Source organism: Rhizobium sp. SRDI969, assembly GCF_025152725.1.
Taxonomy (GTDB): Bacteria; Pseudomonadota; Alphaproteobacteria; order Rhizobiales; family Rhizobiaceae; genus Rhizobium; species Rhizobium leguminosarum_I.
In genome coordinates this window covers 4,632,672-4,856,394 of the sequence record NZ_CP104035.1, presented here as the reverse complement: position 1 = coordinate 4,856,394, position 223,723 = coordinate 4,632,672, and the positions used below count along the sequence as shown (strand labels likewise).

Here is a 223,723-nt window from a genome sequence, read left to right as displayed (position 1 = left end):
CCAGCGGTTGCAATCTGGCATGGCCGCTGGAATAAAACAAGAACAATCAAAGAACGTAGTCAGGCATTCGTTGTGACCTTGGTTGCGCTCGGCCGCGAGACCAGAACGGTCATGGGCGGCTGGCTCAGCCGCGCTTGCGCTCGATCGCATCCCAAAGCAGGCTGGCGATATCGGCGCCGCCGAACTTCTTGACCTCGCGGATGCCGGTGGGCGAGGTCACGTTGATCTCGGTCATGTAATCGCCGATCACATCGATGCCGACGAGCAGGAAGCCGCGCTCCCTCAGTGCCGGGCCGATGCGGGTGCAGATTTCCTGTTCGCGCGGCGTCAGTTCGGTCGCTTCGGCGCGGCCGCCGACATGCATGTTGGAGCGGCTGTCGTGTTCGGCCGGCACGCGGTTGATGGCGCCGGCGAATTCGCCGTCGACCAGAATGATGCGTTTGTCGCCCTTGCGCACGTCGGGCAAATATTGCTGGGCGATGAAGGGCTCGCGGAAAAGCTGGCCGAACATTTCGAGCAGCGAAGAGAGGTTGCGATCGTCGCGGGTCGAATGGAAGACGCCGGCGCCGCCATTGCCGTAGAGCGGCTTCAGGATGATATCACCCATCTCGTCGCGGAAGCGGCGGATCTCGTCGGCATCCTTGGTGATCAGCGTCTTCGGCATCAGGTCGGAGAATTCGGTGACGAAGATCTTCTCCGGCGAATTGCGCACCCAGGCCGGATCGTTGACGACGAGCGTCTTCGGGTGGATGCGCTCGAGCAGATGCGTCGAGGTGATATAGGCCATGTCGAAGGGCGGGTCCTGGCGCAGCAGCACGACATCCATAGTCGAGAGATCAACGCGCTCGGGCGCGCCAAGTTCAAAGTGATCGCCCTTGACGTCGCGCAGCACCATCGGCTCGACGCTGGCATAAAGCTTGCCGTCGCGAAAACTCAGGCGCTCGGGGGTGTAATGGAAGAGCCTGTAGCCGCGCGTCTGCGCTTCCAGGCTCATGGCGAAGGTGGAATCACCTGCGATATTGATGCCGGCGACATGGTCCATCTGGACCGCTACATTGGTGATCTTGGCCATTTCCATCCCTCGCTGAATGCCGGACAGATGTAGGTCGGCCAGATATCAAACGCAACGGTCAATCAAGGGCTTCCTGTCGCCGCTTTTCAGGCGGCGATGCCCTGGTTGCCGCCATTGCGCAGCATGTTGCGGAGGCGGTAGGCGATCGCCAAGGGCTTCGGGAAGGGCTTGCGCAGGAAGGCGACCTTGCGGACGTAATTGTCAACCCGCCAGCTCGCCCAGGTTCCGCCGGCAAAAAAGGCAACGTCGCCGGCACGCAGCGTTCGTTCGGTGCCGTCCTCGGCGGTGATATGGACCTTGCCTTCGAGGATCATCACCGTCTCGTCCCAGCCGAAATACCAGCGGAATTCGCCCGCCGTGCAATCCCAGATCGCCGTTAGTGACGCCTCGTCATGGCCGCGCGAATGTTCGGCGGTGCGGGCCTGCGGATTGCCGCTGACGATCCAGTCCGGATTGATTGGCGTGGATTTCAGCGGCAGTAGATCGCTCGCATGTGCGACGAAAGACTTGCCGGCCGGCTTCGCCACGACATACGGCACGGAGCGCGCGGCCGTGGCGACCGCACTTGCAAGCATCAGCTTCCAGGCCATGAAACAACCCCCAATTGTTATCCCTACCGAGGGGGTAGCAGAGAGTCGTAAGAACCTGGTTCACGCGGAAACTAAAAGTTTAACGATCCGGAAATCCGACGGGTCGAAAGGAGGTCAGAAGGCATCAATAAAGTGCCGCGGCAATCGGCCGGGCATAATCGCCACAATGTCGTAACGCTGGGAAAGGCGGGCTTGATCTGCCTGGCGGGCGAGCCAGAGATCGCTTGCCGCCCGTATGCGCTTCTGTGCGGCGGTAGAGACGGCATCGACTGCCGCGGCCTCGCCATGGCGGGCCTTGACCTCGACGAAGACGGCGAGATCGCCCTTGCGGGCGATGATATCGATCTCGCCGAGCCGGGTGCGGTGGCGCAGCGCCAGGATGCGGTAGCCCTTCAGCATCAGGAAGACGGCCGCGACATATTCCGACATGCGGCCCCGGCGCAGCGCCTTCCTTCTGATGGCGGTAAGATCACTATCGCCCATCAGCGTTCTTGATCTCCAGCAGGCGCTGGTAGAGCACCTTGCGCGGCAGGCCGGTGAGGCGGGCGGCCTCGGTCGCAGCAGCTGCCGTCGGCATTGACTTCGACAGGTCGGCCAGCATGGCTTCGATATCGGCCGCATCGGTCTCGGCCGGCTCCGGCGGGCCGATGACGAGGACGATCTCGCCCTTGACGTTTTCCACCTGCTGATAATGCGCCGCAAGGTCGGCAAGCGTGCCGCGGCGGAACTCCTCATAGGTCTTGGTCAGCTCGCGGCAGACGGAGGCTGGTCGAGTGGGCCCGAGCACATCGGCGGCGGCGAGAAGCGTTGCGCCGATGCGGTGCGGCGATTCAAAGAAGATCAGCGTCGCGGGTACTGCTGCAAGTTCGCTGAGACGGTCGCGGCGGGCCTTGTCCTTGGCCGGCAGGAAACCGGCGAAAAGAAAGGCATCGTTCGGCAGGCCGGAGCCGACAAGGGCTGCGAGCGGGGCCGACGCCCCGGGAATGGGAATGACGCGGTAACCTGCCGTTATCGCCTGCTGCGCCAGCCGATAACCGGGATCGGAGACGAGCGGCGTGCCGGCATCGGAAACCAGCGCCACCGAGCGGCCAGCTTCGAGCGCCTGCAGCAGCCTTGGGCCAGCCTCGTCGGCATTATGCTCGTGATAGGCGAAAGGGCGGTTCTGGATGCCGTAGCGGTCGAGCAGCACGCGGGTGACGCGCGTATCTTCGCAGGCAAGCACATCGGCGCCAGCCAGCGTTTCCAGCGCCCGCAGGGTGATGTCGCCGAGATTGCCGATGGGAGTGGCGACGAGATAGAGCGCCGGCTCCAGCGGCCGTGCCGGCACCGCCATATTGTGCAGGCGGAAGCTTCGCCGGCTGGCGGCGTCCGCTGTCGTTTCCTCATTCATGCCATTTGCTTTCGTCCCGCCGGCTCGTCGCCGGCACCGAACCCTTATGGGCGAGCCGCATCGCTTCGGCAAGGGTTCGGATTTCTGTGAGCATCGATCTGGAAAACCGCAAATGCAGGAGTGCCGACGTCCATGCCTCTTGCAAAGCAATGCTGAAGTCTGCCATTTTGCCCGTCCACTCCCCCGGCCTCAGGCCGGGACAGCATTCTTCGGGTGCTCGACGCGCCCGGACAGTCACGGTCGAAAGCGGTAGCATCCCATGCGTATTACTATTGAGCGGTCAAACCTGTTGAAATCGCTGAACCACGTCCACCGCGTGGTCGAACGTCGCAACACGATCCCGATCCTGTCCAACGTATTGCTCAAGGCGGACGGCCAGAAGCTCGACATGAAGGCGACCGACCTCGACCTCGAAATCACCGAGGCGACCCCGGCAAGCGTCGAGCAGCCCGGCGCCACCACCGTTCCCGCCCATCTCCTCTACGACATCGTGCGCAAACTTCCCGACGGCTCGGAAGTGCTGCTTGCCACCAGCACCGATGGCGGCGCGATGACCGTGCAATCCGGCCGCTCGAAATTCTCGCTGCAGTGCCTGCCGGAATCGGATTTCCCGGATTTGACCGCCGGCACCTTCACGCATTCCTTCAAGCTGAAGGCGACCGATCTGAAGATGCTGATCGACCGCACCCAGTTTGCGATCTCGACGGAAGAGACACGTTATTATCTGAACGGCATCTTCTTCCACACGATCGAGAGCAACGGCCAGCTGAAACTCAGGGCGGTAGCGACCGACGGCCACCGGCTGGCGCGCGCCGATGTCGATGCGCCCTCCGGCTCCGAGGGCATGCCCGGCATCATCATCCCGCGCAAGACGGTCGGCGAATTGCAGAAGCTGGTCGATAATCCCGAGGTGATGGTCACCGTCGAGGTTTCCGACGCCAAGATCCGAATGACGATCGGCTCGATCGTCATGACCTCGAAACTGATCGACGGCACCTTCCCGGATTATCAGCGGGTCATCCCGACGGGCAACGACAAGGAAATGCGGGTCGACTGCACGAGTTTCGCACAGGCCGTCGACCGCGTCTCGACCATCTCCTCCGAGCGTGGCCGCGCCGTCAAGCTGGCGCTTTCCGAGGGGCAGTTGATGTTGACCGTCAACAATCCCGATTCCGGTAGTGCGACCGAGGAAGTCGCCGTCGGCTACGACACGGATGCGATGGAAATCGGCTTCAACGCCAAGTACCTGCTCGACATCACCGCCCAGCTTTCCGGCGAGGAAGCGATCTTCCTGCTTGCCGATGCCGGCTCGCCGACGCTGATCCGCGACACGGCGGGCGACGATGCGCTCTACGTACTGATGCCGATGCGCGTCTGACGGGAACGAAGGCCGCCCATTGCCGTTTTTCCTCCTGTCAAAACGGAGGATCCCATGGTGAAAAAGACGGGAACGGTGCGCATCGGCATATCCGGCTGGACCTATGCGCCCTGGCGCGGCCAATTCTACCCGAAGGACCTGCCGCAGAAGCAGGAACTTTCCTACGCCGCCCGGCACTTCCGGTCGATCGAGATCAACGGCACCTTCTACGGATTACAGCGGCCCGAAAGCTTCGGCCGCTGGCGCGACGAGACACCGGAGGATTTCGTCTTCGCCGTCAAGGGACCGCGCTTCATCACCCATATGCTGCGGCTGCAGGATATCCAGACGGCGCTCGCCAATTTCCTCGCCTCCGGCGTTTTGCGGCTTGGCCCCAAGCTCGGGCCGATCCTCTGGCAATTCCCACCGAACATGGTCTTCGACCCATCCCTGTTCGAAAGTTTTTTGTCGCTGCTGCCGCACGACCGCGACGCAGCGATAGCGCTTGCCAAGCGGCACGACTGGCATATCAAGGCACCGGCCTGGCTTACATGCGACGGACATCAGCCGATCCGGCATGCGCTGGAGATTCGCCACGAAAGCTTCCGTGCACCCGCCTTCATCGAGATGCTCAGGCGCCACAAGGTCGCCCTCGTCTGCGCCGATACGGTGCAATGGCCGCTGCTGATGGATATCACCGCCGATTTCATCTACTGCCGCTTGCATGGTTCCGAAAAGCTCTATATCAGCGGCTATGAGGACGAAGCGCTCGACATGTGGGCACAACGCATCCGCGCCTGGGCCACGGGCGAAGAACCTGACGATGCGACGCGGGTGCTGGCGCCCGTACCAGCGCGCAACAAGGGCCGCGACGTCTATCTCTATTTCGACAATACCGACGTGAAGCTGCGCGCACCCGTCGACGCCGATCATTTGAGCGAAAGGCTTGCCGATCTCATGCCGGGTTCGGCGCCGAAAGCCGCATGAGCTGTTGATGTCGATGTCCTTGTTGCGAAAATCCTTGTCCCTTAAGCGACAAGCGGCATATTAAGGCATTCGATCAACATGCGGACGGGTGGAGAATGCGCTTACGGGTCAAGGTGAAGGAACGGCTGGGCAAGAGGTTCGACGACGAGATCCGCTTCTTCCGGGGCATGATGCAGGGGCCGAAGACGGTGGGCTCGATCGTGCCGACCTCCTCGATCACGGCGAAGCGCATGGCAAGCGTCGTCGACCTCCACTCGGGGCTGCCGGTGCTCGAACTGGGGCCCGGCACCGGCGCCATCACCAAGGCCATCCTCGGCCGCGGCGTCCGGCCGGAAAATCTCGTGGCGATCGAATATTCGACGGATTTCCACGAACATCTCAAGCGGACCTATCCCGGCGTGCACTTCATCAACGGCGACGCTTTCGATCTTCAGACCACTCTTGGCACTTTCAGCGGTCTCACCTTCGATTCGGTCGTCTCGGGCATTCCGCTTCTGAATTTCCCAATGGCGAAGCGCATCTCGCTGCTCGAAAGCCTGCTCGATCGACTGCCGGCCGGCCGGCCAATGGTGCAGATTTCCTACGGCGCGATCTCGCCGATCGCCGCCAATCCCGACCGCTACCATATCCAGCATTTCGACTTCGTCATGCGCAACATTCCGCCGGCGCAGCTCTGGATCTATAAGCGCGGTTGAGATGTTCGGGATCTATATCACTCATCCGCAAGTCAGGATCGACGCCAACGTGCCCGTGCCGAAATGGGGGCTTTCCGATGTGGGCGCCGCGCGCGCGCGCAAGGCGGCCGAAAGCGGCTGGGCCAGGCAATTGCGGCGCATCGTCTCCAGCGACGAGACGAAGGCGATCGAGACGGCCGAAATACTGGCGGAAGCTTCCGGCGTGCCCGTCGAGGTCGTGCACGGCATGCACGAGAACGACCGCTCCGCCACCGGCTTCCTGCCGCCGCCGCAATTCGAAGAAGCCGCCAACTGGTTCTTCGCCCATCCGGAGCAGAGCTTCAAGGGTTGGGAGCGCGCCGTCGATGCGCAGACCCGCATCGTCGAGGCCGTTAATGCCGTTCTTGCCACGCATGATGCGACGGCGCCGATCGCCTTTGTCGGCCATGGCGGCGTCGGCACGCTGCTCAAATGCCACCTGGCGGGCAGGCCGATCGGCCGTGACCGCGACCAGCCCGGCGGCGGCGGCAATCTCTATGCTTTCGGCCTTGCGGATCGCCGCTTATCATGCGACTGGACACCCATCGAAGACTGGCAGGGGTGACTTCAGATGGACGCACGCGAGCGGTTGATCGTCGGCCTGGATGTTCCAACGATCGGCGAGGCGGAAAGACTGGTTTCCACGCTCGGCGACGACATTCTCTTCTACAAGATCGGCTATCAGCTGGTCTTTGCCGGCGGCCTGGAATTCGCCCGCGACCTTGCCGCAAGCGGCAAGAAGATCTTTCTCGACATGAAGCTGCTCGATATCGACAACACCGTTGCCTCCGGCGTCGAGAACATCGCCAAGATGGGCATGTCGATGCTGACGCTGCATGCCTATCCGAAAGCCATGAAGGCGGCGGTCGAGGCCGCGGCCGGCTCCGGCCTCTGTCTGCTCGGCGTCACCGTGCTGACCTCGATGGATGCCGATGACCTTGCCGAGGCCGGCTACAGCCAAGATCCGCACAGCCTGGTGCTACGCCGCGCCGAACAGGCGCGCGCAGCCGGCATGGGCGGTATCGTCTGCTCGGCGGAGGAAGCGACAGCAGTGCGCGAAATCGTCGGACCCGACCTGGCGATCGTCACCCCCGGCATTCGCCCTGATGGCAGCGACAGGGGCGACCAGAAGCGGGTGATGACGCCTTTCGACGCGCTGAAGGCGGGAGCGACGCATCTCGTCGTCGGCCGGCCTGTCGTCAAGGCGCCGGATCCCCGGGATGCCGCCCGCGCGATCCTCAGCGAGATGGTGAGCGCACTCTGGCCGGCAAACCGCTAACCAGGGACAAAAGGGAGAAGACCATGGCCAAAGGATACTGGATCGCCCGCGTCGACGTTCGCGATACCGAGCGCTACAAGGATTACGTGGCGGCGGCCAAGCCGGCCTTCGAAAAATATGGGGCGAATTTCCTGGCGCGCGGCGGCGCCTTCACCGAACTCGAGGGCAAGGCTCGCGCCCGCAACGTGGTGATCGAATTCCCCTCGATGCAGCATGCGGTCGACTGCTACAATTCGCCGGAATACCAGATCGCCGCCAAAATCCGCCAGGAAGTCGCGGATGCGGAAATGGTCGTCGTCGAAGGCGTCTGAGCGCCTTCGCATGCGCCAAAAAACTGACGGCGTGATGGGCCTTCCCGTCGCGCCGGGATTCGTCTAAGACGAGAGCCAATTCAGCATCCCGCAAAGCCTTTCGAGGAGCCTGCCATGACCCTTGCCAACCTGCCGCCGCTCGTTACCGTGTTCGGAGGGTCGGGCTTCGTGGGCAGGCACGTGGTTCGGGCGCTGGCCAAGCGCGGCTATCGCATCCGCGTCGCGGTGCGCCGTCCAGATCTCGCCGGCTTCCTGCAGCCGCTCGGCAATGTCGGCCAGATCTCCTTCGTCCAGGCGAACCTGCGCTACCGCAGCTCGATCGACCGCGCCGTCGACGGTGCGAGCCACGTCGTCAACTGCGTCGGCATTCTGCACGAAACCGGCCGCAACACTTTCGACGCCGTGCAGGAATTCGGCGGCCGTGCGATTGCTGAGGCGGCGCGCGGCGCAGGTGCGGCGCTGACGCATATTTCGGCGATCGGCGCCGACGCGAAATCCGATTCCGACTATGGCCGCACCAAGGGCCGCGCCGAAACAGCCATCCTCTCGGTCAAGCCCGATGCAGTAATCTTCCGTCCGTCGATCGTCTTCGGACCGGAGGACAGCTTCTTCAACAAATTCGCCGAGATGGCACGCATGTCGCCAATCCTGCCGCTGGTTGGCGGCGGCAAGACGAAATTCCAGCCTGTCTATGTCGAGGACGTCGCCGAGGCTGTCGCCCGCGCCGTCGACGGCAAGGTCGCCGGCGGCAAGGTCTACGAACTTGGCGGGCCTGAGGTGCTCAGCTTCCGCGAATGTCTCGAGACGATGCTGAAGGTAACGTGCCGCAAGAACCGGCTGATATCCCTGCCCTTCGGCATCGCTTCGATGATCGGCAGCATCGCCTCGCTGATCCCCTTCATAACGCCGCCGATCACGCCGGATCAGGTGCGCCTGCTGAAGCGCGACAATGTCGTCTCCCGGGAAGCCGAGGCGGAAGGCCGCACGCTGAAGGGCCTCGGCATTACGCCCACCATGGTGGCATCGGTGCTCGGCTCCTATCTCGTGCACTATCGTCCGCACGGCCAATATACCGGCACCGGCAAGGCCGCCTGAGCATCTTTTCCAGACGATGAGATTTGGCCGTCTGCGGATCCCGCGGGCGGCCTTTTGGCGTTGCCGTGTCCCGCAAAGCCCGGCGCAAGTTTGAAGTGTTCTGGTGCTCGGCATATTCAGCGGCGTGGCATAAAAGACGCATCGGAATTTTTGTGGAATTAACGCCAAATTTAGCAGGAACGTTTATTGCTATTTGCCATTCCACTGACTACCAAACCCGCGCGTCTTCCAACGGACTCAACGCCAGCGGTCGCGCGCGGCAATCACTGTGAAAGGCAATTCTCGATGGGCAAGTCAATCGCGCTCCTGTTTGCGTGTGCGGCGCTGGTTATCCTTGCAGGCTCTTTCGTTGCGCCCGGTTCGGTCGCGGCGGTGAAGGGCGATTGCTCGCCGGCCTACGGCGTCGATCCTTGCTCGACGGCTTCGATCATCCATTGACGAAAAGCCTGGCCCCTGCGCCGGCATCCTGCTCCAACCAAGCAGTCGATCGGAACGCCTGAAACAGGGCGCTCGACAGTGAACGTCATGTCTCGCCTGCCCCTCAATGACTAACTGAGAGATCGGCACATTGCCGGTAATCGGGTGCCTGTTTGTGCGGTCCGACGGGGCATTTGCATTCGCGCCGGGAGTTGCGCGAATGCAATAAGGACGGATGTCTCAGGCAATGAAGCCGGTCGCGGCCATGCCGAGCAGCAAGACACCGAGAATGATGCGGTAGATGGCAAACAGGGTAAACCGGTTGCTTCTGATATAAGCAAGCAGCCATTTGACGGCGATGAAGGCAACGATCGTTGAGACGACGAAGGCGATGCCGAGCGCCGTCCAGTCTTCGCCTGCCGCTCCGCCATCCTTAAACGTCTTCAGCAATTCATAGCCACTGGCGGCATACATTGTGGGTATGCCGACGAGAAAGGCGAATTCCGTCGCCGCAGCGCGGTTGCCCGTGCCTGCCAGCATCGCGACGAAGATCGTGGCGCCGGAGCGCGAGGTTCCCGGGAAGACGCCGGCAACGATCTGGGCGATGCCGACCAGGATGGCGACAAGCCAGGTGATCTCCTTATGAGGCGGCCTGCGGGCGGCGGCCCATTCGGCAAAGATCATCCAGATACCGCCGATGATGAGCGCCCAGGCGATCGGTGTTGCGGTCTCCGGAAGTTCAAAGCCGAGCTTCTTGACGATCAGTCCGAGAATCGCGGTGATGAGAAAGGCGACGATCAGCTTGGCGGCATAATCGCGGTTGGCGGGGTCGCGCCAGCCAAGCACCAGATCCAGCAGACGACGCCAGTAGATGATGGTGACGGCGAGGATGGCGCCCGCCTGAATGACGATGTTGAACATGTCCGACCGATGTCCGAGCCATTGCTCGGCAATGATCAGATGGCCGGTGCTCGAGATCGGCAGGAACTCGGTGATCCCCTCTATGACACCGAGAATTGCAGCATTTATATAATCCATACATTGTCTCCGGTTTAAAGTTCGGTCGGGCCTGAGCGCTTGGGCCGATCAGACTGCCGCTTCCATTCGTTCGTTAGACCGTGTTTCGCCATTATCAGATGGCCCGAAAAATCCGATTCGCTTGTATTGGCGGGGTCAAACTCCTATAGCTTCAACCAATGAGTCATGACTAGGGCGCTATAATCGAGCTGCCACACAGTCCTGTAACAGCAATCACAACGCCCGAGTATCGATGCCCACGCTTTATCATCATCCCATGTCATCCGCATCTCGCTTCGTCCGGCTGATCCTGGCGGAATACGGCTATCAGGCGGATCTGATCGACGAGCAGACATGGGAGAAGCGCCGGGATTTCCTGGCGCTCAATCCGGCCGGCACGCTGCCGGTCTATGTCGACGACAGCATGCGCGCGCTTTGCGGCGCGAGCGTCATTTCCGAATATCTGGACGAGACGCATGGCGTCTTGAAGCGCGACCGGCGGCTGCTCGCCGAAGACCCTTTCCAGCGGGCCGAAATCCGCCGGCTGACCGAATGGTTCATGCAGAAGATGGAAAACGACGTGACCAAGCCGCTCGCGCGCGAGCGTGTCTATAAGTTGCAGATGAGCGCCGATCAGGGCGGCGGAGCGCCGGATTCGAAGGTTTTGCGCACGGCTCGCGCGAATATCCGCCAGCATATGCGCTACCTCACCTGGCTTGCCGGCTCGCGTCAATGGCTGGCGGGCGAGCGGATGAGCTATGCCGACCTTGCCGCTGCGGCCTCGATCTCGATCCTCGATTATCTCGGCGAGATCGAGTGGGCGGATTCGCCCGTCGTCAAGGACTGGTACCAGCGGCTGAAGTCGCGTCCGTCCTTCCGGCCGATGCTGACCGAGCGCGTACGCGGCCTGACACCGGTTTCCCACTATGCCGATCTGGATTTCTGACGAGGGCTCTTCATGCCCGAACCTGACAATGACGACAAAGAACGCCGGCGCCGCGACAATTTGACCGAGTTCGTCCGGGCGGAATCTGCCGCCAAGGGCTTCGATCTCTGCCGCATCACGCGCCCGGATGCGATCCCGCAAGCGAAGGAGCGTCTCGGCCAGTTCATCGATGCCGGGCGCCACGGGACGATGGCCTGGATGGCGGAGACGCGCGACCGGCGCGGCGATCCGCGCACACTCTGGAGCGAGGTACACTCCGTCGTCGTCTTCGGCCTCAACTACACCCCGGAAGAAGATCCCCGCGGCATTCTCGACAAGCCTGATAAGGCGGCGATTTCGGTCTATGCCCGCAACCGCGATTATCACGACGTCATCAAGGGCCGGCTGAAGGAGATCGCCACGCGCTTTGCAGCGCGGGCGGGCGCCGATGTCAAAGTCTTCGTCGATACGGCGCCTGTGATGGAAAAGCCGCTGGCGGAGGCAGCCGGGCTCGGCTGGCAGGGCAAACACACCAATCTCGTCAGCCGCGTTCATGGCTCCTGGCTGTTTCTCGGCACGATGTTTACCACCGCCGATCTTGCCGTCGACGCACCGGAGACCGATCATTGCGGCTCCTGTCGCGCCTGCCTCGACATCTGTCCGACGGCTGCCTTCCCGGCGCCTTACCAGATCGACGCGCGGCGCTGCATCTCCTATCTGACCATCGAGCACAAGGGGCCGATCGACGCCGATTTGCGCGTGCTGATCGGCAACCGCATCTACGGCTGCGACGACTGTCTTGCCGCCTGTCCCTGGAATAAGTTTGCAAGCTCCGCCTCCGAGATGAAGCTCAAGGCGCGGGAAGATCTGAAGGAGCCGTCGATCGCCTTTCTGCTGACACTCGACGATGCCGCCTTCCGCACCTTCTTCAGCGGCTCGCCGGTGAAGCGGATCGGCCGCGACCGCTTTATCCGCAACGTGCTGATCGCCGCCGGCAATTCCGGCGACAAGGCGTTCATCGGGCCATGTCGCGAACTTTCGGAGGATCCCTCGCCCATGGTGCGCGGCATGGCGGTCTGGGCGCTTTCACGGCTGATGGAGGCTGACGAATTTGCGGCCTTTGCCGCACAAAGGGCGGATGAGAGAGATGACGACGTATTGAACGAATGGCGATTGGCAGGAGTGGGCTGATGCATGTGATGATCTTTGGCTGCGGTTATTCCGGCATGGCAATCGCCAAAGCCTTTGCCGGCGACGGCGTGCGTGTTTCCGGCACCACGCGCTCACCTGACAAAGTGGAAGCGCTCCGCCGAAACGGCATCGAAGCATTCCTTTTCGACGGCGAGAGCATGGAAGAGGGGCTCTGCCATGCCTTGGAAGGCGTCACCCATCTGGTGCAGTCGATCGCCCCTGGAAAGGCCGACCCACTGCTGCGGCTGCTCGGTAAAGACCGCGCACGCCTGCTGCCGAAGCTCGAATGGATCGGTTATCTCTCGACCGTCGGCGTCTATGGCGATCACCAGGGCGACTGGGTGAGTGAGGAAACGCCGTGCCTGCCCGTTTCCGGGCGGTCGACCGAGCGGCTCGAGGCGGAAGAGGGCTGGCTGGCGATGGGCCGGGAGCGCGGCCTGCCGGCGGCGGTGCTTCGCCTTTCCGGAATCTATGGGCCGGGACGCAACGCCTTCTGCAATCTGGACAAGGGCACGGCGCGACGGCTGATCAAGAAGGACCAGGTGTTCAACCGCATCCGCGTCGAGGATATCGGTGCGGCGACACACTTCCTGTCGGAGCGCGGCCTCGGCGGCATCTATAATATCACCGACGACCGGCCCGGCCCGCCACAGGATGTGATCGTCGAGGCAGCCCGCCTGATGGGGGTGGAACCGCCGCCGGAGCAGGCGTTCGAGACCGCCGAATTGACGCCGATGGCGCGCACTTTCTACGGCGAGAACAAACGGGTTTCGAATGCGAAACTGAAGGCCGCCGGCTTCGCATTTTCCTTCCCGAACTATCCTATGTCGCTTGCGCAATTGTGGCGGGACGGATGTTGGCGCGGTTAGGACGCAGTCTTGTTTGCGACAGACGCACTCACCCAGAATGAGTAGGAAATTCCTACTTTCCCGCTTTGGCCGGACAATTTTCGCCGCATCTTATGGTTAACGGCCTTTGAATTTGCCCAAATGTGGCAGTAAATATGGCGAAATCGGAAAAATATTTTCGCGATTTCCGTGAACGCCGAGGCGTTAACTAACCATCCGGAATTTTTGTTCAGATTTTAACTGATTTTATTATGTTTTTTCCACGCCTTGGCGCGGCGTGCATTCCCGGAATCCCGACATCACACTCACGAATGTTACAGATTGTAATATTCCGTGAACTTCCGCGGCACTTTTTCGCCACTTTTTCACAGATTTAAGCCCCGCCGCCTGCAAGGGCGTGAGTTCAATAGTTGAGGGATACTCTGTTTTGAAGAAAATACGTCGTTCTATTGTCGCCGCTGTAACTATTGCAGCCTGTTCTTCCATGCTTCCGGCGGAAGGTTTTGCTGGCAATGGTTGTGGCGGTGCTTCATGGTACGCACTTCGCTCCAAAACTGCTTCCGGGGAACGTATGAATCCTGCCATCTTGACTGCCGCACATCGTTCGCTTGCTTTCGGCACCAAGGTGAAGGTCACCAACAGCAACAATGGCCGCACCGTCGTCGTTCGCATCAACGATCGTGGTCCGTTCATCCGCGGTCGTGTGCTCGACCTGTCGCGCGCCGCCGCACAGAATATCGGCATGGTGAGCTCCGGCACTGCGAAGGTCTGCTACCAGATCATCAGCTGAGGCCAGCACTGACTGCGCCGGAAGCGGCGCTTGCTCTTGCCGTCAATCGCGGTTACCACGCGGTTGAGACTTGTGAACAATTGACTGCGTGACACTCGCGTTTGCGCTGGTCGTTCCCACGCCACGGCAACAGGAGACATGTGAATGCGTCTGGGCGGCCGCCTCGAGGGGGCGATTTCTGTGCTCGCGGACATCGATGCCCGCAAGCGGCCCGTCGCCGACGCGCTGAAGGACTGGGGCCTCGCGCACCGCTTCGCCGGCTCCGGCGATCGTGCAGCGATCGGCAACATCGTCTATGACGCACTGCGCATGCGGCTTTCCCACGCCTGGCTGATGGATGATGACAGTGCCGCGGCCATTGCCCATGCCGTCATGTTCCGCCAATGGGGTTTCACGCCAGACAGTCTTGCCACTGAGCTGGCAGATGACAAGTTCGCGCCGGCGCCGCTTTCAGCCGACGCCGTCTCGGCCTTTCAAAGCCGCTCGCTCGACGATGCGCCGCCGCATATCCGCGGCGATATTCCCGAATGGGTCCAACCCTCCTTCGAGCGGGCCTTCGGCGCCGGCTGGCTCGCCGAGGCACAGGCACTCGCAGCGCGCCCGACGCTCGATCTGCGCGCCAACCTGCTCAAAGCCTCCCGTGACAAGGTCGTCAAGGCGCTCGAAAGAGCCAACGCGCATGCAGCGAAGATCGCCCGCTGCGGCATCCGGATTGCCGCCGGCGAAGGCGCCTCGCGTCTTCCCAACGTGACAGCCGAGCTATCGTTCCAGAAAGGCTGGTTCGAAGTTCAGGACGAGGGATCGCAGATCGTCGCCGACCTGGTGCTCGCCCATGATGGCGAACAGGTTCTCGACTATTGCGCCGGCGGCGGCGGCAAGACGCTCGCCATGGCGGCGGCCATGCAAAACAAGGGACAGGTTCACGCCTATGACGCCGACCGCAAACGGCTGGCGCCGATCATCGAGCGGCTGAAGCGGGCGGGCACACGCAATGTCCAGGTGCATGACGACGCCAGGGCGCTCTCCGGCCTTGCCGGACGCTGCGACAAGGTGCTGGTCGACGCGCCCTGCACCGGCACAGGCACGTGGCGCCGCCGCCCCGATACGAAGTGGCGGCTGACGACGAAGAACCTCGACGAGCGCACCGCCCAGCAGCAGGACGCGCTGGCGCAGGCGAGCGGTTTCGTCAAATCAGGCGGCGACCTGATCTATGTGACCTGCTCGGTCCTGCCTCAGGAAAACGAGGAACAGGCGCGCCGCTTCACGGCCGACAATCCTGACTTTCAGATCGTCAGCGCCCTGCCCGCCTGGGATCAGCTCTTCGGCAGGGATGCCCCGCGTCCGCATTCGTCCGACGGCCTGACGGTGACGCTGACGCCCGCCTCCACCGATACCGACGGCTTCTTCTTCTGCCGCATGCGGCGCAAGGGCTAAGGCGGTTTAGCCGAGGCCTGCATCGGAGTGTGACGCCGCGGCAGAGTGACGCTGCGCTGCAGACGTGAGATGGCGCGGTTGCCGCCGGTTTTTCAAGCAGATGCCGTTCAAAAAAGGCAGCGCGGACACCGCCTCCGCATCCTTAAAATCATTCCAAACTAGAGTGTTTGACACCAGTTTGCTTTTGCGCGAAGAGACGGAGCCCGATTACAGCGCCGCGCGTCTTATCAGACGCGCAAAGGACGCTGCAACAGTTTGAATCGACGCATCGTGCTTTCCGAAAATCGATTCCGATTTTCGGGCCGATGCAGTAGACGGAAAATCCCGTCACAGGAGAGGATCATGAAGCTCAACACATTCCGCGCAGCCGTGCTGGCGATCGCCCCCGCCGCCCTGCTCGCCCTTCCCGCGCATGCCGAGACCGATGCCGCGGCCGTGGTGAAACACTATGCCGAGGTGGCGCATGCGAAATACGAAGACTCGCTGACGACGGCCAAGGCGCTCGACGCCGCGATCGACGCCTTCCTGAAGGCGCCGACCGACGCGACGCTCAAGGCCGCCAGGGACGCCTGGATCAAGGCGCGCGTTCCCTACCAGCAGACGGAAGTCTATCGCTTCGGCAATCCGATCGTCGACGACTGGGAAGGCAAGGTCAATGCATGGCCGCTCGATGAAGGCCTGATCGACTATGTCGATGCCTCCTACGGCACCGAGAGCGACGAAAATTCTCTCTATGTGGCAAATGTCATCGCCAACAAGACGATCAAGATCGACGGCAAGGATGTCGACGCCTCCAAGCTGACGCCGGAATTCCTCTCCGGCACGCTGGCCGAGGCCGGCGGCATCGAAGCCAATGTCGCGACCGGCTACCACGCCATCGAATTCCTGCTCTGGGGACAGGATCTGAACGGCACGGGCCCTGGCGCCGGCGACCGCCCGGCAACCGATTATGACCTCAACAATTGCACGCACGGCAATTGCGACCGGCGCGCCGAATATCTGAAGTCCGCCTCCACCCTGCTGGTTTCCGACCTGCAGGAAATGACCGACAACTGGACGCCGGACGGTGCGGCGACCAAGAACATCGAAGCCGATCCGAAGGCCGGCCTCGTCGCGATCCTGACGGGCATGGGTTCGCTTTCCTACGGCGAGCTTGCCGGCGAGCGCATGAAGCTCGGCCTCTTGCTGCACGATCCGGAAGAAGAACATGATTGCTTCTCGGACAATACCTACAACTCGCATCTCAACGACGCGATCGGTATCGCTGCCGCCTATACCGGCAACTATATCCGCGCCGACGGCACCACGCTCACCGGCCCGTCGCTGCACGATCTGGTGGCCGCCAAGGACAAGGCGCTCGATACCGAAGTGGAAGCCAAGCTCAACAAGACGCTCGATGCGATGAATGCCATGGCAAAGCGCGGCGAGACCGTCGAGAAATACGACCAGATGATCGGCGAGGGCAACAAGGACGGCAACGCCGTCGTCCAGGCCGCCATCGACGGGCTGATCGACCAGACGAAATCGGTGCAGCGCGTTATTGCCGCACTCGATCTCGGCACGGTTCAGCTTGAAGGTTCCGACAGCTTGGATAATCCTAACGCCGTCTTCAAATAAGCAAAAAGGCGGGCCGCTTCGAAAGCCGGAGCGGCCCGGACCCTGAAATGTCGCATGCCCCGGCCCGCCGATTGATCGCCAGCGCAGCGCTCTGCGCCACACTTGCCGGTTATTCCGTCAGCATCGCAGCCGGTTTCGATCTGCCGACGAAACGCACCGACCTTTCCGAAGCCGATCTGCAACGTGTCGCCGGCGTCACCCGGCCGACGACGGATTTTTCCAAGGCCGAACAATACGAAGCGATGCAGGCAGGGGCGACGACCTCGATCGACCCTGTCACCGAGGACAGCTTCTCGCATATTTCGGCCAATATCCCCTTCGAGGAAGAGCAGAATTTCAAGCTCGGCAACGCGCTCTTCCGCAAGCTCTGGATATCCGCTCCCTCCTCGACGCAGGCCTCCGATGGTCTCGGGCCGCTGTTCAACGCCCGCTCATGCATGAGCTGCCATCTCAATGACGGCCGCGGCAGGCCGCCGGAGGGAGGCCCAAGCGCCACCTCGATGTTGCTGCGGCTTTCCCGTGCGGCCACGACGCCGGAGGAAGAAAAGGCAGTTGCGCGTGCTGATGTCGTCAATTTTCCCGATCCGGTCTACGGCCATCAGCTGCAGGACCTCGCCGTTCCCGGCCTTGCTGCCGAGGGGAAGATGGCGATCAGCTACCGCGAAGAGAGGGTGACGCTCGGCGACGGCGAGATCGCGTCGCTGCGCCGGCCGAGCTATGCGGTTGTCAATCCCGCCTATGGACCGCTCGATCCCGCGACGACAATTTCGCCGCGTGTCGCCTCGGCGATGATCGGCCTCGGACTGATCGAGGCCATTCCCGAAGCCGATATCCTCGCCCATGCCGATCCGGACGATGCCGATGGCGACGGCATTTCGGGGAAGGCTGCGGTTGTGCGCGACCGCCGCAGCGGCAAGATCGTCCTCGGCCGATTCGGCTGGAAGGCGCAGAACGCCACGGTGCGAGACCAGAGTGCCGATGCCTTCGCCAATGATATCGGCATCTCGACGCCCGATCACCCGGATGCGCAGGGCGATTGCACCAAGGCCGAAGAGAAATGCCTTGATATGCCGACCGGCGTGCAGAAACGGCTGGGCGCAGAAGAAGCGCCAGGTCCCATTCTCGACCTCGTCACCTTCTATTCCGAAAATCTCGCCGTTCCGGCACGGCGCAAGGCAAGCTTCGCCGAGACGCTGCGGGGCAAGCGGATCTTCTACGAAAGCGGCTGCATTTCCTGTCATGTGCCGAAATTCGTCACCCGGCGGGATACGCCCGAAAAAGCGCAGTCCTTCCAGCTGATCTGGCCCTATTCCGACTTTCTTCTGCACGACATGGGCGACGGGCTTGCCGACGGACAGCAGGTCGGCCTTGCAAGCGGACGTGAATGGCGCACGCCGCCACTATGGGGTATAGGACTGACCCGGACTGTCAGCGGACACAGCTTTTTCCTGCATGACGGCCGTGCGCGGAGCCTCACCGAAGCGATCCTTTGGCATGGCGGTGAAGCTGAAAAGGCCCGCAACGCTTTCTCCTCCCTGCCGAAAGACGACAGGGCGGCCCTGATTACATTCCTGGAGTCACTTTGATGCGCCTTTGGCACCCCCTGCTCTGCCTTACTCTGATCGGCCTCGCCACATCAGCAGCCGCCCAGACCGTAGCTCCCCCGGCAGGGCTGAACGAGGATGCCGTTCCCGCCGTCATGCAGCGCGCCGTCGACGAGGTGATCCGTCCCGGCTATCGCAACATGCAGCAATCGGCCGCCCGGCTGACGACGGCGATGAAGGATCTTTGCAGCGACGGCACGCAGCAGACGCTCGACAAGGCGAAATCCGCCTTCGACGATACGATCCGCTACTGGTCGATCATCGAAATCGTCCAGACCGGACCGGTTATCCAGGACAATCTCTTCGAGCACATCCTGTTTTATCCCGACCGCAAGGGCGTCGGCCTCAAGCAGGTGCAGGCGCTGATCGCCAAGGCCGATCCGAAGGATGCGACAGTCGATGCGATCGCCGGCAGGAGTGTTGCGCTGCAAGGCCTGACGGCGCTGGAATACGTGCTCTACGGCAATGGCTCCAACGATCTCGTCGGGCAGAAAGACGGCTTCCGCTGCCTTTACGGCGAGGCGGTCGCCGGCAATATCCAGCGTGAAGCCGGCGAAGTCGTCGCCGCCTGGGAAAAGCCCGATGGCGTGCAGGCGAGCTGGAAACATCCAAGCCCGCAGAGCAACGATTTCATGGACAATAAGGAAGCGGTGACGGCGCTGCTCGGCATTCTCGTCCATGGTGCGGAGAATGTCCGCGACCAGCGGCTGGAGCAGTTCTACAAGGGCAAGGACACTGCGCCACGGCCGCGCATGGCGATCTACTGGCGCTCCAAAAATACTTGGAAATCGATGGCCGCCAATCTGGAAGGCCTGCGCACGCTCTGGCAGAAGGCCGGCATGGCCGAGCTTCTGCCGCCGGACAAACAGCCGATTGCCGCCGCGATCGACGAGGACTTCAAATCGCTGCTCGACAGCGTGCCGAAGCTCAATCCCGACATCGACATCGCCACCAGCGATGCGGAGAAGGCCAAGCTCGATGAGCTGCTTGCCGACAGCCGCAACCTGATCACCCGGATCAGCGACGAATATGGCGCAGCGATCGGCCTTTCGGCCGGCTTTTCGTTTTCGGACGGAGATTGAGACGATGATGCGAAGTGCCGCAATCAACCGACGCAGCTTCGTCAAGGCAGCCGGCCTCGGCTTCCTTGCCACCTTGACGCCAAGGTCGCTGATGGCGCTGGAGCGGACTGATGCGGTCTATGCCTCGGGCATTCGGGCAGACGACGGCTCCTTTGCCATTGCGACCGTGACCGAGCGCGGCGAGATCGTCGATCAGATGACGCTTCCCGCCCGCGCCCACGGTATGGCCTTCAGCGCCAGCACCGGCAAGACGGTCGCCTTCGCGCGCCGGCCGGGCACCTTTGCGATGATCTTCGATCCCCGGAACAAGGGCGAGCCGGTCGCCATCAGTTCGCCAGAGGGCCGGCATTTCTACGGTCATGGCGCTTTCTCTCCCGATGGTCGTCTGCTCTATGCCAGCGAGAACGACTTCGACGGCAATCGCGGCATGATCGGTCTCTACGACGCCACCGACCGCTTCACCCGCATCGGCGAATTCGAGACTTACGGCATCGGTCCGCACGACATGACGGTTTCCGAAGACGGACGCCTTCTCATCGTCGCCAATGGCGGCATCGAGACGCATCCGGATTTTGGCCGCACCAAGCTCAATCTCGGCGAGATGCAGCCGTCGCTGGCGCTGATCGATGCGGCGACCGGGGCGCTGGTCGAGAAACATGTGCTGCCGGCGGAATGGGCGGAACTCTCCACCCGCCACGTCGATCTCGACGGCGAGGGCCGCATCTGGTTCGCCTGCCAGTATGAAGGTCACCGCAAGGATTTGCCGCCGCTTGTCGGCCATTTCGCCAAGGGCGAGAATCTCTCCTTCATCGACCTGCCGGAGGAGACGACGCGTCGGCTAGCCAATTACGTCGGAGCGATCGCCGTCAATCGCAGCGAAGGTCTCGTCGGCATCACCTCACCGAAGGGCGGCGCCTCGGTGACGATCGACACAAGGACGGGCAAGGTGCTGGCCGAAGCGACCATTCCGGATGCAGCGGGCATCGCGCCGGCAAAGAGCGGCTTTGCCGTCTCCTCCTATGACGGCGATTTCCTGTCGACCCGCAGCGACGTCGCCTGGGATCAGCACATCGTGCGGATTTAGCCGGCGCGGGAATAGGCTTTCTGCTCGGCGCTGACGCTCGATGCCGCGGCTCTTGCCGCCTCGTGCAGCCATTCGTTTCCCCGCACCGCCAGATCCTTCAGGATCGCCGCAACCGCTGCCGCATCGTCGGAATGGCAATTGGCGATCTCGAAGCCCATCAGTTCGAGCATCGTCGGCGAAAGCAGGATCTCGGGACGCCGGTCGATTTCAATCTTGCAGCTATTCGGCGAGAGCCGGCGCACGAGGATGCGGCCGGAAACCCGGTAGTGCGGATCGGCTGAGCGCACCCGCCCATTGGCGATCTCGCTTGCATGGATCGCCACGTCCTGTGGCCTGTGGCGAAGCGACCAGGCGGACGGCAGCAGCGCCTTTGCCTCACGCAGCACCGGCCCGCCCTGCCATTCGGTATAGGCGACGAAACGCGGCCGGCCGAGACTGCCGGTGCCGCCGCTGCGCGGCTTCGGCACGACGGGCTCCGCCCCGGACGGCAGCGCGGCGGCGAGCGCCTTGGCGTAGGCTGGTGGCGGCGGCTTGCTGCCGGGAAGCAACATTTCGTATTTCTCCCAGAATTCCCTGCGTCCGGAATTCGGCAGCATCAACGCCTTGCGCAGCCATTTGTGGTCGCGCTCGAGGATGACGGGCAGCGGATTTTCAAGGCCCCTGCGATAGCCGCTGAGGATCAGCTCGCCGATCATGCGAACCGAGGGACCGTCGCCGCCGCAGGCCAGCACGGCGCTTGCCGCAAGGCGAACGAGATCAAATGCATAGGGCATCACCGCCGCGTCGTCGAAATCATTGACGCCCCAGACGAGACGGCCCTCGATATCGCGCCAGGTGCCGAAATTCTCCAGATGCGTATCGCCGATCGCCAGCACCTCGGGTGCGCCTGTCAGTTCCGGACAGATATCGAGGATGATCTCGCACCAGCGCCAATAGGTGGCGCGCAGGAAGACGAAATCGCCGCTTCGCATCTTCTCGTGCTTCTCCCGCAGATCGTCCTTGACGAGATCGTCGCCAAGTTCGCCGGCCAGCCAGCTCTCGAAATTACGGACCGATTGCGATATCGTCGTCATGCCGGCGCTCCATCATTTCGCGACCCGATGCGGAGAATACGCGCGCCGCGCGAAGCTTCAATCGTCTTCGCATCGGATCGCCATAATCCAGCGGTACTGGCCAGCGGTACCGGCTTGTCCGGCGACGGAAAGGTGAAAGGTTGCCCCGGCGACACGGTCCCGGGTTTCCATCGGCGCCCGGACCGATTTCAGCGATGTCCAGCTTGTCGAATGCGGCGCGCCATGCCACTTTCGCGGCTGTAAGAGGGGCAGACATGAGCGAGACTGACAGGGGCGATTTCCGCGCGCGAATCCGCCGTAATTTTGCGCGGCAGGCGGCGATGGAGACGATCGGCGCGGAGCTGACGCGCGTCGAGCACGGCGTCGTCGAGATCGAGCTGCCCTTCGACGTCAAACTGACACAGCAGCACGGCATCCTGCATGCGGGCATCATTTCCGCAGCGCTCGATTCGGCCTGCGGCTTTGCCGCCTACAGCGTCATCGACCCGGAGGCCTCGATCCTGACGATCGAGTTCAAGGTCAATCTCATGTCGCCGGGGCGTGGCGATCGTTTCCTGTTTCGCGGGGAAATCACCAAACCCGGCTCCACCATCATCGTCGCCGACGGACGAGGCTACGCGATCGGCGACGGGCCGGCGAAACTCATCGCCTCCATGACCGGAACGATGATGGTGATCCGCGGTAGAGAGGGCATTACGGGATGAAGTTCGAACTGAAATCGGTCGCGGGGAAATCCATTCTTTTCGTCATGGCGGCGGAGGCCGAATACGGTCCCTTCCTGCGTTCGCGCATTGAACCGCTGATGACCGGCGTCGGCCCGGTCGAGGCCGCCATCGCGCTGAGCAAGACATTGGCACGGCTGGATGCAGCCGACGACCTGCCCGATCTCGTCGTGTCCCTCGGCTCGGCCGGCTCGGCGAAACTGGAGCAGACCGAAATCTATCAGGTGACCTCGGTTTCCTACCGCGACATGGATGCCTCGCCGCTCGGCTTCGAAAAGGGCAAGACACCCTTTCTCGACCTGCCGGCAACGCTCGAACTGCCGCTGCGCATTCCCGGCATTGCCGAAGCAAGCCTTTCCACCGGCGGCAACATCATCTCGGGCGCCGCCTATACGGGCGTCGACGCCGACATGGTCGATATGGAGACCTATGCGGTACTGCGGGCCTGCCAGGGCTACAAGCTGCCGCTGATCGGCCTTCGCGGCATTTCCGACGGCGCCGTCGAGCTGCAGCATATTTCGGGCTGGACCGAATATCTGCACATCGTCGACCGCAAGCTCTCTTACGGCGTCGATAGTCTGTTCACGGCGCTGGAGGACGGGGTTTTCTGGTTCTGAGCCCTTCAGCGCCCCGCGCCTTGTCAGACGCGCGGGGGACAATTGCAACAATAAAAACCTGATGCCGCCGATTTCCCGGATTGCCAGGCGAAGCGCTTTTCATTAAAGCCTCGCCATGACCCAGACAGCACATCCCGACTCCGTTCTCATCGTCGATTTCGGCAGCCAGGTGACCCAGCTCATCGCACGACGCGTGCGCGAGGCCGGCGTCTATTGCGAGATCGTCCCCTTCCAATCGGCCGAAGAAGGCTTCCACCGCCTGCAGCCGAAGGCCGTGATCCTGTCCGGCAGCCCGGCTTCCACGGTGGACGAGGGATCGCCGCGAGCGCCTCAGATCATCTTCGACAGCGGTCTGCCGGTGTTCGGCATCTGCTATGGCCAGCAGACAATGTGCATGCAGCTCGGCGGCAAGGTCGAGAGCGGCCATCACCGCGAATTCGGCCGCGCCTTCCTCGATGTCGACAGGGACTGCCAGCTGTTCGAGGGCCTCTGGTCCTCCGGCTCGCGCCACCAGGTCTGGATGAGCCATGGCGACCGCGTCACCGCGCTGCCGGATGGTTTCGAGGTGATCGCCACCTCTTCCAACGCGCCCTATGCCTTCATCGCCGACGAGAAGCGCAAATATTACGGCGTGCAGTTCCACCCGGAAGTCGTGCATACGCCTGACGGCGCCAAGCTGATCGGCAATTTCATTCACAATATCGCCGGCATCAAGGGCGACTGGTCGATGTCGGCCTACCGCCAGAAGGCGGTCGAGCAGATCCGTGCGCAGGTGGGCGACAAACGCGTCATCTGCGCGCTTTCGGGCGGCGTCGACAGTTCCGTCGCAGCGCTCTTGATCCACGAGGCCGTCGGCGACCAGCTGACCTGCATCCTCGTCGACCACGGGTTGATGCGCAAGGACGAGGCGGCCGGCGTGGTCGCCATGTTCCGCGAGCACTACAATCTGCATCTGTTGCACGTCGATGCCGCCGATCGCTTCATTGGCGAACTCGAAGGCGTCAGCGATCCGGAAACCAAGCGCAAGATCATCGGCCGGCTGTTCATCGAGACCTTCGAGGAAGAGGCCAAGAAGCTCGGCGGCGCCGATTTCCTCGGCCAGGGCACGCTTTATCCCGACGTCATCGAGAGCGTGTCCTTCACCGGCGGCCCGTCGGTGACGATCAAATCGCACCACAATGTCGGCGGCCTGCCGGAGCGCATGAAAATGCAGCTCGTGGAACCCTTGCGCGAGCTCTTCAAGGACGAGGTGCGCGCGCTCGGCCGCGAACTCGGCCTGCCCGACAGCTTCATCGGCCGTCACCCCTTCCCGGGCCCCGGCCTTGCGATCCGCTGCCCCGGCGGCATCACCCGCGAAAAGCTGGAGATCCTGCGCGAGGCCGATGCGATCTATCTCGACGAAATCCGCAAAGCCGGCCTCTACGACGCCATCTGGCAGGCCTTTGCCGTGCTGCTGCCCGTCCAGACCGTCGGCGTCATGGGCGACGGGCGCACCTATGAATTCGTCTGCGCGCTGCGCGCCGTCACCTCCGTCGACGGCATGACGGCGGACTTCTACCACTACGACATGGAATTCCTCGGCCGCGCCGCGACCCGCATCATCAACGAGGTGCGTGGCATCAACCGCGTCGTTTATGACGTGACGAGTAAGCCGCCTGGTACGATCGAGTGGGAGTAGGGAATAGCGCAGCCTGGCGTAGGAAGTCGAATTCTGTCGTTGACAATACAACGATTTTCGAACTGTGCCGCGCACTATCCGATGCATCATCAACTGAACCGCCGATGTACTTAAGCGACTGATTTAGCTAGAGTTGTCCGGCGCGGTCACGGGCGGCGAAAGTGTGGCGGATCTGTCTGACGGTACTTTTGAAGGTAGTCGTCGTGTGCGGCCAAACGTCTAAGAAAAGTGCCGTCAGTCCGTTTTCCGCCTGACGATACTTTTTTTGCAATCAAGGCCTTTGAGACCCAATCTGAAAGCTGCCCTTCACGTGGCTCTTCCGCGCGAACGGTGCTTTAGCTGGAGCCCTGCAAACCACCCATGATCAGTTTCCCGACCGCGAACTCGCTCGCGAAATAGCCGCTGTACTTGGGTAAACTGTCTGCCATGTCCATCACACGACGGTGATAGAAGATGTCCATCCGTACCGGCGGCAGCCGGGTTTGCGGGCCGAAGTTGCTGGTCGGAATGAACATCACCTTGAGTCGCCCCGCCCCCATAACCTCTACGACCGGATTGCCGCAAGTGCGGCAGAGCCCGCGATCGAAGTTCGGCGGTGAACGATACTTCTTGAACGAGATATTATCGGCACCTTTCAGTGCCACATCCTTGGCGCGAATAGCGACAACATCGGCGAACGGTTTGCCGTTGAACGCCTGGCAGATCAGGCAGTGGCACCGAAACCTGGCTTTCGGTGAGGTATGCACCTCGAACGAGTAAGCGCCGCATTCGCATGCGCCGCGTAGCGGCAACGACGTGTCGGTGGTCATGTGCTGACTCTCCTTGAATTCATGGGGAAGGAAGGCCGGTCATCGAAGTATCATTTTAAGGATCGCATCGATGGGCTGCTTGAACGGGGCATGCAGCAGGCTGGAGAGGTTCCATCGACCCTGCTCATAGATGCCCTTGGCATGGCTGAGGCTGCGGAAGCCCTCAATGCCGTGGTAAGCGCCCATGCCGCTCGGCCCAACGCCACCGAAGGGCAGGTCGTCCTGGGCAATGTGCATGATCGTGCCGTTGATTGTGACGTTGCCTGAGGTTGTTCGACTCAGCACGTTGCGTCGATCTTCGTTATCGGCTCCGAAATAGTAGAGCGCGAGCGGCCGGGGCCGCGCGTTGACATAGGCGATTGCGTCACCGATGTCGCGGTAGGGAAAGATCGGCAGGATTGGACCGAAGATTTCTTCATGAGCGATGCGCATGTCGTCGGTCACGCCGAGCATCACGGTTGGGGCCAGCGTATTGGAACGGTTGGACGCATCGCCGGGCCGGTTGCCGGCCTCGATGATCCGGGCTCCCTTGGCTCTGGCATCTTCGATCAGGCCCCGGATCCGGACATATTGCCGCTCGTTTACGATGGAAGTGTAGTGCTCACTTGTCGGGCCAGCCGGGTAGAAAGACGCTACCTGTCGGCCATACGCGGCAACGAACGCGTCAAGATCGTCTTCGTGGACGAGAGCGTAGTCCGAGGCGATGCACGTTTGACCAGCGTTGACCAGCTTACTGAACACCACGGCCGCGGCCGCTCGGTCGAGAGAGAGCCCCTTGGCGATGATAGTCGGTGATTTACCCCCCAGCTCCAGCGTAACCGGGACGAGGTTGTCGCTGGCGGCCTTCATCACCGCCCGCCCCACGGCGGTGCTGCCGGTGAAGACGAGATGGTCGAACGGCAGAGCCGTGAACGCCGCTCCCACCGCCGCATCACCAGTGACGATCGCGAACTGGTCCTCAGGGAAGATCTCGCCGAGCATCTTGGCGAGCAGTGCATTGGTGACGGGCGTGAACTCCGAAGGTTTCAGCATCACCCGGTTTCCGGCGGCAATGGCCGTGGCAACCGGCATAAGGGCAAGGTTGATCGGGTAGTTCCAGGGAGACATTACGCCGACGACGCCGAGCGGTTGATATTCGATGCGCGCGTTACCCATTCGCATCGTCATAGCGACATGGCGGCGGGTCGGAGCCATGAATCTACGAAGATTGCGGATCAGATACTTCACACCTTCGGCAACGACCACGATCTCCATGATCGCAGTTTCATACCGTGAGCGATGGCCGAAATCGGTATTGATGGCGTCTTCGATCGCTTTGCGGTGGCTGATGATCGCCGCCCTCAGTTTTGTCAGATCGGCGCGTCGCTGCGCCAGCGAAGGCGCACCGTCAAGCAGGAAGGCGGCACGCTGGGCGGCAAGGAGACCACTTAGCCGATCAGCGTCGGTGATGTTTGCGGTTGCGTTCATGGCCCACTCCGATGTAGACAGGAGAAACTTCGGCCCTGACATAAGCACTTATGTATTCACTGTCAACAATGTAATCACAAGAAACTTTGAGGCATCATGCAGGACGCACCCAACCGCCCCTATCACCACGGTGATCTCCGTCGTGCGATTATCGAGACGGCATTGGATATGCTTGCCGAGGAAAAGGGCTGGCAGTTCACGCTGCGGGAAGTCGCGCGCCGGGCTGGCGTCAGCCACGCGGCACCCTACAAGCATTTTCCCGATAAAGCCGCGCTGCTTGCGGAACTCGCCATGATTGGCTTCGACCGGCTGCGGCAGTCGCTATCGGCCGCGAAGCCGAAGGCGCCCAAATCTCTGCGCGACGAAATTACTCCGGTCGCTCACGCCTACGTCGAGTTCGGAACGAACAACCCGGCTCTCTACCGCCTGATGTTCAGCGGGGGGGAGGAGAAAGTCGCAGGGCTGCATCTCAATGAGCGGGCGCTCGCGGTGTTTGATGTTGCGCTCGAAATCCTCCGGCGCGGCCAAGCCGCGGGGAGCATTCGCAAGCGGCCGATAGAAGGTCAGGCGGTAGCCTGGTGGGGGCTCATCCACGGTATGACCATGCTTGCGATCGATGGTCTCCTAGTGCCCGAGAAGGTCGGATCGGCCCCCTTGGGTGCGGCCTTGAATACGCTGGTGGAAGGGCTGGAGAACCCGGCAACGTGACACTAGCTGCGCGTGGTTGACCTCTTCTTCGTGAAGGTGAGCCCGGCGTCGCAAGTAGTCCCAATCGTTGCTCATCTAATCGTCCACTGCAGAGCCGTCCAAATCACCGAAAATTCGCTGGTAGGCGCAGTGACGATCTGCTCGTTATTCGCGCTTATCGCGAAGCTCCTTGGAAAATGGACAAGTAGTTGGAGCAGGGCCGCTTTCGTTCCGCTGCCCCAGATGCGGTGACTTATTTGCCCCAGAACTGGTCCTCTTCTTCCGGATCGGAGGAGAACAGCCAGACTTCGACGATCTTGCCATCCTGCACGCGCAGCAGATCGATACCGGGCTGGTCGACTTTGGCGCCTTCGCGTTGACCGGCGAACTGGATTTCGATGGCAACCAGGTCGCCGTTGGCGAGATAGCGATGGGCATGGGTGATGGCGAAACTACCACCAGACTTTGCCATCATGGCACCAAACTCGACAATGCCGTTCTTGGTGCCCGAGAACTGGTTATTGCCCGGCTGATGCCAAATGACCTGGGGCGAAAGCAGTTCGCCGAGCGTGGCCTGATCGCCGGTCTGGACGGCTTTGATATAGGCTTTTCCGATGTCGATAGTCGTCATTTCGGTCTCTCATTTGCAGATGTTGAAACCTGCTGCGAAGTGCCCTTCGCAGTTAGAGTGATAATAATGGGTAGCATCCCATTCCGTCGTGGTTCGTAGTCGCCGAAATATGATACTTATCGGACATGTTCGACCGGAATTGGCGCAACGCGAATGACAAAGAGCCGAGCGAAGCTGGATCAACTCAATTACCGTCCGAGCGGGCGCGATCTGGATGTTGAGGTATTTCATTTTTCGGACTTGCGCCGCCGCGTGACCTCCGAACATATCCTGGCGCTGTACCATTATTCCTTCCACACGCTGATCTGCGTGACCGAGGGTGCGGTGACCCAGGTCGTGGACTTCCAGCCGGTCGATTGTGCGGCCGGATCCCTCCTCTTGTTGAGGCCCGGGCAGGTTCACAGTTTCGGTAGTGATAAAGGCTGGGACGGGTGGATGGTCCTGTTCCGCGCAGAATTCCTCCCATCGGAGATGCAAACGACTGCCGATCTGCTGCCTGTCCTGGGTCTGGATCGGCTGCCGGATCACCTATCCCTACTCACTGCCGATTTCGGCGCTGTGAATGAGGCGATCGCCAGGATGCAGCAGGACGCCACGAGCCCCGCCCCGCCCAAGGATGTACACGCGCTCTTGCGATACGAACTTTGTGCGCTGCTTCTGCGCCTTGCCATCCTGCAGGATCAGCACATGGGCATTGACGTCGCACAAAGCCCGGGTGTGCAGCGTTATGCCAGGTTTCGCAGGCTAGTCGAACAAAACTATGCTGGCTGGCATCAGGTATCCGCCTATGCGGCAGCTCTAGGCTGCACCGAGAAAAGCCTGACGCGAGCGGCGTTGGAAGCGACCGGGCAAAGCGCCAAAAACGCCATCACGGCTCGCATCGCCTTGGAAGCCAAACGGCTCCTGGTCCATACCAACAGGCCTATCTACCTCATCGCAGAGGACCTCGGTTTCGCGGAGGCAACCAATTTCGCTAAGTTTTTCAGCCGCGAAACCGGTTTCACCCCGATTAAGTTTCGCAAGCAATACAAGAACTGAACGCCTTAGGAATAGCACCTTGACCGCCACGGCTAGCTTGGGGATGGATTCTATCCTGCCAAGGGCGCGGCATCATGTCTCGAAACGGCGTCCTTATTCGGAGGGGCAAACCTACGATCTGAATAAAAACCCTGCGGAATACACCGGCATCGGTGTAGCCGCTTGGCTAGTCAACCTCATCGATCGGTCTTGAACTGAGCTGAGGCATTTCGCGATCCCTTGTTCATGCGGATCTGTTGCGGGTAGTTCGTGGTCGTCATGCCGGTTCGGACGGTGCCCAGACGCCGTCAGGCCATCGCAACCTTCGCGCTACTTTGTGGCCTTAAATATTCGGTCGCGCGCTGCTCGAAGAGGTTTGCGCGCGCGACCAGTTCTCGGCGATATCACACGATCATAGATCGATTACTGTTCCTTCTTGAACAAATCCTGGAAGATGAGCTGGCCCCAAGTGCGGCCGCGTGCGTGCACCAGCGCGCCACCCTCGTCGAACTTTCCCAGCTTGACGGGTGCGAAGCCGAGTTGTTTGGCCAAGGCCGCCACGGGAGCGATCGCGTCCTCGTCGTCGCTCGACAGAAAGACGACCCGGTGGCCGCCCTCGACGATCGGATCGGCAGCCAGGGTGGCCGCAATCAGGTGATTGAAGCCTTTCACCAGTTTGGCACCGGTGAACGACTTCGCGACGAAGGCGGAGGACGGGAGGCCGTCCAGCTCTTCAGGGGGAACTCCAAACGTGTTCGTCGCGTCGATGACTGTCTTGCCTTCCCAGCTCGGCAGGGCCTTCGCAACCTCGCGATGCTCGCCGAACGGGACCGCCAGGATGATCGTGTCGGCCTCGAGCGCATCCCGCAGCGACTTGGCAACGATTGTGGGTCCAATCGCGTGAGCCTGCGGCGCCAACGCCTCGGGCGGACGGCGGCCCGCGACGGCCACCTCGATGTTTTTACGGGCGAAGGCGTGGGCAAGGGCCTGGCCTATCTTGCCGAATCCCACAATTGCATAGCTCATAATGCTTCTCCGATATTGTGATGATATTGATTTCCCGGCCCTGAACGGCTGGGTTATCTGACGAGCCCTATGGCGCTCCGAATAATCAAATGGAGCGTCTGGCCGGGTGCAGCGCGTCAGAGTTGCGCAAGGCCGCCGTCAACCGCGACTTCGCTGGCGGTCATGAAGCTGCTGTCGGACGACGCGAGAAAGGCGGCCACGGCCCCGATCTCCGCCGGATCGGCCATGCGTTGGAGCGGGGTCATCGCGCCGTAGGCCTTCTGGCCCTCCTCGCCCAGCGCTTCCTTCGCGAGTTCGGTCGCCGTCGCCCCGGGCGACAGCACGTTTACGCGGATGCCGGTGCCCTTCAGATCCTCCGCCCAGGTCCGCGCGAGGTTGCGCACGGCCGCCTTGCTCGCGCTGTAGGCGGTGAATGCCGGGGCGCCCGTGGTGCCGGCGCTCGATCCGGTCAGGATGATCGAACCGCCCTTGCCCATTAGCGGCAGCGCCTTCTGGACCGTAAAAATCGTACCCTTGACATTGGTGTCGAAGGTTTCGTCGATGTGCTTGGCGGTGATCTGGCCGAGCGGAATCGGGCTTCCGGCCCCGGCATTTGCGAAGACGATGTCGAGCGTCTTGCGCTCTGCCTTCACCACCGCGTAGAGGCGATCAAGGTCAGCCTCATCCGAGACCGAGCCCTTCACCGCGCGAGCATTGGGTCCGAGGTCGGCCACAGCCGCGTCGAGCGCTTCCTGCCGGCGGCCGAAGATGAAGACGAAGGCGCCCTCCTCGATGAAGCGCTTTGCTGCGGCGCGGCCGATGCCGGTAGCGCCACCGGTGATCACGGCGGTCTTTCCATTCAGTCTGTTCATGTCATGCATCCTTTGATCGTTCGGGTACGCCCCGAGACCGTCGAAATGGGTCCGCCGGCATCAGTTGTTGAGTGCGGAAGCGCGCACATCGGTGGTGCAAAATCGATCCACCGGACGACTGATGCCAGCCGCGACGATCGGTGTCCTCCGTTTGGAATCGGGCCGTGCTTGCCCACATAGGCTATGATGACCGCCAGTACTGCTGTACGACGCGTTAGATACTGGCTTGGGAAGGCGCACCGTGCGGTGCCGGATTGCACCATGATCGACTGGGATGACATTCGCTACTTTCTTGCCGTGGCGCGCGGAGGCTCAGTGCGGGCTGCCGCCGGGCGTCTCGGGGTCAATCACGCGACCGTGCTGCGACGCATCGCGCAGCTCGAGGAACGCCTCGGGGCGCAGATGTTCGAAAAGCTGCCTTCGGGCTACCGCCTGACGGCTGCGGGTGAGGAGGTGCTCGAGCTCGCGAACCAGATGGAAGCGTCGTCGCACCAGCTGGAGACGCGTGTCTTTGGGCGCGACCAGAGCGTGCGCGGGCTTCTGCGGGTGACGTTAGCTCCGCCCCTGGCGACACACCTGCTCATGCCGGATTTCGCCGATTTCGCGCGGCTGCATCCGGATATCGAGATGGAAATCGTGTCGTCCGGCGAGCTCGCAAATCTGACCAACCGAGAGGCCGACGTGGCGATCCGCGTCGTCTACGACCGCAAAACCCTGCCGCTCAATCTGCACGGCCTGAAGGGACCGGAGCTGTTCGGCGGCGTCTACATGTCCTGCGATCGACTAGCCGCATGGCGTGCGGGCGCGCTTGATCCCATCCGGTGGATCGTCATAAGCATTCATGGAATTCCGGATTGGGCCAGCGAGGGTGAGGTTCGCACCACGGGGGTTCCATTCAGGATCACGGACGCCGAGGCGCAGATCGTTGCTGTACGGCAAGGGCTTGGGATCACGACACTGCCGTGCTTCGTCGGAGACGCCGACCCCCACCTGGTTAGGGTGCCGGGCACCGACCTGCACATGTACGGAACGCTCTGGCTTCTCACACAGGGGGAGACACGCAAAACGAAGCGCGTGCGGCTCTTCACGGAGTTCGTATCCCACAGGCTCGCCGCGTACGCTCCGCTTCTCGCGGGGCTGTCCATATCGCGCGACTGACACCCGGCAGGTCGCCGGCGACGCTTGCCGTCATCCGGTCAGAAGCCGAGCCGCGATTTTCATCTGGCGAGTCGCGTGATCAAGCCGGAACGTAGGTCAACCTGATCACATCCTCGGCAATCCGGTCATGAGCCATCAGGCGGAGCGGCGGCCGGGGTCCGGCGAAATATGGCTTGCCGTGACCGAGCACCACGGGGTGCAGGTAGATCCGATACTCATCGATCAGGCCAAGTTGAGTGAGGCTTTGCGCCAAATTGGGGCCGGCAACTTCGATCTCCCCGTCGCGTTCCGCCTTCAGTTCGCGGATTGCGGCCTCAAGATCTTCCCCAACGAGCCGGGCATTAGATCCGACCGACTTCAACGAGCGCGAGACGACCCATTTCGGTTGGTTCCGCCACGCCGCCGCGAAGGCCTGTTGCTCTGCATCCCATTCAGGATGTTCGTCGTCCCAGTAACGCATGACCTCATACATCTGGCGACCGTACACACTGCCCGCCTGCCGCTCCGCCTCCTCGATGAAGTGGCGGAAGAGCGTGGGGCTTGGCGCAAACCCCATATGATCGACGTAGCCGTCCAGGGACTGGTTCATTCCGAACACAAGCTTAGCCATCCTCACTTCCTTTCCTTAACCGGCATATCCGCGCATGTCTGATTGCATAATGCAATCGGCTATAGTTAGCTCAACTGGTTTTATATCGCAATTGGTTTTTGAGTGCGCATAAGTCCGCGACCTGATGGTCGCCAACCGGCCGGCCTGGCGTGACAACGGCCTCTCCGCTTCCGGCGATCAGAATGGACAAGCCGCCGTCAGAGGGCGCTATTTCAGCGGCAGAAACAGTTCCGCCACCGCCTCATGCTCCGCCACCTCCGGGAAGAGGCTCAGCCGCTGGCAATAGAACGGAAAGTCGCGTGCTTCCTCGCCGCTGGCCGGAAGCCAGTCGCGATAAAGGTAGAGCGCGGCGGGCTCCAGATTGTCGGTGTTGCCGACGACGCGCAGCACCGCGCAGCGTCCGCCAGGGATCTCGCCGGCTTTGATTTCTTCGCCGTTCGCCTCGATCGGTTGGTCGGTCTCGACACAAAGGTCTACGCTATAGCAGGCGGGCGACTGAGGACGCCGCTCGGAACGCCAGACGTTGAAGGTCGGACTTGTCCTGGGGTGCAGGCCAGCGGCCTTGCGCCAGGCGATGAACCGCTGGATGGTGGCGCCGAGCGTCGCCGGGTCGCCCCGGTGCTCCATGATCGCCACCGGCGTGGTGGGTACATTGCGAATTATCACGTCGTCAGTGGTAAAGGTCTTCTGCATGAGCTTGCTCCTTGCATTGTCGAGAGGCCCGAAGGCGGCAAGCCACGGCTCCCAATCGGGAGACTTCCGAAACGACGAAGGCGATTGCCCGAACCGTTGCCGAAAGGCGCGGGCAAAGGCATCCGGTGCGTTGTAACCGGCATCCATCGCTATCTCAGTGACGCGTTCTTCGTCCCTGTAGGCCAGCCGGTATGAAGCGCGCTTCATGCGGGCAAGCCCGATATAGCGATGCACTGACAATCCGAAGGTCGCCGTGAACTGCCGGTGGAAATGAAACTTCGAGAAGGCCGCGACACTACTCAGAATGTCAAGATCGAGATCGTCATCGAGGTGCTGATCGATATAATCCAGCACTCGCTGCATCCGCTCATGATAGTTCCGAAGCGCTGCGGTCATTCGTCTTGGTCCCCGTGGCAGCTCAAACTAGTTGCCTTCAGCAACGCAGCGCTCGACCGATCTTGCGGTTTGGCATGGATCACCCGGCGTGCCGCCCGATCGGAGCATCTTGCGATCCTCGCCCGGCACTGTTATTCGCATTTCCATCTTAGAGGAGAATGCCTTTGTTTGCCGTCGCAACGATCCAGAACTCACCGGCTGCGGCGCTAGGGGTAAAGATGCTCGGCATCGTCACTGAGAGCTGATCCTCACTCTTATCGCTCGGCCTTAGCGCGCCCATGCTGGCGCATGTCCAATGTCGGGAAAACTATGATCATCGAACTCATTTCCAGTGATTTTGACGCGCTGCTGAAGGGCACCGCGCCTCGCAATCTGCGCCGTGTCCAAGACAGCGCCATTGCGCCTCCTGAAGTACTGGCGATGTTGAATCGCCTCGCGGCCGACATCGGCGCCGAATTTTCGCCGTCGGCCTGGATGATCGTGGAGGATGGCGAGATCGTCGGCCTCTGCTCCATCGTTCGGGTTCCACATGATGGAAACATCCATATAGGTTATGGGGTTGCGCCTTCACGCCAGGGCCGCGGATGCACCACGCGGGCCATAAGGCAGTTGCTGGAGTGGGGGCGAAACGATCCTCGCGTGGCCCTGATCTCTGCAGAGACCGGGGTCGACAACATCGCGTCCCAGCGTGTCCTTGAACGCAATGGCTTTGTCCAAATCGGCGAGCGGATCGATGCTGAAGACGGTCCGTTGATCTGCTGGCAAGCAATGACTGTCTAGGTTTACAGCTAGAGAAGCCCGCACAGGAAACGGTCGGCCGAGGTTCAGTCACCTCGGCCGACCGTTGTCATAAAGGGAATGACGACTACGATCCGAAGCCGGCTTCAGCGCCCGTAGGTAACCTCGACGGAGGCCTTGTCGAGCGTGTTTGCCTTGACATAGAAGCCGACCATGGCGCCCGGCGCGGTCTCGGGAAGCGGAAGCTTGTCGACCTTGAGCGCGTAGACGGTGAACTGGTAGCGGTGCGGCTTATCGCCGGCCGGCGGGCAGGCGCCGCCATATCCCGACGTGCCAAAATCGGTATGGCCTTCCACGGCGCCTGCGGGTAGCTTCTTGTCACCGCTTGCGCCGGTGGCAATCTGCGAGACGTCTGCGGGGATATTGAACACCGACCAATGCCACCAGCCGGAACCTGTGGGCGCATCCGGATCGTACGCCATGACGGCGAAGCTCTTGGTACCTTCGGGAGCGCCCGACCAGGTCAGTTCCGGCGAAATGTTCCTGCCCGAGCAGCCGAAACCGTTGAAGACCTGCGCGTCGGCCATGGCCTTGCCGGCGACCAGGTCCTTAGAGGTGAGCTTCATTTCGGCGTGGGCGGCCGTGGCGCCGAAGAATGAGGCGGCCATAAGTGCTGCTGTGATCAAACGCATTGCTGTTCTCCTGTGGTTGACGATGCCGGGAAACTACCGTCACCGCGCAAGCGCATCTGCCCCGCTCTGCGCAATTTCTGCCCCGATCCGCTCAAAGTGCTCGGTGCCGCTGCGTACATGGCGCGGGCTGACGCCAAACCGCTCCTTGAAACGTGCGGAAAATTGCGAAGGTGAGTCATAGCCGACCTCCAGCGCAACCTGGGCCATCGGCAATGTCGTGGTCTGAATGAGTGCAAGAGCGCGGTTCATTCGGGTATCGCTCAATATCTCGCTGAAGGCGGTATTCTCTGCGGAGAGCCTGCGCCTCAGCGTCGCCTCGCTCATGTTGAACAAGCGCGCAGCTTGCGCCAACGTCCAGGCGGAGGCGGGATCAGCTTCGATCATCTGCCTCAGCCGGTCCTCAAGCCGGGAGCTTTCGCATCGACCGAGCACCGCCCCGTGGAGCGCGAACCAGGTGACGAGTTCCATCAGACGAGCCTTGGCGATAGCGCCAGGAAGGCGCGCCAGATTGCCCGGCTGGCAGCAATACTCAAACAATGCCGCAGCTTCCTCCGGCAGGCATGAGGTGCCTGCCGGCACAGGCCTCGATGGAGCGGCAATCGATCCCATCCTGGTATAGGCCTCCTCGAACAGCGGTCGCGGAACGGGAAGCGCCAGGGTCTGATACTTCTGCGGCGCCTTGGGAATGTTCTCCATCGTCAACGGTCTGTAGTCGGGCAGCAAGCCATAGGCGCCCGCCTCGAAGCGCAAAGGCTTGTCATCCGACATGACGATCTTCGTTCCCGATTGGACCTGGATCAACAGGGGAGTGGTATTGACGAGGCGGTAGAAGCAGGCCCGCCCGCCCTGGCGGATCAAGGCCCTGGCCGGAATGGGAAAGACCTCGTCGAGCATATGTTCTCCGGCAAAAGGATGAATGATCGTGGGGCTCCGGCTGCCGGGCCGTGAGACTGCAGCCATGATCGGTAGAACCGGCATGAAGACGTCCGCCTCGCCACACCGATCCCTGGAGGATCGGGAATACCAAAATCGCGTGTGATGGGCAATCGTGAGCGTCATTTAGTCATCGATGTGAATTCGGGTTTTGTCGGCGGCATCCGCTCGGCCTTTCACGTGATCGATGAAGGCCCGCAGCTTCGGCATCATCTGATGACGGCTGGGATGATAGAGGAACACACCCGGCGCCACCGGTGCGAACGCCTCCAGGACGCGGACGAGTTTTCCCGCTTTCGCGAGTCCGGCGGCGATTGGCTCCGGCACTTGCGCAAGCCCCATACCTTCGACAGCGGCTCCCAGCATGGTGGGAAAGTCGTGGGCGATCAGCGGCCCGGAGACAACAGCCTCGATCGGCTTTTTGCCGCTGACAAACGACCACGGCGCGATTGCGCCGTGCGAGCGGCGCATGCGGATGCAGGCATGTTGACGGAGATCGTCGATACGCTCGGGCCGCCCTCTCCGGCGCAGATATTCGGGGCTGCCGACGACCACCAGCGGGAAGGACGGCGTCAGCCGGACCGCGACCATGTCGGCTGCGATGAACTGGCCGAGCCGGATACCGGCGTCAAATCCCTCGGCGGCGATGTCGACCAGTTCTTCATTCGCGGCGACCTCGACCTCGATCTCGGGAAAGGCCTGGCAGAAGGATGCGATCAGTGGCTCCAGCAGGATCGGCACCACTGCCGGCGGCACCGTGAGACGCAATAGTCCAGCCGGCCTCTGCCCGAGTTCACGCGCCACTTCGCTTGCGGCGACCAGTTCCTCGAAGGCGGGCTTTGCACGCATAAGGAACCGCTCACCGGCCTCCGTCAGGCCGACACTGCGCGTCGTGCGGATGAAGAGTACTGCGCCGACACGCTCCTCGAGAGCGCGTACGGCCTGGCTGATTGCCGATGGGGTCACCCCGAGCTCCGCAGCCGCCCTGCGAAAACTGCGGTGCCGGGCAACGCTCAGAAACGCCTCAACGCCATCGAGCGCGCCTTGCCTGACTGTGAAGTTCTGCTTCATACCGCATTGATATTATCGCGAATAGTCGATCGCGGGAAGCGGCCGTATATCTGGATCCCACAAATCAGGAGTACCCCGATGTCGACGGAATCCATCTTCCAAACCCATCTCGTCCTAGGCTATGTCGCGTGGCTGCTTTGCTTCGGCGCGTATATTCTGCCCTGGCTCATGTCGATGGACAGGGTCAGGGCGCACCGCGCCATCGCCACTCTGCACAGCTTCCGCTTCTTCGGGCTCGTCTTCCTTCTCCCAGGCGTCGTCGGCCCCAACCTGCCCGCCAGCTTCGCCACCTTCGCTGCCTATGGCGATCTCGCGGCCGGGCTGCTTGCCATGCTGGCGCTCATCACGATCAGGATACCTCAGATCTTCTGGCTATTCGTCATCGCCTTCAATCTCGTGGGAATGGGCGACCTCATCCTCGACTACTATCACGCGATCCAGGCCGGCCTTCCCGCGCGGGCGGGAGATTTGGGCGCCGCATATGCGATCCCGATCATTTACGTGCCGCTGCTGATGATCAGCCATGTCTTCGCATTCTATTTGCTGCTGCGTCCTCGGCCTAAGGCAATGCAGTCGCTCGCCGCCGAGGTACCAGTATCTTAAACTCCGCCATCTCGTGCGTCGCACCTTGCGATCGAAGATCGCAACTCTAGCGCCCGTCAAATCTGCGCACGTAATCGACCAATTCGCGCAGCTTCAGCGGCTGCCTCTGGCGCCTGGGATAGTAGAGATAGAAGCCCGGGAAGGGCGGACAGAAATCCTCCAGCAGCGGCACGAGTTCGCCCCGTTCGATATAGGACTGGAAGGTCTCCACCATGCCGAAGGTGATGCCTGCTCCGGCGCAGGCCATGCGGATCATCATTCCCATGTCGTTGGTCGTAACAGTGGGATCGACGGAGACGTCGAAGTCGCGGTCGTTTTCGGTGAATTCCCAACGATAGGGCGCCGTGTCGGGGCGTGGCCGCCATCCGATGCAGGCGTGGTTCTGCAACTCGCCGGGATGACGGGGATGGCCGCGGCGCTCGAGATAGCTGCGGGAGGCGGCCGCGCATTGTCGCTGCTCTTCGGAGACGGAGATCGCGATCATGTCCTTTTCGATCACCTCACCCAGCCGGACACCCGCGTCGAACCCGGCCTCGACGATATCGAATTCATCATCGGTGATGGTGATATCGAGTTTGATGTCAGGGCAGGCTTCCATGAAGCCGGCCAGCAAGGTGCCGGATAGAAAACTCTCCGCGATTGAGGAAACGGTGATCCGCAGCAGGCCGCTCGGGCGCGCCTGCATTTCCCTTACCGTCTGCATCGCATCCTTGACCTGGCGGAGCGATGGACGAACCGCGTCGAAGAACACTTCACCGGCTTCGGTCAGGCTGACGCTGCGCGTCGTGCGCTGGACCAGGGCAACGCCGACCCGATCCTCGAGGCGCTGCAGCGCCTGGCTGACGGCGGAGCGGGTGACGCCAAGCCGCTCGCCGGCGAGCCGGAAGTTCCGCGCCTCCGCCACCGCAAGAAAGACTGAAATGCCTTCGAGATCGTCGCCCATTGGTTAGCATTTCTAACCAAGGCATCTCGAATTGGCAACTTAATCACTCAGGTTCTCCGTACTATCTTTCAGTCGAGGTCAACGAAGGCTTCGAAAGGCAAGGCAATGCGAAAGATTTTCAAAAGCCCGGTTCTGCAATTTTTCACGACGCCCACCCTGGCCGGCGCGGCGACCGGTTCGTTCGGAGCCGATACCGTGAACGACCGAGAAACTCAGCAGCAACAAACAAGCGAGAACACAATGCAACAACATCCCTATGTCGGCATGTGGGTTACGGTTGATGGCCGCGTCCGCCACGAACTTCTGCCCAATGGCCGTTACGACGAAGCCCGCGGCAACCGGGAAAGCGCCTATCGAGGACGCTACGACGTCACCGGAAGCCACATCGAATATTGGGATGACACGGGCTTCACGGCCGATGGCGATTTCGTCGACGGCAATACCCTCCATCACGGCGGCATGGTGCTTCGGCGCAAATGACGTGCCGCCCGACAGGCAACATCACACAGGAGAAGGCCGCATTTGCCGGCCGGAAAGGATGACGATCATGTCTTCCCCAACCCCCATCTGGTTCATCACCGGCGCATCGTCCGGCCTCGGCCGGGCACTCGCCGAAGCCGTTCTGGCCCGTGGCTGGCGCGCCGCCATGACGGCGCGCAGACCCGAGACCCTGGCAGATCTCACGGCAGAGCACGGGGACCGCGCGCTTGCCCTTGCACTCGATGTGACGGACAGCCGCTCCATTGCCGGTGCTGTTCATGACGCCGAAGCGCATTTCGGTGCGATCGACGTCCTCGTCAACAATGCCGGCTACGGCTACCTCTCGGCGATCGAAGAGGGCGACGACACTGAGATACGCGCCCAGTTCGAGACCAATGTGTTCGGTTTGATCGCCGTCACCAAGCAGGTTCTGCCGGGCATGCGCCGACGCCGGCGGGGGCATATCTTCAACGTCTCCTCACTTGGCGGGCTCGTCGCTTTTGCTGCAACCGGCTACTACCACGCCACCAAGTTTGCGGTCGAAGCCTTGTCGGAATCGCTTTCCCATGAGGTCAGGCCGCTTGGCATCTATGTGACGATCCTCGAACCCGGCGCCTTCCGCACGGATTGGGCCGGTCGGTCGATGGTCGAATCCAGCACGATCATCGACGACTATGCGGAAACATCCGGCAAGCGGCGCCGGGCCACCCGCTCGATCTCCGGCAACCAGCCGGGCGATCCCGCGCGCGCTGCAACCGCGATCATATCGGCGTTCGAAGCGGACGAACCGCCGCTGCGCCTGCTGCTCGGCGCACCCGCCCTGAAGATCGCCCGCGAACGGCTGGACGCGCTGCGAGCAAACTTCGACGCCTGGGCGAAGACGACGCTCAGCGCCGATTTCCCGAGCTGAATACCAAGAAACCTCAGCCGCCTCGCCAGACGAGCGGCGCACACATGGAGCTTGAAATGCCTGATATCGAAGGAAAAGTCATTGCCATCACCGGAGCCAGCAGCGGCATTGGAGAGGCGGCGGCAAAGGTGCTGGCTGCCGCAGGCGCCCATATCGTGATCGGCGCCCGCCGCACCGAGCGCCTGGCGGAACTTGCCGACGACATCGCGGAAAAGGGCGGGTCGGTGCGCCTGCAAAAGCTTGACGTCACCGACCGTGCGGACGTGGAAGCCTTTGCAGGCTTTGCCAGGTCCGAATTCGGCCGGCTCGACGTCATCGTCAACAATGCCGGCGTCATGCCGCTGTCGCCGCTGGATGCCCTCAAGGTCGACGAATGGGACCGGATGGTCGACGTCAACATCAAGGGCGTTCTCTACGGCATCGCGGCCGCACTTCCGATCATGAAGGCGCAGGGATCAGGTCAGATCATCAACCTGTCTTCGATCGGCGGCCACAGCGTCTCGCCGACGGCCGCCGTCTATTGCGCGACGAAATTCGCGGTGCGGGCGATCTCGGACGGATTGCGGCAGGAGACCGATCGTATCCGCGTCACCGTCATCTCGCCCGGCACGACGAAATCGGAACTGGCCGACACCATTACCGATCCGACGGCGCGGGATGCCATGAAGGCTTTCAGGGCGATCACCATCAGCCCCGAGGCCATCGCCAATTCGATCCTCTACGCCGTCAGCCAGCCTGACGACGTCGATGTCAGCGAGATCATCATCCGGCCTACGGCCAGCCCGTATTGAGTGCCTGAGACTCTATCAAAGCAATTCCAGCAAAAGTGCGGTTTTGCCAGGCAAAGCGCGAAGCGATTTTGCCGGGAATTGCGGAAAACGAAAAAGCTCCGCCGCCTAAAACCCCAGCGACTGCTGGGCAGGCGGCAGTGGGGCGAGGTTGACGCCTTCGAGCTCCAGCATCCGCGCCTTCGATGACGAACCGCCGGGCGCGGAAAAGCCGCCGATCTTGCCGCCGGCCGCGAGCACCCGGTGGCACGGGATGATCAAAGCGACAGGGTTCTTCGCCATCGCCTGGCCGACGTCGCGGGCGGCTTCCGGCCCGACGCCGAGCTCCTTGGCCAGCGCGCCGTAAGTCGTGGTGCGGCCCCAGCCGACACGCCTTGCCGCCACATAAATATCCCGGAAGAAGGCATCCTGGCCGGCAAGATCGAGTTCGACACCGGAAAAATCGGTCTCTTCACCCTGGAAGTAGCGCTTCACCGCAGCGACCGTCTCGCGCACAGCAGGCGTCGGCGCACCGGGTTCGGCATCCGGCAGGCGGCGCAACAGCAGCCGTTCGGTCGCTTCCGCTGATTTGGTCGGCAGTTGGAAGCGGGTGATGCCGGCGTCGCTCCAGGCGATGCCGCAGAAACCGCCCGCGGTTTCGAAGATGAGATAGTGGTGGGTTGTCTCAGCCATGACACAGCCTCCGCGTTTTCGATGACCCTCAAAATCGTATGGGACGGCCGCGGTTTCAACCCGCTTCTTGCGCGCGCCGGGCTTTCAGGAAAGATTGCGATGCGCCCCTGCACTGTTGCCCGAACCTCCACGTCAGCCCTCCTGCGGCGACGGCTCGGATGAGTGTGACGCCGAGCCTATCAGGCAAGTATGTTCTCTTTTTGTTCTTGATATCACCTTCTTTCGGAGTATCCTTCGGCGCGTTTTGGAAACGACGAGGCGGGTCATGACGACCGGAAATTCCATGAACCAAATGCCCCTCGACTTCGGAGACGACAAAAATGATCGCGGACAGCGGAACGAAAGCTACGCCAGCGGACACCGGCTTTTCTTTGCGCTCTGTCCTCCTGATGCCATCGAGCAGCAGGCGGCCGCAATCGCCGATGACTATCGTCGAGCCTTCTCCCTTTCCGGCAGGCCGCGCTTGACGACATTGCATGTGTCGATCATCGGGGTCGGAGACTATCCGAAGCTGCCGGAGGATGTGGTCTTCGCGGCACGGCAGGCCGGCGCCACGGTCGAAAGTGCGCCGATCGCAGTGACCTTTGACCGGATCATGCGATTCCCGCAGGCGCGAGCGCTTGTGCTTTGCGGCGAGGGCGGACGGAAACCGCTCACCCGAGTGCATGTCCAACTGGGCGTCGGCATGCACAATGCCGGATTGCGGCATAATATCAGGCGGGATTTCACGCCGCATATGACGCTGCTCTACGACCGCAAGGCCGTGCCGCCGACGACTCTCGACACACCCGTTTCATGGACGGCGTCCGAATTCCTGCTCATCCACAGTGTTCTCGGAAAAACCGAACATCGGATTATCGATCGCTGGCCACTGCTGGGCTAAGGGCAAAGTGTTCGCGGATCTCGGCTTGCGCTTGCCTGATTTCCGCGCATAAAGCTCCGAAAGCCTGTTCCGGCATTGGTGCAAACGGGGAGCGAAATCAGCATGGACGTTTCAGAGATCATCATCCCGGGCGATACGCCGGGAGCGGAGTGGCGGCTGCCGGTGCTGCGCTTTACGGGCGGCGATCCGAAGGCGCCGAAGTCCTATATCCAGGCGGCACTGCATGCCGGCGAACTGCCGGGAACGGTGCTGTTGCATTTCCTCTGCGAGAGGCTGCGGCAGGCGGAAAGCCAAGGCGGGATCGCCGGCGACATCACCATCGTGCCGCAGGCCAATCCGATCGGTGCGGCGCAATCGCATTTCGGCGAATTGCAGGGCCGTTTCGACCTGGGCTCGCGCACCAATTTCAACCGGGACTTTCCGCGGATCTCCGTGGCCGATCGCCCGACGCTGATCGAAGACCTCGACGATTATCCGGCTACCGGCAGATTGAAGCGACAGTTGCTGCATTTGGCGCTCGGGGCCGATCTCGTGCTCGACCTGCATTGCGACGATGAATCGCTGCAATATGCCTATATCGACGAGGCCTTCTGGCCGGAGGCGGCCGATCTTGCCGCTGCACTCGACATGGAAGCCGTGCTGCTTTCGGATGGAGAAAGCTCGGCCTTCGAGGAGGCCGTCGGCTTTGCATGGAAATATGAAATTCCCGGCGAACGCCTATTCGAGCTGCCCGGCAGACTTTCCGTCACCGTCGAGCTGCGCGGCAAACGCGACGTCGATCCGGTATTGGCGAAAAAGGACGCCGACGGGCTCTGGCGTTTCCTCGCGGCACGGGGGATCGTCGCCGACGAAAAGCCGGCGGCAACGGCATTTTCCGGTCCGGCCGTGCCGCTCGACAATGTCGAAATCATCCGCGCTCTGGAAGGCGGAGCCGTGCTCTTTCATCGCAATATCGGCGAGAGGATTGCGGAAGGCGACCGCCTAGTGACGATCGTTACCCGGCCAGGGCAGCCGGGCGGCAGCATCGAGCTCACCGCGCCACAGGATGGGCTGATCCTGACACGAACATCCGACCGGCTGGTGCGGCGGCGCGGCGACCTGATGAAGATCGCCTGCGACGAACCCAGCAAGGCTTCGCGCAAGGCCGGCACGCTGGAGAATTGAGCCACAGGCCGGCTTTGTCTGCCTCGATCGTCGACGCGCTCGGGGGATAAAACGTCGCACGGCGTTTGCGCCGGCCCTCGTGCATGTTATCTCGCGCCATCACAGGGAGATCGATCGGGCATGGCCGTCACCATCTATGGCATCAAGAATTGCGACACGATGAAGAAGGCGCGCAGCTGGCTGGAAGAACACCGCGTCGCCTATGAGTTTCATGATTACAAGGCGCTGGGCATCGACCGCACCCATCTCGAAGCCTGGATCGACCAGGCCGGGCTCGACACCGTGCTCAACCGCGCCGGCACCACCTTCCGCAAATTGCCCGATGCGGAGCGCGAGAACCTGACCCGGGAGAAAGCGATCGCCCTGATGCTCGACCAGCCGTCGATGATCAAGCGGCCGGTGCTGGAGGCGAAGGGGAAATTGCTGATCGGCTTCAAGCCGGAGATTTACGCCGGTGCATTCGGCGGCTGACAGGCGACCGGGTGAACTCACGAGGGAAAGAGATGTCCAAGACCACGCGCGCGACACAGGTTCTTTCGCAGGCGGGCATCGCCTTCACGATCCATACCTATGACTACGACCCCAATGCCGAGCGTGTCGGGCTGCAGGCGGCCGAAGCGCTCGGCGAGGCGCCGCATCGAGTGCTGAAGACGCTGATGGCGGAGGTGGACGGCAAACCGGTCTGCGTCGTCGTACCGTCGGACCGCGAGGTCAGCATGAAGAAGCTGGCGAGCGCCTTTCACGGCAAATCGGCCAGCATGATGAAGCCTGCGGATGCCGAACGGCTGACGGGCTATCATGTCGGCGGCATCAGCCCTTTCGGCCAGAAGAAGACCGTGCCGACGGCGATCGAGGAAGCAGCCCTTGGCGAACCGCTCGTCTATATCAATGGCGGGCAGCGCGGCCTGCAGGTGCGGCTCGATCCGAGGGATGCATTGAAGGCGCTGAAGGCTGTCGCCGCGCCGCTGATTGCCTGATCGGAGGATGATGCCGAAAAGCGTAAGCGCTTTTCGGACGAATCATGCTGTTGAATCTAGAGGAAGCGGTCGAGCAGGCCGGCGATCGCCTTCGCCTCGTTTTCAGCAAGCTTGCAGCCGATATGGGTCTCGATCGATCTGGCATAGACGGTCCACATGCGCTCGCGAAGCTTTCGGCCGGCATCCGTCATCACCACCCAGCGGCCGCGTCCATCCTTGGCGAAGACCTCGCGCCGGACCAGGCCCTCTTTTTCCAGCCGGTCGAGCAGGCGAGAAAGATTATACTGGGCCAGCAATGTCCGCTCCTCGATCTCGTAGGGGCGCAGCTTGCCGTCTTGCGAGCGCGCCAATTCCCACAGCACGTCATACCAGGCAAGAGGCGGCATGCCGGCCGTTTTCAGGTCGGCTTCGATGGCAGCGAGCAGCCGCTCGCGGGCGCGCATGATGCTCGTCCAGGCAGAGGTGACCGCTTCGCTCGGATTCGACGGTTTTTCAAACATAAATGCAATTACATCTATCTTGAATTCCGCCGCAAGCGATATTAGATGTATTTGCATCTATCGCCGTAAAGTGGAGACCGCCATGAGTAAACTTACCCTCGTCAGCCATCATCTCTGCCCCTATGTGCAACGCGCCGCGATCGCGCTGCTTGAAAAGGGTGTGCCCTTCGAGCGCATCAGTATCGATCTTGCCGACAAGCCCGACTGGTTCCTGAAGATCTCGCCGCTCGGCAAGGTGCCGCTGCTGCGGATCGAGGAGGAGGATGGCAGCGAGGCGGTGCTGTTCGAAAGCAGCGTCATCTGCGAATATCTGGAGGAAACACAGCCAGGTGTGGCGCTGCATCCCAAGGACGCGCTGACGCGTGCCCGTCACCGCGGCTGGATGGAATTCGGTTCGTCCGTGCTTTCCGATCTCTGGGGTTACGAGACGGCGCAGGATACCGCGCAGTTGGAGGCCAAGCGCACGGCGCTCATCGCCAAATTCGCAACGCTCGAGAAGGTGCTGACGGGCTGGCCGTATTTCGCCGGCAACGACTTCAGCCTCGTCGACGCTGTCTTTGCACCGGTCTTTCGGTATTTCGATGTCTTCGACACGCTTGGCGCCAGCGGCATCTTCGAAGGGCTTGAGCGGGTGACGCGCTGGCGCAAGGCGCTCTCCGAGCGGGCGAGCGTCCAGGCCGCCGTTGGCGAAGACTACCCGCAGCGGCTGATGGGATTCCTCGACAAGCATAACTCGATCCTGCTCAGGTTGCCTGCCGCAGCTTAAAGCCCCGCGAGCGGCCGGACATATAATCCGGCCGCTGCAATTCGGCAGCGGCGCGCTTCATTTTCGCCGCAAACGGGTCTAAGTCTTCCAGCCTCACACCGTCGATGACAGAAGGCAGGTTGAACGATGACTTTCATGCCCCAGAGCCAGAACGCCGTTGATCCCGTCAAGCTGGAAAAGCTTGCGGAAGTTGCCGTCAAGGTCGGCCTTCAGTTGCAAAAAGGTCAGGACCTGGTGATCACCGCGCCTGTCGTAGCGCTGCCGCTGGTTCGCCTGATCACCAAACATGCCTATCTGGCCGGCGCCGGACTGGTCTCCGCCTTCTATTCCGATGAGGAAACGACGCTGGCGCGCTATCAGTACGGCAGCGACGGGAGCTTCGACCGCGCCTCCGGCTGGCTCTACGAGGGCATGGCCAAGGCCTATACCAACGGGGCGGCCCGTCTTGCGGTTGCCGGCGACAATCCGATGCTGCTGTCCGAGCAGGATGCCGGCAAAGTCGGCCGCGCCAATCGCGCCAACTCCACCGCCTACAAGCCGGCGCTGGAGAAGATCTCGAATTTCGACATCAACTGGAACATCGTCTCCTATCCGAACCCGTCCTGGGCCAAGGTGGTTTTCCCCGACGATCCGGAACCGATCGCCATTGCCAAGCTTGCCAAGGCGATCTTTGCCGCCTCGCGCGTCGATGTCAGCGATCCGGTCGCCGCCTGGGCCGAGCACAATGGTAATCTTGCCAAGCGCAGCGCCTGGCTGAACCGCGAGCGCTTCGCCTCGCTGCATTTCAAGGGACCGGGCACCGACCTGACGATCGGCCTTGCCGACGGGCACGAATGGCATGGCGGCGCTTCCACCGCCAAGAACGGCATCACCTGCAATCCGAATATCCCGACCGAGGAAGTCTTCACCACGCCGCATGCGCTGCGCGTCGAAGGCCATGTTTCGAGCACCAAACCGCTTTCGCATCAGGGCACGCTGATCGACAATATCCAGGTGCGCTTCGAGGGCGGGCGCATTGTCGAGGCCAAGGCCTCGCGCGGCGAAGAGGTCTTGAACAAGGTGCTCGATACCGACGAGGGCGCGCGCCGGCTCGGCGAAGTGGCGCTCGTGCCGCATTCCTCACCGATCTCGGCCAGCGGCATCCTGTTCTACAACACGCTGTTCGACGAAAACGCCTCGTGCCACATCGCGCTCGGCCAGTGCTATTCCAAGTGTTTCCTCGATGGCGCGACACTGAGCCAGGAGCAGATCAAGGCGCAGGGCGGCAATTCCAGCCTGATCCATATCGACTGGATGATCGGCTCCGATAAGGTCGATATCGACGGCATCAAGCCGGATGGTTCACGGGTTCCGGTGATGCGGCAGGGCGAATGGGCCTGAGCGGCTTCATTATGTGCTGACTGAACCAGACACTGGCAAGCACCATGGCGAAACCGCCGATCTGCGCCGGCGTCAGGCTCTGGCCGAGCGCCAGCCAGCCGAGCATTGTCGCGACCAGCGGGCTCAGAAAGCCGAGCGAGGCGACCGCCGAGGGCTCGATGCGTGACAAGCCGCGAAACCAGAGCAGATAGGTAAAGGCTGCGCCGATCAGCCCGAGATAGGCGATGCCGGCGATGTTTGCAGCGGTCGGGATCGGCGGCGTCGGTTCGAGGAAAAGGGCGAAAGGCACCAGCAGCATGCCGCCCGCCGTCAATTGCCAAGCGGTGAAGGTGAGGTTTGAGACCGGCGGCGCCCAGCGCCGCGTCAGCACCGTGCCGAAGGCCATCGAGACGGCGCCGGCGAGACCGGCAGCGACACCTATCGGATCGAGCCCCGCCTTCGGCGTCAGCACCAGCAATCCGACGCCGGCCATGCCGGCGAGACCGGCCAGCACGGCAAGCGGCCGGATCGGCTTGCCGAGAAAAAGCCGCGACAAAGCGATGACGATCAGCGGCTGCACCGCGCCGACCGTTGCGGCAACGCCACCTGGCAGCCTGTAGGCCGAGACGAAGAGCATCGCCCAGAAAAACGAGAAGTTCAGCGCGCCGAGAACGAAAGTCCTTCCCCACCAGATGCCGAAAGGCAACTTTCTGACCAGGAAGAGAAGCAGCAAACCGGCCGGCAGGGCGCGCAGCATCGCCACCGTCAGCGGATATCCGGCCGGCAGGAAAGCGGTGGTGACGATATAGGTGCTTCCCCAGATGGCGGGTGCGAGCGCGGTTGCCATAAGATCGGCGACATAGCGTGAATTTGTCTTCACATCAAGAATCTCTATTTCAAGATAAACTCATCCTACACCTTCTTATCTTGACGTCAAGATAATGAATGATATCGATGGAGCATGAGCGGAGACCGCAAGTTGGACCATGTCGACAAGATCCTGGCGCAATGGCGACGGGAGCGGCCGGATCTCGACGTCGAACCGATGGGCATCCTCGGGCGCCTGAAACGCCTGAGTACGCATCTCGGCCGCGAGGTGGAAGCCGTGCTCACGCAGCAGGGGCTTTCATCCTCCGCCTTCGACGTGCTGGCGACGCTTCGCCGCGCCGGCGCGCCCCACCGGCTTTCGCCGGGGGAGCTCCTGGAGATGACCATGGTCAGCTCCGGCACGATGACGAACCGCATCGACCAGCTGGAGAAGGCGGGCTACGTCGAACGTATCCTCAATCCGGAGGATCGCAGGAGCGTGCTCATCGCGCTGACGGAGAAAGGGCTTGCGACGGTGGAGACCGCCGTCGATGCGCATGTCGCCAATCAGCACCGGCTGTCGAAAAATCTGAGCGCCGCCGACAAGGCGGAGCTCGACAGGCTGCTGCGCAAGTTTCTTGCTGACTTCGAATAGCGCCTATCGAATTGCCGATAGCAGCTTACGCACGCGATCGAGATGCGCCCTGCGCTTTGCATCCGTGGCCCGGTCCATGTCGTGCAGGCTGAGCATGCGGAAATTCAATCCCTTCGAGCAGAAGGCAGCGATGCCGCGCTTCAAGAGCCGGCGCACCGGATCGCCCATATAGAGACGTACCAGCCACCAGGGCGAGCCTGTCGTCGTCAGCGCATAGAGCAGCCTGATATGGGTCAGTTGCGGCACGATACGACCGCCGCCGGCATCATGGCTGAAGGCAACGCCGGGGGCGAAAACACGGTCGAAGAAACCCTTCAGGATCGCCGGAAAATTGAACCACCATTGCGGAAAGACGAAGATCAGACCATCGGCCGCCTTCAAGCGAGCAACGATATCGGCTACGGCTGACGTGTCATAAGGCAAGTCGAAATAGCCGCCGCGCTCAGCCTTCGAAAGGCGTGGATCGAAATTCTCGGCATAGAGATCGAGCAGATCGACAACATGGCCGGAGGCTTCCAGTGCTTCGCGGGCCGCGCGCGCCACCGAGGCGGCAAAGCTTTCCGGCAACGGATGGGCAAGCACCAGCAGGATTCGCATCGTCAGAACAGGCTTCCCTGCTTCGGCGGTTCGGCGGGTTTTGCGCTGCGCTTCTTGGCACCGGCCGGCGGCGTGCCGCCTTCCGTGGTCAAGGCGCCGACACGGCCGTCGGCGAATTCGATGGCGATGCCCATGCCGGCGGAGAGGTGAGCAGCCTGCGAGACCGGCCTGTTATCCTCATCGCGAATGACGGCGTAGCCGCGCTTCAGCACATTCTTATAGGAAAGCGACTGCAGCACGCGATCCTGCGCGGAAAGCTCGGCGCGCGCCCGGGTCAGCTGGTGGCGGATTGCCGTATCGGCATGGCGCGAAAGATTGCCAAGGCGTTCGCGACCGCGGTCGGTCTGGGTCTTCAGCCGGGCAGGCAGCGACGAGAGAATTGCCTCGGCGCGGTCGACGCGCGATTTCGAGCGGTCGAACAGCCGCTCGACCATGCGCTCGGCCCGCACTATCCGCTCGTTCAGCGTCTGGCGGCGCTCGGCGATGCGATTGGACAGCACATCAGGACGCAGATGCGCGGCGACGCGCTCGAAGCCGCGGCGCTTGTTGATGGTGTTCAGCTCCAGCCCGCGGCCGAGGCCGGCTGCCGCCTCGTCGAAACGGCGGCGCGGCAAGGCGAGAAGCTGATCGAGCGACGGCAATGCCCGCATCAGGGCACGCACCGACTGGCGGCGCTGATCCATCTGCCGGTTCATGCAGCCCTGCAGGCGCGCGGCAAGAGCAGCCGTCTGCGCCTCCAGTTCCGCCTTGACAGGCACCGCCATTTCCGCGGCCCCGGTCGGCGTTGGAGCACGGATATCGGCGGCATAGTCGATCAGCGTCCAGTCGGTTTCGTGCCCGACGGCCGAGATCAGCGGTATTTCGCTTTCGGCGGCGGCACGCACGACGATTTCGTCGTTGAAGCTCCAGAGATCTTCCAGGCTGCCGCCGCCGCGTGCGACGATCAGCACATCCGGACGCGGGATAGCGCCTGAAGGTTCCAGCGCGTTGAAGCCGCGGATGGCGTTTGCCACCTCCTCGCCGGACCCCTCGCCCTGCACCTTCACCGGCCAGACGAGGACATGCACCGGAAAACGATCGGAGATGCGGTGAAGAATATCGCGGATCACGGCGCCGGTCGGCGAGGTGACGACGCCGATCACGCCGGGCATGAAGGGCAGCCGCTTCTTGCGGGTCGCATCGAACAGGCCCTCGGCGCCGAGCTTGCGCTTGCGCTCCTCGATCAGCGCCATCAGCGCGCCGGCGCCGGCCGGCTCCAGCGTCTCTATGACGATCTGATATTTCGAAGAGCCCGGAAAGGTGGTGACCTTGCCGGTGGCGATGACTTCCATGCCCTCTTCCGGACGGAACTTCAGCCGCGAGAAGGTGCCCTTCCAGATGACGGCGTCGATGCGGGCGCGATCGTCCTTCAGCGCGAAATAGGCATGGCCTGAGGAGTGCGGCCCACGATAGCCAGATATTTCGCCGCGTACGCGAACCTGGTCGAAGGCGGTTTCGACGGTGCGCTTGATCGAGCCGGAAAGTTCCGAAACAGAATATTCGGCGAGGTTGGTCGGCGAATCGCCGTCGAAGACGTTGCTCATCCCTCTTTCTATGTCCAACGGCGGCAAACGGAAAGATCGGCACTGGAATTGGGATCGGTTTTCCCGGCCATTGAGATCGGTCGCGCGAGGGGTTCGTCGTCATTGCATCAAGCATGCTCATCTCCCGGGATCCTGCACATGCACTCGTTGCAGCCGCGCGAATAACAACAAAATCGAGTAAATATGTTTTGTTGCGGAACGGATAGTTAGAATATGCGTTTTACCCGAAAGGGATTGCTAACCACCGCAATACAAAGGCTTTTCGGCGAGGACCGCCGGTAAATCTTTGTTAGTTGGCCCTTCCTATGCTTCCCCTCGTTATCACTGGGAAGGTGCTGAAATGATTATTCTCACAGCAGCAGCATTGGGCGTCAGCGCCGGGCAGATGCGTTCGGCAGGCGTGATCGCGTTGGTCGCGGCGCTGATCGGAATGACATTCGCGCTGGCGGCGATAACCTCGCCCGGGCCGGTGTCTATTGTCGCATTCGTCTATGCCGTGCTCGGCTATAATGGCGGCCTCATGCTCTTCGTGCTCGGGCTCTACGCCAATCAGCGCCTTCGCCGCGCCACGCGTGCTACACACTGAAAGCGCGTCGCGATCTTTCTGATCGCTCCTCGCGCTTTAGGTCCTCATCTCCAACGCATGCCTTTATCGCCCAACCGCGGCATAGTTTTGCGCGACATGCTTTATTCCGTCTTGAAATTTGCCCGCGTCAGTTCGTCGCCGGCCGATAGCGAAAGAACTGCACGCCCACGTCCGCCGCCTTCGGAAGCGGTTCCAGATAGGGCGGAATATTGCCCTTGCCGAGCTCAGCATAGAGCCCGTCCGGCTTCAGCTTGGCGATCTCGCGCGTCTGCAGGTCGCCGGGGCAGAAGGCCAGCACCGTCACCCCGGTCCCCTTCAGGAAGGCTTCCGCCTCCTGCGGCTCCGCCATGCCGATATGCAGTTCCGTCAGCATGCCGCCCTGATTGCGATGATAGGGCGCGGAGAGAACCCGGTTCTGCGTGAAGCGCAGGATCGACACGCCCATTTCCGACGGAGCGGAGATCAGTCCGGCCGGCAGCCCGGCGAGCGGCGCCAGCGCCGCTTGCGATGTGCAGGAAATTTCCTTTGCCGGCTTCGCCGCCTTCTTCTGCGCAGCATTCTCCATCTGCAACGAGATAAGCCCCCCACCGACGGCCCAGGCGGCCGGAACGCTTGCGAGCACGGTCACGATATAGACGAAGGCGGCTGCGACATTCTCGCTGTCGATGTTTGAGATGCGCTTGATATCGATGATCAGCAGGGCAAGCGGCAGGATGGAGATCAGATTCGAGAAGGTGGAACCGCGCACCTGGACCAGCGCGATTGCCCAGCTCGTCATCAGCAGGAAGAGCAGGATCAGGTGGATCTGCACGCGGTCACGCTTGATGACGCGGAAGATGCAGACGGCGATGCCGAACCAGCCGGCCGCATAGAAGCCACCGATCGAGAAGGGATCAGTGCGCCCGAGAACGAAAACCGACTGCGCTTCCGAAACATTCCTCAGCCAGAGTTCGACCAACATCGGATCGAGACCGGCCAGCGGATCGCTCAGGCACTGCGGTGCGATCACGATCGCCTGACCGAGAACACCGGCGCCGACGACGGCGAGTGCGGCAAAGCGCAAGGGCCGGCGCAGGCGGCTCGCGAAAACCGCCGAAAACAACAGCAACCCGCCGCCGATCGCCGCCAGGCTGTAGTAGCCGAGCGAGAGATTGTCGCAGGTGACCACCGAATAAAGCCGAGGCGGCACCGTTGCGAAGAAGAGAATGCTGATCGCAATCGCCAGCGCCAGCCCGAAGGCCTTGGCGGCGGCAGCAAAATCTTCGCCCTCCCATGCCCAGAGCAGGGCGATGGTCAGGCAGACGGCGGCGACGAAGGGGGTCGTCTCGGCGCCGATGGCGATGGCGATGGCTGCCGCGATGCCGGCGACCACATAGCTCCAGGCGCGACGCTCGGGATCCAGCAGCATCGCGATCATCGTCGCGACCAACGCCAGCTGCGCGTTGTGATGATCGATGGCGCCCGGCGCGAAACGGTTTCCGGTGTAGATCGCAAGACCGGTCAAGCCGAGACTGATGTGCATGGCGGCAACGCCGCCGATGCGCCGACCGGCAACCGCCATGGCGAGCATGGCGGGCAGGATGAGCGATACCGGCCAGACGCCGAGCGCCAGCGCCTCTGCCGTCTCATGCGGTACAAACAGGCTGAAGAACCAGATTAGCGAGGCAATCGGCAGATCGATCAGTCGTGACCAGTGCATCAGCGTGCCGCCGTCGAGGCCGAGACGGTATTGCATCAGGTCGAACCAGCCCTGCCCGGTCAGAAAATCGCGAACTTCGACGAGACGCATTCCGTCGTCATTGTCGGGGCCGACGTAATCGGTGGCACCGGAAAGCTTGGTGATGAGGATGGCGGCGGCAAGGATGACGCTATAGGCGATGACAACAGGCCAGAGACGCGTCAGCAGGTCGCGTAGCCCGACCCGAGAGGCGTCGATTGCGGATGATGCTTGGGAGATCGGCTGCACAGCGTTCATCGTGGTTAGCGGTTCGTTTCCGGATGGCGAAGCTTAGCCGCCGCCGATCAAGAAAGTGTAAAGCCGTTTGTGGCAGCCGCTGATTTTGCCTGCGTCATAGGGTCTTATTAACGGCGCATGATTTAGGCTGAGCGCGGCTTTCAAGTGTAACGAGTAGAGTCATGGCCCGATCGCGCACCGACAATTGGAATATTGCCGTTCTGCTTCCCTGCTATAATGAAGCGGCGACGATCGGCGCTGTCGTTCAGGGTTTTCGGGCGACGCTGCCCGATGCTGCGATCCATGTCTACGACAATAATTCCACCGACGGCACCGCGCTGCAGGCAATGCTTGCCGGCGCGCATGTCGTGCGCGAGCGGCGTCAGGGCAAGGGCCATGTCGTGCGCCGGATGTTCGCCGATATCGACGCCGACATCTACATCATCGCCGACGGCGACGGCACCTACGCGCCTGGTGATGCCGAGGAACTGGTGCGCACGCTGCTGACCGAGCGCGCCGACATGGTGGTTGGCACCAGGCGCGGTGTGCACGCCGATGCCGGCCGTCAGGGCCATGCGCTCGGCAACCGGCTTTTCAACCTGCTTTACCGGATGATCTTCGGCCCCGATTTCACCGATATCTTTTCCGGCTACCGCGCGTTTTCGCGCCGCTTCGTCAAGAGCTTCCCGGCGGTATCGGGCGGCTTCGAGATCGAAACCGAGATGTCTGTGCATGCCTCGCGGCTGAAGCTGCCGGTCAGCGAGCTGGAGCTCGACTACGGCCGCCGGCCGGAAGGCTCGCATTCCAAGCTTTCGACATTCCGCGACGGCGCCAAGATCCTCTGGATGTTCGCGATGCTGATGAAGGAAACCCGGCCCTTCGCCTTCTTCAGCGCGATCAGCGCCACCTTCATGCTGGCGAGCCTCGGTTTCATGGCGCCGGTGCTGGCGGAATATTTCGAAACGGGACTCGTCAGCCGCATGCCGACCTGGGTGCTGTCGACGGCGCTGATGATGATCTCCTTCATGCTGTTCACCGCCGGCGTCATCCTGGATTCCGTCGCACGCGCCCGCGCCGAACAACTCCGTATCCATTATATGGGCCTGGAAAGGCCGAGCGCGTTGAAGGCACCGCTCAGCGACGCAGGCCCGGTATCGCGCGCGCCTCCCGGCAAGGCGGATGCGGCATGAGAAAGCTCATCCGCTTCGCCATTGCCGGCGGCATCGGCTTCCTCGTCGATGCCGGCATCCTGTCGGCGCTCCTCCATCTGACACCGCTCGGGCCGTTTCTGGCGCGGCTCTTCGCAATCGCCTTCGCCATGGCGGCAACCTGGGCTTTCAACCGGAGCTTCACCTTCGATCGCACCGGCCGTTCGCTGGCCGCCGAAGGCTTCCGCTATGGCTCGGTCGGGGTGACGGCAGCGCTCGTCAATTACGGGCTCTATTCCGCGCTTCTGCTGTCGCTGCCGGCGCTTCAGCCGCTGGCGGCCATGGTGATCGCCAGCGTCGCCTCGATGATCTTCAGCTTCTTCGGCTATTCGCGCTTCGTCTTCCGCGCCGAGTGAGTAGAGCGCCGCGCGTCCAATAGGACGCGCTAAGGACGCTCTAACCCTCTGAAGTGGCGCATAATCCTTTCCGAAAATCGATTCCGATTTTCGGGTTTATGCGCTAGACTGCTTCCCAGCCGTCCTTCTCGCTGGCCCGGTAGATCGCATCGATCACCTTCTGGTTCAGCTTCGAATTTTCGAGCGTGACGATCTCTTCCTTGCCGTTCTTCACCGCTCTGGCAAAAGCCTCGACCTGCCGCTTGTACTGGCGGCTGTCCTGGAAGCGGAAGATGCGCGATTGAGTGTGGCTGCGGTCGGCAAGCTCGATCTCCTCAGGTCCCCAGCGATTGGCGTTGAACGGCGACTTGACCTCGATGTAACCTTCGGTGCCGTGAAAAACCATGACCTGGCGGTTGGCCATCTGCGTCGAGATATAGAAGCTCAGCTCGAAATCGCCGAAATCGGCCTTGACGCTCGAATAGATATCCGTGCCGAAATCCGCGTCGCGCTCGGTGATCGCCTGGATCCAGAGCGGCTCCTTGCCGGTGGAAAAACGCGTACCCATGACGGGATAGACGCCGATATCGGGAAGGCCGCCGCCGCCGAGCTCGGGGACGTTGCGCATGTTGGCGGGGTCGCGGTTGAAATAGGTGAAGGCGCCCTGCACATGCCGGAGCGAACCGATGGCGCCCTCGTCGATCAACGAGCGCACTTTCTGCCAGACCGGGGAATAGGTGATCATATAGGCTTCGCTGACCACCACCCGGTTGCGGTCGCGGGCGGCGATCACGTCGTCGATATCGTCTGCCTTCAGCGCCAACGGCTTCTCGCAGAGCACGTGCTTGCCGGCATCCGCCGCCTTGATCGACCATTCGATATGCTGCGAGGTCGGCAGCGGGATGTAGACGGCGTCGATGAGGTCGGAGGCTAGCATCTCCTCATAGGAGCCGAAGGCATGCGGTACCGAGAAGCGGTCGGCCATCTCCCTTGCGCGGTTGAGATCGCGGCTGGCAATCGCCGTGACGACACAATTTTCCGCATCCTGGATCGCCGGAACGACATTGTCGCGACCGATCTTCGCCGTTGAAATGATACCGAAACGCAACATGATCCAAGCCTCCCGAACTGATTTCCGCGAACCATATTCAGGCCCTAGCTGCGGCGCAATGGCGGGACATGAAATCACGGAAGTTTGCCTTCCCGGATGCGCGGATCGCACTAAGTTGGTCAGGGCGGCGTTCTGCCGTATCCGCGATTTCAATTTATTCACACTTCTGGAGAGCGTCATGGAAATGCGCCGGCTTGGAAAAACAGGTCTATCGGTCGCGCCGATCGTCATCGGCGGCAATGTCTTCGGCTGGACGGCCGACGAAAAAACATCCTTCGCCATTCTCGACGCCTTCTTCGACGCGGGCCTGAACACGATCGATACGGCCGATGTCTATTCCTCCTGGGTCCCGGGCAACAAGGGCGGCGATTCCGAAGAGATCATCGGGCGCTGGCTAAGCCAGGCAAAGATCTCCCGCGACAAGGCCGTTATCGTCACCAAAGTCGGCTCCGACATGGGACAGGGAAAGACGCTGAAGGAGACCTATATCCTGAAGGCGGTCGAGGATTCGTTGCGCCGGCTGCAGACGGATTATATCGACCTCTATCTCTCGCACTGGCCGGATGAAGATACGCCGCATGAGGAAACGCTCGGGGCCTTTGCCAAGCTGAAGCAGCAGGGCAAGATCCGCGCCATCGGCTGCTCGAACTATGATGCGAAACTGCTTCAGGCATCCTTCGACGCTGCCGAGAGGGCCGGCCTGCCGCGTTACGATGTGCTGCAGCCGGAATATAATCTCTACGAGCGCTCGAGCTTCGAGGGGCCGCTTGCCGATCTCTGCGTCGAAGAAGACATCGGCGTCATCACCTATTTCAGCCTTGCCGCCGGCTTCCTCACCGGCAAATACCGCAGCAAGGCCGATACGGAAGGCCGCGCACGCGAGGGCCGGGTTTCGAAATATCTCGATGATAAAGGCCTGCGCATTCTGGCCGCCCTCGACAAGGTTTCGGCCGAGACCGGTGCAGCGCCCGCAGAAATTTCGCTCGCCTGGCTGCTGCGCAAGAAGGGCGTCACGGCGCCGATTGCCAGTGCAACCAGCCTTTCGCAGCTTGAAAGCCTGACGAAATCGGCGACACTTGCGCTTTCCGATGACGCGATGGCGCTGCTCGACGAAGCCGGCGCCTGAAAGAAAGAGATGCCATGACCGTGACGATACGCGATGCCCGCCCCGAAGATGAAGCCCGCTGGCGCGAGCTTTGGGCCGCCTACCTCGCCTTTTACGAAGTTACGGTCGATGCCGATATCAGTGATTCCACGTGGCGCCGGGTCTTCGATCCGGCGTCGGCGATTGCGATGCGCGTCGCCGAGGTCGATGGCCGGATCATGGGTTTTGCGCTCTATCTCACGCATGAGGGCACGTGGATCCGCGGCAGGGACTGCTATCTCGAAGACCTGTTCGTCGATGCCGATGCGCGCGGCAAGGGCGTCGGGCGGGCACTGATGGACGATCTCGTTTCGACCTGCAAAGCCAAGGGCTGGTCGCGGCTCTACTGGCATACCAGCGAGCAGAACAGAACCGCGCGTGCGCTCTATGACAGCTATGTCGAGAGCGACGGCCATATCCGCTATCGCATCACCTTTTGAGCGTAGGAAATCCCTCGTAAAAGGCAGTGTGATCGCCCTCCCAATTGGCCATGCCGGGTTTGGTCAGGATGCCGCGCGGGCTGACATAACTCTGGATCACCCGTTTCGGCCGTTCGTGCCATTGGATATTGAAGGCCCAGAGCTTCGGGAAAAAGCAGAGCGAAGCATAAGGCAGGTGGTCGTGAATCCACCAGGCGAGCCGCTGCCAGTCGCTTTCATCGTGGTAATGGTCGACCATCCACGGCACGGCAATGCAGACGGCAGCACCCATGCAGCCGTCAAAGTCCCTCATATCCCAGATGTGATGCGCTGATGTGGACGCATTGGTCGAACAGTTCAGATTGTTCTCGTTGCCAAACCTGTTGACCGCGGGCGAACGATAGCCGGATCGGATATGCAGGCGCCCGAACGTTGCCTCCAGCGGCTCCAGCAATTCCTCGCAGAGCCTCTTGCCCGCCTCGATCGCCAGATCGGGATCTTCGGGGATATTGGGAATGCGATAGAAATCGGCAATTTCGGAATGCAGGAAATCGCGAAGAAAGAAGTTTTGCGACAGCCGCACACGGCCGAGATCCTCCAGACCCTTCATCGAATTCGGCTTTCGCATGACTTTACCCTCCCACATCGACGGCAGGAATCATCGCCCGGCACCGATTTCCAGTCCACCCGAAATCGATCGGGAACAATTAGCGCGATCTTCTCTTCTTAATGTGTCGCCGCATTCGCGGTTTTCCCCAGAACAAGGATCGAGAAAATGGCCAAGGAAAAGACGTTGGAAGATCTCTTCTATGACACGCTGAAGGACATCTACTTTGCCGAACGGCAGATATTGCGCGCCCTGCCGAAGATGGCGCGGGCCGCCCAATCCCCCGAACTGAAGAAGGGCTTCGAAAAACACCGTGAGGAAACCGAAGGCCAGGTCGAGCGCCTGCAGCAGGTTTTCGAACTGATCGATAAACGCGCCCAGGGCAAGACCTGCGAGGCGATCCAGGGCATCATCGCCGAGGGCGAGGACATCATGGAGGAATTTAAGGGCACGGCGGCCCTCGATGCCGGCCTGATTTCGGCTGCCCAGGCCGTCGAGCATTATGAAATCGCCCGTTACGGCACGCTGAAGACCTGGGCCGCGACGCTCGGTCTCAAGGAGGTCGTCGGTCTGCTCGACCAGACGCTGCAACAGGAAACGGCCACCGACAAGACCCTCTCCCAGCTCGCCACCACGGCGGCAAACCAGAAGGCAAAGGCTGCCTGATGCATAAGGCGCCCTAGTAAGAACGGGCGGCCCGGTTCCAGCGCATCGGCCCGAAAATCGGAATCGATTTTCGGAAAGCACGATGCGCGGATTCAAAGTGTTACAGCGTCCTTTGCGCGTCTGAAAGGACGCGCGGCGCTGTAATCCTTACCGGCCGCCCGTATCCTGCCCGCTGTATCTGAAGAAATCGATGAAGGCGCGCAGCGCCGGGCGCATCTGTCGCCGGGTGGGATAATAGAGAAAGGGACCGGCATAGGGCGGGCACCAATCCTCCAGCACCCGCACAAGCTTGCCGCTCGCCAGTTCGGCATTGACCCGCATGTCGAAGAGATAGGCAAGGCCGGCACCGTTCAGCGCCGCAAGCAGGGCAAGCCGATCCTCGCTGACAACAAGCGGCCCGTCGACCGAAACGACGAGTTCCTGCCCGTCCTTTTCGAATTCCCAGCGATAGATCGAGCCGTTGGTGAAGCGCCGCTTGATGCAGCGATGACGGACGAGATCGCGCGGATGCTCCGGCTTCGGATGGTGCTCGAAATATTCGGGCGAAGCGGCGATCACCGTCGTCAGATCGGGCGAGACTCTGACCGCGATCATATCAGCCTCCAGGCTCTCCTCCAGCCGGATGCCGGCATCGAAACCCTCCTTGACGATATCGGTGAAGCCATCCTCATTGGCGATCTCCAGGGTGATATCGGGATAGAGGTTGAGAAAGTCGCCGAGCCGCGGAGCGAGCAGCAGATCGGAGGCGAAGCGCGGCGCGGTGATACGCAGATTTCCGGCCGGTTTGGCGCGGGTATCTCGGACGGCCTCCAAGGCAATGTCGATCTCATCGAGCGCGGGACGAAGTCTTTCAAGCAGCAGCCGGCCCTCTTCTGTCGGCGCGACGCTGCGGGTGGTGCGCGCCAGAAGCCGCACCCCCAGGCTTTCCTCGAGGCTCGATATCGCATGGCTGACCGCCGAGGGCGCGACGAGGAGTCCCTTCGCCGCGGCCCGGAAGCTGCGATGCTCCGAAACGGCGGCGAGAACGGCGAGTTGCGAGAGCTGTGTTCTGTTCATTGATCGAAATAATAGAACAACCTGTTAGAAACTGCATGTATTTTCTGATTGATGCGGCAGCGATATGGTCTGCCCGTACCGCAACCACTCAGAACAGAATGATTTCAGGCCGGGCGGCCTAAAATCTGAATCCTGTTCTGAATTAAATAGTTAGAGCATGATGTCGTCCGAAAACCGCTCACACTTTTCGGCATCATGCTCTGGCGGCTCAAAATCAGCTCAAAGGAGCACATCATGAAAAACCGGAAACTCGGAAACGATCTGACCGTCTCGGCCGTCGGACTTGGCTGCATGGGCATGAGCTTTGCCTATGGCGCCAGCGACGATGCGGAATCGATCAAGACACTGCATCGCGCCATCGATCTCGGTGTGACCTTCTTCGACACCGCCGAAGTCTATGGTCCCTTTACCAACGAGGTTCTTCTCGGCAAAGCGCTGAAGCCGTTCCGCGACCGCGTGGTGATCGCCACCAAATTCGGCTTCAAGATCGATGCCAGCAAGCCGGGTACTGCCGCCATCACCGGCGTCGACAGCCGCCCCGAGCATGTGCGCGCGGTGGCCGAAGCCTCGCTGAAACGCCTCGGCATCGAGACCATCGACCTCTTCTACCAGCACCGGGTCGATCCCAACGTGCCGATCGAAGAGACGGTCGGCGTCATGGCGGAGCTGGTGAAGGAAGGGAAAGTCCGCGCCCTCGGGCTTTCGGAAGCCGGCAGCGCCACCATTCGTCGCGCGCATGCGGTCCATCCGATCGCAGCCCTGCAGAGTGAATATTCGCTCTGGACGCGCGACCCCGAAGAAGAGGTTCTTGCCACCTGCCGCGAACTCGGCATCGGCTTCGTGCCTTACAGCCCGCTCGGCCGCGGCTTCCTGACCGGAGCGATCCGCAAAGTGGACGATCTCGCTCCCGACGATTTCCGCCGGCAGGTGCCGCGTTTCCAGGCGGAAAATTTCGACGCCAATGCCGCCCTCGTCGCAACGCTCGAGCGGCTGGCCGCCGAGAAGGGCGTGACGGCAGCACAGCTGGCGCTGGCCTGGGTGATGAACCAGGGCGACGACATCGTGCCGATACCGGGCGCCCGCAAGCTTCATCATCTCGAACAGAACGCCGCTGCCGCCGATATCGTGCTGAGCCCGGCGGAACTCGCGAGGCTTGGAGAGGTCATCCCGGCCGGGCAGGTGGCCGGGAAACGTTACTCGGATGCCTCGCTTGCGATGACGAACATCTGAACCTGAAAAAGCCCGGTCGGCGCAACCGGCCGGGCTTGCCTTCGGGGCTGGCGAAACTATTTAACGCCATCTCTGAGAACGGGATGAAAATATGTCGGACAGGCAGGCAGTCGAACAGACGGTTCATCTCTATGTCGAAGGCATGGCCTTCGCCAATGAGGCAGCTTTGAAAAAGGCCTTTCATCCGAAAAGCTCGATCATCGGCCATTACGAAAACGCGGTCGAATGGCTGACGCGGGACGAATTCATCGCCGCGATCCTGCAGGAGGAGCCGGCGCCGCCCGGCACGCAGCCCTACATGGACGTCCAGAGCGTCGATGTCGAAGGCGATGCGGCGAGCGTCAAGGTCACCGACGATTTCGCCGGCATGCGCTTTACCGATTATCTCTCGCTGCTGAAGATCGACGGCCGCTGGACGATCGTCAGCAAACTCTACCACCTGCATCGGTGAAAAGACCGGCCGTTATTCGCGCCGGTCCATTATCTGGCTACGTTGGGTGAAGCTCAGCTTCTGAGGACACCGCCGGTGAATTTCGCCACGCTGGCGACGATCTTCTGGGTCAACGCTTCGAAATCCTCATCCGTCAGCGTGCGCTCGACAGGCTGGATCTGAACCTCGATCGCCACCGACTTCTTGCCCTCGCCAACCGATGCGCCCTCGAAAATGTCGAAGACATTGACGCCGGTCACCAGCTTGCGGTCGGCGCCGGTGGCGGCCTTGACGATGGCGCCTGCTTCCACCGTTTTGTCGACGACGAAGGCAAAGTCGCGCCGCACCACCTGGAAGGGCGACAGTTCGAGCGCCGGCTTGGTGCGCGTCGCCTTGCGCTTGGTCTCCGGCATGGCGTCGACATAGACCTCGAAGCCGCAGATAGCGCCGGAGACATCGAGCGCTTCCAGCGTCAGCGGATGGAATTCGCCGAAATAACCGAGCACGACCTTCGGCCCCATCTTGATCGTGCCGGAGCGGCCGGGATGATACCATTCCGGCCCGCCCTGCTCGATCTGGATATTGCCCATCGGCAGGCCGCAGGCTTCGATGACGGCGAGCGCGTCGGCCTTGGCGTCGAAGACGTCGACCGGCTTGCCGCCGCCCTTGGCGGCGTTCGACCAGGCGCGACCGGCGCCGGCAAGCGAGGCCGTGCCGCGGCGAATGCCGCCGGCCACGCGGCGCTGACCCTCAGGCCTGTCATTCTCATAGGTGCCGGAGACCTCGAAGAGCGCGACATCGCCGTAACCCCTGTCGGCATTGCGCTGGGCTGCGGTCAGCAGGCCCGGCAGAAGCGACGGGCGCATATCCGACATTTCGGCGGCGATCGGGTTGGCAAGCTTGAGGGCCGGCGAACCGCCGCCGAAGAGCTTTGCCTGGTCTTCCGGAATGAAGGACCAGGTGACGGCTTCGAGCATGCCGCGCGCGGCCAGCGCCCGCTTGGCGAGGCGGGTGCGGATCTGCAGCGTCGTCAGGATCTTGCCGTTGACGGCCGCATGGCTTTCGAGCGGCGCCGGCTTAATATTGTCGACGCCGTGGATGCGCATGACCTCTTCGACGAGATCGGCCTTGCCGTCGACATCGGGACGCCAGGAGGGAACGGCGACGGAGACGCGCTCGCCGGAACCGGAGAGCTTGAAGCCAAGACGCGTCAGAATCGTGTCGCTTTCCTCATTCGAGACCTCCAGGCCCGTCAGGCGCTTGACCTCCGAATAGGGGAAATCGACGATCTTCGGTTCGTAACCTTTGTAGCCGATGATCTCGGCCTTGGCGGCCTTGCCGCCGCAAAGTTCCAGCACCAGTTCCGTCGTGCGTTCAAGACCGGGGATCATATAGTCCGGATCGACGCCGCGTTCGAAGCGGTAGCGGGCGTCGGTGATGATGCCCAGACTACGGCCTGACTTGGCGATGTTCATCGGATCCCAGAGGGCGGATTCGATCAGCACGTCGACGGTGTTCTCGTCACAGCCCGAATGTTCTCCGCCCATAATGCCGCCGATCGATTCGATACCGTTTTCATCTGATATGACGACGTTGTTCGGCGAGAGCTTATATTCGCGTTGGTCGAGCGCCAGCACCGTCTCGCCTTCGGCGGCGCGGCGGACGGTCAGGTTGCCTTTGATCTTGGCGGCATCGAAGACATGGATCGGCCGCCCCTGATCGAAGGTCATGTAATTGGTGACATCGACCAGAGCGTTGATGGGGCGCAGGCCGATGGCGATCAACCGCTGCTGCATCCAGCGCGGGCTCGGGCCGTTCCGGACGCCGCGCACGAGGCGCAGCGCAAAGCCCGGGCAGAGCTTCGGATCGTCGAGATCGAGCGTCAGCTTCACCGGCGTCTCGCCTTCGACGGCGAAAGACGGGGCGGGCCGCGTCTTCAGCGTGCCGAGACCGGAGGCGGCGAGATCGCGGGCGATGCCGTGGATCGAGGTGCAGTCCGGCCGGTTAGGCGTTAGGTTGATCTCGATAACCGGATCATCGAGATGAGCGTAGGCGGCATAGCTCGTGCCGACAGGCGCGTCGTCCGGCAGGTCGATAATGCCGTCGTGACTGTCGGAGATCTGCAGCTCCTTTTCGGAGCACATCATGCCATGGCTTTCGACGCCGCGGATATTGCCGACGGCAAGCGTCACATCGATACCGGGAACATAGGTTCCGGGCGCTGCGAAGGCGCCGACGAGACCGGTGCGCGCATTCGGGGCACCGCAGACGACCTGGACCGGCGCGCCGGAACCGGTATCGACCATCAGCACCTTCAGGCGATCGGCCTGCGGGTGTTTTTCGGCCAAGACGACCCTGGCGATAACGAAGGGCTTGAAGGCCGCCTTGTCGTCGACATCCTCGACCTCCAGCCCGATCTCGGTGAGGCGCGTGCAGATTTCATCGAGGCCGGCATCCGTTTCCAGATGCTCTTTCAGCCAGGAGAGCGTGAATTTCATCGTCCCAATTCTCCGTTCAAGCGCTGAGGCCGCCGAACAGCGTCGGCATGTCGAGCGGGCGGAAGCCGTAATGCGTCATCCAGCGGACGTCGGCGTTGAAGAAGTCGCGCAGGTCGGGCATGCCGTATTTCAGCATGGCGATGCGGTCGAGGCCCATGCCCCAGGCAAAGCCCTGATATTCGTCAGGATCGAGCCCGCCGTAGCGCAGCACGTTCGGGTGGACCATGCCGCAGCCGAGGATTTCCATCCAGTCGGTACCCTCGCCGAACTTGACGATCGGGCCGGAGCGGTCGCACTGGATATCGACCTCGAAGGAGGGCTCGGTGAAGGGGAAGAAGGACGGGCGAAAACGCATCGTCACGCTGTCGACCTCGAAGAAGGTCTTGCAGAATTCTTCCAGCACCCAGCGGAGGTTGGCGACATTGGCCTTCTTGTCGACCACCAGGCCTTCGACCTGATGGAACATCGGCGAATGCGTGGCGTCCGAGTCCTGCCGGTAGGTCTTGCCGGGAATGATGATGCGGATCGGCGGCGTCTGCGCCTCCATGGTGCGCACCTGCACCGGCGAGGTATGGGTGCGCAGGACCTTGCGCTCGCCATTCTCATCCGGGTTGAAGAAGAAAGTGTCGTGCATCTCGCGGGCCGGATGGCCTTCGGGGAAATTCAGCGCGGTGAAATTGTAATAATCGGTCTCGATGTCGGGACCTTCGGCGATCGAGAAGCCCATGTCGGCGAAGATCGCGGTGATCTCATCGACGATCTGGCTGATCGGATGGATACGGCCGCGCTCGGCCGGCGACGAGCGCACCGGCAGGCTGACATCGACCGTCTCGGCCTTCAGCCGAGCATCGATCGCCGCTTGCCGGAGCGTCGTCTTACGGGCGGTGAGCGCCTCGGTCACCGCGTTCTTCAGAACGTTGATCGCCGCGCCCTTGCTCTGGCGCTCCTCCGGCGTCATGGCGCCGAGCGTCTTCAACAGTTCGGAGACGGAGCCCTTCTTGCCAAGGGCGGAAACACGCACGGCTTCCAGCGCCGTTTCGTCATCGGCAGCGGCGATTTCTGCGAGCAGCGATGTGTTGAGCTGGTCGATATCTGACATTGTCACTTCTTTCCGTCCAGTATCAGGCGGGCGATCGGGAGGCAGGCGGCGCCGGCCGGCGCCAGGAATATAAAGAAAGAAAAACCCGCGCTAGCCCAAACCAGCGCGGGTTTCCCAAAATCATAAATTCAAAAGCTTGGGAAGCGCTAGTTACTTGATCGCGCCTTCAAACTCGTTCGCCGTGCCGGCTTCCTTGAGGTATTCAAGAGCCTTCTTGGCAGCGCTGACCAGCGCGCCGAATGCTTCCGGCTCGTGGATCGCCATGTCGGAGAGAACCTTGCGGTCGACTTCGATGCCAGCCTTGTTCAGGCCGTCGATGAAGCGGCCGTAGGTCAGGCCGAATTCACGCACGGCGGCGTTGATGCGCTGGATCCAAAGCGCACGGAAGTTGCGCTTGTTGACCTTGCGGTCGCGGTAGGCGTACTGCTTCGAACGATCGACAGCAGCCTTGGCGGTACGGATGGTGTTCTTGCGGCGGCCGTAAAAGCCCTTTGCTGCCTTCAGAACCTTCTTGTGCTTGGCATGAGAGGTGACGCCTCTTTTTACACGTGCCATATCATGATCTCCTTAAATCTAGCGTTCGCGGACGAGTCTCAGAGACCGTTCGGCAGGTAATTCTTGATAACCTTGCGGCCATCCGGTTCTGCGAGAACCATGGTGCCACGTGCATCGCGAATGAACTTGTTGGTACGCTTGATCATGCCATGGCGCTTGCCAGCAGCGGCAGCCTTGACCTTGCCGGTTGCGGTGATCTTGAACCGCTTCTTGGCAGAGGACTTCGTCTTCATCTTGGGCATTTTGCTACTCCTTCTGTCCTCCCTGCGCGCTTTATCAAAAAAGCCCTTCTCGCGAAGTCCGGTTCTCCGGCCGTCGCAACAAGGTGCGGGAGCGTTTGTTGTTGATCTACGGCATTGGCGACGAACCGTTCCGCAAGCATTCGAAACTGCCACGGCATGCCCTGCCGGTCAGTTCGGACGCGCGCTTATAACCGCAGCGTCATGAAAGTGCAACGGGGCGGCGGAGGAATCTTCGCTGCTCCCAAAATACAGTGGCAGAAAGCACAAAAGCCGCCCTTACGGACGGCCTTGGGCGAAAAACTGCCTGGCGCTTACTTCGGCGCCAGCACCATCATCATCTGGCGGCCTTCGAGCTTCGGTTCGGCTTCGACCTTGGCGAACTCGATCGTATCGGCCTTGACCTGCTGCAGAAGCTTCATGCCGAGTTCCTGGTGGGCCATTTCACGGCCGCGGAACTTCAGCGTCACCTTGACCTTGTCGCCTTCGTCGAAGAAGCGACCCATCGCCTTCATCTTCACCTCGTAATCATGGGTGTCGATGTTCGGGCGCATCTTGATTTCTTTGACTTCGACGATCTTCTGCTTCTTGCGCGCCTCGGCAGCCTTCTTCTGGTTGGCATATTTCAGCTTGCCCAGATCGAGGATCTTGCACACAGGCGGTTCGACATTGGGGGAAATTTCGACGAGATCGAGTCCGGCTTCTTCCGCCATTCTCAAGGCCTGGTCGGTAGGCACGACGCCCATATTCTCTCCGTCAGCCCCGATCAGCTGAACTTTGGGAATGCGGATTTCACGGTTCGAGCGCGGTCCGTCCTTCACGGGCGCGTCGGTTTTAAAAGGTCTGCGAATGGTCGTATTCTCCTCGCGTTGTTTCGGAACGTTGCAGCATCGCGCTCCCAATCAGGGGTGCACAAACGTGTCGCGTCATCGCTGCAACGGAGTCAATATCATCCTTTAGCGGAAAAATCACCCGCTGTCAGCCTGCCAAGAATCTGTTTTATAGACCAAAACAACAGGAGTTTCGCCGATGTCCGATCAGATGTCCAATGCCCAGCCGCAGTTCCTGACGGTCGGCGAGGGCGAGGCAGCGCGTGACATCGCCATGCTCGTCCGCCCGGCGCAGGCGGGCAACGGCGCACCGGCGCTCGTCTGGCTGTCCGGCTACCGCTCCGACATGAGCGGCACCAAGGCGGTGGAACTCGACGGGCTGGCGGCGGAGCTTGGGCTCGCCTGCATCCGTCTCGACTATTCCGGCCACGGACTTTCCGGAGGCAGCTTCGGCGACGGCACGATCTCGCGCTGGCTGGAGGAAGCGCTTGCCGTCATCCGTCATGTCGCGCCCGACCGGGTGATCCTCGTCGGCTCGTCGATGGGCGGCTGGATCGCGCTCAGGCTGGCGCAGGAACTTGCGCGACAGGGCGGCGGAACGCTCGAAGGCCCAAAGCTCGCAGGGATGGTGCTGATCGCGCCGGCACCCGATTTCACCTCGGAGCTGATCGAGCCGAACCTGAAGGCCAAGGAGCGCAAGTCGCTTGCCGAACGCGGCTATTTCGAAGAGCGCTCGCAATATAGCCCGGAACCGAACATCTATACACGGGCGCTGATCGAGGACGGCCGAAGGAACCGGGTGCTCGACGGCATCATCGAAACCGGCTGCCCGGTGCATATCCTCCAAGGCATGAAAGATCCCGACGTGCCGCATGCGCATGCGATGAAACTGGTCGAACATCTTCCCGCCGACGACGTGGTGCTGACCTTCGTCCGCGACGGCGATCACCGCCTTTCCCGCCCCGGCGATATCGCGCTTCTTTTGAGTGCCATCAAAGGCATCATCCGTTCATCAACAAATAGGCAGATGCCCGCTTGAACGGCAGAGGCGGATAAATTCGCCTGATGCAGGCTCCCCAAGCCGTTGCATTTTAACCATACCGGCGAGTCGCAAGGTCCTCCCAAGAAGTAACGATTGACTCTTTCCGGCCCTCTCCATTAACACTTTGTTAATAAATAAGGGCGATGCAAGGAAAGAGCGGGCGTGCGGATCAAGGGTATCTTTGTGGCCATGATGGCCATGTTTGCGATGGCGACGGCCGCCATACCAGCCCCCAGCAGAAATGCTTCCATGGTGACAGGCAATGCCACCTCACAGCCGATCGGGCACTACGATTTCTGTCAGATCCACCGCAGCGAATGCGGCGCAAACCGCAACGCAGGCCCGGTTGCCATGAACCCGGAGAAGTGGTCGCTGGTGCGTTCGGTCAACGCCACGGTCAACCGCACGATCACGCCGATGACCGACAAGGAAATCTACGGCAAGGATGAGGTCTGGGCCTATCCGACCACTGCCGGCGACTGCGAAGATTTCGCGCTGCTGAAGCGCCGCATGCTGATCCAGCGCGGCTTTTCGGCTGCCGATCTGCTGATGACGGTCGTGCGCAAGCCGGATGGCGAAGGCCATGCCGTGCTGACGCTGCGCACCGCCGAGGGCGATTTTGTGCTCGACAACCTCGCCTTCGACGTCAAGCCGTGGTTTGGTACGCCCTATTCCTTCGTCAAGCGCCAGTCGAGCTACAATGCCGGCCGCTGGGTCACCATCGAAAACGACCGCGACGTCCTGGTCGGCGCGCTGCGGTAAGGGTCGCAATAGAGAATGTGGAAAGGCCGGCGGTTTGCCGGCCTTTTTTTGTTTTGTGGGTGGTTCTTTATACAGGGGGGCTGCCTTTCGCTTGCGCTCAAGGCGTTCGTCGCTTCCGCTCCTCACCCCCCTCATCTGCCCTACGGGCATCTTCTCCCCGCTGGGAAGAAGGGGGAGCAAGACGCACGGGTGTCGTTCCGATAGCAAAGGTCTCAAGGGAGCGAGGCGCTGCCACGACTCCGCTTCTCCCCAGCGGGGAGAAGATGCCGCCAGGCAGATGAGGGGGTGAGCGGCGAAGCCGGGAGTGCACTGAGCGCAAGCGAAGGGCAAGGAGCGCTTTTGGTGCCGAGTATGACGCACTGTCTCCCGGCCCTTCGCTTGATCTCAGGGCGTTCGTCGCTGCAATCGATTCATCGGATCGATTGCTCGGGCTTCGCCCGACCGCTCCTCACCCATTGCCGATCAGGATACCGGCGCCGAGCACCAGGCTGCCGCCGAGCACCACCTGGAAGGCGGCGCGCAGGAAGGGGGTTTCCATGTAGCGGTTCTGGATGAAGGCGATGGCCCAGAGCTCGAAGAAGACGACGATGGCGGCGGTGATGGTCGCCGTCCAGAAATGCGGGATCAGATAGGGCAGTGCATGGCCGAGGCCGCCGAGCGCGGTCATGATGCCGCAGGCAAGGCCGCGTTTGACCGGCGAGCCTCTGCCGGAGATCTTGCCGTCGTCATGGGCGGCCTCGGTGAAGCCCATCGAAATGCCGGCGCCGACGGAGGCTGAAAGGCCGACGAGGAAGGTCTGCCAAGTATCCTGCGTGGCGAAGGCGGCGGCGAAGATGGGCGCCAGCGTCGAGACCGAGCCGTCCATCAGCCCGGCAAGGCCCGGCTGCACATAGGTCAGCACGAATTGCCGGCGCACCGTCTCGTCCTCGTCATGCTTGACGTCTTCGGGCGTATGTTTGTCTCCGAGCATACGGGCGATATCTTCATGCCCTTGTTCAGCAAGCGCGAGATCACCGAGAAGCTGGCGCGTCGAAGCGTCCGAGGTCCGCTTTGCCGCCTCGACATAGAAGCGATAGGCCTGCTCCTCCATCGCCTCGGTTTCCCTGCGCATCGCATCCAGCGAAAGGTTTGCCCTGAGCCAGTCCGGCTTGCGTTCGTAGAATCCCTCCACATGCTCGCGCCGGATCAACGGAATGCGCTCACCGAAACGCTGGCGATGCATCTCGATCAAAGATTTGCGATGGGTATCCTCGACCTCGGCCATGTCCTCGAAGACCTTGGCCGAGGCCGGAAATTCGTGTCGAAGCCTGTCGGCATAAGCGAGATAGATGCGGGCATCGTCTTCCTCGGAAGCGATCCCAAGGGCGAGAATCTCCTGCTCGGACAGCGACTCGAAAGATCGTTTCGGGGATCTGAAAAACCGCGCCAGCATGACTCTCTCCAATTTTTAGAATAATTCTAAACCTAAAGAAGGAGGTGGTGACGGTCAAGGGCATGGAGCAGGCCAGCTGACAGATTGCCGCAAGCGGCACGGACGACTTTGGCTCATCGCCATAAACACCTATATGAGAGGGCGCCGCATCATGCGGCACCGGGGTTTTGGAATGGACAATGACATTCAGGGCCGCCCTGCTCATGTCGCGGCGATCCGCGAAAGGGCGGAGGCCGAGATGCGGGACATGGGCGTCGACGAGGCTTTCATCGACAGGCTGGTCGAGACCTTTTACGGGCGCGTGTTAACGCATCCCGATCTCGGGCCGGTGTTCGACGCCAAGCTGTCCGGCCGCTGGCCGGCGCATATGGAAAAGATGAAGAGCTTCTGGTCGGCCGTCGCCTTCCGCAGCGGCGCCTATGGCGGCAAGCCGGTGCAAGCGCATACCGGCGTTGCGAACCTCACACCCGATCTCTTTCCGAAGTGGCTGTCGCTGTTTGCCGCAACGCTCGACGATATCGCCCCATCGCCGGAGGCCAAGGCCTGGTTCATGGCGACGGCGGAACGGATCGCCAAGAGCCTGACGCTGTCGCTGTTCTACAATCCGGCACTCGACGATCCCACGCGCAAACCCGCCCGAACTATCGTATAGAGACGATATTCCCGGAAAAACGCTGACACTTTTCTAGAACAGGATGATTTTAGGCCGGGTCGGCCCAAAATCTGAATCCTGTTCTATATAGTTAGAGCATGATGTCGTCCGAAAACCGCTCACATTTTTCGGCATCATGCTCTAGGTCTTCGCCGCCGAGGCGGTGGCGCCGGCGCTGGCCGCCACGACGAGCGCCGTTCCCAGCATCTGCAGCGCGGTCATCGGCTGGGCGAGGATCAGAAAACCGGCAAGGGCGCCGATCGCCGGTTCGAGGCTCATCAGGATACCGAAGGAAGCCGCCGGCATGCGCCGCAGCGCCACCATCTCCAGCGCATAGGGCAGCAGCGGCACGAGGATGGCAAGGCCGAGAACCTCGGCCAGTCCCTTCAGCGTGAAGGCACCCGCCGTCTCCACCAGACCGAAGGGTGTCGCGACAAGGCCTGCGACGATCAGCGACATGGAGAGACCTTCCAGCCCCTTGAAGGCAGCGCCGACCTTCTTCGTCAGCAGGATATAGACCGCCCATCCCACCGCCGAGCCGAGGGCTAAGAGGACACCTGAGGGATTGCCGACCCAACCTTCGCCGTCATGGGCAAGGAAGAGGATGCCGGCCGCAGCGATCAACGGCCAGACGAGCCGCCAGGTCAGGCCGTAGCCGAAGACGGCAACCGAGAGCGGCCCAAGGAAATCGATGGCGATCGCCAGTCCGAGCGGCAGCCGCTGGATCGCCGCGAAGAAGCAGAGCGTCATGGCGGCCGTCGTTGTGCCGAGCAGCAATATCGCCCGCCATTGGGCGCCGCTATAACGCAGCACCGAAGGCCTGACGACGACGGCAAGGATGATCGCCGCGAAAGCAAGCCGCAACCAGGTGGCGCCGGCAACGCCATAGGTCGCAATGGCTGACGAAGACAGTGCCGCGCCGAACTGGATCGAAGACATCGACATCAGGCACATCGCGACCCCGGCCGCCAAGCCGCCCGAAACCGTCGATACGCCCGGCTGCGCCATCAAAGCTGCGCCATCCGTCCCGGTCTCGATATTCTTGATGTCCATGTGGCCCCCGATCCTGGCGCGGTTCTAGGCCGAAGACGGGTGAGAGCCAAATTCAAACTTTTCATGCCGGGATCAAGAGCGCTGATGCTGATGCGCCGTAGATCGGCCGGCGGTGCGGGATCGATCCCGCGCCTTGGCCCAGGAGATCGCCGATAAGTGCCCCTCACCCTAACCCTCTCCCCGTAAACGGGCTAGGGCATATACATAAGTCGGTGCGACGGATTGACTCGGTTTGCGGGGGTCGGATTCCTTTACTGCGGGCCGTATGATTGTTTTGGCGACGTTTTGATTTGGGAGCGTCGCCGATGGATGTAGGGCATGATTTTTCGTTGGGCCGGTTTGGAGATCGTCGTCTCGATAAAGGGGGGCGGTGCTGCTCCGTCGCATTGTGCTGCGCGAGACGGTTTGCCTTCGCCAGTTGGCCGAGGGCAACCATTCGCAGGAGATCCGGTTCGGGCGTTTTCTCAACAACAGTGCGGTGAGCGTGGAAGAGATCATTGCCGGCTGGAGCCAGGAGACCCGGTCTGCGGTTGAGGGTCGCCACGTGCTGGCGCTGCAGGACACCAGCGAGATCAAGTTTGCGACGACGCCGGACAGCCGGCGGGAATTGGGCAAGATCAAAAAAGGCAATTGCTTTGGCCTTTTGCTGCATCCGATGCTGGCGCTCGATGCCGACACCGGCAGCTGCCTTGGCCTGGTGGGCGGCCGGGTCTGGACGCGGGGTAGCGAAGAGCTTACGCCGCATGCCGAGCGGCCGTTGAACGAAAAGGAATCGCGGCGCTGGGTGGAGACGGCAGAGGCGGCCAAACTGGTGCTTTCGCGTGCGGCCCGGGTCACGGCGATCGCCGACCGGGAGGGTGACTTCTTCATCATGTGGGCGCGCCTGCCCGATCGGCGCTTCGATCTTTTGTCGCGCGTCATGCATGACCATGCGCTCATCGACGGTTCCAAACTGCGCCGCGCGGTCGAAACGGTGGCGTTTTGCGATACTCAGACGATTGATCTGCGCGAGCGCGCCGACCGTCCGGCGCGGCAGGCGACGGTGTGCCTGCGCTTCGGCGAAGCGACGATCCGGCGGCCGCAAAACCTGCGCGAGGCCGGCCTGCCCGATGGCGTCAGGCTGAGCTGGGTCGAGATCGTTGAACCGGCCGCCCCCGACGGTGTCGAGCCCTTGCACTGGCTGCTCCTGACCACCCATTGGCTCAGCAGCCCGGCCGATGCCTGGCAGATCGTCGCCTGGTACAAGCAGCGCTGGATGATCGAGCAGTTCTTTCGGGTGATGAAGAACCAAGGCTTCAAGATCGAGGACAGCCAGTTGCATCTGGCGGCACGGCTGGAAAAGCTCGTCGCCATCGCCGCCAAGGCCGCAGCAATCGTCCTCCAGCTCGTCCAAGCCCGCAGCGGCGGCGATCACCAGCCGGCAAGCCTGACCTTCACGGCAGCCGAGATCGATACCCTCGCCGCCCTCGAAAGCCGTTTCAAGGGCACAACCAAGCTGCAGTCCAATCCCCACTCTAAGGCCTCGCTGGCTTGGGCCGCCTGGATCATCGCCAAGCTCGGCGGCTGGAACGGCTACGCCTCGGCCAAGCCGCCGGGCCCAATCACCTTCTTCAACGGCCTCAAATACTTTCGAGCCGTCGCCGATGGATGGGCTTTGCGAGATATGTATATGCCCTAGCGTAAACGGGGCGAGGGGACGTGCACTGCGAGAGCGAAGTGGGACGGAGAGGTCGCGGCTATCCCCCTTCGCCCCGCGAGCGGGGAGAAGGTGGCGGCAGCCGGATGAGGGGCCGGTATCGGCGATCTCCCCGGCCGCGGCGATGCAATATCAGCGACGGCCAGCAAGGATGACCTCTTCGGCGTCTTCGACGTTCATGTCGAAGACCTTCCTGCCGATGTCGAAGCTGAAGCCGTTGCGGGCAAAAGCCGAAAGCTCTTTGGCCTTTCGCTTTTCGTCGAGCTCGACCCGGCGGAAGGGGCCGAAGGCGCGCTTGCGGGCAAATATCGCTGCGGCATAGAGATCGTCAGCCTCTTCAAGTGCAGCCTCGACCTTGTCGCTGGAGACGCCCTTGGAAGCAAGCTTCTGGGCGATCGCGCGCTTCGATTTACCGCCGCGCACGGCAGAGCGCGTGCTGATCTCCGCATAGGCGCTGTCGTCGAGCACCTTGTTGTCATAGGCAAATTTGACGGCGAAATCGGCAACGGCTTTGAGTTGCGCCGCGCTGATATCTTCGAATTTCTCCTTCGCCTTGCGGGTGATGGCGTCAAACAGCTGCTTTTCCGTCATCATCCGCCGCTCGAGGCGATAGATAGCGGAATTGCGCGCCCAGCTCAGCATGCGTGATGTCGGGAGGGATGGAACGGTCTCGTCGGTCATCGGCGGTGATCAGGCTTCCAGACCCTTGAGAACATTGGCGACGTTAAGGCCGATCTCCGGCACGCCGTAACCGCCCTCCATGCAGGCCAGCACCGGCAGGCCGGCGGAAGCGATCATCGCGCCCATGCGGGTGAAATCGTCGGAGGTGAGGCTGAAGAAAGAGATCGGGTCGCGCTCGAAGGTGTCGACGCCGAGCGCCACGACGATCGCCTCGGCGCCGAACGTCTTGATGCGGGTGAGCGCATCGGCAAGGGCCGAAGACCAGACATCCCAAGGCGTACCCGGCGGCATCGGATAGTTGCGGTTGGCGCCGGTACCCTCCCCCTCGCCTTCTTCATCGGCATGGCCGAGGAAATAGGGAAAGGCGTGCATGGGATCGCCATGCAGCGAGGCGGTGAAGAGATCGCCTCTGTGGTAGAAGAGATCCTGCGTGCCGTTGCCATGGTGGAAATCGACATCCAGCACCGCGACTTTCCTCGCGCCATGGTCGAGCAGCCGCTGCGCCGCGACGCCCGAATTGTTGATGAAGCAATAGCCGCCGAAGAGATCGATGCCTGCATGATGGCCGGGCGGGCGGCAGAGCGAAAAGGCGAAACGATTGCCTCGCGTCAGCCAGTCGGCGCCGGTGACGGCACAGCGCATGGAAGCGATCGCCGCCTCGTAGGAACCCTTGGTGATCGAGGTATCGGCGGCATTGGCGTAATGGCCGATCGCGCCGACGATATTGTCCGGCACGCGCTGGCTGGTGCGGCGAACGGCGAAGGAATTGGCGATCGCCTCGCCGGTGAAACCGGCCGCTACCCAGCGGTCCCAGACGGTGGCGAGAAAATCCAGATAGGCGGGATCATGCACTTTTCGAGCCGTTTCCAGCCCGTGCGCATCGGGCGCAACGACATCGGTAAAGCCCGCCTGCTTGACCGCTGCGAGAATCCATTCGGCGCGGAACGGCGCCTCGAAGGGCGCCACCAGCTGGCCGGCGTGCAGCTCCGTCTTGGCATCGCGCAGCTTGTGATCCTCGGAATAGATGACGCGCATTTCAGATCCTGCCCTTGATTGACAATGGAGATTTACACGGCTCGGCCCTGACAAAAAAACGGCGCGGGCTCTTGATCGTCTGGAATAATGACGCACTTTCGCCGGTGTTTTGAGAACGAGGAAAATTTCCGCATGAAAGTGCTGATGGTCGATGTCGACGGCGTGCTCATTCGTGGTCGCCCGACCGATGGCCTGCCTCTCTTCACCTATCTGGAGCGCGATCTCGGCCTGCGCCTCGACCTGCTGCAGCAGGAATTCTTCCAGACTCACTGGCGCGATATCATCATCGGCCACGCGGCGCTCGAGCCGAGGCTCGCCGGCGTTCTCGCAAAAATCGCACCCCATCTCCGCGCCGAAACGCTGATCGACTACTGGTTCGAAAACGATTCCCGACTCGATCTCAATCTGCTCGAGGAACTCGCTGCTCTCAGGCAAAGCGGCATCACCCTCTTGCTGGCGACCAACCAGGAGCATAGGCGGGCGCGTTACCTGATGGAGCAGATCGGCCTTAATGCGCATTTCGACGACATCATCTATTCCGCAGCGCTCGGGTACAGCAAACCTTCCCCCGATTTCTTCCGACTGGCGACCGAGCGGGCCGGGGTGCTGCCCGGCGAGATCGCCTTCATCGACGATATGGCCGAAAATATCGAGGCGGCGCGACAGTTCGGCTGGAATGCCGCGCAATGGACGACGGGCGCGACACTCGGTGGCACGCTTCCTGTCTTCGCCAGGCCGGCATGAGCGGGGCCGGCGCAATCAGGCGAGCCGCTTGTAGAACAGGGTGGTGGCGCAGAAGCCACCTTCCGGCCACAGCGCATAATCGGGAATGACGCCGACGCGCTGCCAGCCCAGGCGCGGATAGATCGCCTCGGCATCGCTGCCGGTTGCCGTGTCGAGCACGAGCAGGGTCTTGCCACGGCTTGCCGCCTCGCACTCGGCGGCATCCATCAGCAGCCGGGCGAGTCCCTTGCCGCGGGCCGAGCGGTGCACCAACAGCTTCTTCAGGTCGCCGCGATGCGGCTGGTTCGGCATCTGTGCGGCACCCACCTGCACCGTGCCGACGATCCTGCCGCCGAGTTCGGCGACCAGCAGCAGATTGGCGCCGGTGGCAACGGCATCGGCGACATCGCGCCAATAGGACTCGGCATCCTCAAGCCCATAGGGCTGCATGAAGCCGACGGAGGCGCCGCCAGCGACGCAATCGATAAGTATTTCCGAAAGAGCCGGAATGGCCGCGCGGGCTTCCTCGGCGGAAAGGCTGCGAATAGCAGGCATGCTGTTCTCCTGAAATGAATGCTGTTATCGGCCGCCGCGATCGAGCACGACGCAATAGCGTGCCGGCGCGTTGCCCGGATTGTGGAAGACATGGCCCTCGCCGACCGGCATGAAGAGGCAATCGCCCGGGCGCAGCCGGTAGACGGTCTCGCCCGCCGTCATCTCCAGCTCGCCGTCGAACAGCCAGATATGCTGCGTCATGCCATGGGCGCTCGCATGCGGGGGGAAGCTGACGTGGGCACCGGCGGGGAACTCGACCTCGACGATATCGACATCGGAAGCCGTGCCCGGGGGTGAAACAGACCGCCTGATATAACCGGTCTCCGGATCGCGCCAGACCTGTTGCTCCTGCCTCCGGGCAAGCGGCGAGGCCTGCCCCTCTTCCGCAAAGAAGGCCGACAGCGACAGGCCGAGCGCGGCGCAGATCCTTGCCAGCAGCGAGGCGGTCGGGCTCGCTTCCGCCCGCTCGATGCGCGAGATCATCGCCCGGCTGACGCCGGAAGCCGCAGCCAGATCATCGAGCGTCAGAGCCTTTTCCTGCCGCAGCGTGCGGATGCGGATGCCGATCGCCTGTTCGAGTTCCGGTTCCATTTTGCAGCCCCTTATTCCACTATAAGAGAAATACATCATCTGATGATGGAATCAAGTGCCTATGAAAAGCGGCAAAACGCGCCTTGCTTTCGCCGCTGCGCCGTCCATATATGGCGGCGTAATCCGAGGAGAGAACAATGGACGCCAGCACGCAGAGCACGGAACTGACGCGAAGCTTCACGGCTGCCGCCTGGGACAGGATCGCTCCGATCATGGCTGAAATCGAGGCCTTGCCGCTGCTGCAGCGCCTTTCGGACGGCACATTGCCGCCTGAGATTTTTCGGCATTACATCCTGCAGGATGCGCTCTACCTGAAGCATTATGCGCGATGCCTTGCGATCGTCGCGGCCAAGGCGCCCGACAATGCGCAGGTCCTGCGCTTCCTCGGTTCGGCGCAGAAGGCGATCACCGTCGAGCAGGGCCTGCATGCAGGCTTCCTCACCCAATTCGGCATCACCTCCGCCGACGTCACATCCGCCGAACCCTCGCCTGCCGGCTTTGCCTATACGAACTTCCTGCTCGCCACCGCCTATCACAGCTCCTACGCGGTGGCGCTGTCCTCGATCCTTCCCTGCTTCTGGATCTACTGGCATGTCGGCGAAGCGATCAAGAACCGGCCTGTTATCGAGGGCAATGCCTTCCAGGCCTGGATCAACACCTATGGCGATCCGCAATTTGCCGCCGGTGCCCGCGAAGTCATCGCGTTGACCGACATCGCCGCCCGCGCCGCATCGCCGGTTGAGCGGGCTCAAATGACCGATGTCTTCGTGCGCGCCTCGCAATATGAATGGATGTTCTGGGATTCGGCCTGGCGGCAGGAGACGTGGCCGGTCTGATAGGGCTCGGCACAGGACGTCATAGCGTAAACAGCGGGATAATTACCGCTTTGCGGCAGGGGGCGGCGCTGCTATATGGCGCGCATGAGCACCAATTCCACCACTCCGCTGTCCCATATCCGCAACTTTTCGATCGTGGCCCATATCGACCACGGCAAATCGACGCTGGCCGACCGGCTGATCCAGACGACGGGCGGCCTTGCCGAGCGCGAAATGTCCGAGCAGGTGCTCGACAATATGGATATCGAGCGCGAGCGCGGCATCACCATCAAGGCGCAGACCGTGCGCCTGCACTACCAGGCTAATAACGGCGAGAAATACATTCTCAACCTGATCGACACGCCCGGCCACGTCGACTTCGCCTATGAAGTCTCGCGGTCGCTGTCGGCCTGCGAGGGTTCGCTGCTTGTCGTCGACGCTAGCCAAGGCGTCGAAGCGCAGACGCTCGCCAACGTCTATCAGGCCATCGACAACAACCACGAGATCGTCACCGTCCTCAACAAGATCGACCTGCCGGCGGCCGAACCCGACCGCATCAAGGAACAGATCGAGGAAGTGATCGGCATCGATGCATCGGAAGCGGTGCTAATTTCGGCAAAGACCGGCCTCGGCATTCCCGACGTGCTGGAGGCGATCGTCCACAAGCTGCCGGCGCCGAAGAGCGCCGGCGGCGAGAAGGCGCCGCTGAAGGCGCTGCTCGTCGACAGCTGGTACGACGCCTATCTCGGCGTCATGGTTCTGGTGCGCGTCATCGACGGCGTGCTGACCAAGGGCCAGACGGTGCGGATGATGGGCACCGATGCGAAATACCAGGTGGAGCGCGTCGGCGTGCTGACGCCGAAGATGGTGAATATCGACAGCCTCGGCCCCGGCGAGATCGGCTTCATCACCGCCTCGATCAAGGAAGTGGCCGACACCCGCGTCGGCGATACGATCACCGAGGACAAGCGGCCGACGGCCCAGGCGCTGCCGGGCTTCAAGCCGGCGCAGCCGGTGGTGTTCTGCGGCCTGTTCCCGGTCGATGCCGCCGATTTCGAGGATCTGCGCGCCGCCATGGGCAAGCTTCGCCTCAACGACGCTTCCTTCTCGTTCGAAATGGAATCGTCCGCCGCTCTCGGCTTCGGCTTCCGCTGCGGCTTCCTCGGCCTGCTGCATCTCGAAATCATCCAGGAACGGCTGGAGCGCGAGTTCGACCTCGACCTCATCGCTACCGCGCCCTCGGTTGTCTACAAGATGTACATGACCGACGGCACGGAGCGCGAGCTGCACAACCCGGCCGACATGCCCGATGTCGTCAAGATCTCGGAAATCCACGAGCCGTGGATCCGCGCGACGATCCTGACGCCGGACGATTATCTCGGCGGCATCCTGAAGCTCTGCCAGGACCGGCGCGGCATCCAGATCGAACTCACCTATGTCGGCACGCGCGCGATGCTGACCTACGACCTGCCGCTCAACGAAGTCGTCTTCGATTTCTACGACCGGCTGAAGTCGATCTCGAAGGGCTATGCCTCCTTCGACTATACGCTGACCGACCATCGCGAGGGCAACCTCGTGAAGATGTCGATCCTCGTCAACGGCGAGCCGGTCGACGCGCTGTCGATGATGGTGCACCGGACGGCGGCCGAAAAGCGCGGCCGCGACATGTGCGAGAAGCTCAAGGAGCTGATCCCGAAGCACATGTTCAAGATCCCGATCCAGGCGGCGATCGGCGGCAACGTCATTGCCCGCGAGACGATCTCGGCGCTGCGCAAGGACGTGACCGCGAAATGCTACGGCGGCGACGCCACCCGCAAGCGCAAGCTGCTCGACAAGCAGAAGGCCGGCAAGAAGCGCATGCGCCAGTTCGGCAAGGTGGAGATTCCCCAGGAAGCCTTCATCGCAGCGTTGAAGATGGGCGACGAATAACGCTTTTCAATGGCATTTTATGCGCATATAATGTGCGCATAATTGAGGAGGTCGTTATGGCTCAGCAGACGAGAAAAGCAGCGAACCTGTCTCTTGACGAAGGCCTCGTCTCTCAGGCGCGCGAGCTCCAGATCAATATATCCCGTGCGGCGGAGGACGGCATCGCAAAGGCCATAAAGGCGGAGCGAGAGCGGCTTTGGCGCATCGAGAACGCTGAGGCTATTCGTCTGGAAAACGAATATGTTGAAAAGCACGGCTTGCCCTTCGCGAAATACCGTCAGTTTTAATGGCACGCTTTCACGTTTATCGCCTTAAAAGCGGAAATCTCCTGGCTATCGATCTTCAGGCCAATCTGCTTGACGATCTGCCTTCGCGCGTCATGGTTCCGCTGCATCCCGTGCAAGAACTGAGCTGGTCGATCTCGCGACTGAACCCACGCTTTCCTATTGAGGGTGAAACCTATGTCATGGCCACCCAGCGCATGGCATCGGTCCCGACCGTGGAAATTGGAAAAGTGGTGGCGGATCTTACCGCCGACAGCGATCGCATTATCGCTGCCGTCGATTTTGTCTTCCAGGGCTTCTGAGATCAACTCCCCGCCATATACTCCTTTACCAGCCCCTCATAGGCGTCCATCTCGGGCAGCGCCTCGTAGCTGTACACCGCGCCGGTGTCGGCGAAGGACAGCTTCTCGCTTGTCCATGTCTCGATGAAGGGCGTGAACCAGCTCGGATCGTCGAGCATGGTCACGCGCAGATTGACGAACCAGTCCATGCCTTCCGGCCGGGTGAACATCCAGCTCATGCAATGCGCGCAGAAGTAATGCTTCGTGGCGCCATGCAGACCGCCGATCACCGGGTCGCCTTGCGTCACCTCGAAGCCTTCGCTCGGGATGGCCGCACTCAGCGAATAGGCGCTTGACGTCATCTTCTGGCACCCCGTGCAATGACAGGCCATGGTGAGCAGCGGCGGGGCACTGATCTTCACCCGCACCCGACCGCAACGGCAGCCGCCTTCCATCGGTAAATTCAGTTCGCTCATGATTCCCTCCCGTTTTGCCCTCTCATCTAGCGGAATGATCGCTGCTGTCGAGATGGCAAGATCATCGCGGAATGGCGCTTTGCCGGCGTTAGAGCATTTCCGTTTTTCTCCGACTCCTGGAAATGCTCTATCTCTTTGTTTTCACGCAATTCCGGACGCAAAACCGCTACGCACTTTTGCTGGAATTGCTCTAGCGGATGCGGGCTGGATTGCCGACCACGGTTGCGCCGGCCGGCACATCCCTTGTTACCACCGCACCGGCGCCGACGATCGCACCGTCGCCGATGGTGATGCCGCCGAGAATGATGGCGCTGCCGCCGATCCAGACATCGCCGCCGATCGTGACCGGCCGGGCGATCTCGATGCCCGTGCTGCGCAATGCCGGGTCCTTGTGATGCTCGGCGCAATAGATCTGCACACCGGGGCCGAACATGCTGCGATCGCCGATCGTCACGCGGCCGGAATCGAGGATGGTGCAGCCTGCATTGAAATAGACGCGCTCGCCGAGAGTGATATTGATGCCATAGGAGCAGTGAAACGGTGCTTCGATGAAGATATCGGGCGCGGCCCGCGCAAAGAGCGCTCGCAGGGCCGGCGCGGCGGCGCCACGCTCATCCGGCGGCAACGTGTTATGCGCGTGGACGGCTAAGCGCGCCTGCCGGCGCAGGAGATCGAGCTCATCATCGAGGCAGCAATACCATTCGCCTGCCGCCATCTTTTCGCGTTCGCTCGCCGGCATCGCATCGCCTCTCACGCCGAGGCCTGCGACAGCATTTCGACCTCTTGCTGCTCGATCAGGCTGACCCAGGCACGCGCGATAGCAAGGCCTGCAGCATCGGCGGCTCCGGCATGTCTTGCCGCCAGTTCGGCACGGTTCTCCAGCCAGCCCGGCGCGATGCGCGCAATCGTATCGGGAAATTCGGCCGTCCATTGCGCGACGACCGCTGCATTGGCCTCGAAATGGAACTGGGTGCCATAGACGGCGCGGCCGATTCGGAAGGCCTGGTTTTCGGCGACAGGGCTCGAGGCGAGACACACCGCGCCTTCGGGCAACGAAAACGTATCGGCATGCCATTCGAAGATGGTGAATTCGCCGCCGAGCGCCGACAGCAGCGGATCGGCCCGGCCCTCGGCGGTGACGCCGATCCCGTGCCAGCCGAATTCGCGGGCGATTCCTAAGTGATTGTCGGCGCCATAGGCGCGGGCGAGGATCTGGCTACCGAGGCAGATGCCGAGCACCGCCTTGCCGGCATCGCCGAAGCGGCGCGTGAGCTGGACGAGTTCCGGCAGATAAGGGTGGGTTTCGTCGTCCAGCGCGCTCTGCTCGCCGCCGAGGACGACCAGCGCGTCATGGCCGGATATATCTTTCGGCAGCATGCCATCCTGCCAGACCCGGAACCACTCGATCTCCGCTCCCGCCTCGTCGAGGGCTGCGGCAAGCGCGCCGAGGCCGGTATTCCGCGTATTTTCGATCACTGCGACGCGCATAGGCTCTTCCTGGTATGGCCGACCACCGGAAGAGACCATGCGGAAGAGCGGCGCGCAAGACGCCAGAACAGGATTCAGGCTTTAGGCCGGTTCGGCCCAAAATCTGAATCCTGTTCCTAATTAATTAGAGCATGATGTCGCCCGAAAACCGCTCACACTTTTCGGCATCATGCTCTGGCGAGGCAATTGCGCCGGCGCGCGACAGGGCTTAAATCTCGGCAAACGAAAGGACATCGCCATGACCGAAAAAGCCCGCGTCACGATCCTCTACTGCACCCAGTGCAACTGGCTGCTGCGCGCCAGCTGGATGGCGCAGGAGCTGCTGCATACTTTTTCCGACAGTCTTGGCGAAGTGGCGCTGATTCCCGCCACCGGCGGCAATTTCGAGATCCGCGTCAATGGCGATCTGATCTGGGAGCGCAAGCGCGACGGCGGCTTTCCCGGGCCGAGGGAGCTGAAACAGCGGGTCCGCGACATCGTCGAGCCCGGTCGCGATCTCGGCCATGTCGACCGCGCCTCGCTCGAAAGTTGACCACGCGGCTCAGCGGTAGGGCGATCGGCAGGTCTTGTAGATGCCCTCATAAGTGAGGAAACGATCCGTCCGCGGATTGTAGGAGCGGTACTCGTTGCTGCACCAAGCGGCATGGCTATTCATGTCGCGCGGCTTCGGCTGCACCCTTTGCACCGGCGGCGGATCATAGGTCAGCTGCGGCGGCCCGGCAGCGCCCGGCCGATAATAGGTCGGCCCCGAGCCCCGCGGACGATAGTTCGGCTGGACATAGGCGGGGCGATGCCATTGCTGCGGCCCGAACCCGAAGCAGCCGCGAAAATCGCAGAGCGTCGATCCCGTATTAAGCGGCCCGATGCCCGGCTTGCCCAGCTTCAGCGAATCGGCCCCGGCGATGGCGGGTGACAAAACGGCCAAGAGACCGGCGAGCAGAAGCGTATGGGGAGCAAGCATGAGGCATTCCTTTCGGTATTTCCTCTATATAGGGCGTGCCAACGGGAGCGCTATGCCCACCCTTCGGCGCTCCCTTGCATGTGATTGGCTGCTTTTTCGCCAACTGTCAGAAAAACTTCAAAAACCCAGTTGACAGTCAGGGGCCACCCCCTTACATCGCTCTCCGTCGCCCAGATGGCGGAATTGGTAGACGCGCCAGCTTCAGGTGCTGGTACCCGAAAGGGTGTGGAGGTTCGAGTCCTCTTCTGGGCACCATTCCATTCTTGATCGCTACCAAGATCAAGGAGTTAAGCCTTTCCAAACTAAAGTTGCGCAGGTGCCTTGCAACAAAGGCCAGTCATGATGCGCGCAAAGGCTTGTTCGCTCGGTAGCTCCCAAGGTCCTCATTTCTGGACGCTTATTCCCGCCGCTCTTGATAGCTGGCCTGCATTGACTCACCCATCTCCAAATGCGAACATAAAGAGAACGCAATGGAGTCTTGCAATGATCCGATTCGCCACATCCGCAGCCAGCAAACCCGAGCCGTCAAAGGCACGCGAGGTGTCGGCCACCGAGCCGGCCATTGAAATGTCTCGCCCGAAGTCGGTCATTGAGCTAGCCGCTGCGGCGCCTACGGCTGGCCTGCTGCTGCCCAGCTCCGAGGCAGGCGAGCTCGGCTCCGATACTCTGCCGAAGACCGCCAAGCCACCACGCCGTGCGGCAACAAAACGTAAGCCTAAGGTCGCCGAGGCAGACGACACTCCACTCCAGCTTAGTCTGGAGGCTTAGCCGCAACCATCCGGCCAAGGTGTGGCGGCAGGGAATTCCCACCATGATCTATATATAGCACTTCGGAATTCCGAGATTGGCTGCGGCCTGGGCGGGCGTCATCGGACGGCGTCGACCCGAAGCGTTTACCGCACCGGCTGATAGTGGCCGCGGAGCGGAACTTTGCCACCCGTGGTAATCAAGCCATCGCGTTCGCAGACATAGATCAGCGTCGGCATGCCGCCGGAACGGAAGATTTCGTCATAACGGCGGCGGATCTGCACGGTTTCGGTGCGGCAGTTGTAAGATTCCTCCTCTTTCTTATCCGGCTGCGCCTTGACGCCGGGAAGACCCTTGTAGGGATAGAGGGGCCGAACGCCCGAATCGACGGATTTCGTCCAGTCGACGGCAAAGGCGAACGCCGGGGCGAGGCTCGACACGGCTACGAGCGATATCAGAAGCATCATCAACAGCCGCATGGGAACTCTCCTGCCGGCAATAACCCGTCCTTCCGATGTAGGAAAACCGACGACCGTCATCAAGCGGCTGCAGCGGGGGACTTCCTAAAATAACTTCTGATGACGGGATGGCTGAAGAGGCCGGCGAGGATCGCAAAGCCGGCGCCGAGGACGAAACCGGCGAGAAAACCGCCGATGACGCCGGCAATCAATAGAATCGTCTTTCCGGGACCGTCTCCCTTGACCGGCGGCTCGGCCGGCGAAATGACGCGAATGTTACTCTGATTGAAGTTCTGCTCCTCGCTCGTCTGGCTGGAGCGTTTCAGCACCGTCTCGTAGATATCGCGCGCCGCCGTCGCCTTGCGCTGCAATTCGTTCAATTCCACCTGCTTGTCCGACGAACTCGCCTGTAGCGCCTTCTGCACGGCAAGCTCCTTGGCGATGCTGTCCTCGGCGGCCTTTGCCTGCTCGTATTCGCCCCTTGCCGAGGTGGCGAGACGCTGCAATTCGCCCTTGATTTCGCCTGATATGCTCTGCAGCGAGGAGCGGGCCGCCTGCAGGCGCGGATGACGCGTGCCCATCTGGCTTTCGAGGCTGCCGACGGCGGCGGCCTGGGTGGCATATTGCTGACGCAGGCTGACGAGCGGCGAGGTGACGCCGCCTTCCGCCTGGTTGCCGGCGACGATGTCTTCGACGCGGAGATTGGCGACGGCATCGGCGCGGGCCTTCGCCTGGATGGTCTTTTCCTGTGCCGTCACCAGCATCGTGTTCAGCGAGACGAGCCGTTGGTCGGAGATCAGGTTCCCCTCGGTCGCGGCCATGTCGTTGTCGGCGCGGAAGGTTTCGACAGCCTGCTCGGCTTCCAGCACCTTCTGGCGCAGGTCGTTGAGCCGTCCGTCAAGTGTCGACGAGGTGTTTTCGTAGATGCCGTTCGAAGCGCTGTCCTCCTCCTCGGTGAAGGAGGTGACGACCTGGTTGGCAAGCCTTGCGGATTTTTCGGGATCGTTGGTCGTGGCAGCAAGCGAGACGACATAGGTGCTGGCCTCGCGGGTGATCACCAGCGCCTTCTGCAGAGTGCCGATTACGGCAGCGCCATCCGTCCGGCCGCCGGTGAATTCGGGATCCTGGTCGAGCTTCATGGCTTCGGCAACGCGGCGCAGCACATTGCCCGAAGTCAGGATCTGCACCTGGCTGTCGATCAGCGCCGAGATCATTTCCGGCGAGGGACCCGAAGATTGCGCGCTGGCATCGGCAAGGCCGATCTGGCGTGGGTCGAAATAGAGGCTGCTGACGGCGGTGAATTTCTGGGCGATGCGCGGCGCCACCGCCCCGCCGGCCACAGCTCCGAGAAGGGCCAGGCCCAGCACGACCAACCGCCGGCTCCAGATCGCGGCGATACTGGAGCGGAGGTCGAGAAGCGGGGCGCCAGGTGCCGACGCAGCATTCGACGGCGCGTCGACGACAGGCTGTTTTGGAGGAGGAGGCGCCAGCCGCTCATATTGGCGGGTTTCGGCAATGCTTGCCGGCGGCACGAAGGGTGGCGGCGCGGGTTCGGGCGATGGCCGGACGAAATCATCCGGACGGACGACAGGACTGCGCATGCGCACGCCTTCCGGCGCAGTCTGAGACGGCTCAAAACTGCGCCAGCCAGGGAGCCGGCTTACCCTGTTCCTGTCATACTGGTTCATACGCGCACTCGTGTCCCGCCCAGCGTGAAAGACTGAAGCCGAGGTGCCGATACTTTAGAAATTCTTAGCTAACGGACCGTTAAAATAACGTCAGCGACGCCGATGTTGCGATTTGCCGCGATAACGAGGATGGCCATGAGGACGATACGACATCTGACAGCGCTGCTGCTTGCGGCCGCTCTGATCCCGTCGCCGGCCTTTGCGACCGAGGCTCCCTGTTATCGCGGCGTCAATTTGTCCGGCGGCGAATATGGCGAGCGCGGCGGCATCTACGGCACCAACTACACCTATCCCGGCGAAGACACTATCGGCTATTTCGCCAAGAAGGGCATGACGATCATCCGGCTGCCCTTCCGCTGGGAGCGGCTGCAGCCGGCGCTCGGCGGACGGCTCGACGAGGACGAGCTCAAGCGGATCAAAGATACCATCGGCCTGATCCGCAAGCACGGCATGGCGGTTCTGCTCGACCCGCATAATTTCGGCTATTACGACAAGACCCAGGTCGGCACGGCGCCGGCGACGGATGCCGCCTTCGGTGATTTCTGGGCAAGGCTTGCCGTCGAATTCGCCAATCAGGACGGCGTTCTCTTCGGCCTGATGAACGAACCGCACGACATCAAGGCAACGGACTGGCTGGATGCCGCCAATGCCGCGATCCGCAGCATCCGCGCCGTTGGCGCGCGCAACCTCATCCTGGTGCCGGGCACGGCATGGAGCGGCGCGGGCAGCTGGGAAAAGGATGTGATCGGCGGCGCCAACGGCACGGTGATGCTCGGCGTGCGCGATCCGCTCGACTTCTACGCCTATGAGGTCCACCAGTATCTCGACGCCGATTCCTCCGGAACCCATCCGACCTGCGAAGGTGCAGGCGCCGCAGTCGAGGCAATCGCCAGCGTTACCGCCTGGCTGAAGCAGCACCACAAGCGCGGCTTCCTCGGCGAATTCGGCGCCTCCACCGACAAGGACTGCATGAGCGGATTGACCGAAATCTACGCCACCATGTCCGGAAATAGCGACGCCTGGCTCGGCTGGTCCTATTGGGCGGCGGGCGAATGGTGGCCGGCGGACGAGCCGTTCAACGTCCAGCCGCGCAAAGGCCCCGAGCGGCCGCAGATGCGGCTTCTTGCCGAGGCGGCAAAAGCCGATACCGGCACTTGCTCAGCCGTCAAGCCGGCGGGGAAATGAAAATGGCGGTCGTCGATCACAGGACAGCAACATTCGCTGTAGGCGCCACTGGAGCCGGCAACCGGCTCGGCGCCGCCCGCGAGGCATCGCGCACCGATCATACAGTGCTCTGGCTCGGCCTGCTCTCCGTGCTCTATAACGGCATTCTCGCCTTCATCAACCACAACGTCGTGCCGCTGTCGATGACGCATGTCGCCGCCAGCGAAGGCCTGATCATGGCGAGCGCCATCATCTATATCCTGCACAAGGGGATCTACGAGACCGACCTGCCGGCCTTCCTGTTCCTGCTGTTCACGCTCATCGTGACCATCTATGTCAGCGTGCTCAACCGCATGCTGTTCATCGATCACTTCCGCAACGTGCTGATCATCTTCTGCTTTACCGGGCTCGGCGGCTGGAGCAACGAGAAAACGATGAAGCTCGCCTTCCGCTGGGCAAGCCTTGCCGTCATGATCTTCCTGATCTTCGAGATCGTCAGCGTGCCGTTCTACGTCAGCATCGTCCACCCGTCCGATTATTTCGCCAATACGCGCGGGCTGCTGCCGCTGAGCTACAACACGACGGGCCTCTTTCAGAACGCGCTCGGCTTTCCCGAGCGCTTCTCCTTCGGCATCATCGACCATCGTTCCTCGTCGATCTTCCTCGAGCAGGTGTCGCTCGCCAATTTCTGCGGCGTGATCGCGGTCTACCTGATTTCGATGTGGGACAGACTCGGCCGCTGGGACCGGCTGCTGATGATCGGCACGGCCGTGCTGATCTTGGTGACGAACGACACGCGCACGATGCTGATCTTCTGCTTTGCCTGCATCGTCGGCTACTTCGTCTTTCCGAAGATCCCGAAGAATTTCAATCTGGCGCTGATGCCGCTGATCGTCGCCGCCGGCTTCCTCGTCTACGTGCTGAAACCCAATGCTACCGGCGACAATTTCACCGGCCGCATCAACCTGACGATGAAGAAGATTATGGAGCTCGATCCGCTCGCCATCCTTGGGCTTTCGGTCGACCGGGTGGCCGAATTCGCCGACAGCGGCTATGTTTACCTGATCTACGCCGCGACGATCTTCGGCGTCATCGCCTTATGGCTGTTCGTCTGCCTCTTTCCCGCCGGGCGCACGGCAGCACAGCGGCGCTGCGCCCATTCACTTTCTCTTTTCATTTTTCTGAATATGATGATCGGGGGAACTGCGGTCTTCTCGATGAAGATCGCCGGCCTCCTGTGGTTCGTCGTCGGATATATGCGCTTCCACGACAGCCCGCGCATCCGGCAGGGTCGTCCGGCAGATGTATTGAGTTGACCGCAGCGGCGCCTGTTCGCGCGAGCCCGAGGGAGCAAAACGCCCGATGCTTGTCCAGCTTCAATATCTGCGCGCCATCGCGGCGCTGATGGTCGTCTATTTCCACGCCATATTGCAGCTTGCCAAGGTCAATCCCGCGCTTGACGCCACCGCCTTCGTCTATGGCGAAACCGGCGTCGACATCTTCTTCGTCTTGAGCGGCTTCGTGATGTGGCTGACGACAAGCGGACGCGCCGTGAGCCCGGTCGATTTCGCCCGCCGGCGCATCAGGAGGATCGTGCCGCTCTATTGGCTGGCGACGCTGTTTTCGGCGACGGTGGCGCTGGTGGCCCCGTCATTGCTGAAATCGACGGTGTTCGACCTGCCGCATCTCGCAGCCTCGCTGTTCTTCCTGCCGTGGAGCAATCCCGCCGATCCCAGCACGATCACGCCGGTGGTCGTTCCGGGCTGGACGCTGAATTACGAAATGTTCTTCTACTTCGTCTTTGCGCTGCTATTGCCGCTTTCGGAAGTTCGGCGCATCCCGGCGATGTTTGCCGTCTTTGCCGTCATCCTGATCGCCTGCCGGCTGCTGCCGGAAACGACTGTGACCCGGTTCTACGGCGAACCGATCATGCTGGAATTCCTCGCCGGTGTCGTGCTCGGCTGGCTCTACGGGCAGAAGCTGCTGCTGCCGAGCCGCTGGGCCTGGGCGGCCCTTGCCATGGGCTTTGCCTTTCTTTTCATCAACGAGGCGCTGATGCCGCCGGAAAGCCGGTTCTATGCCTGGGGAATCCCGGCGATCTTCATCGTCTACGGCGCGATCTCCATCGATTTTTCCAGGCTGCCGGTTTTGGGATGGCTGAACTATCTCGGCGACTGCTCCTACAGCATCTATATCACCCACGCCTTCACGCTGGCCTTTCTCAGGGTCGCCGCCGATCGCCTGCCAATCGGCATCCTGCAGCAGCCGGTGCTCTTCGTGATCCTCTCGCTGGTGCTCTCGTCGATCGGCGGCGCGATCATCCATGAGATCACCTCGCCGCGCCGCAAGGTTGCGGTGGCGAGCCGGCCGCCGGCCTAAAACGCTCGAAGGCGAGATTACGCATCCAAGCGGCGCTGACGGTACAGTTTTTTGCGCAACTTCTCCTAAGCTTGAGACTGAGCAATGAGAGAACTTGCGCAAAAATGATGGTTTCTCTTGCAATTTGTCGCATGAATGAAAGTGCGCCGGCCTATTCGCGGCCCGGGCTTTGATCTAAGCACAGCGGCGGCCTTGGAGAGGGAAGAGGGAAGACATGACAAGTTACGTATTGACGGTATCCTGCAAGTCGACGCGCGGCATCGTGGCGGCGATTTCGAGCTATCTGGCCGACAAGGGCTGCAACATCGTCGACAGCTCGCAGTTCGACGATCTCGACACCGGCAGGTTCTTCACACGGGTGAGCTTCATCTCCGAGGAAGGCGTGCCGCTTGCCGAACTCAAGGAAGGCTTCGAGCCGATCTGCAAGCGGTTTGCCATGGATGCCGAGATCCATGACGGCAACGCCCGCATGAAGGTGCTGCTGATGGTGTCGCGCTTCGGCCATTGCCTCAACGACCTGCTCTACCGCTGGAAGATCGGCGCCCTGCCGATCGACATCGTCGGCGTCGTCTCCAACCATTTCGATTACCAGAAGGTCGTGGTCAACCACGACATCCCCTTCCACCACATCAAGGTGACGAAGGAGAACAAGCTGCAGGCCGAAGGCCAGATCATGGATATCGTCGAACAGACCGGCACGGAGCTGATCGTACTGGCGCGCTACATGCAGGTGCTTTCGGATGCGATGTGCCAAAAGATGTCTGGCCGGATCATCAATATCCATCATTCCTTCCTGCCGAGCTTCAAGGGCGCCAACCCTTACAAGCAGGCCTATCAACGCGGCGTGAAGCTGATCGGCGCGACGGCGCATTACGTCACCGCCGATCTCGACGAAGGCCCGATCATCGAGCAGGACACGGCGCGCATCACCCATGCGCAGTCGCCCGACGACTATGTCTCGATCGGCCGCGACGTCGAAAGCCAGGTGCTGGCGCGGGCCATCCATGCCCATATCCATCACCGCACCTTCCTGAACGGCAACCGCACCGTGGTCTTCCCGGCAAGCCCCGGCGGTTACGCCTCCGAACGCATGGGTTGAGCGTCGCCTAGACCCTGCATCTCTTTTGCTGGCGAATGACAATCTCCCGTTGCCTGCCAGCGGCAAGTACTCGATTATCTCCTTCAATAGGTAATCGAATCATGCAGCGGAGGGGTGCCATGACCGACGAGGCGCTTGTTGATCGCATGGCGCTGCCGCGTCCCGACGTCACCGCCAGCGACGCGGAAGAGATCCTCCTTGCTCATTACAGCCTCTCCGGCACGCTTACCGAACTCGGCAGCCAGCAGGATCGAAACTATCGCGTCGATAGCGATCGTGGCCGCTACGTCCTGAAGATCTGCCATGCAGCCTACGAGATCCGCGAGCTCGAAGCACAGAATGCGGCGATCCATCACCTCAAAAGCAGGCAAGATGCGCCGCGCGTTCCGCAGGTGATCCGCAGCAATGAGGGGCGGGAGATCGTCGTCCTTACCGTGCGTGGGCAGGGCTATCAGGTCCGGCTGCTGGAATATCTGGAAGGCCAGGGGCTGACGGAGCTGACCTATCTGGCGCCGGCTTCCGTTGCAGCCCTCGGCGCGCTCTGCGCCAGGCTGGCGCGGGCGCTTGCCGATTTCGACCATCCCGGTCTCGACCGCAGCCTGCAATGGGATCTCAGGCGCGCCGGGCCGGTCGCGGTGCAGCTGCTGTCCGCGATCACCGATAGTGCGGCACGCGACCGGATCGCCAAGACCATGGTGATGGCCATTCGCCGCATCCAGCCGTTGGCGCCATCGCTTCGGCTGCAGGCCGTGCATCATGACGTCACCGGCGACAATGTCGTCGGCCACCGCGACGCCCGTGGCCATACCATTCCCGACGGGGTGATCGATTTCGGCGATATCATCCGCGGCTGGCTGGTCGGCGACCTCGCCGTTACATGCGCTTCGCTGCTGCATCAGGCGGATGGCGACCCTTTTCATATCCTGCCGGCCGTCACCGCCTATCAGGCGATCTATCCGCTGACCGGCGAGGAGCTGAAGGCGCTCTGGCCGTTGACCGTCGCACGCGCGGTCATTCTGGTTGCCAGCAGCGAGCAGCAGATTTCGGTCGATCCGGATAATGACTATGTCCGCGGCAATCTCGAGCACGAGCGGGCGATCTTCGATACGGCGATGTCCGTTCCCTTCGAACTCATGGAAGCCGCGATCCTCAGGGCGGCCGGCGCAAATGTCGCCGCCCCGGAAGCATCGGGTTGGCTGCCGTTGCTGCCGGACATCGATCCCGCCGGGATCGCCTATGTCGATCTTGGGGTGCGGAGCCCGCATTTTTCCGCCGGCAACTGGCTAAATGCCGACATGGACTGGCGGCTGCTTGCCCGTGTGGCAACCGAAAACGGCACGGCAGCGACGCGCTACGGCGAATATCGGCTTTCCCGTGCGGGAACCGCGAAGGGACAGGCGACCTGCGCCCTGCATGTCGACATATGCCTTGCCGCAGGCAGCGCGATTGCAGCGCCCTTTGCCGGCCGTATCGCCTGGAAGGACCAGCATCTGACGCTCGCCAGCGGCGGCATGACCCTGCATCTCGATGGGCTCGACCTGTCGGTCGAGGATGGAGCCCAGATTGCCGCCGGCGATCCGCTTGGCACGGTTACCGGAGAGGCGTCGTCGCTCGGCGGGCTGCGCGTCCAGCTTTGCAGCGTCGCCGGTCTCGAACCGCCGCTCTTTTCCACACCCCGCGCGGCGGCGGCCTGGTCGGTGCTCTGCCCTTCGCCCTCGCTGCTTCTCAGCCCGCAAGCGGATGCGCCGCAACCTGATACCGCCGCGCTCTTCGCCAGGCGGCGGGCGCATCTCGCGAGGCCGCAGAAGAACTATTACGCGGCGCCGCCGCAGATCGAACGCGGCTGGAAGGAGCATTTGTTCGATGTCGAAGGCCGCGCCTATCTCGACATGGTCAACAACGTCACCACCCTCGGCCACGGCCATCCCAGGTTCGCGGCAGCAATCCACGCCCAATGGCTGCGGCTCAACACGAATTCGCGCTTCCACTATGCCGCAATCACCGAATTTTCCGAACGCCTCGCCGCCTTGGCGCCGGACGGGCTCGACGCGGTCTTCCTGGTCAACAGCGGCTCGGAGGCGAACGATCTGGCGCTACGGCTGGCGCAAGCCCATAGCGGCGCGCGCAACATGCTCTGCCTGCTCGAAGCCTATCATGGCTGGTCGGCGGCAAGCGATGCCGTCTCGACCTCGATCGCCGACAATCCAAAGGCACTGACCACCCGGCCGGACTGGGTGCATACCGTCGTTTCGCCGAACACCTATCGCGGCGACTTCCGTGGTCCCGATACGGCAGCGGATTATCTCGGCATGGCGACGCCGGTGCTGGAGGCAATTGATGCTGCGAGCGAAGGCCTTGCGGGCTTCATCTGCGAATCGGTCTACGGCAATGCCGGTGGCATCCCGCTGCCGGACGGTTATCTCAGGGAAATCTATGCGCAGGTGCGCGCCCGTGGTGGCCTCTGCATCGCCGATGAGGTGCAGGTCGGCTATGCCAGGCTCGGGCATTATTTCTGGGGCTTCGAGCAGCAAGGGGTCGTGCCCGATATCATCACCGTCGCCAAGGGCATGGGCAACGGCCATCCGCTCGGCGCCGTCATCACCACGCGGGAGATTGCGCAATCGCTGGAGAAGGAGGGCACTTTCTTTTCCTCCACCGGCGGCAGCCCGGTCAGCTGCATCGCCGGCATGACGGTGCTCGACCTCATGGCCGAGGAAAAGCTGCAGGAAAATGCCCGGACGGTCGGCGATCATCTGAAGGCGCGGCTCGCCGCGCTGATCGACCGCCATCCGATTGCGGGCTCCGTGCACGGCATAGGCCTCTATCTCGGCCTCGAATTCGTCCGCGACAGAACGACGCTGGAGCCGGCGACCGAAGAGACGGCTGCCATCTGCGACCGGCTTCTCGAACTCGGCGTCATCATGCAGCCGACCGGCGATCACCAGAATGTGCTGAAGATCAAACCGCCACTCTGCATCAGCATCGACAGCGCGGATTTCTTCGCGGACATGCTGGAGAAGGTACTCGAAGAGGGCTGGTGACACAGGGCTTCCGGCATTAACCAAATCGGTCATTTCGAGGCATGTCGATTTTTAATGAAACAGGCCATTGCTTGATACGGCAAGGCTTCCTATGTCTGCCGCGGTGATCGATCGAACTTCCGATTCTGTCATGCGAATTTAACGAAAGACTGATATGTTTCTTTCTGTAAGTTCGGACTGCGACGGAATGAATTTTTTCGGATCGTCGATATTTTGACACGTTTCGGAATATGTTTCTGACAGGCTATAGGGTAATCTCTACCAAGTTAGTAGATTATCGAAGACAGCCTTCACCGATTCCGGGCTCTACCCGGGACCTCTCAAGTGCAACGCCAACATAAGGAACGAGCATGATAGACATCGATATTCTCGCCGATCTCCTTGGGCGATCTGTGCTTGGCAATGACCGTCCGGGCGCCCTCTCCCGCCCGAACTGTCGAATGTGACGTTCGTCCTCCTTTCAACGGTACCAGACAAGTCAATTCGCCATGGCTGCGCATGTTGCGCGGCAGGAGTTCTATCTATGAAGAAGCAAGTTATCGAATACGCAGGCGTTCCCGTCGGGATCGTCATTCCCGATGAAGATCGGCTGAAGTTCATCGCCGTGAAATTTCATGTCCACGACCTCGACGAGCAGCGCTTCGGCTCGCCGGACGAGGTGCGGCTGGCTATCCATGACCTGATGACCCGCCGTCATCCGAAGCCGCTTCATGCCTGAGGACATGAGGCCGCAATCAGCATTCACGGCTTTTCGTAATGTCCGACCGGTCCCGCCAAATGGGGCCGGTCTTGTTTTTTGAGGGCATTACAGCGCCGCGCGTCTTTATCAGACGCGCAAAGGACGCTGTAACGCTTTGAATTTCTGCATAATTTGATCCTTAAATCGATTCCGATTTAAGGAATTATGCAGTACAGTCCTACCGGCCGCCTTTCCGTGATAAGGATCCGCCCTTGCCCGATCTTCTGAACCTCATTACCGACATCGAAGGCGTTTCCGTCGGCCATGCGACCGACCTTGCGCTCGGTTCCGGTGTCACGGTCATCGTCTTCGACGAACCGGCCGTCGCATCCGGCACCGTGCTCGGCGGCGCGCCCGGCGGGCGCGACACCGCCCTGCTCGATCCGTCGATGACCGTCAATGCCGTGGATGCCTTCGTGCTCTCCGGCGGCTCTGCCTTCGGGCTGGATGCCGCCGGCGGCGTGCAGGCGGGCCTGCGCGAACTCGGCCGCGGCTTTGCAGTCGGGTCGGTGCGTATTCCGATTGTGCCGCAGGCAATCCTGATGGACCTGCTGAACGGCGGCGACAAGGATTGGGGCCTTCACTCGCCTTATCGCGACATGGGCTATGCGGCGTTGAAGGCGGCCGCCAAGGGCGCATTCGCGCTCGGCACGACAGGCGCCGGCACAGGGGCGACGACGGCCACCGTCAAGGGCGGGCTTGGCTCAGCCAGCGCCGTCAGCAGCGCCGGGCACCGCGTCGCGGCAATCGTCGCCGTCAATGCGCTCGGCTCGGCGACGATCGGCGACGGGCCACATTTCTGGGCGGCGCCTTTCGAGAAAGACGCGGAATTCGGCGGGCTCGGCATGCCTGATGTGACCGACCACCGGATGCGGCTCAAGGGCATGAACACCCCGGCGACGACGATCGGCGCTGTCGTGACCGATGCGCAGCTGACGAAGGCCGAAGCGCATCGGCTTTCGCTCGCCGGCCATGACGGCCTCGCCCGGGCACTGCTGCCGGCGCACCTGCCGCTCGACGGCGACACCGTCTTTGCCGCTTCGACGGCCAAGCATCGAAGAGACGATATGGCGAGCCTGATGGAGCTTTGCCATCTCGCGACTATCGTCATGGCGCGGGCGATCGCCCGAGGGGTCTACGCGGCGACCGCGCTGCCGGCCGAGGACGCGCAAAAGGCTTGGCGCGACCGCTATGCGAGCAGCGGCTGATTGAATAGGGTCAGACTCTCTACAGATCCAATATGCCGAATGGCGGAGAGACGTGAATGCAGATCCGGGCGCTGATGTATTTCGACGAGTTGGTCAGGACCAATTCGATGCGCCAGGCGGCCGAGAATCTCAATGTCGCGCCGACGGCGATCAGCCGGCAGATCGAGAACCTCGAATATCATTTCGGTGCGCCGCTCGTCGAACGCAGCGCCCGCGGCGTCAAGCTGACGGCCGCCGGCGAGTTGCTTGCCGCCCGCGCCGGCCGGACGCTGCGCGAACTCGATCACGTACAGCAGCTGATCGAAGACTTGAAGGGCCTGCAGCGCGGCCGCGTCAGCATCTATGCCAATGGCGCGACCGTCGCCAATCTGCTGGCGCCGGCGCTCGCCGAATTCAGCCTGAAATATCCGAAGCTGCGCTTTGCCGTGACGATCACCAGCGCGCGGCAGGCGGTCGACGCCGTCAACAGCGCCGAGGCGGATATTGCGGTGACGCTGTTTGCGCCTCCTATGTCCGGCACCAAGGTGCGGCTGCGCTCCGAGATCGCCTATGACCTCATCACCACGCCGCAGCATCCGGCCGCTGCGCATGCCGAGATCCCGCTGAGGACGCTCGCCGACTACGCCTTGGCACTGCCGGATCAATCCTTCGGCTTCCGCCAGGCCTTCGACGCGCTGCTCGAGAAGGAGGGGCTGAGCCTCGATCCCGTCTTCGTCACCAGCTCTCTCGAAATGCTGAAGGAACTGGTGCTCAGAGGGGCTGCCGCAACGCTGCTGCCGGCGTTGACTGTTCGCCGTGAGATTGAAGCGCGTCAGCTCCTTGCCATTCCGCTCGCCGGCAAGACCGGCATCCGCACCCATGTCGATCTTTGCGTGGCGCCGGACCGGCAGCTGTCCTACGCGGCGACGAAACTCCTCGACTTCATCGAGAGGTTCATGCGCGAGCGCACCAACCGCCGGGCCGAGACGAAAGACTGACGCTTCGAGCTTGCATTGCCCGCAGATTTACGGTGTAGCTTTTTTGGCTACACTGAGGACACAAAATCGTCATTGTGTGTGCACCGGCATAGTGTCACTCTCCTCGCAAAAGGTCTTCGTCATCGACGCGCGGCCAGATAAGGGAACATGATGACCAAGCTTTCGTTTGCGCCTTCAGCGCGTTTCTTCAGGCGGCTTTCGCTCGGTGCCGCGCTTTCGGCCGGCCTGGTGATGACGGCGATGACGCCGGCCGAGGCGGCGAAGACCACGCTCAATCTCGGCATGAGCGTCGAGCCGACCGGTCTCGACCCGACGATCGCAGCACCGGTCGCGATCGGCCAAGTGACCTGGCAGAGCGTGTTCGAGGGGCTGGTGACGATCGACCAGGCCGGCAAGATCCAGCCGCAACTGGCGAAAAGCTGGGAAATCTCGCCCGATGGCCTGACCTATACGTTCAAGCTGCAGACCGGCGTCAAATTCCATGACGGCGAGGCCTTCGATGCCGCGAGCGCCAAGTTTTCGCTGGACCGCGCCCGCGGCGCCGATTCGGTTAATCCGCAGAAACGCTTCTTCGCCTCGATCGCCTCGATCGACACGCCTGATGCCGAAACGCTGGTGCTGCATCTCTCGGCACCGACCGGCAGCCTGGTCTACTGGCTCGGCTGGCCGGCCTCAGTGATGGTCGCACCGAAGACGGCTGCCGACGACAAGACGACGCCAGTGGGCACCGGTCCGTTCAAATTCGCCAGCTGGGCGAAGGGCGACAAGGTCGAACTCACCAGGAATGCCGATTATTGGAACAAGGATGCGGCCGCCAAACTCGACACGGTGACCTTCCGCTTCATCGCCGATCCGCAGGCGCAGGCGGCTGCGCTGAAATCCGGCGATCTCGATGCCTTCCCGGAATTTGCCGCACCTGAGCTGATGAGTTCCTTCGACGGTGATGCGAGGCTCGTCACCAGGATCGGCAATACCGAGCTCAAGGTCGTTGCCGGCATGAACACTGCCAAGAAGCCTTTCGACGACAAACGCGTCCGCCAGGCGCTGATGATGGCGATTGACCGCAAGACGGTGATCGACGGCGCGTGGTCCGGCCTCGGCATGCCGATCGGCAGCCATTACACGCCGAACGATCCGGGCTATCAGGACATGACCAATGTGCTGCCCTACGACGTCGAGAAGGCGAAGGCGCTGCTCGCCGAAGCCGGCTACCCCAACGGCTTTACCTTTACGATCAAATCGCCGCAGATGGCCTATGCGCCGCGCAGCGCCCAGGTGATGCAGGCGATGTTTGCCGAGATCGGCGTGACGATGAATATCGAGCCGACCGAATTTCCGGCGAAGTGGGTCCAGGACATCATGAAGGACCGCAACTTCGACATGACGATCGTTGCCCATGCCGAACCGCTCGACATCGACATCTATTCCCGCGATCCCTATTATTTCAATTACAAGAACCCTGCTTTCAACGCGCTGATGAAGAAGGTCCAGGAGACCGCCGATCCCGCCGCGCAGAATGCGATCTACGGCGAAGCGCAGAAGATCCTCGCCGAGGACGTGCCGGCGCTCTACCTCTTCGTCATGCCGAAACTCGGCGTCTGGGATAGCAAGCTGAAGGGCCTGTGGGAGAACGAGCCGATCCCTTCCAACGTGCTGTCTGGTGTTTCCTGGGACGAGTGAGCGAACAGGTCAGGCGGGATGCGATGAGGTGATGGCCTTGGAGAAATCCGACATGCATTTAGCCGATATGACGCACAGCCCTCTCCTTCCTCACAAGTCAGTTCAGTTCGGGCCGACATTGTTTGGTTTCGCTGGCGGATGGCATTCCTGGTGCGGGCGCCTGCGTCATGAATAGCTCCTTCCGCCCGCCCCACCCTCCGTCATGCTCGGCCTTGAGCCGAGCATCCACACCGCATCCATCAGCAGCAATGGCATGGATCCCAGGCTCAAGGCCTGGGATGACGGAGAGTGGAGTTGCCAGAACGGCGAGCGGACCTATCATATGATCCCAATCCTCGCCCGCCGCTTCACCGGTCTCCTCGTCACACTGATCGTCGTCTCGCTGCTGATCTTCACCGTCATGGACCTTCTGCCCGGCGATCCCGCCTCGATCATGCTCGGCACCTCGGCGACACCGGAAACGCTTGCCGCGCTGCGCCACGATCTCGGGCTCGATCAACCGCTGCTGCTGCGTTACGGGCAATGGTTGACCGGCGTGCTCTCCGGCAATCTCGGCAATTCGCTAACCTATGGCGTACCGGTCGCGGGGTTGATCATCGAGCGGCTAGCGGTAACGCTGCCGCTGGCGCTGATGGCGATCGCGCTTTCGGTGGCGATTGCCTTGCCGCTCGGCGTGCTGGCCGCCTCGCGCCGCGGCGGCATCTTCGACATCATCGGAACCCTTTTTTCGCAGATCAGCATTGCGATGCCCGCCTTCTGGGTGGCGCTGCTGTTGATCATTCTGTTTTCGACGATGCTCGGGCTGATGCCGGCTGGCGGCTTCCCGGGCTGGAGTGCCGGCCTGCTGCCGGCGCTGCAGGCGCTGGTTATGCCCGCTGTCGCGCTGGCGATGCCGCAGGCGGGCGTGTTGACGCGGGTGGCGCGCTCGGCGGTGCTCGACACGATGCATGAGGATTTTGCCCGCACTGCCGTCGCCAAGGGACTGTCACGCAGTGCGGTGCTGTGGCGCCATATCGTGCCGAATGCGATGATCCCGATCCTGACGATGATCGGGCTGCAATTCACCTTTCTCGTCGCCGGCGCGGTGCTGGTGGAAAACGTCTTCAACCTGCCCGGCCTCGGGCGGCTCGCGCTACAGGCGCTCTCCCAGCGCGACGTCATCGTCATGCAGGACGTCGTGCTGTTCTTCGCAGGCCTGGTCATCGTGATGAATTTCATTGTCGATCTCTCCTATCTGGCGATCGATCCCAGGATGAGAAAGGCGGCCTGAACCATGGTACCGATTGCATCCCCCGCGATCGCCGGCCGCCATCGAGTCTTTAGACTTAGCCGGCGAATGAACTTGATTGCTGGGACTGTCATCATCGGCCTGCTGGTCGCCGTTGCGCTGCTGTCGCTCGTCTGGACGCCGCTGCCGCCGGCGAAAATGCAGATCATCCACAAATTGCAGCCGCCGCTTGCCTTCGGTCTGCTCGGCACGGACCAGTTCGGCCGCGATGTGCTTTCGATGCTGATGGCGGGCTGCTGGAATTCGCTGTCGATCGCCATCACCGCGGTGATGATCGGCGGGGCGCTAGGCTCGATCGCCGGCATTTCGGCGGCGGCGATCCGCGGTCCGTTCGAAGCACTGCTGATGCGCATCTGCGACGTCATCTTCGCGCTTCCACCGATCCTGTCCGCCATGATGCTCGGCGCCTTTCTCCGGCCAGGGCGGTTCACCGCGATCACCGCGATTGCCGTCTTCATGATCCCGGTCTTTGCCCGGGTGACGCTTGCGACCTCGCTGCAGGCCTGGAGCCGCGACTATGTGACGGCGGCGCGCGCGATCGGTAATACGCGACTGACCATTTCGCTGCGCCATGTGCTGCCGAATATCATGAGCCAGATCATCGTGCATGGCGCGATCCAGCTGGGGCTGGCAATCCTCACCGAAGCGGGTCTCAGCTTCCTCGGGCTTGGCATAGCGCCGCCGGCGCCGACCTGGGGCCGGATGCTTGCCGATGCGCAAACCTATCTGGCGCTCGCCCCCTGGCTGGCGATCCTGCCCGGTCTTGCCATCGCGCTCACCGTCTTCGGCTTCAACATGCTCGGCGACGGTTTGCGCGATCTGCTCGATCCGCGCGAGGCGAGCCGCTGATGTCCTCCCAAGACGAAAAGCCCGAAAGACCATGCCATGACCGAAACCGACCTTACCATTCGCGAACTCAGTCAGCACTTCGCCGATAAAAGCCTCTCCCCCCTCGAATACTGGCTTTCCCTCGAAGACCATATCGCGGCCTGGGAGCCTTCGATTTCGGCACTCTACCTCTACGATCCGGAATCGGCGCGCGCCCAGGCGAAAGCGTCGACGGAGCGCTGGGCGAAGGGAGAAACGCTTGGCGCCCTGGACGGCATCCCGGTAACGCTGAAAGAGCTGATCGCCACGAAGGGCCAGCCGGTTCCGCTCGGCACGAGGGCAGTGGAACTGAAGCCGGCAGAGGCCGACGCACCGGCCGCGGCCCGACTGCGGGAAGACGGCGCGGTGATCTTCGCCAAGACCACCTGCCCCGATTACGGCATGCTTTCCTCCGGGCTTTCGAGCTTTCATCCTCTCAGCCGCAATCCCTGGAACACCACGCAAAATCCCGGCGGATCGAGCGCCGGGGCTTCCGCAGCGGCGGCCGCCGCCTACGGACCGCTGCATATCGGCACCGATATCGGCGGCTCGGTGCGCCTTCCCGCCGGTTGGACCGGCATCTTCGGTTTCAAGCCGAGCCACGGGCGCATTCCAGCCGATCCCTATTATGTCGGGCGCTGCGTCGGGCCGATGGCGCGCACGGTCGAGGATGCGGCCTTTTCGATGGCGACGCTGTCGCGCCCGGACTGGCGCGACGGCACCAGCCTGCCGCCGAACGATTTCAACTGGATGGATCTCGACATCGACGTGTCGGGCTTGAAGATCGGGCTGATGCTCGATGCCGGCTGCGGGCTTGCGGTGGACGACGAGATCAGGGTCGCGGTCGAAGCGGCGGCGCAACATTTCGAGAAGGCCGGCGCCACCATTATATCAGTGCAGCCGGTGCTGACGCGCGCGATGCTGGATGGCCTCGACAATTTCTGGCGGTCCCGGTTCTGGGGCGATATCGCGGACCTCGACGAAGAACGGCGCGACAGCATCCTGCCTTATATCAGGGATTGGGCGATGGGCGGCGCCGACATCAGCGGTGTCGATGCGGTCAAGGGCTTCAATCAGACGATCGAGATGCGCAAGAGCTGCGGACGGCTGTTCACCGAGGTCGACGCCGTGCTTTCGCCGACCAATCCGATCATCTCCTATCCGGCCGAATGGGCATCGCCGACCAACGATCCGGCCCTGCCGTTCGAGCACATCGGTTTCACGGTGCCGTGGAACATGTCTGAGCAGCCGGCTGCTTCGATCAATTGCGGTTTCTCCCGATCGGGCATGCCGATCGGCCTGCAGATCGTCGGGCCGCGTTTCGATGATCTGCGGGTGCTGAGACTGTCGAAAGCCTTCGAGGACTGGACGGGCGGGGTAAGATCCTGGCCGCGGCCGACTACAGCGCCGCGCGTCTTTTCGGACGCGCAAAGGACGCTGTAGCACTTTGAATGGCTGCATAATTTTGTCCTTAAATCGATTCCGATTTAAGGAATTATGCAGTCAGCTGATCAGCTGATCGGGCGGCGATAGCCGGTCGGTTGCTCGTAGAGCCAGCCGATGCGCTCGACCGCGGCCGCGAAATTCTCGCGCGCCACCGTCATGCTGTGGCCATTGGCATGGAGGATCGTTTCCGGATCCTCGAAGACGGCGACATGGCCCTTCCAGAATACCAGGTCGCCACGGCGGATTTCGGATCGGTCGATCGGCTGGCCGAGGCCGGCCGCCTGCAGGTCGGTATCGCGCGGCGCAGCTCTGCCCGTCATCAGCATCGCCAGTTGGACAAGGCCGGAGCAATCGATGCCGAGGCCGGAGCGCCCGCCCCAGAGATAGGGCGTTTCCAGGAAACGGGCTGCGATCTCCACGTAATCGGCGCCATCGAGGGCACCGATCGGCTGGACGTGCTTGGCGAAGATTGCCGTTCCGTCATCGAGGACGACGTAGCGATTGCCCCGCGCTTCCGCCTCGCCGGCGACATGAACGCGGCTTCCCATCGACACGATGGCCTGGTAGGGCTTGCGCAGTTCCGGTTCCGGATAGACGAAGCTGCGTTGCACGGTGACGATATGGGTCGGCGCCGGCTTGCCTTCCAAGAGCGCATCTGCCGCGACATAACCGACATAGCCGTCCGAGGCGGCTTTCACCCAGCACCAGCCGTCGGCGCGATCGAAAACCGTCACGTCCTCGCCGAGAAGCAGCTCCGTATCGATGCCGCGCGCAAGATTCGGTTCAGGGCGTAAACCCACGACGGGAACGGCAACACGGGCCGGCGCGCCTTCCACGAAGCGCAACGCCTCGACCTTGCCCTCAAGCCTCGCTTCCGCGAGATCTGGTCTATAGGCATGCAGGCGGCGGTCGAGCATCGTCATTCGCATTCCTTTCAGATCGGCAGTCGGCGCGCCTGATCTCGGATGAGATCGCCGAGCTTTTCCAGGTAGAGCGCGCCGCCGACGGTACGCTTGATGATCACGTTGCGCCGGTCGGCATCGTCACGCACACGATCGACCAGGCCCATCTCGCCCATCGTATCCAAGGCGCGGGTAATGACCGGCTTGGTGACTTCAAGCGTGGCGGCAAGCCCGCGCACGGTGTGCGGCGGCGGCACCAGATAAATATGCAGCAGGATCGCCATCTGGCGCAACGTCAAATCGCGGTCATCGTGGCGGACCTGATCGAGCGCCGCGCCATGCCAGAGCCCCAGCGCCTGCGAGGCGGTCAGTTCGATCGGCACGGCCCCTCCGGAAGATCGTTACGCTAACGTTTCATTTTCCGGCAGTTGCCATGCACATGCAAGGGGCGCTGGAAATTGCCGCCCGGCAGGGTGAATAAAATTTTAACGATCGATAGCGAGGCGCAGCGCGTGAACACGCGGCGCGCCTCAACACTTTTTGCGTATGGGCTCAGCGCAGGCTTTCGCGGATATGGTGAAAGAGCGCGCGGATCGCCTGTGCCTCGCCGCCGCCCGGCGAATGCGGCCGTTCGGACGGAGCCCAGCCGAAGATATCGAAATGCACCCAGCTCTTCGCCTTGCTGACGAAACGCTTGAGGAAGAGGGCCGCAGTGATCGCACCCGCCATGCCGCCGGCGGGTGCGTTGGTAAGGTCGGCGAACTTGGTGCGGATGTCCTTTTCGTAGCCGGAATAGAGCGGCAGGCGCCAGAGCGGATCGTCGGTTTCCAGGCTCGCTTCGGTCAGGTCATGCGCCAGATTGGCGTCATCGGTGAAGAAGGGCGGGAGGTCCGGACCGAGAGCAACGCGGGCGGCGCCGGTCAGCGTCGCCATGTCGATCAAGAGCTCGGGCTCTTCCTCATCGGCGTAGGCAAGCGCATCGGCAAGGATCAGACGGCCTTCGGCGTCGGTATTGTCGATCTGGACGGTCAGGCCTTTGCGGCTGCGGTAGATGTCGCCGGGCCGAAAAGCGTTGGACGAGATCGCGTTTTCGACGACCGGCACGATAACACGCAGGTCGACCTTCAGCTTGGCGTCCATGATCATCAGGGCAAGCCCCATGACATTCGCCGCGCCGCCCATGTCTTTCTTCATCAGCAGCATGGAGGCGGCAGGTTTGATGTCGAGACCGCCGGTGTCGAAGCAGACGCCCTTGCCGACGAGCGTCACCTTGCGATGGCCCTTCTTGCCCCAGCGCAGTTCGAGAAGGCGTGGCGCATCGGCGCTGGCGCGGCCGACGGTATGGACCAGCGGGAAGTTCTGCGTGAGCAGGTCGTCGCCCGCAATCACCGATATCTCCGCCTTGTAATGTTCGGCCAGGCCACGGAAAACGGCCTCGAGTTGGTTCGGGCCCATGTCGTTCGTCGGCGTATTAATCAGGTCGCGGGCAAGAAAGACGCCAGCCAGTTGGCGCTTGATGTCGGCGGCGTCGGCATCGCGGGGGATCATCAGCGTCGCCGCCGCCGATTTTTCGGATTTGTAACGGTCGAAACGGTAGCTGCCGAGCCCGAAGCCGAGCGCCAGGCGATTTGCCGTCAGCGGCGCGGTCTCGATGTGCCAGTCGCCGGCCGGCAGCGCACGGGCGAGCCTGCCGGTGATGTATGGCTGCTCGGATGGGTTGGTGCCGAGGCCGTAAAGCGCGCCGCCGAGATGGCCCTCAGCCGTCGGGATCAGCAGCAGCGACCCGCTTTCGGCCTTGTAGCCTGCCCTCTGCGCCCAATCGAGCGCGATCGGATCGATCGTGCCGGTGTCGATATGGGCAGGCGTGACGGCAAAGATCGGCAGCGTCGAACCGCCCTTCGTGTTGAAAGGAGTCGGTCTCTCGATGAACTGATAGGGGGCCATGATTGTCCTTCGGCGGTCGTAAGGAATCGTTCCTTAACGGTCTGTTAGGGTTAACAGACTATTGCTGGAGCGAAGATTACGCGTCAAACCTTTCCCTGTTCCGCTTCGAGGTCAGGCGCCGATTTCGGAATCCAGGAACGCGCCATGCCTGCCTCGCTCACCACCATATTCACGAATCGTATCCTGCAGGGCGCCGCGGCCTCGCTGCTCGTCCTGGCACTCGCCGGCTGCTCGACGACCAAGGACCGGATGACGACAGGCTCGGTGCCGAAACTCACTAAGCCGGTTGACGAGATGGACGCGACCGAGCTGCGCTCGGCGACGGACCGGCTCGGCCAGGCCTATGAAAAGAACCCGCGTGATCCCATTACCGGCGTCAATTATGCCAATCTGCTGCGCATGAACGGCCGCGACACACAGGCGCTCGCGGTCATGCAGCAGGTGGCGATTGCAAATCCCGGCGACCGCAACGTGCTGGCCGCCTACGGCAAGGCGCAGGCGGCGGCCGGCCAGTTCCAGCAGGCGCTCGACACGATCGGCCGCGCCCAGACACCCGACCGTCCGGACTGGAAGCTGGTCTCGGCCCAAGGCGCGATCCTCGACCAGATGGGCCGGGCAAGCGATGCCAGGCAGCGCTACCGCGACGCGCTCGACATCCAGCCGAACGAGCCCTCCATCCTTTCCAACCTCGGCATGTCCTACGTGCTGACCGGCGACCTGCGCACGGCCGAAACCTATCTGCGCTCCGCCGCCAGCCAGGCGACGGCCGACAGCCGCGTCAGGCAGAACCTTGCCCTCGTCGTCGGTCTGCAAGGACGTTTCCCGGAAGCCGAGCAGATCGCGCGGCGCGAACTTTCGCCGCAACAGGCCGATGCCAATGTCGCCTATCTCAGAGGCATGCTCTCACAGCCAAATTCCTGGCAGAAACTCGCCGCCAAGGACAAGACGCCGGGCGCAGCGGACGGCAGCAATACCAACTGACCGGATCTCCTCTGCGCTCGAGAGCGTCCGAAGTCACGTGCGACAGCCTATCGATCACTTACGCCCGCGAGAATGAGCCGGAGGCCGAGGCCGGCCATGACGACACCCGCGCTGCGGTCGATCCAGCTCTTGGCTGCAAGATAGAGCCGCCGCGGGTGGCGGGCCGAAAAAGCGAAGGCCACGATCGAATACCACCCCGCCTCCACGACGAAGACGCCGAGCGGCAGCGCGACGATGAGACTGAGCGGCACCGTCCTCGGTAAAAGTGCGGCAAAGATGCTGGCATAGACGATGATGGTCTTCGGGTTGCTGAGTTGGGTCAGCAGCGCGGTCATGAAGCTCAGCCTCGGCGCACAATTGCCGTTGACGGTGTCAGAGACCTCGAGCGGCCGACCGGCGCTCCTCCAGATATTGACTGCGATATAGACGAGATAGGCACCGCCTGCGACCTTCAGCAGGACATAGAGCCATTCGAACTGAGACAGCAGCGCCGTCAGCCCGGCAAGCGCCAGCACGGCAAAAACGACACCGCCAGCGCCCATGCCAAGTGCGGCCGCAAGGCCATCCAGCCTGGACCGCGAGATGGCGATCCTGGAGACGACGACGAAGCTCGGGCCAGGGCTCATCGCGCCGACGGCCAAGGCTGCCATGATGCTGATGAAAATGCCCGCAGAAGACATCGGAAACCTCTCTTTTGGATTGAACGAACATCAGGGGCGCCGCGGGGGCGCCTGCGCTTGCCGATGGCCATTCACCCCATTTACCAGCTCTGCCGGCTGCGGTCACGCGCGTTTGCTGGTGGCTGATCGGACTGATGGTCCTTGATAAACATCGTCTTCCGCCGAAAGCGGTCGCCTTTTTCCGGCTCAACCGTCAGAACTTGTCTGCCACCTGAATGCCAGCCGGACCGAGAATGACGGCGATCAGCACCGGCAGAAAGAACAGGATCATCGGCACCGTCAGCTTCGGCGGCAGGGCGGCCGCCTTTTTTTCCGCCTCGTTCATCCGCTCGTCGCGTCCTTCCTGGGCGAGAACGCGCAGCGCCTGCGCGACCGGCGTGCCGTAGCGATCGGCCTGGATCAGCGCCTGCGTCACCGAACGCACCAGCTCGATCTGGGTGCGCGTGGCAAGATTTTCGAGCGCCACGCGGCGATCCGGCAGGAAGGAGAGCTCGGCCGTGGTCAGCACCATCTCCTCGGCGAGCGCCGGCGACTGTTCGCCGAGTTCTTCCGACACACGGCGCATCGCAGCCTCGATCGAGATGCCGGATTCGACGCAGATCAGCATCAGGTCCAGCGCATCCGGCCAGGCGCGCTTGATCGAGTGCTGGCGCTTGCCCATGCGGTTGGAGATATAGATGTTCGGGGCGTAGAAGCCGAGATAACCGACGCCGATGACGGCGAAGAGACGGATGGGCATGCCTCTTCCGGCGAGATTGCCGAGGCCGAAGACCCAGACGGCGGCAAGCGTCAGAAAAAGGAAGGGCAGCAGGAAACGCGCCACGAGAAAGGTATTCAGCGCATTTTCCGAGCGGAAACCGGCGGCACGCAGCTTATTGACCGTGTTTTCGTCGACCAGCGCCTTGCGCAGATTGAAGCGCTCGACGATCTGACGGACCGAGCGGTTGTTCTGGTTCCTGAGCGAGGCCTTGCCGGCGCCGGTTTCGGTGTTCATGCGGGCTCGTTCGCGGGCACGGATCTGCTCGCGCTCGGTCGAAACAGCCTTCATGCGCTTGTTCAAATCGCCGCGCTCGAAGAAGGGAATGGCGATCGTGTAAAAAGTCGCGAAGACGGCGATCGCTACGAAGAGCGCGATCAGCATGCTCGGATTGGTCAGCATTGCGGCAAGATCCTGCGACATGGTGCTTCCTTCCGGCTAGATGTCAAAATTGACCATGTTGCGCATGACGAAGATGCCGATCGACATCCAGATCGCCGAGAAACCCATGATGAGATGGCCGCGCGGGTCGGTGAAAAGGATCATCATGTAGTTCGGCGACGTCATGTAGACGAGGGTCGCGACGATGAAGGGCAGAGCGCCGATGATGACGGCCGATGCCTTGGCTTCCATCGACAGGGCCTGGACCTTGGCCTTCATCTTCCTGCGCTCGCGCAGCACCTTGGAGAGGTTGCCGATCGCTTCCGACAGATTGCCGCCAGCCTGCGATTGAATGGCGATAACGATGGCGAAGAAGTTGACTTCCTGGAGCGGCATGTGGATCGTCATGCGGGCGCAGGCGTCGGGGATGCTGAGGCCCACCTGCTGCGCCTCGATCACCCGCCGGAATTCGCTCTTGACCGGTTCTGTGCCTTCGGTGGCGATAAGGCGGATCGCGTCGTTGAGCGGCAGGCCCGACTTGATTGAGCGGGTGATGACGTCAAGCGCATTGGGAAGCTCGTTCAAAAACTTGGTCTGGCGGCGCTTGATCAGGAAGCCGAGAACCCAACGCGGCAGGCCAAGACCGGCGACGACGACGACACCGACCATGACCATCCACGATACACCAACGACGAAGGCGACGAGCAGCAGCACGCAAGCGAAGACGGCGCTGATGAGATAGAATTTCGCCACCGTGATCGCCAGGCCGGCCTGTACCAGCCGGGATTTCATCGACAAGGTTTTCTTGGTCTTTTCGTGCTGGCGCTTTTCCAGATCCTTCAGATTGTCCTGCACCGATTTGCGGCGCTTCGACAGCTCCTGCACCCGGTCACGGGCAGCCTTGACCTTGACCCGGTCGCTTTCGGCCGACTTGACGCGGTTGATGCGGCTTGCCGATTTCTTGTCGGCCTCGATTTTCGAAAACAACAGGGCATAGGCGACCGCCGCCGCGGAGACGGCGGCGAGGGCGACGATTGCCAGCACTGTGGGATCGAATCCGAACATCTCGCCTATTCCTTCGTCTTCGCTTCCATCGCGTCGAGGGCGGCGGCAAGACGCTTTTCCTCGTTGAAGTAGCGGGCGCGATCCCAGAAATGCGGCTTGCCGACGCCGGTCGACATGTGCCGGCCGATCAGGCGGCCGTTTGCATCCTCGCCTTCGATCTCATAGCGCATCAGATCCTGGGTGATAATGACGTCGCCTTCCATGCCGATCACCTCGGTGATCTGGGTGATGCGGCGCGAACCGTCACGAAGGCGTGCCGCCTGAATGACTACATCGACCGAGCTGGAAATGATCTCGCGCACGGTTTTTGCCGGCAGGGTAAAGCCGCCCATGGCGATCATCGATTCGATACGGCTCAGGCATTCGCGCGGCGTGTTGGCGTGGATGGTGCCCATCGAGCCGTCGTGACCGGTATTCATCGCCTGCAGCAGGTCGAAGACCTCCGGTCCGCGCACTTCGCCGACGATGATGCGCTCGGGACGCATACGCAGGCAGTTCTTGACGAGATCGCGCATGGTGATCTCGCCCTCGCCTTCGATATTCGGCGGGCGCGTTTCGAGACGGACGACATGCGGCTGCTGCAGCTGCAATTCGGCCGTATCCTCGCAGGTGATGACGCGCTCGTCCCTGTCGATATAATTGGTGAGGCAGTTCAGAAGCGTGGTTTTACCCGAGCCGGTGCCGCCTGAAATGACGACGTTGCAGCGCACACGTCCGATGATCTGCAGCACGGTTGCGCCTTCCGGCGTGATCGCGCCGAAACGAACGAGCTGATCGAGGGTCAGCTTGTCCTTCTTGAACTTGCGGATGGTGAGCGCCGGCCCGTCGATCGACAGGGGCGGCGCGATGACGTTGACGCGCGAGCCATCCGGCAGGCGGGCATCGCAGATCGGGCTCGATTCGTCGACACGGCGGCCGACCTGGCTGACGATGCGCTGGCAGATCGAGAGAAGCTGCGCATTGTCGCGGAAGCGGATCTCCGATTCGATCGTCTTGCCGCCGACTTCGATGAAGGTCTGACCGGCGCCGTTGACCATGATGTCGGCAATATCGTCGCGCGCGAGCAGCGGCTCCAGCGGGCCGTAACCCAGAACGTCGTTGCAGATATCCTCGAGCAGTTCCTCCTGCTCGGAGATCGACATCGCGAAGTTCTTGATGGTGATGATGTCGTTGACGATGTCGCGGATTTCCTCGCGCGCGCTTTCGCCGTCGAGTTTTGAGAGCTGCGAGAGATCGATGGTGTCGATTAGCGCCGAAAAGACCTGCGCCTTGGTGTCGTAATATTCATCGGTGCGGGCCGGGCGCTTGCGCGGCGGCGTCTGCATCGACGGTGGCGTCACCTGCTGGCGTGCGGGCTCACGCGAGGGTTCGACTAGAATCGACGGGGAAGAGGCCGCAGGGGTGGCGGCCGGAGCCGGCGGCGGGAGCGCAACGGCACCTCCGACCTTTCCGGAACCTTCGTTTCCGCGTTTTCCAAACATGCCACTCGATCCAATCTGCTCGTTCTAGGACATTTCCCGATCTCTCCGAGTCACGGAAATGCTCCATTTTATTGTTTTCACGCAATTCCGGAGGCAAAACCGCTGCCCACTTTTGCTGGAATTGCTCATCGTCTACTTGCGCTTCAGGAGGCCCATTAGGCCGCCCTTCTTCGCCTTCTTGATCGCGACACGGCCGGTCACGATGTGCGATATCTGCGAAAAGGTCTCCGCCGTCGGCGACTTCGGGTCGACTTCAGAGATCATCCGGCCGCTATTGGCAGCGTTGCCGAAGAGATTGATGTCGAAGGGAATGATCGCGATCGGATCGATTTCCAGCGGTTCACAAAAATCCGACGGCGAAATCTCCGGACGTTTCGGCATGCCGACCTGATTGAGGATGAGATGCGGCGGCCTGTCGTTCGGCCGCATCTTGCGCAACGCGTCCAGCATGTTCTTGGCGTTGCGCAGATTGGCGAGATCGGGAACCGCTGCGATGACCACCTCGTCGACGCTCGATAGCACCGAGCGCGTCCATTCCGACCATACATGCGGAACATCGAGCACGGTGACGGGCGCGCTGCGCTGCAGAACATCGAGCACCGGCTGGAAAGCCTGGCCATCGAAATCATAGGCACGGTCAAGCAGCGAGGGTGCCGCAAGCAAAGACAGATGCTCGGAACATTTCGTCAGCAGGCGGTCGAGGAAGACCTCGTCGAGACGATCGGGCGCGAAGACTGCTTCGGCGATGCCCTGGGCCGGATCCTGGTCGAAATCGATGTTCGCCGTACCATAGGGCAGGTCGAGATCGGCGAGGATCGTCTCGGTGGAGAAGAGATTGGAAATGCCGAAAGCGCAATTATGCGCGATGGTCGAGGCGCCGGTGCCGCCCTTTGAGCCTATGAAGGCGATGCTGCGACCGAGCGGCTCGGCGTCCGGATCGACGAAGATCGAGGCCATCGCCGCAAGGATATCGGGCATGGCGACGGGCTGAACCATATATTCGGAAATGCCATTGCGGATGAGCTCGCGATAAAGCCCGATATCGTTGTAATAACCGATAATGACGACTTTGGTCGTCGGATCGCAGACCGCGGCAAGCGGCGCGAGTTCGGCAAGCAGGTTCGCGGCATTCGCCTTGGTCTCGAGGATGATGAGGTTCGGTGTCGGGACGCCGGAAAACATATTGGCGGCAGCGGCGGTGCCGCCGCTGGTGATGCGCATGCTGACCTTCGCCACGCGCCGATCATTGGCGCAGCGTTCCATGACACGCTGCAGGGTCTCGCTCTCGCAGAAGGCGTGGACGGAGATGCGCGGCAGCGGCCTCATGTTTTCCAGATCCGCCATGCGCACCGCCTCCTCGGCATGGCGAAGCTCGCTGGGATTCCTGATTTCGTATTCGATCGCGCTCATGGTCTCGTTCCGCCTCAGAAGCCGCTGTTGCTGTCGGCAACATCTTCGATCGTCGATGTCGTCGTCCGGTATTCCTGGATGGCATTGTTGCGCCGCTGCGCGTCGATCGGGGTCATGCCGCGGGGTGCCACCAGATCCTCAGGATTGGCGATCTGGGCGGCCAGATTGTTCTGCGAGGCGCAGCCGAAATTATAGTAATTCTGGTTGCTCAAATCGTTCGAGATGTCCTTCGGCCACTGGCCGCATTGCGTGGTGATCGCGGTGGTGCCGGTAAAGCTCAGCCGGATCGGCGCCGCATCACCGGGGCCGGCCGCGGCATAGGAGGTGTTGACGATTTTCGAGCTTGCGATCCCCCGCGACGCCAGCTCGGCACGGACCTGATTGCGCAGTTGATAGGCTGCTGCCGAATTGGGCGAGCCTTGCGGCGACAGCACGTAAACAGGGCCTGAGGCGCGCGAGATGTAGTTTGCGGCAAAACCGCGGATAAGATCGCGCTGGGCGATGGTCAGGCGGCGATCGGTGGAGGCGACGGGTATATCAACCGTTTGCTCCGCCTCCGTCACGATGATCGGGTGGCGGGCGCGGTAATCGTCCGGAATGCCGCCGGTCGTCAGTTGGTCGTGCGGGCCGGCGCATCCGGAAAGGACGGCCATCGAAATGGCAGCCGTCGCAAAAAACGCCTTCGAGATTCCGAAGCGGGGTGTCGTCGAATTCATGTGGGCCATCGCCTGATCTCTGTTTTCTGCCATTGCTGCCGATCGTGTCCCGCTCATTTGTAGATGAACCCGATCGAGCCGTGGAACTGCGCGTCGGCGACGGGCGCCTCCCGGCGGCCATAGACCTTGTTGACACGGTTGAGGAAGAAGGTCGCACCGTCATTCTCAGGGCTGAAATTGTCGTCCGGCCGGTTGAGCTGATTGCGCGCCACCGGACGCACGAGATAGGGCGTTGCGATGATGACGAGTTCGGTTTCCTGACGCTCGAAACCCTTTTGGCGGAAGAGCGTGCCGAGCAATGGGATCTTCGAGACGCCGGGCGTGCCGCCCATCGTCTGGGAAATGTTGTCGCGGATCAGGCCGGCGAGCGCGATCGAACCGCCCGAGGGCAGCTCCACCGAGGTCTCCGCCGAACGGCGCTGATAGGTGGCGTTGCCGCTGCCGGCCACCGGTTCGGAGACATTGGTCTTGATCTGCAGGCTGATGCGTCCCGATGACAGCACGACCGGCTTGAAGGCGAGGTTGATACCGTAGTTAAACGGCACGACAGTGACGTTGCCGTTGCTGTCGGTCGTCGAATAGAGCTGCTGGCCGCCGGAATTGAAGGTCGCGGCCTGACCCGATATCGCCGTCAGCGTCGGCTCGGCGAGCGTCTTGACGACCTTGGCCTGCTCCAGCGCGTTGAGATACGTCGAAATGTCGTATTTGCCGATCGAGCTCTTGAAGAGCGCCGCCAGGCCGCCGCCAACCGTCGATGTGGCACTGTCAGTGCCGGGACTGCCGAGTTGGGCGACCGTTATGCCGGAGGAATTGGAAACGAGGTTGTCGAAGCCAAGCTGCTTCAGCACTTCGCGGCGGACCTCGGCGATCGTCACCTTGAGAGTGACCTGGTCCTCGCCCTCGATCTGGAGAAGATTGACGACCTGCGAGGCCTGACGGTTTTCGGCAAAGAGCGCCACCGAGCTATCGCCACCGGTGCCGGATGCGGTCTCGGTTCTGGTCGTCGCCTCGCCGCCCTTCAGGAAAACCTGCGCCAGATCGGCCGCCTGCGTGGCGTCCTGCGGCGTGCGCACGGTGCCGGTCAGCACGATGTTATCGGAGACGATTTCGACCTTGATGTTGGAGTCCGGAATGAAGCGGCGGAGATTGACTTCGAGGCCGGAGACGTCGCGTTCGATCTCGATGTCGAGATTGACGATCTCCTGTCCACCGGCACCGAAGACGAAGATATTGGTCTGGCCGACCTTCTTGCCGAACAGGTAGATGCGCCGCGAGGTACGGGTCACGGCATCGGCCATGGTCGGATCGGAGACGAGGATATCGTGCGCGTCGTCCGGCAGATCGACGACGACGGCCTTGTTGAGCCCGAGCTTCAACCGGCGATGGGCATTGGGGCCAGTCTGAGAGATCCGGACCAGGCTATCGGAATCGGCGTGCGCCTCGCCTGCGCCGAGAAGCGGGGAGAAAGAGGTCGGAACGATACCGGAGACGCCGATTGCCAGCCAAAGGCAGCCTGTCAGGAGAGGTCCGGCGCGCCGCGTTGAATTGCCCATTTGCACGTTCTCTTACTCCGCCTTCGGTGCTGCGCTGGCATCCGTGACGATGGCGCCCGATTTGATGACCTGGATGATCGCACTGCCGTTGTCACCGCTCAGCAGATAGTCGGCGGCACTTGTATCCTGCTCCTGCGCATCGGCGACCGAGCGCAGCGCGAGCGACAGCCGGTCCGCCATCTGCTGGGCGACAGCGAGAACCTTCGTTTGATCAGGGGTGAGCTCGAGCGTCGCGGTCGTGCCGACCACCGATTTCGAGCCGTCGTCCTTTTCCTGGATCTGTTGGTCGATGGCGAGAACGCGAACATTGCTCAGCACGGTTTCGGTAATGAGCTTGGCGGCTTCGGTGCCCTTGCGGACCATGATGACATCGACGCGGTCATTCGGCAGGATGAAACCGCCGGCACCTGTTGCCACCGATATCTCGGTCGCGACGGCACGCTTGCCGGCCGGCAACAGCGAGGAGAGGATGCGGCTGCTGGAATCGGCGATCTTTTCCGGCCGGATCGGTTCGCCCTCGAAGATCGGCAGACGCACGACGGCGCCCTGCAGATCCTTGATCGCATCCGGCTTGTCGGCTTCGGTGATGAGGCCCTGGACGACGCCGCCCTGCGGCCAGGCCATCCAGTGCACCAATTTGTCGTCCAGCCTTGCGCCGACCGGCAGATTGGCGCTTGAAACGAGGACGTTGACGGTCGGTTCCTTCTCGACCACCGAGCGGACCTGGGTGACGACACCGCCACTGCCCGCCATGCGCATTGCCAGGAGGCCGGCGAGGCCGGCTGCCACCACGGCGACAGCTAGGATTATAAGGCGGGCCGGTTTCATCGATCATTCCTCAGGGCACGATATGTTCGCCCTGTAGAATGCTCAGCAATTGGTGTAATTATGGTTAATAGAACGCTTACATTTTAAGTTAACGGGCATTTAAAATGCCGTTATTTCAGGCTTTCCAGCGCGACGAGAAAAAGCGGCGAGGAAGGGAAGGCCATGAAACCGCCGATCGCGATCGCGATGCCATAGGGGATCTTCTTGGCGAGCAGCAAAGAGCTCGGCACCGGCAGCCCGATGGCGAGGATCGTGTTCGTTTGCGTTCTCACCAGCAGGATCAACAAGGTGATGAGGCCGCCGACCGCTGCGACGTCGGTCATCAGGAATGCAAGGGATTGGTTCAGACCGAACCAGAGCGCGGTAGCGCTCAGCAGCTTGGCGTCGCCGCCGCCCATCACATTGAAGGCAAAAAGGGCAAAGCAGGCGCCAAAGACGATGGCGGCAGCAACAAGATGCATGCCGATCGCCTCCAGGCTCAGGCCGGAGAGCGGCGCAAGCAGGAGGAAAGAGACAACAAGGATCAGGGAAACGCGGTTCGGGATCGTCATGGTGAACAGATCCGAGACAGCCGCGATGGCGAGGCAGAGTGGCAGTATTACGAAGACTGCAGCTGCGATCATGCGTATACCCGATTGTGACTTGATGCGAAAAGGCTCACGGCCGTTCAGCCTGTGAGCCCGCTCAATAGCTGGCCGGAGCAAATCCGGCCGGCGTTTTCCAGACGCCGCTTAGCGACACCCTATCTTACGGAGACGGAGTGGTGGTGGTGGTGCCAGCAGCGTGGGTGGCGGCGTCATCCATCCGGTCGCTCAAGTTGTTGAACGTGTCGCCGATCTTGGTGCCGAGGGTTGTTGCGCCGGTGATGAGCGCTACGGAAATGAGAGCGGCAATCAGGCCGTATTCGATTGCGGTCGCGCCGGATTCGTCCTTCAGAAAACGGCTAAAAAGCTTGGTCATGGTAACTCCTAACTCCAGTTGATGTTCAGCACGTCCGCCAACTGTTTGCCGTTGATCGGATGACTGCAACCTAGCGAATGGCCGTTTCCATCGGCTTAAGGAAAAGAGTTAACGACATGTGAATGAGACAATAGGCCTTTGTAGAGTCAGTATTTTCTTACGCACTTACCTCAATATTTAACAATATTCTTGGAATAACTGCTGCATTCATCCGGAAATAGCACAAATTCCGCCTCCAACCGAAGCGTGCGTCGTCCTGAAATCGTGCCGAATTGGAGCATTACGCTTCATCCTGGAACAGAGCGGCGGGCTTAAGGCTTCGTTCACCATTTTTTTCCATTCTATGTGCATATTGCGCTGTGATCGTGAAAGAGGACCAAATGTCATCAAGCGGCAAAACCATTTTCTTTGCCGGCATGATCGCCGCTTTCGGTGTTTCGGGAGTTTCCGCGGCCGCAGACGACGACATGCTGCGCGTCTACATGGATCACGCGCGCGTGCTGAAGCTCGATCGTCCCGTCAGCAAGGTGATCGTCGGCAATGCCAAGGTCGCCGATGCGACGGTCGCCGACGCCAAGACCATCGTACTGACAGGCCGCAGTTTCGGCACCACCAATCTGGTGCTTCTCGATGCCGACGGCAATGCGATCCTCGACGAGCGCATCCTGGTGTCGATCGACGAAGGCAATACGGTGCGTGTCTACCGGCAGACCGAGCGCTCCGTGCTGTCCTGTACGCCGAATTGCGAGCAGCATGCGCAGCAAGCAGCCACCGCGACCGCCTCACCCTGAGCATATCTCGGAGCTTTCTCGACCATTCGTTAAAATCGTCGTGTCAGGCTGAAACGGAAAATCAACGAACGGATCCTAGTGTGACGGACGAAGAATGTCGCTTAGGTCCAGGCAATGACGGTAATTGATCAGAAGACGGATAAGGGGCGCGCCTTTACGCCATTCCGTTTCTTACGGTTTCGCGCTCTCGCCCGCTCGCGCGAGGGTGCTGCGGCGATCGAATTCGCCCTGCTTGCCATTCCCTATTTCCTGGTGATTTTCGCAATCCTCGAAACTTTCGTCGCCTTCGCCGCCGAGGAACTCGTCTCCAACGGCGTTGACTCGATGAGCCGCCGGATGCGAACCGGGCAGATCACCTACAATCTCGGCCGCACGACCGATATGAACCGGGCGCAATTCCGCCAGGCTTTCTGCGACGAGATCTCGATCCTGATCCGCTGCTCGGCGAGCGAAGTCGCCACTCCAAGCAAGCTCTACCTGGATGTGCAGACGTTCAGCGCGTTTTCGGCCATTCCGACGACGATCCCCAAACTTTCCACCGACAAATATGCCGACATCAATACAGCGGCCTTTAAATATGCGCCGGGCGGCGCCGGCACGATCAACATGGTCCGCGCCTATTACCGCTGGGAAATCATCACGGATCTGGTCCGGCCCTATATCACCACGATACGTCCCTCCGACGGTTCGATGCCGAGCCAATATCTGATCGTCGCGACCGCGGCCTTCCAGAACGAGCAGTATCCATAATGGCGTTGCGCAACCCGTTCACCAGATTGGTCCTGACGGCGCGGCGACTCATCCGAGACCGCAAGGGCGCCGGAGCGATCGAATTCGCGATCCTCTTTCCCGTGCTCATCATGCTCTATATTGGTGCCTTCGAGATCACGATCGGCCTCAGCGTCAGCAAGCGCGTGACACGCGCCGCAGGAACGGTGGCCGACCTCATCACCCAGCAGCAATCCGTCACGAAGAGCGCGCTCGCGCAGATGCCGTCGGTCGCAACGGCGATCTTCGTGCCCTACAATTCGACGTCGCTGACGCTGAAGATCACCGGGGTTACCATCGATGCCGGCGCCAATGCCAAGGTGCTCTGGTCCTGGGCGCAGGACGGGACGGTGCCCTATGCCAAGAACGCCACAGTGAGCAACGTGCCATCGGACATGAAGACGGCGAACAGCTTCCTTGTCCGCACCGAGCTCAGCATCCCCTATACGATGTTCCTGTTTGCCCCGAACTTCATGCCGGACGGCATGCGCACGATCACCATCGGGCGCAGTTATTTCTACCGCCAGCGGCAAGGCGACTCGATTCCCTGCGGCGACTGCTGACGGCCCCTTCCCGCTCTTGTCTGCTGAATAACTCCTAAATCGAAATCGATTGAGGGGTTATTCAGCAATTCAAAGTGTTACGGCGTCGTCTGAAAAAGACGCGCGCGCAGTAATTTGCCAAGCCGGCCGCGGCATTATATGGCTGGATCTCAGCCGCCTCCGACATTCCAGAGCCGGCGATCGGCTTTCTCGGGTGTAAAATGGCGCGTGCCTTTCTTTTCGTTCTGGATTCCTTCGGCATTGGCGGAGCGCCGGATGCGGCGGCCTATGGCGACGAAGGCGCTGATACGCTCGGCCATATCGCCGAGTTTTGCGCAGCCGGAGCCGGGGACCGCGCCGGATTGCGCGAAGGGCCGCTTTCCCTGCCCAACATGTCGGAACTCGGGCTGATGCATATCGCCCGGTCCGCTTCCGGCCGGTTTCCGGCCGGCATGCCCGTCCCGGAGAAGGTCTACGGTATTTATGGCGCCGCCACTGAAATCTCCCGTGGCAAGGATACGCCATCAGGTCATTGGGAGATCGCGGGGACACCTGTCAGTTTCGATTGGGGTTATTTCCCGACAGAGGGCGACGCCTTTCCTCAGGAATTCATCGAGACATTGTGCAGGGAGGCTGATGTGCCCGGCATCCTCGGCAACTGCCATGCCTCGGGAACGGAGATCATCGCCCGGCTCGGCGAGGAGCATATCCGCACCGGCAAGCCGATCTGCTACACCTCCTCGGATTCGGTCTTCCAGGTCGCGGCGCACGAGGTGCATTTCGGCCTCGATCGTCTGCTCGCCTTCTGCCGTTTGGCCCGGGGACTGCTCGATCCCTACAATATTGGCCGAGTCATTGCCCGGCCCTTTGTCGGCCAGTCTACCTCTTCCTTCCAGCGCACCGGAAACCGGCGCGACTTTTCCGTGCTGCCGCCGGAACCGACGCTGCTCGACCGTCTTATCGAGCACGGACGGCACGTGCATGCTGTGGGAAAGATCGGCGACATCTTTGCGCATCAGGGCATTTCCAGGGTCATCAAGGCGAACGGCAACGAGGCGCTGATGGATGCGTCGCTTTCGGCGATCGACGAGGCTGAGGATGGCGATCTCGTCTTCACCAATTTCGTCGATTTCGACATGATCTACGGCCATCGCCGCGATGTGCCGGGTTATGCCGCGGCACTCGAAGCCTTCGATGCGCGCTTGCCCGAAGTCCACAAGAAACTGAAGCCCGGCGATCTCGTCGTGCTCACCGCCGATCATGGCTGCGATCCGACCTGGCGCGGCACGGACCATACGCGCGAGCGCGTGCCTGTTATCGCCTACGGCCCCAGCATCCGGTCGCGTTCGATCGGCGTGCGCCGCAGCTATGCCGATATCGGCGAGAGCATCGCCCGGCATCTCGGCATCCCGGCCGGACCGCACGGAAGGAGTTTTCTGTGACATCGCATTTGAAGAAGGTCGAACTGCACTGCCATCTGGAGGGTGCGGCCCCTCCAGCTCTGACCGCGGCGCAGGCGCGGAAATACGGCGTCGACATCAGCGCCGCGCTTCGCGACGGAGCCTATGTCTGGCATGACTTCGCAAGCTTCCTCGAATGTTACGACAAGGTTTCCGAGGTCTACAAGACCGAGGAGGACTATGCGCTTCTGACCGAAACCTATCTCGACGAACTGGCCGGCATCAATACGATCTACAGTGAGCTCATCGTTTCGCCCGATCACGGCAAGCGCATCGGGCTGGGCGCCGATGCCTATATATCAGGTATCTGCGAAGGCATCCGGCGGGCCAAGGAAAAGAGCGGCATCGAGGCTCGGCTGATCGTCACCGGCGAGCGGCATTTCGGTCCGGAGAGTGTGATCGGTGCTGCCGAATATGCGGCAAAGGCCGGCAATCCCTTGATTACCGGCTTCAACCTTGCCGGCGAGGAACGCATGGGGCGCGTCGCCGATTATATCAGAGCCTTCGATATCGCCCGCGATGCCGGCCTCGGACTGACCATCCATGCCGGCGAGGTTTGTGGCGCCTTCAGCGTCGCCGACGCGCTCGACGCGGTGCGCCCCTCGCGCATCGGCCATGGGGTGCGCGCCATCGAGGATCTCGATCTGGTGAAGCGGCTTGCCGATCTCGGCACCGTGCTCGAGATCTGCCCAGGCTCCAATATCGCGCTCGGGGTCTTTCCCGATTTCGCCTCCCATCCGCTGCGCCATCTGAAGGAAGCAGGCGTGCGGGTGACGATCAGCTCAGACGATCCGCCTTTCTTCCATACCTCACTCAAGCGAGAATACGAGCTTGCCGCCGGGGCTTTCGGCTTCGGCGACGCGGAGATCGACGCCATGACGCGCACGGCGATCGAGGCGGCCTTCGTCGACGAGGAGACGCGGAAGGTCTTGCTCGCCCGGCTTTGAAGACTAGAGAGACTGGGGAAGATCGACGCAAATTGACCGCCACTCTTGCGGTCGGGCCGATTTCCGTGAAAGAAACATCCGATAGAAAGAATGAAAGGCTTCCCCATGGACGGCGTCACGGTCATCGATCATCCGCTTGTGCAGCACAAGCTCACCATCATGCGGCGCAAGGAGACATCGACGGGAAGTTTCCGGCGCTTGCTGCGCGAAATCTCGACCCTGCTCTGCTACGAGGTGACCCGCGATCTCGAATTGACGATGGAAACGATCGAGACGCCGCTGCAGACGATGGAGTCGCCGATCCTCGAGGGCAAGAAGCTGGTCTTCGCCTCGATCCTGCGCGCCGGCAACGGGCTGCTCGAAGGCATGCTCGATCTCGTGCCTTCCGCCCGAGTCTCACATATCGGCGTCTACCGCGACCACGAGACGCTGCAGCCGGTCGAATATTATTTCAAGGCGCCGGAGGACGTGGCCGAGCGCCTGATCATCGTCGTCGACCCGATGCTTGCGACCGGCAATTCCTCGATCGCGGCGATCGACAAACTCAAGGAACGCGGCGCCCACAATATCCGCTTCCTCTGCCTGCTTGCCGCCCCGGAAGGCATCCGCAACTTCCGCGCCGCGCATCCCGATGTTCCGGTTTTCACCGCATCGATCGACAGTCATCTCAACGAGAAGGGCTACATCATGCCCGGCCTCGGCGATGCCGGCGACCGCATGTACGGCACCAAGTAATTTCAGCCTTCCTTTACCAAATGGAAAGACTTTAAGGCCCGGTGGTTCGATCCTGGCCTATTGTCGTCGATCTTAGCAACTTGTCAGCACTTGAGGTTTAGGAAGCCTGAAGCATGAGGCCCCGCATGAAGCGGGGTTTATACAGGAAGGATTTCTGTTTCATGCTCGTGCGTACCGTCCTATTCGCCAGCATCGCCGCGGTGCTCGCCACACAGGTGCCTTCCTTCTTCGGAAGCACCAGCCAGCAACCCGCTGACACTCTCTCCGCCAATTACGTATCGACCGAAAGCAATGAGCCCGCAGTCCCCGCGCCCGTATCCAGCAGCAATGCGATCCGCCTGCAGGCCGATGCGCAGGGCCATTATACCGGCAGCTTCAAGATCAACGGCAAGCCGGTGCAGGGCCTGATCGATACCGGCGCCACCTATGTGGCGCTCAACGAGACTCTCGCCCGCCGACTGGGCTTCACGGCCAACCAGCTCGATTTCCGCTATGGGGTGAACACCGCGAACGGCCAGACGAAGGCCGCGCATGTGACACTCGACCGGGTCGAAATCGGCGGTATTCGCGTCCGCGATGTCGAAGCCTTCGTCCTGAGGGACGATGCGCTGACGACGACGCTGGTCGGCATGAGCTTCCTACAGAAGCTCGCCTCCTATTCCGTCGCCGACGGTTCGCTCAGCCTCAAGCAGTAAACCGTTTTAGACCAGCCCCGCAATCACCGGTGTCAACTCCGGCTTGTCGTGGGTGATGCGGTAGTGCGTGGCAAGTGCTGTCGCCGCCCTCTCCGCCGCGGTGTCGTCAGCGGCGTGAACGAGAGCGATCGGTTCACCTGCGTTTACGCGGGTGCCGAGCGGCAGGAGTTCGGAAAAGCCGACGCGATGGTCGATCCGGTCCGCCGGATGGCGTCTTCCGCCGCCGAGGTCGATGACACTGACGCCGATACCGCGCGCATCGCAGGCGGCAAGCCAGCCGGACCGGGGGGCCGGGACAGGTTTTTCCACAGGTGCCCTGGCCAGATATTGGTCGGGGTTTTCGATGAGATCGGCCGGGCCGCCGAGCATCGACACCATGCGCGCGAAGACCTCTGCCGCCTTTCCCGATGCCAGAGCTCGACGCGCCATCGTCTCGGCTTCATCAGACGAAGCGGCAATGCCGGATTTCACCAGCATTTCGGCGGCGAAGGCGAGAACGACGGTCTCAAGCCGCGTGTCCTTTTTTCTACCCGCCAGGAAATCCAGGCAATTGCGCAGCTCGACGGCATTGCCGGCACTATCGGCAAGCGGCTGGTTCATGTCGGTGATCAGGGCCGAGGTCTTCACGCCTGCGCCATTGGCCACCTCGACCAGCGACTGCGCGAGGATCTCCGCCTGGCCGCGGTCGGCCATGAAAGCGCCGTTGCCGACCTTGACGTCGAGCACCAGCGTCTCGAGCCCGGCCGCAAGTTTCTTCGAGAGGATAGAAGCGGTGATGAGGGGGATGGAATCGACAGTGGCGGTCACGTCGCGCACGGCATAGAGCCTGCCGTCGGCGGGCGCCAAGGTCCCGGTCTGACCGATGATGGCGCATCCCGCCTCCTTCACGACCTTGTGGAACAGATCCGCATCCGGGGAAATCATATAGCCGGGAATGGATTCGAGCTTATCCAGCGTGCCGCCGGTGTGGCCGAGGCCGCGCCCGGAGATCATCGGAACGGCAAGGCCGCAGGCAGCAGCGATCGGCGCCAGCATCAGCGAAACATTGTCGCCGACGCCGCCGGTCGAATGTTTGTCGGCGATCGGGCGGTCGATATCGGCCCATTGCAGCCTGTCGCCGGAATCGGCCATCGCCAGCGTCAGGGCCACGATTTCGGCCCGCGACATGCCCTTGAACCAGACGGCCATGGCGAACGCGCCGATCTGGCCTTCCGACAATTGGCCGGCAGCCAACGCAGCGATGAAGGAGCTGATATCGGCGGCGTCGAGTTCGTCGCCATCGCGCTTGCGCCGGATGATCTCCTGCGGGATCATTTCAATAGCTCGATGCTGCAGCCGGTGCCGACTGTGTTCCGCTCAGAACCGCCAGGATATCGTCGAGCAGGCCGGAAGCGCCGAAGCGGAACGTCGACGGCATCGCCCAGTCCGGCGTCATGATGGTTTCGGCAAGGCTCAAATAGAGTGCGGCATCCGCCACCGAGCCGATGCCGCCGGCCGGCTTGAAGCCGACCTTGCGGCCGCTCTCACGGATGGCGCGGATCATGATGTCGGCGGCTTCGAGCGTCGCGTTGACGGCGACCTTGCCGGTGGAGGTCTTGATGAAATCTGCGCCGGCCTCAATGGCGAGTTCAGAGGCATGGCGGATCAATGCCGCATCCTTCAACTCGCCGGCCTCGATGATGACTTTCAGCAGGACGGAGCCGGTGCATTCGGCGCGCACGGCCTTGACCATGTCGGTCACCGCCTTCTCATTGCCGGCGAGCAGCTTGCGGTAGGGGATGACCAGATCGATCTCATCGGCGCCATCGGCAATTGCCTCACGCGCTTCGGCGGCGACATCGGCCACTTCCATATCGCCCGAGGGGAAGTTGACGACGGTCGCGATGCGCACGGCATGGCCGGTGCCGAGGATGTTGCGCGCCTGGGCGACGAACCGCGGCCAGATGCAGATCGCAGCGCTGTTGCCGTAGGGCGTCTGTGCACGGGCGCAGAGCATCTCGATCTGCGCCTCGGTGCAATCGTCCTTCAAATTGGTGAGATCGAGAAGGGAAAGGGCGACAGCCGCAGTCTCCCGGTTGGAATGGCTATTCATCTTCGCTTCCTCTCGAGCATGATGTCGAAAAGTGTGGGCGGTTTTCAGACGACATCATGCTTTAACTATTTAACTTAGAACAGGATTCAGATTTTAGGCCGACCCGGCCCAAAATCATCCTGTTCCAGCCGCAATCATGTCTTTCAAGATGGCGGCGAGACGGGCGCCGCCGATGGGCGCCATGTCCTTGGTTTCTTCATGGCTGAGTTCGTTGCCGGTCATGCCTGCTCCATAGTTGGTGACAACGGAGGCGGCTGCAACCCTCAGGCCCAGCATTCTTGCGATGATCACCTCGGGCACCGTCGACATGCCGACGGCATCGGCGCCGAGGATGCGCGCCATGCGGATTTCGGCCGGGGTTTCGAAGCTTGGACCGGAGAACCACATATAGACACCCTTCGCCAGCTCGATTTCAAGCTTTGCCGCTGCCCTCTGCATCGCCGCGGCAAGGCCCGCATCATAGGCATTGGTCATGCCGACGAAACGGTGATCGCTTTCCTCGCCGATCAGCGGGTTCATGCCGGAATAGTTGATGTGATCGGTGATCTGCATCACCGAACCGGGCGGCATGTCGTCACGCAGCGATCCCGCCGAATTGGTCAGGATCAGCGCTTCGACGCCGAGCGCCTTCAGCACCTCGATCGGCAGGCGCATGGCGTTGGCATCGCCCTTCTCGTAATAATGCACGCGGCCGGAGAGCATGATAACGGGCACGCCGCCGAGGCGGCCGGCGACGACTTCGCCGGCATGGCCGGAGACGGCGCTGACGGGAAAGCCCGGCAGGTCGCGATAGGGAACACGCACGGCGCCATCGAGCTCACCGACAAGGGAGCCGAGACCGGAGCCGAGGATGATGCCGTGGCGCGGCTTGATGCCCCCGAGCAATGCGGCGAGCAGGCTGACCGTCGCCTTCATCCGAGTTCCGTTTCGAAGCTGAAGGGAAGAAGCTCTTCCATCGTCATGGTCTTCTTCACGCCCGCCTCATCGCAGAGGTAGATCTTCGTCTCCTTGGAGGCAAATTCGGAGATCTTCTGACGGCAGCCGCCGCAGGGCGGGCAGAGCGGCAGTTTTTCGGCAATGACGGCCATTTCGACGATCGTCTTTGCGCCGCCCATGATCATGGCGCCGATCGCCGTCGGCTCGGCACACCATCCTTGCGGAAAGGAGAGATTTTCGATGTTGGCGCCGGTATAGACCTTACCGTCCTCGGCGCGGATCGCCGCACCGACCGGGAATTTCGAATAGGGCGCATGCGCAAAAGCCATGGCGCCGCGGGCGGCTTCGAACAGGTCGTGAGACATATTAACGCTCCTTCGTATAAGGCACGCCGCCGGCTTTCGGCGGGGTCGCAACGCCGATGAAGCCGGCAAGCAGGACGCAGGTTAGAACATAGGGCAGCGCCTGGAAGACCTGAACCGGCACTTCGCCGATCAGCGGCACCTGCTTTCCCTGCATGAAATTTGCCAGCGCATCAAGGAAGCCGAAGAGCAGGCAGGCAAACATGACGGGCACCGGCTTCCACTTGGCAAAGACCAGAGCGGCAAGCGCGATGTAGCCCTTGCCGGCCGACATGTCCTTGATGAAGGCGGCGGACTGGGCAATCGCCAGATAGGTGCCGGCAAAGCCGCAGAGAATGCCGGCGCACATGACGGCGCGGTAACGCAGCCAGGCAACCGAAATGCCGGCAGTATCGACCGCGCCCGGGTTTTCACCGACGGCGCGCAGCCGCAGGCCGAAGCGTGTGCGGTAGAGCACCCACCAGGAAAACGGCACGGCGAGAAAGGCGAGATAGGTGAGGACATTGTTGCCCGATATGACATTGGCATAGATCGGGCCGATGATCGGTATCTCGCGGGCGGCATCGGCGGCTGGCAGGATGATCGGCGCGAAGCGCGATTCCGGCGACAGCTGCGGCGTGCGTCCGCCCTGGCCGAACCAGGCTTGGCCGAGCACGATGGTGATTCCGGCGATGAAGAAGTTGATGGCGACGCCTGACACAATCTGGTTGCCGCGATTGGTGATCGAGGCGAAACCGTGCACCAGGCTCAGCGCCACCGAGCAGAGGATGCCTGCACCGAGGCCGAGCCAGGCCGAATCGGTAAGATAGGCAACGCAGGCGGCGGCAAAGGCCGATCCCAGCATCTTGCCCTCGAGACCGATATCGAAGATGCCGGCACGTTCCGAAAACAGACCGGCAAGGGCGGTGAAGATCAGCGGGATCGACAGGCGGATGGTCGAGCTCAGAACGCTGATGAAGATGTCATAATAATCCATCGCCCGCTCCTTAACCGCGCTTGAACTGTTGGTAGAGGCGCACCATCGCCGGCCGGAACATATATTCCAGCGCGCCGGCAAAGAGGATCACCAGACCCTGGATGACGAGGATCATCTCGCGGGTGATGTTCGGCATTTCGAAGGAAATCCAGTCGCCGCCCTGGTAGAGAATACCGAAGAGGATCGCCGCCACGATGATGCCGAGCGGATGGTTGCGGCCCATCAGCGAGACGGCGATGCCGACGAAGCCGGCACCGCCGACGAATTCCACCTGCAGGCGGGCCGACGACCCCATGACCGGGTTCAGCGCCATCATGCCGGCAAGCGCGCCGGAGAGCAGCATGGCGATGATCACCGTGCGCGCATAGGGAATGCCGAAATAGTCCGCCGCCGTCCGGCTGACGCCCAGTGTGCGCATCTCGAAGCCGAGCTTGGTGCGCCAGACGAGCAACCAGACGAGGTAGCTGACGACGAGTGCAATGATGAAGGAGACGTTGAATGGGGCGGCCCCCAGCTTGGCGCCGAACAGCTGCATGACCCAGCCGAGCTTCGGCAATTGGCCGCCTTCCAGGAAGGTGCGGGTTTCCGGCGCCATCTTGCCTGGTACGATCAGCACATGCACCAGGAGATACACCATGAGCGCTGCGCCGATATAATTGAACATGATCGTCGTGATGACGATGTGGCTACCGCGTTTTGCCTGCAGGAATGCCGGGATGAAGGCCCAGGCTGCGCCGAACAGGCCGGCGCCGACGACGGCGATCGGCATCGTCACATACCACGGCACGTAGCGATCGAGCGCCAGCGCCACCAGCGCGCAGCCGAGGCCGCCGACATAGGCCTGGCCTTCCGAGCCGATGTTGAAAAGGCCGGCATGGATCGCCACCGCGACGGAGAGGCCGGTGAAGATGAAGCTCGTCGCGTAATACAGCGTGAAGCCGATGCCTTCGCCATTGCCGAGCGCGCCCTGGATCAGCAGCGACAGTGCATCGAGCGGGCTCTCGCCGATCAGCCAGACGACGAAGCCGGAGATCAGGAAGGCGACGACGAGGTTCAAAATCGGGATGAGGCCGTAATTGATCCAATTTGGTAGCGGAACGGAAGCAGTGCTCATAAAGGCCTCATGCGGCAATGCCGGCCATCATCAGGCCGAGGGTCTGTTCACCGGCATCGGGCGTCTTCTCGCCGACGACATGGCCGGCAAACATGACAAGGATACGGTCTGAAAGAGAGCGAATCTCATCGAGTTCGACGGAGACGAGAAGGATTGCCTTGCCCGCGTCGCGCATCTCGATGATCCGGCGGTGGATGAATTCGATGGCGCCGATATCGACGCCACGTGTCGGCTGGCCGATGATCAGCATCTTCGGATCGCGTTCGATCTCGCGAGCGACGACGATCTTCTGCTGGTTGCCGCCGGAGAAATTCGCCGTCTTCAGCCGCGGGTTCGGCGGGCGGATGTCGTATTTCTCGATCATCTCCATTGCATCCTTGCGGATAGCTTCGAGATCGAGAAATGGGCCGCGGCTATAGCCCGGCCGGCGGTGATAGCCGAGCACGGAATTTTCGTATTCCTCGAATTTCAGCACCAGGCCCATATGGTGGCGGTCCTCGGGAATATGAGCGAGGCCGAGATCACGCAGGCGGGCCGGATCGGCCTTGTCGATCGTCTGGCCGTCGAGCAGGATTTCGCCGGAGGTCGGCTTGCGGATGCCGGCAATCGCCTCCAGCAATTCGGACTGGCCATTGCCGGCGACGCCGGCAATGCCGACGATCTCGCCGGCGCGCACGTCGAAAGAGACGTTGTCGACCATGGTGACGCCGCGATTGTCCTTGACCGTCAGGTTGCGGACGGACAGCACGGCGGCCCCGGGGTTCGCCTCGCCCTTCTGCACACGCAGCAGCACCCGGCGGCCGACCATCAGTTCGGCGAGCTCCTCCACCGTCGTCTCCGCGGTCTTGCGGGTCGCGACCATTTCGCCGCGACGCATGACCGAGACCGTATCGGTGATCGCCATGATCTCGCGCAGCTTGTGGGTGATGAGGATGATCGTCTTGCCCTGATCGCGCAGCACCTTGAGGATGCGGAAGAGGTGATCGGCCTCTGCCGGGGTCAAAACGCCTGTGGGCTCGTCGAGGATCAGGATCTCGGCACCGCGATACATGGCTTTCAGGATCTCGACACGCTGCTGCAGGCCGACCGGAAGCTCCTCGATCAGCGCGTCGGGATCGACCTCCAGACCATATTCCGTTTCCAGTCGCTTGAGCTCGGCGCGCGCCGAGGCGACGCCCCTCGCCAACAGCATGCCGGCTTCGGCGCCAAGCATGATGTTTTCGAGCACCGTGAAATTATCGACCAGCATGAAATGCTGGTGCACCATGCCGATGCCGGTGGCGATCGCCGCCTGGCTGTCACGGATGGTGACGGGATTGCCGTTGACGCGGATCTCGCCGCTGTCGGCATGGTAGAAACCATAGATGATCGACATCAGGGTCGATTTACCGGCGCCGTTTTCGCCGATGATGCCGTGGATCGTCCCCCTGGCAACGGTAAGGTTGATGTCCTTGTTGGCGTGGACGGCACCGAACTTCTTGTCGATGCCGACAAGCTCGATAGCGGGCTTATCTGTCACTGCAGGCTCCAAATAAGAAAAGGGCGTATGGCGAAAATCCCCTCCGCCATACGCCCGATCTCAATCGTCGATCACATTCGGGCGCGGATCACTTCGGGCAAGCATTGTCCGAGGTGTAATCGTGAACCTTGACGGTTCCCGCGATGATGTCGGCCCTGGCTTTGTCGACGGCAGCCTGCATTTCCGGCGTGATCAGCGACTTGTTGTGCTCATCGATCGCGGCGCCAACACCCTCTTCCTTGACGCCGAGCGCCTGGACGCCGCCGGTGAACTTGTCGTTCTTGGTGTCGTTATAGGCGTTGTAGACGGCGAGGTCGACGCGCTTAACCATCGAGGTCAGGACCGAGCCCGGATGCAGATAATTCTGGTTGGAGTCGACGCCGATCGACAGCTTCTTGTTGTCGGCGGCCGTCTGCAGAACGCCGAGACCGGTGGCACCGGCTGCCGCATAGACGACGTCAGCGCCCTGGTCGATCTGGTTCTTGGTGAGCTCGCCGCCGCGGACCGGGTCGTTCCAGGCCGCGCCCGTCGTGCCAGTCATGTTCTGGAAGACTTCGATATCGGCCTTGACGGAGCGTGCGCCCTGCTCGTAGCCGCATTCGAACTTGCGGATCAGCGGAATGTCCATGCCGCCGACGAAACCGACCTTGCCTGACTTCGACGCCATGCCGGCGAGAACGCCGACGAGGTAGGAGCCTTCTTCTTCCTTGTAGACAACCGAGCGGACGTTCGGCTTGTCGACGACGGAGTCAACGATGATGAACTTGGTATCCGGGAATTCGGCTGCAACCTTCTCGATGGCCGAGGTCCAGGCGAAGGAAACTGCAACCACCGGATTGAAACCACGGCTTGCGAAGTTGCGGATGGCCTGTTCGCCCTGGGTGTCGCCCGTCGGCTCGAAGTCGCGATAGGCAATGCCGGTCTCGGCCTTGAACTTCTCGGCACCGTTATAGGCCGCCTCGTTGAAGGACTTATCGAACTTCCCGCCGGTGCCGTAAACCAACGCCGGCTTGACATCGGCGGCAAGCGCCGTCGTCGACATGGCAGCCACGGCAAAGAGAGTGAGAAGGGATTTTTTCATTGTGCAGCCCTGTTGTTGCTATTCGTTAGGGGTCCTCCCGCAAGCCCTTTTCGGGCATGTCTGCGGAACCACCGACCTCCCCCCGGAGGCCTGGCTGCGCGCATCCTTGCATGGCTCACGGAAAAATTCACCAGAAATTTTTCAGCTGGTAAAGATTTGCAGGGATTGCCGAAAATCAGCTCTTCGGGGCTGATTTTTGGACATTCCTTGCCTCAAAATGCGGATTTTCTAGCCAATTCGAGCGGCAAATACCGAGTAGAAGAGCGGACGATGCCCACCCGGATTTCTCGCCGGATCGTGTTGGCGGAACCACCTTGCTATGCGGTGAAGCGACCCGCCACCGGCGGCTTCTTGTAGCCGATCATCCACAGAAGCAGCGCGATCACCAGGAAAACGGCAAAGGCCGGCTGGAGCATCAGCCACTGGAAGATGAAGGTGTAGAAACGCGGGTGGATATAATAGGAAAGGGAGGATTGCAGCGACGTCAGGGTTGTCGGGCTGACATCCTGCCAGGCATCGGAGATCGGCGTCATTACCACGGAAGACGCCGCAACCGATTGGATCGAATCGATGGTCCCGGCAATCACGGCCGCCGCAAGCGCGACAAGACTCGCCAGACGCAACAGGAAACGCATCAATTCCTCCGACGCTCGATATGCCGGACAATTCCGGCCGGCCGCGCCATTCTCCACCTTGAGAATTACATAGTCATCGATGAGGTGAAGCACAATGGAGGGGCCGAGGCGAGTTTTATCTGAAGAAGTCAAAAAACTGTTAGATTTCGGTTGATCGACAAAAATTCATCGGTATATATCGCGCCGTTCCGACGATTTGCTCCTATCCTAGGCGCGAACGCCCAATGGACAGGTGGCCGAGTGGTTTAAGGCGCACGCCTGGAACGCGTGTGTACGTGAAAGCGTACCGTGGGTTCGAATCCCACCCTGTCCGCCATACCCTCATTTTCAATATTGATTCAAACCGCATTTCGCGCGGGACGCGGAAGCTTTGTTATTCTCAAGGGCGCTGCAGCAGGGCGCGTCCGATCTGCTTCGGGTTCTCGCTGCGCAACACCAGAGATGTCGTCACAGCCCCAAATCGCGCGATCGTGTCAACGATCGTTTCCAGCTCTCCCGGCGACGGGACCAGCACCTTCAAGAGAAAACAGTCCTCTCCGGTGAGGCGCAATACTTCCATGACTTGCGGCATCTGCGCGAACTGTTTCAGACAGGGTTTGATATGCTCATGCGTCGTGCGCAAGCGAAGCACAGCCGTCATTCCAATTCCGAAAGCGGTCGGGTCTATCCGGGCGGTGTAACCGACAATGATGCCGCGGTCTTCCAGCCGCTTGACGCGTTCCGATGCTGCCGGCTGAGAGAGCCCGACCCGCCGACCGAGTTCGGAGATCGCAATGCGTCCATTTTCCTGCATCGCTTCGATGATGGCGATATCGGTCGGATCGAGCAATACCCGATTGTTTTCCTGAAAAGCCATGGGATCACCTTAAAATCATCGGAGAACGGCGTGGTTTTCCGATGATCATTCATTCCGAAGCAAAAGAAAATGCATCATTTTCACCTGCGCGGATGATCAAAGGAAAAGACATGAAGGACATCATCATATTGCCGGGAATTGGCGGTTCGGGTGAGACTCATTGGCAAACACGTTGGGAAAGGTCGAACCCGGACATGCGGCGTTTCCAACCGGCTAATTGGGAAAAGCCCGACTTGGCGGACTGGATTTCAGCTCTGGAGCGCGCCGTTGGCGCATCGGCGACCCCTCCCCTGCTGGTCGCGCATAGCCTTGCCTGTCTGCTGGTTGCTCATTGGCAGCAGGTTTCTTCGCTTGCCGTTGCCGGAGCGTTTCTTGTGGCAGTCCCGGATCCGCAGTCCGCGTCATTCCCTGAGGAGGCGGCCGGATTCGCCGATCCGCCGTCGCAAAAAATACGCTTCCCCACTCTGATTATCGCAAGCGCCGATGATCCCTTCGGCACGCTCGACCATGCCCATGCGCGCGCGGATCTGTGGGGCAGCGGCCTTGTCGCGATTGGTCCTTTCGGCCATATCAACGGGCAAAGCGGTCTTGAGGACTGGGGCCAGGGAAAGGCGTTGCTGACGGCCTTCTCTGCCGGATTGGCGAAATCTGATCGGGCTTGAACTTATTTCGAGTTCCCGACCAAATAGCGGAAACAGGCCTTTGCTGCGGCGGACGCGTGCGAGACGGAGCGACGAAATGCGCCGCTCGCAAACGTACGTTCGAGGCTCTCGAACCCGTCGCTCCGATGACGCTACGAGGTTTAAAACGTCGAAAGATTCCTGAATTTTTACCATGCGGCTTCACCGCGTCTTTGCACGTTTGGGTTTAGGTTCAGCCAAACTCAAAAACAGAGGTAAAACAGATGGAAGAACTTTCGGTAAAGTCGAAGATCATCAAATCCGTCTATTTCAGCCAGGAAGACGGACGGCTCAGGATTTGTTTCAAGAATGGCGAGGAACGTCTGTTCCAAGGCGTTCCCTCCTCGGAAGCCCACGCGATGACGGTGGCGCCGTCTCCCGGCCATTATTATCTCGACCGGATCAGAACCCGGTTTCGCAGATTGGCAGCCTGAAAACCCGCGCGGATAGCGACAGCACGCATTGCGGGGTTGCGTGGAATCGGGACGCGGCCGGTGGATATTGACCGGCTGTTAGCCTTCGATATCATCTGGGTTGGATCGCCGCGGTCGGAAAGCGGCAACGTGTCGGCGCTGCCGGCTTAAAGGTCGGCCAGCCGGGAGGCTCGGCGGCGAACCCCAGCCAGGAAGCCGAGCCTCCCCGTCACGGGACGCTCGTGGAGCGCCATGCCGAAATGCATATCGTTTTCGAACGCCACATGCCCCGCTTGTTTGCTTGAGATCGTATGATCCCGCGCCAGTTTGGGTCCCCATCATCCCACCGCGCTAGCGAATTGGGGCTAATCCTGTGAAAAACTCGAGATATCGCATCCGGACTCGACAATGCTTTATTAGCATGATTGCATAAAGCTATCGGATAAAGACCGGAGAGTGATGATGTTCGAGAAGCTGCTTGAGATGCAGGAGCGTGGCGCACGGGACCGTGCCCGTGGCCGCAGCCTAGCCGACAATCCGATGTCGAAGCCGGATATCCTGCCGATCACCGACTTCCAGGAATGGTACTCGATGTTCGACGCCTGGCGCTTCGGTTGGTCGATCGAGGATGCGATGGCGGGGCACATCAATATGCCCCGGGATGGCGGCACATTGGCCCAGACCTACACCAGAACGGTCTGATCGACCCTGTCCTCGGCGCCGAAGAATTTCAGGTAGCGTTCGACCTCGGCCGGTTCGCCGGTCGCCTTCTGCGGGTTGTCGGAGAGTTTCACCGCCGGACGGCCGTTGGCGTCGCTGACCTTGCAGACGATGGAGATCGGGTTGAGGCCGGAGATCTCGATCGGCGCGCAGCCGGAAAAATCATTCGTCAGGTTCGTGCCCCAGCCGAAGCTCATGCGCACGCGGCCTTCGAAATGCCGGTAGGTATCGATGATAGCGTCGACGTCGAGACCGTCGGAGAAGATCAGCAGCTTCTGGCGCGGATCGCGGCCCATCTTTTTCCACCAGTCGATAATCTTCTCGCCGCCTTCGATCGGCGGGGCACTGTCCGGGCGGAAACCGGTCCAGTCGGCGACCCATTCCGGCGCGTCGCGCAGGAAGGCGGCGGTGCCGAAGGCATCCGGCAGGACGATCAGAAGGTTGCCGCCATAGAGTTTGTTCCAGTCGCGCAGGATCTTGTAGGGCGCGTTGCGCAACTGCTCGTCGGTTTCGGCCAGGGCGGCGGCGACCATCGGTAGCTCGTGAGCATTGGTGCCGACGGCCTCAAGATCGGAATCCATCGCCAGCAATACGTTGCTGGTACCGGCAAAGGCCGGGCCGATGCCTTCCTTCAGCGCCTCGACGCACCAGCGCTGCCAGAGGAAACTGTGACGGCGGCGGGTGCCGAAATCGGAGATGCGCAGGCCCGGCAGTTCCTTCAGCCGTTCGACCTTCGACCACATCTTCGCCTTGGCGCGGGCATAGAGCACATCGAGAGTGAAGGGACCGAGCGCCTTCATCGCCGAGCGCGACCTAAGCTCGTTGACGATGGCGAGCGCCGGGATTTCCCACATGGTGGTTTCCTTCCACGATCCGTGGAAATCCAGCACATATTGCCCGTCCTTCTTCGACAGCTCGTATTCGGGCAGCTGGAAATTGGAAAGCCAAGCGAGGAATTCCGGTTCAAAGATCTGCGCGCGACCATAGAAGCTGTTACCCGCAAGCCAGATCATCTCCTTCTTGGAGAGCCTCAGCGTGCGGGCATGATCGAGCTGCTCGCGCAATTCGCCTTCATCGAGTTCTTCGGCCAGACGCACCCGCTTGGTGCGGTTAATCAGGGTGAAGGAAGCGTTCACGCCCGGATAGAGCTTCCAGATCATCTGCAGCATCAAAAGCTTGTAGAAATCGGTATCGATCAGGCTGCGGATGATCGGATCGAGTTTCCAGGCGTGATTGTAGACGCGTCTTGCGATATCGGTCCTGGCCATGAAACTCCCGCCCTGTCCACTCCGGTCAGGTGCTGCCAAATTCCCGGGTACTGCCAAGTTCCCAGCCGGCGCACGAAACCGGCTCGTGTGCCTTCTTATCGAAAAATCGGCGGCTAAAGTCCAGACAAAACAATAAACGCCCCGCCGCAGTGTGGCGGCGGGGCGTGAAGGTGGTTTTGCTGAAGATTATTGGGCCGGAGTTGCGGGCGCGACATTCGGAGCGGCCGGCGTGTTGTTCGGCGTTTCGGTTGGAACGGCAGTACCGTTCTGCAGTGCCGGCGCGGGGGCCGGAGCAGGCTGCTGCGACTGAAGCTGCTGGCCTGGCTGGTGCGGTGCCACCTCTTTCGCCTCGCGCCTGCCCCAAATCTCGACCGGTATCCAGACCACGAAGGCAAGCACCAGCGCAACGATCAGCACTGTCAGAATGCGATAACCGGTGCGTCCCTGCCTTGCCTTCACCGGCGGGATCAGCTGTTCCTTGTGAAGCTTGCGATCGGATTTTTCCCAGCGTGTTTCCCTCTGATGCGCCATCATCATCTCCTTCCGCTGTCTTGACCGGCCGATCCGGCTGCGAAGAATTTCCGCAAAGGAAACGGGCGGCTGTCTGGAAGGTTCCGAAAGCTCAATAGCCGGCGGCGCGGTCGACCACGAATTGCAGCGGCTCGCCGCGCTCGAAACGGGCGATCTGCGTCTCGACATGCCGGAACAGCGCGTTTTCTTCGGAGACCGCCGCATCGTGCGGCGTAAGGAAGACGTTCTGCAAGTCCCACAATGGGCTGTCTGATGCAAGCGGTTCCGCCTCGAAGACATCGAGGGAAGCGCCGCCGAGGGTACCATTTCGGATGGCGGAGGCGATATCGGCCTCGACCTGGCTCTTACCGCGGCCGGCATTGATGAAAACCGGCTGCCCGAGCGCGCCGTTACGACGCAGCTTCGCAAACAGAGCGGCGTTATAAAATCCCGATGTTTCAGGCGTCAGCGGCAGCAGGCCGACGAGGATGTCGGTCCTTGCGAGAAAGCTGTCCAGTGCGCTGGCGTCGAAGGTTTCGATACCGTCGATCTGCTTGCGGGTGCGCGACCAGCCGATGACATTGAAACCCATCACCCTCAGCTTGGCGACCGCGTCCTGCCCGAGAATGCCGAGACCCATGACACCGACCGTCACTTCCGCCGCCTCCGGCGCGATCAATTTTGCCCATTGGCGCTGGCGCTGGTGGCTGTCATGGGCGTATTGCCCGCGCAGATGCATCAAGCACTGCATGACCACCCATTCGCTCATGCGTGTCGTCAAGCTGCGGTCGACGAAGCGAACAATCGGGATCTCGGGCAGGCCGGCCATGCCGATGATATGGTCAACGCCGGCGCCGCCCGAAAAGATCACTTTCAGGTTCGGCGCCCGCGCGAAAAGATCGGCATCCGGCTTCCACAGAAGCGCGTATTCGACCGCGCTGAGATCGCGTGCCTGATTGGCCGGATCGGCGAGATTGATGCTGCCGCGGTCGGCAAAGGCCGTCTTCAGCACGCGCGCGACGCCTTCGGCATTAAACTTGATATCGACGAGAACGGGAGGACGGGCGGACATGAGCTTCTTTATTGCTGCACGGCGGGCGTCGGCACCGCCTCGATGTTGAAAGCGGCGGCCATGAGGGCCTTGGTGTAATCGTCCTTCGGCGCGCGGAAGATGTCGGCTGACGGACCCTGTTCCACCACCTTGCCGAACCGCATGACGATGACGTCGTTGGCGAGCGCCTTCACCACTTTCAGGTCGTGGCTGATGAAGAGATAGGCGAGGTCGTGTTTCTTCTGCAGATCGCGCAGCAAATCGACCACCTGGGCCTGGACGCTCATATCGAGGGCGGAGGTCGGCTCGTCGAGCATGACGAAGCGCGGTTTCAGCACCATGGCGCGGGCAATGGCAATGCGCTGGCGCTGGCCGCCGGAGAATTCGTGCGGATAACGCCAGCGGGTCAGCGGATCAAGACCCACCTCCTCAAGCGCCCAGCAGACGCGCTGGTCGCGTTCTTCAGCGGTCAGGGAGCGCTCATGCACCTTCAGCCCCTCGGCGACGATATCGCCGACCGACATGCGGGGGCTGAGCGATCCATACGGATCCTGGAAGACGACCTGCAGCTGATTGCGCAGCGGCCGCATTTCGCTGAACGAATAGCCGGCTATATCGTTGCCGACAAAGGCGATCCGCCCTTCTGAGGAAATCAGCCGGGTGAGCGCCAGGCCGAGCGTGGTCTTGCCGGAGCCGGACTCGCCGACGACGCCGAGCGTCTGGCCGGCGCGTAGCGAAAGATCGATGCCGTCGACCGCCTTCACGTGATCGACGACACGGCGCATCAGCCCGGCCTTGATCGGGAACCAGACACGGATATCCGAACCTTCCATCACCATCGGTTTCGACGGATCGGCCAATGGCGGCTCGCCACGCGGCTCGGAGGCCAGAAGGTGCCGGGTATAGTCGTGCTTCGGATTGGAAAAGACGTCCTCGACGGCTCCGGTTTCGACAATCCTGCCCTTGGTCATGACGCAGACGCGATCGGCGAATTTGCGCACGATGCCGAGATCATGGGTGATGAACAGCAGCGACATGCCGTGGACGGCCTTCAACTGCCGGAGCAATTCGAGGATCTGCGCCTGCACCGTGACGTCGAGGGCGGTGGTCGGCTCGTCGGCAATCAGCAATTCCGGCCGGTTGGCGAGCGCCATGGCGATCATGACGCGCTGGCGCTGGCCACCGGAGAGTTCGTGCGGATAGGCCTTCAACCGCTTCTCCGGCTCACGGATGCCGACCTGGTTCAACAATTCCAGTACGCGCTGGCGCGCCGACTGGCCGGTCATGCCCTGGTGCAGGGCAAGGATCTCGGCGATCTGCTTCTCGATCGTATGAAGCGGATTGAGCGAGGTCATCGGCTCCTGGAAGATCATGGTGATGTCGTTGCCGCGCACGTCGCGCAGTTCCCGCTCCGACGCCTTCAAGAGATCCTTACCCTTGAACAGGATTTCGCCGGAGGGATGGCTTGCCGACGGATAGGGCAAAAGCCGAAGGATCGAGTTGGCCGAGACCGATTTGCCGGAGCCGGATTCGCCGACGAGCGCCACGACCTCGCCTTTGGCGATATCGAAGGAGATATGATCGACGGCGAGCGAGGTTTCTCCGCCTTGATGAAAGGCAACCGAGAGATCACGGACGGAAAGCAGCGGTTCTGTCATGTCACTCATTGAAACGTCTTCCTCGGATCGAAGGCATCGCGCACGGCTTCGCCGATGAAGATCAGCAAGGAAAGCATGATCGACATGGCGAAGAAGGCCGTCAGGCCGAGCCATGGCGCCTGCAGATTGGTCTTGCCCTGCGCGATCATCTCACCGAGCGAGGGGGAGCCCGGCGGCATGCCGAAGCCGAGGAAATCGAGCGAGGTCAGCGTCGTGATCGAACCGGAGAGGATGAAAGGCAGGAAGGTCAGCGTCGCGACCATCGCGTTCGGCAGCAGGTGGCGCCACATGATGGTGCGATTGTTGACGCCGAGCGCACGGGCGGCGCGGACATATTCGAAATTGCGGGCGCGCAGGAATTCGGCCCGCACGATGCCGACGAAGCCGACCCAGGAGAAGAGCAGCATGATGCCGAGCAACACGAAGAAGCCGGGCGGCAGCAGTGCGGCGATGATCAGCAGAATGTAGAGTACCGGCATCGACGACCAGATCTCGATGAAGCGCTGCAGCAGCAGATCGGTCCAGCCGCCGAAATAACCCTGCACCGCACCCGCCGTCACGCCGATAACAGCCGAGCAGATGGTCAGCACCAGGCCGAAAAGCACCGATATGCGGAAACCGTAGATGACGCGCGCCAACACGTCGCGCGCCTGGTCGTCGGTGCCGAGCCAGTTGAGATTGCCGGGAGTGCAATCCGGATCGTTCACCCCTTGCGGATAGCCGGCGCAACGCTCCTCCTTCGTCATCAACCAGAAGGGAGCGGTCGGCGCCGAATGCGGAATGTTGGAATTGACCGAGCGATAAGAATAGCGGATCGGCGGCCAGATCATCCAGCCGTTGGCATTGATTTCGTCTGTTATCACCGAGGAACGATAGTCGGTTTCGGCCAGGAAGCCACCGAACTTTTCCTCGGGATAATCAACGAGGACTGGGAACAGGACCTCGCCTTTGTAGGAGGCGATGATCGGCCGGTCGTTGGCGATGAATTCGGCAAACAGGCTGAGGATAAACAACAGCATGAACAGCCACAGCGACCAGTAACCGCGGCCGTTCGCCCGGAAATTCTGCCAGCGGCGGATGTTGGTTGGTGAGAGCAAGCCTTTGCGCGGCGGCTTGACGGGTGTCGTGACAGCGGGGTTTGCGGCGGCGTCCATCAGACATCCCTCCGCTCGAAATCGATGCGCGGATCGATCCAGGTGTAGATCAGGTCGGAAATCAAGCTGACGAACAGACCGAGCAGCGAGAAGATGTAAAGTGTGGCGAAGACGATCGGATAATCCCGGTTGACCACAGAGAGGTAGCCGAGACGGCCGAGGCCATCGAGCGAGAAGATATTTTCGATCAGCAGCGATCCGGTGAAGAAGGCGGAGATGAAGGCGCCGGGGAAACCGGCAATGATGATCAGCATGGCATTGCGGAAAACATGGCCATAGAGCACCTGCCGCTGGTTCAGGCCCTTGGCGCGGGCGGTGACGACATATTGCTTCTTGATTTCCTCGATGAAGGAATTCTTGGTCAAAAGCGTCGTCGTCGCGAAAGCGGACAGGGAAAGCGAGATCAGCGGCAAGGTCAGGTGCCAGAAATAGTCGAGCGGCTTCTGCCACCAGGCCAGCTGATCGAAATTGTCGGAGACCAGGCCGCGCAACGGAAACCAGTCGTAGAACGAGCCGCCGGCGAAAAGCACGACCAGGAGAATGCCGAACAGGAAGCTCGGTACGGCATAGCCGACGACGATGACGCCCGAGGTCCAGACGTCGAAGGTCGATCCATCCTTGATTGCCTTGCGGATGCCGAGCGGGATGGAGATGGCATAGGAGAAGATCAGGATCCAGATGCCGAGCGAGATCGACACCGGCAACTTCTCCTTGATGAGTTCGAGCACGGAGGTGTTGCGGAAGAAGCTCTCGCCGAAATCGAAGCGGCTGTAATTCCACATCATCTCGCCAAAACGGGTCAGCGGCGGCTTGTCGAAGCCGAACTGTTTTTCGAGCTTGGCGATCAGTTCCGGGTCGAGCCCTTGGGCACCGCGATATTTCGAGCCTTCATCGCTGCCGGTGCCGCCGAGAAGATCGCCACCGCCGGATAGGCGCTGGTCGGCACTGTCAGCCTGACCGGTCAATTGGGCGATCACCTGCTCGACGGGACCGCCGGGCGCGAACTGGATGACGATGAAGGAAATCGCCATGATGCCGACGATGGTCGGGATCATTAGAAGCAGGCGGCGAATGACATAGGCGCCCATCAGCCTTCAGCCTCCGGGAATGTTTTTCCTGTCTGCCTGCCGTCCAGTCTCATGCCGCTCAATCCGCCAGCCTTCCCTTGCCGGCCCTGCCGGCTTGTCGTGATTCGCTCGTGCCATTTGGAGCCGAGGGCCCCTGCATTGCAAGCCCGCTCATTTTGCCGAGGTCGACCACCAGGCATCGGGGAAGCCAAGGCTGTAGGCCGGAAACTCGGCCGGATGCGTGATCGTGTTCCAATAGGCGATGTTATAAGTATCGCGGTAGAACAGCGGGATGACGTAGTGATTTGCAAGCAGGACCCGATCCATGGCCTTGATTGCTGCGATCTGCTCGTCGCGGTTCGGCGCGAAGATAATCATGCGAATGAGCTCATCAACGGCTTGGTTGGCAATGCCGGCATAATTGCGGGAACCCTGTTGGTTGACCGAACCGGATCCCCAATAGTCGGCTTGTTCGTTGCCCGGATTCATGGTCTCCGCCCAGACATTCCAGATCATATCGAAGTCAAAGCTGCGCTCGCGATTGACAGACTGCGAGGCATCGACTGTCCGGACCCGCGCATCGATGCCGATTTTCCTGAGATTGTTGGCATAAGGCACCGCCCAGCGCTCCAGCATGGGGCTCGACAACAGGATCTCGAAACTCATCGGCTGGCCGGTCTTGGTATTGACCATGCGATTGCCCTTGAGCTCCCAGCCGGCTTCTTTGAAAAGCGCAATCGCCTTGCGGAGATTGTCGCGGCTCTTCTGCGGATCGCCGCCGACAGGATTGCTGTAGGGCGTCGTGAAGACTTCGGGCGGAACCTTATCCTTCATGCCCTGCAGAATTTCCAGCTCTCTGCCCTGCGGAAGGCCGGAGGAGGCGAGTTCGGTGTTCCAGAAATAGCTGTCGATGCGCTTGTAACTATTAAAGGCCACAGTGCGGTTCAGCTCCTCAAAATCCAGACCATAGTTCAGCGCCTCGCGGACCCTGGTGTCCTTGAAGAGGTCACGTCGCATGTTGGGCACGAGAGCCTGCATGATGCCGGTGGCGCGCAGCGGGTTTGCAACCTCCTCTTTCTTGACACGTCCTTCCTTCACTGCGGGAAAATCATATCCCGTCGCCCAGCGGGCAGCCGTGGTTTCCTGCCAGTAGTCGCTGTTGCCGGCGCGAAAGGCCTCGAACTCGACATCCCGATCACCGAAATAGGTGTAGTGGACGTTGCGGAAATTGTTCTGGCCGATATTCACATTGAGGTCCTTGCCCCAGTAGTCGTCACGTAATTCATATCGGATTGTCGCGCCGGGCGAGAAGGAAGCAATCTTGTAAGGTCCCGAACCCATCACGGGCTCGAGGGTCGTCTTTGAGATATCGCGCGGCTTGCCGTCCGGTCCCTGCCCCTCCCACCAATGTTTCGGCACGACCACCAACTGGCCAAGAATATTCGGGAGCTCCCGGTTGTTCTTCTCATCGAAGGTGAAGGTGACGTCGCGATCGCCGGTCTTTTCGGCTTTGACCACGTGGCGGTAATAGTTACCCGTGAGGGGGTTTAATTCCTTCGTCTTATCGAGACTGAAGATGACGTCCTCGGGCGTTACCGGCTGACCATCCGCCCATTTCGCTTCCTTGCGCAGGCGGAAGGTCGCGCTCGATACGTCGGCGGGAAAAGACAGTCCTTCGGCAAGCAGACCATAGGAGACGAGGAGCTCGTCGTCGGCGGGCTTCATCAGCGTGTCGTAAACGAGCGTCAAGCCCACGGCCGTCTGACCTTTGGCAAGCAGCGGGTTGAAGGTGTCGAAGGCGCCGCTTGCGGAGAGGCGCAGGTCTCCGCCTTTCGGTGCATCGGGATTGACGTAGTCGAAATGCGCAAAGCCCGGCTTGTATTTCATCTCGCTGATGACCGAGCTTCCGATCTGAAACGGCTGGTCCTGACCCGTTGCCGGCATTGGCGCCAGAGCGCCCGCAAGCGATAGAAACAAACCGATCTTGGACCACAGAGCCGCCATTCACGCTTTCCCCTGATTATTGGTGGGTTCGACAATACGAAAAATACGGGCGAAAAACAGGAGAGAGTTTGGTTTTTGCCGGGCGCGCCAAATTTTGACCCATCGGGTCCGTGTCAAGGCGTCGCCTCTTCGAGCCGCCTTCGCAACATGCGGCGCAACTCTGTTACAAGGCGCGGGTCGCCGGCGCTGTCGGGATCATAGGCGGCGGCAACGACGATGCGCAGAAGCTCCAATATGAGGGCCGCAAGCAGATCGACATCGGGCTCCACCGAAGGGTTGGCCTTCCTCAGCAAGGCGACGATGCTTGCCCGCATTTCGGCGCGCGAGCGTGCCTTGCGTTCCTTGGGAATGTCGCGTCTGGCCGCTAGAACAGGAAATTCCGGGAACTCCTCGATGAAGCGTCCGAGCCTCGTGAAGACCGCATCGCCGATCTCGGCGGCAGTCCTTCCCGCGGATTCGTCCTCGAGCGCGGCCAGTGCCGCGTTGAAATGCTGCAGTCGGTCGATATGCAGCGCCTCGGCAAGAAGCAGCTTCGTCGGAAAGAATTGATAGAGCGAGCCGATCGAAGAGTTGGCGGCGGCGGCGATCTCGGTCATCGTCGCGGCATCGTAGCCCTTTTCGAGGAAGACCTTTGCCGCGGCCTCGAGCAGGACGGCAACGCGCTCATGGCCGCGCTGGCGTTTCGGGACACGGGTCTGCAGCTCGGGGCTTGATTTTTGTGAGGCATCCCTCATATTACTCATTGTGAGGATATCCTCATATTTAATGGAGCTCTTTCATGCCGCTTTACGATCCCAAAACCACCGCGCTCATTTCCATCGATCTGCAAGGCCTCGTCCTTGGCCGGGCGCTGGCGCCCCATTCCGGCCAGCAGGTGGTCGAAAACACCGCCGCCATCGCCACCAGCCTGAAGGCGGCCGGCGGAACGATCACCCTCGTCACCGTCGGATTCTCCCCGGACTATGCCGATGCTGTCAACCAACCGGCCGATGAGGCGCTGCAGCTTCCGGAAGGTGGCCTGCCAACTGCTGCCCTTGCCGTGCCGCCGGAGATTGCGGCCCTTACCGCCGATGTCCATATCGTCAAGCATCACTGGAGCGCCTTTTACGGCACCGAGATGGATCTGCAGCTACGCCGCCGCGGTATCAGGACGGTGATCCTTGCCGGCGTCGCCACCAATTTCGGCGTCGAATCGACCATACGCGATGCCTTCGCGCATAACTATGCCGTCATCGCCGCCGAGGATGCGATGACCAGTTTTTCGCCTGAGATGCATGATTTTTCCTGCCGGTACATTCTGCCGCGGCTGGCGCGCATCCGGAAAACCGCGGAGGTCGTCACCAATAGCTGAGCCGCTGCGGCGATCCGTCACCGCCTTCTTCTCCCACCGCCAGCCAAAACATCGATTCACCAAAATCGCTTTTCACGATAGGTTCGATCGCAAATCACTTCGGCAGCAGTTCAAGGGAACAGTATGGCTTTCGGCTTCGCTCAGGCTTTCAGGACATTCGGCAAACTGACGCTTGCCGGCGCAATCGGCGCAAGCCTTGCCGCCGGTGACGTCGGCGCGGAGCAGAAGACGCCGAGCCCGGGCAGTGCCAAGGGGCAGTTCGGCGCCGTCAGTCTGCCGACGCAGGGACCGGCGCAACCGATCGGATTTTACGCGAAGGGCTGCATGACGGGTGCGGTGGCGCTGCCGACCGACGGCCCGACCTGGGAGGCGATGCGGCTTTCGCGCAATCGCCGCTGGGGCAATCCGGCCACGATCGCGCTATTGGAACGATTTTCACAGGACGCCGCCAAATATGCCGGCTGGCCGGGCATTCTCGTCGGCGACATCGCCCAGCCGCGCGGCGGACCGATGCCCAGCGGTCATGCCTCCCACCAGATCGGCCTCGACGCCGACATCTGGTTCACGCCGATGCCCGCGCGGCGCATGACGGCCGAGGAGCGCGAAGATCTTCCCTTCACCTCGATGCTGCAGAAGAACAAATTTCTGACGATCGATCCCAAGGTCTGGACGGAATCGCACGCGCGGCTGTTGATGCTGGCCGCGAGCTATCCCCAAGTGGAGCGCATCTTCGTCAATCCGGCGATCAAAAAGAAGATGTGCGACACCTGGACGGGCGACCGCACCAATCTCGGCAAGCTCCGGCCGGAATACGGCCACGACTCGCATTTCCACATCCGCATCAAGTGCCCGCCCGGTGCTGCGGGATGCACACCGCAGGCCCCCGTCGCTGCCGGCGACGGCTGCGACAAGTCGCTCGCCTGGTGGTTCACGCCGGCGCCCTGGGCACCGCCGAAACCGCCGAAGCCCGGCGCCAAGCCGCCGAAGCCGCCGCGCGAGATGATGGTTTCCGACCTGCCGAAAGCTTGCGCCGCCGTGCTCGATGCTACTTCCGTGGCCTCTATGCAGGCCGCCACCTATGGCGGACCTTCCGCCGCAAGCGTGCTGGCCGCCGCCCCGGCCGCAGTGCCCGCCGCCGACGCCGATGGAGCTTTACCCGATGTCGGCCCGGTTCCGAACGACAAGCCGGCGATACAATGATCGAGGTTCTGGGACCGCGCCCTAAGACCAAACCCGCGGACGGAGACCCGGGATGCGCTGTCTTTCAAATCGCAACCTCTTGGTATAAAGCGGTCAAATCGATTGAATTGTTCGGGCGGAGGGGTTGATGGCCGGCGGCAAATGCCTTGCATTGATTGCGCATGACCAGAAGAAAGACGACATGGCGGATTTCGCCCGCGCCAACAGGGACATTCTCTCCCGTTGGAAGATCGTCGCCACCGGCACCACTGGCGGGCGCGTGCTCGACGCCGCCCCCGATCTCCACGTCACCAGGTTGAAAAGCGGACCGCTCGGCGGCGACCAGCAAATCGGCGCGCTGATTTCGACCGGCGAGGTCGATGCCCTGATCTTCTTCGTCGACCCTTTGACGCCGATGCCGCACGATGTCGACGTGAAGGCGCTGATGCGGCTCGCGATCGTTTACGATATTCCGATGGCGCTCAACCACGCGACCGCTATAAAACTTCTTCCGACACTTAAAGCCTGATCAGCACGGAACCGGCCATGCCAAAACCGACCAACAGCACCGCTCCGCTGCCTTTCCCGATCCTGATCGGCGATATCGGCGGCACCAATGCCCGCTTCTCAATCCTCACCGATGCCTATGCCGAGCCGAAACAGTTTCCGAACGTGCGCACGGTGGATTTTGCCACGATCGACGAAGCGATCCAGCACGGCGTTCTCGACAAGACCGCAGTGCGGCCGCGCTCGGCGATCCTCGCCGTCGCCGGCCCGATCAACGACGACGAGATCCCGCTGACCAATTGCGACTGGGTGGTGCGGCCAAAGACGATGATCGAGGGCCTCGGCATGGAGGATGTGCTCGTCGTCAACGATTTCGAGGCGCAGGCGCTGGCAATCGCCGCGCTTTCGGATGAAAACCGCGAACGCATCGGCGACGCCACCGGCGACATGATCGCCTCCCGCGTCGTGCTCGGACCGGGCACCGGCCTCGGCGTCGGCGGGCTCGTGCATGCCCAGCACAGCTGGATCCCGGTTCCCGGCGAAGGCGGCCATGTCGATCTCGGGCCGCGCAGCAAGCGCGACTATGAAATCTTCCCGCATATCGAGACGATCGAAGGCCGGGTTTCGGCCGAGCAGATCCTCTGCGGGCGCGGCCTCGTCAATCTCTATCATGCCATCTGCATTGTCGACGGCATCCAGCCGACGATGAAGGATCCCGCCGACATCACCTCGCACGCGCTTGCCGGCAGCGACAAGGCAGCCATAGAGACCGTCTCGCTGTTTGCCACCTATCTCGGCCGCGTGGCGGGCGACATGGCGATGGTGTTCATGGCGCGCGGCGGCGTCTATCTCTCCGGCGGCATCTCGCAGAAGATCATCCCGGCGCTGAAGAAGCCGGAATTCCGGATGGCCTTCGAGGACAAGGCGCCGCATACGGCGCTGCTTCGCACCATCCCGACCTATGTGGTGACACATCCGCTGGCAGCGCTTGCCGGGCTTTCCTCCTATGCGCGCATGCCGGCGAATTTCGGCGTCTCGACGGAAGGCCGCCGCTGGCGGCGTTAAGCCCCGACGCAAAGCAAATAGAGCGTCTTTGGCGCGTCCTGGCGGACGCGCGGCGCTCTAGCCAAACCAGTCCCAACTCTTTATAGACGCCGGCAAAAGTGCGCGTCGCCTTTGCGGCGCGCTTGGTCCGAGACAGGAAATCCTATTTGGAAGCGGCGGAAAGCAGAACGCAGGGCGTCAGCAGCGATACCGTAACCGGCATCCTGAAGCGCATCATCGCTGAAAACGGCCGCGATCATCTGTGGGGCTATGTCTTTGCGATCGCCTGCCTCCTCGTGGTGGCGCTTTCGACGGCGTTCACCGCCTGGATCATGCGGGCGATCATCGACGAGGCCTTCGCCAATCGCCGCGCCGACGTCGTCTGGATCATCTGTCTTTCGATCTTCATCGCCTTCGTGCTGCGCGGCTTTGCGAGCTACGGTCAGGCGGTGGCGCTTTCCAAGGTCGGCAACGATATCGTCGCCCGCTACCAGCGCCGGCTCTATGCGCATCTGATGACGCTTTCAGTCGGCTTCTTCAGCGAGGCGCGCTCTGCCCATATCGCTGCGCAGGTGAGCCAAAACGTCAGCGGCATTCGCGACGTGCTCAACCTGACGATCACCTCGACAGTGCGCGACCTGCTGACCTTCGTTTCGCTGCTCGCCGTGATGATCCTCCAGGATCCGCTGCTCAGCCTTGCGGTGTTCATCATGGCGCCGCCGCTGCTTTATGCACTGCGTTATGTTTCCAAGCGGCTGCGCTCGGCGACCCGCGAGGCCGTGCATCTGAACAGCCACGTTCTCGGCGCCATGCAGGAGACGATCCAGGGCATCGCCATCGTGAAAGCCTTCACGATGGAAGAAGAGCTGGAGCGCAAGGTCAACAAGCTCATCAAAGGCGCCGAAAGCCGGGCGAACCGGATTGCCCGTCTTTCCGAGCGCACCTCTCCTCTGACGGAAAGTTTCGCGGGCTTTGCCGTCGCCAGCGTGCTTGCCTATGCCGCCTACCGCTCGATCTACTTCAATGTGCCACCCGGCGCCTTCTTCTCCTTCGTCACGGCGCTGCTGCTTGCCTATGACCCGGCCCGCCGGCTTGCCCGCCTGCAGGTGCAGATGGAGCGCGCCGTCGTCAATGCGCGGATGATCTATGAATTGCTCGACATGGAACCGCGCCAGCGCGACCTGCCGGATGCCCGGCCGCTGACGGTGACGCAGGCAAGAATCGAATTCCGCAATGTGTCCTTCGCTTACGGCAATGAGAGCGTGCTCAGCGGCGTCAGTTTCACCGCCGAGGGCGGTGCGACCACAGCGCTTGTCGGGCCCTCCGGCGCCGGCAAATCCACCGTCATCAGCCTCATTCCGCGCTTCTACGATCCGCGCGAGGGCGAAATTCTGATCGACGGGCAGGATATCGCCCACATCACCAAGAAGTCGCTGCGCCAGCAGCTCGCCTATGTCTCGCAGCAGCCCTATCTGTTCGAGGGCACGATCCGCGACAATATCCGCTATGGCCGGCCGGAAGCGACCGATGCCGAGGTGGAAGAGGCGGCGCGGCTTGCCTATGCGCATGATTTCATCTCAGCACAGCCGCAAGGTTACGAGACGCCGGTCGGCGAAAACGGCGTGACGCTTTCCGGCGGCCAGCGCCAGCGGCTATCGATCGCGCGCGCCCTGGTGCGCAATGCGCCGATCCTGCTTCTCGACGAGGCGACCTCGGCCCTCGACACCGAATCCGAAGCCGCCGTGCAGAAGGCGCTCGACGAAGCGATGAGCGGACGCACCGTCGTCGTCATCGCCCACCGGCTTTCGACCGTGGTACGCGCCGACAAGATCGTCGTCATGCAGCAGGGCCGTGTCGTCGAGGAAGGCAATCACGAGACGCTTGCGAAGGTCAGCGACGGTCTTTACGCTCGCCTCAACAACCTGCAGAGGCCTTCGGCCTCCGATTCAAACTGACCTGGTGAGACTGACATGAGCGATGCTGCGATGAAACTGGTGGTGGTTGGCGCAGCCGGACGCATGGGGCAGACTTTGATCCGGCTCATCCACTCGATCGAAGGCGTCAGGCTGCATGCCGCGGTCGAGCGCGCCGGCTCGCCCTTCGTCGGCAAGGATGCCGGCGAGATCGCCGGTCTCGGCCCGACTGGTGTCATCATCGGCGACGATCCGCTCAACGCCTTTCTCGATGCCGAAGGCGTGCTCGACTTCACCTCGCCTGCCGCAACAGTGGAATTCTCGGGCCTCGCCGCGCAGGCCCGCATCGTCCATGTCATCGGCACGACCGGCTGTTCGGACGACGACAATGCGAGGATCGCCGCCGCCGCCCGCCATGCCCGCATCGTCAAGTCGGGCAATATGAGCCTCGGCGTCAATCTGCTCAGCGTGCTCGCAAAGCAGGCAGCGCGAGCGCTCGATCCTGATGACTGGGATATCGAGATCCTGGAAATGCACCACAAGCACAAGGTAGATGCGCCGTCCGGCACCGCCCTTCTCCTCGGCGAGGCTGCGGCCAAGGGGCGCGGCATCGATCTTGCCGCGAAATCGGTCCGGGTGCGCGACGGCCATACTGGCGCCCGCGAAGCGGGCACGATCGGCTTTGCGACGCTGCGCGGCGGCTCGGTCATCGGCGAGCATTCCGTGCTTTTCGCCGGCGAAGGTGAAATCGTCACCCTATCGCACAGTGCGGCCGACCGCTCGATCTTCGCGCGCGGCGCCATCAAGGCGGCGCTTTGGGCGCGCGACAAGAAGCCGGGTCTCTATTCCATGCTCGACGTGCTCGGGCTTTCTTCCTCTTAACGATACTACGGAGGCATATTCATGAGCGGTACCCTCGTCCTCGTTCGCCACGGCCAGAGTGACTGGAACCTGAAGAATCTCTTCACCGGCTGGAAGGATCCCGATCTGACCGAGCTCGGCGTCCAGGAAGCCAATGCCGGCGGGGCGGCGCTCGCCGAATACGGCATCAAATTCGATGTCGCCTATACCTCGGTGCTGGTGCGCGCGCAGCACACGCTGAAGCTCATCCTCGACAAGGTCGGCCAGCCCGATCTCCTGACGATCAGCGACCAGGCGCTGAACGAGCGCGATTACGGCGATCTCTCCGGCCTCAACAAGGATGATGCGCGCGCCAAATGGGGCGAGGAACAGGTGCATATCTGGCGCCGCTCCTATGACGTGCCGCCGCCCGGCGGTGAAAGCCTGCGCGACACCGGCGCCCGCGTCTGGCCCTACTACCTCACCGAAATTCTGCCGCGCGTGCTCAGAGGCGAGAAGGTGCTGGTTGCCGCGCACGGCAATTCGCTGCGCTCGCTTGTCATGGTGCTCGACAAGCTCACCCGCGAAGGCGTGCTCGCCCTCAACCTCGCGACCGGCGTGCCGATGGTCTACAAGCTGAAGGCGGATTCCACCGTCGCGTCCAAGGAAGTGCTCGGTGACATGTCGGGCGCACATTGATCGCAGCTGATCTTTCCCCCTTAGAGCAATTCCGTTTTTCTTCGAATCACGAAATTGCTCTAACTCTTTGTTTTCACGCAATTACCTGGCGCAAAACCGCTGCACACTTTTGCTGGAATTGCTCTAGGCGGAGAAAGGCGCTCAGTTCTCGATGGTGAACTGTACCCGGTCGGCCGCGAAACGGCTGATCGAATATTGCACCGGCACACCCTCAAGATCGGTATTCATCGCCTTGGCGATCAGCAGGATCGCGCCGGGGGTGAGTTCGAGGTCGGCCATGTCGGCCGCACTCGCATGGGCGGCCGTCACTTCGGTCGTCGCCCGGACATAATCCGGCAGGCCGAGTTCGGCGAAAGCCTTGGTAATCGATTCTCCCGTCCGGTAGGCCTCACCGATACCGGCAAAGCGCTTGGCGGGAAACCAGCTCGTCGCCCTTGAAACCGGCCGCTTGTCCGCCTGACGCAATGTTTCCAGGCGGATCACCTCTTCTCCCGGCTTCAGGCCCAGCCAGCGGGCAATCTCGGCACTCGCTTCTTCCTTTGCCTCATCGAGCAGAAGGCCGCGCATCTCTCGGGCTTGATCGCCGATGCCGGCGGTAAAACGGGTGCGCCGGGTGATCGGGAAGTTCAGTCGCTCCTTACGCTCGATCAGCGTGCCGCGACCCTGTACCGCACGGACGATACCCTCCTGCGCCAATGCCGCCAGCGCGCTACGCACCGTATGCCGGTTGACGCCGAATTGCAGCGCCAGCATTGTTTCCGGCGGCACCATTCCCGTTTCGTCATAGGCTCCCGTGCTGATCGCCTCACGAATCCGATCGGCGATCTGGCGCCAGAGCGCCACGCCGGTTTGCCTTTGCACCTGCTTCAATCCCGCCATTCCACCCCTGCTCGTCCATTTAACTCTCGATGTCACACGCTTGTCACGACATCGATTTAGAGCTAAGTATAGCTTGTATGGTTGTCTATATCAATAGACATTTGGAGGGAAGCGGCGATGATATCAGCGGACAGGAAAGACGCTGCGTCACAGACGGCATCCGGGCGCAAACGCGCCGCCGATCTGCTGGCGCGCGCGGAGCGCAGCGAACTCCAGGCGGTCTTCGATGCGCTGCCGGAAAAGCCTGTGGCCCATCCGGTGCGCGGACCGGAAACCGGGCTGGTGATGGTGCGCGGACGCATCGGCGGCGGCGGCGCTCCCTTCAATCTGGGCGAAGTGACCGTGACGCGAGCGACCGTCCGGCTCGACACCGGTTCGGTCGGCCATGCCCAGGCGCTCGGCACCGACCGCGAGAAGGCCAGGCTTGCGGCGATCTTCGACGCGCTCTGGCAGGAGGAGGCGACGAAGGACTTCGTCGAACGGGCCCTGCTTTTACCGATCACTGAGCGGATCGCCGATGCCGAACGCCGCAAGGCGGACGAGACGGCGGCAACCCGCGTCGATTTCTTCACCATGGTGCGGGGAGACAACTGATGGGCCTGAAGACAGAAGCTTTGACCGGCGGCTTTGCCGAGCCGGTCTTCCATGCCCAAAGCGTCTTCAAGATGCTGATGGACGGCATGGCCCGCCCCGGCACGATCCAGACCGTTCAGCCCGATGTCGCTCCGCCGGCACCGCTCGGCATCGCCGCCGGCACGATCGCGCTGACGCTTTGCGACCACGACACGTCAGTCTGGCTTTCACAGGGACTGGCGAGATCCGCCGTGCCGGAGTGGCTCGGCTTCCATACCGGCGCACCGTTGACCACCGAAAAAGCCGAGGCGCGCTTTGCCTTCACCGAGGCCGGCACCGCACTTTCCTCCTTCGGCCTCTTTGCATCAGGCACGCAGGAATATCCCGACCGCTCGACGACCCTCATCATCGAACTCGCCAATCTCGAGGGTGGCCGCAGGCTGGCGCTGATGGGTCCCGGCATCCAGAGCGTGACGGAGATCGCGCCGATCGGCCTGCCGGAGACCTTCCTGCGGCTCTGGACCGAGAACCGCGCGCTCTTTCCGCGCGGCGTCGACATCGCGCTGACAGCGGGCAGGCGTTTCCTCTGCCTGCCGCGCACCACCAAGATCACAGCAACGGAGATCTGAGCTCATGTATGTTGCCGTCAAGGGTGGCGAGACCGCCATCGCCAATGCCCACCGCCTGCTCGCCGACCGCCGCCGCGGCGACCGTTCGCTGCCGGCGATCGGCATCGAACAGATCGTGGCGCAGTTGGCGCTCGCCGTCGACCGCGTCATGGCCGAGGCTTCGCTTTTCGACCGCACACTCGCTGCCCTCGCCATCCGCCAATCGCGCGGTGACATGATCGAGGCGATCTTCCTGCTGCGCGCTTACCGCACGACGCTGCCACGTTTCGGCTATTCCAGGCCGCTCGACACGGCTGATATGACGATCGAACGCCGCATCTCGGCGACCTACAAGGATCTGCCGGGCGGCCAGCTTCTTGGGCCCACCTTCGACTATACCCACCGGCTGCTCGATCCCTCGCTGCTTTCGGACGAGGCGGTGGAGACGCCCGCTCAGCGCGTCGCCGAGGCCGGCCGTGTCATGCGCGTCTCCGAGATCCTCGGCGAGGAAGGCCTGATCGAGGCCGACGGCGACATGCCGGAAGATCACGAGATCGGCGACCTGACCCGCGAACCGATGGAATTCCCGATGACCCGGGATCTCCGCCTGCAGGCGCTTGCCCGCGGCGACGAGGGCTTCCTGCTGGCGCTCGGTTATTCGACCCAGCGCGGCTATGGCCGCAACCACCCCTTCACCGGTGAAATCCGCATCGGCGACGTCGAGGTGGAATTCGACGTGCCGGAACTTGGTTTCGCCGTCTCGCTCGGCACGATCCAGATCACCGAATGCCAGATGGTCAACCAGTTCAAGGGGTCGGCCAAGGCGCCGCCGCAATTTACCCGCGGCTACGGCCTGGTCTTCGGCCAGAGCGAACGCAAGGCGATGGCGATGTCGCTTGTTGATCGTGCGCTTCGCGCCGAAGAGCTCGGCGAGGATATCACCGCACCGGCCCAGGACGAGGAATTCGTCATCTCGCACTCCGACAACGTCCAGGCGACGGGCTTCGTCGAGCATCTGAAGCTTCCGCATTATGTGGACTTCCAGGCCGAACTCGATCTCGTCCGCCGCATGCGCCGCGAATTCGAAGCCGCCCGCAACGGTGGCGAAGACATGAAGGAAGCCGCCGAATGACCGATCTGGCCAGCTACAACTTCGCCTATCTCGACGAACAGACCAAGCGGATGATCCGCCGCGCCATCCTGAAGGCGATCGCCATTCCCGGCTACCAGGTGCCCTTCGCCTCGCGCGAAATGCCGATGCCCTATGGCTGGGGCACCGGCGGCGTGCAGGTGACGGCCTCGATCATTGGACCGGACGACGTGCTGAAGGTCATCGACCAGGGCGCTGACGACACGACCAACGCCGTTTCCATTCGCGCCTTCTTCCAGAAGGTCGCCAATGTCGCGGTGACGACGCATACAAAGGATGCAACGATCATCCAGACGCGCCACCGCATTCCCGAAGAAAAGCTTAGGGTCGGGCAGGTGCTCGTCTACCAGGTGCCGATCCCCGAGCCGCTGCGCTTCCTCGAGCCGCGCGAGACCGAGACGCGCAAGATGCACGCGCTTGAAGAATACGGCCTCATGCATGTGAAGCTCTACGAGGATATCGCTCATAACGGCCGCATCTCGCGGACTTACGCTTATCCGGTGAAGGTCCACGGCCGCTATGTCATGGACCCGTCGCCGACGCCGAAATTCGACAATCCGAAGATGCATATGTCGGACGCGCTGCAGCTCTTCGGTGCCGGACGCGAGAAGCGCATTTATGCGGTTCCGCCCTATACCGACGTCGTCAGCCTGGATTTCGAAGATTATCCCTTCGATATCCAGCGCTTCGACAAGCCCTGCGCCCTTTGCGGCGCCGAGGACGTCTATCTCGACGAGGTGGTTCTCGACGACAAGGGCGGGCGGATGTTCGTCTGCTCCGACACCGATCATTGCGAAGACCGCCGCGCGCACGGACATGCCGGCGAGATGCTGGCCCGGGAGGCTGCAGAATGAGCGATACCCCGCTTCTCAAAGTCCACGACGTTTCGAAATTCTACGGCAACCGCATCGGCTGCCGCGACGTCTCGTTCGAGCTCTGGCCCGGCGAAGTGCTCGCCGTCGTCGGTGAATCCGGCTCCGGCAAGACGACGCTGCTCAACTGCCTCTCCACCCGGCTGCTGCCGAGCACCGGCAGCGTCGAATATCACATGCGCGATGGCAGCTATCGCGATCTCTATCGCATGAACGAGGCCGAGCGGCGCTTCCTGATGCGCACCGACTGGGGCTTCGTGCACCAGAACCCGGCCGATGGCCTGCGCATGACCGTTTCTGCCGGCGCCAATGTCGGCGAACGGCTGATGGCGATCGGCGACCGGCACTACGGCAAGATCCGCGCTTCGGCGATCGACTGGCTCGAACGCGTCGAGATCGACGCCGACCGCATCGACGACCAGCCGCGTGCCTTTTCCGGCGGCATGCGCCAGCGATTGCAGATCGCCCGCAACCTCGTCACCGGCCCACGCCTCGTCTTCATGGATGAACCCACAGGCGGCCTCGACGTCTCGGTGCAGGCGCGGCTGCTCGATCTCGTGCGCGGCCTCGTCAACGACCTCGGCCTCTCGGCCATCATCGTCACCCACGATCTCGCCGTCGCACGCCTGCTCTCGCACCGGATGATGGTGATGAAGGACGGCTACGTCATCGAACACGGGCTGACCGACCGCGTGCTCGACGACCCGCGCGAACCTTATACGCAGCTGCTCGTCTCCTCGATCCTGCAGGTCTGAGCAAATGTTACAACGCCTTGCGCGTCTTTCAGACGCGCGGCGCTGGGTCCTAAACCAAGGAAGAAAGAATCATGGCAACGCCCCTCGTCGTTTCCGAAGTCTCGAAGAGCTTCACCATGCATCTGCGCGACGGCATCAAGTTGCCCGTCGTCTCCGATGTCGCCTTCTCGGTCGCATCGGGCGAATGCGTCGTGCTCGGCGGCCCGTCCGGCATCGGCAAGAGCTCGCTGCTCAAGATGATCTACGGCAATTATGCCGTCGACACCGGCCAGATCCTCATTTGCCACGACGGACGCATCGTCGATCTCGCCTCTACCGATCCGCGCACCGTGCTCAACGTCCGCCGCAATACACTTGGCTATGTCAGCCAGTTCCTGCGCACCGTGCCGCGCGTCGCGGCGATCGACGTGGTTGCCGAACCGCTGGTGGCACGCGGCGAGGACGCCGTCATGGCACGGCAAAAGGCGGGCGCCCTGCTTGCCAGGCTCAATCTGCCGGAAACGCTCTGGCAGCTTCCGCCCGCCACCTTCTCCGGCGGCGAGCAGCAACGCGTCAACATCGCGCGCGGCTTCATCACCGAGCATACGATCCTGCTTCTCGACGAACCCACAGCCTCGCTCGATGCCAGGAACCGTGCCGTCGTCGTCGGCATGATCGCGGAAAAGAAAACGGCGGGTGTGGCCCTTCTCGGCATCTTCCACGACGAGGAAGTGCGCGAAGCCGTCGCCGACCGCATTCTCGACGTCCAGCAGTTCTCACCCGGAAAGATCGCTGCATGAGCCGCAAGCTTGATATCGAGCCCTACTTTCATGAAACGGCATCCGTCAGCGATTCCACCTTCGGGCGCTATACCGAGGTCTCGGAACGCTGCCGCATCAGCGAGGCCACGTTCGGCGACTATTCCTACATCATGCAGGACGGCTCCGTCTGGTGTGCGACGATCGGCAAGTTCGTCAATATCGCCGCCGCCGTGCGCATCAACGCCACCAACCATCCGACCTGGCGTGCGACGCTGCATCATTTCACCTATCGCGCCGCCGACTACTGGCCGGACGGCGATATGGAGACGGACTTCTTTGCTTGGCGGCGCGCAAACCGCGTGACCATCGGCAACGACGTCTGGATCGGCCACGGCGCGACGATTCTGCCCGGCGTCAACGTCGGCAACGGCGCGGTGATCGGAGCCGGCGCCGTCGTGTCGAAGGACGTCGCGCCCTATACGATCGTCGGCGGCGTGCCGGCCAAGCTCATCCGCGAGCGCTTTCCAAGAGAGGTCGGCGAACGGATGGACAGGCTTTCCTGGTGGGACTGGGAGCATGACCGGCTGCGCCAGGCGCTCCAGGATTTTCGCAACCTGGACGCGGAAGATTTCCTGTGCCGCTACGGCGGCTAAACCCCCGATATAGGGGCGAAGAATTGTGACAGGACTTACACAAATATGACATGTGAGGTTCATCAAGCGGGACTAATGCGATGCTGACCAAGGCCTGGATCGCAAGGGAAGAGCATGATGTTCGAGCTGAAGAATGTCACACGTCGTTTCGGAAAAAAGCTCGCTGTCGATTCCGTCACGCTCGCCATTCCCCAGGGGCAGATGGTCGGCATCATCGGCCGCTCCGGCGCCGGCAAGTCGACGCTGCTGCGCATGATCAACCGCCTTCAGGAGCCGAGCTCCGGCTCCGTTCATTTCGCCGGCGTCGAGGTCTCCGGGCTTCGCGGCCAGGCGCTACGCAACTGGCAGCGCGACTGCGCGATGATCTTCCAGCAGTTCAATCTGGTGCCACGCCTCGACGTTCTCACCAATGTCATGCTCGGCCGCCTCAATCACCGCTCGACGCTTATGAGCCTGCTCAACATCTTCACCCGCGAGGAACGCGTGCATGCCATCGCGGCACTCGAGCGCCTCGGCATCGAGCAGACGGCGCTGCAGGCAGCCGGCACGCTTTCCGGCGGCCAGCAGCAGCGCGTGGCGATCGCCCGCGCGCTGATGCAGAACCCGAAGATGGTTCTTGCCGACGAGCCGATCGCCTCGCTCGATCCGTTGAACGCCAAGATCGTCATGGATGCGCTGCGCGATATCAACGAGCGCGAGGGCATCACCGTCATCACCAACCTTCATACGCTCGACACCGCCCGCAACTATTGTGAGCGCATCGTCGGCATGGCCGGCGGCCGCGTCGTCTTCGAGGGCAAGCCCTCGGAGCTGACCGCCGCAGCGGTGAAGGAAATCTACGGGACGGACAAGGACGGCGCCGGCATCGACGAAACGGTGACCTCGACATCGATCAATACAGCCCCCGAGCGGGCAGACAATCAATCCGCCGGCACCCCGCTGGCGCTGGCCGGCCTCTGAGAGGCAGCCGCGATCGAGCGCCCGCGTCAAGGGCACACTTCTTCGTAACGGGAAGACCGGGGACACCGGTCAATAGGAGAGAACATGTTGAAGAAAGCACTCTTTGCGGCAACGGCGCTCTTCGCGCTCGCCGGCGCTGCCCATGCTGCAGATCTCAAGGAATTCCGCATCGGCATCCTCGGCGGCGAAAACGAAACCGACCGCCTGCGCAACTATGCCTGCCTTGCCGACCATCTGAAGCAGGAATTCGGCTTCGAGAAGGTTTCGCTCTTCCCGGCCGCCGACTATGACGGCGTTATCCAGGGTCTGCTCGGCGGCACGCTCGACTTCGCCGAACTCGGCGCTTCCGGCTACGCAGCCGTCTACATCAAGGATCCGAAGGCTGTCACGCCGATCCTGACGACGCAGCAGAAGGACGGCTCGACGGGTTACCACTCGATCGGCCTCGCTCTGAAATCATCGGGCATCAAGACCATCCAGGACGCCAAGGGCAAGAAGCTCGGCTACGCCGACCCGGATTCCACCTCCGGCTACCTCGTTCCGCTGACGCAGATCCCGAAGGACACGGGCATGCCGAACGATAAGTTCTTCGCTTCGACCCAGTTCAACGGCGGCCACGAGAACAACCTTCTCGCCGCCTATGACGGTAAGGTCGACGTCGCCGTCGACGATAGCTCGGGCATCGGCGATTTCAAGGACGGCTACACCTCCGGCACCTTCCGCAAGGAAGTCGACAAGGGCGCCGTCGATCCGAACAAGCTGGTCGAAGTATGGCGTTCGCCGCTGATTCCGAACGGCCCGCTCGTCGTTCGCAACGCTCTCGGCGAAGAATGGCAGACGAAGCTTGCAGGCTTCTTCACGGCTCTGCCGGAAAAGGATCACAAGTGCTTCGCGGCTATCGAAGGCGGCGATTACAAGGGCTACTCGCCCGTCAAGCACGACTTCTACAACACTGTCGTTGAAGTCCGCAAAGCTGCCATCGGCGGCTGATCGGCCTCTTGAATGCGGGGCGGCCGGAAACGGCCGCCCTTTATCTTTGACTACAGCGCCGCGCGTCTTAGACGCGCAAAGGACGCTGTAGCACTTTGAATTGCTGCATAATTCTATCCTCAAATCGATTCCGATTTGAGGATAGAATTATGAAGTAGGCGAGGCGTTGATGACTATTGCCGATACACAGCCGCACATGCAGAGCACGCAGGAGATCGGCACCGCCTGGAGCCGGATGGTCGCCAAGCGCCGCTTCTACACCATCCTCGGCCTGGTTATCCTCATTGCGGCTTTCATCAGTTCGGTCCGCTTCGCCGACGAGAGCAATGCCGGCCATTTCTTCGACCGCCTGCCGCATCTCTTCGACTTCCTGAGCTGGCTCATCCCCAAGGATTGGGACGATGTCTGGCGCGCGCTGTTCGACATAGCGAGCGTCAACGACAAGGGCGGCGAGGAATTCAATTTCGACAAGGGACGCGTCTATGTCTGGGGCGCCTTCTACATTCCCGAATATTTCGAGCTGATGATCGTCACCATCAACGTGGCGCTGATCTCGACGATCATCGCCTTCGTCATTGCCGTTCCCTTGAGCTTCTTTGCCGCGCGCAACCTGACGAATTCATGGCCGTTGCGCATCTTCACCAAGCGGCTGATGGAGTTTCTGCGCGCCTTCCCTGAAATCGTCATTGCCGGGCTGTTTTCGGCGATCCTGTCGATCGGGCCGGTCGCCGCCATCATCGCCATCACCCTGCACACGATCGGCGCGCTCGGCAAACTCTTCTACGAAGTGGCCGAAAATATCGACATGAAGCCTCACGAGGGCATGAAGGCCGTGGGCGCCAACTGGTGGGAACGCGTGCGCTTTGCCGCCCTGCCGCAAGTGCTGCCGAATTTCACCTCCTATGCGCTGCTGCGCCTCGAGGTCAATGTGCGTGCTTCGACCATCATCGGCGCCGTCGGCGGCGGTGGCATCGGCGAGGAGCTGAAGCTTTCGATCTCGCGCGGTTTCGGCGCCAAGACCATGGCGCTCGTTCTGCTGCTGTTCGTGACGATCGTCGCCGTCGACCAGTTCTCCGCATGGCTGCGCCGCCGTCTTGTCGGTGAACACGCCTTCCTCCTGCAACATTGAGGCCGCCATGACGGTGATCGACGCAAACCGCATGCACGAGATAGAAACCCGCTACCCCGAATATTTCCACCGATCGCTCCGCCAGCGTTTCGGCGGGCTGATGATCCTCATCGCAACGCTGCTCTACAGCCTCTATGCCGTCTGGTTCTTCGACCTGCCCAAGCTCTTCGCCGAGGCCCATTGGGAGCGCGTCGGCATCTATCTCAGCCAATGGGTGAGCTACGACGTCCAGCCGGAATTCCGCATTGGGGACGACGGCTCGATCGACATCCGTTATCCGCGTTTCTCGCCGCTCGGCGACAATCCGCATCCGAACTGGCTGGTCAACAACCCCGACGGCAGCATCACCGTTTCGATCAGCGGCACCAGCCGCACCGTCACCGTCTCGAAGAGCGAGACGATCGTCACCGCGCATGGCGTCAGCGTCCCGGTCGAAGTTTCGAGCGGTGCGCCGAAGGTGATCGGGCCGGTGCCCGGCTGGATAACGGTCTATGACGACAACGTGCTGGCCGATCTCGGCTTTGCCGGCAATGTCAGCATCTCCGTCGACCGGGTGAAGATCCGCAAACGTTTCATCGGCTGGGCAAATTTCATCTTCGACACGCAATCATCCTTCTTCGACAAGCCGGTCGGCGAGGTCGTCAGCCTCATCGTCTCCGGCCCCCGCATCAAGTCCGACCAATCCAATCTGTCGCTCGCCTTCGACGACATCTGGAACAACAGCGAATGGCAGCACGGTGACGTCTGGACCAAGCTTTTCCAGACGATCGTCATGGCTTTCCTCGGCACGCTGCTCGGCGCGCTTACCGCCTTTCCGCTGGCCTTCCTGGCAGCCCGCAACATTACGCCGAACCGCCTGCTGAACCAGGTCCTGAAGCGCTTCTTCGATTTCCTGCGCTCGGTCGACATGCTGATCTGGGCGCTGTTCCTGACGCGCGCCTTCGGGCCCGGACCGCTTGCCGGCAGCGGTGCGATCTTCCTCACCGAGACCGGCACGCTCGGCAAGCTCTATTCCGAAGGCCTCGAGAATATCGACAACAAGCCGCGGGAAGGCGTCAAATCAACAGGCGCCCAGACCGTGCTCGTTCACCGTTACGGCATTATGCCGCAGATCGTTCCCGTCTTCGTCAGCCAGACGCTCTACCAATGGGAATCGAACGTGCGCGGCGCGACCATCATCGGCGCCGTCGGCGCCGGCGGAATCGGCCTCAAGCTGTGGGAGGCCATGCGCACCAATGCCAATTGGGAAAACGTCGCCTACATGGTCATTCTGATCCTGATCGTCGTCTTCATTTTCGACACCGCCTCGAACGCCCTGCGCCACCGGCTAATGGGCACGAAAGCCCACTGATCCGTCCGTCAAAGCAGTGGCGGCGCTGCCGCCATCATCATTCTGTCACGGAAATCTTTTAGCCGGGAGCCTGCTTGCGGTTCGCCGTCAAATCAATGCACAGTGCCCTCCCCGTTTGGACGATCTCCAGGATAAAAGCCTTGCGCTACGCTCTCTATTTCTCGCCGCCGAAGGATGATCCCCTGACCGGCGCGGCCTCGCTCTGGCTCGGTCGCAATGCTTTCACCGGCGAGACCTATCCGGCACCGGAATATGAGCAACTGAGTGCGGCAGAGCAATTCGAGCTGACCGCCGACCCGCGCCGCTACGGCTTTCACGCCACGATCAAGGCGCCCTTTTCGCTCGCCTCTTCGGTCACCGAGAAGGATCTCATGACCGTCGCCGAGGATTTTGCTAAGCGCACGCAAGCCTTCGAGATTCCTGAACTCGTGCTCGGCCAGCTCGGCCGTTTTTTTGCTCTCGTTCCCGGTTCTGTTCATCAACCTCTTCAGGATTTCGCCGCGAAGGTGGTAAGGTCGTTCGAACCGTTTCGCGCAGCGCTTTCCGAGGCCGATATGGCGCGGCGCAATCCGGAGAAGCTCAGCGACAGCCAGCGCGCCCATCTGCAGCGCTGGGGTTATCCTTACGTTATGGAGGATTTCGGCTTTCACATGACGCTGACCGGCCAGGTGCTCGAGACACGCGCCGAGGTGATGAAAGCGATTCTGACCGAGCGTTTTGCCGGTTTCACCGGCCGGCCGCTTTCGATTTCCGGCCTTGCCGTCTTCATCGAAGAGACGCGCGGTGCCCCGTTCAAAATTCATTCCTGGCTGCCGCTTGCCGGCGCCAAAAGCTGAAAGACCTGACGCCATGAGCAAAGAGACCGTGTTTTCCAACGCCCGCATCGTTCTCGAGGACGACATCCTCTCGGGCTCGATCCTCATCCGCGACGGGAAGATCGCCGACATCTCCGGGGGCAACTCGGTAGCCGGCGAAGATTTCGAAGGCGACTACGTCATTCCCGGTCTCGTCGAGCTGCACACCGATCATCTCGAAGGCCATTATCAGCCGCGCCCCGGCATTCGCTGGAACAAGACAGCCGCCATCCAGGCGCATGACGCCCAGATCGTTACCTCAGGCATTACCACGGTGTTCGACTGCCTGCGCATGGGTGCGGACGAGGACGGTGGCTTCGAACATGGCGAGATGCGCGAGATGGCCGACGCCATCCAGTCGGCGGAGACGGAAGGCAGGCTGCGTGCCGAGCACCTCATCCATTTGCGCTGCGAGGTCTCGGCCGACAATGTCCTCGAACATTTCGCCGATTTCGAAAACGACCGGCATGTGCGGCTCGTCTCGCTGATGGATCATGCGCCCGGCCAGCGTCAGTTTCAGACGATGGATCAATATATCTTCTACTACCAGAAGAAGCGGGGCCTGAGCGACGAGGCCTTCGCCCATTTCGTCGCCAAGCGCCAGGCAGAATCGGCGCGCAATTCGACGCCGCACCGCAACGCCATCGCCAAGGTCTGCGCCGAGCGCGGCATTACCGTGGCAAGCCATGATGATGCGACGCTCTCGCATGTCGACGAGGCGATCGACAACGGCGTGCGCCTGGCCGAATTCCCGACCAGCTTCGATGCCGCCCGGGCGTCGCACGGACATGGCATGAGCGTACTGATGGGCGCGCCGAACATCGTGCGCGGCAAATCTCATTCCGGCAACATCGCCGCCCGCGACCTTGCCGAGATGGGCGTGCTCGACGTGCTTTCCTCCGACTACGTGCCGCTCAGCCTGCTGCATGCACCGTTCATCCTCGCCGACGACGTAGAGAGCATCAGCCTGCCGAAGGCGATCGCCATGGTGACGTCGACGCCCGCCCGCACCGTCAGCCTCGATGATCGCGGACGGATCGCGACGGGGCTGCGCGCCGATCTTGTCCGCGTCCATCGTTCGCATGGTGTGCCGGTGACACGCTCGGTCTGGCGCCAGGGACGCCGTGTCGCATGATGTCACACGAACCCCACGCAGGAGCCGGAGCCGAGCGCGGCATCATGGTCGTCGTCGTCGGCCCGAGCGGTGCCGGCAAGGACACGCTGATGTACCTCGCGGCCCGGCGTTTCAAGGGCCGCGACGATGTGCATTTCGTCCGCCGCGTCATCACCCGTCACCGTGACGCCGGCGGAGAAGATCATCTTTCCGTCTCCCTCCAAGGGTTTGCCGCCATGGAACAGTCAGGCTCCTTCGCCGTCTGGTGGGAAGCGCACGGGCTGAAATACGGCATTCCGGCCGAGGTTTCGGTAGCGTTGTCGAAAGGCCACGTCGTCGTCGCCAACGGCTCGCGCTCGGCGCTTCATCGCTTCCAGGCCGCCTTCCCGCGGCTGAAAGTCATCAACGTCACCGCCCGCCCCGAAGTGCTCGCCGGCCGGCTGGAGGCGCGCGGCCGCGAGACGCATGAGGATATCATGGCCCGGCTTGCCCGCGGACCGCTGACGGTGCGCGGCGAATACGACGTGACGGAGCTCGACAATAGCGGCTCGCTCGAAGAGGCCGAGCAGAAGATGATCGAGATCCTGGACGGGTTGCTGACCAAGACGCACTGAACAGATCGAGAGGAGGGGAATGCGTGCCATCAAGGTGCTCGACTACAATCCTTCCTGGCCGCGGCTCTTTGCCGAGATCAGCACCGAGGTCTCCGCCTTGCTTGGCGACCGCCTGCTTTCCATCGATCATATCGGCAGCACCTCGGTGCCTGGCCTGGCGGCCAAGGCGAAGATCGACCTTGCTGCCGTGATGATATCCGACGTGTTCCTGCCGGCGGCGATCGAGGTGGTGCGCGCTGCCGATTTCGTCTTCCACGGTGACACAGGAGAGCAACGATGGGCCTTCACCCGTGATCATGAAGGTCATGGTTTCAAGCTCTATCTTTGCGGACCCGATAATCGCTCACATCGGGAGCGCATTCTGTTTCGCGATTATCTCCGGGATCATCCCGAGAGGGCCAAAGCCTATGCCGAGCTGAAACGCCAGCTGGCTGCGGAGGCAGGCGGCGATTGGGATTTTTACACCGGCGGAAAGACCGCGTTTGTCAGCGAGACGGTTCGGCTGGGCTGCCTTGAGGACATGAAATGGAGTGCCCCTGCACTCCATGCCACTATCGATTAATCGCTGTCGCCCCGTCCCGAGACGATCTCGCGCTTGCCGACGTGATTGGCCGGACCGACCAGACCTTCTTTTTCCATGCGTTCCACCAACGAAGCAGCGCGGTTATAGCCGATGCCAAGGCGGCGCTGGATGTAGGAGGTCGAGCATTTCTTGTCGCGCATGACGACCTTGACCGCCTGCTCGTAGAGTTCGTTGCCATCCTCCGAGGCCATGGCGCTCTTGTCGAAGACGGCGCCAGCCTCTTCCTCTTCCGTCTCGTCCTCCTCGTCGGCGGTGACGGTATCGAGATATTCGGGGCGACCTTGGGTCTTCAGATGGGCAACGACCTTTTCGACCTCGACATCCGAGACGAAGGGGCCGTGAACGCGGGAAATCCGCCCGCCGCCCTGCATATGCAGCATGTCTCCCTGACCGAGCAGCTGCTCGGCGCCCTGCTCGCCGAGAATGGTGCGGCTGTCGATCTTCGAGGTCACCTGAAAGGAGATGCGGGTCGGGAAATTCGCCTTGATCGTGCCGGTGATGACATCGACCGACGGACGCTGTGTCGCCATGATCAGATGGATGCCGGCAGCGCGCGCCATCTGGGCGAGGCGTTGGATCGCACCTTCGATGTCCTTGCCGGCGACCATCATCAGGTCGGCCATCTCATCGACGATGACGACGATATAGGGCATCGGCGTCAAGTCCAGCGCCTGGCTTTCCTCGATCGGAGTGCCGGTGCCCTTGTCGAAGCCGACCTGGACCATGACATGGATGGTCTCGCCCTTTTCGCGGGCCTGGGCGACGCGGTCGTTGTAACCGTCGATGTTGCGGACACCGAGGCGCGACATCTTGCGATAGCGCTCTTCCATTTCGCGCACGGCCCATTTCAGCGCCATGACCGCCTTCTTCGGATCGGTGACGACGGGCGTCAGCAGATGCGGGATGCCGTCATAGACGGAGAGTTCGAGCATCTTCGGGTCGACCATGATCAGGCGGCACTGTTCCGGCGTCATGCGGTAGAGCAGCGACAGGATCATCGTATTGATGGCGACCGACTTGCCGGAACCGGTGGTGCCGGCGACAAGCAGATGTGGCATCTTGGCGAGCTCGGCGATGACAGGCTCGCCGCCGATGGTCTTGCCGAGGCCGAGCGCCAGCTTGTAGCCGCTCTTCTCGAAATCCTGGCTTTCGATCATCTCGCGGAAATAGACGGTCTCACGTGTCACATTCGGCAATTCGATGCCGATGACGTTACGGCCGGGGACGACGGCGACACGGGCCGAGAGCGCCGACATCGAGCGGGCGATATCGTCGGCAAGACCGATGACGCGCGAGGATTTCACGCCCGGCGCCGGCTCGAATTCATAGAGGGTGACGACAGGACCGGGACGGACATGGATGATCTCGCCCTTGATGCCGAAATCTTCCAGCACGCTTTCCAGAAGCCCGGCATTCTGCTCCAGCGTCTCCTGCGACATGATCTCGCCGAGGCGTTCCGGCGGTTCCTGCAGAAGGGCGCGCGGCGGGAATTCATAGCCGGATGCGTCTATCCTTTCGGGCCTCGCAACTAGGCGCGGCGACGGCAGAACCGCGGCGACAGGCGGCGTGCGCTGCGGCGCCGGCGCGGCCTGAGGTGCCGATGCAATTTGAGGGGCTGGCGCGGCTCGTGGGGTTGGCGCCGCCTGAGGTACCAGCACGACCGGTGCCTCGACAGCAATACGCCTGGGCTTTTCCAGGGACGGGGCGGCCGGAGGGCGCGCAGCCACCTTTGCGGAGACCGCGGCGGGCTGCGGGACCGGGCGCGAGACGACGGGAGCAGGGGCCGGCCGGCCGGGGCGCCATTCCATGATCCGGAACAGCGACGTGATCGACTCGGGCGAGGTCTCGGTCTTTGGGAACGAGATCAAGGAAGGCGCGCGCACCGGCGCCTCTTCGAAGGCCATGACTTCCCAGAAGGCGAAATCGGAAATGGAGGAAAGCTCGGCGCTGGCGCGGAAGGCGGGCTCGTCAGGCAAAGGTGACTGTTGCAGTTCGACCCTCTGCGGTGCTGCGGAAATGTCGTCCGGCTCTGGCAGATAGATATCGAACGGCACGTCGACGGCAACCGGCTCTATCCGTATCGCCTGCTGTCCAATCTGCGAATCATCGCGAACGGGCTCATTCGGGGCGCGCCGCCTGCTGATCAGCGTTTCCGGCGTGCGGGTGAAACGGACATTCGGCGCGAGGGAAAAGTTGCTCTGCCAGATGGGTGCCGCCGGCTTCTCCCCTGGGTTTTCCGCCGGAAGGTCCGTTTCAATCTCGCTGGAAAAATCTCCGGCATCCGTCAAATTGGTTCTGGGAAAACGCATGCGTCCACTACTCACTCATGCTTTGCAAATTACGACCCTACCGGGATAGAAAAGGAAGGTTAATAAGTTCCTTCCTGCCGTATCGTACCGATACGACTCCCGGAGATAAATCTCTGCACTTTCAATGAGTTCTGGCAGTGAGAAAAATCTTTGCCGATTTTGCCGAGGCGCTCTGAAGCGCGTCGCAATCTTTCAGATCGCTCCTGGGGCTTTAGGCTTCATTCCACGCATGTCGTTGCCGCAAAACCGCCGCACAGTTTTGCGCGACATGCTTTTAATGCGCCTCGTCCCAATTGGTGGCGGCGCGTGCATCGACCCTCAGCGGCACACGCATTTCCAGCGCCGGCATGGTGGCGTTTTCCATGACCGAGACGATGACCGGCATCGCCTTTTCGACATCCCCATCCTCGACCTCGAAGATGAGTTCGTCATGCACCTGCAGCAGCATTCTGACGCGATCGGCGAGGCCAACTTCAACAAGCGCTGGCTCTATCTTGATCATCGCCCGGCGGATGACGTCGGCAGCCGAACCCTGGATCGGCGCATTGATCGCCGCACGCTCGTTGAAGGCGCGCACGGATGGATTGGACGAGCGGATTTCGGGATAGTTGATGCGGCGGCCGAAGATCGTTTCGACATAACCCTTGTCGCGCGCCATGGCCTTTCGGCTTTCCATATAGTCGCGGATGCCGGGGAAACGCTCGAAATACTTCTTGATGTAGTCGCCGGCTTCCGAACGCTCGATCGAAAGCTGATTGGCAAGGCCGAAGGCCGAGATGCCGTAGATGATGCCGAAATTGATGGCCTTGGCGCGGCGGCGCACCTCGCCCGGCATGCCTTCCACCGGCACGCCGAACATTTCCGAGGCCGTCATAGCGTGGATATCGACGCCATCTTCGAAGGCCTTGGTGAGTTGCGGGATCTCGGCCACATGGGCAAGCACGCGCAGTTCGATCTGGCTGTAGTCGGCGGAGATCAGCTTGTGGCCAGGCGTCGAGATGAAGGCGGTGCGAATCTTGCGGCCTTCGGCGGTGCGCACCGGAATGTTCTGCAGGTTCGGCTCGGACGAGGACAGGCGCCCCGTGGTCGTCGATGCCAGCGAATAGGAGGTGTGGACCCGCTTTGTCTCGGGGTGAACGTAACCCGGAAGCGCGTCGGTATAGGTGGATTTCAGCTTGGTGACCTGGCGCCAGTCGACGATCTTGCGCGGCAATTCGAAACCGGCGGCGGCCAGATCCTCGAGCACCTGGGCGGAGGTGGACCATTGGCCTGTCTTCGTCTTGTTGCCGCCGCCAAGGCCCATCTTGCCGAACAGGATATCGCCCAGCTGCTTCGGCGAGCCAATGTTGAAACGTTCGCCGGCCAGCACGTAGATCTCGTCCTCCAGCCTTGCTGCACTTTGGGCCAGCTCGCCGGAGAGCCGCGACAGGATCTGCCGGTCCACGGTGATGCCGCGCGCTTCCATGCGCGCCAGCACCGGTAACAGCGGCCGCTCCAGCCGTTCATAGACACTGGTCAGCCCTGCCGCCGCCAGCCGCGGCTTCAGCACCAGCCAGAGGCGCAGCGTGACGTCGGCATCTTCGGCGGCATAGTGGGTGGCGCGGTCGATGTCGACCAGATCGAAGGTGACATTCGCCCTGCCGCTGCCCGCCACGTCCTTATAGGGGATCGGGGTATGGCCGAGGAATTTTTCCGAGAGCGGGTCCATGCCATGCGCACCGGTGCCGGCGTCGAGCACGTAGGAGATCAGCATCGTGTCGTCGAAACTCCTGGTCTCGATGCCGTAGCGCTTCATCAGCAGGTAGTCGTATTTCAGGTTCTGGGCGACCTTGAGAACCGATTCGTCTTCCAGCAATGCCTTCAGCCGCGGCAGGGCATCGCCCATCGGGATCTGGTTTTCGGCAAGGCCGCCGCCGAGCAGATCGCCGACGCCGTTCTTGTGGACGAGCGGCACATAGGCGGCACGGATCTTCGTGCCGGTGGGATCGGCCGTATTGTCGGCGATCGCCATCGAAAAGCCGACAAGCTCGGCCTGCATCGCATCCAGCGACGTGGTCTCGGTATCGAAAGCAACGAGGCCAGTGGCGCGCGCATCGGCGATCCAGCGGTCGAGCGTCGCCAGGTCGCGGATCGTCACATAGGCCGAATGATCGAAGGGCAGCGTCGCGAAGGCCTCGGCCCGCGCCTTGGCAAGATCGGCGGGCGAAAAGGCGCCTTCGACGGCGGCTTTCGCCTTCACCCGCGGCGGCACCGGCACGGATTCGCCCGAGACGTCGGGGATGCCGCCAGCAACGAGCTCGGGCTCTGCCGCATCGAGATCGGGGCCGCGGGCCGTCTCACCCCATTCGATGCGAACGATCGCCGGTTCGATGGCGCTCGCATCGCAATCGCAGGCTTCGGCGACACGGCGCGTCAACGTGGTGAATTCCATCGTCTTCAGGAAGCCGATCAGCTTCGGGCCGTTCTGCGGTTCCAGCACCAGCGCGTCGAGATCGAGATCGAGCGGCACATCGGTGCGCAGCCGCACGAGATCGCGCGAGAGCCTGGCCATGTCGAGATTGGCGAGGATCGTCTCACGGCGCTTGACCTGCTTGATCTCGGTGGCGCGTTCGAGCAGGGTGTCGAGATCGCCGTATTCTTCGAGGAGCTGGGCGGCGGTTTTCGGGCCGATGCCGGGAATGCCGGGAACATTATCGACGGAATCGCCGGTCATCGCCTGCAGGTCGATCATCTTTTCCGGCGGCACGCCCCATTTCTCGATGACATCGGGAATGCCGATCTGCTTGTCCTTCATGCTGTCATACATGTGGACATTGGGGCTGACGAGCTGCATCAGATCCTTGTCGGAGGAGACGATGGTGACATCGCCGCCGGTCGCTTCGGCTTGGCGGGCATAGGTGGCGATGATGTCGTCGGCCTCGAAGCCTTCGGTCTCGATGCAGGGCAGATTAAAGGCGCGGGTCGCCTCTCTTATAAGGCCGAATTGCGGGATGAGCTCTTCCGGCGGCGCGGAGCGGTTCGCCTTGTAGGCGTTGTAGAGATCCTTGCGAAACGTCTTGGCGGAATAATCGAAGATGACGGCAAGATGTGTCGGCGTCACACCGACATCGGTATTGCGCGCGTCCTTCAGCAGCTTCCACAGCATGTTGCAGAAACCGGACACGGCGCCGATCGGCAGGCCATCGGTCTTGCGCGTCAGCGGCGGCAGTGCATGAAACGCCCGGAAGATGAATCCGGAACCATCGACTAGGAAGAGGTGATCGCCTTTTTTCATGCGTGCATGGATAGCGCGGGCATGGGACGAGGTCCATATAGAGTTCGGCATAAAGTTCGACGCGCGAAAAGGATTATGGCGTTCGGACCGCTATGTCGCCGCGCGCATTGTCGGACGCGCAAAGGACGCTGAGCACTGGGCGTTGCTGCATAATTTTATCCTTCGATCGATTCCGATTCCCGAAATCCTGCAGCAGGGATTCCGGCTCACCAAACTGTTACCGATTTGTAACCATGGCCCTCCCTTGAAAAACCACATTCTAAGGCACAAATCCATGTCACCGGCACTTGATTGCGCCGCGGGTCTGATTACCGGCTTGTCCCCCGCCGCGTCAGGCTTGGACAAAGGCCTTATCCCCCTCTCCGGGCCTTTGTCCCCACTTTAAAGTCGCCATGGCCAACCTCCAGGCCATGGCGACTTTTGTTTTTTCGAGACACTCGAAATTATCATCGCAGCTTGCATGTTATGGAGCATCATATGCGAATTGCTGCATTGTCTCCGGCATGGTTTTGAGCCTAACTTGCAATGATGGGATTTAACCGCATGGATTCGGGAGCCTACCTTGCCAGTCAGCTGGCGAAGGGTTTTGCCCGCTCGCTCCACCAGCGCGCGGTCGGGCTCGGTTTTTCTCCGGGCCAGTTCCCCATTCTGCTGGAACTCTGGGCCGAGGACGGACTGACCCAGAAACAGCTTCTCGAGCGGGTCGATATCGAGCAGGCGACCATGGCCAATACGCTTTCGCGCATGGTCCGCGACGGGTTGATCGAACGCCGGCCGCATCCGTCCGACAAGCGGGCGCAACTGCTCTTCCTGACGCCGCGCGCCCGCGCCATGGAGGCCGAAGCGATCGAGACCGCGCGTGAGGCCGACCTGTCGCTGTTTAAAGGTTTCCGGGTTTTCGAGCGTGAGCTGACGCTTGAATATATCCGCCGGCTTCTGGAAAACGCCAAGGCGCTCTGACCACTGCAGTCCAAAAGCGCTACAGCGTCCTTTGCGCGTCTGAAAAGACGCGCGGCGCTGTAAGATCACTCACCGGCACCATGTCCGCGCCGCAACAAGGACAGGCCTGTTTCGATCTGCGCGATCAGGACGTTTTCGTGAGCGGCAAGCTTGATGCTCGGCTCGATATCCGGCTTGCCGAGTAAAAGGCCCTGCACTTGCGCGCAGCCTTCCTCGACGACGATCCGGCGCTGCATCTCGGTTTCCACGCCCTCCGTCACGACAGGCATGCCGAGGCTATGACCAAGGCCGATGATGGCGCGCACGATCGAGCGCGCCGCCGCATCATGTTCCAGCACGCCGGTGAAACTGCGGTCGACCTTGATCTTGTCGAAAGGGAATGAACGCAGGTTCGAAAGCGAGGAAAAACCGGTGCCGAAATCATCCATGACGATGTGCACGCCGAGCTTGTGCAGCCGCAGCAGCGTCGTCATCACGCGGTCGCGATCGCGAATAAGGGCCGCCTCGGTGATCTCAAGCTCCAGCCGGCTGGGCGCAAGCCCGGTTTCGGCGAGGATCGCCACGATCCGCTCGCAGAGGTTCGGCAACATGAATTGCACCGGCGAGAGATTGACGGCGATCATCAGCGGCAGCGGCCAGCGCACAGCCTCCCTGCAGGCCTGCTGCAACACCCATTCGCCGAGTTGGACGATCGAGCCGCTTTCCTCAGCGATCGGGATGAAGATATCGGGCTCTGTCAAGCCGTGACCTGGCCGGTTCCAGCGCATCAGGGCCTCGTAGCCGCCGATCTCGCCGCTCAGCGCATCGTGGATCGGCTGATAGCTGACATGGATCTGGTTGCGGATGATCGCATGACGCAGTTCGTTTTCGATCTGGCGGCGGTTCCGTGCCGCCCTATCCATTTCCGCGTCGAAGAAACAGACCTTGCCGCGACCGTCATGCTTGACGCGATAGAGTGCAGTATCGGCATTGTTGCAGAGTTCTTCGGCAGTAGCGCCATCCGCGGGATAGAGTGCGATGCCGACGCTGACGCCGACGGCGGTCGGGTCGCGCGCCGTGTCCATCTCGGCGGCGAATTCGTCGAGGATATCAGCCGCCAGCTTTTGCGCCGCCGCCGGCTGCTGCCCTGCCGGCTGGATGATGGCGAATTCATCGCCGCCGAAGCGGGCGACCGTGTCGCTCTCACCGGCCACGCGGCGCAGGATCGAGGCGACCTTGCGGAGAATGCGGTCGCCTTCGGCATGACCAAAGATATCGTTGACGGCCTTGAAGCGATCGAGGTCGAGATAGAAGAGGGCAACTTCGCTGTTCTTTCGTTCGGCCATCTGCAGTGCCTGCCGGATGCGGGTATCGAACAGCGACCTGTTCGGCAGATCGGTGAGCACGTCGTGGTGGGCGAGATGCTCGATCATCTCCTCGGCCTGCCTACGCTCGGTGAGATCACGCACCGCCAGCACCTCGCAATTGTGCCCGCGATAGACGATCCTGCTCGCGGTCACGTCGACGGCGATCTCCCTGCCGTTCCTGGTGTTGAGCAGCGTCTCGCTGGGTCTGTTCTGCCCAGTCCCCTGAATAGCGGTCAAAACAGCCGAGGGCGCCTTGCCGGCAAGACCGGCGAGCTTCCAGCCGGAAAGCTCCTGGAAGCGTTCATTGGCATCGATGATCCGGCCTTCCCGCAGGATCAGCAGCCCTTCCTGCGAGGCATTCGCGAGCCCCCTCAGATCCGTCAGGTGGCTTTCGATAAAGACCACCGCGAGGGCAATCAGAATGAGCGTCGTCGCCGCCACCACGACGATCGCAGCAAGGAGGTTGGCGTCGAGCACCGTTGCCGGAACCTCTTTGCCGGGATCCGGCACGAGCGTGATGCTGGCCATCGAGATGAAATGGAGAGCGCAGATCGCGAGGACGAAAGTGATTGACGAGGCGAGGAGCCGCCTCAGTCCCTTCAATTGGAAAAAGGCGTGGAAGGCGGCGCTCGATAACAGCGCTCCTGCGAGAACCGCACTCAGCGTCATCAAGGGATCATAAAGGATGACCGCCTGCGTTTCGATCGCCTGCATGCCGGTCAGGTGCATGGAGGCGATGCCGAACGCCATCAGGACGCCGCCGCGGATGGTGGAAAACCTGCCGCGGCTTTCCGAAGCGACGATGATCGCTGCCCACGAACCGACAACCGACAGGAGGAAAGAAAGCGTCGTCAGGCCCAGTTGGTAGCCGATCGGCATGCCGCCGTCATAGGCCAGCATCGCGATGAAGTGCGTTGCCCATACGCCGGTGCCGAAAGCGAAAGCCGAGGCGCCGATCCAGAGCTTGCGCCGCCCGGCATCGCATTCCTGGGCGCGGGAAAGCAGCAGCATGGCCGCCATCGCGCCGACCAGGCAGACGGCGGCGGCAGCAAGCACCAGCCGCCAATCGTGGTTGTCCCGAATACAGGTAATGACCGAAAACATCCGAACCTCGCACAGCTGAATTCGGTCAGGCTAGTTAGGTTGTACTAAATAACTGTAAATTGAATTAGACTTCTCTTTTATATTATCCAGCAAATCTCCTTGATATTAATCTATGCCTCGCCTGCATTTCGCGCCGCCGATTTTTTGTTTTTCCGCCTCGCCTGTATTTCTGGTTTGGTCTATCGTCCGGCCGAATTTCAAAAAGGAGTCGAAAATGACCGATGTAAGCCAGGTGCTTGCGCGCGCGGACCAGAACCTTCCATCGAGCCTCGACAAGCTGTTCGAGCTTCTGCGCATCCAGTCGATTTCCACCGATCCGGCCTATAAGGCCGAATGCCGAAAGGCTGCAGAATGGCTCGTCGGCTATCTCGGGACGCTCGGCTTTACGGGCTCGGTCCGCGATACACCCGGCCATCCGATGGTGGTCGCGCACCATGCCGGCGCTTCCGCCGATGCGCCGCATGTTCTCTTCTACGGCCATTACGACGTTCAGCCGGTCGACCCGATCGAGCTCTGGGAAAACGACCCCTTCGAGCCGTCGATCAAGGATGTCGGCGAAGGCCGCAAGATCTTGACCGGCCGCGGCACCTCCGACGACAAGGGTCAGCTGATGACCTTCGTCGAGGCTTGCCGCGCCTTTAAGGAGATCAATGGCGCACTTCCTTGCCGCGTCACCATTCTGTTCGAGGGCGAGGAAGAATCCGGCTCGCCATCCCTGAAGCCCTTCCTCGAAGCCAATGCCGCCGAGCTCAAGGCCGATTATGCGCTGGTCTGCGATACCGGCATGTGGGACCGCAACACGCCGGCGATCGCCGCAGCGCTGCGCGGTCTCGTCGGCGAGGAAGTAATCGTGACAGCCGCCGACCGCGACCTGCATTCCGGTCTCTTCGGCGGCGCGGCGGCCAATCCGATCCATATTCTCGTCGAGGCTCTTGCCGGTCTGCATGACGAGACGGGCCGCATTACGCTTGACGGCTTCTATGACGGCGTCGAGGAAACGCCCGACAACATCAAGGCGTCATGGGAGACGCTCGGCAAGACGGCGGAGAGCTTCCTCGGCGAAGTCGGCCTTTCCATCCCATCCGGCGAAAAGGGCCGGTCGGTGCTGGAGCTCACCTGGGCTCGGCCGACCGCCGAAATCAACGGCATCTGGGGCGGCTATACCGGCGAAGGCTTCAAGACGGTGATCGCCGCCAAGGCTTCGGCCAAGGTCTCTTTCCGGCTTGTCGGCACGCAGGATCCGGCCGCCATCCGCGAGGCTTTCCGCAGCTATATCAGCTCGAAAATTCTCGCCGATTGCTCGGTCGAATTCCATCCGCATGGCGGCTCGCCGGCGATCCACCTCTCCTATGATTCGCCTGTTCTCACCAAGGCGAAGAACGCGCTTTCCGACGAGTGGCCGAAACCCGCCATCGTCATCGGCATGGGCGGGTCGATCCCGATCGTCGGGGATTTCCAGAAGATGCTCGGCATGGAATCGCTGCTCGTCGGCTTCGGCCTCAGCGATGACCGCATCCACTCGCCGAACGAGAAATACGAGCTCGTCTCCTACCACAAGGGTATCCGCTCCTGGGTGCGGATTCTTCAGGCGCTGGCCACCTGAACGGCGTGCCAAGCAGAATCGCAAATAACAAAAAGGCCGGTTCGACCCGGCCTTTCGTCATCCGCTCATCTCAGTGCCAGTTCATCCGTGGTCAAGGAGCAAGCGGGTATTGCAACGAGACTGCCGCCGAAAGGTTAACCAACCGTTAACAGCACCACCTTGCCGGAAGCACCGCTTGCGGCTCCAAGGGCGCTGGCAGATATTTCGCCGTTCAAGCTGCGTTCATCGCCGGCAATATATAAGCCATTGAAAGATAAGGCAAATAGCAACACCCCAACACCCGGGGGCGATCGCTCTATCTTTTGTTTCAATGGCATATGCCAAGGAAACGCGGCCAAGCGCTGCCTGAAAAACGTGCCAACAAGGACTGAGAAGCGTGAAAAATCTCTTTGTTAAAATCGCAGCGGTCGGCCTGCTTATGCTGGCGCCTGCCATCGCGCAGGCTGCCGAGGGCTACTCGACGGCGAACGTCAACATGCGTGCCGGTCCGAGCACCCGTTATCCTGCCGTCGCCGTCATACCCGCCGGTTCTTCCGTCGAGATCCGCGGATGCCTTTCCGACGTCAACTGGTGCGACGTGGAATTCTACGGCGGCCGCGGCTGGGTTTCCGGCCAGTACGTGCAGGCCCTCTACCAGCAGCGCCGCGTCTATGTCGGCCCGCAATATTACCGTCCGCTCGGCATTCCGATGATTCGCTTCAGCGTCGACAATTATTGGGACCGTTATTACCGCAACCGCGATTTCTATCGCGACCGTGACCGCTGGAGCCGCGGCCCGGATTATTACTACCGCGACCGCGACACTCGGGATCGCGACCGCGATCGGGATAACCGGGATCGCGACCGTAACTGGCGCGAGCGGGATGGCGACCGATATGGGCGCGACCGCGATCGTGACTGGCGCGACGACAATCAAAGGGGCGATCGGCAAGGGGACGATCGGCAAAGAGATGAACGGCAGAGGGACGACCGGAGAGGCGATGACCGCAGGCCGGACCGCAGGGACTTTGATTGCCGCCCCGGCGATCCCTCCTGCGACGAGTGAAACAGAGAGGGGACGGCAGCGCCGTCCTCCTTTGAGGTTTGCCAAGCCAAGGGCAAAACACCCAAGAAAAAAGCCCGGCGCTCCCATGAGGGTGCACCGGGCCGGATGTCGATCGGCACGTGTTGAGGGGAGACGGCCGATCATTCGCGGGACTTGAGGGGTTGTCCCGCTTCTCCATAAACAAACGTGAAGCCTATTGGTTCCGCCTCCTGCATAATTCCTTAAATCGGAATCGAGTTTAAGGACAAAATTATCCAGCAATTCAAAGCTTTACAGCGTCACTTGCGCCTCTCGAAAAGACGCGCGCCGCGGTGAACTACGTCGTATCGAACGTAACTCACGCCACAGACTTCGGGCCTTTGTTTTCACGACGCGCGCCACTTCGCCGGCGAGTGCAAGACAAGCGCCGCGGGGGAAGCATCGATCCTCGAATGCGGTCACCCACAATTTGATGTGAAGCCATCGCGAGGCTCTTGTTTTGCGGGATTCTTTATTGCAGTTTTGTGAAGTTGCGGATTGATTTTAATCCGTTCGAGGCTGGACCCTGATGACGCAAGACTACCTGGCTTTCTTCGGGCTTTTCGCCCCTCGGGCGGCCACTACCGATGTTACCGTTTGGCATAAACATAACCCACTTCTGCCTGTGCGCCTCACCGATGGGGCGAACCTCAACCCTTCCGGCCAGATTTGGCGCCGCTTTCATCTGGGCGAGTGGGAGTATAAGCAGGACCCGGAAACGCTCGACGATTACGAGGCCCGACAGTACTGAAGGGCGATGCTGTCTCCCGGCGCGGTCTGCCTTACTTTCCATTATTAATACCCCGTTAAATCGCCGCATTTACAGTTCAGTCGGATGATCACGGCGGCACTCAAAGTGCTTCAGCGTCCTTTGCGCGTCTGAAAAGACGCGCGGCGCTGGAGAAGAGCACCGTTATGCGAAGCTGGCTTCGCGATCGAACATGGGGTGTGACCGGTCCGCGATGGCAGGCAGAGGCAGATCAGGCGACAGAATAGAACCGTCCTTCAGCGGCCGAGCGGCACGCGACGATGACGAGTTCTCGCTTGATGCCGACGATCGCATTGCCGGAGGCCGATCCCAGCGCCGCGGCGGCTCGAAACCCCCGCCGCAACGTGCCGCCCCTCGGCGGCGGCGCGAGCCGCGGGAGCGCGAAGGCGGCGACTTTTTCGGATTCCTGCGCCGCGTGACCTACTGGTGCGTCGTGCTTTTCATCTGGGCCGGCATCGGCGTTGCCGGGCTTGTGGTCTACTATGGCTCGCGCATGCCGAGCGCCAGCACATGGGCGATCCCGGAGCGGCCGCCGAACGTGAAGATCACCGCCGTCGACGGCAGCGTCATCGCCAATCGCGGCGCCACCGGCGGCGAGGCGCTGTCGCTCGAAAACATGTCGCCCTATATTCCGGAAGCCGTCATCGCCATCGAAGATCGGCGTTTCTATTCGCATTTCGGCGTCGATCCGCTCGGCCTCGGCCGGGCTGTCGTGACCAATCTGACGGCTGGTCACATGGTGCAGGGCGGCTCGACGCTGACGCAGCAGCTTGCCAAGAACCTCTTCCTCTCCCCTGAGAGAACGCTTGAACGCAAAGTACAGGAGGTGCTGCTCTCGCTCTGGCTGGAGCAGAAATACACCAAGGACCAGATCCTTGCGATGTATCTCAATCGGGTGTTCTTCGGATCGAACGCCTATGGCGTCGAGGCGGCCTCACGCCGCTACTTCAACAAATCGGCACGTGACGTGAACCTCGGCGAGGCCGCGGTGCTGGCCGGCCTGCTGAAAGCGCCGTCGCGGCTTTCGCCGGCCCGCGACGCCGATGCGGCGAATGCCCGCGCCCAACTGGTGCTCGCAGCAATGCGCGAACAGGGTTTCATCACCGATTCCGAGGTTAAGACCGCGATGTCGCAGACCCCGGCCTCAGCCAAGAGCTACTGGTCCGGTGCCGGGCACTATGTCGCCGACATGGTGATGGACGAGCTGCCGGGTCTGATCGGCGACGTCAAGGAAGACGTCATCGTCGATACGACAATCGACAAGTCGCTGGAAAAGAAGGCCGAGCAATCGCTGGTCGACGTGCTCGACAAGGAGGGCGGCAAGCTCGACGCCTCGCAGGCGGCCCTGGTCTCAATCGACGGCACCGGCGCGATCCGGGCGCTGGTCGGCGGCCGGGACTATGCGACAAGCCAGTTCAACCGCGCCGTCAAGGCCAAACGCCAGCCGGGTTCGTCGTTCAAGCCCTTCGTCTATGCTGCCGCACTCGAAAAGGGGCTGACGCCCTATTCGGTGTTCAACGACGCGCCGATCCGGATCGGCGACTGGACGCCCGAAAATTACGAGAAGAAATACAATGGCGAGGTGACGCTGGCGACCGCGCTTGCCAAATCGCTGAACACGGTGGCCGCGCAGCTGGTGATGTATGACGGGCCGGACCAGGTGATCAAGCTTGCCCACCGGCTCGGCATTGAAAGCGAGCTGCAGCCGAATGCCTCGATCGCGCTCGGCACCTCGGAAGTGTCGCTGATGGAACTCACCGCCTCCTATGCCGCCTTCATGAATGGCGGCTACAAGGCGACGCCGCACGTCATCCGCCGGGTGACGACTGCCGAGGGCAAGGTTCTCTACGAAAATACCTATGACAGCCCGCCGCGCGTGCTGTCCGAGCAGATCGCCGCCGAGATGGATACGATGATGATGGGCGTCATCGAGAGCGGCACCGGCAAGAGCGCCAAGATCCCCGGCTGGCAGGCGGCGGGAAAGACCGGCACCACCCAGAATTCGCGCGACGCGCTCTTCGTCGGTTTCACCAGCAACCTCACCACCGGGGTCTGGTTCGGCAATGACGACGGCAAGCCGATGAAGAAGGTGACCGGTGGCGGCTTGCCCGCCAAGGCCTGGAAGGAATTCATGATCGCAGCCCACAAGGGTCTTTCGCCGGCGCCGCTTTTCGGCAACGGCCAGTTGATCGCCGATCCGAACGACGGTCAGCCGATGGCCGAGGCAACGGGCAACGGGCAGCTGGGCAGCGGGCAACCGATGACGGCGGAGGCGCCGCCATCGACGATCGGCGGTATCATTTCCGGCGTCTTCGGCGGCAACGACAATGCAAACCGCTATCCGCAAGCGCCTGCCCGGCAGCAGGCGGCGACCTCCGGCAATAGCCCGGTTCCGCCCGCAGACATTGCCGAAGGTGGCGGTTCTGGCTATGAGGGCATGGTGCCGCCCGGCGATGTCGGGGGCGCGCAGACCACCTCTTCCGTCCAGCCGCGGCGCACGACGCTGCTCGATCTGATCATGGGCCAGTGAGATCTTTGCTGCATACCCCGCACAAGCCCGATGATCTTAAGCGCGTCGCGATCTTTCAGATTCGCTCCACGCGCTTCAGGTCTTTGTTTTACGCCTGCGGTTGTCGCAAAACCGCTCTGCAGTTTTGCGCGACATGCCGCAAAAATCGGCCGCTTTCCGGGCAAGGGGTGACCTCCGTCCCGGCGACTGTAAAAATTGAAGGCAACACATTCGTTTTGCTGGATTCCGGGGCATTTCTCGCCTTGCAGTCCAGAAAACCGCTCCTTATATACGCCGCATCACCGCAATCACGATTGCGTAATCTCAAGTAGACCCATCCCGTAAGGGGCTGTCAGGGAAATGCCTTCTCGGGGTTCCGACAGCTTGCTTCAAGGAGAGAATGACATGGCAAAAGTAATTGGTATCGACCTTGGAACGACGAATTCCTGCGTCGCAGTCATGGACGGCAAGGACGCGAAGGTCATCGAGAATGCGGAAGGTGCGCGTACGACCCCTTCCATGGTGGCATTTTCCGATGATGGCGAACGCCTCGTCGGCCAACCGGCCAAGCGCCAGGCAGTCACCAACCCGACGAACACGCTCTTTGCGGTCAAGCGCCTGATCGGCCGCCGCTACGAAGATCCGACCGTCGAAAAGGACAAGCACCTCGTTCCCTTCACCATCGTCAAGGGCGACAATGGCGACGCCTGGGTCGAAGCCAATGGCAAGGGCTACTCGCCCGCACAGATTTCCGCGATGATCCTTCAGAAGATGAAGGAAACCGCCGAATCCTATCTTGGCGAAAAGGTCGAGAAGGCCGTCATCACCGTTCCCGCCTATTTCAACGACGCGCAGCGCCAGGCAACCAAGGATGCCGGCCGCATCGCCGGTCTTGAAGTTCTGCGCATCATCAACGAGCCGACCGCAGCCGCGCTTGCCTACGGCCTCGACAAGAAAGAAGGCAAGACGATTGCCGTCTACGACCTTGGCGGCGGCACCTTCGATATTTCGATCCTCGAGATCGGCGACGGCGTCTTCGAAGTGAAGTCCACCAACGGCGATACCTTCCTCGGCGGTGAAGACTTCGACATGCGTCTCGTCGAATATCTCGTTGGCGAATTCAAGAGGGACAACGGCATCGACCTGAAGAACGACAAGCTCGCCCTGCAGCGCCTCAAGGAAGCTGCGGAAAAGGCAAAGATCGAGCTTTCGTCTTCGCAGCAGACCGAAATCAACCTGCCGTTCATTACGGCCGACGCCTCCGGCCCGAAACATCTGACGCTGAAGCTGACCCGCGCCAAACTCGAAAGCCTGGTCGACGATCTCGTCCAGCGCACGATCGCGCCGTGCAAGGCAGCGCTCAAGGATGCCGGTGTTACCGCTTCCGAAATCGACGAAGTGGTTCTCGTCGGCGGCATGAGCCGCATGCCGAAGGTGCAGGAAGTCGTCAAGCAGCTGTTCGGCAAGGAGCCGCACAAGGGCGTCAACCCGGATGAAGTCGTGGCGCTTGGCGCCGCCATCCAGGCCGGCGTTCTGCAGGGCGACGTCAAGGACGTCCTGCTCCTCGACGTAACGCCGCTGTCGCTCGGCATTGAGACGCTCGGTGGTGTCTTCACCCGCCTGATCGAACGCAACACGACGATCCCGACGAAGAAGAGCCAGACCTTCTCGACGGCCGAAGACAACCAGCAGGCCGTGACCATCCGCGTCTCGCAGGGCGAGCGTGAAATGGCTGCCGACAACAAGCTGCTCGGCCAGTTCGACCTCGTCGGTCTGCCGCCGTCGCCGCGCGGCATGCCGCAGATCGAAGTCACCTTCGACATCGACGCCAACGGCATCGTCCAGGTTTCGGCCAAGGACAAGGGCACCGGCAAGGAACAGCAGATCCGCATCCAGGCTTCCGGCGGTCTTTCCGACGCCGACATCGAGAAGATGGTAAAGGATGCCGAAGCCCATGCCACCGAAGACAAGAAGCGCCGCGAGGCGGTGGAAGCCCGGAACCAGGCTGAAAGCCTGATCCATTCCTCGGAAAAGTCGCTGAAGGATTACGGTGACAAGGTTTCCGAGGCCGACCGCACCGCGATCTCGGATGCGATCGCCGCGCTGAAGACGGCGTCGGAAGCATCGGAGCCCGATGCCGACGACATCAAGGCCAAGACCCAGACGCTGATGGAAGTGTCGATGAAGCTCGGCCAGGCGATCTATGAAGCACAGCAGGCCGAAAGCGGCGCTGCTGGCGATGCCTCCGCGGAAGGTGGCGACAATGTCGTCGATGCCGACTACGAGGAAATCAAGGACGACGACCGCAAGAAGTCCGCGTAGTCCGCGACGGCGTGGTTATGCTTCAACACCTGATCCGGCTGCTCACCATGGCAGCCGGAAATCCATTTCCGGGGTTTAATCCTTAATGGCAAAAGCGGACTTTTACGAAACTCTGGGTGTAGCCAAGTCGGCGGACGAGAAAGAGCTGAAAAGCGCCTTCCGCAAACTGGCGATGAAATACCATCCGGACAAGAACCCGGATGACAAGGACGCCGAACGGAAGTTCAAGGAAATCAACGAAGCCTACGAGATGCTCAAGGACCCGCAGAAGCGGGCGGCCTATGATCGTTATGGCCATGCGGCCTTCGAGCATGGCGGCATGGGCGGCGGTGGCGGCGGATTTGCCGGTGGCGGTTTCTCCGATATCTTCGAGGATATCTTCGGCGAAATGATGGGTGGCGGGCGTGCGCGCCAGCGCTCGTCGGGCGGCCGCGAGCGTGGCGCCGATCTTCGCTACAACATGGAAATAACGCTGGAAGAATCTTTCTCCGGCAAGACGGCGCAGATCCGCGTTCCCACCTCGATCACTTGCGACGTCTGTTCGGGTTCGGGCGCCAAGCCCGGCACGCAGCCGAAGAACTGCGGCACTTGCCAGGGAACGGGGCGCGTGCGCGCCGCACAAGGCTTCTTCTCCATCGAGCGGACCTGCCCGACCTGCCACGGCCGCGGCCAGATCATTCCCGATCCCTGCCCTAAGTGCCACGGCCAGGGCCGGGTGACGGAAGAGCGTTCGCTGTCGGTCAATATTCCCGCCGGCATCGAGGACGGTACGCGCATCCGCCTGCAGGGCGAAGGCGAAGCCGGCGCCCGGGGCGGGCCGGCGGGTGACCTCTATATCTTCCTGTCCGTCAAACCGCATGAATTCTACCAGCGCGACGGAGCCGATCTCTATTGCGCCGTTCCGATCTCGATGACGACGGCCGCGCTCGGCGGAACCTTCGACGTGGCGACGCTCGACGGCACCAAGTCGCGCGTCACCGTGCCCGAGGGCACGCAGGTCGGCAAACAGTTCCGGCTCAAGGGCAAGGGCATGCCGGTGCTGCGTTCGGTGCAGACGGGCGACCTCTACATACAGATCCAGATCGAGACGCCGCAAAAGCTCACCAAGCGCCAACGCGAACTGCTTCAGGAATTCGAGCAGCTTTCGTCCAAGGAGAACAATCCGGAATCGACGGGCTTCTTTGCCCGCATGAAGGAATTCTTCGAAGGCTGAGTCTCGATCGAAACGCCATTTCGAAAGCCGGGGACGGAAACGTCTCCGGTTTTTTTGTTCCAAGAATCCTATAGCCTTTTGCTTTTACGCAATTCCGCACGGAAAACCGCTTCGCACTTTTCCTGAAATTGCTCTAGAGCGGGATTGTTTTATGTCCGTTCATATCCGGCTTCCTTGAAGTAGTTTTGGCACTCTTTCGGCGAGACGGTTTGAAGGGTGGCTGCCAGCGCGTCGTCGATGGCCTGTCGGGTTCGAGCCTGCGCCTTGCGCAGCTCGTGCTTGATCTTGGCGAAGAGTTTTTCGATCGGATTGAGATCGGGGGAATACTGCGGCAGGAAGAACAATCTGGCGCCGGCCTTGCGGATGGCGGCACGGATAGCGCCGGCCTTGTGCGAGCCGAGATTATCCATGACGACGATGTCGCCGGGTTTGAGCTCCGGTACCAGCACCCTCTCGACATAGATGCGAAAGCGTTCGCCATTGATCGGGCCGTCGATGATCCACGGTGCGCTGACGCGGTCGGCCCTGAGGGCTGCGACAAAAGTCATGGTATTCCAGTGGCCGAAGGGCGCATGGCCCAACAGCCGTTCGCCGCGCGGCGCCCAGCCCCTGAGCGGCGTCATATTCGTCTTCGTCCAGGTTTCGTCGATAAAGACAAGGCGAGATGGATCGATGCGATGGCGATGCTTCAGCCAGCGCGCCCGCCGGGCGGCAACATCGGGCCGCTCGCGCTCGCTGGCGACCAACGTCTTTTTTTATAACTCAGCCCTTCCTCATGCACGAAGGTCCGGACGGCGCTGTAATCCACTTTCAGGCCGCGCTCTCCGAGTTCCGCCACCAACCCGCGCAAGGTGAACGCCTGCATGTGGCAGCGATCGATCAACCAGACCCGATGTTTACCTGAGATCGCCCGTGGCTTGTGCCCGCCCATCTGGCCGGGAGCCGCGCTGCCCGTCTCACGCAAGCGCCGGACCCAGTCGATCGCGGTGCTGATGCCAATGCCGAAGCGCTTTGCCGCCGCTCGACACGACAGGCCCTCGCGCGTTACTGCGCCAACAACGCGTTCCCGAAGATCATCCGAAAAAGGTTTCGCCATCCAGACCGGCCTCCTGCACCGGCCAGAATGGTGAATCTGATTTGCACCAGAAAGGGAATCCCTGTTCCGATTCCGACTAAAACAATCCCGCTCTAGAGCGCGGCGCGATCTTTCAGGTTCGCTCGTTGAGCTTTAAGTCTTTGTTTTTACGCATGTCGTTATCACGAAAACCGCCGCTCAGTTTCCGCTGCATGTCTCAATTTGCGACATCCGCCGTCCACGCCGGCCAATCTGTCCCGGATCGAAACGGCGGCGAGCGGGAAGACGACTTGCGTTAACGCAGCCGGATGATGCCGCTTGCAAGTTTTCCAAATGAATTCAGTCTCTGCCGTCAGTGCATGACCCCAAGAATTGAAATCAATTTCGGGGGCATGCACCAAATCAAAGTTATAGAGCGTCCTTAACGCGGCGCTCTAGCGAGGGACAACCAAAGCAAGGGTATCGACCATGGCGCCAGCCTTTTCCTCTCAGACCGACGACGTCGACGTTCTCGCCGGCGCCATTTATACTTGGTGCGCCGAGCGCAACATCAAGCTTCGCAGCCAGCAGGGTCTTTCGATCGCCAGCATCGCGATCGACCTTTACCATGCCGGCCACCAGACGCAGGACGATCTGCTGATGGCGCTGCACGAACGCGAGATTCACTGAAGCGCGCGGCACCGAACCTCATTCAGGTGACCTGCCCCGGTCCTTGTGTTGATGCACGCCGTCCCCAAAACGCTGCACAGCTGTAGTCATCTGGACATTATCCAGACCCGAAACGGGTCGTGCTTTTTCGTGGTAAACCTGATGGCTCAGTGAAATCAGGCGGTTTCGGCCGCTTCGCCGGTCATGAGGGTGAGGATGGTCTTGACCGCTTCCTTGCCTGCCGGTGAGTTCAGCTTGTCGTAGCTCAGCGCAAGCGCATAGGCGTCGGGGCTGAGTTCGATACGGCTGCCGAATGGCGACATGCCGGCTCCCTCGAAAAGGGCAGAGATATCGACATCGAGAAACACCGCGATCTGATGCAACTTGCTGGCGGAAACGCGGTTCGTCCCCTTTTCGTATTTCTGGATCTGCTGGAAAGTCAGTCCGAGTGCTTCGCCAAGCTCAAGTTGGGAAACACGGCGAATGGCGCGAAACTGTCTGACGTTGCGACCGACGATAATATCAACCGGATCTGGCACTTCATCACTCTCTCATACGTAAACGGTTCGTTAACCATATCGCCTTCACGGAATAACTCAACCCAGCAGTTGCAAAATTCAACCGACTTTTTCTGGGCATCACGTTGCGTCAGTGGCCTCAAAGGATCGCGGCAAAGCCGGAATATCTGGATCTCGGAGGCACTGGCGGTTGACCGTCGACGATATCGGCCTGGCGATGTCAGAGCGTCTCGGCGGTTGTATTTTTGTAGAAAGCTAACGCCTGCCCCCTGCATCGGCAGAATGTCGGATACCAGCACCGCGGTCAGGTGTCTTGAAATATCTCCCGCGCGGTATGTCGCCGCTTCGAGCTTATCCCTTATCGCTCAACGCCGCGTCCCTGATTTGCGGGGCATCGGAGGTTCGCGATCCGCGGCCAAGAAGCTGCCAGCCTTGCCATCAACGCCGCTAAGGCTTAGCTGTCACGCTTCACGATTCCGGACATTCGATGCCGCACAAGGTTTCTCTTTCTCGTCTGAAGCTGACAGACTTCCGCAACTATGCGGCAGCGGCCCTTACCCTTGACGGTCGGCACGTCGTGCTGACGGGAGACAACGGCGCCGGCAAGACCAATCTCATGGAAGCCGTCTCGCTGCTTTCGCCTGGCCGCGGTTTGCGTCGCGCGGCCTATAGCGACATTACCCGCGTCGGCGCGGCCGGCGGCTTTTCGATCTTCGCCGCGCTCGATGGCATGGAGGGCGAGGTCGAGATCGGCACCGGCATCGAAACGGGCGAGGAGACCACCGCCCGCAGGCTGCGCATCAATGGCACGACGGCAAAGACCGTCGACGAACTGACCGACCATCTGCGCCTTCTCTGGCTGACACCGGCGATGGACGGCCTGTTTACCGGCGCCTCCTCCGACCGGCGCCGCTTTCTCGACCGGCTGGTGCTGTCGCTCGATCCCGCCCATGGCCGCCGCGCCAGCGATTTCGAGCGCGCCATGCGCAGCCGCAACAAATTGCTAGACGAAGGCCGCTTCGATCCCTCCTGGCTTGCCGGTATCGAGGAGCAGATGGCAAGCCTCGGCATCGCCATGGCACTCGCCCGGCAGGAGATGCTTGGCTTGCTGACTCGGCTGATCGGGGAAACACGGGAGAACTCGCCCTTCCCTTCGGCATCGCTGCAGCTCTCGGGCTTCATGGACGGTCAGTTCTCGCGCCCCTCGGTCGACCTCGAGGACGATTATGCGGCGATGCTGGCAGAGAGCCGCTACCGCGATGCCGGCGCCGGGCGCACGCTTGAGGGGCCGCACCGGGCCGATCTCATCGTGCATCACCGCGAAAAGGTGATGGAGGCCGAGCGTTGCTCCACCGGCGAGCAGAAAGCGCTGCTTGTCGGCCTGGTGCTTGCGCATGCGCGGCTCGTCGGCAATCTCACCGGTCATGCGCCGATCCTGCTGCTCGACGAGATCGCAGCGCATCTCGACGAGGGCCGCCGCGCCGCGCTATTCGACCTTATCGACGGGCTCGGCGGCCAGGCCTTCATGACCGGAACGGATCGGGCGATGTTTTCAGCACTCGGCGACAGGGCGCAGTTCTTCACGGTTTCCGACGGAAGGGTGTTCGAATGACGGAAGCGGCTTTTCCCGGCGTCGGGCGTCATGATAACATCGGCGCCATGGAACCGCTCAGCCCGGACGAAATCGCGCGCTATCACCGCCACATCCTGCTTCCCGAGATCGGCGGCACCGGCCAGCAGAAACTGAAAGCCGCCCGTGTGCTGGTGATCGGTGCCGGCGGCCTCGGTGCACCGGTCCTGCAATATCTGGCCGCTGCCGGCGTCGGCACGCTCGGTATCGTTGACGACGACCGGGTTTCCCTCTCCAACCTGCAGCGCCAGGTGATCCATGATTCCGGCACGATCGGCGAATTGAAGACTGAGAGCGCCGCCTTCGCCATCGCCAGGCTCAATCCGCATGTCCGACTGATCCGCTTCGAGGAACGCTTTTCGCCGGAGGCCGCCCGCCGTCAGCTCTCCGGGTTCGATCTGCTGATCGACGGCTCCGACAATTTCGACACGCGTTATGCCGCCGCCGATGCAGCTGATGAAGCGCGCATTCCGCTCGTCAGCGGCGCCGTCGGGCGTTTCGATGGTTCGCTGACGGTTCTCAAGCCCTATGAGACAGCTGAGGACGGAACCGCCAACCCCAGATATCGCGACCTGTTTCCGGAACCGCCGCCGGCGGGGCTGATTCCCGCCTGCGCCGAAGCCGGCATCATCGGTGCACTCACAGGCGTCATCGGCACAATGATGGCGATGGAGGCGATCAAGCTCGTCACCGGCACCGGCGAACCGCTGGTCGGACGGTTGCTGCTTTACGACGCGCTCTCGGCCCGCTTCGACACCGTCCGCTACAAACGACGCCGTACCACACAGAGGCAGGCGGGATGAGGGTTGTTCCGCTTGATCAGACTTTCACGCGCTGGGATGAATTGCTGGCGCTCATCGTCGCCTCCTTCGCCTCGATGAACGGCAGGATCGATCCGCCATCTTCAGCGCTCAAGCTGACGGCGGAGTCGCTGGCCGAAAAGTCCAGGGCCGAGATCGGCCATGTCGCCATCGACGGCGAAAAGCTGGCCGGCTGCCTCTTCCTGCGGCCGGAGGCCGATTGCCTCTATGTCGGCAAGCTCGCCGTTCTGCCTGAGGCGCAGGGCAAGGGCCTCGGCAGGCGGCTGCTGGCGATTGCCGAGGAAACGGCCGCAGCGCTCGGTCTTCCTGCTTTGCGGCTGGAAACGCGCATCGAACTCACCGACAATCACGCCGTCTTTGCCGCCTGGGGATTTTCCAGAACCGCCGAAAAGGCGCATCCCGGCTTTGCCAGGACGACTTTCGTCGAGATGCGCAAGGTCCTTGCGCCTCCGATCTGCGTCGCCTGATTTACAGCGTTCTTCAACGCCCCGGCAGCACGCGATTCGGCGGCCTATGACCGTCGATGAAGGTGCGGATGTTGATGATGACCTTGTCGCCCATGTCGATGCGGCCTTCGATCGTCGCCGAACTCATATGCGGCAGCAGCACGACCTTGCCCTCATTGGCGAGCTTGATGAGCCTCGGGTTGACGGCAGGCTCGTTCTCGAAGACGTCGAGGCCGGCGCCGGCAATCCGGCCCTCCCTCAGGCACTTGATCAGCGCCGCTTCGTCGACCACGTCGCCGCGCGCTGTGTTGACGAGATAGGCTGTCGGCTGCAGCAGCGCCAGACGGCGGGCCGAGACCAGGTGGAAGGTCGCCGGCGTCGACGGGCAATTGATCGAAACGATATCGACGCGGGCGAGCATCTGGTCGAGGCTTTCCCAATAGGTCGCCTCCAGTTCGTCCTCGACGGCCGGATTGACGCGCTTGCGGTTGTGATAGTGGATCGATAGGCCGAAAGCCTTGGCGCGGCGGGCCACCGCCGTGCCGATGCGGCCCATGCCGACGATGCCGATGCGCTTGCCGTGAATGCGCCGGCCGAGCATCCAGGTGGGAGACCAGCCTGCCCATTCGCCCGGCTTGTCGGTCAGCACGCGCGCACCTTCGCCGAGCCTTCTCGGAACCGCGAGAATCAGCGCCATGGTCATATCGGCGGTGTCCTCGGTCAGGACGTTCGGCGTGTTGGTGACGGTGATGCCCTTGCGCGCCGCCGCCTCGACGTCGATGTGGTCGGTGCCGTTGGAGAAGCTCGCAATCAGCTTCATCTGCGGTCCGGCCTGTTCGATCAGCGCCGCGTCGATACGATCGGTGACGGTCGGCACCAGCACGTCGGCGGTCTTGACCGCGGCGATCAACTCGGGAACCGAACGCGGCGCGTCGTCGATGTTCAGCTCTGCGTCGAAGAGTTCGCGCATGCGGGTTTCGACGGCATCCGGCAGCTTGCGGGTGATGTAGACCTTCGGTTTTTTCTTCGCTGTCATGGCTGCCTGTGGTGCCTTGTTCAGAGGTCTTTAACCAAGAGGGGTGATAATTTTCCCATTCCGGGCATTTTCTACCAGACCCGCACGCGAAGACAAACAAAACTCGCGGTGCAGCCGGGGAATGTCAAAGCCCGGACCGCGAGCAGGCCTGCCCTGCCCGCGAATTCGAGCAACCGGAAACTTCCATGCGCAGCAAAGTCCTGAAGTCCTGCCTCGCCCTTGCCATCGCTCTGGCCGCATCCATGGGAAGCGTCGAATTCGCCCATGCGCAAGCGGCCAAGGGGCCAAGCGGACTGCCATTGCCGCGTTTCGTCACGCTGAAATCCAAGCGCGTCAACCTGCGCATCGGTCCGGGAACGGATTACGCCGTTTCTTGGATGTACTTGAAATCCGGCCTGCCGGTGGAGATCATCCAGGAATACGACAACTGGCGCCGCATCCGCGATGCCGACGGCACCGAAGGCTGGGTCAACCAGTCGCTGCTATCAGGCCAGCGCGCGGCGATTGCCGCCCCCTGGATGAAGACCAAGGGCAAAGGCGTCTATGTCAATCTGCGCCGTGAGGCGCTCCCCTCTGCATCGATCGTTGCCAAGCTGGAACCCGGCGTGATGGTGACGATCGGCGAATGCAACGGCGACTGGTGCCGCGCCGAAACCGACGGCGCCTCGGGCTGGGTGGCGCAGTCGGAGATCTGGGGCGCCTATCCCGGCGAAGCCTTCAAATAAGCCCTGCCCGTTTTGCAGCCTCGGAAAGCGAGGTCATCGGGCGGGGGCCGATCTGCTGGATGACGATGCCGGCGGCCAGGCAGCCGAGCTTGCCGCAATCCTCGAGAGACCGTCCCTGCGTGTAGCCGTAGAGGAAGCCGGAGGCGAAGAGATCGCCGGCACCCGTCGTATCCACAACTTCCTTGATCCGGATCGCGCCGACGTAAAAACGCTCACGGCCCTTCAGGATGACGGCACCATTCTCGCTCATCGTCACGGCAGCGATCTTGCAATCGGCGGCGATCCTGTTCAGCGCCTCCTCGAAATCGTCGGTCTCGTAGAGCGACAGCGCTTCCTGGCGATTGGCGAAGACGATATCGACCTTGCCGGAGCGCATCAGATCGAGGAATTCGCCGCGATAGCGGTCGACGCAGAAGCTGTCGGACAGCGTCATCGACACTTCGCGGCCGTTTTCATGGGCGATGCGGGCACAATCGAGGATGGCTTCCTTGGCGCGCGGCGGATCCCAGAGATAACCTTCGAAATAGGTGACCTTGGCGTCGGCCACGACGTCGACCTCGACGTCTTCCGGGCCGAGTTCGACGCAAGCGCCGAGATAGGTGTTCATCGAGCGCTCGCCATCCTCGGTGACGAAGATCATCGAACGTGCCGTCGGCGGGAAGGTGCCCTTGGGCCGGGTCTCGTAGTGAACGCCTTGGGCGCGGATGTCGTGCGCGAAGATATCACCGAGCTGATCTTGGGCAACATTGCCGAAATACGCAGCCTTGCCGCCGAGGTTAGCCACGCCTGCCGCCGTGTTGCCGGCGCTGCCGCCGGAGGCTTCGAGCGCCGGTCCCATGCGCGAATACAAGAGTTCGGCGCGTTCGGCATCGATGAGGTTCATCGCCGCCTTGGTGATCTGGTTGTCAATGAGGAACTGGTCGTCGCAACGGGCAATGATGTCCACGATTGCGTTGCCGACTGTCAGAACATCGAATCTTGTCATGAAATGGGGGGTCCCGGAGTTTGTGATAGCCGGGGTTTGGTCTTAGCGAAATTTCCGCGGTTTGGAAGGATAAATGGTGGATGGCGCATCTATTTCTTCGCAAAAGTGCCGCCTATTCGTCACGTCCCTGTCATTTTCCAAATCTAGAAATACTCGCAAGAAGACCGGCATGAGCAGCTTTCAGTTGCAGCCGGGCGCACGAGGGATGATCCCCTCGATCTTACCGGCGCGATGCTGACCACGGATGAACTGGCAGCTTCGTGATCCGGGTTTCCGGCAAGACCGGAGCGGAAAAGCGGGCTGTGCCCGCTTTTTTTGTTTTGCAGATGCGCCTGATTGGACGGCGACTGCCTTTTCAACCCAAGCGGTTTGCTGCTACTGCATAATTCCTTAAATCGGAATCGATTTAAGGATAAAATTATTCAGCAATTCAAAGTGCTACAGCGTCCTTTGTGCGTCTCAAAAGACACGCGGCGCTGTAGACGTCGAATACTCCCCCGCGCAGAGCAGCCTCCCTATGTCAGCCATCATTCTCGACGTCCTTCCCATCTTCATCCTGATTCTCATCGGCTGGGTGATCGTCCGCAGCGGATTGATGGCCTCGAATGTTGGCGAAGCGCTCAGCGAATTCGTCTTCAAGATCGCCGTGCCGCTTCTGCTCTTTCGCACCATCGCCGAGGCGGATTTTCATGGCGCCTCGCCTTTTCGCCTATGGATCGTCTATTTTTCCGGCGTTGCCATCACCTGGACGGCCGGCCATATCGCCGCCACACGCCTCTTCGGCCGTGACGAACGAATCGGCGTGCTGGCCGGCGTTTCCTCGGCCTTCGCCAACAATATCTTCATCGGTCTGCCGCTCGTCGAGCGGACCGTCGGCGACGAAGGGCTGGTGGCGCTGTCGATCCTGCTTGCCGTGCATCTGCCCGTGATGATGGTCGCCGGCACGGTCCTGATGGAGCATGCCGAGCGCAAGATCGCCGGCAAAAGCGATCGCAGCATGGTACTCGTGCTTCGCCATATCGCGGTCAATCTCGTGCGCAACCCGCTGGTGATCGGGCTTGCGGCCGGCATGGCCATGCACCTTTCCGGCCTCACCATGCCGACGACGGTGGCAACGGTCGTCGGGCAGATCGCCGGCATTGCCGGTCCGGCGGCACTGATATCGCTCGGCATGGCGCTGGAGAAATACGGCGTCTCCGGCAATCTCGGCATCGCCAGCGTCACCTCGACCCTGAAGCTGCTGATGCTGCCAGGCTGCGTCTGGGCGGCGAGCCACCTCCTCGGTCTCAGCCCCGAATGGAGGGCAGCGATCGTCCTGACCTCCTCCGTCCCGACAGGCGTCAATGCCTGGCTGATCGCAAATCGCTTCGGCGTCGGTCACAGCCTCGCCGCCTCGACGATCACGGTGACGACGGCGCTCGGCGCCATCACGGTCTCGCTCTGGGCCTATTTCCTCGGTGCCTGAACCGGTCCTTGCACCAAGAAAAAGCCCGGCTTGCGGCCGGGCTCGATTGTCATGAAAGATGTTGCCCGCCCTATTGCGTCGCCGTCTTTGGGTCCGGCAGCGGCACCGGTGAATCGGCCAACGTGTGGAGGTAGAGGATGACGTTGGCGCGGTCCTGATCTTTCGGCAGACCGGCGAAGCCCATTGCGGTGCCGGGAACGTCCTTCTTCGGTGCCGTCAGGAACTTGTTAAGATTTTCGAAGGTCCACTTCTCGCTGCTGCCCTTGGAGAAATCCTTCATGGCAGCGGAATAGGCGAAGCCTTCATGCGAGGCGATCGGGCGATCTACGACACCAAAGAGGTTGGGACCGACCTTGTTCGGTCCCCCTTTGGTGCCGTCATGACAGGCCTGACACTTCTTGAAGACCGCTTCACCGGCCTTGGCATCTGCAGAAGCGAGCAATTGCGCGATCGGAACGGCAACGGCAGGCGCAGCCTCGCCACCAGCGGCGGGCGCCTCTTCGGCAACGATCGCGAAACCTTCCTTTTCCGGTGCTTCGGAATGGAAGATCCCTTCGGACGCGATGGAGACAGACATCAGAACGAATATCGTTCCGAGCAGCGCCCCCACGGCCGTATTGACGTATGAATTCATCTGCAATGCTCCCCTTGCAGCCGGCAGACCATAAACCGGACCATCTTGAAATCGCGCGGAACCTATGTCTTTTGGTTGTTCGTTGCAACTGTCTAAATGGTCTTGTGCGTGAGACTTTTTGACACTTTCCAGCCCGGAATAGAAGGCCCGAACAATGAGTGATTCAAATTTAGACGGCGTGCTCGTATTGATCCCGGCGCGCATGGCCTCCACACGGCTTCCGGGCAAGCCACTGGCCGATATTTGCGGCCTGCCGATGATCGTCCAGGTGGCGCTGCGCGCCAGGGAGGCAGCCATCGGCCGCGTCGTCGTCGCCGTCGACGACGCCCGAGTATTCGATGCGGTAGCCGCCGCCGGCTTCGAAGTCGTCATGACCCGCACGGATCACCAATCGGGTTCCGATCGGATCTTTGAGGCGCTGACGAAAGTCGATCCGGACGGAAAGGCGAAGTTCATCGTCAACGTCCAGGGCGATCTGCCGACGATCGATCCGGAAACGGTGCGCGCGGCGTTGCGCCCTCTCGAGAACGAGGCGGTCGATATCGGGACGCTGACGACCGAAATCGACAATGAGGAGGACAGGACGGCGCCGCATATCGTCAAGATCGTCGGTTCGCCGATTTCCGACACCCGACTGCATGCGCTCTACTTCACGCGCGCAACCGCCCCTTACGGCAAGGGACCGCTCTACCACCATATCGGCCTTTATGCCTATCGGCGGGCGGCCCTCGAACGGTTCGTCTCGCTCGGCCCCTCGACGCTCGAAAAGCGCGAATCGCTGGAGCAATTGCGGGCGCTGGAAGCCGGCATGCGCATCGACGCCGAGATCGTTGACACGGTTCCGCTCGGTGTCGATACTCCCGCCGACCTCGAAAAAGCGCGGCGCATCCTCTCCGCAAAGTCGAACTGACGGAACCATCATGAACATCAAGACCAACAGGATCGCCTTCCAGGGCGAATTCGGCGCCAATTCCGACATGGCGAGCCGCGACATGTTTCCGACCATGGAGCCGCTGCCCTGCCAGACCTTCGAGGATGCGTTCACGGCGGTCGACAACGGCGACGCCGATATCGCGATGATCCCGATCGAGAACACGATTGCCGGGCGCGTCGCCGATATCCACCATCTGCTGCCGGAGTCGCGGCTGCATATCATCGGCGAATATTTCATGCCGATCCGCTTCCAGCTGATGGTGCTGCCCGGTGTCACCAAGGACGAGATCCGTACGGTGCACAGCCATATCCACGCGCTCGGCCAATGCCGCAAGATCGTTCGCGCCAATGGCTGGAAGCCGGTGATCGCCGGCGATACGGCAGGGGCAGCAAAGCTGGTGAAGGAAACCGGCGACCGCTCGATGGCCGCCTTGGCGCCGCGCCTTGCCGCCGATCTCTACGGGCTCGAGATCATCGCCGAAAATGTCGAGGATTCGGAAAACAATGTGACCCGTTTCGTCGTCCTGTCCCGCGACGAGGAATGGGCGCAACGGAATTCGGCGGAAGAAAAGGTCGTCACCACCTTCGTCTTCAACGTCCGTAACATCCCGGCCGCGCTTTACAAGGCGCTCGGTGGCTTTGCCACCAACAACATCAACATGACGAAGCTGGAGAGCTACCAGCTCGGCGGAAAATTCGTGGCGACGCAGTTTTACGCCGATATCGAAGGCCATCCGAACGACCCGAACGTGCGCCGGGCGTTGGAGGAACTGCGGTTCTTCTCCGAGAAAGTCCGCATCCTCGGCGTCTACAAGGGACATGCGATGCGAGGCCTGCTTTAGAACAGGACGAAGTCATCCTGTTCTAAATTAAATAGTTAGAGCATGATGTTGTCCGAAAACCGCTGACACTTTTCGGCATCATGCTCCAAGGCAAGCCCCGCCTGAATTATTTATCCGGCTCACAGACACGCAGCCGATGCCCGTCCGGGTCGAGCACGACGAAGGTCGGGCCAAAATCCAGGTCGGTCAGTTCCTGGGCGATTGGCAGACCACGCTGGCGCCAGTCTTCATAATGTTTGGCGACGGCATTTTCTCCTTCGACCATGAAGGCCATTTCGCCGCGATTGCCGATGGCGGAGGGCTGCGGCTCGACCTTGCTGCGCCGCCAGAGACCGAGGGTGAAGCCGCCTTCAAGCGGAAAAGCGACGAAATTCGGCGCCTCCACGGCCGGCTCGCGATTGAGCAGGTTCCGGTAGAAACTGGCGCTTTCACCCGGGTCCTTGACGTAAAGAATGATGAGATTGGGGCTGGTCATTTCGGTTCTCCCGTTGTTGTAAAATAGGTCCGGACGAGATCAGCTGCTGACAGTTAATGGCAGCAGGGTGCAAAGGGCGCAGCGATCGCAGCGCCCCGTTCTCGTCGGGCGGAATGTTGATAAGGATAGTGGCGGCCTAAAGCGGGAAACGGTCCTCGCAATGCGGGTCGCGTCCATCCATGAAGCCGAGATCGCGCTTCAGGTAGTCCGGGGTTGCTTCAAGGTCGAGGCTCGTGCGGTTTCCCCTGGGAAAGCGGAAAACACCCATGATCAGGAGCAGCAGGCCGGAGCGTGCCGACTGGCGGACATCGGCAAAAGTCTCGGCCGAAATGACATCGGCAAAGGACTCGCCCGTAAAACGGTCGTTCGCGAAATGAATGGCTGGAGGCGTTACCATGATCAGTACTCCTTTCCTGTTGGATTGGTACTGACAATAACACTTGCTGCTGACAGTTTATGGCAGCAGTGTTCAGCTCTCGATCGGCACGTCCTGCGTCTCGCGCCACTCCTTGAGGAGCACCGTGCGGCGGCGCGGATAACGCCCCTCATGCAACGCCATGTCGATGATGCGGTCGGTACGGAAATGGCGAAAATCCTGGCGCAGTTCGCACCAGGCCATGACGACCCGCACATGTTCGAAATAACCGAGCGCGAAAGGCCAGACGCGGCGGCGCGAGATACGACCCTGCTCGTCACCATAATGCAGCTCGAGGATACGCTCCAGGCGGATTGCCCTGCGGATGGCCGAGACATCTGCGCTGTCCTCGTCCCGGCGTTTGGGGCCGACGAATAGAGCGGCCGAATCGATCATCTCGCGCATATCGGCCGGCAGCACGGCGGCAATCTTGGCCAGTGCGTCGGCGCCGGCGCCGGCAAGGCGCGGCTCGGCGGCGCGGGCCACCCAACGCGAGCCAAGCACCAATGCCTCGAGCTCTTCTTCGGAAAACATCATCGGCGGCAGCATGAAGCCGGGCTTCAGCACGTAGCCGATGCCGGCTTCGCCTTCGATCATCGCGCCCTGGGCCTGCAGGCTGGCAATATCGCGATAGAGCGTACGCAGGCTGACGCCGGTCTCCTGGGCGAGTACGGTTCCAGTCACCGGCCGCCGGTAACGCCGGAGCGTCTGGAGCAGCGTCAGCAGCCGTTCGGAGCGGGCGACCGGCATGACGCTACCGCTTCCACTCCACCCAGTCGCGCATCAGGCGGTGGGCGATCGCCCCTTTCGGCGGCGAGGCCTTGCCTGTCGCGCTCGGGCGCTCCAGCATCTCGATCGTTTCCTCGCGGGTGAACCAGCGGCAATCCTCGAGCTCCGTCTCGTCGCGGCTGATCTCGGTCGATTTCGCCTCGGCGTAACAGCCGATCATCAAGGAATGCGGCATCGGCCAGGGCTGCGAGGCATGATAGCGGATGCGGCCGGTGCGGATGCCCGATTCCTCCAGCGTTTCGCGGCGCACGGCGTTCTCGATGGTCTCGCCGGGCTCGACGAAGCCGGCCAGACAGGAATACATGCCGGGCGCGAAATGCGGACTGCGGCCGAGCAGGCAGAGGTCGCGCTGCTCGTCAACCGTCAGCATGATGACGACGGGGTCGGTGCGGGGGAAGATCACATGTTCGCAGGCGGTGCAGACGCGCTTATAGCCGCCGATGTGGATCTCCATCGCCGAGCCGCAGCGGCCGCAGAAGCGGTTATCGCCGTTCCAGCGGATGAGGCTTGCGGCCTGGGCGAATTCACCGAGCAACACCTCGTCGATCAGCATTTCGCGAAACAGGGTGCGGCCGTCTTCAGGCTTGTAATGGCTGGTGAGATCGTCGGCGTCGATGCCGACGGGAACGGCAAGGCGCGGCTCGCCGGTCTTGCGGTAGCCAAGAAGTATGGTCTCGTCCCAATCCGGCTGCAATTCCTGCAGTTCATAGCGGGCAAAGAGCGGATCGAGCACTTGGCCGTCGTGCTTCAGCACCAGCTTACCCCCCGCGAAGGCGAAGATATGGGTACCTTCCTTGGCCAGCGCCTTTTCGACGGATCGTTCATCGCGATGCTCGGAATCGCGATTGAGGTCGTTGGCGGCAAAGGCCGTGAGATTGCTGGGTTCCGGATGCGGCACATCCGAATCGAAAAGCGAATGACTCATGATGAAAGGGCTTCCCGCAGCTTCGCTGTAAATTCGTCTCTCTTTCCGTCCTCGTAGGGCTCCGCGCGCCCGAAGCCCCAGACGGGACCCGGCCAATTCGCATCGCCTTCGAAGCGGGCAATGACATGAACATGAAGCTGGCGGACGATATTGCCAAGAGCCCCGACATTGATTTTTGTCGCGCCGGTGATCTCCTTCAGCGCCTTGGCGACCAGCTCCGTCTCAAAGGCCAGCAGCACCTGGTCGAGCGGCGTCAGCTCGAAGATTTCGGTGATATCGGCCCGGCGCGGCACGAGTATGAGCCACGGCCAGCGGGCATCCCTCGACAATCTCAGATCGCAGAGACCGGTGACCATGATGCTGACGCTGTCGTTTTCCAGCCGAGGGTCGAGCGCGAAACCTTTCAAAAGGCATTCTCCTCATGTTTTCCAACGACTAGCAGTTTTTTTGCATGTTGGCTTGCTTTTGATGACGATATTGCCGATATGTGCATCCGGGAGGTTGGTGGTGGACGAGCCACTCGCCAACCGGGTCAGGTCCGGAAGGAAGCAGCCCTAACGAGCCCGGCACGGGTCATCGTGCCAGCCTCCCACCTTCTCTCCACGAAGTGCCCGACGATCCGGGCGACAAGCAGGGCGATGAGCGACACCGAGCGACAATCAAAAGATGCCGCCTCGACAGGCACCGGATACCGAGTGCTGGCTCGCAAATACCGCCCCAAGGATTTCACGGACCTGATGGTCGGCCAGGAGCCGATGGTCCGCACCCTCACCAACGCCTTCGAGACCGGCCGCATCGCGCAAGCCTACATGCTGACCGGCGTGCGCGGCGTCGGCAAGACGACGACGGCGCGTATCCTGGCGCGGGCGTTGAACTACAAAACATCAGAAATCGACAAGCCGACGATCGACCTTCGCACGCCCGGCGAGCACTGCCAGGCGATCATGGAAGGCCGGCATGTCGACGTGATCGAGATGGATGCCGCCTCACATACCGGTATCGACGATATCCGCGAGATCATCGAGCAGGTGCGCTACCGGCCGGTTTCGGCGCGCTACAAAGTCTATATCATCGACGAAGTGCACATGCTGTCGACGCAGGCCTTCAACGGCCTGTTGAAGACGTTGGAAGAGCCGCCGGAGCATGTGAAATTCATCTTCGCCACGACCGAAATCCGCAAGGTGCCGATCACCGTGCTGTCGCGCTGCCAGCGCTTCGACCTGCGCCGCATCAGCGCCTCAGATCTGGTCGGGCTGTTCACGACGATCGCAGCCAAGGAAGGCATCGAAGCGGAGCCGGACGCGCTGGCGATGATTGCGCGCGCTGCCGAAGGCTCGGCGCGCGACGGCCTGTCGCTGCTCGACCAGGCGATCGCCCATGGCGCGGGCGCCGTGCAGGCGGAAGCCGTGCGCGGCATGCTCGGCCTTGCCGATCGCGCCCGGATCGTCGATCTCTTCCAGCATATCGTCAAGGGCGATGTGGCCTCAGCCCTCGGCGAGTTCCAGAACCAGTACGAAGCCGGCGCCAACCCGGTGGTGGTGCTGACCGATCTTGCCGATTTCACCCATCTGGTGACGCGGCTGAAATATGTGCCGGATGCGGCAAACGATCCTTCGCTGAGCGAGGTCGAGCGCACCAAGGCGGCGGAATTTGCCAAGGGCGTTGCAGTGACGACGCTGTCGCGCATCTGGCAGATGCTGCTTAAGGGCATTCCGGAAACGGAAGGCTCGTCGCGAACGGCAGGGGCGGCCGAAATGGTGCTGATCCGGCTTGCGCATGCTGCGCATCTGCCCGCGCCCGAAGATGCGGCACGGCGGCTTGCCGAATTTTCCGACAATGCCGGCTCGCGGCCTTCCTCTCCGCCGTCCGGAAACGGCGGCGGCAACGGAACACGGGTTCCCTATCAGAGCAGTGTCGCAGCGCGCGCAGCCGAAACCGCGCCGAGCCAGCCACAGCCTTCCGCACCGGTGGCGATGCTGCGCGCCGTGCCGAGCAGCCAGCCCGAGACGATGCCTGTCGGCCGGATCGACCCGAAACCGGCGGTAACACCGAAGCCGCTCGTCCCGGTCAATTCGGTCAATGATATCGTCAACCTCGCCACCGAGAAACGCGATCCGAAGCTGAAGGCGATGGTGCGGGCCTTCGTGCGCCCTGTGCGGATCGAGCCCGGCCGGCTCGACGTCAGCCTGGCCCCCGGTGCGCCGACGACGCTGCTCAACGAGCTTGCCGTCAAATTGAAGGAATGGACGGGCATCCATTGGATCGTCAGTCTCAGCCGCGACGAGGGCCAGCCGACGCTTGTCGAAGCGGAGGCCAGGACCCGGGAACAGAATGTGATCGACGCGCGCCAGGACCCTGACGTGGCGGCAATCCTGGCACATTTTCCCGGTGCTAAGATCATCGACGTGCGTGTGCGGGCGCCCGAGCCGGAGGAGGAAGGCGAGGCGACGCCGCCGGCCGCCGCCGAATCCGAGGAAGGCGACATCCTGCCGGGCGACGACATAGAATTCTGAGGTTTCAACAAGGAGCGAGACGATGCGCGACATCATGGGCATGATGGGCAAAGTCAAGGAAATGCAGGCCAAGATGGAGCAGATGCAGGCGGAGATCGCCGAGCTCACGGCCGAAGGCAAGGCGGGCGGCGGCCTCGTCGCCGTCGTCATTACGGGCAAAGGCGAGTTGAAGAGCCTGAAGATCGATCCGTCGCTGTTCAAGGAAGACGATGTCGAGATCCTCGAGGACCTGATCGTCGCCGCCCACAAGGACGCCAAGGACAAAGCCGAGGCGCTGGCCGCCGAAAAGACCAAGGCCCTGACCGCAGGCCTGCCGATCCCACCGGGCTTCAAGCTGCCATTCTGAGCAATCGCCGCGTATACTCAGGGCAGTCAATGCCCGGCTTGCAGCAAAGCTCGCAGCTTGTAGTGGATCGGTGAGGCGAGATACCGCGATTGGTCCGCCTCCGACAGTCGCCGGCCGAACGTTTTTATCAGCTCCGGCATCGTGACTTTCTCTCCCGCAAAGGGTCGATGATCCACAGGCATTCCAGCCTCGGCCACGCCGCCTCGGATGACGCGGCAGTAGATGCCGGGACGAGCGGCGGCAGTATAGCGTTTGACGAATTTCGGATCGGCCATCCTGGCTGCGAAGGTGGCGCAGGGAATGCGGCATGACGTGACTTCGAGGATGAGATCGCCGGCGACGAAGCGGTCACCGACAGCGACGTCGCGATTGTCGAGATCCGATATCACCATGTTCTCGCCGAAAGTACCGGGTTCATAAGGCCTGCCAAACTCGCTGCTCCACCAGTCGAGCGTCAGCGATCCCTCGATATAGACAGCCTGGTCGACGCCGCCATGATGTTTGCGGTTGCAGATCGCATCGCCGACCAGACCTTCGGCGTCGATCATGACCGCGCCGTTGACGGCGTGTTTGAAGATGCCGGTCTTGTCGCTCTTGCCCGGCAGTCTTTCCGGATTGCCGGTGCACAGCGCCAGGATTTTCATCGGATGGGCGATCCTTCCGCGATTCCGTTTTCGGTCCATATCAGTTAAGAACGGCGCATGGCAAAACGAGTCACCGGCCCCGAAATCGAAAAACTCATCCAGCTTCTGGCAAAGGTGCCGGGCCTTGGGCCGCGCTCGGCGCGCCGGGCGGCACTGCATCTGATCAAGAAGAAGGATCAGCTGCTCGGCCCGCTGTCGAATGCAATGGGCGAGGCCTATGACAAGGTGAAGATCTGCTCGCGCTGCGGCAATGTCGACACCGTCGATCCCTGCACCGTCTGCACCGACACGCAGCGCGATCAATCGATCATCATCGTCGTCGAGGACGTATCGGACCTCTGGGCGCTGGAGCGGGCAGGCGCGATGAACGCCGCCTATCACGTGCTCGGCGGCACGCTGTCGCCGCTCGACGGCATCGGGCCCGACGATCTCAACATTCGCGGCCTGATCGACCGGATCGGCGAAGGCGGCATCCGGGAACTGATTATCGCGGTCAATGCCACCGTCGAGGGACAGACGACCGCGCATTACATCACCGACCAGCTGCAGGGGCTGGACGTAAAGATCACCCGGCTGGCGCATGGCGTACCGGTCGGCGGCGAGCTCGACTATCTCGACGAGGGCACGCTCGCAGCGGCACTTCGGGCGCGGACGGTGATATAGGGAGGCTTGCGTATGTTGCACCACACCCCCCTCTGCCCTGCCGGACATCTCCCCCACAAGGGGGGAGATCAGCAAGTTGGACCGGCTTCGCGAAATTTTGACCGCTTGCCAGGCGACGGCGATCTGCAGCGTTTCATTAGGACGAGAGGCTGCTTTCAGCCGATCTCCCCCCTTGTGGGGGAGATGTCCGGCAGGACAGAGGGGGGTGTTCCACGACGGCTGCGGATACTCGCACTCGTGATAGCGACCGCCCTCCTCCCCCTCTCCGCCCACGCAGCCCCTTCGAAAGCCGATGTCGAGGCGCAGTTCGGAAAATGGGTACAGAGCGACCTCTGGCCAGAAGCGAAGGCGAACGGCATTTCGGAAAAGGTCTTTCAAGCCGCTTTCTCCGGCATCACGCTGAACTGGAACTTGCCCGATCTCGCTCCGCCGGGTTTCCCGCCGCCGAAGGAGCAGAAGCAGACGCAGGCCGAATTTTCCTCGCCCGCTCCCTATTTCAACGAGGACCATCTGAAGCGACTTGCCGCAACCGGGCGCGGCTTTGCCGCCCAATACGGCTCGACGCTGAAACGGATCGAGAAGACCTATGGCGTGCCGGGCTCAATCGTGCTGGCCATCTGGGGCCGGGAGACCGGATTCGGTGCGGCGAAGATCCCGAATTCGGCGATCGAGGTGCTGGCGACCAAGGCCTTCATGTCGACGCGTAAGGAGATGTTCCGCACTGAACTGGTGGCCGCACTCCATATTCTCGACGGCGGCGACGTGACACCGGCCGATTTCAAGGGGTCGTGGGCCGGCGCGCTGGGGCAACCGCAGTTCATGCCGACGAGTTATCTGAAATATGCCGTCGATTTCGACGGCGACGGCCACCGCAATATCTGGACGTCGGTGCCCGATACGCTCGCCTCGATCGCCAATTTTCTGGTCAAGAAAGGCTGGCAGCGCAACCGCGACTGGGGCTTCGAGGTGTCGATACCGGAGGCGGTTTCCTGCGCGCAGGAGGGACCCGATCTGGCAAAGCCGCTGTCGCACTGGGCCTCGCTCGGCATCGACCGCATCTCCGGCAAGGGCTTTCCCTCAGGCGAGATGAAGGCTGAGGGCATGATGCTGGTGCCCGCCGGCCGCGACGGGCCGGAATTCATCGTCACGCCGAATTTCTACATCATCAAGGAATACAATAATTCCGATCTCTACGCGCTCTATATCGGCAATCTCGCCGACCGGATCGCCTATAATGGCGGCGCCTTCCAGGGCAGATGGGGCGATGTCGGCAAGATGCTGCGCTCGGACGTCGCCGCCATGCAGAAGACGCTGGAACGGCAGGGCTATGATGTCGGCGGCTCCGACGGTCTGCCGGGCTACAAGACCCGGCGCTCGATCGGCCAGTGGCAGGCAAAGAACGGCATGAAGCCGACATGTTTTCCGGAGGCGACGATGAAGGGCAAGCTGAAGTAACTGGCTTCAGAGAGTGCGTTTCAAGCCTTCATGGCTGGCGACGAAACCGAGCCTCTCGTAAAAGCGGATCGCATCCCCCCGCGTCTTGTCCGATGTCAGCTGCACGAGGCCGCAGCCGCGCTCGGCGCATTGGGCGATCGCCCATTCGATGAATTGCGCGCCGAGGCCAGAGCCGCGAAGATCGCTTGCGACACGCACGCTTTCGCTCTGGCCGCGCCACATGCCCGTCCTCGAAAGGCCGGGAACAAAGCTCAGTTGCAAGCAGCCGACGACACGATCGGCCGCATCGCTTGCGACGGCCAGAAGCTGATTGGCATCAGCCTCGATCGCCGCAAAGGCCGAGAGATAACGCGCGTCGACAGGATCCGAAACGATCTCCCTGCTGCCGCCGAGATCGTCATCGGCCAGAAGCCGGACGATGGCGGCAAGATCGGATTGGCGGGCGAGCCTGAATCTGCACATGCTTGATCTCTGCATAGCTGGTCTCAATGATGCAGGTCGATCGGCGCCTTGTGGAAGACGTCGTCGCCCGGTGGAATGGCCTGGCGTTCGATCATGCGGTGGACATGCAGCGGACCCTCGCCGCGGTGAAGCGCACGCAGCCTGTCGGTGTTTTCGGCATCGGCCTGCGTGCGCCGCTGGTTGTGTCTGATATATTCGACCCAGGTCGGCGTGTGGTAGCTTTCGGTCCACAGGCTGGGATTTTCGAGATCACGCATCAGCGCCCAGTTGCGGGCGCCGTCGCGGATGCGGATACGGCGGCGTTCGCCCATCAGCTCCATGAACTCGGCCAGGTCGTCATCTCCGATCTCGTAATCGACCTGGATGACGATCGGCCCGCTGCGCGGTGTGATGTCGAGACTGAGGGCCGGTTCGGTGAAGCGGTTCAGCGGGTCGAGATTGAGCGAGGCGAAGGCCGGCATCGAAAAACGCAGGCCGATGGCGATGCCGAGCAGCATGACGACGGATGACATCAGCAGCGCATCGGCGACGCCGTAGCGATCGGCGGCGACGCCCCACAGCCAGCTGCCGCCGGCAATGCCGCCGAAGGTGACGGTCTGGTAGAGAGACAGTGCCCGGCCGACCACCCAGCGCGGCGTCGAAAGCTGGACGATGGTGTTGAACAGCGAAAGTGCGGAGACCCAGCAGGCGCCGGAGACGAGCAGCCCGGCGGAGGTCAGGACGGCACTCGGGCTGAAGGCTGCGATGACCGCGCTCAGCGCGAAGCCGGCAAAGGACAGGCGGACGATCATCTCGCTGGAAAGCACCTGGCGGAGCCTGGCATTCAGCACCGCACCGCCGATCGCGCCGATGCCGAAGGCGCCGAGCATGAAACCATAGGTCAGCGGGCCGCCGGCAACCAGATCGAGGGCGACGACCGGCAGCAGCGCCAGGATCGAGCTGGCGCCGATGCCGAAGAGCAGCCCCCTGACGAGGACCTTTTCGAGATTGGGCGACATCGAGACGTAACGCAGGCCGGCGAAGATGGCGCTGCCGAGCGCCTCCCGCGGCAGGGTCGAGACGGGCGCGGCTGGCCGCCAGCGCAACAGGGCATAGATCAAGGCGAGGTAACTCAGCGTGTTAACCGCGAAAGCCGCGGCCGCGCCGGCAGCGGCGACGATGACGCCGCCGATTGCCGGGCCGACGCTGCGGGTGATGTTGAAACCCATGCTGTTCAACGTGACCGCACCCGGCAGGTCGGCACGCGGCACCATGTCGCCGACCGAGGCCTGCCAGGAGGGATTGTTGAGCGCGGTGCCGCAGCCGATCAGGAAGGTGAAGAAGAGCAGCAGCCAGGGCGTGATCCAGCCGAGCAGGGCAGAGGCCGTCAGCAGCGCCGAGACGGTGAGCATCATGCACTGCGCCGTCAGCATGACCCGGCGGCGGTCATAATTGTCGGCCAGCGCACCCGATATCAGCGAAAACAACATGATCGGCAGCGCCGTCGAGGTCTGTACCAGCGCAACCATGTCCTCCGACGCGGTGATCGTCGTCATCATCCAGGCGGCGCCGACCGCCTGGATCAGGCCGCCGAAATTGGAGGAAAGGCTCGCGAACCAGATGGTGCGGTAGGTATCGTGCCGCAAAGGCGCCAATGTCGACGAAGTGTAGGCCACGATTTCTCCGCTTTTGTTATTGCGCGCCAACGGCAATATATGCGCAAGACCGGCGCTGGCCATAGGCCTGGTCACGTCACCGGAGCGAATCGGCCGAATCTGTCGCAGACCTTGCAATTTCGGAAAAACCCGACTATATGCCTCTCAAATTCTTGATCGCTTGATGAAGAGTGGGCCGCAAGGACCCGCTCTTTTTTATTACCGCGATCGCTTAAACAGCATGAAATTGCGAGGAGCGCACCGCTTGTCGGACATGACAAACGCAGACAACGAACTTGAGCCGCGGCTGATTACTGAAACCGGGCTCGACCAGCGTCTTGCCGATATCATCGAACCCGTTCTCGTCGGCATTGGCTTTAGGCTTATCCGCGTCCGGATGCTGAACCAGAACGGCGCGACGATGCAGGTTATGGCCGAACGCAACGACGGCACGATGTCGGTTCAGGATTGCGAAGAAGTCTCGATGGCGATTTCTCCCGTTCTCGATGTGGAAGATCCGATCGATAAAGAGTATCATCTGGAGGTGTCTTCGCCCGGCATCGACCGTCCGATGGTGCGGAAATCCGATTTCGTCCGCTGGCAGGGCCACCTTGTGAAATGCGAGACGTCGATCTTGATCGACAATCGCAAGCGCTTCCGCGGCAAGATCGTCGAAGCAGGCGCAGATGGTTTCACGCTCGAGCGTGACCAGGTTGCCTATGGGGAAGAGCAGAAGGTCACCATTCCCTTCACGGCGCTTAGCGATGCGAAGCTCATTCTGACCGACGACCTGATCCGCGATGCGTTGCGGGCCGACAAGCTGGCGAAAGCCCAGGCCGCCAACCAGAACGAAGCGGACGAAGAATAACCGATCAACAGACCGCTCCAGGGACGGGAACCCTGGAGTAAAGACGGAGAAACAAGACAATGGCAGTCAGTGCGAACCGGCTCGAACTTCTGCAGATCGCAGATGCAGTGGCGCGCGAAAAAGTCATCGACCGCGAGATCGTGCTGGCCGCAATGGCCGATGCCATCCAGAAGGCGGCACGCTCCCGTTACGGCACCGAGTCGAACATCCGGGCCGACATCAACCCGAAGACCGGCGAAATCCGCCTGCAGCGCCTGCTCGAAGTCGTCGACAAGGCCGAGGATTATTCGACGCAGATCCCGCTGGAGCTGGCCCGCGACCGCAACCCGGACGCCGCACTCGGCGATTTCATCGCCGACCCGCTGCCGCCGATGGATTTCGGCCGCATCGCCGCACAGTCGGCCAAGCAGGTGATCGTCCAGAAGGTCCGCGAAGCCGAGCGTGACCGCCAGTTCGACGAATTCAAGGATCGCGTCGGCGAAATCGTCAACGGTACCGTCAAGCGCGTCGAATACGGCAACGTCATCGTCGATCTCGGCCGTGGCGAAGGCATCATCCGCCGCGACGAAATGATCCCGCGCGAAAACGTCCGCTATGGCGATCGCGTCCGTGCATACGTCTATGATGTCCGTCGCGAGCAACGCGGCCCGCAGATCTTCCTGTCGCGCACGCATCCGCAATTCATGGTGAAGCTGTTCACCATGGAAGTGCCGGAGATCTACGACGGCATCATCCAGGTTAAGTCGGTCGCCCGCGACCCGGGTTCGCGCGCCAAGATCGCGGTGATCTCGAACGACAGCTCGATCGATCCGGTCGGCGCCTGCGTCGGTATGCGCGGCTCGCGCGTTCAGGCCGTGGTCGGCGAGCTCCAGGGCGAGAAGATCGACATCATCCCGTGGAGCCAAGATCCGGCGACCTTCGTCGTCAACGCCCTGCAGCCGGCCGAAGTCGCCAAGGTCGTTCTCGACGAGGATGCCGAGCGTATCGAAGTCGTCGTTCCCGACGAGCAGCTGTCGCTTGCGATCGGCCGCCGCGGCCAGAACGTCCGCCTCGCCTCGCAGCTGACCGGCTGGGATATCGATATCATGACGGAGGCCGAGGAATCGGAGCGCCGCCAGAAGGAATTCAACGAGCGCACCAACCTGTTCATGGATTCGCTCGATGTCGACGAGATGGTCGGCCAGGTTTTGGCTTCGGAAGGTTTTGCCGCGGTTGAAGAGCTGGCTTATGTCGATCTCGACGAAATCTCTTCGATCGACGGTTTCGACGAGGAGACGGCGCAGGAAATCCAGCAGCGTGCCCGCGAATTCCTCGAGCGTCTCGAAGCCGAGATGGACGAGAAGCGCAAGGCGCTCGGTGTTCAGGACGAACTGCGTGAGATCAACGGCATGACCGCCCAGATGATGGTGGCGCTCGGCGAAGATGGCATCAAGACGATCGAGGACTTTGCCGGCTGCGCTGCCGACGATCTCGTCGGCTGGTCGGAACGCAAGAACGGTGAAACGAAGAAGTTCGAAGGGCTGTTCTCGAAGTTTGACGTCTCGCGCGTCGAAGCAGAACAGATGATCGTCCAGGCCCGCCTTTCGGCCGGCTGGATCACGCAAGAGGACCTGGCGAAGGGGACCGAAGAAGAGGTCACCGAAGCCGAACAAGAAGCATGATGACCGCGCATGAACCGGACGCTCCTCTCGAGGACGACGATCTTGCAGGTTATGACGTGAACGGACGCATGTGCATCGTGACGCGCGAAAGCGGATCGCCGGAAGAGCTGATCCGCTTCGTCGCCGCTCCCGATGGAACAGTTGTCGCCGATCTGAAGCGCGAGCTTCCGGGACGCGGATGCTGGGTGAAGATCGACCGGTCGCTGGTCGACAGGGCGGTGGCAAAGAAGCTCTTTGCCCGCGCGCTGAAGACGGATGTAAAGGCGGCGGACGATCTCGGCGCGAATGTCGACCGGCTGCTGGCGGCGCAATTGATGCAGATGATGAACATGGCGCGGAAAGCCGGCCAGTTCGTCAGCGGGTCCTCGAAAGTGGATGCCGCGGTCAGAAGTGGAGCAGCCCTTGCGGTGTTCCACGCGACTGGTGCAGCGGACGACGGCGTCCGGAAAATCGACCAGGCCCGCAAGGCCTGGCACCTCGGAATGGAGACCGAGGAGGAGATACCTTCCTTCCGTCTCTTCTCGGAGAGCGAAATGGAAGGCCTGATGGGCCAGAATGCTTTTATCCATGCCGCAGTGCTTGCAGGGCAGGCGGGTGAAGGTGTAGTGAAGCGCGCAAAGATGCTCGAACAGTACCGTAATGGCGGTCAGTCCCGGGCAGCGGGCGGCGCTGGCCGGCAAAAACAATGAGACGGTCACCGGCATCGGCCGGTCCCATTCTCATTGATCGACAGTATTGAACGACAGGGTCTGATCTAGTCATCGCTCCCTGTCCGAAGGAACGGGAACGAATGACCGATAGTAACGACGACAAGACAATCAGCGTAGCGGGCAAAAAGACACTCACCCTGAAACCATCGGGGATGAGCCAGGGTACCGTTCGCCAGGATATGGGTCGAGGCCGCACCAAGGCGGTCGTCGTCGAGACCCGTAAGCGGCGCCCGATGCGCCCGGAGGATGAAAAGCCGATCACACCCGTCGCTCCGGCGGCCCCCGTCCGCGCAGCCGAACCGGCGCCCGCACCCGTGCAGGCACGTCCGCAGCAGCCGGCTCCGCGGGTTCAGCAGGGCAACAACAACCAGACGAACCAGCGTCCGCAGCCGCCGCGCCAGAACGATCGTCCGCGCCCGGTGGTGCTGAACCATCTGTCGCCGGAAGAGATGGACGCCCGCCGCCGCGCGCTTGCCGACTCCCAGGCGCGTGACGCCCAGGATGCGATCCGCCGCGCCGAGGAAGAAAAGCGCCGTGCCGCCGAAGAGGTTGTCCGCAAGGCAGCCGAAGCGGAGGAAGCTGCCCGCCGGGCTGCTGAAGAGGCTATCCGGCAGGCTGAAGCACCCACTGTTGCCGAACCGGCAGCCGCAGAACCGGCTCCGGCCGAAGCACGCTCCGACGCGCCACGGCCGCAGCAGCCCGCATCGTCGGCACCGGCCGCACGCCGGCCCGATGCGGCTGGAGCACCTGTTGCCCGTCCGGCACCCGGCGCTGCCGTCCCCGGCGCCGTTCGCGGCCGTCGCGACGAAAAGGAAGAAGACGATCGTGGCGCAGCGCGCAGCGGCCCGGTCCGTGGCCGCGTCGTGCGCCCGGAACCGGCAAAGCCGGTCACGACTCGTCCGAAGACGGATGAAGAGCGCCGTCGCGGCAAGTTGACGATCACCACCGCCAACGTCGATGGCGAGGACAATGCCCGCGGTCGTTCGCTCTCCGCGATGCGTCGCCGGCAGGAGAAGTTCCGCCGCGGTCAGATGCAGGAAACCCGCGAGAAGATCTCCCGCGAAGTGGTTCTGCCCGAGACCATCACCATTCAGGAACTGTCGCAGCGCATGTCCGAACGCGCCGTCGACGTCATCAAGTACCTGATGAAGGAAGGCCAGATGATGAAGCCGGGCGACGTCATCGACGCCGACCTTGCCGAACTCATCGCCGGCGAATTCGGCCATACGGTCAGGCGCGTGTCGGAATCCGACGTCGAACTCGGCATCTTCAACGTGTCCGACGACGATGGCGAACTGGTTTCGCGCCCGCCCGTCGTTACCATCATGGGCCATGTCGACCACGGCAAGACCTCGCTGCTCGACGCCATCCGCCATGCCAACGTGGTCTCCGGCGAAGCCGGCGGCATCACCCAGCATATCGGTGCCTACCAGGTGGAGCAGAACGGCCAGAAGATCACCTTCATCGATACGCCCGGCCACGCCGCCTTCACGGCAATGCGTGCCCGCGGTGCGCAGGCGACCGACATCGCGATCCTGGTCGTCGCAGCCGACGACAGCGTGATGCCGCAGACGATCGAATCGATCAACCACGCCAAGGCGGCCGGTGTTCCGATCATCGTGGCGATCAACAAGGTCGACAAGCACGAGGCCGATCCGCAGAAGGTCCGCAACCAGCTGCTGCAGCACGAAGTCTTCGTGGAATCCATGGGCGGCGAAGTGCTTGACGTCGAGGTTTCGGCCAAGACCGGCAAGAACCTCGACAAGCTGCTCGAGGCGATCCTCCTGCAGGCGGAAATTCTCGATCTCAAGGCCAATGCGAACCGGACCGCGGAAGGCACTGTCATCGAAGCCCAGCTCGATCGTGGCCGTGGTTCGGTCGCGACCGTGCTCGTCCAGAAGGGCACACTGCGTCCGGGCCAGATCATCGTCGCCGGCGACGTCTGGGGCCGCGTGCGCGCTCTCGTTACCGACAAGGGCGACCATGTGAAGGAAGCTGGTCCGGCAACGCCGGTCGAGGTTCTCGGTCTGTCCGGCACGCCGCAGGCCGGCGACAAGTTCGCCGTCGTCGAAAGCGAAAGCCGTGCCCGCGAAATCTCGGAATATCGTCAGCGTCTGGCCCGCGACAAGGCGGCCGCCCGCCAGTCGGGACAGCGCGGTTCGCTGGAACAGATGATGATGCAGCGGCAGAGCGTCGGCATCAAGGAGTTCCCGCTGGTCATCAAGGGTGACGTGCAGGGCTCGATCGAAGCGATTGCCGGTGCACTGGAGAAGCTCGGCACCGACGAAGTCCGCGCCCGCATTGTCCATTCGGGTGCCGGCGGCATCACCGAGTCGGATATCTCGCTCGCCGAAGCCTCGAACGCGGCCATCATCGGCTTCAACGTTCGTGCGAATACGCAGGCACGCCAGTTCGCCGAGCGCGAAGGCATCGAAATCCGCTACTACAACATCATCTACGACCTCGTGGATGACGTGAAAGCAGCGATGTCGGGTCTCTTGTCTCCGGAACGGCGCGAAACCTTCATCGGCAATGCCGAGATCCTCGAGGTGTTCAACATCACCAAGGTCGGCAAGGTCGCAGGCTGCCGTGTCGTCGAAGGCAAGGTCGAACGTGGTGCAGGCGTCCGCCTCATCCGCAACGACGTCGTCGTTCACGAAGGCAAGCTCAAGACGCTCAAGCGCTTCAAGGACGAAGTGTCCGAAGTGCCGATGGGTCAGGAATGCGGCATGGCCTTCGAAAACTACGAAGACATGCGCGCCGGCGACGTCATCGAGTGCTTCCGCGTCGAGCATATCACGCGCACGCTCTAAACTGCTGCGCCTGAACTTTTTCGAACGCCATCCGCCAGCCGGCGGATGGCGTTCGAGCATCTGGCGACTTGACCTTTTGGAACAAAAGAGTCATGGACGCTCTTCTTTGACGGGTTCGATTCCCAGCCGCATCGGCAAATAGAGATAACAATGACCAGAGCAACTTCTTCCGCGCCTTCGCAGCGCATGCTGCGCGTTGGCGAACAGGTTCGCGCCGCTATCACCCAGGTGCTGCAGCGCGGCGAGGTGCGCGACGACGTCATCGAGGCGACCGTGATCTCGATCTCGGAAGTGCGCATGTCGCCGGACCTCAAGATCGCCACCGCCTATGTGACGCCGCTCGGCGTTTCAGATCACAGCATCGTCATCGAAGCATTGAACCGCAATGCGAGGTTTATCCGCGGCCGGCTCGGGCAGCAGCTTCGGCAGATGAAATACATGCCGGAGGTGCGCTTCCGCGACGATACCAGCTTCGACAATTACAAGAAGATCGACGAGCTGCTGCGTTCGCCCGAGGTGAGCCGCGACCTCGACGGCGACAATGACGAACAATAAACAGAAGAGACGCATGTCCAAACCACGCAAACCCAAGGGCCGGCCGATTTCCGGCTGGCTGATCCTCGACAAGCCGGTGGATTTCGGCTCGACGGAAGCCGTTTCCAAGATCAAGTGGCTCTATAAGGCTGAGAAGGTCGGTCACGCCGGCACGCTCGATCCGCTCGCCTCCGGCATGCTGCCGATCGCGCTCGGCGACGCGACGAAGACCGTTCCCTACGTGATGGACGGCCGCAAGATCTATGAGTTCACGGTGAGCTGGGGCGAGCAGCGGGCGACCGACGATCTCGAGGGTGAAGTGACTGAGAGCTCGGACAAGCGCCCGAGCGAACAGCAGATCCGCGATATTCTGCCTGGATATATCGGCACCATCAGCCAGGTGCCGCCGCAGTTTTCCGCGATCAAGATAGCGGGCGAACGTGCCTATGATCTGGCGCGCGAAGGCGAGACCGTCGAAATCCCCTCGCGTGAGGTCGATATCTTCCGGCTGACCTTGATTGCCTGCCCGGACGCCAATACCGCGCATTTCGAAGTGGAATGCGGCAAGGGCACCTATGTCAGGGCGCTGGCGCGCGATTTCGGCCGCGAGCTCGGCTGCTACGGCCACGTGTCCGGGCTGCGGCGCATCTTCGTCGCGCCCTTCGCGGAAGAGGCCATGGTGCCGCTCGCAGATCTCGTGTCACTGGAGGCGATCGAGGACATGGACGAGCGGCTGGCGGCCCTCGACGCGCTGCTGATCGACACCTGCGAGGCGCTTTCGTCCCTGCCCCATCTCGTCATCAACGACGACCAGGCGCACCGGCTGAAGATGGGCAACCCGATCCTGGTGCGTGGCCGCGATGCGCCGATTGCCGAAAGCGAAGCCTATGCGACGGCCCGCGGCAGGCTGATCGCGATCGGCGAGATCGGCCAGGGCGAGTTTCGCCCGAAGCGGGTTTTCGCCTGAACCTGTTTGGGTTTGTGACAACGACAGAGATTGTCAGCCGCCAGCAATGAGATATTTTCCCTGTCGGGCCATGGCGGCCCGACAGGGGGAACACTATGCGCGGAAATGTTATCGCAATCCTGATGTTCTTTTCGATGTTGCTTGCCGCCGCCGGCGCTCAATCCGCCGAGCGCTGGGCCGAGCTTCCGGCCTTTCCTTCGATGCCGGTGGCAAAGACGAGCGGCATGGCCGATGTGAACGACATCAAGATGTATTACGCCGAATATGGCGAAGGCGAGCCGATTCTCTTCATCCATGGCGGTCTTGGAAATGCAGACGTCTGGGGTCACCAGGTCGCCGATTTTGCGAGGGATCATCGGGTCATCGTTGCCGACAGCCGCGGACATGGGCGCTCGACGCGCAGCCAGCAGCCCTTCGGTTACGACCTGATGACGTCTGACTACGTCGCGCTTCTCGATTATCTGAAGATCGACAAGGTGACGCTTGTGGGATGGTCGGACGGCGGCATCATCGGCATCGACATGGCGATGAAACATCCGGAGAAGCTGACGCGCGTCATTGCCCAGGCGGCCAACGTCACGACCGACGGCGTCAAGGCTGACGTCTTGAACAACAAGACCTTCAACGACTACATCAACGTCGCTGGCGAATATTACAGGAAGCTGTCGCCGACGCCGAACGAATACGACGCCTTCGTCACCCAGATCTCCGAGATGTGGGCGACCCAGCCGGCCTGGACGGCGGCGGATCTTGGAAAGATCTCGGTGCCGGTCACGCTTGCCATCGGCGACCATGATGAGGCCGTAAAGCTCGACCATACGGAGATGATGGCGAAAGTCATTCCGGGCGCCAAGCTGGTGATCCTGAAAGACGCCAGCCATTTCGCCATGTTGCAGGATCCCATGGGTTACGATGCGATGATCCGGGACGCCATGGCGGGCCGCTGAAAACCGCTGCAGGAGCTCCCCTCTTTCCATCGCGGCTTATTTGGTTTATAGGCAGCGCCAGCGTCAGGTTTGCCTGCTCGCATTCACGGCCAAAGCTGGACGACATCCCGGCTTTTGGCGACTTTATCTCCTCCTCTTAGAAAGGATCACCCGATGTCGATCACTGCTGAGCGCAAGTCTGCGCTGATCAAGGAATATGCGACCGTTGAAGGCGATACCGGTTCTCCGGAAGTCCAGGTCGCGATCCTGACCGAACGCATCAACAACCTGACCGAACACTTCAAGGACCACAAGAAGGATAACCATTCCCGCCGTGGCCTGCTGACGATGGTTTCGAGCCGCCGCTCGCTTCTTGATTATCTCAAGAAGAAGGATGAAGGCCGCTATTCCAAGCTGATCACCAGCCTGGGTATCCGCCGCTAAGATTGTCCGGCGGGCGCTTTCCAAGCGCCCGCCGGATGTGTTTCGGGACGACGTTCCCGATGGAATATTCCAGCCGCGCCCTATCTTCTAAGCGGTGGAAAGACCGGCAGACCCGGATGGGCCGGATCTGCCAAACCAACCGTTGACCTGTCATGGGGCAGGATTGCCGGATGCTTTCGGCCAAGGCTTGTCAACGAGCTTTGGCCCGGTTTCTCAGGAATGCCTGAGGAAACCGAGGATGAAAAGCCTCCCGTTGTCTTGCCCGTGATACGTCACATTGATTGCGGTCGACTGTGCGCTGCGCCTTGATATCGGCGATGGCGCGTGCTCCCGCATTGAAGGACAAGACATGTTTGATACACACACAGTCGAAATCGAGTGGGCCGGCCGCCCGCTGAAGCTCGAAACCGGCAAGATCGCCCGTCAGGCCGACGGCGCGGTTCTCGCCACCTACGGCGAAACCGTCGTCCTCGCCACTGTCGTCTCGGCCAAGGCGCCGAAGGCCGGCCAGGACTTCTTTCCGCTCACCGTCAACTACCAGGAAAAGACCTATGCGGCCGGCAAGATTCCCGGCGGCTATTTCAAGCGCGAAGGCCGTCCGAGCGAAAAGGAAACCCTGGTTTCCCGCCTGATCGACCGCCCGATCCGCCCGCTCTTCCCGGAAGGCTACAAGAACGACACGCAGGTCGTCGTTACCGTTATCCAGCATGACCTCGAAAACGACCCGGACATCTTGTCGATGGTCGCGACCTCGGCTGCGCTGACGCTCTCCGGCGTTCCCTTCATGGGCCCGGTCGGCGGTGCACGCGTCGGTTACATCAACGGCGAATACGTTCTTAACCCGCATCTCGACGAGATGGACGAATCGAGCCTCGACCTCGTCGTCGCCGGCACCTACGACGCCGTGCTGATGGTGGAATCCGAAGCCAAGGAACTCAACGAAGACGTCATGCTCGGCGCCGTCATGTTCGGCCACAGGGGCTTCCAGCCGGTTCTCGATGCGATCATCAAGCTCGCCGAAGTGGCCGCCAAGGAGCCGCGCGACTTCCAGCCGGCAGACTACTCCGCTCTCGAAACCGAGATGCTCGGCCTTGCCGAAGGTGAACTTCGCGAAGCCTACAAGATCACCCAGAAGGCCGACCGCTACGCCGCCGTCGACGCCGTCAAGGCGAAGGTGAAGGCACACTTCCTCCCCGAGGAAGGCGAAGCCCGGTACACGGCCGAAGAAGTCGGCGCGATCTTCAAGCATCTGCAGGCGAAGATCGTCCGCTGGAACATCCTCGACACCAAGAGCCGTATCGACGGCCGCAACCTCGAAACCGTCCGTCCGATCGTTTCAGAAGTCGGTCTTCTGCCGCGCACCCACGGTTCGGCGCTGTTCACCCGCGGCGAAACCCAGGCGATCGTCGTTGCGACCCTCGGCACCGGCGAAGACGAGCAGTATGTCGACAGCCTGACGGGCATGTACAAGGAGCGCTTCCTGCTCCATTACAACTTCCCTCCCTACTCGGTTGGTGAAACCGGCCGCATGGGCTCCCCGGGTCGCCGCGAAATCGGCCACGGCAAGCTCGCATGGCGCGCGATCCGTCCGATGCTGCCGACCGTTGAGCAGTTCCCCTACACGCTGCGCGTCGTCTCCGAGATCACCGAGTCGAATGGCTCGTCCTCGATGGCGACCGTCTGCGGTACCTCACTCGCTCTGATGGACGCCGGCGTTCCGCTGGCAAAGCCGGTTGCCGGTATCGCCATGGGTCTGATCCTGGAAGGCGATCGCTTCGCTGTCCTTTCCGACATTCTCGGTGATGAAGACCACCTCGGCGACATGGACTTCAAGGTCGCCGGTACCGCCGACGGCATCACCTCGCTGCAGATGGACATCAAGATCACCGGTATCACCGAAGAGATCATGAAGGTCGCCCTTGGCCAGGCCCAGGGCGGTCGCGTCCACATCCTCGGTGAAATGTCCAAGGCCATCACCGAAAGCCGCGGCCAGCTCGGCGAATTCGCTCCGCGCATCGAAGTCATGAACATCCCGGTCGACAAGATCCGTGAAGTCATCGGCTCCGGCGGCAAGGTCATTCGCGAAATCGTCGAAAAGACCGGCGCGAAGATCAACATCGAAGACGACGGCACCGTCAAGATCGCCTCGTCCTCCGGCAAAGAGATCGAAGCGGCCCGCAAGTGGATCCACTCGATCGTCGCCGAACCTGAGATCGGCCAGATCTACGAAGGCACGGTCGTCAAGACCGCCGACTTCGGCGCCTTCGTCAACTTCTTCGGCGCCCGCGACGGTCTTGTCCACATCTCGCAGCTCGCTTCCGAGCGTGTTGCCAAGACCCAGGACGTCGTCAAGGAAGGCGACAAGGTCTGGGTCAAGCTGCTCGGCTTCGACGAACGCGGCAAGGTTCGCCTGTCGATGAAGGTCGTAGACCAGGCCACCGGCCAGGAAATTGCGAACGAGAAGAAGAAGGAAGAAGCGGCCGAATAAGCCGCCTTCCAGATTCAAGACCGGGCGCGGGAATGCTTCCGCGCCCTTTTTGTATCCTAAAGCGCGGCGCGATCTTTCAGATCGCAGATTCAAAGTGATAGAGCGTCCTTAGCGCGTCTGAAAAGACGCGTGGCGCTCTAGCCGCACTTCAGGCCTTTGGTTTTGCGCATGTCGTGCTCGCAAAACCGCTGAACACTTTTGCGCGACATGCTTTAAGACGAGACGAGACCATGAGCAGCGAGACGCTGAAGACCCTGTTCCATCCCTTTGCCAGCGGCACAGTCGCGGCGCCCGGCGAAGGCGAGCGCGTGCTCTTCCTCGGCGCCGAGGCAGGCTTTGCGCTGCCGGAAGGCTTTGCCGCCTCGCTCAGCGCCGTCCAGGGCTTCCGGCCGCTCTACCGGCAGCTGCTGGCGCAGCGAATCGAAGCGAAGCCGGAGATCGACGGCGAGGACTACGATGCGGCTCTAGTGCTCTGCACCAAGCACAAGGGCGAGAACGAGGCCAATCTCGCCGCCGCTATCGCCCGCACGCGGCTCGGCGGCCTGATCGTCGTTGCCGGCGCCAAGGAAGACGGCATCCAGCCGTTGCGCAAGCGGATGGAAGGTTTCAATCTCGCAGTCGACCATATGCCGAAATATCACGGCGTTGCCTTCTGGTTCGGCCGGCCGGCGGATGCAGACGAGATCATTTCCAAGCTGGCAAAGGCGCCGGTACGCGTCGACGGCCGCTTCAATGCAACCGCCGGCATGTTCTCGCATGACCGCATCGATGCCGGATCGGAGCTGCTCGCCTCGCGCCTGCCTGAGGATTTCACCGGCGACGTTGCGGATTTCGGCGCCGGCTGGGGCTATCTTTCCGTCGAGATGGCGCAGAAGTCGCGTGGACTGACCCGCCTCGACCTCTACGAGGCCGATCACGCGGCTCTGGAGGCTGCCAAGGGTAATCTGGCCAAGAACTGCCCGAACGCGCCTGCACGCTTCTTCTGGCACGATCTGGCTGGCGAGCCGGTCAAGGACAAATACGACCTCGTCATCATGAACCCGCCCTTCCATGAGGGCCACGCAGCCGAGCCGGCGCTCGGCCAGGCAATGATCAAGACTGCCGCATCCGCCCTTCGCGGCGGCGGCCGCCTGATGCTCGTCGCCAATCGCGGCCTGCCCTACGAGCCGGTTCTGGCGGCGAATTTCAGGGAAAGCGGCGAAACCTGCCGTAACGCACGCTTCAAGGTTCTCTGGGCGAAGAAATAGGCTTACGCGGCTTCGACGCCGATCCTATCATCGAACAACAAAAAGGCCGTGCGCATCATCTGCGCACGGCCTTTGAGTTTCAATCGAATAGCGTTTACTCGATGTCAGCCCTGCGCAGCGTTTCCAGTGTCGGCATCGAGGTGACGTTGAAGCCGGCGTCGACGAAGTGGATTTCGCCGGTGACGCCGGAGGAAAGGTCGGAGAGCAGGTAGAGAGCCGAGCTGCCGACCTGATCGATGGTGACGGCCTTGCGCAGCGGCGCATTGCGCTGGTTCCAAGAGAGGATCGCGCGTGCATCGGAGATGCCGGCGCCGGCAAGCGTGCGGATCGGGCCGGCGGAAATGGCATTGACGCGGATGCCGCGCGGGCCGTAGTCGGCGGCGAGATAGCGCACCGAAGCCTCGAGCGCTGCCTTGGCAACCCCCATGACGTTGTAGTTCGGGATGACGCGCGTCGAGCCATTGTAGGTCAGCGTCAGCATCGAACCACCATCTTCCATCAACGGAGCGCAGCGCTTGGCGATCTCGGTGAAGGAGAAACAGGAAATGACCATGGTCCGGCTGAAATTCTCACGCGTCGTATCGGCGTAGAGACCCTTCAGCTCGTTCTTGTCGGAAAAGCCGATGGCATGAACGATGAAATCGAGCTTGCCCCAGCGCTCGCTTATCGCGTCGACCACGGCATCGACCGAGGCGACGTCCTCGACGTCGCAGGGCAGGACGAAATCCGAGCCGACCTCGGCAGCAAGCGGCCTGACGCGCTTGCCGAGCGCATCGCCCTGATAGGTGAAGGCGAGTTCCGCACCCTGTGCGGCGAGAGCTTTTGAAATCCCCCAGGCGATCGAGTGGTTGTTGGCGACGCCCATGACGAGCCCGCGCTTACCCTGCATGATTCCCGTCATATTATTATCCGTTATAGCGCTGGAAGACCAGCGTGGCGTTGGTTCCGCCGAAGCCAAAGGAATTGGAGAGGGCAATGTCGATCTTCGCGTCGTCGATGCGCTTGCGCACAATCGGGACACCTTCGAATTCGGGATCGAGCTCGGTGATATGGGCGCTTTCGCCGATGAAGCCTTGCTGCATCATCAGCAGGGAATAGATCGATTCCTGCACGCCGGCAGCGCCAAGCGAATGGCCGGTCAGCGACTTAGTCGACTGGATATGCGGGATCTTCGAGCCGAATACCTCACGGATCGCACCGATTTCCTTGCTGTCGCCGACCGGCGTCGATGTGCCGTGGGTGTTGACATAATCGACATCGCCTTTGACGGTGGCGAGCGCCTGGCGCATGCAGCGGATAGCGCCTTCGCCCGACGGAGCGACCATGTCGTAGCCGTCCGAGGTTGCGCCGTAGCCGACGATCTCGGCATAGATCTTGGCACCGCGGGCCTTGGCGCGCTCCAGTTCCTCGAGCACCAGCACGCCGGCGCCGCCGGCGATGACGAAACCGTCGCGGTTGACGTCATAGGCGCGCGAGGCGCTGTCCGGTGTGTCGTTATATTTGGAGGACATGGCGCCCATGGCGTCGAAGAGGTTGGACATCGTCCAGTCGAGATCCTCGTGGCCGCCGGCGAACATCACGTCCTGCTTGCCCCACTGGATCATCTCGGCGGCGTTGCCGATGCAATGCGCCGAGGTCGAGCAGGCCGACGAGATCGAATAATTGACGCCGTGGATCTTGAACCAGGTGGCGAGCGTGGCCGATGCGGTCGAGGACATCGCCTTCGGCACGGCGAAGGGGCCGATGCGCTTCGGGCTGTTGTTCTTCACGGTGATCTCGGCAGCTTCGATCAGGGTGCGGGTGGACGGACCGCCGGAGCCCATGATGATGCCGGTACGCTCGTTCTGAGCGTAGTCTTTCTCTTCCAGGCCGGAATCGGCAAGTGCCTGTTTCATGGCCACATGGTTCCAGGCGCCGCCCTGCGACAGGAAACGCATGGCGCGGCGGTCGACCAGTTCGGCAAGTTCAGCCGAACCGAGCTTCGGACTGCCCCAGACCTGGCACTTGAACCCGTGTTCGGCGAAATCGCTCGAAAAGGAGATACCCGACTTTGCCAGCCGCAAGGATTCGGTGACTTCGGCCGCGTCGTTTCCGATCGAGGACACGACACCCAGACCCGTGACAACTACCCGTCTCATCTGATCAAACCTTTGTTGTTTTCGTCAGCCGCTCGAAATGCGGTTTCAGGCCGTCTTGTCTTTCGATAGACCGACGCGAAGGTCGGCCGCCTGGTATATGGTCTCGCCGTCCGCCTTTAGCCAGCCGTCGGCCGTGCCGAGGACCAGACGGCCGCGCATGACACGCTTGAAGTCGATGCCATATTCGATCAGCTTCGTCTGCGGCCGGACCATGCCCTTGAATTTCACTTCGCCTGTTGAAAGCGCCATGCCGCGGCCTTGCTCGCCGAGCCAACCCAGATAAAAACCGGTCAGCTGCCACATGCCGTCGAGACCGAGGCAGCCCGGCATGATCGGATTGCCTTCGAAATGACAGGGAAAATACCAGTCGTCGGGGCGCACGTCATATTCCGCCCGGAGGTAGCCCTTATCGAAGGTGCCACCCGTTTCGGAAATCTCCGTTATGCGGTGAACCATCAGCATGGGCGGCAGGGGCAGCTGCGCATTGCCGGGGCCGAACAGCTCGCCGTGCGCGCAAGCGATGAGTTCGTCATACGAGAAGCTGGACTGTCTGGTCGTCATGAAGTTTCTTTTTCCCCCCGCGTCAAGCCGATGGATGTGAACGTGTAGTCCAGGTTCTTCAGAAAATGAAGCACAAGCAAGGCAGCTTCATTCATCGCCCCGGACCAGGCTTGCACCATTATTTGGTGGTCGCATACAGGAAGGCTAGAGCCGGGACCAGACCTATTTGCGTCAAAAGCCCGTTTTTGCCGCGTTTATCAGGCTCCCGTCGCCATTGAACTATTGAAAGGCTCCGATGCAAAAGTTATACCGCTTAAAGAAACATGATTGCTTTATGCCAGAATAACCGGAGTTGGTTTTGATGACGGGTGCACTCCCGATCGCAATAGAGGTAAGGCTGCGCGGTGCGGGCCTGCGCCCCACCCGCCAGCGCGTCGCCCTCGGCGACCTCCTGTTTGCCAAGGGCGACCGGCATTTGACCGTCGAGGAACTGCATGAAGAGGCGGTTGCCGCCGGCGTGCCGGTGTCCTTGGCAACCGTCTACAACACGCTGCACCAGTTCACGGAAGCCGGTCTCATCCGCGTTCTCGCCGTCGAGAGCGCCAAGACCTATTTCGATACCAATATTTCAGACCATCACCATTTCTTCGTCGAAGGCGAGAACGAGGTTCTCGACATTCCCGTCAGCAACCTGACGATCGCCAATCTGCCGGAACCACCCGAAGGCATGGAGATCGCCCATGTCGACGTGGTGATCCGCCTGCGGGCAAAGCAGGGCTGACGATCCCGCTTCACATGACATCGTCGGGGTGCCGGCCAGGCTGATGCTTGTAGGTCGGGAAGGTCCAGCCGAACCACAGGGCCCCGCCGCGCACGGCAAAGGCGGCCACAACGCCGCAGGCAGACGCCAAATAGAGCTGCATTCCGAGCCCATTGGCGAGCGTGAACACGCTGGCGCCGATAAGGGCTGCGGTGACGTAGATTTCCGGCCTCAACAGCACCGAAGGCTCGTTTGCCATCAGATCGCGCAGTATGCCGCCGAAGGTCGCCGTCAGCGTGCCGGTGACGATCGCGATTGTGGGCGAACCGGTGGCGGCGAGGCCCTTGGCAGCGCCGAGCACGCAATAGGCGGCCAGGCCGATCGCATCGAGCCAGATCAGCAGGCGATAGCGCGATTCCAGCAGGTGGGCGGTGAAGAAAACGATGATCCCCATGATACAGCAGACGAGGATATAGGCGGGGTTCAGCACCCAGAAGACCGGCACGCGGCCGAGCACGATATCGCGCACGGTACCGCCGCCCGTTCCCGTCACCATGGCGAAAAACAAAAAACCAATCAGATCCAGTTGCTTGCGCGAGGCGGCGAGCGCGCCTGTCGCGGCAAACAGCGCAATGCCGGCATAATCGAGATAGACGAGCAGAGACATGCGAGCCCCGGGACCGGCTGAAGTTCAGAGCATGATGCCGAAAAGTGTGAGCGGTTTTCGGACGACATCATGCTCTCACTCTTGAATTGAGAACAGGATTCAGATTTTAGGCCAACTAGGCCTAAAATCATCCTGTTCTCGGGAATCAATCACGGCGGCAAGGGCGGCGCAAGGCGGCGCGGCCATAAAGCTGATGTCTTTGATTTAATGCATGTCGTCGTCCCAAAGCATGTCGTTGTCCCAAACCGCTGCACAGTTTTGGGCGACATGCATTGGGAGCCTTTATCCAAAGAGGAAAGCCGTGAAAACGCTGGTGCTCGCCGTTCTGAATATCGTCCTGCTACTTGCCATGCCGGCCGTCGCCCTCAGTCAGCAATCGCTGATATCCGACCCTGAGATCTACGAGAAGAAACATTTCCAGCAGCAGTGCAAGACGGCCGAGTTTGCCGACGGCTTCATCATCCGGCAGGACATCAACAATGACGGCCTGATCGATGCGGTGGTCAACGAGGGCCAGTTGACCTGCGACGGGCAGAAGGGGCCGCAATGCAATGACGACGGCTGTACCTATAATTTCTACCTGCAGGTTGCCGAAGGCGGTTATTTCATGATCGCAACGGCACAGATCTATGGCTACGATTTCGTCCAGCGCTTCGGCAACATGGTGCTGGCGATGAAGATGCATCCGCGCTTCTGCGACCGCACCGAAGGTGATCCCTGCACCGTGACGGCACGCGTCCGCGGCACGAAATTCGTCACCATCTCTAAGAAGTAGACCTCAGCTTGGATAAAGCTCCGACGTGCGGCCGGCGAGGTAATATCCGACCAGGCCATACCATTCGCGGATCGCCGTCGCCATGTTCTGCGCATTGAGGCTCGGCTGGGTGAAATCAAACCCAAGCCTCACCTGGCCGTCGGTGCGATAATCGGTCGGCCAAGGCACGATATCGATGCCGAGCTTGCGGAAGATGCCAACGGATCGCGGCATGTGAAAACCCGAGGTGATCAGCAGGCAATTGGAAAGGCCCTGGCTTGCCAGGAATTTCTTGGTATTGACGGCGTTTTCGAAGGTCGTTCGCGATTGCCTCTCTTCGATCAGGCGATCCCTGCCAACGCCGAAGAGCGGAAAGAAACGCTCGGAGGCGGCCGCATCGCCTTCATAGATACCTGAGAGGGAGCCGTCGCCGCCCGATACCAGGATACGTGACTGCGGAAATTTCTGCGCGAGCCGCAAGGCTTCGACGAAGCGGTCGGCTCCGTCATTGAATTCTATGCCATGGCGCGCCGTGTTCACCTCGTTTTCGAAGCCGCCGCCGAGCACGATCATGCATTGCAGGCTATCAGGATCGGCAGCGGGTTTTGCGAAGCGCTCCTCGAGGCCCTGCATCAGGAGGTTTCCGGCGGTGGTGTAAAGCGTCACGAAAAGGATAAGGGCCGAACCAGCTGCGCCGAGAATACTTAGGGTACGCCAGCGCAGGAGGCCGGCAATCAGGGCAAGCAAGATGAGGAAGAATGCCAGCGACAGCGGCTGAGCGAAAATCCAGACAAGCTTCGAAATCAGGAACAAGACCTACTCCTTTGAGGATAAACGGCGGTCCTTCCTATCCGATTCGACGGTAACAGGAATGCGACGGTTTTATTTCGCGCGCGTGATGGCCGATCCGCTCGGCGCGATCTTCTGATTGAAGCGCCGCTGAAGCGGCCGCGGGATGAGCATTGCGACCAGTGAAAGCATCATGGCGAAGAGGGAGACCAGCCACAACGCATGCGCTCCGGTCAGTCGCGTCAGAACGGCGCCGACGATCGCGCCGAGCACCATGCCTCCCCAGGGCACGATCTGGATCGTCCATTCGACATGACGATCGCCGATGATCCAGCGGCCGATGCCGCGGCCAAAGCGCGACAGGGCGCCTGTCACATAGGTCAAGCCGATCGGCAGGCCTTCGATGTGCTCGACGGCGGCGTTCACCATGCCCATGGAAAAAACGATCATGTAGAACCGCACGAACAGCATGTTCTGTACTGTCATCACCGAGGCGAGCGCCAGAACCAGGGCGACGCAGCCAAGCACCACGAAAATCCGGCGTTGCGAGACATGGGAGATGACGATGCCTGCCGCATTGCCAAGCACGAAGACGATGATGGCAGAGATCAGGACTGCCGCGTGATGAAGATTGCCCTCGCTCAAGGCCAGTGCGGTCCGCGTCGTATTGCCCGTCATGAAGGAGACGAAATCGCCGGTCAGCAGAAGACCGGTCGCATCGGTCATGCCGGCCAGAAACGAAATCGAGCCGACGAGGGCGAGCCCGGTCAGGGTTCGGCGGGTACGGATGATGCGGCGTCGTCTTGATCTGGTCATTGGCTGAAGGTCCCGGAGCCGAATCGCTGAGATTCCAGCAACAAGCATACATCCTCGCATTGAGGAATTGGCAAAGGCGATCGGAAGGGGGTGGGCGGATTTGAACGGCTAGAGACATTTTCGGCCATAGAGGCAGCGTTGCTTCAGATCGAAGCTCCGTAAGCGTTTACGTCAATCAACGCACAACCCGTCGATCGGTACTGCGCAATTGTCTGATCGGCACCTTACGGAGATCAAAATGCCCAAGAGCAAACTCCCCAAACGTTACAATACGATCGTCATGTCACTCATCTCTCGCTGCCGATGACATCAGTCGTCTCGGCGATCAGCATCGTGAGAGCACAGGGCCTGACCACGCCTGCACTTGCCATGTGGCCCTCCACATGGGCGCTCTCCTGGGCGATCGGCTTTCCCGTGCTGCTGTTGGTTCTGCCAGTGGTCACGCCAGAGCCAAGCCGGCAATTCCGGCAAAAGTC

General features: G+C 61.7%; 228 protein-coding genes, 2 tRNA genes, 1 other RNA gene and 2 pseudogenes (1 of these 233 running past the window's edge). 134 read left to right on the top strand and 99 right to left on the bottom strand.

What is annotated here, in order from left to right; all coding sequences use genetic code 11:
• Positions 1–124 precede the first annotated feature (124 nt).
• From gshB to rsmI, 4 genes are all read right to left on the bottom strand, one after another.
• Positions 125–1,072: a glutathione synthase gene (gene gshB, locus N2A41_RS23945; RefSeq protein ID WP_162115448.1), complete on the bottom strand. Its 948-nt coding sequence runs from the start codon at positions 1,070–1,072 to the stop codon at positions 125–127.
• A gap of 86 nt (positions 1,073–1,158) precedes the next feature.
• A complete protein-coding gene (locus N2A41_RS23940) occupies positions 1,159–1,662 on the bottom strand; it encodes a cupin domain-containing protein (RefSeq protein WP_222292340.1) in 504 nt (167 codons plus the stop codon).
• A gap of 114 nt (positions 1,663–1,776) precedes the next feature.
• Positions 1,777–2,145 (bottom strand): YraN family protein, encoded by a 369-nt coding sequence (locus N2A41_RS23935; RefSeq protein ID WP_222292337.1) that lies wholly within the window; start codon positions 2,143–2,145, stop codon positions 1,777–1,779.
• Positions 2,135–3,052 carry a 16S rRNA (cytidine(1402)-2'-O)-methyltransferase gene (gene rsmI, locus N2A41_RS23930; RefSeq protein WP_260109896.1) on the bottom strand — a complete coding sequence of 306 codons (918 nt, stop codon included), beginning with the start codon at positions 3,050–3,052 and terminating at the stop codon, positions 2,135–2,137. Before rsmI ends, N2A41_RS23935 begins: the two co-directional genes overlap by 11 nt.
• A gap of 259 nt (positions 3,053–3,311) precedes the next feature.
• Here rsmI and dnaN point away from each other — a divergent pair, with 259 nt between their 5' ends.
• The 8 genes from dnaN to N2A41_RS23890 all read left to right on the top strand — a co-directional run bounded on the left by dnaN (position 3,312) and on the right by N2A41_RS23890 (position 9,232).
• Positions 3,312–4,430 carry a DNA polymerase III subunit beta gene (gene dnaN, locus N2A41_RS23925; RefSeq protein ID WP_260109895.1) on the top strand — a complete coding sequence of 373 codons (1,119 nt, stop codon included), beginning with the start codon at positions 3,312–3,314 and terminating at the stop codon, positions 4,428–4,430.
• Positions 4,431–4,484: 54 nt separating this feature from the next.
• Positions 4,485–5,396 carry a DUF72 domain-containing protein gene (locus tag N2A41_RS23920; protein ID WP_260109894.1) on the top strand — a complete coding sequence of 304 codons (912 nt, stop codon included), beginning with the start codon at positions 4,485–4,487 and terminating at the stop codon, positions 5,394–5,396.
• 95 nt (positions 5,397–5,491) lie between these two features.
• Positions 5,492–6,091, top strand: coding sequence for a phospholipid N-methyltransferase PmtA (gene pmtA / locus N2A41_RS23915; RefSeq protein ID WP_260109893.1), 600 nt, complete (start codon positions 5,492–5,494; stop codon positions 6,089–6,091).
• Between the two features lies 1 nt (position 6,092).
• On the top strand, positions 6,093–6,674 hold the full coding sequence (locus N2A41_RS23910) for a histidine phosphatase family protein (RefSeq protein ID WP_162115455.1): 582 nt from the start codon (positions 6,093–6,095) through the stop codon (positions 6,672–6,674).
• Positions 6,675–6,680: 6 nt separating this feature from the next.
• Positions 6,681–7,388 (top strand): orotidine-5'-phosphate decarboxylase, encoded by a 708-nt coding sequence (gene pyrF, locus N2A41_RS23905; RefSeq protein ID WP_017966664.1) that lies wholly within the window; start codon positions 6,681–6,683, stop codon positions 7,386–7,388.
• A gap of 23 nt (positions 7,389–7,411) precedes the next feature.
• On the top strand, positions 7,412–7,699 hold the full coding sequence (locus N2A41_RS23900; RefSeq protein ID WP_170260360.1) for a DUF1330 domain-containing protein: 288 nt from the start codon (positions 7,412–7,414) through the stop codon (positions 7,697–7,699).
• Positions 7,700–7,813: 114 nt separating this feature from the next.
• Positions 7,814–8,794 (top strand): complex I NDUFA9 subunit family protein, encoded by a 981-nt coding sequence (locus N2A41_RS23895; protein WP_222292329.1) that lies wholly within the window; start codon positions 7,814–7,816, stop codon positions 8,792–8,794.
• Positions 8,795–9,079: 285 nt separating this feature from the next.
• Positions 9,080–9,232, top strand: coding sequence for a hypothetical protein (locus N2A41_RS23890; RefSeq protein ID WP_003544729.1), 153 nt, complete (start codon positions 9,080–9,082; stop codon positions 9,230–9,232).
• Positions 9,233–9,451: 219 nt separating this feature from the next.
• Here the strand turns inward: N2A41_RS23890 and N2A41_RS23885 are convergent, their stop codons facing one another.
• Positions 9,452–10,249 (bottom strand): undecaprenyl-diphosphate phosphatase, encoded by a 798-nt coding sequence (locus N2A41_RS23885; RefSeq protein WP_260057122.1) that lies wholly within the window; start codon positions 10,247–10,249, stop codon positions 9,452–9,454.
• A 232-nt stretch (positions 10,250–10,481) separates the two neighbouring features.
• Between N2A41_RS23885 and N2A41_RS23880 the strand changes: the two genes are divergently transcribed.
• Genes N2A41_RS23880 through N2A41_RS23870 form a run of 3 tightly spaced genes read left to right on the top strand, consistent with a single transcriptional unit; the run spans position 10,482 to position 13,213 of the window.
• Complete coding sequence (locus N2A41_RS23880) at positions 10,482–11,174, top strand: glutathione S-transferase family protein (protein WP_017966660.1); 693 nt, start codon at positions 10,482–10,484, stop codon at positions 11,172–11,174.
• A gap of 12 nt (positions 11,175–11,186) precedes the next feature.
• On the top strand, positions 11,187–12,344 hold the full coding sequence (gene queG, locus N2A41_RS23875) for a tRNA epoxyqueuosine(34) reductase QueG (protein ID WP_260057121.1): 1,158 nt from the start codon (positions 11,187–11,189) through the stop codon (positions 12,342–12,344).
• Positions 12,344–13,213 carry an SDR family oxidoreductase gene (locus N2A41_RS23870; protein ID WP_260109892.1) on the top strand — a complete coding sequence of 290 codons (870 nt, stop codon included), beginning with the start codon at positions 12,344–12,346 and terminating at the stop codon, positions 13,211–13,213. The genes queG and N2A41_RS23870 overlap by 1 nt, the downstream gene beginning before the upstream one ends.
• Positions 13,214–13,441: 228 nt before the next feature.
• Here the strand turns inward: N2A41_RS23870 and N2A41_RS23865 are convergent, their stop codons facing one another.
• The gene (locus N2A41_RS23865) at positions 13,442–13,777 is read right to left on the bottom strand and encodes a hypothetical protein (protein ID WP_260111136.1); all 336 of its coding nucleotides are present in this window, start codon (positions 13,775–13,777) and stop codon (positions 13,442–13,444) included.
• On the opposite strand from N2A41_RS23865, the gene N2A41_RS23860 reads away from it, so the two are divergent.
• The 6 genes from N2A41_RS23860 to N2A41_RS23835 all read left to right on the top strand — a co-directional run bounded on the left by N2A41_RS23860 (position 13,677) and on the right by N2A41_RS23835 (position 20,803).
• Positions 13,677–13,982 carry a septal ring lytic transglycosylase RlpA family protein gene (locus N2A41_RS23860; RefSeq protein ID WP_246725978.1) on the top strand — a complete coding sequence of 102 codons (306 nt, stop codon included), beginning with the start codon at positions 13,677–13,679 and terminating at the stop codon, positions 13,980–13,982. The two genes, N2A41_RS23865 and N2A41_RS23860, sit on opposite strands and share 101 nt — an antisense overlap.
• Before the next feature lie 144 nt (positions 13,983–14,126).
• Complete coding sequence (locus N2A41_RS23855) at positions 14,127–15,416, top strand: RsmB/NOP family class I SAM-dependent RNA methyltransferase (protein ID WP_260109891.1); 1,290 nt, start codon at positions 14,127–14,129, stop codon at positions 15,414–15,416.
• 342 nt (positions 15,417–15,758) lie between these two features.
• Positions 15,759–17,033: an imelysin family protein gene (locus N2A41_RS23850; protein ID WP_260109890.1), complete on the top strand. Its 1,275-nt coding sequence runs from the start codon at positions 15,759–15,761 to the stop codon at positions 17,031–17,033.
• 47 nt (positions 17,034–17,080) lie between these two features.
• The gene (locus N2A41_RS23845; RefSeq protein ID WP_260109889.1) at positions 17,081–18,619 is read left to right on the top strand and encodes a di-heme oxidoreductase family protein; all 1,539 of its coding nucleotides are present in this window, start codon (positions 17,081–17,083) and stop codon (positions 18,617–18,619) included.
• Positions 18,619–19,719, top strand: coding sequence for an imelysin family protein (locus N2A41_RS23840; protein ID WP_260109888.1), 1,101 nt, complete (start codon positions 18,619–18,621; stop codon positions 19,717–19,719). The genes N2A41_RS23845 and N2A41_RS23840 overlap by 1 nt, the downstream gene beginning before the upstream one ends.
• Before the next feature lie 4 nt (positions 19,720–19,723).
• The gene (locus N2A41_RS23835) at positions 19,724–20,803 is read left to right on the top strand and encodes a DUF1513 domain-containing protein (RefSeq protein ID WP_260109887.1); all 1,080 of its coding nucleotides are present in this window, start codon (positions 19,724–19,726) and stop codon (positions 20,801–20,803) included.
• Here the strand turns inward: N2A41_RS23835 and N2A41_RS23830 are convergent.
• Positions 20,800–21,876 (bottom strand): DUF2252 domain-containing protein, encoded by a 1,077-nt coding sequence (locus N2A41_RS23830; protein WP_260109886.1) that lies wholly within the window; start codon positions 21,874–21,876, stop codon positions 20,800–20,802. The two genes, N2A41_RS23835 and N2A41_RS23830, sit on opposite strands and share 4 nt — an antisense overlap.
• A 254-nt stretch (positions 21,877–22,130) precedes the next feature.
• Between N2A41_RS23830 and N2A41_RS23825 the strand changes: the two genes are divergently transcribed.
• The 3 genes from N2A41_RS23825 to guaA all read left to right on the top strand — a co-directional run bounded on the left by N2A41_RS23825 (position 22,131) and on the right by guaA (position 24,893).
• A complete protein-coding gene (locus N2A41_RS23825) occupies positions 22,131–22,580 on the top strand; it encodes a PaaI family thioesterase (protein WP_170280245.1) in 450 nt (149 codons plus the stop codon).
• The gene (locus tag N2A41_RS23820) at positions 22,577–23,215 is read left to right on the top strand and encodes a 5'-methylthioadenosine/S-adenosylhomocysteine nucleosidase (protein WP_017966649.1); all 639 of its coding nucleotides are present in this window, start codon (positions 22,577–22,579) and stop codon (positions 23,213–23,215) included. Before N2A41_RS23825 ends, N2A41_RS23820 begins: the two co-directional genes overlap by 4 nt.
• A gap of 115 nt (positions 23,216–23,330) precedes the next feature.
• Positions 23,331–24,893 carry a glutamine-hydrolyzing GMP synthase gene (gene guaA, locus N2A41_RS23815; protein WP_017966645.1) on the top strand — a complete coding sequence of 521 codons (1,563 nt, stop codon included), beginning with the start codon at positions 23,331–23,333 and terminating at the stop codon, positions 24,891–24,893.
• A 335-nt stretch (positions 24,894–25,228) separates the two neighbouring features.
• On the opposite strand, the gene N2A41_RS23810 is transcribed toward guaA, so the two are convergent.
• The gene (locus N2A41_RS23810; protein WP_260109885.1) at positions 25,229–25,702 is read right to left on the bottom strand and encodes a GFA family protein; all 474 of its coding nucleotides are present in this window, start codon (positions 25,700–25,702) and stop codon (positions 25,229–25,231) included.
• A gap of 39 nt (positions 25,703–25,741) precedes the next feature.
• Entirely contained in the window at positions 25,742–27,169 is a 1,428-nt protein-coding gene (locus tag N2A41_RS23805) for a coniferyl aldehyde dehydrogenase (protein ID WP_260109884.1), read from the bottom strand.
• 96 nt (positions 27,170–27,265) lie between these two features.
• Here N2A41_RS23805 and N2A41_RS23800 point away from each other — a divergent pair, with 96 nt between their 5' ends.
• Complete coding sequence (locus N2A41_RS23800) at positions 27,266–27,877, top strand: TetR/AcrR family transcriptional regulator (RefSeq protein WP_260109883.1); 612 nt, start codon at positions 27,266–27,268, stop codon at positions 27,875–27,877.
• 232 nt (positions 27,878–28,109) lie between these two features.
• Here the strand turns inward: N2A41_RS23800 and N2A41_RS23795 are convergent, their stop codons facing one another.
• On the bottom strand, positions 28,110–28,487 hold the full coding sequence (locus tag N2A41_RS23795) for a nuclear transport factor 2 family protein (protein ID WP_260109882.1): 378 nt from the start codon (positions 28,485–28,487) through the stop codon (positions 28,110–28,112).
• A 153-nt stretch (positions 28,488–28,640) separates the two neighbouring features.
• Here N2A41_RS23795 and N2A41_RS23790 point away from each other — a divergent pair, with 153 nt between their 5' ends.
• Positions 28,641–29,525, top strand: a complete 885-nt coding sequence (locus tag N2A41_RS23790; protein ID WP_260109881.1) for a helix-turn-helix domain-containing protein — start codon at positions 28,641–28,643, stop codon at positions 29,523–29,525.
• Between the two features lie 402 nt (positions 29,526–29,927).
• Here N2A41_RS23790 and N2A41_RS23785 read toward each other — a convergent pair whose 3' ends face one another.
• Together N2A41_RS23785 and N2A41_RS23780 are read right to left on the bottom strand one after the other, a co-directional pair.
• Positions 29,928–30,530, bottom strand: a complete 603-nt coding sequence (locus tag N2A41_RS23785; RefSeq protein WP_260109880.1) for an NADPH-dependent F420 reductase — start codon at positions 30,528–30,530, stop codon at positions 29,928–29,930.
• A 116-nt stretch (positions 30,531–30,646) separates the two neighbouring features.
• Entirely contained in the window at positions 30,647–31,381 is a 735-nt protein-coding gene (locus N2A41_RS23780; protein WP_260111089.1) for an SDR family NAD(P)-dependent oxidoreductase, read from the bottom strand.
• 261 nt (positions 31,382–31,642) lie between these two features.
• Here N2A41_RS23780 and N2A41_RS23775 point away from each other — a divergent pair, with 261 nt between their 5' ends.
• Positions 31,643–32,539 (top strand): LysR family transcriptional regulator, encoded by an 897-nt coding sequence (locus N2A41_RS23775; protein WP_260109879.1) that lies wholly within the window; start codon positions 31,643–31,645, stop codon positions 32,537–32,539.
• A 79-nt stretch (positions 32,540–32,618) separates the two neighbouring features.
• On the opposite strand, the gene N2A41_RS23770 is transcribed toward N2A41_RS23775, so the two are convergent.
• Together N2A41_RS23770 and N2A41_RS23765 are read right to left on the bottom strand one after the other, a co-directional pair.
• Entirely contained in the window at positions 32,619–33,149 is a 531-nt protein-coding gene (locus tag N2A41_RS23770) for a dihydrofolate reductase family protein (protein WP_260109878.1), read from the bottom strand.
• Between the two features lie 207 nt (positions 33,150–33,356).
• On the bottom strand, positions 33,357–34,238 hold the full coding sequence (locus N2A41_RS23765) for an AraC family transcriptional regulator (RefSeq protein ID WP_260109877.1): 882 nt from the start codon (positions 34,236–34,238) through the stop codon (positions 33,357–33,359).
• A gap of 288 nt (positions 34,239–34,526) precedes the next feature.
• On the opposite strand from N2A41_RS23765, the gene N2A41_RS23760 reads away from it, so the two are divergent.
• Positions 34,527–35,018 carry a GNAT family N-acetyltransferase gene (locus tag N2A41_RS23760; protein WP_222385565.1) on the top strand — a complete coding sequence of 164 codons (492 nt, stop codon included), beginning with the start codon at positions 34,527–34,529 and terminating at the stop codon, positions 35,016–35,018.
• A 104-nt stretch (positions 35,019–35,122) separates the two neighbouring features.
• On the opposite strand, the gene N2A41_RS23755 is transcribed toward N2A41_RS23760, so the two are convergent.
• The 3 genes from N2A41_RS23755 to N2A41_RS23745 all read right to left on the bottom strand — a co-directional run bounded on the left by N2A41_RS23755 (position 35,123) and on the right by N2A41_RS23745 (position 37,672).
• On the bottom strand, positions 35,123–35,668 hold the full coding sequence (locus N2A41_RS23755) for a YbhB/YbcL family Raf kinase inhibitor-like protein (protein ID WP_222385566.1): 546 nt from the start codon (positions 35,666–35,668) through the stop codon (positions 35,123–35,125).
• A gap of 39 nt (positions 35,669–35,707) precedes the next feature.
• Positions 35,708–36,562 carry an AraC family transcriptional regulator gene (locus N2A41_RS23750; RefSeq protein ID WP_260109876.1) on the bottom strand — a complete coding sequence of 285 codons (855 nt, stop codon included), beginning with the start codon at positions 36,560–36,562 and terminating at the stop codon, positions 35,708–35,710.
• 165 nt (positions 36,563–36,727) lie between these two features.
• Positions 36,728–37,672 (bottom strand): LysR family transcriptional regulator, encoded by a 945-nt coding sequence (locus tag N2A41_RS23745; protein WP_260109875.1) that lies wholly within the window; start codon positions 37,670–37,672, stop codon positions 36,728–36,730.
• Between the two features lie 78 nt (positions 37,673–37,750).
• Here N2A41_RS23745 and N2A41_RS23740 point away from each other — a divergent pair, with 78 nt between their 5' ends.
• Positions 37,751–38,275 (top strand): hypothetical protein, encoded by a 525-nt coding sequence (locus tag N2A41_RS23740; protein WP_260109874.1) that lies wholly within the window; start codon positions 37,751–37,753, stop codon positions 38,273–38,275.
• Positions 38,276–38,321: 46 nt separating this feature from the next.
• Here N2A41_RS23740 and N2A41_RS23735 read toward each other — a convergent pair whose 3' ends face one another.
• A complete protein-coding gene (locus N2A41_RS23735; protein WP_260109873.1) occupies positions 38,322–39,218 on the bottom strand; it encodes a LysR family transcriptional regulator in 897 nt (298 codons plus the stop codon).
• Between the two features lie 105 nt (positions 39,219–39,323).
• On the opposite strand from N2A41_RS23735, the gene N2A41_RS23730 reads away from it, so the two are divergent.
• From N2A41_RS23730 to N2A41_RS23720, 3 genes are read left to right on the top strand one after another with little or no spacing between them, the layout of a single operon-like run.
• Positions 39,324–39,698, top strand: coding sequence for an Atu4866 domain-containing protein (locus N2A41_RS23730; RefSeq protein ID WP_260109872.1), 375 nt, complete (start codon positions 39,324–39,326; stop codon positions 39,696–39,698).
• A gap of 58 nt (positions 39,699–39,756) precedes the next feature.
• On the top strand, positions 39,757–40,608 hold the full coding sequence (locus N2A41_RS23725) for an oxidoreductase (protein WP_260109871.1): 852 nt from the start codon (positions 39,757–39,759) through the stop codon (positions 40,606–40,608).
• 56 nt (positions 40,609–40,664) lie between these two features.
• The gene (locus N2A41_RS23720) at positions 40,665–41,399 is read left to right on the top strand and encodes an SDR family oxidoreductase (RefSeq protein WP_260109870.1); all 735 of its coding nucleotides are present in this window, start codon (positions 40,665–40,667) and stop codon (positions 41,397–41,399) included.
• 105 nt (positions 41,400–41,504) lie between these two features.
• Here the strand turns inward: N2A41_RS23720 and N2A41_RS23715 are convergent, their stop codons facing one another.
• The gene (locus tag N2A41_RS23715; RefSeq protein WP_260109869.1) at positions 41,505–42,068 is read right to left on the bottom strand and encodes a methylated-DNA--[protein]-cysteine S-methyltransferase; all 564 of its coding nucleotides are present in this window, start codon (positions 42,066–42,068) and stop codon (positions 41,505–41,507) included.
• A 283-nt stretch (positions 42,069–42,351) separates the two neighbouring features.
• Between N2A41_RS23715 and N2A41_RS23710 the strand changes: the two genes are divergently transcribed.
• From N2A41_RS23710 to ybaK, 4 genes are all read left to right on the top strand, one after another.
• Positions 42,352–42,951 (top strand): 2'-5' RNA ligase family protein, encoded by a 600-nt coding sequence (locus N2A41_RS23710; protein WP_260109868.1) that lies wholly within the window; start codon positions 42,352–42,354, stop codon positions 42,949–42,951.
• 102 nt (positions 42,952–43,053) lie between these two features.
• Entirely contained in the window at positions 43,054–44,115 is a 1,062-nt protein-coding gene (locus tag N2A41_RS23705; protein ID WP_260109867.1) for a succinylglutamate desuccinylase/aspartoacylase domain-containing protein, read from the top strand.
• 120 nt (positions 44,116–44,235) lie between these two features.
• Positions 44,236–44,586, top strand: coding sequence for an ArsC family reductase (locus N2A41_RS23700; protein WP_222385577.1), 351 nt, complete (start codon positions 44,236–44,238; stop codon positions 44,584–44,586).
• Positions 44,587–44,618: 32 nt separating this feature from the next.
• The gene (ybaK, locus tag N2A41_RS23695) at positions 44,619–45,092 is read left to right on the top strand and encodes a Cys-tRNA(Pro) deacylase (protein ID WP_222385578.1); all 474 of its coding nucleotides are present in this window, start codon (positions 44,619–44,621) and stop codon (positions 45,090–45,092) included.
• A gap of 56 nt (positions 45,093–45,148) precedes the next feature.
• On the opposite strand, the gene N2A41_RS23690 is transcribed toward ybaK, so the two are convergent.
• The gene (locus N2A41_RS23690) at positions 45,149–45,592 is read right to left on the bottom strand and encodes a MarR family winged helix-turn-helix transcriptional regulator (protein WP_260109866.1); all 444 of its coding nucleotides are present in this window, start codon (positions 45,590–45,592) and stop codon (positions 45,149–45,151) included.
• Between the two features lie 82 nt (positions 45,593–45,674).
• Here N2A41_RS23690 and N2A41_RS23685 point away from each other — a divergent pair, with 82 nt between their 5' ends.
• Entirely contained in the window at positions 45,675–46,358 is a 684-nt protein-coding gene (locus N2A41_RS23685; protein ID WP_260109865.1) for a glutathione S-transferase family protein, read from the top strand.
• Positions 46,359–46,484: 126 nt separating this feature from the next.
• Complete coding sequence (locus N2A41_RS23680) at positions 46,485–47,738, top strand: aminopeptidase (protein ID WP_260109864.1); 1,254 nt, start codon at positions 46,485–46,487, stop codon at positions 47,736–47,738.
• Here N2A41_RS23680 and N2A41_RS23675 read toward each other — a convergent pair.
• A complete protein-coding gene (locus N2A41_RS23675; protein ID WP_260109863.1) occupies positions 47,686–48,597 on the bottom strand; it encodes an EamA family transporter in 912 nt (303 codons plus the stop codon). The genes N2A41_RS23680 and N2A41_RS23675 overlap by 53 nt on opposite strands.
• An 81-nt stretch (positions 48,598–48,678) precedes the next feature.
• Between N2A41_RS23675 and N2A41_RS23670 the strand changes: the two genes are divergently transcribed.
• On the top strand, positions 48,679–49,179 hold the full coding sequence (locus tag N2A41_RS23670) for a MarR family winged helix-turn-helix transcriptional regulator (protein ID WP_017966604.1): 501 nt from the start codon (positions 48,679–48,681) through the stop codon (positions 49,177–49,179).
• Between the two features lie 3 nt (positions 49,180–49,182).
• On the opposite strand, the gene N2A41_RS23665 is transcribed toward N2A41_RS23670, so the two are convergent.
• Both N2A41_RS23665 and xseA read right to left on the bottom strand, forming a co-directional pair.
• Positions 49,183–49,776 carry an NAD(P)H-dependent oxidoreductase gene (locus N2A41_RS23665; protein WP_260109862.1) on the bottom strand — a complete coding sequence of 198 codons (594 nt, stop codon included), beginning with the start codon at positions 49,774–49,776 and terminating at the stop codon, positions 49,183–49,185.
• 2 nt (positions 49,777–49,778) lie between these two features.
• Positions 49,779–51,359, bottom strand: coding sequence for an exodeoxyribonuclease VII large subunit (gene xseA, locus N2A41_RS23660; protein WP_260109861.1), 1,581 nt, complete (start codon positions 51,357–51,359; stop codon positions 49,779–49,781).
• 340 nt (positions 51,360–51,699) lie between these two features.
• Between xseA and N2A41_RS23655 the strand changes: the two genes are divergently transcribed.
• The gene (locus tag N2A41_RS23655) at positions 51,700–51,945 is read left to right on the top strand and encodes a hypothetical protein (protein WP_017966601.1); all 246 of its coding nucleotides are present in this window, start codon (positions 51,700–51,702) and stop codon (positions 51,943–51,945) included.
• A 127-nt stretch (positions 51,946–52,072) separates the two neighbouring features.
• On the opposite strand, the gene N2A41_RS23650 is transcribed toward N2A41_RS23655, so the two are convergent.
• Positions 52,073–53,920 carry a hypothetical protein gene (locus tag N2A41_RS23650; RefSeq protein ID WP_260109860.1) on the bottom strand — a complete coding sequence of 616 codons (1,848 nt, stop codon included), beginning with the start codon at positions 53,918–53,920 and terminating at the stop codon, positions 52,073–52,075.
• A gap of 161 nt (positions 53,921–54,081) precedes the next feature.
• On the opposite strand from N2A41_RS23650, the gene N2A41_RS23645 reads away from it, so the two are divergent.
• Positions 54,082–55,089, top strand: a complete 1,008-nt coding sequence (locus N2A41_RS23645) for a glycosyltransferase (protein ID WP_260109859.1) — start codon at positions 54,082–54,084, stop codon at positions 55,087–55,089.
• Entirely contained in the window at positions 55,086–55,463 is a 378-nt protein-coding gene (locus N2A41_RS23640) for a GtrA family protein (RefSeq protein WP_170257332.1), read from the top strand. The genes N2A41_RS23645 and N2A41_RS23640 overlap by 4 nt, the downstream gene beginning before the upstream one ends.
• A gap of 103 nt (positions 55,464–55,566) precedes the next feature.
• Here N2A41_RS23640 and N2A41_RS23635 read toward each other — a convergent pair whose 3' ends face one another.
• The gene (locus tag N2A41_RS23635) at positions 55,567–56,553 is read right to left on the bottom strand and encodes a Gfo/Idh/MocA family protein (RefSeq protein ID WP_170260315.1); all 987 of its coding nucleotides are present in this window, start codon (positions 56,551–56,553) and stop codon (positions 55,567–55,569) included.
• 178 nt (positions 56,554–56,731) lie between these two features.
• Between N2A41_RS23635 and N2A41_RS23630 the strand changes: the two genes are divergently transcribed.
• Together N2A41_RS23630 and N2A41_RS23625 are read left to right on the top strand one after the other, a co-directional pair.
• The gene (locus N2A41_RS23630; RefSeq protein ID WP_260109858.1) at positions 56,732–57,679 is read left to right on the top strand and encodes an aldo/keto reductase; all 948 of its coding nucleotides are present in this window, start codon (positions 56,732–56,734) and stop codon (positions 57,677–57,679) included.
• A 14-nt stretch (positions 57,680–57,693) separates the two neighbouring features.
• Positions 57,694–58,137: a GNAT family N-acetyltransferase gene (locus N2A41_RS23625; protein ID WP_260109857.1), complete on the top strand. Its 444-nt coding sequence runs from the start codon at positions 57,694–57,696 to the stop codon at positions 58,135–58,137.
• Here the strand turns inward: N2A41_RS23625 and N2A41_RS23620 are convergent.
• A pseudogene (locus tag N2A41_RS23620) lies at positions 58,127–58,778 on the bottom strand (hypothetical protein). The gene N2A41_RS23625 and the pseudogene N2A41_RS23620 overlap by 11 nt on opposite strands.
• Positions 58,779–58,891: 113 nt before the next feature.
• On the opposite strand from N2A41_RS23620, the gene N2A41_RS23615 reads away from it, so the two are divergent.
• Complete coding sequence (locus tag N2A41_RS23615; RefSeq protein WP_222385593.1) at positions 58,892–59,389, top strand: YciE/YciF ferroxidase family protein; 498 nt, start codon at positions 58,892–58,894, stop codon at positions 59,387–59,389.
• A 147-nt stretch (positions 59,390–59,536) separates the two neighbouring features.
• On the opposite strand, the gene N2A41_RS23610 is transcribed toward N2A41_RS23615, so the two are convergent.
• Entirely contained in the window at positions 59,537–60,445 is a 909-nt protein-coding gene (locus N2A41_RS23610; protein WP_260109855.1) for a LysR family transcriptional regulator, read from the bottom strand.
• A 234-nt stretch (positions 60,446–60,679) separates the two neighbouring features.
• On the opposite strand from N2A41_RS23610, the gene N2A41_RS23605 reads away from it, so the two are divergent.
• Both N2A41_RS23605 and N2A41_RS23600 read left to right on the top strand, forming a co-directional pair.
• Positions 60,680–61,675 (top strand): aldo/keto reductase, encoded by a 996-nt coding sequence (locus tag N2A41_RS23605; protein WP_260109854.1) that lies wholly within the window; start codon positions 60,680–60,682, stop codon positions 61,673–61,675.
• A gap of 91 nt (positions 61,676–61,766) precedes the next feature.
• Positions 61,767–62,126, top strand: a complete 360-nt coding sequence (locus N2A41_RS23600; RefSeq protein WP_260109853.1) for a nuclear transport factor 2 family protein — start codon at positions 61,767–61,769, stop codon at positions 62,124–62,126.
• A 53-nt stretch (positions 62,127–62,179) separates the two neighbouring features.
• Here the strand turns inward: N2A41_RS23600 and pheT are convergent, their stop codons facing one another.
• From pheT to infC, 5 genes are all read right to left on the bottom strand, one after another.
• Positions 62,180–64,603 (bottom strand): phenylalanine--tRNA ligase subunit beta, encoded by a 2,424-nt coding sequence (gene pheT / locus N2A41_RS23595; protein ID WP_260109852.1) that lies wholly within the window; start codon positions 64,601–64,603, stop codon positions 62,180–62,182.
• Between the two features lie 16 nt (positions 64,604–64,619).
• Positions 64,620–65,702 carry a phenylalanine--tRNA ligase subunit alpha gene (pheS, locus tag N2A41_RS23590; RefSeq protein ID WP_024322278.1) on the bottom strand — a complete coding sequence of 361 codons (1,083 nt, stop codon included), beginning with the start codon at positions 65,700–65,702 and terminating at the stop codon, positions 64,620–64,622.
• A gap of 150 nt (positions 65,703–65,852) precedes the next feature.
• A complete protein-coding gene (gene rplT, locus N2A41_RS23585) occupies positions 65,853–66,257 on the bottom strand; it encodes a 50S ribosomal protein L20 (RefSeq protein WP_017966587.1) in 405 nt (134 codons plus the stop codon).
• Positions 66,258–66,295: 38 nt separating this feature from the next.
• Positions 66,296–66,499, bottom strand: a complete 204-nt coding sequence (rpmI, locus tag N2A41_RS23580) for a 50S ribosomal protein L35 (protein WP_003570998.1) — start codon at positions 66,497–66,499, stop codon at positions 66,296–66,298.
• A 311-nt stretch (positions 66,500–66,810) separates the two neighbouring features.
• Positions 66,811–67,347: a translation initiation factor IF-3 gene (infC, locus tag N2A41_RS23575; protein WP_075225634.1), complete on the bottom strand. Its 537-nt coding sequence runs from the start codon at positions 67,345–67,347 to the stop codon at positions 66,811–66,813.
• Between the two features lie 178 nt (positions 67,348–67,525).
• On the opposite strand from infC, the gene N2A41_RS23570 reads away from it, so the two are divergent.
• Together N2A41_RS23570 and N2A41_RS23565 are read left to right on the top strand one after the other, a co-directional pair.
• Positions 67,526–68,365 (top strand): alpha/beta hydrolase, encoded by an 840-nt coding sequence (locus tag N2A41_RS23570; protein ID WP_260109851.1) that lies wholly within the window; start codon positions 67,526–67,528, stop codon positions 68,363–68,365.
• Between the two features lie 165 nt (positions 68,366–68,530).
• Complete coding sequence (locus N2A41_RS23565) at positions 68,531–69,130, top strand: transglutaminase-like cysteine peptidase (protein WP_260109850.1); 600 nt, start codon at positions 68,531–68,533, stop codon at positions 69,128–69,130.
• Positions 69,131–69,578: 448 nt separating this feature from the next.
• Here N2A41_RS23565 and mbfA read toward each other — a convergent pair whose 3' ends face one another.
• Positions 69,579–70,562, bottom strand: coding sequence for an iron exporter MbfA (mbfA, locus tag N2A41_RS23560; RefSeq protein ID WP_170257533.1), 984 nt, complete (start codon positions 70,560–70,562; stop codon positions 69,579–69,581).
• Between the two features lie 172 nt (positions 70,563–70,734).
• Here mbfA and N2A41_RS23555 point away from each other — a divergent pair, with 172 nt between their 5' ends.
• The gene (locus N2A41_RS23555; RefSeq protein WP_260109849.1) at positions 70,735–71,214 is read left to right on the top strand and encodes a group III truncated hemoglobin; all 480 of its coding nucleotides are present in this window, start codon (positions 70,735–70,737) and stop codon (positions 71,212–71,214) included.
• Between the two features lie 141 nt (positions 71,215–71,355).
• On the opposite strand, the gene N2A41_RS23550 is transcribed toward N2A41_RS23555, so the two are convergent.
• Positions 71,356–72,267 carry an EamA family transporter gene (locus N2A41_RS23550; RefSeq protein WP_260109848.1) on the bottom strand — a complete coding sequence of 304 codons (912 nt, stop codon included), beginning with the start codon at positions 72,265–72,267 and terminating at the stop codon, positions 71,356–71,358.
• A 370-nt stretch (positions 72,268–72,637) separates the two neighbouring features.
• On the opposite strand from N2A41_RS23550, the gene N2A41_RS23545 reads away from it, so the two are divergent.
• On the top strand, positions 72,638–73,945 hold the full coding sequence (locus tag N2A41_RS23545) for an IS4 family transposase (protein WP_017963437.1): 1,308 nt from the start codon (positions 72,638–72,640) through the stop codon (positions 73,943–73,945).
• A 150-nt stretch (positions 73,946–74,095) separates the two neighbouring features.
• Here the strand turns inward: N2A41_RS23545 and recX are convergent, their stop codons facing one another.
• On the bottom strand, positions 74,096–74,644 hold the full coding sequence (recX, locus tag N2A41_RS23540; protein WP_260109847.1) for a recombination regulator RecX: 549 nt from the start codon (positions 74,642–74,644) through the stop codon (positions 74,096–74,098).
• A 9-nt stretch (positions 74,645–74,653) separates the two neighbouring features.
• Positions 74,654–75,679, bottom strand: a complete 1,026-nt coding sequence (locus N2A41_RS23535) for a histone deacetylase family protein (protein ID WP_260109846.1) — start codon at positions 75,677–75,679, stop codon at positions 74,654–74,656.
• Between the two features lie 132 nt (positions 75,680–75,811).
• Between N2A41_RS23535 and N2A41_RS23530 the strand changes: the two genes are divergently transcribed.
• Positions 75,812–76,423 carry an HAD family hydrolase gene (locus N2A41_RS23530; RefSeq protein ID WP_260109845.1) on the top strand — a complete coding sequence of 204 codons (612 nt, stop codon included), beginning with the start codon at positions 75,812–75,814 and terminating at the stop codon, positions 76,421–76,423.
• Between the two features lie 15 nt (positions 76,424–76,438).
• Here the strand turns inward: N2A41_RS23530 and N2A41_RS23525 are convergent, their stop codons facing one another.
• Both N2A41_RS23525 and N2A41_RS23520 read right to left on the bottom strand, forming a co-directional pair.
• Positions 76,439–76,957: a GNAT family N-acetyltransferase gene (locus N2A41_RS23525; protein ID WP_260109844.1), complete on the bottom strand. Its 519-nt coding sequence runs from the start codon at positions 76,955–76,957 to the stop codon at positions 76,439–76,441.
• Positions 76,958–76,981: 24 nt separating this feature from the next.
• On the bottom strand, positions 76,982–77,548 hold the full coding sequence (locus N2A41_RS23520) for a helix-turn-helix domain-containing protein (protein WP_260109843.1): 567 nt from the start codon (positions 77,546–77,548) through the stop codon (positions 76,982–76,984).
• Positions 77,549–77,685: 137 nt separating this feature from the next.
• On the opposite strand from N2A41_RS23520, the gene tenA reads away from it, so the two are divergent.
• The 4 genes from tenA to N2A41_RS23500 all read left to right on the top strand — a co-directional run bounded on the left by tenA (position 77,686) and on the right by N2A41_RS23500 (position 80,878).
• Positions 77,686–78,384, top strand: coding sequence for a thiaminase II (gene tenA, locus N2A41_RS23515; RefSeq protein ID WP_170280201.1), 699 nt, complete (start codon positions 77,686–77,688; stop codon positions 78,382–78,384).
• A 75-nt stretch (positions 78,385–78,459) separates the two neighbouring features.
• Complete coding sequence (gene lepA / locus N2A41_RS23510; RefSeq protein ID WP_260109842.1) at positions 78,460–80,292, top strand: translation elongation factor 4; 1,833 nt, start codon at positions 78,460–78,462, stop codon at positions 80,290–80,292.
• Positions 80,293–80,348: 56 nt separating this feature from the next.
• Positions 80,349–80,579 (top strand): type II toxin-antitoxin system CcdA family antitoxin, encoded by a 231-nt coding sequence (locus N2A41_RS23505; protein WP_026265541.1) that lies wholly within the window; start codon positions 80,349–80,351, stop codon positions 80,577–80,579.
• Entirely contained in the window at positions 80,579–80,878 is a 300-nt protein-coding gene (locus N2A41_RS23500; RefSeq protein WP_222332546.1) for a CcdB family protein, read from the top strand. The genes N2A41_RS23505 and N2A41_RS23500 overlap by 1 nt, the downstream gene beginning before the upstream one ends.
• 2 nt (positions 80,879–80,880) lie before the next feature.
• On the opposite strand, the gene N2A41_RS23495 is transcribed toward N2A41_RS23500, so the two are convergent.
• From N2A41_RS23495 to N2A41_RS23485, 3 genes are all read right to left on the bottom strand, one after another.
• Complete coding sequence (locus N2A41_RS23495) at positions 80,881–81,333, bottom strand: GFA family protein (RefSeq protein WP_260109841.1); 453 nt, start codon at positions 81,331–81,333, stop codon at positions 80,881–80,883.
• A gap of 190 nt (positions 81,334–81,523) precedes the next feature.
• The gene (locus tag N2A41_RS23490; RefSeq protein ID WP_260109840.1) at positions 81,524–82,072 is read right to left on the bottom strand and encodes a sugar O-acetyltransferase; all 549 of its coding nucleotides are present in this window, start codon (positions 82,070–82,072) and stop codon (positions 81,524–81,526) included.
• 11 nt (positions 82,073–82,083) lie between these two features.
• A complete protein-coding gene (locus N2A41_RS23485; RefSeq protein WP_260109839.1) occupies positions 82,084–82,860 on the bottom strand; it encodes a type 1 glutamine amidotransferase in 777 nt (258 codons plus the stop codon).
• Positions 82,861–83,059: 199 nt separating this feature from the next.
• Between N2A41_RS23485 and N2A41_RS23480 the strand changes: the two genes are divergently transcribed.
• The gene (locus N2A41_RS23480) at positions 83,060–83,353 is read left to right on the top strand and encodes a SelT/SelW/SelH family protein (RefSeq protein WP_017966569.1); all 294 of its coding nucleotides are present in this window, start codon (positions 83,060–83,062) and stop codon (positions 83,351–83,353) included.
• A gap of 9 nt (positions 83,354–83,362) precedes the next feature.
• Here the strand turns inward: N2A41_RS23480 and N2A41_RS23475 are convergent, their stop codons facing one another.
• Entirely contained in the window at positions 83,363–83,782 is a 420-nt protein-coding gene (locus N2A41_RS23475) for a BA14K family protein (protein ID WP_260109838.1), read from the bottom strand.
• Positions 83,783–83,950: 168 nt separating this feature from the next.
• Between N2A41_RS23475 and N2A41_RS23470 the strand changes: the two genes are divergently transcribed.
• Positions 83,951–84,037, top strand: a tRNA-Leu gene (locus N2A41_RS23470).
• Between the two features lie 228 nt (positions 84,038–84,265).
• Positions 84,266–84,550, top strand: a complete 285-nt coding sequence (locus tag N2A41_RS33350; protein ID WP_311202872.1) for a poly(hydroxyalkanoate) granule-associated protein — start codon at positions 84,266–84,268, stop codon at positions 84,548–84,550.
• A 125-nt stretch (positions 84,551–84,675) separates the two neighbouring features.
• Here N2A41_RS33350 and N2A41_RS23465 read toward each other — a convergent pair whose 3' ends face one another.
• Entirely contained in the window at positions 84,676–85,008 is a 333-nt protein-coding gene (locus N2A41_RS23465; RefSeq protein ID WP_260109837.1) for a hypothetical protein, read from the bottom strand.
• Between the two features lie 59 nt (positions 85,009–85,067).
• Complete coding sequence (locus N2A41_RS23460; protein ID WP_260109836.1) at positions 85,068–86,675, bottom strand: GumC family protein; 1,608 nt, start codon at positions 86,673–86,675, stop codon at positions 85,068–85,070.
• 135 nt (positions 86,676–86,810) lie between these two features.
• Here N2A41_RS23460 and N2A41_RS23455 point away from each other — a divergent pair, with 135 nt between their 5' ends.
• From N2A41_RS23455 to N2A41_RS23400, 12 genes are all read left to right on the top strand, one after another.
• Positions 86,811–87,860, top strand: coding sequence for a glycoside hydrolase family 5 protein (locus N2A41_RS23455; protein WP_260109835.1), 1,050 nt, complete (start codon positions 86,811–86,813; stop codon positions 87,858–87,860).
• A 2-nt stretch (positions 87,861–87,862) separates the two neighbouring features.
• Positions 87,863–89,155 carry a hypothetical protein gene (locus N2A41_RS23450; RefSeq protein ID WP_260109834.1) on the top strand — a complete coding sequence of 431 codons (1,293 nt, stop codon included), beginning with the start codon at positions 87,863–87,865 and terminating at the stop codon, positions 89,153–89,155.
• 46 nt (positions 89,156–89,201) lie between these two features.
• Positions 89,202–90,218: an acyltransferase family protein gene (locus tag N2A41_RS23445; protein ID WP_260109833.1), complete on the top strand. Its 1,017-nt coding sequence runs from the start codon at positions 89,202–89,204 to the stop codon at positions 90,216–90,218.
• Positions 90,219–90,432: 214 nt separating this feature from the next.
• Positions 90,433–91,317: a formyltetrahydrofolate deformylase gene (purU, locus tag N2A41_RS23440; protein ID WP_018070299.1), complete on the top strand. Its 885-nt coding sequence runs from the start codon at positions 90,433–90,435 to the stop codon at positions 91,315–91,317.
• A 119-nt stretch (positions 91,318–91,436) separates the two neighbouring features.
• Complete coding sequence (locus N2A41_RS23435) at positions 91,437–94,358, top strand: aminotransferase (protein ID WP_260109832.1); 2,922 nt, start codon at positions 91,437–91,439, stop codon at positions 94,356–94,358.
• Positions 94,359–94,881: 523 nt separating this feature from the next.
• The gene (locus N2A41_RS23430; RefSeq protein ID WP_003544544.1) at positions 94,882–95,076 is read left to right on the top strand and encodes a hypothetical protein; all 195 of its coding nucleotides are present in this window, start codon (positions 94,882–94,884) and stop codon (positions 95,074–95,076) included.
• Between the two features lie 233 nt (positions 95,077–95,309).
• A complete protein-coding gene (locus N2A41_RS23425) occupies positions 95,310–96,305 on the top strand; it encodes a P1 family peptidase (protein WP_260109831.1) in 996 nt (331 codons plus the stop codon).
• Positions 96,306–96,361: 56 nt separating this feature from the next.
• The gene (locus N2A41_RS23420) at positions 96,362–97,282 is read left to right on the top strand and encodes a LysR substrate-binding domain-containing protein (protein ID WP_260109830.1); all 921 of its coding nucleotides are present in this window, start codon (positions 96,362–96,364) and stop codon (positions 97,280–97,282) included.
• A 150-nt stretch (positions 97,283–97,432) separates the two neighbouring features.
• Positions 97,433–98,962, top strand: a complete 1,530-nt coding sequence (locus N2A41_RS23415; RefSeq protein WP_260111088.1) for an ABC transporter substrate-binding protein — start codon at positions 97,433–97,435, stop codon at positions 98,960–98,962.
• Between the two features lie 322 nt (positions 98,963–99,284).
• Positions 99,285–100,232: an ABC transporter permease gene (locus tag N2A41_RS23410; protein WP_260111087.1), complete on the top strand. Its 948-nt coding sequence runs from the start codon at positions 99,285–99,287 to the stop codon at positions 100,230–100,232.
• 3 nt (positions 100,233–100,235) lie between these two features.
• A complete protein-coding gene (locus N2A41_RS23405) occupies positions 100,236–101,099 on the top strand; it encodes an ABC transporter permease (protein WP_260109829.1) in 864 nt (287 codons plus the stop codon).
• A 36-nt stretch (positions 101,100–101,135) separates the two neighbouring features.
• The gene (locus N2A41_RS23400; RefSeq protein ID WP_260109828.1) at positions 101,136–102,560 is read left to right on the top strand and encodes an amidase; all 1,425 of its coding nucleotides are present in this window, start codon (positions 101,136–101,138) and stop codon (positions 102,558–102,560) included.
• Positions 102,561–102,628: 68 nt separating this feature from the next.
• Here the strand turns inward: N2A41_RS23400 and N2A41_RS23395 are convergent, their stop codons facing one another.
• From N2A41_RS23395 to N2A41_RS23385, 3 genes are all read right to left on the bottom strand, one after another.
• Complete coding sequence (locus tag N2A41_RS23395; protein ID WP_260109827.1) at positions 102,629–103,486, bottom strand: C40 family peptidase; 858 nt, start codon at positions 103,484–103,486, stop codon at positions 102,629–102,631.
• A gap of 11 nt (positions 103,487–103,497) precedes the next feature.
• Positions 103,498–103,848, bottom strand: coding sequence for a MarR family transcriptional regulator (locus N2A41_RS23390; protein WP_064247479.1), 351 nt, complete (start codon positions 103,846–103,848; stop codon positions 103,498–103,500).
• 169 nt (positions 103,849–104,017) lie between these two features.
• Positions 104,018–105,409, bottom strand: a complete 1,392-nt coding sequence (locus N2A41_RS23385; RefSeq protein ID WP_260109826.1) for a leucyl aminopeptidase family protein — start codon at positions 105,407–105,409, stop codon at positions 104,018–104,020.
• 144 nt (positions 105,410–105,553) lie between these two features.
• Between N2A41_RS23385 and N2A41_RS23380 the strand changes: the two genes are divergently transcribed.
• Positions 105,554–106,390 carry a tetratricopeptide repeat protein gene (locus N2A41_RS23380; RefSeq protein ID WP_260109825.1) on the top strand — a complete coding sequence of 279 codons (837 nt, stop codon included), beginning with the start codon at positions 105,554–105,556 and terminating at the stop codon, positions 106,388–106,390.
• 47 nt (positions 106,391–106,437) lie between these two features.
• Here N2A41_RS23380 and N2A41_RS23375 read toward each other — a convergent pair whose 3' ends face one another.
• The 10 genes from N2A41_RS23375 to N2A41_RS23330 form a co-directional block, all read right to left on the bottom strand.
• Entirely contained in the window at positions 106,438–107,070 is a 633-nt protein-coding gene (locus tag N2A41_RS23375) for a LysE family translocator (protein WP_260109824.1), read from the bottom strand.
• A gap of 193 nt (positions 107,071–107,263) precedes the next feature.
• On the bottom strand, positions 107,264–108,250 hold the full coding sequence (locus N2A41_RS23370) for a type II secretion system F family protein (protein ID WP_260109823.1): 987 nt from the start codon (positions 108,248–108,250) through the stop codon (positions 107,264–107,266).
• A gap of 15 nt (positions 108,251–108,265) precedes the next feature.
• Positions 108,266–109,273: a type II secretion system F family protein gene (locus N2A41_RS23365; protein WP_260109822.1), complete on the bottom strand. Its 1,008-nt coding sequence runs from the start codon at positions 109,271–109,273 to the stop codon at positions 108,266–108,268.
• A 5-nt stretch (positions 109,274–109,278) separates the two neighbouring features.
• Positions 109,279–110,754 carry a CpaF family protein gene (locus N2A41_RS23360; RefSeq protein WP_260109821.1) on the bottom strand — a complete coding sequence of 492 codons (1,476 nt, stop codon included), beginning with the start codon at positions 110,752–110,754 and terminating at the stop codon, positions 109,279–109,281.
• 132 nt (positions 110,755–110,886) lie between these two features.
• The gene (locus tag N2A41_RS23355) at positions 110,887–112,164 is read right to left on the bottom strand and encodes an AAA family ATPase (RefSeq protein ID WP_260109820.1); all 1,278 of its coding nucleotides are present in this window, start codon (positions 112,162–112,164) and stop codon (positions 110,887–110,889) included.
• 14 nt (positions 112,165–112,178) lie between these two features.
• On the bottom strand, positions 112,179–112,937 hold the full coding sequence (locus tag N2A41_RS23350; protein WP_260109819.1) for a CpaD family pilus assembly protein: 759 nt from the start codon (positions 112,935–112,937) through the stop codon (positions 112,179–112,181).
• Complete coding sequence (locus N2A41_RS23345) at positions 112,934–114,433, bottom strand: type II and III secretion system protein family protein (RefSeq protein WP_260109818.1); 1,500 nt, start codon at positions 114,431–114,433, stop codon at positions 112,934–112,936. Before N2A41_RS23345 ends, N2A41_RS23350 begins: the two co-directional genes overlap by 4 nt.
• A gap of 12 nt (positions 114,434–114,445) precedes the next feature.
• On the bottom strand, positions 114,446–115,261 hold the full coding sequence (gene cpaB, locus N2A41_RS23340; RefSeq protein WP_222248561.1) for a Flp pilus assembly protein CpaB: 816 nt from the start codon (positions 115,259–115,261) through the stop codon (positions 114,446–114,448).
• Positions 115,262–115,371: 110 nt separating this feature from the next.
• Positions 115,372–115,884, bottom strand: coding sequence for an A24 family peptidase (locus N2A41_RS23335; protein ID WP_260109817.1), 513 nt, complete (start codon positions 115,882–115,884; stop codon positions 115,372–115,374).
• 124 nt (positions 115,885–116,008) lie between these two features.
• A complete protein-coding gene (locus N2A41_RS23330) occupies positions 116,009–116,221 on the bottom strand; it encodes a Flp family type IVb pilin (RefSeq protein ID WP_260109816.1) in 213 nt (70 codons plus the stop codon).
• Positions 116,222–116,601: 380 nt separating this feature from the next.
• On the opposite strand from N2A41_RS23330, the gene N2A41_RS23325 reads away from it, so the two are divergent.
• From N2A41_RS23325 to N2A41_RS23295, 7 genes are all read left to right on the top strand, one after another.
• Complete coding sequence (locus N2A41_RS23325) at positions 116,602–117,012, top strand: pilus assembly protein N-terminal domain-containing protein (protein ID WP_017966539.1); 411 nt, start codon at positions 116,602–116,604, stop codon at positions 117,010–117,012.
• A gap of 114 nt (positions 117,013–117,126) precedes the next feature.
• Positions 117,127–117,762, top strand: a complete 636-nt coding sequence (locus N2A41_RS23320; RefSeq protein WP_260109815.1) for a TadE/TadG family type IV pilus assembly protein — start codon at positions 117,127–117,129, stop codon at positions 117,760–117,762.
• Entirely contained in the window at positions 117,762–118,343 is a 582-nt protein-coding gene (locus tag N2A41_RS23315; protein WP_260109814.1) for a TadE/TadG family type IV pilus assembly protein, read from the top strand. Before N2A41_RS23320 ends, N2A41_RS23315 begins: the two co-directional genes overlap by 1 nt.
• 200 nt (positions 118,344–118,543) lie before the next feature.
• Complete coding sequence (locus tag N2A41_RS23310) at positions 118,544–119,764, top strand: phosphopentomutase (RefSeq protein ID WP_222292119.1); 1,221 nt, start codon at positions 118,544–118,546, stop codon at positions 119,762–119,764.
• Positions 119,761–120,729, top strand: coding sequence for an adenosine deaminase (locus tag N2A41_RS23305; RefSeq protein WP_260109813.1), 969 nt, complete (start codon positions 119,761–119,763; stop codon positions 120,727–120,729). The genes N2A41_RS23310 and N2A41_RS23305 overlap by 4 nt, the downstream gene beginning before the upstream one ends.
• A 105-nt stretch (positions 120,730–120,834) precedes the next feature.
• Positions 120,835–121,464, top strand: coding sequence for a uracil phosphoribosyltransferase (gene upp / locus N2A41_RS23300; protein ID WP_003544477.1), 630 nt, complete (start codon positions 120,835–120,837; stop codon positions 121,462–121,464).
• A gap of 125 nt (positions 121,465–121,589) precedes the next feature.
• Positions 121,590–122,159, top strand: coding sequence for a TIGR02281 family clan AA aspartic protease (locus tag N2A41_RS23295; protein WP_260109812.1), 570 nt, complete (start codon positions 121,590–121,592; stop codon positions 122,157–122,159).
• Positions 122,160–122,165: 6 nt separating this feature from the next.
• On the opposite strand, the gene deoA is transcribed toward N2A41_RS23295, so the two are convergent.
• The 9 genes from deoA to N2A41_RS23250 form a co-directional block, all read right to left on the bottom strand.
• Positions 122,166–123,473 carry a thymidine phosphorylase gene (deoA, locus tag N2A41_RS23290; RefSeq protein WP_260109811.1) on the bottom strand — a complete coding sequence of 436 codons (1,308 nt, stop codon included), beginning with the start codon at positions 123,471–123,473 and terminating at the stop codon, positions 122,166–122,168.
• A gap of 1 nt (position 123,474) precedes the next feature.
• Positions 123,475–124,251, bottom strand: a complete 777-nt coding sequence (gene deoC / locus N2A41_RS23285; RefSeq protein ID WP_260109810.1) for a deoxyribose-phosphate aldolase — start codon at positions 124,249–124,251, stop codon at positions 123,475–123,477.
• A 114-nt stretch (positions 124,252–124,365) separates the two neighbouring features.
• Positions 124,366–125,166 carry a purine-nucleoside phosphorylase gene (locus tag N2A41_RS23280; protein ID WP_260109809.1) on the bottom strand — a complete coding sequence of 267 codons (801 nt, stop codon included), beginning with the start codon at positions 125,164–125,166 and terminating at the stop codon, positions 124,366–124,368.
• Positions 125,163–125,552, bottom strand: a complete 390-nt coding sequence (locus N2A41_RS23275) for a cytidine deaminase (RefSeq protein WP_162115540.1) — start codon at positions 125,550–125,552, stop codon at positions 125,163–125,165. Before N2A41_RS23275 ends, N2A41_RS23280 begins: the two co-directional genes overlap by 4 nt.
• A 1-nt stretch (position 125,553) precedes the next feature.
• Positions 125,554–126,525: an ABC transporter permease gene (locus N2A41_RS23270; protein WP_260109808.1), complete on the bottom strand. Its 972-nt coding sequence runs from the start codon at positions 126,523–126,525 to the stop codon at positions 125,554–125,556.
• Between the two features lie 10 nt (positions 126,526–126,535).
• Entirely contained in the window at positions 126,536–127,639 is a 1,104-nt protein-coding gene (locus N2A41_RS23265; RefSeq protein WP_260109807.1) for an ABC transporter permease, read from the bottom strand.
• A gap of 7 nt (positions 127,640–127,646) precedes the next feature.
• Positions 127,647–129,158, bottom strand: coding sequence for an ABC transporter ATP-binding protein (locus tag N2A41_RS23260; RefSeq protein ID WP_260109806.1), 1,512 nt, complete (start codon positions 129,156–129,158; stop codon positions 127,647–127,649).
• An 88-nt stretch (positions 129,159–129,246) separates the two neighbouring features.
• Positions 129,247–130,239: a BMP family lipoprotein gene (locus tag N2A41_RS23255; protein WP_064247499.1), complete on the bottom strand. Its 993-nt coding sequence runs from the start codon at positions 130,237–130,239 to the stop codon at positions 129,247–129,249.
• A 317-nt stretch (positions 130,240–130,556) separates the two neighbouring features.
• The gene (locus N2A41_RS23250; protein WP_018070333.1) at positions 130,557–130,874 is read right to left on the bottom strand and encodes a hypothetical protein; all 318 of its coding nucleotides are present in this window, start codon (positions 130,872–130,874) and stop codon (positions 130,557–130,559) included.
• Between the two features lie 226 nt (positions 130,875–131,100).
• Between N2A41_RS23250 and N2A41_RS23245 the strand changes: the two genes are divergently transcribed.
• A tRNA-Ser gene (locus N2A41_RS23245) sits at positions 131,101–131,190 on the top strand.
• Positions 131,191–131,253: 63 nt separating this feature from the next.
• On the opposite strand, the gene N2A41_RS23240 is transcribed toward N2A41_RS23245, so the two are convergent.
• Positions 131,254–131,730 carry an Lrp/AsnC family transcriptional regulator gene (locus N2A41_RS23240; RefSeq protein ID WP_260109805.1) on the bottom strand — a complete coding sequence of 159 codons (477 nt, stop codon included), beginning with the start codon at positions 131,728–131,730 and terminating at the stop codon, positions 131,254–131,256.
• Between the two features lie 41 nt (positions 131,731–131,771).
• Here N2A41_RS23240 and N2A41_RS23235 point away from each other — a divergent pair, with 41 nt between their 5' ends.
• The 3 genes from N2A41_RS23235 to N2A41_RS23225 all read left to right on the top strand — a co-directional run bounded on the left by N2A41_RS23235 (position 131,772) and on the right by N2A41_RS23225 (position 133,525).
• Positions 131,772–132,392 (top strand): RBBP9/YdeN family alpha/beta hydrolase, encoded by a 621-nt coding sequence (locus N2A41_RS23235; protein WP_260109804.1) that lies wholly within the window; start codon positions 131,772–131,774, stop codon positions 132,390–132,392.
• A gap of 242 nt (positions 132,393–132,634) precedes the next feature.
• Positions 132,635–132,844 carry a KTSC domain-containing protein gene (locus N2A41_RS23230; protein WP_170280170.1) on the top strand — a complete coding sequence of 70 codons (210 nt, stop codon included), beginning with the start codon at positions 132,635–132,637 and terminating at the stop codon, positions 132,842–132,844.
• Positions 132,845–133,285: 441 nt separating this feature from the next.
• Positions 133,286–133,525: a CrpP-related protein gene (locus N2A41_RS23225; protein WP_017966522.1), complete on the top strand. Its 240-nt coding sequence runs from the start codon at positions 133,286–133,288 to the stop codon at positions 133,523–133,525.
• Here the strand turns inward: N2A41_RS23225 and pncB are convergent.
• The 8 genes from pncB to N2A41_RS23185 all read right to left on the bottom strand — a co-directional run bounded on the left by pncB (position 133,507) and on the right by N2A41_RS23185 (position 142,998).
• Positions 133,507–134,811, bottom strand: coding sequence for a nicotinate phosphoribosyltransferase (gene pncB / locus N2A41_RS23220; protein WP_260109803.1), 1,305 nt, complete (start codon positions 134,809–134,811; stop codon positions 133,507–133,509). The genes N2A41_RS23225 and pncB overlap by 19 nt on opposite strands.
• A gap of 186 nt (positions 134,812–134,997) precedes the next feature.
• Positions 134,998–135,345, bottom strand: a complete 348-nt coding sequence (locus N2A41_RS23215; RefSeq protein ID WP_260109802.1) for a hypothetical protein — start codon at positions 135,343–135,345, stop codon at positions 134,998–135,000.
• Between the two features lie 88 nt (positions 135,346–135,433).
• A complete protein-coding gene (locus N2A41_RS23210) occupies positions 135,434–136,393 on the bottom strand; it encodes a 2-hydroxyacid dehydrogenase (protein ID WP_260109801.1) in 960 nt (319 codons plus the stop codon).
• Between the two features lie 8 nt (positions 136,394–136,401).
• A complete protein-coding gene (locus N2A41_RS23205) occupies positions 136,402–138,039 on the bottom strand; it encodes an ABC transporter ATP-binding protein (RefSeq protein WP_260109800.1) in 1,638 nt (545 codons plus the stop codon).
• Complete coding sequence (locus N2A41_RS23200; RefSeq protein WP_260109799.1) at positions 138,036–139,184, bottom strand: ABC transporter permease; 1,149 nt, start codon at positions 139,182–139,184, stop codon at positions 138,036–138,038. Before N2A41_RS23200 ends, N2A41_RS23205 begins: the two co-directional genes overlap by 4 nt.
• Positions 139,184–140,272 carry a microcin C ABC transporter permease YejB gene (locus tag N2A41_RS23195; protein WP_260109798.1) on the bottom strand — a complete coding sequence of 363 codons (1,089 nt, stop codon included), beginning with the start codon at positions 140,270–140,272 and terminating at the stop codon, positions 139,184–139,186. Before N2A41_RS23195 ends, N2A41_RS23200 begins: the two co-directional genes overlap by 1 nt.
• A 150-nt stretch (positions 140,273–140,422) precedes the next feature.
• Positions 140,423–142,255 (bottom strand): extracellular solute-binding protein, encoded by a 1,833-nt coding sequence (locus N2A41_RS23190; protein WP_170277215.1) that lies wholly within the window; start codon positions 142,253–142,255, stop codon positions 140,423–140,425.
• Between the two features lie 113 nt (positions 142,256–142,368).
• Positions 142,369–142,998, bottom strand: coding sequence for a TetR/AcrR family transcriptional regulator (locus N2A41_RS23185; protein WP_170262472.1), 630 nt, complete (start codon positions 142,996–142,998; stop codon positions 142,369–142,371).
• A 35-nt stretch (positions 142,999–143,033) separates the two neighbouring features.
• Between N2A41_RS23185 and N2A41_RS23180 the strand changes: the two genes are divergently transcribed.
• The 7 genes from N2A41_RS23180 (at position 143,034) to N2A41_RS23150 (ending at position 149,788) form a co-directional block, all read left to right on the top strand.
• Positions 143,034–143,606 (top strand): isochorismatase family protein, encoded by a 573-nt coding sequence (locus tag N2A41_RS23180; protein ID WP_170277214.1) that lies wholly within the window; start codon positions 143,034–143,036, stop codon positions 143,604–143,606.
• A gap of 123 nt (positions 143,607–143,729) precedes the next feature.
• Positions 143,730–144,806 (top strand): penicillin-insensitive murein endopeptidase, encoded by a 1,077-nt coding sequence (gene mepA / locus N2A41_RS23175; protein WP_170277213.1) that lies wholly within the window; start codon positions 143,730–143,732, stop codon positions 144,804–144,806.
• A 127-nt stretch (positions 144,807–144,933) separates the two neighbouring features.
• On the top strand, positions 144,934–145,314 hold the full coding sequence (locus N2A41_RS23170) for a methylglyoxal synthase (RefSeq protein WP_162115553.1): 381 nt from the start codon (positions 144,934–144,936) through the stop codon (positions 145,312–145,314).
• 17 nt (positions 145,315–145,331) lie between these two features.
• Positions 145,332–146,357: a glucokinase gene (locus N2A41_RS23165; protein ID WP_170257494.1), complete on the top strand. Its 1,026-nt coding sequence runs from the start codon at positions 145,332–145,334 to the stop codon at positions 146,355–146,357.
• 146 nt (positions 146,358–146,503) lie between these two features.
• The gene (locus tag N2A41_RS23160; RefSeq protein WP_260109797.1) at positions 146,504–148,291 is read left to right on the top strand and encodes an ABC transporter ATP-binding protein; all 1,788 of its coding nucleotides are present in this window, start codon (positions 146,504–146,506) and stop codon (positions 148,289–148,291) included.
• 15 nt (positions 148,292–148,306) lie between these two features.
• Entirely contained in the window at positions 148,307–149,131 is an 825-nt protein-coding gene (gene dapB, locus N2A41_RS23155) for a 4-hydroxy-tetrahydrodipicolinate reductase (RefSeq protein ID WP_260109796.1), read from the top strand.
• Positions 149,132–149,152: 21 nt separating this feature from the next.
• Positions 149,153–149,788, top strand: coding sequence for a 2,3-bisphosphoglycerate-dependent phosphoglycerate mutase (locus N2A41_RS23150; RefSeq protein ID WP_260109795.1), 636 nt, complete (start codon positions 149,153–149,155; stop codon positions 149,786–149,788).
• 141 nt (positions 149,789–149,929) lie between these two features.
• Here N2A41_RS23150 and phnF read toward each other — a convergent pair whose 3' ends face one another.
• Positions 149,930–150,667, bottom strand: coding sequence for a phosphonate metabolism transcriptional regulator PhnF (gene phnF / locus N2A41_RS23145; protein WP_017966506.1), 738 nt, complete (start codon positions 150,665–150,667; stop codon positions 149,930–149,932).
• Between the two features lie 117 nt (positions 150,668–150,784).
• Between phnF and phnG the strand changes: the two genes are divergently transcribed.
• From phnG to N2A41_RS23070, 15 genes are all read left to right on the top strand, one after another.
• Positions 150,785–151,261: a phosphonate C-P lyase system protein PhnG gene (gene phnG / locus N2A41_RS23140; RefSeq protein ID WP_260109794.1), complete on the top strand. Its 477-nt coding sequence runs from the start codon at positions 150,785–150,787 to the stop codon at positions 151,259–151,261.
• Positions 151,261–151,869, top strand: a complete 609-nt coding sequence (gene phnH / locus N2A41_RS23135; RefSeq protein WP_260109793.1) for a phosphonate C-P lyase system protein PhnH — start codon at positions 151,261–151,263, stop codon at positions 151,867–151,869. Before phnG ends, phnH begins: the two co-directional genes overlap by 1 nt.
• A 4-nt stretch (positions 151,870–151,873) precedes the next feature.
• Positions 151,874–152,980: a carbon-phosphorus lyase complex subunit PhnI gene (locus N2A41_RS23130; protein ID WP_222385645.1), complete on the top strand. Its 1,107-nt coding sequence runs from the start codon at positions 151,874–151,876 to the stop codon at positions 152,978–152,980.
• On the top strand, positions 152,977–153,852 hold the full coding sequence (locus tag N2A41_RS23125; RefSeq protein WP_210066709.1) for an alpha-D-ribose 1-methylphosphonate 5-phosphate C-P-lyase PhnJ: 876 nt from the start codon (positions 152,977–152,979) through the stop codon (positions 153,850–153,852). The genes N2A41_RS23130 and N2A41_RS23125 overlap by 4 nt, the downstream gene beginning before the upstream one ends.
• On the top strand, positions 153,849–154,625 hold the full coding sequence (gene phnK / locus N2A41_RS23120; protein ID WP_017966501.1) for a phosphonate C-P lyase system protein PhnK: 777 nt from the start codon (positions 153,849–153,851) through the stop codon (positions 154,623–154,625). The genes N2A41_RS23125 and phnK overlap by 4 nt, the downstream gene beginning before the upstream one ends.
• A 71-nt stretch (positions 154,626–154,696) precedes the next feature.
• The gene (gene phnL, locus N2A41_RS23115; RefSeq protein WP_260109792.1) at positions 154,697–155,404 is read left to right on the top strand and encodes a phosphonate C-P lyase system protein PhnL; all 708 of its coding nucleotides are present in this window, start codon (positions 154,697–154,699) and stop codon (positions 155,402–155,404) included.
• Positions 155,401–156,018, top strand: coding sequence for a DapH/DapD/GlmU-related protein (locus N2A41_RS23110; protein WP_162115562.1), 618 nt, complete (start codon positions 155,401–155,403; stop codon positions 156,016–156,018). The genes phnL and N2A41_RS23110 overlap by 4 nt, the downstream gene beginning before the upstream one ends.
• A 117-nt stretch (positions 156,019–156,135) precedes the next feature.
• Positions 156,136–156,978, top strand: a complete 843-nt coding sequence (phnC, locus tag N2A41_RS23105; protein WP_222292060.1) for a phosphonate ABC transporter ATP-binding protein — start codon at positions 156,136–156,138, stop codon at positions 156,976–156,978.
• Positions 156,979–157,062: 84 nt separating this feature from the next.
• A complete protein-coding gene (gene phnD / locus N2A41_RS23100) occupies positions 157,063–157,968 on the top strand; it encodes a phosphonate ABC transporter substrate-binding protein (RefSeq protein ID WP_162115563.1) in 906 nt (301 codons plus the stop codon).
• A gap of 169 nt (positions 157,969–158,137) precedes the next feature.
• Positions 158,138–159,097 (top strand): phosphonate ABC transporter, permease protein PhnE, encoded by a 960-nt coding sequence (gene phnE, locus N2A41_RS23095; protein ID WP_017966496.1) that lies wholly within the window; start codon positions 158,138–158,140, stop codon positions 159,095–159,097.
• Between the two features lie 7 nt (positions 159,098–159,104).
• The gene (phnE, locus tag N2A41_RS23090; RefSeq protein ID WP_260109791.1) at positions 159,105–160,448 is read left to right on the top strand and encodes a phosphonate ABC transporter, permease protein PhnE; all 1,344 of its coding nucleotides are present in this window, start codon (positions 159,105–159,107) and stop codon (positions 160,446–160,448) included.
• A gap of 140 nt (positions 160,449–160,588) precedes the next feature.
• The gene (locus N2A41_RS23085; RefSeq protein WP_017966494.1) at positions 160,589–161,284 is read left to right on the top strand and encodes a DUF1045 domain-containing protein; all 696 of its coding nucleotides are present in this window, start codon (positions 160,589–160,591) and stop codon (positions 161,282–161,284) included.
• Positions 161,285–161,297: 13 nt separating this feature from the next.
• Complete coding sequence (locus N2A41_RS23080; RefSeq protein WP_260109790.1) at positions 161,298–162,437, top strand: alpha-D-ribose 1-methylphosphonate 5-triphosphate diphosphatase; 1,140 nt, start codon at positions 161,298–161,300, stop codon at positions 162,435–162,437.
• On the top strand, positions 162,434–163,030 hold the full coding sequence (phnN, locus tag N2A41_RS23075) for a phosphonate metabolism protein/1,5-bisphosphokinase (PRPP-forming) PhnN (protein WP_260109789.1): 597 nt from the start codon (positions 162,434–162,436) through the stop codon (positions 163,028–163,030). The genes N2A41_RS23080 and phnN overlap by 4 nt, the downstream gene beginning before the upstream one ends.
• A 19-nt stretch (positions 163,031–163,049) precedes the next feature.
• Positions 163,050–163,592: a GrpB family protein gene (locus N2A41_RS23070; RefSeq protein WP_260109788.1), complete on the top strand. Its 543-nt coding sequence runs from the start codon at positions 163,050–163,052 to the stop codon at positions 163,590–163,592.
• Here N2A41_RS23070 and N2A41_RS23065 read toward each other — a convergent pair.
• The gene (locus N2A41_RS23065) at positions 163,589–165,922 is read right to left on the bottom strand and encodes a DNA translocase FtsK (protein WP_260109787.1); all 2,334 of its coding nucleotides are present in this window, start codon (positions 165,920–165,922) and stop codon (positions 163,589–163,591) included. The two genes, N2A41_RS23070 and N2A41_RS23065, sit on opposite strands and share 4 nt — an antisense overlap.
• Positions 165,923–166,196: 274 nt before the next feature.
• Complete coding sequence (polA, locus tag N2A41_RS23060; RefSeq protein WP_260109786.1) at positions 166,197–169,196, bottom strand: DNA polymerase I; 3,000 nt, start codon at positions 169,194–169,196, stop codon at positions 166,197–166,199.
• A gap of 543 nt (positions 169,197–169,739) precedes the next feature.
• Between polA and N2A41_RS23055 the strand changes: the two genes are divergently transcribed.
• Complete coding sequence (locus N2A41_RS23055; protein ID WP_017966488.1) at positions 169,740–170,156, top strand: MarR family winged helix-turn-helix transcriptional regulator; 417 nt, start codon at positions 169,740–169,742, stop codon at positions 170,154–170,156.
• A 65-nt stretch (positions 170,157–170,221) separates the two neighbouring features.
• Here the strand turns inward: N2A41_RS23055 and N2A41_RS23050 are convergent, their stop codons facing one another.
• Entirely contained in the window at positions 170,222–172,606 is a 2,385-nt protein-coding gene (locus N2A41_RS23050; RefSeq protein ID WP_260109785.1) for a bifunctional diguanylate cyclase/phosphodiesterase, read from the bottom strand.
• A gap of 214 nt (positions 172,607–172,820) precedes the next feature.
• On the opposite strand from N2A41_RS23050, the gene N2A41_RS23045 reads away from it, so the two are divergent.
• The 6 genes from N2A41_RS23045 (at position 172,821) to dnaJ (ending at position 182,085) form a co-directional block, all read left to right on the top strand.
• Complete coding sequence (locus tag N2A41_RS23045) at positions 172,821–174,209, top strand: M20/M25/M40 family metallo-hydrolase (RefSeq protein ID WP_260109784.1); 1,389 nt, start codon at positions 172,821–172,823, stop codon at positions 174,207–174,209.
• A gap of 376 nt (positions 174,210–174,585) precedes the next feature.
• Positions 174,586–175,254: an SH3 domain-containing protein gene (locus N2A41_RS23040; RefSeq protein ID WP_260109783.1), complete on the top strand. Its 669-nt coding sequence runs from the start codon at positions 174,586–174,588 to the stop codon at positions 175,252–175,254.
• A 547-nt stretch (positions 175,255–175,801) separates the two neighbouring features.
• Positions 175,802–176,023 carry a hypothetical protein gene (locus N2A41_RS23035; protein WP_260109782.1) on the top strand — a complete coding sequence of 74 codons (222 nt, stop codon included), beginning with the start codon at positions 175,802–175,804 and terminating at the stop codon, positions 176,021–176,023.
• 211 nt (positions 176,024–176,234) lie between these two features.
• Entirely contained in the window at positions 176,235–178,571 is a 2,337-nt protein-coding gene (locus N2A41_RS23030) for a transglycosylase domain-containing protein (protein ID WP_260109781.1), read from the top strand.
• Between the two features lie 384 nt (positions 178,572–178,955).
• The gene (dnaK, locus tag N2A41_RS23025; protein WP_064249059.1) at positions 178,956–180,872 is read left to right on the top strand and encodes a molecular chaperone DnaK; all 1,917 of its coding nucleotides are present in this window, start codon (positions 178,956–178,958) and stop codon (positions 180,870–180,872) included.
• An 85-nt stretch (positions 180,873–180,957) separates the two neighbouring features.
• The gene (gene dnaJ, locus N2A41_RS23020; RefSeq protein WP_011649969.1) at positions 180,958–182,085 is read left to right on the top strand and encodes a molecular chaperone DnaJ; all 1,128 of its coding nucleotides are present in this window, start codon (positions 180,958–180,960) and stop codon (positions 182,083–182,085) included.
• A 149-nt stretch (positions 182,086–182,234) separates the two neighbouring features.
• Here the strand turns inward: dnaJ and N2A41_RS23015 are convergent.
• A protein-coding gene (locus N2A41_RS23015; RefSeq protein WP_222282285.1) for an IS630 family transposase occupies positions 182,235–183,181 on the bottom strand; the annotation gives its coding sequence in 2 pieces (ribosomal slippage) (positions 182,235–182,840 and positions 182,843–183,181; 945 coding nt in all).
• A gap of 447 nt (positions 183,182–183,628) precedes the next feature.
• Between N2A41_RS23015 and N2A41_RS23010 the strand changes: the two genes are divergently transcribed.
• Positions 183,629–183,829 carry a hypothetical protein gene (locus tag N2A41_RS23010; RefSeq protein ID WP_260109780.1) on the top strand — a complete coding sequence of 67 codons (201 nt, stop codon included), beginning with the start codon at positions 183,629–183,631 and terminating at the stop codon, positions 183,827–183,829.
• Positions 183,830–183,984: 155 nt separating this feature from the next.
• Here the strand turns inward: N2A41_RS23010 and N2A41_RS23005 are convergent, their stop codons facing one another.
• Complete coding sequence (locus N2A41_RS23005) at positions 183,985–184,347, bottom strand: helix-turn-helix domain-containing protein (protein WP_260109779.1); 363 nt, start codon at positions 184,345–184,347, stop codon at positions 183,985–183,987.
• A gap of 466 nt (positions 184,348–184,813) precedes the next feature.
• Between N2A41_RS23005 and recF the strand changes: the two genes are divergently transcribed.
• Genes recF through N2A41_RS22990 form a run of 3 tightly spaced genes read left to right on the top strand, consistent with a single transcriptional unit; the run spans position 184,814 to position 187,244 of the window.
• The gene (gene recF / locus N2A41_RS23000; protein WP_260109778.1) at positions 184,814–185,938 is read left to right on the top strand and encodes a DNA replication/repair protein RecF; all 1,125 of its coding nucleotides are present in this window, start codon (positions 184,814–184,816) and stop codon (positions 185,936–185,938) included.
• Positions 185,935–186,759, top strand: coding sequence for a molybdopterin-synthase adenylyltransferase MoeB (locus N2A41_RS22995; protein ID WP_260109777.1), 825 nt, complete (start codon positions 185,935–185,937; stop codon positions 186,757–186,759). The genes recF and N2A41_RS22995 overlap by 4 nt, the downstream gene beginning before the upstream one ends.
• A complete protein-coding gene (locus N2A41_RS22990) occupies positions 186,756–187,244 on the top strand; it encodes a GNAT family N-acetyltransferase (protein ID WP_017966477.1) in 489 nt (162 codons plus the stop codon). The genes N2A41_RS22995 and N2A41_RS22990 overlap by 4 nt, the downstream gene beginning before the upstream one ends.
• 13 nt (positions 187,245–187,257) lie before the next feature.
• Here the strand turns inward: N2A41_RS22990 and N2A41_RS22985 are convergent, their stop codons facing one another.
• Positions 187,258–188,259 (bottom strand): 2-hydroxyacid dehydrogenase, encoded by a 1,002-nt coding sequence (locus tag N2A41_RS22985; RefSeq protein WP_017966476.1) that lies wholly within the window; start codon positions 188,257–188,259, stop codon positions 187,258–187,260.
• Positions 188,260–188,444: 185 nt separating this feature from the next.
• On the opposite strand from N2A41_RS22985, the gene N2A41_RS22980 reads away from it, so the two are divergent.
• Positions 188,445–188,984 carry an SH3 domain-containing protein gene (locus N2A41_RS22980; RefSeq protein WP_017966475.1) on the top strand — a complete coding sequence of 180 codons (540 nt, stop codon included), beginning with the start codon at positions 188,445–188,447 and terminating at the stop codon, positions 188,982–188,984.
• Here the strand turns inward: N2A41_RS22980 and N2A41_RS22975 are convergent.
• The gene (locus tag N2A41_RS22975; RefSeq protein ID WP_222385667.1) at positions 188,977–189,969 is read right to left on the bottom strand and encodes an adenosine kinase; all 993 of its coding nucleotides are present in this window, start codon (positions 189,967–189,969) and stop codon (positions 188,977–188,979) included. The genes N2A41_RS22980 and N2A41_RS22975 overlap by 8 nt on opposite strands.
• A gap of 517 nt (positions 189,970–190,486) precedes the next feature.
• On the opposite strand from N2A41_RS22975, the gene N2A41_RS22970 reads away from it, so the two are divergent.
• Positions 190,487–191,434 (top strand): AEC family transporter, encoded by a 948-nt coding sequence (locus tag N2A41_RS22970; protein ID WP_260109776.1) that lies wholly within the window; start codon positions 190,487–190,489, stop codon positions 191,432–191,434.
• A gap of 70 nt (positions 191,435–191,504) precedes the next feature.
• Here the strand turns inward: N2A41_RS22970 and N2A41_RS22965 are convergent, their stop codons facing one another.
• A complete protein-coding gene (locus N2A41_RS22965; RefSeq protein ID WP_222280126.1) occupies positions 191,505–192,068 on the bottom strand; it encodes a c-type cytochrome in 564 nt (187 codons plus the stop codon).
• A gap of 154 nt (positions 192,069–192,222) precedes the next feature.
• Between N2A41_RS22965 and N2A41_RS22960 the strand changes: the two genes are divergently transcribed.
• Both N2A41_RS22960 and N2A41_RS22955 read left to right on the top strand, forming a co-directional pair.
• Positions 192,223–192,978: a 3-deoxy-manno-octulosonate cytidylyltransferase gene (locus N2A41_RS22960; RefSeq protein ID WP_222280127.1), complete on the top strand. Its 756-nt coding sequence runs from the start codon at positions 192,223–192,225 to the stop codon at positions 192,976–192,978.
• A 10-nt stretch (positions 192,979–192,988) separates the two neighbouring features.
• A complete protein-coding gene (locus N2A41_RS22955) occupies positions 192,989–193,843 on the top strand; it encodes a prephenate dehydratase (protein ID WP_017966470.1) in 855 nt (284 codons plus the stop codon).
• Positions 193,844–193,949: 106 nt separating this feature from the next.
• Here N2A41_RS22955 and N2A41_RS22950 read toward each other — a convergent pair whose 3' ends face one another.
• From N2A41_RS22950 to N2A41_RS22930, 5 genes are all read right to left on the bottom strand, one after another.
• Entirely contained in the window at positions 193,950–194,318 is a 369-nt protein-coding gene (locus N2A41_RS22950) for a VOC family protein (RefSeq protein WP_017966469.1), read from the bottom strand.
• A 136-nt stretch (positions 194,319–194,454) separates the two neighbouring features.
• Positions 194,455–194,715 carry a hypothetical protein gene (locus tag N2A41_RS22945; RefSeq protein ID WP_170277198.1) on the bottom strand — a complete coding sequence of 87 codons (261 nt, stop codon included), beginning with the start codon at positions 194,713–194,715 and terminating at the stop codon, positions 194,455–194,457.
• Positions 194,716–194,787: 72 nt separating this feature from the next.
• Complete coding sequence (locus N2A41_RS22940) at positions 194,788–195,483, bottom strand: helix-turn-helix transcriptional regulator (protein WP_017966467.1); 696 nt, start codon at positions 195,481–195,483, stop codon at positions 194,788–194,790.
• Between the two features lie 4 nt (positions 195,484–195,487).
• Entirely contained in the window at positions 195,488–196,447 is a 960-nt protein-coding gene (gene nudC / locus N2A41_RS22935) for an NAD(+) diphosphatase (RefSeq protein WP_162115582.1), read from the bottom strand.
• Positions 196,444–196,854: an HIT domain-containing protein gene (locus N2A41_RS22930; RefSeq protein WP_024323174.1), complete on the bottom strand. Its 411-nt coding sequence runs from the start codon at positions 196,852–196,854 to the stop codon at positions 196,444–196,446. Before N2A41_RS22930 ends, nudC begins: the two co-directional genes overlap by 4 nt.
• Before the next feature lie 89 nt (positions 196,855–196,943).
• On the opposite strand from N2A41_RS22930, the gene ffs reads away from it, so the two are divergent.
• The 3 genes from ffs (at position 196,944) to N2A41_RS22915 (ending at position 199,306) form a co-directional block, all read left to right on the top strand.
• An RNA gene (gene ffs / locus N2A41_RS22925) (signal recognition particle sRNA small type) lies at positions 196,944–197,040 on the top strand.
• 45 nt (positions 197,041–197,085) lie between these two features.
• Complete coding sequence (locus N2A41_RS22920) at positions 197,086–198,960, top strand: DNA polymerase III subunit gamma/tau (RefSeq protein WP_260109775.1); 1,875 nt, start codon at positions 197,086–197,088, stop codon at positions 198,958–198,960.
• A 22-nt stretch (positions 198,961–198,982) separates the two neighbouring features.
• Positions 198,983–199,306, top strand: a complete 324-nt coding sequence (locus N2A41_RS22915) for a YbaB/EbfC family nucleoid-associated protein (RefSeq protein WP_003544342.1) — start codon at positions 198,983–198,985, stop codon at positions 199,304–199,306.
• A gap of 26 nt (positions 199,307–199,332) precedes the next feature.
• Here N2A41_RS22915 and N2A41_RS22910 read toward each other — a convergent pair whose 3' ends face one another.
• On the bottom strand, positions 199,333–199,950 hold the full coding sequence (locus N2A41_RS22910) for an MOSC domain-containing protein (protein ID WP_222292010.1): 618 nt from the start codon (positions 199,948–199,950) through the stop codon (positions 199,333–199,335).
• A gap of 57 nt (positions 199,951–200,007) precedes the next feature.
• Here N2A41_RS22910 and recR point away from each other — a divergent pair, with 57 nt between their 5' ends.
• A complete protein-coding gene (gene recR, locus N2A41_RS22905) occupies positions 200,008–200,613 on the top strand; it encodes a recombination mediator RecR (protein WP_003571213.1) in 606 nt (201 codons plus the stop codon).
• A gap of 183 nt (positions 200,614–200,796) precedes the next feature.
• Entirely contained in the window at positions 200,797–202,068 is a 1,272-nt protein-coding gene (locus N2A41_RS22900; RefSeq protein WP_260109774.1) for a lytic murein transglycosylase, read from the top strand.
• A gap of 6 nt (positions 202,069–202,074) precedes the next feature.
• Here N2A41_RS22900 and N2A41_RS22895 read toward each other — a convergent pair whose 3' ends face one another.
• On the bottom strand, positions 202,075–202,530 hold the full coding sequence (locus tag N2A41_RS22895) for a GNAT family N-acetyltransferase (RefSeq protein ID WP_260109773.1): 456 nt from the start codon (positions 202,528–202,530) through the stop codon (positions 202,075–202,077).
• A gap of 23 nt (positions 202,531–202,553) precedes the next feature.
• Positions 202,554–204,185, bottom strand: a complete 1,632-nt coding sequence (locus N2A41_RS22890; RefSeq protein WP_162115587.1) for an MFS transporter — start codon at positions 204,183–204,185, stop codon at positions 202,554–202,556.
• A gap of 244 nt (positions 204,186–204,429) precedes the next feature.
• Between N2A41_RS22890 and rimP the strand changes: the two genes are divergently transcribed.
• The 10 genes from rimP (at position 204,430) to N2A41_RS22840 (ending at position 216,822) form a co-directional block, all read left to right on the top strand.
• Positions 204,430–205,032 carry a ribosome maturation factor RimP gene (rimP, locus tag N2A41_RS22885; RefSeq protein WP_170277193.1) on the top strand — a complete coding sequence of 201 codons (603 nt, stop codon included), beginning with the start codon at positions 204,430–204,432 and terminating at the stop codon, positions 205,030–205,032.
• 59 nt (positions 205,033–205,091) lie between these two features.
• On the top strand, positions 205,092–206,693 hold the full coding sequence (gene nusA / locus N2A41_RS22880) for a transcription termination factor NusA (protein ID WP_170262728.1): 1,602 nt from the start codon (positions 205,092–205,094) through the stop codon (positions 206,691–206,693).
• Positions 206,690–207,382, top strand: coding sequence for an RNA-binding protein (locus tag N2A41_RS22875; RefSeq protein ID WP_170257477.1), 693 nt, complete (start codon positions 206,690–206,692; stop codon positions 207,380–207,382). The genes nusA and N2A41_RS22875 overlap by 4 nt, the downstream gene beginning before the upstream one ends.
• 101 nt (positions 207,383–207,483) lie before the next feature.
• A complete protein-coding gene (gene infB / locus N2A41_RS22870; protein ID WP_017966458.1) occupies positions 207,484–210,216 on the top strand; it encodes a translation initiation factor IF-2 in 2,733 nt (910 codons plus the stop codon).
• A 150-nt stretch (positions 210,217–210,366) separates the two neighbouring features.
• Entirely contained in the window at positions 210,367–210,771 is a 405-nt protein-coding gene (rbfA, locus tag N2A41_RS22865) for a 30S ribosome-binding factor RbfA (protein WP_017966457.1), read from the top strand.
• Positions 210,772–210,784: 13 nt separating this feature from the next.
• Positions 210,785–211,717, top strand: a complete 933-nt coding sequence (truB, locus tag N2A41_RS22860; protein ID WP_222385671.1) for a tRNA pseudouridine(55) synthase TruB — start codon at positions 210,785–210,787, stop codon at positions 211,715–211,717.
• Positions 211,718–211,812: 95 nt separating this feature from the next.
• Complete coding sequence (locus tag N2A41_RS22855) at positions 211,813–212,664, top strand: alpha/beta fold hydrolase (RefSeq protein ID WP_222385672.1); 852 nt, start codon at positions 211,813–211,815, stop codon at positions 212,662–212,664.
• Between the two features lie 153 nt (positions 212,665–212,817).
• Positions 212,818–213,087 carry a 30S ribosomal protein S15 gene (gene rpsO / locus N2A41_RS22850; protein ID WP_003544317.1) on the top strand — a complete coding sequence of 90 codons (270 nt, stop codon included), beginning with the start codon at positions 212,818–212,820 and terminating at the stop codon, positions 213,085–213,087.
• Between the two features lie 349 nt (positions 213,088–213,436).
• A complete protein-coding gene (gene pnp, locus N2A41_RS22845) occupies positions 213,437–215,575 on the top strand; it encodes a polyribonucleotide nucleotidyltransferase (RefSeq protein ID WP_026154380.1) in 2,139 nt (712 codons plus the stop codon).
• Positions 215,576–215,805: 230 nt separating this feature from the next.
• The gene (locus tag N2A41_RS22840; RefSeq protein ID WP_017966453.1) at positions 215,806–216,822 is read left to right on the top strand and encodes a class I SAM-dependent methyltransferase; all 1,017 of its coding nucleotides are present in this window, start codon (positions 215,806–215,808) and stop codon (positions 216,820–216,822) included.
• A 94-nt stretch (positions 216,823–216,916) separates the two neighbouring features.
• Here N2A41_RS22840 and fabI read toward each other — a convergent pair whose 3' ends face one another.
• From fabI to fabA, 3 genes are read right to left on the bottom strand one after another with little or no spacing between them, the layout of a single operon-like run.
• On the bottom strand, positions 216,917–217,723 hold the full coding sequence (gene fabI, locus N2A41_RS22835; protein WP_162115592.1) for an enoyl-ACP reductase FabI: 807 nt from the start codon (positions 217,721–217,723) through the stop codon (positions 216,917–216,919).
• A gap of 4 nt (positions 217,724–217,727) precedes the next feature.
• Positions 217,728–218,960 carry a beta-ketoacyl-ACP synthase I gene (gene fabB / locus N2A41_RS22830; protein WP_170262723.1) on the bottom strand — a complete coding sequence of 411 codons (1,233 nt, stop codon included), beginning with the start codon at positions 218,958–218,960 and terminating at the stop codon, positions 217,728–217,730.
• A gap of 45 nt (positions 218,961–219,005) precedes the next feature.
• Complete coding sequence (gene fabA, locus N2A41_RS22825) at positions 219,006–219,521, bottom strand: 3-hydroxyacyl-[acyl-carrier-protein] dehydratase FabA (RefSeq protein WP_170262722.1); 516 nt, start codon at positions 219,519–219,521, stop codon at positions 219,006–219,008.
• Positions 219,522–219,822: 301 nt separating this feature from the next.
• Here fabA and irrA point away from each other — a divergent pair, with 301 nt between their 5' ends.
• Positions 219,823–220,242 carry an iron response transcriptional regulator IrrA gene (gene irrA, locus N2A41_RS22820; RefSeq protein ID WP_012759643.1) on the top strand — a complete coding sequence of 140 codons (420 nt, stop codon included), beginning with the start codon at positions 219,823–219,825 and terminating at the stop codon, positions 220,240–220,242.
• A gap of 10 nt (positions 220,243–220,252) precedes the next feature.
• Here the strand turns inward: irrA and N2A41_RS22815 are convergent, their stop codons facing one another.
• Positions 220,253–220,888 (bottom strand): trimeric intracellular cation channel family protein, encoded by a 636-nt coding sequence (locus N2A41_RS22815; RefSeq protein WP_260057022.1) that lies wholly within the window; start codon positions 220,886–220,888, stop codon positions 220,253–220,255.
• A gap of 301 nt (positions 220,889–221,189) precedes the next feature.
• Between N2A41_RS22815 and N2A41_RS22810 the strand changes: the two genes are divergently transcribed.
• Positions 221,190–221,663 carry a hypothetical protein gene (locus tag N2A41_RS22810; protein ID WP_017966447.1) on the top strand — a complete coding sequence of 158 codons (474 nt, stop codon included), beginning with the start codon at positions 221,190–221,192 and terminating at the stop codon, positions 221,661–221,663.
• 3 nt (positions 221,664–221,666) lie between these two features.
• On the opposite strand, the gene N2A41_RS22805 is transcribed toward N2A41_RS22810, so the two are convergent.
• Positions 221,667–222,455 carry a YdcF family protein gene (locus tag N2A41_RS22805; protein WP_170282450.1) on the bottom strand — a complete coding sequence of 263 codons (789 nt, stop codon included), beginning with the start codon at positions 222,453–222,455 and terminating at the stop codon, positions 221,667–221,669.
• 69 nt (positions 222,456–222,524) lie between these two features.
• Complete coding sequence (locus N2A41_RS22800; protein ID WP_260109772.1) at positions 222,525–223,247, bottom strand: YoaK family protein; 723 nt, start codon at positions 223,245–223,247, stop codon at positions 222,525–222,527.
• 238 nt (positions 223,248–223,485) lie between these two features.
• On the opposite strand from N2A41_RS22800, the pseudogene N2A41_RS22795 reads away from it, so the two are divergent.
• Positions 223,486–223,688, top strand: a pseudogene (locus N2A41_RS22795) (DUF2798 domain-containing protein); the annotation flags it as partial.
• Here the strand turns inward: N2A41_RS22795 and N2A41_RS22790 are convergent.
• Positions 223,687–223,723, bottom strand: partial view of an MgtC/SapB family protein gene (locus N2A41_RS22790; RefSeq protein ID WP_260109771.1) — the end only. The gene runs 1,217 nt beyond the window's last position; the window shows 37 of its 1,254 coding nt (coding positions 1,218–1,254); the start codon falls outside the window, past its right edge; its stop codon occupies positions 223,687–223,689. The pseudogene N2A41_RS22795 and the gene N2A41_RS22790 sit on opposite strands and share 2 nt — an antisense overlap.

Coding starts and splice junctions, on each gene's coding strand:
- dnaK (WP_064249059.1), top strand. CDS start 178,956: ATGGCAAAAGTAATTGGTATCGACCTTGGAACGACGAATTCCTGCGTC.
- N2A41_RS23655 (WP_017966601.1), top strand. CDS start 51,700: ATGATTATTCTCACAGCAGCAGCATTGGGCGTCAGCGCCGGGCAGATG.
- N2A41_RS23680 (WP_260109864.1), top strand. CDS start 46,485: ATGACTTTCATGCCCCAGAGCCAGAACGCCGTTGATCCCGTCAAGCTG.
- N2A41_RS23605 (WP_260109854.1), top strand. CDS start 60,680: ATGAAAAACCGGAAACTCGGAAACGATCTGACCGTCTCGGCCGTCGGA.
- N2A41_RS23255 (WP_064247499.1), bottom strand. CDS start 130,239: ATGAAAAAATCCCTTCTCACTCTCTTTGCCGTGGCTGCCATGTCGACG.
- pyrF (WP_017966664.1), top strand. CDS start 6,681: ATGGACGCACGCGAGCGGTTGATCGTCGGCCTGGATGTTCCAACGATC.
- N2A41_RS23670 (WP_017966604.1), top strand. CDS start 48,679: ATGAGCGGAGACCGCAAGTTGGACCATGTCGACAAGATCCTGGCGCAA.
- guaA (WP_017966645.1), top strand. CDS start 23,331: ATGACCCAGACAGCACATCCCGACTCCGTTCTCATCGTCGATTTCGGC.
- N2A41_RS23375 (WP_260109824.1), bottom strand. CDS start 107,070: ATGTCTTCTGCGGGCATTTTCATCAGCATCATGGCAGCCTTGGCCGTC.
- N2A41_RS22815 (WP_260057022.1), bottom strand. CDS start 220,888: ATGTCTCTGCTCGTCTATCTCGATTATGCCGGCATTGCGCTGTTTGCC.
- mbfA (WP_170257533.1), bottom strand. CDS start 70,562: ATGCTGGCGCGGTTTTTCAGATCCCCGAAACGATCTTTCGAGTCGCTG.
- N2A41_RS22955 (WP_017966470.1), top strand. CDS start 192,989: ATGAACATCAAGACCAACAGGATCGCCTTCCAGGGCGAATTCGGCGCC.
- N2A41_RS23810 (WP_260109885.1), bottom strand. CDS start 25,702: ATGACCACCGACACGTCGTTGCCGCTACGCGGCGCATGCGAATGCGGC.
- N2A41_RS23310 (WP_222292119.1), top strand. CDS start 118,544: ATGGCGCGTGCCTTTCTTTTCGTTCTGGATTCCTTCGGCATTGGCGGA.
- N2A41_RS23235 (WP_260109804.1), top strand. CDS start 131,772: ATGATCATTCATTCCGAAGCAAAAGAAAATGCATCATTTTCACCTGCG.
- N2A41_RS23270 (WP_260109808.1), bottom strand. CDS start 126,525: ATGGATTATTATGACATCTTCATCAGCGTTCTGAGCTCGACCATCCGC.
- deoA (WP_260109811.1), bottom strand. CDS start 123,473: ATGATCCCGCAGGAGATCATCCGGCGCAAGCGCGATGGCGACGAACTC.
- N2A41_RS33350 (WP_311202872.1), top strand. CDS start 84,266: ATGATCCGATTCGCCACATCCGCAGCCAGCAAACCCGAGCCGTCAAAG.
- rbfA (WP_017966457.1), top strand. CDS start 210,367: ATGACCAGAGCAACTTCTTCCGCGCCTTCGCAGCGCATGCTGCGCGTT.
- pheT (WP_260109852.1), bottom strand. CDS start 64,603: ATGAAATTCACGCTCTCCTGGCTGAAAGAGCATCTGGAAACGGATGCC.
- N2A41_RS23110 (WP_162115562.1), top strand. CDS start 155,401: ATGAGCCGCAAGCTTGATATCGAGCCCTACTTTCATGAAACGGCATCC.
- N2A41_RS23410 (WP_260111087.1), top strand. CDS start 99,285: ATGATCCCAATCCTCGCCCGCCGCTTCACCGGTCTCCTCGTCACACTG.
- N2A41_RS23630 (WP_260109858.1), top strand. CDS start 56,732: ATGGAAATGCGCCGGCTTGGAAAAACAGGTCTATCGGTCGCGCCGATC.
- N2A41_RS23125 (WP_210066709.1), top strand. CDS start 152,977: ATGACCGATCTGGCCAGCTACAACTTCGCCTATCTCGACGAACAGACC.
- rsmI (WP_260109896.1), bottom strand. CDS start 3,052: ATGAATGAGGAAACGACAGCGGACGCCGCCAGCCGGCGAAGCTTCCGC.
- N2A41_RS23455 (WP_260109835.1), top strand. CDS start 86,811: ATGAGGACGATACGACATCTGACAGCGCTGCTGCTTGCGGCCGCTCTG.
- deoC (WP_260109810.1), bottom strand. CDS start 124,251: ATGAATAGCCATTCCAACCGGGAGACTGCGGCTGTCGCCCTTTCCCTT.
- N2A41_RS23635 (WP_170260315.1), bottom strand. CDS start 56,553: ATGTTGCGTTTCGGTATCATTTCAACGGCGAAGATCGGTCGCGACAAT.
- N2A41_RS23230 (WP_170280170.1), top strand. CDS start 132,635: ATGGAAGAACTTTCGGTAAAGTCGAAGATCATCAAATCCGTCTATTTC.
- N2A41_RS23685 (WP_260109865.1), top strand. CDS start 45,675: ATGAGTAAACTTACCCTCGTCAGCCATCATCTCTGCCCCTATGTGCAA.
- N2A41_RS23445 (WP_260109833.1), top strand. CDS start 89,202: ATGCTTGTCCAGCTTCAATATCTGCGCGCCATCGCGGCGCTGATGGTC.
- N2A41_RS23625 (WP_260109857.1), top strand. CDS start 57,694: ATGACCGTGACGATACGCGATGCCCGCCCCGAAGATGAAGCCCGCTGG.
- N2A41_RS23065 (WP_260109787.1), bottom strand. CDS start 165,922: ATGCGTTTTCCCAGAACCAATTTGACGGATGCCGGAGATTTTTCCAGC.
- phnG (WP_260109794.1), top strand. CDS start 150,785: ATGATATCAGCGGACAGGAAAGACGCTGCGTCACAGACGGCATCCGGG.
- N2A41_RS23080 (WP_260109790.1), top strand. CDS start 161,298: ATGAGCAAAGAGACCGTGTTTTCCAACGCCCGCATCGTTCTCGAGGAC.
- N2A41_RS23225 (WP_017966522.1), top strand. CDS start 133,286: ATGTTCGAGAAGCTGCTTGAGATGCAGGAGCGTGGCGCACGGGACCGT.
- N2A41_RS23720 (WP_260109870.1), top strand. CDS start 40,665: ATGCCTGATATCGAAGGAAAAGTCATTGCCATCACCGGAGCCAGCAGC.
- N2A41_RS23645 (WP_260109859.1), top strand. CDS start 54,082: ATGGCCCGATCGCGCACCGACAATTGGAATATTGCCGTTCTGCTTCCC.
- recF (WP_260109778.1), top strand. CDS start 184,814: ATGCCGCACAAGGTTTCTCTTTCTCGTCTGAAGCTGACAGACTTCCGC.
- N2A41_RS23210 (WP_260109801.1), bottom strand. CDS start 136,393: ATGTCCGCCCGTCCTCCCGTTCTCGTCGATATCAAGTTTAATGCCGAA.
- N2A41_RS23180 (WP_170277214.1), top strand. CDS start 143,034: ATGCCGCTTTACGATCCCAAAACCACCGCGCTCATTTCCATCGATCTG.
- N2A41_RS23385 (WP_260109826.1), bottom strand. CDS start 105,409: ATGGCCCCCTATCAGTTCATCGAGAGACCGACTCCTTTCAACACGAAG.
- recX (WP_260109847.1), bottom strand. CDS start 74,644: ATGACCGACGAGACCGTTCCATCCCTCCCGACATCACGCATGCTGAGC.
- N2A41_RS23700 (WP_222385577.1), top strand. CDS start 44,236: ATGGCCGTCACCATCTATGGCATCAAGAATTGCGACACGATGAAGAAG.
- N2A41_RS22975 (WP_222385667.1), bottom strand. CDS start 189,969: ATGACAAGATTCGATGTTCTGACAGTCGGCAACGCAATCGTGGACATC.
- dnaJ (WP_011649969.1), top strand. CDS start 180,958: ATGGCAAAAGCGGACTTTTACGAAACTCTGGGTGTAGCCAAGTCGGCG.
- N2A41_RS23710 (WP_260109868.1), top strand. CDS start 42,352: ATGAACCAAATGCCCCTCGACTTCGGAGACGACAAAAATGATCGCGGA.
- N2A41_RS23865 (WP_260111136.1), bottom strand. CDS start 13,777: ATGGCAGGATTCATACGTTCCCCGGAAGCAGTTTTGGAGCGAAGTGCG.
- N2A41_RS23420 (WP_260109830.1), top strand. CDS start 96,362: ATGCAGATCCGGGCGCTGATGTATTTCGACGAGTTGGTCAGGACCAAT.
- N2A41_RS22995 (WP_260109777.1), top strand. CDS start 185,935: ATGACGGAAGCGGCTTTTCCCGGCGTCGGGCGTCATGATAACATCGGC.
- N2A41_RS23365 (WP_260109822.1), bottom strand. CDS start 109,273: ATGTTCGGATTCGATCCCACAGTGCTGGCAATCGTCGCCCTCGCCGCC.
- N2A41_RS22945 (WP_170277198.1), bottom strand. CDS start 194,715: ATGGTAACGCCTCCAGCCATTCATTTCGCGAACGACCGTTTTACGGGC.
- infB (WP_017966458.1), top strand. CDS start 207,484: ATGACCGATAGTAACGACGACAAGACAATCAGCGTAGCGGGCAAAAAG.
- N2A41_RS23030 (WP_260109781.1), top strand. CDS start 176,235: ATGGCAGGCAGAGGCAGATCAGGCGACAGAATAGAACCGTCCTTCAGC.
- N2A41_RS23920 (WP_260109894.1), top strand. CDS start 4,485: ATGGTGAAAAAGACGGGAACGGTGCGCATCGGCATATCCGGCTGGACC.
- N2A41_RS23360 (WP_260109821.1), bottom strand. CDS start 110,754: ATGTTTGGAAAACGCGGAAACGAAGGTTCCGGAAAGGTCGGAGGTGCC.
- fabI (WP_162115592.1), bottom strand. CDS start 217,723: ATGACGGGAATCATGCAGGGTAAGCGCGGGCTCGTCATGGGCGTCGCC.
- phnF (WP_017966506.1), bottom strand. CDS start 150,667: ATGGCGGGATTGAAGCAGGTGCAAAGGCAAACCGGCGTGGCGCTCTGG.
- N2A41_RS23320 (WP_260109815.1), top strand. CDS start 117,127: ATGACGGTAATTGATCAGAAGACGGATAAGGGGCGCGCCTTTACGCCA.
- N2A41_RS23825 (WP_170280245.1), top strand. CDS start 22,131: ATGAGCGAGACTGACAGGGGCGATTTCCGCGCGCGAATCCGCCGTAAT.
- phnN (WP_260109789.1), top strand. CDS start 162,434: ATGATGTCACACGAACCCCACGCAGGAGCCGGAGCCGAGCGCGGCATC.
- N2A41_RS23705 (WP_260109867.1), top strand. CDS start 43,054: ATGGACGTTTCAGAGATCATCATCCCGGGCGATACGCCGGGAGCGGAG.
- phnC (WP_222292060.1), top strand. CDS start 156,136: ATGTTCGAGCTGAAGAATGTCACACGTCGTTTCGGAAAAAAGCTCGCT.
- N2A41_RS23935 (WP_222292337.1), bottom strand. CDS start 2,145: ATGGGCGATAGTGATCTTACCGCCATCAGAAGGAAGGCGCTGCGCCGG.
- N2A41_RS23900 (WP_170260360.1), top strand. CDS start 7,412: ATGGCCAAAGGATACTGGATCGCCCGCGTCGACGTTCGCGATACCGAG.
- N2A41_RS23735 (WP_260109873.1), bottom strand. CDS start 39,218: ATGGGCGACGATCTCGAAGGCATTTCAGTCTTTCTTGCGGTGGCGGAG.
- N2A41_RS23600 (WP_260109853.1), top strand. CDS start 61,767: ATGTCGGACAGGCAGGCAGTCGAACAGACGGTTCATCTCTATGTCGAA.
- N2A41_RS23755 (WP_222385566.1), bottom strand. CDS start 35,668: ATGCGTTTGATCACAGCAGCACTTATGGCCGCCTCATTCTTCGGCGCC.
- N2A41_RS23405 (WP_260109829.1), top strand. CDS start 100,236: ATGGTACCGATTGCATCCCCCGCGATCGCCGGCCGCCATCGAGTCTTT.
- N2A41_RS23650 (WP_260109860.1), bottom strand. CDS start 53,920: ATGAACGCTGTGCAGCCGATCTCCCAAGCATCATCCGCAATCGACGCC.
- ybaK (WP_222385578.1), top strand. CDS start 44,619: ATGTCCAAGACCACGCGCGCGACACAGGTTCTTTCGCAGGCGGGCATC.
- N2A41_RS23190 (WP_170277215.1), bottom strand. CDS start 142,255: ATGGCGGCTCTGTGGTCCAAGATCGGTTTGTTTCTATCGCTTGCGGGC.
- N2A41_RS23280 (WP_260109809.1), bottom strand. CDS start 125,166: ATGAAGGCGACGGTCAGCCTGCTCGCCGCATTGCTCGGGGGCATCAAG.
- N2A41_RS23740 (WP_260109874.1), top strand. CDS start 37,751: ATGTCGACGGAATCCATCTTCCAAACCCATCTCGTCCTAGGCTATGTC.
- nudC (WP_162115582.1), bottom strand. CDS start 196,447: ATGAGTCATTCGCTTTTCGATTCGGATGTGCCGCATCCGGAACCCAGC.
- fabA (WP_170262722.1), bottom strand. CDS start 219,521: ATGACGACCAGACAGTCCAGCTTCTCGTATGACGAACTCATCGCTTGC.
- phnH (WP_260109793.1), top strand. CDS start 151,261: ATGGGCCTGAAGACAGAAGCTTTGACCGGCGGCTTTGCCGAGCCGGTC.
- N2A41_RS23295 (WP_260109812.1), top strand. CDS start 121,590: ATGAAGCGGGGTTTATACAGGAAGGATTTCTGTTTCATGCTCGTGCGT.
- N2A41_RS23395 (WP_260109827.1), bottom strand. CDS start 103,486: ATGACGATGCTCGACCGCCGCCTGCATGCCTATAGACCAGATCTCGCG.
- N2A41_RS23795 (WP_260109882.1), bottom strand. CDS start 28,487: ATGACGACTATCGACATCGGAAAAGCCTATATCAAAGCCGTCCAGACC.
- N2A41_RS23830 (WP_260109886.1), bottom strand. CDS start 21,876: ATGACGACGATATCGCAATCGGTCCGTAATTTCGAGAGCTGGCTGGCC.
- N2A41_RS23240 (WP_260109805.1), bottom strand. CDS start 131,730: ATGGCTTTTCAGGAAAACAATCGGGTATTGCTCGATCCGACCGATATC.
- dapB (WP_260109796.1), top strand. CDS start 148,307: ATGAGCGATGCTGCGATGAAACTGGTGGTGGTTGGCGCAGCCGGACGC.
- N2A41_RS23725 (WP_260109871.1), top strand. CDS start 39,757: ATGACGATCATGTCTTCCCCAACCCCCATCTGGTTCATCACCGGCGCA.
- N2A41_RS23780 (WP_260111089.1), bottom strand. CDS start 31,381: ATGAACAGACTGAATGGAAAGACCGCCGTGATCACCGGTGGCGCTACC.
- rpsO (WP_003544317.1), top strand. CDS start 212,818: ATGTCGATCACTGCTGAGCGCAAGTCTGCGCTGATCAAGGAATATGCG.
- N2A41_RS23845 (WP_260109889.1), top strand. CDS start 17,081: ATGTCGCATGCCCCGGCCCGCCGATTGATCGCCAGCGCAGCGCTCTGC.
- fabB (WP_170262723.1), bottom strand. CDS start 218,960: ATGAGACGGGTAGTTGTCACGGGTCTGGGTGTCGTGTCCTCGATCGGA.
- N2A41_RS23045 (WP_260109784.1), top strand. CDS start 172,821: ATGACCGATGTAAGCCAGGTGCTTGCGCGCGCGGACCAGAACCTTCCA.
- gshB (WP_162115448.1), bottom strand. CDS start 1,072: ATGGCCAAGATCACCAATGTAGCGGTCCAGATGGACCATGTCGCCGGC.
- N2A41_RS22920 (WP_260109775.1), top strand. CDS start 197,086: ATGAGCGACACCGAGCGACAATCAAAAGATGCCGCCTCGACAGGCACC.
- N2A41_RS23265 (WP_260109807.1), bottom strand. CDS start 127,639: ATGAGCACTGCTTCCGTTCCGCTACCAAATTGGATCAATTACGGCCTC.
- phnD (WP_162115563.1), top strand. CDS start 157,063: ATGTTGAAGAAAGCACTCTTTGCGGCAACGGCGCTCTTCGCGCTCGCC.
- N2A41_RS22895 (WP_260109773.1), bottom strand. CDS start 202,530: ATGTGCAGATTCAGGCTCGCCCGCCAATCCGATCTTGCCGCCATCGTC.
- N2A41_RS23640 (WP_170257332.1), top strand. CDS start 55,086: ATGAGAAAGCTCATCCGCTTCGCCATTGCCGGCGGCATCGGCTTCCTC.
- N2A41_RS23550 (WP_260109848.1), bottom strand. CDS start 72,267: ATGGACATCAAGAATATCGAGACCGGGACGGATGGCGCAGCTTTGATG.
- N2A41_RS23055 (WP_017966488.1), top strand. CDS start 169,740: ATGGATTCGGGAGCCTACCTTGCCAGTCAGCTGGCGAAGGGTTTTGCC.
- pnp (WP_026154380.1), top strand. CDS start 213,437: ATGTTTGATACACACACAGTCGAAATCGAGTGGGCCGGCCGCCCGCTG.
- N2A41_RS22915 (WP_003544342.1), top strand. CDS start 198,983: ATGCGCGACATCATGGGCATGATGGGCAAAGTCAAGGAAATGCAGGCC.
- xseA (WP_260109861.1), bottom strand. CDS start 51,359: ATGAGCAACGTCTTCGACGGCGATTCGCCGACCAACCTCGCCGAATAT.
- N2A41_RS23505 (WP_026265541.1), top strand. CDS start 80,349: ATGGCTCAGCAGACGAGAAAAGCAGCGAACCTGTCTCTTGACGAAGGC.
- tenA (WP_170280201.1), top strand. CDS start 77,686: ATGGACGCCAGCACGCAGAGCACGGAACTGACGCGAAGCTTCACGGCT.
- N2A41_RS22965 (WP_222280126.1), bottom strand. CDS start 192,068: ATGAATTCATACGTCAATACGGCCGTGGGGGCGCTGCTCGGAACGATA.
- N2A41_RS23165 (WP_170257494.1), top strand. CDS start 145,332: ATGCCAAAACCGACCAACAGCACCGCTCCGCTGCCTTTCCCGATCCTG.
- N2A41_RS23530 (WP_260109845.1), top strand. CDS start 75,812: ATGAAAGTGCTGATGGTCGATGTCGACGGCGTGCTCATTCGTGGTCGC.
- N2A41_RS23035 (WP_260109782.1), top strand. CDS start 175,802: ATGACGCAAGACTACCTGGCTTTCTTCGGGCTTTTCGCCCCTCGGGCG.
- N2A41_RS23570 (WP_260109851.1), top strand. CDS start 67,526: ATGTCCGATCAGATGTCCAATGCCCAGCCGCAGTTCCTGACGGTCGGC.
- N2A41_RS23325 (WP_017966539.1), top strand. CDS start 116,602: ATGTCATCAAGCGGCAAAACCATTTTCTTTGCCGGCATGATCGCCGCT.
- N2A41_RS23475 (WP_260109838.1), bottom strand. CDS start 83,782: ATGCTTGCTCCCCATACGCTTCTGCTCGCCGGTCTCTTGGCCGTTTTG.
- N2A41_RS23350 (WP_260109819.1), bottom strand. CDS start 112,937: ATGAGCGGGACACGATCGGCAGCAATGGCAGAAAACAGAGATCAGGCG.
- purU (WP_018070299.1), top strand. CDS start 90,433: ATGACAAGTTACGTATTGACGGTATCCTGCAAGTCGACGCGCGGCATC.
- N2A41_RS23665 (WP_260109862.1), bottom strand. CDS start 49,776: ATGCGAATCCTGCTGGTGCTTGCCCATCCGTTGCCGGAAAGCTTTGCC.
- N2A41_RS23910 (WP_162115455.1), top strand. CDS start 6,093: ATGTTCGGGATCTATATCACTCATCCGCAAGTCAGGATCGACGCCAAC.
- N2A41_RS23855 (WP_260109891.1), top strand. CDS start 14,127: ATGCGTCTGGGCGGCCGCCTCGAGGGGGCGATTTCTGTGCTCGCGGAC.
- N2A41_RS23615 (WP_222385593.1), top strand. CDS start 58,892: ATGGCCAAGGAAAAGACGTTGGAAGATCTCTTCTATGACACGCTGAAG.
- N2A41_RS22980 (WP_017966475.1), top strand. CDS start 188,445: ATGCGCAGCAAAGTCCTGAAGTCCTGCCTCGCCCTTGCCATCGCTCTG.
- rpmI (WP_003570998.1), bottom strand. CDS start 66,499: ATGCCCAAGATGAAGACGAAGTCCTCTGCCAAGAAGCGGTTCAAGATC.
- N2A41_RS23070 (WP_260109788.1), top strand. CDS start 163,050: ATGCGTGCCATCAAGGTGCTCGACTACAATCCTTCCTGGCCGCGGCTC.
- N2A41_RS23330 (WP_260109816.1), bottom strand. CDS start 116,221: ATGACCAAGCTTTTTAGCCGTTTTCTGAAGGACGAATCCGGCGCGACC.
- dnaN (WP_260109895.1), top strand. CDS start 3,312: ATGCGTATTACTATTGAGCGGTCAAACCTGTTGAAATCGCTGAACCAC.
- N2A41_RS23890 (WP_003544729.1), top strand. CDS start 9,080: ATGGGCAAGTCAATCGCGCTCCTGTTTGCGTGTGCGGCGCTGGTTATC.
- N2A41_RS23205 (WP_260109800.1), bottom strand. CDS start 138,039: ATGAGTGACATGACAGAACCGCTGCTTTCCGTCCGTGATCTCTCGGTT.
- N2A41_RS22970 (WP_260109776.1), top strand. CDS start 190,487: ATGTCAGCCATCATTCTCGACGTCCTTCCCATCTTCATCCTGATTCTC.
- N2A41_RS23355 (WP_260109820.1), bottom strand. CDS start 112,164: ATGAGCGCGATCGAATACGAAATCAGGAATCCCAGCGAGCTTCGCCAT.
- N2A41_RS23415 (WP_260111088.1), top strand. CDS start 97,433: ATGACCAAGCTTTCGTTTGCGCCTTCAGCGCGTTTCTTCAGGCGGCTT.
- N2A41_RS23555 (WP_260109849.1), top strand. CDS start 70,735: ATGGACAATGACATTCAGGGCCGCCCTGCTCATGTCGCGGCGATCCGC.
- N2A41_RS23715 (WP_260109869.1), bottom strand. CDS start 42,068: ATGGCTGAGACAACCCACCACTATCTCATCTTCGAAACCGCGGGCGGT.
- N2A41_RS23185 (WP_170262472.1), bottom strand. CDS start 142,998: ATGAGTAATATGAGGGATGCCTCACAAAAATCAAGCCCCGAGCTGCAG.
- phnE (WP_017966496.1), top strand. CDS start 158,138: ATGACTATTGCCGATACACAGCCGCACATGCAGAGCACGCAGGAGATC.
- N2A41_RS23275 (WP_162115540.1), bottom strand. CDS start 125,552: ATGTCTCACGACCTGTTCGAAGCCGCCCGCGGCGCCATGGCTTTTGCG.
- N2A41_RS23465 (WP_260109837.1), bottom strand. CDS start 85,008: ATGCGGCTGTTGATGATGCTTCTGATATCGCTCGTAGCCGTGTCGAGC.
- rplT (WP_017966587.1), bottom strand. CDS start 66,257: ATGGCACGTGTAAAAAGAGGCGTCACCTCTCATGCCAAGCACAAGAAG.
- N2A41_RS22800 (WP_260109772.1), bottom strand. CDS start 223,247: ATGACCAGATCAAGACGACGCCGCATCATCCGTACCCGCCGAACCCTG.
- N2A41_RS23820 (WP_017966649.1), top strand. CDS start 22,577: ATGAAGTTCGAACTGAAATCGGTCGCGGGGAAATCCATTCTTTTCGTC.
- N2A41_RS23400 (WP_260109828.1), top strand. CDS start 101,136: ATGACCGAAACCGACCTTACCATTCGCGAACTCAGTCAGCACTTCGCC.
- N2A41_RS23885 (WP_260057122.1), bottom strand. CDS start 10,249: ATGGATTATATAAATGCTGCAATTCTCGGTGTCATAGAGGGGATCACC.
- N2A41_RS23500 (WP_222332546.1), top strand. CDS start 80,579: ATGGCACGCTTTCACGTTTATCGCCTTAAAAGCGGAAATCTCCTGGCT.
- N2A41_RS23150 (WP_260109795.1), top strand. CDS start 149,153: ATGAGCGGTACCCTCGTCCTCGTTCGCCACGGCCAGAGTGACTGGAAC.
- polA (WP_260109786.1), bottom strand. CDS start 169,196: ATGAAAAAAGGCGATCACCTCTTCCTAGTCGATGGTTCCGGATTCATC.
- N2A41_RS22940 (WP_017966467.1), bottom strand. CDS start 195,483: ATGCCGGTCGCCCGCTCCGAACGGCTGCTGACGCTGCTCCAGACGCTC.
- N2A41_RS23750 (WP_260109876.1), bottom strand. CDS start 36,562: ATGCTCGACGAGGTCTTTCCCATTCCGGCCAGGGCCTTGATCCGCCAG.
- N2A41_RS23760 (WP_222385565.1), top strand. CDS start 34,527: ATGTCCAATGTCGGGAAAACTATGATCATCGAACTCATTTCCAGTGAT.
- N2A41_RS23485 (WP_260109839.1), bottom strand. CDS start 82,860: ATGGTCTCTTCCGGTGGTCGGCCATACCAGGAAGAGCCTATGCGCGTC.
- N2A41_RS23130 (WP_222385645.1), top strand. CDS start 151,874: ATGTATGTTGCCGTCAAGGGTGGCGAGACCGCCATCGCCAATGCCCAC.
- N2A41_RS23450 (WP_260109834.1), top strand. CDS start 87,863: ATGGCGGTCGTCGATCACAGGACAGCAACATTCGCTGTAGGCGCCACT.
- N2A41_RS23805 (WP_260109884.1), bottom strand. CDS start 27,169: ATGAACGCAACCGCAAACATCACCGACGCTGATCGGCTAAGTGGTCTC.
- N2A41_RS23745 (WP_260109875.1), bottom strand. CDS start 37,672: ATGAAGCAGAACTTCACAGTCAGGCAAGGCGCGCTCGATGGCGTTGAG.
- N2A41_RS23800 (WP_260109883.1), top strand. CDS start 27,266: ATGCAGGACGCACCCAACCGCCCCTATCACCACGGTGATCTCCGTCGT.
- pheS (WP_024322278.1), bottom strand. CDS start 65,702: ATGTCAGATATCGACCAGCTCAACACATCGCTGCTCGCAGAAATCGCC.
- N2A41_RS22855 (WP_222385672.1), top strand. CDS start 211,813: ATGCGCGGAAATGTTATCGCAATCCTGATGTTCTTTTCGATGTTGCTT.
- N2A41_RS22900 (WP_260109774.1), top strand. CDS start 200,797: ATGTCCGGCAGGACAGAGGGGGGTGTTCCACGACGGCTGCGGATACTC.
- N2A41_RS23370 (WP_260109823.1), bottom strand. CDS start 108,250: ATGTCGCAGGATCTTGCCGCAATGCTGACCAATCCGAGCATGCTGATC.
- N2A41_RS23770 (WP_260109878.1), bottom strand. CDS start 33,149: ATGGCTAAGCTTGTGTTCGGAATGAACCAGTCCCTGGACGGCTACGTC.
- N2A41_RS23850 (WP_260109890.1), top strand. CDS start 15,759: ATGAAGCTCAACACATTCCGCGCAGCCGTGCTGGCGATCGCCCCCGCC.
- N2A41_RS23690 (WP_260109866.1), bottom strand. CDS start 45,592: ATGTTTGAAAAACCGTCGAATCCGAGCGAAGCGGTCACCTCTGCCTGG.
- N2A41_RS23940 (WP_222292340.1), bottom strand. CDS start 1,662: ATGGCCTGGAAGCTGATGCTTGCAAGTGCGGTCGCCACGGCCGCGCGC.
- truB (WP_222385671.1), top strand. CDS start 210,785: ATGTCCAAACCACGCAAACCCAAGGGCCGGCCGATTTCCGGCTGGCTG.
- N2A41_RS23785 (WP_260109880.1), bottom strand. CDS start 30,530: ATGAGCTATGCAATTGTGGGATTCGGCAAGATAGGCCAGGCCCTTGCC.
- N2A41_RS23495 (WP_260109841.1), bottom strand. CDS start 81,333: ATGAGCGAACTGAATTTACCGATGGAAGGCGGCTGCCGTTGCGGTCGG.
- N2A41_RS23200 (WP_260109799.1), bottom strand. CDS start 139,184: ATGGACGCCGCCGCAAACCCCGCTGTCACGACACCCGTCAAGCCGCCG.
- N2A41_RS23170 (WP_162115553.1), top strand. CDS start 144,934: ATGGCCGGCGGCAAATGCCTTGCATTGATTGCGCATGACCAGAAGAAA.
- N2A41_RS23860 (WP_246725978.1), top strand. CDS start 13,677: ATGCTTCCGGCGGAAGGTTTTGCTGGCAATGGTTGTGGCGGTGCTTCA.
- N2A41_RS23880 (WP_017966660.1), top strand. CDS start 10,482: ATGCCCACGCTTTATCATCATCCCATGTCATCCGCATCTCGCTTCGTC.
- N2A41_RS23520 (WP_260109843.1), bottom strand. CDS start 77,548: ATGGAACCGGAACTCGAACAGGCGATCGGCATCCGCATCCGCACGCTG.
- N2A41_RS23435 (WP_260109832.1), top strand. CDS start 91,437: ATGACCGACGAGGCGCTTGTTGATCGCATGGCGCTGCCGCGTCCCGAC.
- N2A41_RS22990 (WP_017966477.1), top strand. CDS start 186,756: ATGAGGGTTGTTCCGCTTGATCAGACTTTCACGCGCTGGGATGAATTG.
- N2A41_RS22950 (WP_017966469.1), bottom strand. CDS start 194,318: ATGACCAGCCCCAATCTCATCATTCTTTACGTCAAGGACCCGGGTGAA.
- N2A41_RS22910 (WP_222292010.1), bottom strand. CDS start 199,950: ATGAAAATCCTGGCGCTGTGCACCGGCAATCCGGAAAGACTGCCGGGC.
- N2A41_RS23050 (WP_260109785.1), bottom strand. CDS start 172,606: ATGTTTTCGGTCATTACCTGTATTCGGGACAACCACGATTGGCGGCTG.
- mepA (WP_170277213.1), top strand. CDS start 143,730: ATGGCTTTCGGCTTCGCTCAGGCTTTCAGGACATTCGGCAAACTGACG.
- irrA (WP_012759643.1), top strand. CDS start 219,823: ATGACGGGTGCACTCCCGATCGCAATAGAGGTAAGGCTGCGCGGTGCG.
- N2A41_RS23345 (WP_260109818.1), bottom strand. CDS start 114,433: ATGGGCAATTCAACGCGGCGCGCCGGACCTCTCCTGACAGGCTGCCTT.
- N2A41_RS23610 (WP_260109855.1), bottom strand. CDS start 60,445: ATGAACAGAACACAGCTCTCGCAACTCGCCGTTCTCGCCGCCGTTTCG.
- N2A41_RS23480 (WP_017966569.1), top strand. CDS start 83,060: ATGACCGAAAAAGCCCGCGTCACGATCCTCTACTGCACCCAGTGCAAC.
- N2A41_RS23010 (WP_260109780.1), top strand. CDS start 183,629: ATGGCGCCAGCCTTTTCCTCTCAGACCGACGACGTCGACGTTCTCGCC.
- N2A41_RS23335 (WP_260109817.1), bottom strand. CDS start 115,884: ATGATCGCAGCTGCAGTCTTCGTAATACTGCCACTCTGCCTCGCCATC.
- N2A41_RS23870 (WP_260109892.1), top strand. CDS start 12,344: ATGCATGTGATGATCTTTGGCTGCGGTTATTCCGGCATGGCAATCGCC.
- queG (WP_260057121.1), top strand. CDS start 11,187: ATGCCCGAACCTGACAATGACGACAAAGAACGCCGGCGCCGCGACAAT.
- N2A41_RS23380 (WP_260109825.1), top strand. CDS start 105,554: ATGCCTGCCTCGCTCACCACCATATTCACGAATCGTATCCTGCAGGGC.
- N2A41_RS23525 (WP_260109844.1), bottom strand. CDS start 76,957: ATGCCTGCTATTCGCAGCCTTTCCGCCGAGGAAGCCCGCGCGGCCATT.
- N2A41_RS23215 (WP_260109802.1), bottom strand. CDS start 135,345: ATGATGGCGCATCAGAGGGAAACACGCTGGGAAAAATCCGATCGCAAG.
- N2A41_RS23490 (WP_260109840.1), bottom strand. CDS start 82,072: ATGCCGGCGAGCGAACGCGAAAAGATGGCGGCAGGCGAATGGTATTGC.
- phnE (WP_260109791.1), top strand. CDS start 159,105: ATGACGGTGATCGACGCAAACCGCATGCACGAGATAGAAACCCGCTAC.
- pncB (WP_260109803.1), bottom strand. CDS start 134,811: ATGGCCAGGACCGATATCGCAAGACGCGTCTACAATCACGCCTGGAAA.
- cpaB (WP_222248561.1), bottom strand. CDS start 115,261: ATGAAACCGGCCCGCCTTATAATCCTAGCTGTCGCCGTGGTGGCAGCC.
- N2A41_RS22840 (WP_017966453.1), top strand. CDS start 215,806: ATGAGCAGCGAGACGCTGAAGACCCTGTTCCATCCCTTTGCCAGCGGC.
- N2A41_RS23460 (WP_260109836.1), bottom strand. CDS start 86,675: ATGAACCAGTATGACAGGAACAGGGTAAGCCGGCTCCCTGGCTGGCGC.
- upp (WP_003544477.1), top strand. CDS start 120,835: ATGGACGGCGTCACGGTCATCGATCATCCGCTTGTGCAGCACAAGCTC.
- phnL (WP_260109792.1), top strand. CDS start 154,697: ATGGCAACGCCCCTCGTCGTTTCCGAAGTCTCGAAGAGCTTCACCATG.
- nusA (WP_170262728.1), top strand. CDS start 205,092: ATGGCAGTCAGTGCGAACCGGCTCGAACTTCTGCAGATCGCAGATGCA.
- N2A41_RS23775 (WP_260109879.1), top strand. CDS start 31,643: ATGATCGACTGGGATGACATTCGCTACTTTCTTGCCGTGGCGCGCGGA.
- recR (WP_003571213.1), top strand. CDS start 200,008: ATGGCAAAACGAGTCACCGGCCCCGAAATCGAAAAACTCATCCAGCTT.
- N2A41_RS23250 (WP_018070333.1), bottom strand. CDS start 130,874: ATGCGTTTCCTGTTGCGTCTGGCGAGTCTTGTCGCGCTTGCGGCGGCC.
- N2A41_RS22960 (WP_222280127.1), top strand. CDS start 192,223: ATGAGTGATTCAAATTTAGACGGCGTGCTCGTATTGATCCCGGCGCGC.
- N2A41_RS22985 (WP_017966476.1), bottom strand. CDS start 188,259: ATGACAGCGAAGAAAAAACCGAAGGTCTACATCACCCGCAAGCTGCCG.
- N2A41_RS23730 (WP_260109872.1), top strand. CDS start 39,324: ATGCGAAAGATTTTCAAAAGCCCGGTTCTGCAATTTTTCACGACGCCC.
- lepA (WP_260109842.1), top strand. CDS start 78,460: ATGGCGCGCATGAGCACCAATTCCACCACTCCGCTGTCCCATATCCGC.
- N2A41_RS23895 (WP_222292329.1), top strand. CDS start 7,814: ATGACCCTTGCCAACCTGCCGCCGCTCGTTACCGTGTTCGGAGGGTCG.
- N2A41_RS23535 (WP_260109846.1), bottom strand. CDS start 75,679: ATGCGCGTCATCTATTCCGAGGATCACAAGCTGCGCGATGCCAAGACG.
- pmtA (WP_260109893.1), top strand. CDS start 5,492: ATGCGCTTACGGGTCAAGGTGAAGGAACGGCTGGGCAAGAGGTTCGAC.
- N2A41_RS23195 (WP_260109798.1), bottom strand. CDS start 140,272: ATGGGCGCCTATGTCATTCGCCGCCTGCTTCTAATGATCCCGACCATC.
- N2A41_RS23430 (WP_003544544.1), top strand. CDS start 94,882: ATGAAGAAGCAAGTTATCGAATACGCAGGCGTTCCCGTCGGGATCGTC.
- phnK (WP_017966501.1), top strand. CDS start 153,849: ATGAGCGATACCCCGCTTCTCAAAGTCCACGACGTTTCGAAATTCTAC.
- N2A41_RS23790 (WP_260109881.1), top strand. CDS start 28,641: ATGACAAAGAGCCGAGCGAAGCTGGATCAACTCAATTACCGTCCGAGC.
- N2A41_RS22875 (WP_170257477.1), top strand. CDS start 206,690: ATGATGACCGCGCATGAACCGGACGCTCCTCTCGAGGACGACGATCTT.
- N2A41_RS23765 (WP_260109877.1), bottom strand. CDS start 34,238: ATGACCGCAGCGCTTCGGAACTATCATGAGCGGATGCAGCGAGTGCTG.
- N2A41_RS23835 (WP_260109887.1), top strand. CDS start 19,724: ATGATGCGAAGTGCCGCAATCAACCGACGCAGCTTCGTCAAGGCAGCC.
- N2A41_RS23840 (WP_260109888.1), top strand. CDS start 18,619: ATGCGCCTTTGGCACCCCCTGCTCTGCCTTACTCTGATCGGCCTCGCC.
- N2A41_RS23315 (WP_260109814.1), top strand. CDS start 117,762: ATGGCGTTGCGCAACCCGTTCACCAGATTGGTCCTGACGGCGCGGCGA.